The sequence below is a fragment of the Candidatus Liberibacter americanus str. Sao Paulo genome, assembly GCF_000496595.1.
Lineage (GTDB): Bacteria > Pseudomonadota > Alphaproteobacteria > Rhizobiales > Rhizobiaceae > Liberibacter > Liberibacter americanus.
The window spans coordinates 57,672-288,357 of record NC_022793.1; the positions used below are offsets into that span (position 1 = coordinate 57,672).

Sequence of the window (230,686 nt, forward strand, 5' to 3'; positions counted from 1 at the left end):
TGATTATGCTTGAGCTGACATATTATTAGTGAAATGATTAATAATAATTGATCGTGTGTTTATATGTGTTTAAATTTGAATTTTGTATGAATATATTTTATAATGTTTTTGGTCTGCGATTATTTGTGCAAACTGTTGCGTAAATTAATAATGTAAAGGAGAATATGATGGCATCTACTGAAAATAAGGGATCTATCAAAGAAAAGGCGTGTAAAATTAAGCCTTACCTCTATAAATTAATTTTACCTTTAATTATTTTGATTTGTTTATTAGCAGGAGCGGTATTTTACTTATTTAGTTATAGTAATACATCTTATGATCCTGTGGTAGATAGATTTTCAAATGCAGTAATTTTATTTGAAAATGATAATTTTGACGAAGCTGATAAAGCTTTTCAAAAAATATCTTCCCAAGGAATAAATCCTTATTCTTTCTTAGCACGTATGTATAGTGCATCGATACTTGTTAAAAAAAATGATTTACATAATGCAGCAAATAAACTTCTAGCAATTGCCGATGACAATGCTATTCCTTCTATAATTCGTGATATAGCAACTATAAACGCTGTTCAGATTCTTATAGATCATGCAAAATATGATGAGATATCTAAAATATTACAAAAGTTTAATAATCCATCGAGTAATATGCATTACTCGGCGACCCGAATCCTTGGATTGGCTGAATTAAAAGCTGGAAATATTGAAAAGGCAAAAAAAATATTAGAAAGCATCACTAAAGATACTAGAGCTAATCCTAGGTTAAGAGATAGTAGTAAAATGATACTCGAAAATATTGCCTCTTCTGGCAAGATAAAATAAGAAAATTAATTTTTTTGTGAAATAAATATGGTCTATACGATTGCCATCGTTGGAGCTCCAAATGTCGGTAAATCTACTCTTTTTAATCGCCTTGTTAAAAAGAGGATGGCTATCGTTGGAAATATTAAAGGTATAACTCGTGATCGTTTATATGGAATCGCGACTATTAACGGATTAGAGTTCAATATTATTGATACAGCTGGAATAGAGGAAGGAAATAAAAGCTCCATCGTAAAAAAAGTTAAAGATCAAACAGAATTAGCTATTTGTGAAGCACATATAGCTCTTTTTGTTATTGATTTTAAGGCTGGTATTACACCTTATGATAGTTTAATGGCTAAATTCCTGCGAAAAAAGGATATACCTATTGTTGTTGTAGCCAATAAAATGGATACAAGAATAGCCAACAGTAACTTTTATGATATATTCTCACTTGGTTTTGAAGATATAGCAGATATTTCTGCTGAACATGGAAGCGGAATATCTGAACTTTACAATATAATTATAAAATGCATAAAAAAAAGCTATCCTAGCAGTAACATAGAAAATCTAGGTTATTATTCTAATACAGGCAAAATAGACTATGAAAGCGATCATAATAAGATCGTCATGAAAAAAAAATCTGAAAAAATCAGTAAAAAGCCTATACGCATCGCTGTAGTTGGAAGACCTAATGTTGGAAAATCAACTCTTATAAATCGTTTTGTTGGCCATAATCGCCTTGTATCAGCAGCTGAAACTGGAACCACTAGAGATTCAATTGCTGTACAATGGAATTGGAATAATCATCTAATCGAAATGATTGACACAGCAGGCATGAGGAAAAGTGCTCGTATTGTGGAAAGAATAGAAAAGCTTTCTGTAGAAAAAAGTTTAAAATCTATACGTGCCTGCGAAACAACGATAGTTGTTTTAGACGCAACCGTACCTTTAGAAAAACAGGATCTGCAAATAGTAGATTCAGTACTTATTACAGGAAGAGCGGCTGTTCTTGCTTTTAATAAGTGGGATATGATAAAAAATAGATCAGAACTTCTACAAGATCTACGCAAAAAAACAATAAATAATTTGCCGCAAGTAGGAAATATTAGAATAGCTACTATTTCAGGGAATACAGGAGAAGGTCTTAATGATCTTATGTCATCTGTATTGGAAATAAATAAGTTATGGAAAATTAGAATCACAACCAGCCGTCTTAACATTTGGATGAAAGAAACTCAAATGAAAAATATGGCTCCAACAGTATCCGGTCGTTATAATAACTTAAAATACATAACACAAATAAAATCATCACCTCCTTCTTTCGCAATATTTTGCAGCTATCCGAAAGATATACCTGAATCTTATAAAAGATATTTGATGAATAGATTGAGAATTGATTTTTCTTTATCAGGAATTCCAATCAGAATGAGCTTTCGATCATCTAAAAACCCTTATGTTTAAAAATAAAACAATTAACCAGTTAATATATAGAAGATTATTGTATTTATTAAAATTAGATAGAATAATTATAAATTATTAATCCAAAGGTGTATATAAATAAAATATATATTATCGCTGTATAAATATATTTATTAATATCTTATATATAAAATATAATTTACTTATATATTTTGATAATAATATATTTTTCACAATAAATTAGTTAAAAATTTTTTTAAAAGATAGATATGTCGTGTTACGACCTGAATATTTAGCTTTTTCCTCATAATATGTTGGAACCCAATCATTAAAAGGATTTGTCCAATTTGAGCTATCTTCTGCGATCCACTGAAACGAATTATTGTTAAAAAAATATAATAATGTCCAATTAACATAATGATTAATATCGGAAGCAAAGTAAAACATACCATTTCGCTTTAAAACACGCGCAAAACGATTAATGTTCTTTTGAGAAATAAATCTTCTTTTCCAATGTTTTTTCTTAATCCAAGGATCAGGATATAAAAGATAAATTACATCAATAGAATTACTAGGAAGCCAATCCAATAAATTAATTGCATTATCATCATAAAGAAGAATATTACTTAGTTTTAAGTCTTCTAAGCTTTTAACACACTTTGCCAGTGAATTTACAAATGGCTCTGCTCCAATAAAACCAACATTAGGATTATTTATAGCTTGTCTGAGCAAGTGCTCACCTCTTCCAAAACCTATTTCTAATCTAACCTCATTGACAGGTATTGGAAAAATATCATTAAATGGAAATGCTGGAGATAAATCAAGATCAATTTTCCATTTTGGCAAATGATTATTTATTATATATAGAAGATAATCACTTAATGATCTACCACGACAACGTCCATATAATAATTCAGACGGAATACGGCTATTATCATTATGCATAAATTACTCACAAACCAACACTATTTCTAAGAGAATCAACTAAATTCAATGACTCCCAAGGAAAAAAACCATCCTTATCCGCAATACGTCCAAAATGTCCATAAACAGAAGTTTTTGCATAAATCGGCCGATTAAGATTAAGATGTTCACTTATACCAGAAACAGAAAGATCCATTAATTCACTGATTGCTTTCTCAACTATAACTTCATTAATTTTACCAGAATTATGAAGATCTACAAAAATAGACAACGGTCTTGATATTCCAATTGCATAAGAAAGCTGTATAGTACAGCGGTCAGATAAACCAGCTGCAACGATATTTTTTGCTAAATAACGAGCTGCATAAGCAGCAGTTCTATCAACTTTGGTAACATCTTTTCCAGAGAAAGCCCCTCCTCCATGAGGAGCAGATCCTCCGTACGTATCTACCATGATTTTTCGGCCAGTTAAGCCAGTATCTCCATTTGGTCCTCCAACAATAAATTTACCTGCAGGATTTATATACCATCTGCAATTAGAAGATATTTTAATACCTTTTAAAGCCATAAGAATATAAGGCTCTACGACAGACTGAATTTTATCTCTATCCCAAAAAGGGTTATAATGTTGTGTGGATAGCACTATTGATTCAACTTCAAAGGGCTTCTTATCTACATAACGGATAGTAATTTGACTCTTAGCATCAGGACCTAACTCAGATACATCATCATCCCAACTATTTTTACGTGCATCAGCAAGAAATCTAAGGATACGATGTGCATAATAAATTGGAGCAGGCATAAAATCTGATGTTTCCCGACAGGCATATCCAAACATAATTCCTTGATCACCAGAACCTTGATTGCTATTATCATCGATAGCATTATCAACACCACGTGCGATATCAATAGATTGGGAGTGCAATAATATTTCAATATCAACTGTCTCCCAATGGAATCCGTCTTGTTCATAACCAATATGACGTATTACTGAACGAACAAGTATTTTAAATTTATCCTTATCTACAACACACTTACCAGTTATAGGATCTACTTTTGAAAGGCTATCCGGAAGACGCACCTCTCCTGCAACTATAACCCTATTTGTCGTAACCATAACCTCACATGCAACACGAACATTTTTCACATCCATTTTGCTAATTACGGCTTCGCGGTAAACAAAATCGACAATTTCATCAGATATACGATCACATATCTTATCAGGATGCCCCTCTGAAACGGATTCACTAGTAAAAAGATAATCAGTACGCATTTTTCACCCCTAGAATATCTTGCATATGACTAAAAAATAATTACTGTATAACTATCGGTAAAAACAAACAGAATCAACATATTGTAACAAATTGAATCTAAAAAGTTACACTATTGAAATATGCTGCTTTTTATTAATTTTCTTAACTTTTTATTATAAATTTAAAAATCAATATTTTATATGCTAAATTAGTGTAAAAATAAGAGTAAAATTGATAGTAGCAAACAGAAATTAATCGAACTATCAATCTAATATTCTTTTAATGCAATTGAAGATCATATATAATCCCAATCTACGGTAAGACAATATTAGAAAATAAAAAAATGGGGCAACATAAACACTTATAAGGCATAAATCTACAAAACATTAGCAGAAGAAACAACAGACAGCAATAATGCTACAATAAATTCAAAAAAGAATAATCTATATTGAAACAAAGCATCATAATAATATCAAATATACTAATAAAATACGATTAAAGAACTTCTTATGTAAGCGCTACAATTTTCCATAGCAATCCTAAACCAACCTCCTGTTACATACATTAGCAATATATAGGAAGTATTTCGATCTATATCATATATTTTTCAAAATCATAAATAATGATATAGCAATATAACAAAATTTATTCTTGTATAAAAGAGAAAATATATTGTTTAAAATAGGATAAAATTAAAAAAAATATCTTATCAAATATATAAAATATACAGTGCTTCTATAAACGTTAATTTAAGAACAAAGGCAAATAAAATTTAATTTAAATATCCTTTCTTTATTAATTTATCCCATAAATCTATATCAAAATAATAATAAATAAAGATAACGAATAGAAAAATCTTAGGCATTGAAATATCAAAGTTGATTTCCTATGTTAGGACGACAGATAACCCCGAAAACGCAAATTAAGTCTCGGGGTTAAACCAAAAAAATTGTTAAATCAAAAGTAAATACTATATCAGTGATATTATTTATTACGTCATAAAGACTATCACATAATTAGTAATTTTAAATCTATATAATCTAGCATTCCATCTCATCTTTTTCTATTACAATACTTTTATTCTTTTCTATGGATACTATAGATTTAACCAATTCTATTATTTTCTGACGAGCTCTGACATCTTGTATACGAACAAAATACCGATTTAGCTGCAATCCCTCAGAAGAAGAAAGAAAATCTATAACGCTATTTTCTTCGGAAGAAGATTCAGAATTAATCGCTGGCGCGACATCAAAAAAAAATGAAATTGGGATATCAAGTGCTTTTGCAATGCTCTGCAGACGACTAGCACCCACTCTATTGGTACCCTTTTCATATTTTTGTACCTGTTGGAATGTTATACCCAAACTATCGCCGAGTTTTTCTTGGCTCATTCCTAATATTGTTCTACGAAAACGAATTCTTTTACCAACATTAATGTCAATTGGGTTAGGACTTTTTTTATTTTTAATCATAATTTATGGCTCTGATATATAATATACATGTTAAAAAAATAAATATTGTGTTCAATCACTCTGGAAAATTGATAAAATTCTGAAACATGTTTCAATAAAATAGTTAAAAAAAAGAAATCAGCGCAAGTTATATATAAAAATTCAATCAACAAAATAACTGTGGATGAAGAATAATTACATATTCAGCATGCCACCTCTAATCTAATTTTCTATAAAGCTATAATAGCTAAAAGTAATAAAATTAATTCAATAATCCAAAAGTTTCTCATCCTAATTTCTGAATGAATATTAGTTCTTAGCGTAGATTGGAAGTATATGTCAATGGATTCACTACTATCTATACTGATAGACCAAATAATATTACTTTTTGAATCAAAAAATGCAGAAATTCCATTATTAGCAGATATAATTAACGGCAATCCAGTTTCTACTGCTTTAATTCTTGCATATCTCAAACTTTGATAATACCCGCCCATACTACTTGTCATCCAATAATCATCTATTAAGTATATAATAGAATTAATCGAATAGACGTTACTAATAATATCAATATGGAATAATATCGATGAAAAAATAAGAGGGTATATTTCTTTATGAGTATAAAATGAATGATTTTTAAGAAAATTTAAATAATAAAAATTTAATTTATCAGCAATTCTATATGCTGAATATTTATTCAAACTCATAATATTTTTTACATCGCTATCATTTAAAAATTTACCCTTATTGTCCATAACACGTATTGGCTTATAAAAGATATTTTTTCCATTAGAAAATTCTTTCGCTGTTCGCATGGGTCGAAAAACTAATAATTGTCCTTTTTTAAGAACACTAGATACTCGCTTTAATATCTGAGGACTGTCCAAATAAGAAAAAAAAGATGTATCTCCCGCCCAAACAATCACAGTAGGTTCTTTATCTTGTGATGCCCCTGGAATAGATGTAATGGATAAATAATGTTCTAAAATATTTTCTTTTGATTCTTTATAAGTTAAATTAATTTTAGGCTTAACAATACGTATTATCGGCTCTTTTTTAACAATTGTCTGTGATCCTTCTGAAGTATCTTCCAATTTCCACATCCCATATGAAATATGTAAAACCAAAAGGATACTAGAAATACTCATTCCTAGATGCATATCCTGTCTTGTCCCAAATAAAGCAGGAGATGCAAAACAAAATACGCTCAAAGCGTTTATTCCAAACAATCCTATAAAATGTACGGATTGCATCATAGTAGGTATTGGCATGGCAGCATATCCTATAGAATTCCATGCCGTACCTCCTATAATCCAACTGCGAAGCCACTCACATAATCCAAAAGAAAATGCAATAATAAAAATACGACCTATGCCTTCAGACCATAATATAGATGATAAAGAAGTCGCTATCCCATAAAAAATGGCAAAAAAAGCTGGGATTATAACACATAAAATTATTACGTCCAATGATGGCCAAAATACAACAGTATTTCCCATAAAGACTTCTTTTATCCACCATAGTCCAGCAATAAAATAACCAATACCAAAAGACCATCCAACTAAAAAAGATGATATAATCCTACTTATGGAATACACTCTGCCAGAAAATGAAGAAATTCCATCAAGTAACCATACTAATAATGTAAAAGAAACAAAAGAAGCAAAGAATAAGTCCAATGGGGGAATAGCAAAACTACAAATAAAGCCAGCTAATATTGCAAGGAAATATCGTCTTATTCCTGCTAAAAGCATGATTTTTCCAGCTATATTACCCAATTTAAGATATCCTCATATAAAATTATCATAAATAAAAATTATAGATAAAAGATCGCATAATAAAGAGCAAAATTCGTGAAATGATTTTAACTAACTATTAGAATTCATAATCTTCTTAATACGAACACGGCGAACACAACGAACATCTGAATCAAGAATTATAATCTCAAATCCAGGAATTTCCTTAATAACTTCACCTCGCACAGGGATACGATCCAAAACTGAAAAAATTAGCCCTCCTAAACTATCAACATCTTGGACACTTTCGAATACATAAATTTCTTCTCCCATAACTTTTGCTAACTCTTCTAGATCTGCACGAGCGTCTACTATAAAAGCATTATCAGCAGCAGCAGAAATAATTTCTTTTCTACTGTAACGCTCGTATTTTAAATGACCTATAAAAAAAGCAACTATATCTTCGTAAGAAACTAAACCATCTGTTCCACCGTGTTCATCTATAACAATAGCTATGTATAGCTGACTTTCTTGGATACGACATAATAAATCCGAAACTAACATAGACAATGGCACAAAAAGAACATCTTTTATTAAATTTGTTTCAGATATCATAGTGCTTAAATTAACGCTTTTAACATCACTATATTGATGAGAAATATGCGCCAATAAATCACGCATGTGCACTATTCCTATTGAATTGTCTAAACTGCCATCATAAACTGGCATCCATGATCTTCCATATTTTTCAAGCATCATCAATACTTCATATATGGTAGATTTATTTTCTATAGCATCTATACTTGCACGTGGAATCATAATATCGCAAATGCGTATTTTGCGAAATCGCAGAAGATTATTGAAAACCTCTTTTTCCATAGGTGAAAGTAAACCATCGATAGCATCATCTATATAATCTAATCCATGCTCCTTATTATTAGAAATTACTCTCCAAATTTTGTGAAACATCCGTAAAACCTTCTTCCAAAAGGAAAATAAAAATATTTTAGATAACAGTACAGATAAATTCATATATCGATTATTTTGTTTCTTCGGATGTTCGGGTAAATTTATTTTAAAGTTGATCATCGTTTAAAGTTATTTTATTTCCAAACCTAACTACGGTAGGGATCATCTATACCTAGTTTATCTAGGATAGATATCTCTAATCCTTCCATTATAAAAGCATCTTTATCATCTATATGATTATAATCCAATAAGTGTAAAAATCCATGTAAAATAATGTGAGTTAAATAATCATCAAATTTTTTATCTAATAAACTAGCTTCTTCTTCTATTATATCATAAGCAAAGACTATATCCCCTAACATTGGACCTAAATTATCTTTAGATAATGAAAAAAAAGAGGGAAAGGATAGTACATTTGTAGGTTTATTTATGCCGCGATATTCGGCATTTAGTATTTTAATAGCATTAGAATTAGTAAATACAAGTGACACCTCAACAACATCTAAAAAAGATTTTAACTTTTTTGATACAAGTAAAAGAACAGCTTCATCAAAGATATTTTTACATAATGATCGCAAATCGACAACTCGTATCCAAGAATCATCTTCCACAGCAATCTGTAAATCTATTCTAGGACAATCCATCTATTGCCTTTTTATAGAAAAAATACACTATACAGATAGTAAACAAAAAATCATCTAAAAACATAATAGTTAAACTACTTTCACATTATGAATAATTCGATATATATAAAAAATTGTTAATCAGACCTGTCAAATAGATTATAAAAAACTCTTACAGAAAAAATAATCCGATACAATTAAATTTTAAAAAATATAATGCATTGCATACGACATTATTCTAATTTTTATGAGACCAGTTCTCCATATAGAGTACTAATTTTAACATCAATTATACGAATTTTAACAATATCTCCAATAAAACAATTTTTTGTATTAAATACCACAGATTGCAACCAAGGAGAACGACCTATTAATTGATCACCTTCTTTTCCTCTTTTTTCTATCAAAACTTCTATGATTTGACCGATAAATTGTTTATTAAAAAATACTTGTTGCTCACGAAGCTTCTTCTGAAGACGCAATAATCGCTCTGTTTTTATCTCATCGTCAACTTGGTTCGACATATTAGCACCAGGAGTACCAGGTCGCTGCGAATATTTAAAAGAAAAAGCTTGTGAATAACACACTCTATCAACAAGATTCATTGTATCTTCAAAGTCAGCATCTGTTTCTCCAGGAAATCCAACAATAAAATCACCAGAAATTGCAATTTTAGGACATACTGATCTCATCTTATCAATTATTTGTAGATAATCTTGTACCGTATGTCTTCTATTCATAGACTTTAATATATTATTAGAACCAGATTGAACCGGCAAATGAAGATAAGGCATAAGCACATCTAAATCACCATGAGCTTTTACCAATCCATCATTCATATCTCTGGGATGACTAGTTGTATATCTTAATCTTTTTAGGCCTTTAATATCGGCAATTTCATACAGTAAATCACTAAAACTAAGTTTCCTACCATTCAAATCCTTTCCAGACCAAGCGTTAACATTTTGACCTAACAAAGTAATTTCACGAACTCCCTCTTTCTCAACTAGTTTACGAGCCTCTTCAACAACTTGATATAATGAGCGAGAAATCTCTGCTCCACGAGTATATGGTACCACACAAAATGTACAAAACTTATCACATCCTTCTTGTATTGTTAAAAAAGAAGAAACAGCTCTCTTTCTTTTGTATCCACCATCTACTATAGCAAGGCTATCAAATTTATCTTCTACAGAATAATCAGTTTCTACAACTCTTTTGCCAAATCTAACTCTCTCCAATAATTCAGGCAAACGATAATAAGTCTGAGGACCAATAACTATATTAACTATAGGAGCACGGTTTATAATTTCTTCTCCTTCAGCTTGAGCCACACATCCAGCAACAACTATTATTGTATCTTTACCCTTCTTTATACGTTCATCTTTTAGTTTTCTTAAACGTCCCAAAGATGAATAAACTTTTTCAGCAGCTTTTTCTCGTATATGACAAGTATTGAGAACTATTAGATCTGCATCATCTATAGAATCAGCTCGCCCATATCCCTTAGCAAAAAAGATATCTTCCATACGAGAAGAATCATATACATTCATTTGACAACCATAGCTCTTAACAAAAAACCTTTGCTGATAAACATTCTGATTGACAACTTGACATAACATATTTACAGCACCCATAGTTTGTGAAAACATTTTTTTTAATATAAGATATAATTAATAACCCTTTATATTAATAAAAATTATCTCTAATAAACAATTATATTAACTCATATCTATAATATGAAATATATTTTTTTTAAAAAACAACATAGAAATATAACTTCCTAAATAGTACATGGACGACGCAAATAAATAGGTGAAGGAGAATTTTCAGTTTTTCCCATACCTAATCTAGCAAGAACATCCATTGGAAAATAGTAATCTTCTCCCTTGATACCATTAATCGCATCAAAACCTGATCCAATAATTTCTCCTTCAAAAATTTTAATCTCATAACAAGCTTGATCATAATTTATAAGGATAGGATCAGATAAAGGAACAGCTGATTTAGAAAAAATCTGAAAACAAAACTTTTCGAATAACATATTTACCAATACCATCACAGGACGACTAGAATTAACATCAAGATACGAACAAGCCAAAACCTCTAAATTACCAACCCCAAAAGACGGCCTATTCAAACATAAAGATAAACCACGTGCGGCAGCAATAGAAACTCTAACTCCAGTAAATGATCCCGGCCCTAATGAAGTTACAATACGATCAATCTGAGTTATGTCTATTGCAGAAGATTTTAGCGCACAATCTATAGCATGAATCAAGTGCTCAGCATGACCGCGTCCTAAAGTCTTTAAATAAGAACCTAAAATACGATTTGTATTGCCGTCGTAAACAGCAACAGAACAATCTGCTCCCGTAGTATCAAGCGCCAAAACTATCACAAAAAATATCCATTCTAAACTAGGCGAATATCATTTACTTCAGGAACAAAATGATTCATTATGTTCATAACACCATACTTTAGAGTATCAGTGGCAGATGGACATCCCGAACAAGATCCTTGCATTCTTAAAAAAACAGTGCCCTCCCGATATCCTTTAAAAACTATATCTCCGCCATCTCTAGCTACTGCAGGCCTAACACGTTTATCTAACACATCTTTTATTTTATTAATAATATTACTATCACATTCATAACTTTCGTTGCTTGAATCATTCCAATCAAAACAACCATCAGAAATAACCGGAGAATCAGATATAAAGTGCTCCATAATAACACCCAGAATAGGCGGCTTCAGCTGATCCCAATCACATGTATTTTTTGCAACAGTTATAAAATCATATCCTAAATAAACAGATGAAACGCCTGATATTTCAAAAATTCGAGATGCAAGAGGAGATATTAAAGCTTCTTCTGCGTTAGAAAAATGTACAGTTCCTCTCTCTAATACAACTCTTCCAGGAATAAATTTCATAGTATCGGGATTAGGAGTAGATTCGGTTTGTATAAACATAATAACTCATCTATTAAATGAAATCTATTGAAGCAATTATTAAAATCTTTCAGAAATAATTAAATAATTACCAACATACCATGATTATAACATACCATATATCTTAATAACAATAGCTCTATAAAAATCACGAATATAATTTATCATTTTGCATTTGCAGGGATCTTACGACGATCATTCGCTTTTTGATACGCAAGCTGTTTATGATAATCACAATAGGGAGAATCATTATTTACATCACCGCCACAAAAAGAAAAATCTTTACCAAAAGGATCACCTATAGGCCACTTACATGTATCTTCCGTTAATTCCATCAATCTCAAACAACGAGAAATAGGCACAATAACTCCTGAAGGTTCATGGCTGTTCTTTGATTTATACTTATTTTTTTTCTTTTGAATAGCAACAGAAGATTGAGCTCTTAGACCATATTCTCGAACACAAATATTGGAACTATGTTGATTCTTAGATGAAGGATCTCTTGATTTTGAGTGTTTACGACCAGATGAAGACTGTTTCCTATCCTCAGATTTGACACGATTAGAAAGGAATAACCTATGCACCTTACCAATAACAGCATTGCGACTGACACCTCCAAGCTGTAAGGCAATCTGCCTAGCACTTAAACCTTCTGACCAAAATCTTTTAAGCTTATCAATTCTTTCATTAGTCCAGACCATCTGTATTTACCTACCTTCTAAAATTTCCAGCCATATGCTAAAAAGATCCTAAGACAACAAACACTCAAAGAATCATCAATGATAACTAATTATTAACTATGAACCTTATTCATACCTTATCTAAGCGTCAATAGAATGCAAAAAGTATCTTGGTTAAATAAAATGACGCTAAAAATATCTAAAAGATTATAAAATACGCAATTTTCTTTTTAAGAGAAATATGATTTATTAAATATTCTACCGAAGAAGTAATGCTATAAATGATCTGATTTATATTATAAATAGCCTAAATAGGGAAAATTAAATGAACAGTAATAACCACTTGTTTGATACTTATAATCGAACAAATGTTCGTTTCATAAAAGGGAAAGGTTCATGGCTTTTCTCTGAAGATGGCACTCCTTTCCTAGATTTTGCATCTGGAATCGCAGTCAATTCACTTGGGCACTCACACCCAGCGTTAGTATCAGTATTAAAATCACAAGCTGATAATCTATGGCATATCTCAAATCTTTATCAATCAACAGCACAAGATATTTTTGCAAATAATCTAGCAAAAAACGCTTTTGATGGGAAAGTTTTCTTTACTAATTCTGGATCCGAATCAGTAGAATGTGCAATTAAAACAGCACGTCGTTATCATTATATGAGGGGAAACAAAAATAAATTCCGTATCATTACATTTGAAGGAGCATTTCATGGAAGAACCTTGGCAACAATAGCAGCGGGTGGAAAACCACAATATTTAGAGGGATTCGGCCCAAAAGCTGAAGGCTTTGATCAAGTTAAATTTGCTGACCTCAAATCTCTTGAAAAATGTATTAGCAAAGATACTGCAGCTATTTTAATAGAGCCTATACAAGGGGAAGGAGGAGTTAGAAAGGCGCCGATAGAATTTCTGCGGAAATTGCGCGAAATTTGCAATAGTATTGACGCGCTTCTCATTCTTGATGAGGTCCAAACAGGATGCGGCAGAACAGGAAAACTATTTGCTTATGAATGGTCTAATATCACACCTGATATAATGGCTCTTGCTAAAGGATTAGGCGGAGGGTTCCCAGTTGGAGCATGCTTAGCAAAAACCGAAGTGGCTAAGTATATGAATGTTGGATCACATGGATCTACATACGGAGGAAACGCATTAGCAATGGTAACAGGCAATAAAGTGCTTGATATAATTCAATGTAAAGATGTTCTTGAAAATGTTTGCAATATTTCTAAAATATTATTTGAAGGGCTACAAAATATTAAAAATCGTTTTCCTAACATACTATTAGAAGTAAGAGGACAAGGATTATTAATAGGGCTAAAAACAGTATTTCATCCAAATATTATGGCAAATAAAATGCAAAGTGAATGTTTGCTAGTAGCTCCAGCCAGCGATAATGTAGTAAGGATAACCCCCCCTTTAAATGTAACTGCTGAAGAGATAAATGAAGGGCTAAAACGCATAACTAGAGCCATAAAAGAGTAGATATAAATAAAATAATATATAAATATATACTACATTATAAGTTTCATATAAATTAAAGGTTCCAATATCATGGGATATCCAAAGCATTTTCTTGATTTAGCACATATATTAAAATCTGATCTTTCTTACATAGTTGAAAACGCAAAAAAAAACAAATCTTCACCAAATCAAATTTTAAGTGAAAAGCCTCTGTCTGGAAAAGTGCTAGCGATGATTTTTGAGAAACCATCAACTCGTACCCGAGTATCTTTTGAAGTTGCTATGAAGCATCTAGGAGGTGAGACAATATTTTTATCAGGAGTAGAAATGCAGCTTGGACGAGCTGAAAAAATAAGCGATACAGCAAAAGTATTATCTCGTTATGTAGATGCTATAGTGTTTCGAACAACAGATCACTCACGACTACTAGAATTAGCAGAAAATGCAAAGATACCTGTGATTAACGCTTTAACCGATGACACACATCCCTGCCAAATTATGGCTGATATCATGACTTTTGAAGAGCATCGAGGATCCATAAAGGATAAACTATTAGCTTGGACCGGCGACGGTAATAATGTTCTACACTCTCTTATAGAAGGAGCAGTAAGTTTTGGCTATATATTAAACATCTCCACACCGATTGGATCAGAGCCTAAAAAATCATACTTAAATTGGGCTATAAACAAGGGAGCATCTGTAACATTGTTTAACGATTCCCAAAAAGCTGTTAAAGATGCACACTGTGTTTTAACGGATACGTGGATATCTATGAATCAAGAATTTAGAGCAAGGGCAGAAAGCATATTTCATCCATTTCAAGTGAATTCAAAACTAATGGCATTAGCACATCCTGATGCATTATTTATGCACTGCTTACCTAGTCATAGAGGGCAAGAAGTGACAAATGAAGTAATGGATGGACATCAGTCAGTAGTTTTTGACGAAGCTGAAAACAGACTCCATATTCAAAAATCTATTCTATCATGGTGTTTTGATGTTATTTGATTAGCGCTATATTCAGATGATATAATTTATATGTTATTAATCTTGCATCAGCAATATCATTTAAAATAAATAACATTATTGTGCTAATATAGGAAATAACAAACTCCAGAAAAATTAGATACCAATATTCACCAGCAACAGGAGATGATTAGATAGTGCTTAATATTGTTAAAAATATAACATGGCGTAGCTTATTACTTTTAGACCCAGAAGCGGCGCATCGTTTATCAATCTTAGCCTTAAAGTCAGGGTTACTATCATCTTTATCTGTAAAGAACGATCCGAATCTCAGTGTAAAAGTTGCTGGAATATCATTCCCTAATCCCTTAGGAATGGCAGCAGGATATGATAAAAACGCTGAAGTTCCGCTAGAATTATTAAAAATAGGCTTTGGATTTGTAGAGATAGGAACTGTTACCCCTAATCCACAATCCGGCAATCCGCGCCCTCGTATTTTTAGACTAATGAACGAAAAGGCAATAATAAATCAACTAGGATTTAATAATAAAGGACACAATGAAATATTTACAAGTCTTTGCAAAATAAAAAAAACAGCTCCTATTGGTGTCAATATAGGAGCAAATAAAGATAGCAAAAACTTTATTTTAGATTATGTATCAGGTATTCACAAATTCTTTAAAATTGCATCTTATTTTTCCATCAATATTTCATCTCCTAACACACCAGGTCTAAGAAACCTTCAAAAAAGACTAAACCTTAAAAATCTGCTTACCAATATAATGCAAGCTAATGAAGCACTTTCTCAACAAATTGAAGGAATTATTATTGCAAATACCACACTATCCCGTGAAAACTTAAAAAATCCAATGAACTATACAAAAAATGGAGGATTATCTGGACTTCCTCTTTTTACAAAATCTACAATAATCCTTGCAAAAATGAGGAAACGCGTTGGCCAAAATATGGCTATTATTGGGACTGGAGGTATATCTTCTACAGAAGATGCAATCGAAAAAATAATGGCTGGTGCAAATTTGATACAACTTTATACAGCAATGATATATGAAGGAATATTACTACCAAAGCGCATTATTAAAGGATTATCTAATTTTCTTAATAAAGAAAAAACAAACTTAGAAGATATACGTGGTACACGCATTGAATACTGGGCTAATAAAGCAATATAAGTATCATTTTATAATTATTGTTACATATAAAAAAGTTGATATGTTAGGAGAATATGTATAGTAATTAAATGTGGGATGTCTGGTTCTTTGAAATCATAGAAGTTGAAATATACTAATATTTATAGAGTAATAATCCCCAAAAAAATGCTAGAAAAAACTAAAATAGTACTAAACTTTATTTTAAAAATATCAGTAATGATATTGCTATTAATTAACCCTTTTATATCTATATCTATTGCAGAGACAGATAATCTACCTTATTATATATTGATAGATAATAATACCGGAAATGTAATAAAAGAAAACCATCCTGATCATCCGTGCCATCCTGCATCTTTAACAAAGTTAATGACTTCTTATGTCGTTTTTTCCTTGCTTAAACGAAAAAAGATATCACTTGCGACACCAATTTTTATTAGTAAGCACGCCTCTATACAAGAACCATCAAAAAGCCCTTTTAATCAAGGAAGAGTGCTTACGCTTGATAACGCTTTAAAACTACTAAATGTAAAATCAGCAAACGATATAGCTGTCGCAATTGCTGAATCTATTTATGGCACAGAATCAAAATTTGTCGAACAAATGAATAATATTGCAAAAAAAATGAGACTATCATCTACTAATTTTATGAATAGTAATGGAATAACTAAATACGGACATTATTCAACAGCACGTGATATGGCAATATTATCTTGGAGGATAAAAACTGAATTCCCTCAGTACTTGAATTATTTTAAAATTAAAGGAATAACAATAGACGGAAAGCAATATCCTAACACTAATTGGGCAATTGGCACATATCCAGGTGCAGATGGAATGAAAACTGGTTTTACATGTGCATCTGGTTTCAATATAATTGTTTCCGCATCACAAAACGAAAAATCTGTTATTGCTGTAGTATTAGGAGCAACAGATAGAAATATACGTAATAACGTATCCAAAAACCTACTATCAATTGGACTTAACAACAAAACAAATAAACAAATACCTAATCACATAATTAAGAACTCTTATAAGCAAGACTTATCTGATGAAGTGACAGATCTGTCTGCAAAAGTTTGTATATCAACAAATAATTCTATTAACTATCAAGCATATATAAATGAAGTAAATGAAAAGAAAAAATATTTTGATAACTTCGATGTAATAACATTGTTAGATAATGCAAAAAGCTATAAACAAGCAAATGATCACGATAAAAAACATAATACCCATATACTATGATAAAGATTGTATGAATATGGTGTATATAAAATTGATATAGTAATGACATGACTATTTTTTTGTATTTTATTCATCATGGTTTATTTGATTATAATTATTTAAATATTTTATATTAAATATCTTTTTATAATTGAATATTTGATATCTCTTAATTCTTAAATAAATTTACCATTATATAGTCATACTTTATGAAAAATTCATTGAAATAAAAATCCGAAGAAAACATTTTAAATTCATCTTGTATTATCAAAAAAATGAATTAGACTTCAATAGGTCTTTCATCCTAGAAATAGCGTCCCTTGTTTTATTGTCATTATAATCAATTGATAAGCTTTTATTATAAGACATAAGAGCATCTTCGTAATCTGCATGCATTTCGTAAGCAAATCCCTGATTAAACCAAAACTTAGCTACTCCTGGATTAATACTGATGGCAATTTTAAAATCTTCAATAGCATTATTATAATCTTTAATAGCTAAGTAAGAAATACCACGTCCATTATAATGATCTGCATATAAAGATGATAATGACATAGCTTTAGAAAAATCATCTATTGCCTTCTCATGTTTTCCTAAAACTTGATATACAAGAGCACGACCATAAAAAGCCTTAGCAGAATCAGGAGTTTTAAGTTTTATAGCATAATTGAAATCTTCAAGTGCCTTTATCGGATTATTATAATACTTAGTACGATAAACATCCCCTCTACCTATATAAGCAACACTATAATTTGGATTAATGCTCAAAGCAGAATTATAGTCTTTAAGCGCCATGGGGAAATTGCCCATTTTATAATATACTAAAGCACGATTTACATATGCCTTATAATACAATCTATCCAGATGTAAAGCTTTTTGGAAATCTTGCAATGCCTCATAAAATTTTCCATACTCCCCATAAACCACTCCACGTACATTGTAACCTTCAGGATCACGTGGATGAGATCTAATCACAGAGCTAAGAGAAGAAATATCAAGATCTTGCCTATTTTTAATATCGTTTAAAAGGTATAAGCAACCTCCTAGATGGGAAAATAAAACAAGTATCAAAAGAAATTTAACCGCAAATCGCATCATAGGCTTCGAGTTAAATATTAATCGGTAAATCCTATATCCACTAAACCATAACACTTTAATCAAATACTTGAGAGACAATGCATAACACTCCTCTTAAAATTGATTATTTACGCTTACTACGACTAACCCTAGACGCAATATATCCCTCACGCTGCGCCATCTTACGGTCTATTTTTCTAGACCTGCGGATAGCCTCAGATCTCAACCTCACTCGCTTTTGCGATGGCTTCTCATAGTAACTGCGCATTTTATACTCGCGTGGTATTCCCTCACCTTGCATCTTCTTTTTCAAGACACGCATAGCCTGCTCAACATTATTATCACGCACCAATACCAACACGTTGGATATCTCACTTCCTTTGTAAAATCACCTCTCGGAGATGAATAATCTAAAAAACAAACAATGAAGCTAATTCATACCAGAGCATGCAAAATCTGTCTAGTACCCAAATAATTTTTTAGTGATCAAAACTATTAATACCATATATTTTATCTAAAATTAATAAATAACAATTAAAAAATCAAAAAATAATTTTTATTTTTATATCAAAATATTACAATCGATATCTCAATAATTAAATTTGGATTTGCGAAGTGTCTACTCAAGTATCTATCAATCTTAATGCTATAGCAATGATTCGTAATCGCCGCAATCTTCCATGGCCAAATTTAGTTGATATAGGAAGAATATCATTACTGTCAGGAGCTTCTGGTTTAACAATACATCCACGACCAGATCAACGTCATATTCGTTTTACGGACATATCTAAACTTCGTAGATTAATTGATGAAGAATTTCCAAAAGCAGAGCTGAATATCGAAGGATATCCTAGCGAAAAATTCCTTTCCTTGTGCGAACTTTACAAGCCAGAACAAGTCACTCTTGTTCCGGATGAACCTGACCAGCTCACATCTGATCATGGATGGAATTTCATTGAAAACAAAAAACTTCTCACAGAATCTGTATCCAGATTGCAATCTTTAGGATCTAGAGTATCACTTTTCACTGATAGCGAAGGAAAAGAAGAGCCTATTAAGGCCGCTAAACAAACTGGAGCCGATTGCATTGAGCTTTACACGGGACCTTATGGAGCTTGTTATAACGATCCAAATCAAGCAATTATTCAGTTAGAAAAATTATATATTACAGCTTATATTGCTAAAGAAATGCATTTTAAAATCAATGCTGGACATGACTTAACTATACAAAACATACCAAATTTAATACATAAGATAGATTATATTTCAGAAATATCAATTGGACATGCATTTACGGCAACTGCTATAGAGCATGGCACAAGAAAAGCTGTTTTGCTTTTTCGCCGTGCTTGTGGACATTTTTGATATTAAAATTGCAACAGATTAGATTATCTTCTTATTGTAGAATAAAATTTTATGGAATAATATTATTGTATATAATAATAATAATTAGTAATATAATACCTTTTTATTCTAAATTTTGTATGAAATAATATTAAAACAACAATTAAAATAAAAAGTCTATAATCAGAATTTAAAATAATACATGTAAAATATAATATTATTAAATAATTTAATAAACATATGTTACATATTTATAATAACTATCTACTTTGATTAAAAACAATCAATATTAAGTAATAATTAATTTTATCACTAACAGAGTTGCTTGAAAAATATATTTGATATAGCCTAGAAGGCCGATGCGCAATCAGAATAGCAAATTAAACCAATGTATAATTACGAAATTATAGTAGAGAAAATAAATGCCTAAACGCCAAGAAATTAAATCCATACTAATAATAGGCGCAGGGCCGATTATGATAGGACAAGCATGCGAATTTGACTATTCTGGTACACAAGCATGTAAAGCATTGCGTGAAGAAGGATATAGAATTATTCTTGTTAATTCTAATCCTGCGACTATAATGACAGATCCAGATCTAGCAGATGCTACTTATATTGAACCCATAACTCCAGAAGTCGTAGCAAAAATCATAGCTAAAGAACGGCCTGATGCTCTTCTGCCAACTATGGGAGGACAGACAGCATTAAACACAGCGCTTTCATTAAGAAGAATGGGCGTCCTAGATCGTTATAACGTTGAAATGATCGGCGCTAAGCCAGAAGCAATTGATAAAGCTGAAGATAGATATCTCTTCAGTAAAGCAATGAAAAAGATTCATCTTGCAACACCAAAATCAATTCTTGCAAATGCCGCCGAAATTAAAAATCACGATCGTCAAATCCATGAAATAACACTAGCAAATCTAAAAGATAGACTTTGTGGAAAAGAACTAAATGATGCGTTAGACGAAATAGCAATAAAATGGGACCTAGAAGAAAACGATAGAAAAAATCGTTATATATGCCATGCTATGGCAGTAGCAATGCAAGCTATAGATGAAATAGGCCTACCTCTAATCATAAGACCATCTTTTACACTGGGCGGAACAGGTGGCGGTATAGCTTATAATAAGTCAGAATTTTTTGAAATCGTTGAAAATGGACTAAATGCTTCTCCAACTACTGAGGTTTTAATAGAAGAGTCTATCCTAGGATGGAAAGAGTATGAGCTGGAGATGATAAGGGATAAAAAAGACAATTGCATTGTTGTATGCTCAATTGAAAATATTGATCCCATGGGTGTCCATACAGGAGATTCAATTACCGTTGCACCTGCGCTGACTTTAACAGATAAAGAATACCAGAAAATGCGCAATGCAGCAATTGAAGTTATAAGAGAAATTGGCGTGGAATCTGGCGGAGCAAATGTGCAATTTGCAGTTAATCCTAAAGATGGAAGACTCGTAGTTATTGAAATGAACCCAAGAGTATCGCGTTCTTCTGCATTAGTCTCTAAAGCAACAGGTTTCCCTATAGCAAAGATATCAGCTAAATTAGCTGTAGGATATACATTAGACGAGCTTGGTAATGACATTACTGGAGGCAAAACCCCTGCTTCATTCGAACCTTCAATCGATTATATTGTGACAAAAATACCTAGATTTGCTTTTGAAAAATTTCCAGGATCTGATACAACGCTAACCACTTCAATGAAATCTGTTGGAGAAGTTATGGCTATAGGCCGAACTTTTTCTGAGTCACTCCAGAAAGCATTGCGTGGGCTTGAAACTGGTTTAAGTGGATTAGATGAAATCGAAATACCCTTGATGAGTTCAGAAAATGATAAAAATGCAATCCGCGCATCAATTAGCACTCCTTCCCCCGATAGACTGCGTAAAATAGCACAAGCTTTGCGTTTAGGGATGACAGCAGAAGAAATACATAAATCATCTAGCATTGATCCTTGGTTTATAGGTCAAATCAAAATGATAGTTGATATGGAAAATAGAATTAGAGAACACGGGATACCAACAGATTTTCAAAATCTTCATAATATCAAAGCAATGGGATTTGCAGATTATAGGCTTGCAATATTATCTGGAAAAACCAAGCATGAAGTAAGAGAATTAAGACATAGACTAAATGTAAATCCTGTTTTCAAGTGCATCGATACATGTGCAGGAGAATTTACGTCTCCTACGTCCTATATGTATTCTACATATGAAAAAACATTTATTAATCAAAGCATATCAGAAAATAAAGTTTCTGATAGAAAAAAAATTGTGATTCTTGGAAGTGGAACTAATCGCATTGGGCAGGGAATTGAATTTGACTATTGTTGTTGCCATGCTGCTTTTTCTTTAAAAGAAGCAGGATTTGAAACAATAATGATCAATTGCAATCCTGAAACTGTATCGACGGACTATGATATAGCTGATAGATTGTATTTTGAGCCATTAACAGAAGAAGATGTGCTTGAAATTTTGCATGTAGAACAAAAAAAAGGAGAATTAATAGGCGTAATAGTACAATTTGGAGGACAAACACCGTTAAAAATTGCGAAAACACTTGAGAAAAATAACATTCCTATACTCGGCACACAACCTGATTCAATAGACTTAGCCGAAGATCGTTATCGTTTCCAAAAATTATTAATGAAGTTAGGATTTAATCAGCCTAAAAACGGCATATCTCACTCAGTAGAACAAGCACGCCTGGTAGCATCTGAAATTGGCTTCCCTATTTTAATTCGCCCATCTTATGTTTTAGGAGGCAGAGCAATGCAGATTGTTCACTCTGAAAAAATGTTGCAAGGCTATCTACTTGAAACACTGCCTGAACTTGTATCAGAGGAAATCAAACAACGCTATCCAAATGATAAAACTGGACAAATAAATACACTTCTCGGCAAAAATCCATTATTATTTGATAGTTATTTATCTGATGCTATAGAGATAGATGTTGACGCTTTATGCGATAATGATCAAGTATTAGTAGTGGGAATTTTAGAGCATATTGAAGAAGCAGGAATTCATTCTGGAGATTCTGCTTGCTCATTACCATCCCGTTCACTATCAAAACAAATGACGGATGAAATAATTTTTCAAACAAAATCTTTAGCCAAATCATTAAATGTTATAGGATTGATTAATGTTCAATATGCAATCAAAGATAGCAATATTTACATCTTAGAAGTCAATCCCCGTGCATCGCGTACAGTACCTTTTGTTGCTAAAGCTATCGGCTTACCAATCGCCAAAGTTGCTGCTCGTATTATAGCAGGTGAAAGTCTTGATGATGCCATATCTGCATATGGCAAAAAACCTAATCTATATCAACTCAAACATTTTGTTGTTAAAGAATCGGTGTTTCCTTTTAATAGATTCCCTGGGATTGATATCCTACTCGGGCCTGAAATGCGATCAACAGGAGAAGTCATTGGAATTGACCATGATTTCCCTCTAGCATTCGCAAAATCACAATTAGGCGCTGGGGTGGATCTTCCACGTGAAGGGACTGTTTTTGTTTCTGTTAGAGATAAGGACAAAAAGCGTATAGCGCCAATAATAAAACTTCTAAAAAATCTAGGATTTAAGGTTATGGCAACCGAAGGAACAGCCCGCTTTCTATCTTCTTATGGTGTAGAAACTCATAAAATTAATAAGGTACTGGAAGGAAGGCCTCATATTGAAGATGCAATTAGCAATTATGAGATTCATTTAGTAATTAACACAACAGAAGGCAGCAAGGCCATAGAAGATTCTAAGTCACTAAGAAGAGCGACTTTAGTTAGGAAAATACCTTACTATACTACTTTAGCGGGAGCAGAAGCCGCGGCTCAAGCTATCCAAGCACTTAAGTCAGACAGCCTTGAAGTTTACACACTTCAAAGCTATCTTAATAATTAATTTTATGTTTTAATGCGTTTTACCCTAATTGTATTTATTAAAAAAAAGAATAAACTGTTAAAATGTAGGCGACGTTATATAATATACCAAATAAAATTTCACTAAAAAGATCTATAAGTTCCATATGCCTCTTATTATAGAAGGCGTTTTTATTGCAAGGATATAATTATGGTAGAAAAAATTCCTATGACCCCTAATGGATTATCTAAGCTTCAGAAAGAATTACGCTGGAGGCAACAAGAAGAGCGCCCTAGAATTATAAAAGCCGTATCTGAAGCTCGTGCATACGGAGATATTTCTGAAAATGCTGAATATCATGCAGCAAAAGAACTACATAGCATTAATGAAGGAAGATTAGTAGAGATTGAAAGTATTATAGCGCGCGTAGAAGTAATTGATTTATCTAAAATATCAGGATCTAAAATAGCATTTGGCGCCACAGTTGAACTTATAGATATTGATAACAACGAGAAAAAAGTTTATCAAATCGTTGGAGATCAGGAAGCTGATGTCAAATCAGGTCTAGTATCTATATCGTCTCCAATAGCAAAAGCTCTAATTAGCAAAGAAGTTGGAGATACAATAGAAGTAAATGCTCCTGGAGGACAAAAAACATATGAAATTATAAAAGTCCTATGGATTTAATGATAAACAAAAGTCCTTTTGCCACTCAAATATATACAGTTGTAATTCCAGATAAAATAGCTAAAGCTTATTTCAATTATATTTACTATTTTAACGAAATAATTTTTGAGTGGCGTTTAATTATTTTTTAAATGGTGTATTGGCATATTATAGATATGCATTAGGATATATAATATATATTATGCAATTATAAATATACAGATAAACCAAAATATAGCACTAATATCCTATTCTTAATTTGACAAAAAAATATTTATTTTATCCATTGCCAATTACAATGCGTAAATATGAAAATCAACTATCGATCAAAAAATGATATAATATAAACGATAGCATGATATAAAAACTATAAATCGACCAGTGTTAAAAAAATAATTAACGAAATATAAATAATTTGTTTAAAAAAATTTAAGTACTTATACAAATATATGGCATTTTAGAAAAAAACAAAAAGTAATATGGAATTAACATAAGTTATAAGCTACCAATATTTAATAAAATATAGCTAATATTGGTAATCGATTCATACATATTTGCAAATAAATATTAGATAAGATTCATATTAATTTAAAATAATAATCAAGAAATTTCTCAATTGAAAACGATTTAATAAGATAGATAATATAGAAATTATATTTAGTATAATATTAGGATTATTAAACTTTATAAAAATTAGAATATAAATATTTTTTCAAACGCCACTTAATCCATCGGATCCTACATAAGCAATGCGCAACATATTAGTCGAGCCAGGAGTTCCTAGTGGTAGCCCCGCAGAAATTATTATGCGATCTCCTGGATTTCCAAATCCATGTTCAACAACAATACGACAAGCGCGATTCACCATATCATCCAAATCATAAGCGTCATCAGTTACCACACAGTGAATACCCCAGACTAGAGATAATCTACGTGCGGTTCTAATAACTGGAGATAATGCAACTAATATACCTATTTTTGGACGCTCACGCGCGGCTCGCAATCCTGTTGCTCCAGAGGCAGTATAACAAACAATTGCAGATAAACGAAGTTTTTCTGATATATGTCGTGCAGCCGAAGATATAACATCGGCACCCGTTTCATCAGGCTCAATTCTACGAAGAGATCGCATCTCCAGCCAAGTCGAATCTCTTTCAGCAGAAGAAGCAATCAATGACATAGTCTTAACAGAATCAATGGGATAAGATCCTGAAGCAGTTTCAGCTGAAAGCATAATAGCATCAGCCTCCTCAAATACCGCATTTGCCACATCAGACACCTCAGCACGAGTTGGAATAGGAGACATAATCATAGATTCGAGCATCTGAGTTGCAATGACAACTGGCTTACCTAACTGACGAGCAATACGAATTAATTTCCTTTGGATACCCGGAACGGATTCAAACGGAACCTCTACACCAAGATCTCCACGCGCAACCATGACAGCGTCTGATAATTGTATTATCTCTGATGCAAATTCAATGGCTCGTGATTTTTCAATCTTTGACATTAAACCTACTTGTTGTTCAGAAATAATTTTGCGAATTTCCTTAAGATCATCAACAGACTGAATAAAGGAAAGAGCAATCCAATCTATTTCTTCAGTTTTTAAAGCGACGTCTAAATCTTCACGATCTTTTCTAGTTAAAGCCTGAGTAGGTAAAAACGTATCTGGGAATGAAATCCCCTTTCGATCAGAAATAACAGTACCAGAAACCACTTGACATCTTATAAAATCTTTACCTGTTTCCTGTACGCATAGCTTTAATCTACCATCATCAATAATCAAACGATCTCCCGCCTTTACATATTCAAATACCTCTGGATGAGGCAAAAAAACACGATCAGCATTTCCAGGAGAATCATTGTTGTCAAAAGTAAAAATGTCCCCAGATTGTAGACAAACTCTATAATCTGCGAATTTTCCGACACGAAACTTAGGTCCTTGTAAATCTATTAAAATGCCTATAGGACACTGAAACTGTAATTCCACTGAACGTATCTTCTTTATAAGATCATACATCATGCCATGGCTTGTATGGCTCATGTTAATACGAAAAACATTTACACCTGCTTCATGCAAACCGCGAATAACATCTTCTGAAGAAGATGAAGGACCTAATGTAGCAATAATTTTAATTTTGCGAAGGTTATGCATTATTTATTAGTCCTCACTTTGATGAAGGTTTAGTTAAATGAACTGTCCAACTTGCATGTTGTCCCGTATCATACTCAGTAAATCCAACTTTAAGGTAGCCGCGAGCATAACAATCATTTATTCCCACAATTGTAAATACGTCCTGTCCCACACACATTTGAATATCACCAATCCAATGTGCATTATTATCAGATCCTTCCGCATATAAATAGTAATACCTTGAATCTAAATCGCCTTTTAAAATAGTTTCACAAGTATTCATAGGAATTTGCCACCATCCTTTAGTTATCCATCCACCTTTTATAGATGGCTGTCCCAGCGAAATACCTACTAAATAATTGGTTTCATTACAAACTCGAAAATTAGCTAAAGATATATCTGAATAAAAAATAATCGCTATAAAAGAGAAAAATATTGAAATAAAACGAATCATTTAAAAAACCATAACAATGTCAAGATAAGCCCCATATCTAAATACTTGCTCAACAATAAACAATTGCTTGAGTATCGCAGAATTGGCAAATAAATGTCAACGATACACCATTAATTCGATTGTTTATTAATATTGAATATAAATCATATTTCATAGACAAAATATAAGATAATATGCTATATTTATTTAAATAATTACTGAAAACTATTTAATAATACATAACATAAGAATTGCCATAATTGTATTTGATAAACCAATATATGAACATATTATACTAAATAATTTAGTACTAAAGCAATATTATACAAACGAATACGATATCTTGATAACATAGAAGATTAACAATAAAACATAGTAATTATATTGATATTAAATAACAAAAATATTAAGTTAACTGGTGCAATTAATCCAGAGCTTGTTATGAAAGCGTTTAGGAAAATAATAATACTATATAATGTTTTTATTTAATGGATCATATTTAGGAATTTTAATTATAATGTTGATACCTTTATTACCCTAAAATTTACTTTTATAAAGATGGAACCTCCTCCTGTTTCTCATAAATGAAGCACTAAAACACATGCTATATATCTAATTAAGCGTTATCATCATAAGAAAAAAAGATAGTTTTATCTCTAAATGTTGTATCATTTCGTAATGATAGCCAGGAGATCATAAAATGAATTTATTGTTTAATAAAAGTTACTATTTAAGCGAATTTGATTTTATTATATGCACATATATACATATGTATAAAAAAACAAGGCATTGATAATCATGAAAACATTTTCACATGAAAAGATCTGGGAATCAATAGATAGGATAGCAAATCGCCATAATCTTACACCTTCGGGGCTTGCACGAAAAGCAGGATTAGACCCTACTTCCTTCAACAAATCCAAAAGACTAGGAATTGACGGACGCAATCGATGGCCTTCTACTGAATCTATAGCCAAAATACTAGAGGCTACTAATGAAACTATTCATCAATTCCTCGAATCGTCAATTTCTGAAACAGGAAAAAATAAAAAGCAAGATAATGTTATCCCTATTTTGGATTTTGCACAAAATATTTCGGACGGTTTTTTTGATAGTGGAGGATATCCTGTAGGTAAAAAATGGAATACTATATGCGTACCTGAAATTAAAGCATCTCATAACGGAATATACGCTATTCAAATACAGGATAGCAGCATGTTACCTTTATATAGGAAAGGAGATATCTTAATTTTGAATGTTACTATACAGGTAAATTGTGGCGATCGTGTTTTAATAAAAACTTATGAAGGCGATATGTCTGCAAAGATTCTTATAAATCAAATAGATAATTCTGTCGATCTTATGTCATTGAACTGCTGTTATCCTATAGATAATGTTGATATTTCTAATATAGAATGGATGGCAAAAATATTGTGGGCAAGCCAATGATTTTATTTCAAATTATAATTTAATTGAACCCAATTATTTTATTGGTCGCAAAAAAAATTGATGACTTAAGCAATCATAGCATTATATCTTGATGTATTAAAAACTTGTTCATATTTATAAATATAAACAAGAGGTTTAAAATAATCTGCAAATACGGCAAAGATATGGACTTTTATAAATAATTTGTTATATGCTGTAAATTGTACTTATATGCCATATATTTGATTAAAATGAGTTAGCAATGACAACCAATAAAAACAATAACTATTCTGACACATTGCACTTGCCTAATACCAGCTTTAGTATGCGCGCTGGATTGCCCAAAAAAGAGCCTGAACTGCTCTCTTATTGGGAAGAAATTAATTTGTTTGAAAGATTGCGCGATTCTGGACAAAGTCGCAAAAAATTTATATTACATGACGGCCCTCCTTATGCTAACGGAAATATCCACATAGGACATGCATTGAATAAGGTGCTAAAAGATATTGTAGTTAGATCTTTTCAAATGAGGGGATTTGACGCGAATTACGTACCAGGATGGGATTGCCATGGATTGCCGATTGAATGGAAAATAGAAAGTGAATATATCAAGCAAGGAAAAAATAAGAGTAATATCCCTATTAACGAATTTCGTCAAGAATGTCGTAATTTTGCCGCTAAATGGGTTAGTATTCAATCGGAAGAATTTAAACGACTTGGCGTAATAGGAAATTTTAAAAATCCTTATACTACAATGAATACAGAGTCAGAATCGATTATAGCTTCTGAACTTTTAAAACTAGCTAAAAAGAACCAAGTTTACCGCGGAACAAAGCCTGTAATGTGGTCAGTAGCAGAACGTACCACATTAGCAGAAGCAGAAATAGAGTATCACAATATTAAAAGCGATTCTATATGGGTAGCATTCCATGTTAAATCATCCACCGATTGTTTAAAAGGAACACAAATAATAATTTGGACAACAACTCCATGGACAATACCTGGGAATAGAGCAATAGCTTTTTCGTCAAAGAGTGAATATGGAATATATAAGGTTGTTGCTAGCAATGATAAGTATGTCTTCAATATGGAAAAAAAAGTTATTCTTTCCAAATCTTTAGCAAATGAAACTGCAAAAAAAACCAATATGACCATTGAGTTCGTTTGTGACGTGAAATCTGAAGATCTGAAAAATATTATATGTTCTCATCCATTAAATAATATTGGATATGATTTCCCAGTCCCATTGATTGACGCTGATTTTGTTTCCAATGATTGTGGTACAGGATTTGTACACATGGCACCTAGCCATGGTGTTGAAGATTTTGAAGCATGGATTGCAGCAAAAGATATGCTGGAATCTAATTCAATTGATACAAAAATTCCATTGCCTGTGGACGATAGAGGCTTTTACACTGCTGATGCACCAGGATTTCCTGATGTTCGCGTTTTAGATGATAATGGAGAAAAAGGAAATGCGAATGATGAGGTTATATCAGCATTGATAGACGCCCATGCTATTATTGGCAAAGTAATTATCGAACATTCATATCCTCATTCTTGGAGATCAAAGAAGCCCGTAATATTTAGGAATGCACCTCAATGGTTTTTACATTTAGACAAAAATCTAGGAGATGGCTCAACTATTAGATCTCGTGCTCTTGCTGCAATTAATCAAACGAATTTTTATCCATCTTCAAGCGAGAATCGTTTGCAATCTATGATTGAATCTCGTCCTGATTGGGTTTTATCACGTCAAAGAGCTTGGGGAATTCCAATTTGTTTGTTTTATAATGAAAAAGGCGAAATTCTTATAGATGAAGCAGTAAATGATCGTATTATTGAAGTTTTTAAAAAACAAGGATCTGACGCGTGGTTTGATGATAATATGCGTGGTTTCTTCCTTGGAGAAAGAGCATCTGAACCTTGGATACAGTCACAAGATATATTAGATGTATGGTTTGATTCTGCGGCTACGCATGCCTTTGCGCTAGAAAAAAACAAAGATTTGACATGGCCAGCAGATGTATACTTAGAAGGATCTGATCAACACCGTGGTTGGTTTCAGCATTCATTACTAGAGAGCTGTGCAACTCGAGGATCTTCTCCTTTCAAATCTCTTATTACCCACGGATTTGCAGTGGATGAAAAAGGCGAAAAAATGTCAAAATCAAAAGGGAATGTTATCTCTCCTAATGATATCATTTCTGAGTCAGGCGCTGATATTCTAAGATTTTGGGTGGCAAGTTCCGACTATAACGATGATCAACGTCTTGGGAAAAATATTATTCAAACTAATATTGACTCTTATCGTAAATTAAGAAACACAATTCGCTGGATGATTGGAGTATTATCACATGACAAAGGCCAAGAAATGCCCTTTTTTGAAATGCCAGAATTAGAGCGATTAGTACTTCATAGAATGACTGAAATTGATCAGCTAGTACGCGAAGGATACGATAACTTTAACTTTAAAATAATTATTCGTAACCTGATAGATTTTGTCAATACAGAGTTGTCTTCTTTCTATTTTGATATACGCAAAGATGCTCTGTATTGTGATCCATCTTCTAGCATAAAACGTATTGCCAGCATTGCAGTAATAAGAAGGTTGTGCAGAAATCTTATACTTTGGCTAGCTCCTATAATACCGTTTACAGCAGAGGAAGCATGGCGTTGTCTAGAGACAAATGATTTATCTGTGCATCTTAAGCAAATGCCTGAATTGCCACAGGAATGGAAAGACGTGGAATTATCTGAAAAATGGAAAAAAATCGTTAGATTGCGTAAGGTAGTCACATGCGCATTAGAAATAGAAAGAAAAGAAAAACGCATAGGATCATCCTTAGAAACCGCTCCAGTTGTTTACATTAGTGAAAAATCTTTAATTGACGCATTAAAAGGTCAAGATTTTGCTGAAATATGCATCACCTCAGAAACTACTTTAGTGCATGGTGAAGGACCATCAGATTCATTTAGACTTACCGAAGTTCCTCATATCAGCGTTCAATGCAAAAAAGCATCAGGGAAAAAATGCGCTAGATCTTGGAAGATAACTAAAGATGTTGGAACAGATCCAGAATATCCGGACGTATCCGCTCGTGACGCAATTGCTCTAAGAGAACTAGGCTATAATAAACATTAAAATTTTGATGTTTATCCAGCAGCGTATAAGCATCCTATGGGTGGTTTTTTAAAATATTGATTTATGCCATTTTAAAAATTATGTCTATAAAACATTCTTGATAGCGGCAATATAAATTTTACCTCTTTTAAATATCTAGATATTTCAAGAAAATTGCATGCTTAAATTTGATTAATTTTCTTTTATATCGTCATAAATAATGTTTCTATTTAATATATTAAGTTATATTAGCATTTTACTCTATTATATCATGTATTAACACATAATTTATATTTATATATATAAATAACTATATTATATTATAGTATAATTAATAAATATCACGTATATTAATAAATTTTTATTAAATATAATATCAATATTACTAAAAAGTAAAAATAAATTAAAGATATAATAAACTATATTTACATATAAGTTACAATTTTTCTAAAATATTATGTATAATAATATAAAAATTATTTTAATTAATATATTTAGGATATTAATACTATGGATACTTCAATAATTCAAAATAATCCTATTAATAAAGATCTCAATAATCCTATTAATAAAGATATCATTAAATATCAAAGGATGATTGCTAATAGAACGCCTAATATAGACGATAATATTAAGCCAACTGAAACTCCTGTTATAGATAATATATTAAACATAGCAAAAGAAGCGGCAATCAGCTCAATTCCTATTTATGGAACTATCCAATCATTTAAAAAAGGAGAAATTGGATGGGGAATTTTCGGAATTGCTACCGATTTTTTGACATTAGTACCAGCTCTTGGCTTCAGTGTTAAATTCGCCGGATCTTTAATAAGAGGAGGAGGAGTTGCTATGAAAGTCGAAACCAAAGTAGTTGCAGAAACAATGAAAATAGCTAATGTTGCAGCTCGAGAAAGACATGTCGTCGCTACAGCAGAAGCTGCAGCAAAATCAAGTAAAATCGAAGCTGAATTGGCTAAAAATATTGCCAAGGAAAATGCACCCCTTAAATACTATGGCAAAAAATTTATATTAAAAGCAATAGAGTCAATTGATCCAGGATTCCTACCTACTTACAAAGCAGGTAAATATTTGTATGGCAAAGGATGGCAATTAGGAGAAAAACTAGGAGATAAATTGAATAATATTAAATAAAAGTTGTTTCATTAAGAAATTATATCTGAAAATGCATATAGACATGGAATTCGGCATATAAAAAAATTAAACGATCCGAATATCAAAGACTAGATACTTAGATTATTTAATTAAATGTATTTAACACATAGGAAAAGTATCAAAATATAAGGGATATTTGCATTAAACAAATACTGGTGGCATAGGTTAAAAAGTTATCACAATGTCATTAAAAATAAAAATTATTATTATTTAATAAGTATAATCTTTTATATATTTATAGATTAAATTAGATAATTTATTCGAAAATAATTAATAATAAATATTTATATTTATTTAAAAGTAATAATAAATTAAAATTTTAATAAACTATATTATAATATAAATTATAATTATAATAAAATTATATATAACAACATTAAAAATAGTATTTTAATGAATATATTTAGGAATTAATATTATGAGTATTACAAAAATTACCAACGCAGGCTCTATTATAAGACAAGAACATTATACTAATATACATTCTGACATCAAATCTGATACTATTATACCTGCTAAAAATTCTATTCAAAGTTCTACTATGGATAAGGTATCACAAGTAGCAAAAGATGTATTAATGAGCTCAATTCCTATTTATGGAACTATCCAATCATTTAAAAAAGGAGAAATTGGATGGGGAATTTTCGGAATTGCTACCGATATTTTGACATTAGTACCAGTTTTAGGAAGCTCTGCCAAATTAGCATTCGCAGCATCTATTGCTACGAGGGAAGCCAAAGGATTACTTGCTACAGCCAAAGCAGTTAAAGCAACCTCAGACGTAGTAAATGCAATAAAAGTAGAAAAAGAAATATCTGAGGCAATAAAAGTAGAAAAAGAAATATCTGTAGCTAAATCTATTATAGAAGATAAGAATATATACAAAAAATACACAGAGAATCCTATCAAAACTGTAAGCGATGAAACTAAAATAGAAAATACATTAATCTTGGATAAGCAACAAAAAGAACCCTCTTACATTGAAGATTCAAATCATAGTTATACGTCATTGGAAGATATCAATAATGGTAAAGAAAAATTACCGTTACCATATGAAATCAAACCATCCATAATGACTGAAAATCAAAAATGGAAAATGGGAAATTATACGGAAGAAGATAAAAAAGAATTAAAAAATATGATGGAAGAGATGTTGGAAGATTTTCATAAATTAGGAGATTCAATAAATAATCAATTAAGTCTCGATTTAACGCGTTCTACATACATAATAAACGGAAAAGTTATCAATAAAAGTAATCCTGAAAAAATGATAGAAGAAATTAAAGATATGGTTCATCAAGATAATCGCAGGCTTCAACTTATTTCTACTTTTTCTAATCAAGCTATTTTCCCAAATCTTAGCATACATATAATGAAAACAGATCCAAGACTTGGACAACAGTTGTATGGTTCAAAAAATGGTAAAACTATTTTTGAAATTAATACTCTAGACAATAATATTATGCAAATAAAAGCCACCTATGAAACAAAAACGATACCAACATTTGAAAAAGGCGATGGCTATGACAATATAAAAAAACTTAATGGATACGGACATAAAATCGAATTAAAGCTATCTCCAGATAAAATCATTAGCGCTGATCCTTATTTTTACACTTATTAGTTATATTTGTTTTTAATAATGGAAGCATGAAACTAACAAAATTATAAAAATTATATTTAATAAAAATATTTCAATTTATATATTTAGGAATTACTATTATGGGTATTACAGAAATTAAAAATAGCACAGTCAATACAGATTCTGTTATAAGGCAGAGAACAGATTCCGTTATAGGACATGTATGTTCTAATAATACGGATTGTAATAGCAACAATAATATTAAGCAAATTGAAAATTCTACTATAAAAAATATATTAGAGATAGCAAAAAATGCGGCAATTAACTCAATCCCTATTTATGGAACTATCCAAGCATTTAAAAAAGGGGAAACTAAATGGGGAATTTTCGGAATTGTTACCGATGTTTTGACATTAGTACCAATTATAGGGATAGGTAGCAAGTTAATAGGATCAGTTATTAAAGCAGGATCTATAACAACAAAATTCGGCCGTACTATGAAAGGTGGCAAAGCTTCAATTGAATTAAAAAATGTCACATCATCAATAATAAAAGAAAGTAATGCTGAAATAAAAACCGAATATATACCAAGAAAAATAATAAAAGAAGAAGGCAATATCTCAATAAAAAAAGAAACAGTGAGCGTTAATTCCATAAATGCAGAAAATGTAACTATACATAGTGAAAAAAATAGCAATATAAATAAAAAAATCGCAAAATCATTCACAAATATAGCAGATCAAAAATTAACATCACTATATAATGAAGGGAAAATTATATATAAAAAAGGTGAAAAAATTGGAGATAAAGTCTCGGGAAAAGTAGATGTTCACACAAAAGACATGTTGCCATACACAGTTAAGTCTGCACCTTCAAAATATTTTGCCAAAACACTAAAAACCATAAAACAATCAAAATGGCAACCTGCAAATTTATCAAAATACGAAGATATAATGCTCAAAGAATATACGGACATAATGTTTAAAGACTTCAAGGATCTGGGTAATCTACAATTAAGTGATAAATTTATAAGAGATGCAGCCCGATCTAAATATGAAATAAATGGCAAGATTGGAACCCCCAAAAATCCAGAAAAGACAATTAAACTAATTAAAGAAATATTATCTAAAGATCCTAAAAAAGCACAGCTAATTTCTGCTTTTGCTAATCAAAGTATTTTCTTTAATATTAGTAATCATCTCAGAAAAAATGTAGAAGGTCTAGCTGGATGCTTATTAAAAAATCGTAAAATTATTTATAAAATTGATACGATGCATCAAGACACCGTTAAAATCACAGCTAAATATGACGCTGATATACTCAGAGCAAAAAAAACAAAAATATTTGACAACTCTACGAAAGAAATAAAATTTAAAAAATATGGATTAAAAATGGAAATGACTTTATCAGAGGATAAAGTTATAGAAGCAAAACCTTATGTTTATGTCAGCTAATATTATCAAATTAAATATGTTATAATTATCTTAATAAAGAAATAATCTTATAAGTAATAACGATTAAATATGGATTATAATCAGGTATTTTAAGATAATTTTATGAATTTATACTATGATGTAATAATCATAAATATGTTATATGTTTTTATAAAGATTTATCCCTGATTTAAATCTGTATAACGAATATAAAAACATAATTCAATAAAAATGAAATCTTTATAGAAGATCTAGCATTATAATTTAAATATTACTTTGCTATTAAAGTGATATTTATCGAAATAATATGTATAGATCAAACTTAATAAGCAACTCAAAAAATAATAAATTATATAAAATAAAAAAACAATTATAGGTATTTTTATATATATTTTATATCTTTTAATTGAATTTATCATAAAAAAAGGATAAAAGTCTATTATATAGTAATATAATAACATACAGAGATAATTTAAATTATATACATATTAGTCTAGGGTTGAATAAATTAATGCAGTAAAATATTAACTATTCCGATTGATAACAATTCTATAAATAACTAGCCTTAATGCTAACTATATAATGAATATAACAATAGCAAATTATGGTTTTAGAGAAAATAAATAAATTAACAGAATAGTGCTATGAGCAAAAAAGAACGACAGGCGGATATTACATTCCCTTTTATTAACTATGTACGTTATTCAGGAATGAATTTTTATATAATAATATTAGGTATTGCCTTTTGTTCTATCTCCACTATATTCGTGGTCTTCACAGAATCATTGAGCAGTACAATGGCTATTATATTGCTGACGTTACTAGCATTGATTGGCATATTAGTGCTAATACTATTCGCAATTGGATCAATTGAAAATCCGTCTGATACTATTGCAAAGATTTTTATTGATAGTGAGTCAGAAGGTATATTAATTACAAATGAACGTGGACACATAATATATGCAAATGACGCATATAAACAAATCACCAATGTATCTTGGAACAAAAAAATAAAATCATTAGAGCATCTTCTTTTCCAAAATCAGGAGGCTGGAGAGGCTTTATATCGCCTTATAAATAGCATCCGCAAAGAAAAGGAAGGGAGAGAAGAATTTCGCCTCACCACTCCTTTAAATAAAGATTCTAAAGATTGTGAGCCGCATTGGTATCGTCTAAAAGTACGTATTTTACCTGTTATCTCATTGTACAAAGACAAAATGATATATGCATGGCGCATTACCGATATTACATCTGAACGCAAAGATCAGGAAAAATTTTTTAGAGAATTACAAAATGCAATTGACTACCTTGATCATTCCCCTGTTGGATTTATATCTGCAGATCATCAAGGAAAAATTTTATATATCAATGCTACCCTTACAGAATGGCTTGGAATTGATCTAACTAAATTTATGTCGAAATCAATTTCTATGGGAGATATTACAGCAGGAGATGGACTTTCTGTAATTCAATCGGTACAAGCAACACCAGGATCACATAAAACGGCCACACTAGATCTAGATTTTCGAAGAGTTGATAATGGACAAGGGATACCTGTAAAAGTTGTGCACCATGTTATTGCTTCATGCGATGGGAAAACAAAAGAGAGCAGAACTGTAGTAATAGCTAGGGAAAACTGTCCATCTACTGATTCATCAGGCGCTATAGCTACTATGCGCTTTAATCGTTTTTTTAACAATATGCCGATGGCTATAGCTTCTATTGATAGAAAAGGAAGAATATTACATACCAATGCACCATTCATTAAACTTTTCCCTCATGCGATAGAATATGATAATACATTAAATAATGTATTTTCTATTGTTCATGACACTGAAAAAGAAAAGCTTATGATTGCTCTTGATGAAGCAAATGATCAAAAAAGCGATATACAGCCTATCGATTCACGTCATCCAAATGATGAAAATAGACATTTTAGGTTTTATATCAATTCAGTGATTGATAAAAGCATAGATTCACCTGAGGAACAGGCAATATTGTATGCAGTAGAAATAACAGAGCAAAAATCCTTAGAAGCCCATATGGCTAAAACTCAAAAATTAAATGCCGTTGGAACATTGGCAGGAGGGATAGCACATGATTTTAATAACGTTTTAACTGCTATTCTTCTATCTTCTGATCACTTATTATTACAATCTAGATCTTCAGACGCTAGCTTTGCTGATCTGATGGAAATAAAAAATAATGCCAATCGTGCAGCAATACTAGTTCGCCAGTTACTTGCTTTCTCCCGCAAGCAGACAATGCGTCCAACAATTATCAATCTTACCGAAGTAATTGGTAATTTACGAATGATGATTCAAAAATTGATATCTGAACCTCCGCAAATGAAGCTAAACATAGATTATGAGCGAGATATATGGAATATTAAAACTGATTTATCTCAATTTGAACAGGTATTAGTTAACTTATGTGTTAATGCTCATCATGCCATGATTAACGATAAGGGATCATTAACTATACGTACTCGTAATATATTATCAACAGAAATACATTCTTTCAATTACTCAGATCTTCCAAATAAAGATATGGTACTCGTAGAAGTGGAAGATACGGGAACTGGAATGTCTCCTGATATTATGGAGAAAATATTTGAACCTTTCTTTACAACAAAAGAAGTGGGAAAAGGCACGGGATTAGGACTTTCTGTAGTATATGGAATAATTAGACAATCTGGAGGATATATATTCCCTGAATCTGAAGTAGGAAAAGGCACTATATTTCGAATATTTTTGCCAAGACATATTGAAGGAGAAGCTACAGAGATAGATAATCAATCCCAAAAGGATGTTGATACTGTATCACAGAATGAAACAGCAGATCTTACAGGAAATTCTGCTGTAGTATTACTCGTAGAAGATGAAGATGCTGTAAGACGCGGTAGTAAGAGAATGTTAGAAACACGCGGTTATACTGTTCATGAAGCCTGTTCTGGGACAAGCGCATTGAAAGTTATGCAAGAACTTAAAGGTCAGGTAGATATAGTGGTCTCTGATGTTGTTATGCCTGAAATGGATGGGCCTACATTATTACGTGAATTGAGAAAAACATATCCAAACTTAAAGTTTATATTCATATCAGGATATGCAGAAGATGCTTTCTCTAAAAATTTACCTAAAGATGCCAAATTTAGCTTTTTATCAAAACCATTTTCCTTAAAACAATTAGCAACCTCTGTGCATGAATTACTACAATCAGATCCTTAATATCAAAAACAAATAATCGCTTATGAATAATAGATATCCAAAATTTATATTTTGCTATTTTTTAAGTATCGATTGATATAATAAAAATTATTACTATATGAAAATATCTTAAATAATATTTTCCACTTATCTCTTATATATATAAATATAATTTTTATAGGAGAACTTTAAGATAGCATAATAAGTCATTATATTGATATAAGGGTTATCCTAATATAAGTTTGGAACGGAGATAAAAAACCAAATTATAAGATAAACAAATATATAAAGCTATTAACAAGTTTAGAATCACAATGCACGAAACTATTTATATTAATTCTATTATATAAATATAATTTACGATAAAAATCACGATAACTTATTATTAATTCATCAAATAATAAAATCTATTTAGAAAACATAGAATCAAATCATAATTAAAAAAACTATGAAGAATATATATTTTATGAATTTATAAACCTAGATAACATTAATTTTTCAAGAAGAAAGTTGTCTTAAAACCGTTTGCAAAATACCACTATTTTTAAGATAATTTAGCTCATCTAAAGTATCAATACGACAAATAATAGGTATAAGTCTATTCTCACCATTTGAAGAATAAATTTCCAAAATACATTTATCGCGAGGAGATATCTTCTTCAAATTTCGTATAGTAATCGTTTCATCACCTTTAATCCCTAAACTTTCCCAAGAAGTACCCTCTTCAAATACAAATGGTATAATCCCCATACCTATTAAATTTGAACGATGTATACGTTCAAAAGATCTAGCGATAACAGCCCGTACCCCCAACAATACTGGTCCTTTTGCAGCCCAATCACGCGAAGAACCATTCCCATATTCAATACCTGCAAACACTACCAAAGGTATTTGTTCTGATTTATATCTCATTGCAGCATCATAAATAAATAATTCTTCCTTAGAAGGATAGTGAATAGTATAACCACCCTGCTTTCCATCTTGCCCAAGCATATAATTACGAATGCGAATATTTGAGAAAGTACCTCGCATCATAACTTCATGATTCCCACGACGAGTACCAAACTGATTAAAATCTGATTCTTTTATACCTTTCTGATGCAAATAATTGCCAGCGGAAGACTCAAATTTTATTGATCCTGCAGGAGAAATATGATCTGTCGTAATTTTATCTCCTAACAAACATAAAATACGAGCCCCACAAATATCATGAACTTCTAGATCACTAACACCGATTGTTTCAAAATAAGGAGGGCTCTGTACATAGGTCGAATTTTCATCCCACAAGTAAGTCTCTTTTGCATCAACATCTATGCTTTCCCAACGATTATCCCCTTTAAACACATCAGAATACTTTTTCTTATATAGATCAAGGGTTGCATATTTTTCTACAAATTCCTTAATTTCACTATCTTTTGGCCAAATATCATTTAGATAAACAGGATTTCCATTCTTATCCTCTCCTATAGGATTAGTTACAAGATTTTTTCTTATATTCCCAGCAATCGCATAAGCTACTACTAAAGGCGGAGATGCAAGATAATTTGCCTCTACATCTGGAGAAATACGACCTTCAAAATTACGATTTCCAGATAAAACTCCTGCTAATACTAAGCCTTTTTCATTAATTATTTCAGAACTCTTTGGATCTAATGATCCAGAATTACCAATACAAGTCGTACATCCAAAACCAACAAGATTAAAACCAAGATCGTCAAGATACTTATTCAATCCTGACTGAACAAGATATTCATAAGCAACCTTTGAACCTGGAGCTAAAGAAGTTTTAACCCAAGGCTTAGACTTTAATCCTGCAAGCACTGCATTACGAGCTAGCAATCCTGCAGCAATCATAACGGATGGATTAGAGGTATTAGTACAAGAAGTTATAGCAGCAATCGCCACATCTCCGTGCTTTAAAGAAAAATCACAATTTTTAACAGCATACTCTTTTTCCAAAGTATCAGATTTTTTATAATAATCATTCATTGATGTGATAAAATCCGCAGAAACTTGATCAAGAGGAATTCGAGATTCTGGACGTCTAGGACCAGCGACAGAAGGAACAATATTTGAAAGATCAAGTTTCAATTTCTTAGTGAAAATTACTTTATCATAGTCTATATCTTCACGCCATATTCCCTGAGCTTTTGTATATGCTTTTACAAGATTAACACGACTTTCAAGACGACCAGATAGGCGTAAATAATCAGTAGTTCCTTTATCAACAGGGAAAAATCCGCATGTAGCACCATATTCAGGAGACATATTTGATATAGTAGCACGATCTGCAAGCATCAAATTATCAAGACCTGAACCAAAAAATTCAACAAAATTTGATAATACTCCTTCTTTGCGTAATATTTGAACAATAGTCAATACAAGATCTGTAGCTGTAACACCTTCTCTAATTCTACCAACTAATTCAAATCCTACGACCTTAGGAAGCAACATTGATATAGGTTGACCCAACATAGAAGCCTCAGCTTCTATACCACCTACTCCCCAACCAAGAACTCCTAATGCATTAATCATTGTGGTGTGACTATCAGTGCCGACACATGTATCAGGATAAGCTAAAGTTTTACCATCTTTATCTTTTATCCAAACAGATTGAGCAAGATATTCAAGATTGATCTGATGACAAATACCTGTTCCAGGAGGAACAACACGAAAATTATTAAAAGTTTTTTGTCCCCATTTTAAAAAGCGATAACGCTCTTCATTACGCTTATATTCTAATTCTTGATTGCGACTAAAAGAATTTTTATCACCAAAATAATCCACAATCACAGAATGATCTATCACAAGATCAACAGGCACTAAAGGATTTATTTTCTTAGGATCACCTCCTAAAAAGCGCATAGCATCACGCATTGCTGCTAAATCAACAACTGCTGGAACACCAGTAAAATCCTGCATTAAAACTCTAGATGGTCGATAAGCAATTTCACTCTCAACGGATCCTCTATTGCCAGAATCTAACCAATTGACGAATGAATATATATCTTCTTTCGTGACAGATTGGCCATCTTCAAATCTCAATAAATTCTCAAGCAAAATTTTCATTGAACATGGTAGATGAGAAATACCCTTTAAACCATTTGCTTCAGCTTTTGGAAGGCTATAATAAATATAATCAATTCCATCAATCGATAACACAGAAATACAATTAAAACTGTTCAATGATTCAGACATTCATTTAAACCTTTACCTGATTAAGAAGAGTAAAATTATGTTAAATTTGCAACTAACAACTTTTATTAAATAATATTTATTTTTAAATTATTAAAGTAACAACTTATTATGAAAATATATAGAATATATGCAAGATATCATTTATAGATCAAAATATTATATAGAAAAAACATAATTTAATAAAACGAAAATCTACTATCATAACAAGATAAATTATCTTTATATAATTTAGATATCACGGATTACGAATAGATAATATATAAGGATAATAATATCAAATATTTAATATTTTCTATAACTAAATGCAAATATTTATTTTTTTAAAAATGATGGCAAAATATATTAAAAACAGTATTCGTATATAATAAATAAATTTGATTATGAAATTTCATGGAAATCATATTTTGAAAAATATAACATAATATTAATTATTTACGCAAACCATCTGTTTATTAATCACATCCTAATGAACATAACAAATGAGTATCATAAAAAACACCATAAACAATTAAAAATTGAAATGATTAATCATCTCATCCTAATTGTAATATTATTTAACTTAACAAATATCTATCCACACTAAATTAATTCAAGAATAATTATTCTAAAAAGCATTTAGTGAGTTTAAGCTGGCTATATCAAATTTATTTATAGTAAATATCAATATAAACATCACCATTTACGTTAATTAATTAAATCAATTATAAGCTAATATTAAATCCAAATATCATTATTAAAAACATCATCCCTTAAAGCAATGAATACATTTCATTAATATAAATTTTATAAATATTTTTTTAAAGAATGTAAATGAAAAGTATAGATATAGTATAATTAAATAAAAATTATCTAGATGTTATTGATATTATTAATAGGCATAATCTAATACTTCTATAAATGATTTGCAAATATTAAATCTAAAATCCAAATAAATAGCTAATTAATAGAGAGATATACGATATCTCTATTATAAAGAGACATGAAAGATAAAAAATTGAAATTAATGGATTATTATTGCCGATAATTTTATAAAATCAATACCTTAATAAAGGAAGTTATAATAAAATTAAAAATATCATCAGAAAATATATATTTAATTTAAAAATATAAAAGAAAGATCCATAATAGGCATAATTATATAAAAACGTAATTATAACATTTGTGATAATAAAAAAATCATCTTAATGTATCACTATAATAATAATATATCTTCATATCTAAGAGATTATATTACAACGTATTATACTAAGTAAGGTATCTTGCGAAATAATGATATAATAATTAAAAGGCGGCCTAAATGCTAGCCGCCATATTCTAAAAAATATTACTATATTATTAGTCTTTTCTGCTTCCAGTAAGTCTAAGCAAATGAGTAAAAATACTAATAAAATCAATGTATAGTTCTAAAGCTCCGAAAATAGAACTACGACCTAGCGTATCCGCACAATACCTATCTGAGTATGTTTCTTTTATTTTTTGAGTATCATAAGCTGTTAAACCAGAAAAAATAATTATACTTATTAAGGATATTGACATATCTAGAACGTTAGATCCAATAAATAAATTAACAATAGATGCCAAAATAACACCAAACAAACCCATAACACAGAAAGTCGCCATTGGACCCAAATCTTTCTTTGTGGAATAGCCATAAAGTGAAAGCGAACCGAATGCAGCTGCGGTTATAAATAAAGTCTGAACTATGCTTTGATTAGTATAAACCAAAAAAATAGATGAAAGAGACAAGCCGAATAAAGCGGAAAATGTAAAAAAGATCATTCTTAATGCATATAAACTCAAATACTGAACACGGTACTGCATAAAAAACAACAGAACTAAAGGAGCAAATATAATCACATATTTTAATGGACTAAAATATATCAAAGAACCAAAACTTGTTAACATGATGCCATTCATAGTAGTAGCAGAAGCATAATAAGGATCTAAAGTAGTAGCAAAATTATTAGTTAAAAAAGATACGATCGCAGTAATAAAAATACCAAACGACATAAGGTTATAAACACCTATCATATAAGAGCGTAATCCCTCATCAATTGAAGAATCAACCTTACCTCTTGAATTGACAATCTTATCTTGATAATCATGAAGATTAGACATCTTAAATTCCTCCTAAATTAAATCTTTTTTATTTAATACACATACATGTGATTAACATGCATAAAAACACAAAATTTTTTAGACCGTATATAAACTAATTACTACAATGACAAGCCCTCATATACTGATTTATCAAAACATTTACACGCACAATACGCACATATATGCATACATAAACAAAAAAGTATTATATATTATAATCTAAATTTTGCAAAGATATTTTTTACTTGTAAAAATATTTTACCTATTGAAAGTCATTTGTTTAATAATGAGTTGATCAATTATAACAAAAATTATCAAAAAATCATTAAATCAAGGATAGCTGTAATATTTTTATATTATTACGAATTATTAGATAAAGAAATGGCACGAAGGAATTGACGTGCTGCCAATAACGGATCTGAAGATTTAACAATCGGACGGGCAACAACTATATGAGTAGCGCCACACCTTAATGCATCTTCTGGAGACATAAATCTCTTTTGATTATCTATATTGCTATCCATCATCCTTATACCAGGAGTAACAATAGACATATGATCTCCTACTATTTTTCTAACCATAGATGCTTCTCTAGGAGAGCAAATCAATCCTCCCATCCCTATGTCACGCGCCTGGGTTGCTCGCATTTCAACCATCGCAGATACACTTTTTTCATAACCTGATTCTTTAAGATCTAAATCATCCATTGAGGTCAACACGGTTACGGCAAGCAAACGAATACCTGTTCCACGAGCTGCAGATACAGCAACACGCATAGCTTGAGGATAAGCGTGCAATGTCAACATAGAAATTCCCATTTTCGCTATGTTTTCAACAGCAGCTATTATAGTAGTTTCTATATCAAATAACTTCATATCTAGAAAAATCTGCTTACCATCTGCCACTAAGTCACGAGCCAACTCCAATCCGCCTACAAAAGATAGATGATATCCTATTTTATAGAAAGAAACTGTATCTCCTAAAATAGACACAATTCTTTCAGCCTCATCTATTGTTGGAAGATCAAGGCCAACTATAAGACGACCTTTATTAAGGTCACTAATTTCTAATGAAGTTGTCATAAAATCACCGATAAAAAATACGCCCCTAATAAATCGACGATAAAAACACTTTATTTCATTGATTATTCAGCAATAAATTAAATAAAATATATATGAAAAATCAAAATTAGACGCTTCTTACGAAGTAAATTTTAGCTATATATAAATCAATAATAAATATCTAAACAAAAAACTTTATTTTGAAATACGAAACAAACTATCATATCCTCATAGGCATCAAAACATACAATGAGTTTTTATCTCCTATACCTTTAATTAAAGCAGATGAAATACCATCCTTTAGAAAAAAAATCATCTCATCGCTTGAAATATTATCAATTATTTCCAATAAGTACTTATAATTAAAACCAATATTCATAGGTGAATCAGTATAATGAACAGACAAATATTCTATAGCGCTACCCATATCAGGATTATCAACCGTCATACTCAGTTTTCCATTATTAGATAACTCAAATTTCATAGCTCGGCTACGCACAGATGAGACAGTCGATACAAGATCAACAGCTCGCCTTAAATCATTACAATTAACCCTTAATTTATTATCGTTATCTCTGGGAATAACCTCGTGATAATTGGGAAATTTGCCATCTATTAACCTTGCATTCATGCAAATAGAACCAAAGTGTAGACAAATTCTCGCTTCGGAAATTCTAACTTTGACATCTAAATCCTTTGTAGAAAGAATTTTTTGAATCTCGCTAACAGCCTTGCGAGGCACAATAATACTAGGCATTTTCAAAATATCACCCGAAATATCAACCTTAGATATAGCTAGACGATGCCCATCTGTTGCGACAGCACATAATTTTAAATCTTTTTTATTAACTTCAAAAAAAATACCATTTAAATAATATCTCGTTTCTTCATTCGCCATAGCGAAATTAGTACGTTCTATAAGAGAACTCAAAACAGATGATTTAATATCAAAAGAATATTTATAATCTTCTTCTTTTGAAATAGGAAATTCAGATTCTGCAAATGACTGAAGATAAAACTTTGAATTTCCTGCAGAAATTTTTATTACTGATTGTTTGTTATTATCAAAACTATCAGAAAAACAAATTTCTGAACCATCAGGCAATTTCCTCACTATATCATGAAGTAACTGTGCAGAAACTGTAAATGAACCTGAAGATTCAACAACAGCCTTAATAGAGACATCAATTTCTATTTCAAGACCACTTGCTTTTATTTTAAGCGAATCAACATCAGAACGTAATAATATATGAAAAGATACAGGAGCAGCATTTCTACGTTCAATAATTCTGCAAGCGTGATTCAAAGGGTCCAATATGTCAGAGCGATCAACAATAACCTTCATTAATATCCCCGATTCCCTCTTTACAAATGAATTTAAATGCTAAATTAGAATAATTATCAATAACACATAATCATAAGGATACCTAATATCGATTTAATTTAGGATAATTACAGATATCACAAGTAACATAACCATATTATATTTTTATTAATATAACTCAACTAGCTAGATTATGATAACACATCATATATGATATCTAAGTCTAATTCTTTACGTAATTATTAACACCAAAAATATATCATCTAAAAAAAATTATTGGAAGCATAAATTTATATGGAAGCAAATAATATTTTTAAAAATAAAGAAGAACCCATAATAACCAGCTTATTAGATACTGATTTTTATAAACTACTAATGTTACAATTCATTTGGAAATTTTATCCAAATACTGAGGTAACTTTTTCACTATTTAATCGCAGAAAAGAATTACACTTATCAGATAAAATAGATGAATTTGAATTAAGATCTCAACTTGATCATGCCCGTTCTTTAAAAATAACAGATAAGGAAAAGAAATGGCTTACAAACAGTATTTTTTATGGGAAAAAACAACTTTTTAAACCTGAATTCTTATCATGGCTCTCTAATTATAAACTACCAGAGTACGATTTTTCAATTGTAAATGGGGAATATATAATTAATTTTCATGGATTATGGAAAGATGTTACTTTATGGGAAATATCATCTTTGATTATAATAAATGAATTATACTCTCGTAAGATACTAAGACCACTTAATCCATTTGTCACAGATCTACTATATGCTAATGCAAAAATAAAACTTTGGTCTAAAATAGTAAAATTAAGAAATCTAAAAGAATTAAAAATAGCAGATTTTGGAACAAGACGTAGACATGCACTACATTGGCAAACATGGTGTATAAAAGCTCTACATGAAGGTATAAAAGATTCATTTATTGGGACATCCAATGTTCTATTAGCTATGAAATATAATATCGACGCTGTTGGCACTAGCGCTCATGAACTGCCAATGGTAGCTGCAGCCATAACAAATAACGATACAGATACTCGCAACGCACCATATGAAATAATGCAAAAATGGAATAAGATTTACGATGATAACTTGCTAATAGCTCTACCTGATTCATTTGGCACAGATTTTTTCTTGGAAAATGCTCCTTCATGGATAGCAAAATGGAAGGGATTTCGCCATGATAGTGCATCACCCATTGAAGGAGGAGAAAAAATAATAGCTTGGTGGAAAAAAATGAATTGTGATCCTAAACAAAAAACATTGATTTTTTCTGATAATCTTGACTTTGATTCAATCATAAAAATTAATAAACATTTCAAAAATCGAGTGCAAATGATTTTTGGATGGGGAACAAATTTAACAAATGATTTTCATGGATGCATGCCTTATGATGATTTACAAATAGAACAGTTGCAAACTGTGTGCAAAGTTATCAAAGCTAATAACAAATCAGCAGTAAAACTATCAGATGACCCAATAAAAAAAACAGGAGATGAAAATGAAATAAAACGCTACTTAAAAATATTCAAAAAACAAGGCTAAAACATCTAAGCATATACAATAATTTTTTAACGAAAATAATATTTATATTTGTTTTTCATTTTATCCCTTCTATTTAAAGACAATAACTGAATATACGATAAATAAATAATTGATAGAAATAAAATTTATTAAAGTTATAATTGACGAAGATTAAATGAAGTATTTAAATATTTTATATAAATTAAAAGAATATATCCATATAAGGCATACTAAATATTTAATTTCAAAAAACTAAAATTATAATCAAACCAATATAAAACCTTACACCATTCACCTATAACTATTTTTTAGATTTTTGATATATCTTTGCTGAAAGATCGGATTATAGGGAATGAGATTATCATTTAATATTTTTAAGCCTTTTTGCATAAGAAATTTTTTATTGCATGTTAGGATTTACAACACATATAAAATTGTTATTTGTTTCAATAGCTATTTTTATGATTTATTTTAGCTTTTAAATATCATCAAAACTATGCAAAATATTACTATAATATTACTTAAAATACATAAATATTATAGTAATATTTTGCATATATTATATTTCATCCAATTAACAAAATAAGAAGTTATTTATTTAGACTACTTTTGTATTTTTTATTCAAAATAACAATTATACTAAAAGGCATTTTACAATAGTATAACTCATAAATAAAAAATCATCATATAATTACACTGTTTATAGAATAAATATTGTTCTTACAGTAAATTATTGAAGTTGTTTTATTAGCAAATGCAAATTCATAATAAAGCTAAAAAAAGGATATTAACAAGACAAAGTAATATAAATTTTTAAATGAAAATACTAAGAAGATTAGTTGTTAAGAGATTTATTATAGTTCTTAATTTATCTATATTTTTTCATAAACTTATTATAAAACAATGATATGACGCTATTATGGCGGACAGAGAGGGATTCGAACCCTCGATATGCTTTTACATATACACGCGTTCCAGGCGTGCGCCTTCAACCACTCGGCCACCTATCCTTATATAAACAACAAATAACAATCTATATCTATCAAGTAATACTCCATAGAAATTTTAATGAAGGGAACATATATATGGAGATCTATCTTCATTCTCCTGCATCATCTCCGCGTTGCTTGAGAGCCACGCCAAGTATGTCTCCTAGTGAAGCTCCAGAATCTACAGATCCGAACTGAGCTATAGCACCTTTTTCCTCAGCTATTTCCAATGCTTTAATAGATAAAGAAACCTTGCCATCTTTTCTAGAAATACTGACAACACGAGCATCAACTATCTGCCCCCTAGAAAAACGTCCAGGATCTTGATCTATACGATCACGCGACAATTCAGAACGACGTATAAAAGAACTCACACCTTCATGATCAATCAGATTAACTTCTATCCCACCGTCATTAATTGCAGTAACTTCACAGGACACAACACTATTCTTACGTAGTCCACTTGATGCAGCCTCATCAATATCAGAAGAATTAGTATTTATCTGTTTTATTCCTAAAGATATACGCTCTTTTGCAACATCAACATCAAGAACTACAGCTTTAACAAGGTCACCTTTATTATAATCTCCAATAGATTTCTCTCCTGGACGATTTCTATCTAAATAAGAAAGATGAATCATTCCATCTAAATTACCGTCAAGCCCTATAAACAAGCCAAACTCTGTCTTATTTTTAACCTCACCCTCAACCTCTGTACCAGGAGGATTATTCTTAGCAAAATCCTCCCAAGGATTAACAAGAGCCTGTTTTAATCCAAGAGAAATACGCCTCTTAGCAGGATTTACCTCTAAAATAACTACTTCCACCTGCTGAGTAACAGCAAGAATCTTTCCAGGATGTATGTTTTTCTTGGTCCAAGACATCTCAGACACATGAGCTAAACCTTCAATTCCCGCTTCTAATTCTATGAATGCACCATAATCTGTAATATTTGTAACTACGCCCGAAACCTTAGAACCTTCAACATACCTGCCTTCAACACCATCCCAAGGATTCTTTTCTAATTGCTTCATGCCAAGAGATATACGCTGTGTCTCTTGACTGATTCTTATTATCTGTACCCTGACTTGTTGTCCTATGCTTAAAACCTTTGAAGGATGCTGAACACGATGCCATGCTATATCAGTAACATGCAATAATCCATCGACTCCTGATAAGTCAACGAATGCACCATAATCTGTAATATTTTTGACTATTCCCTCAATAATCTGACCTTCTTCAAGATTTTGTACTACTTCAGAACGCTGCTCAGCACGAGACTCAGCTTGGACTGCACGGCGTGAAACAACTATATTTCCACGACGGGCATCCATCTTCAAAATCTCAAAAGTGTGAGTTTGATTCATAAGGTGCGTAACATCTCTTATCGGACGAATATCTATCTGTGAACGAGGTAAAAAAGCAATCTCTCCATACAGATCAACGGTTAAACCACCCTTAACTTGATTAAATATTACGCCCTCTACTCTTTCTCCAGCTTTGAACTTTTCTTCCATCTGTTTCCAAACGCCCTCACGAATGGCTTTATCTCTAGAAAAAACAGCCTCTCCAAAAGAATTCTCTATAAGCTCAACGTAAACCTCAACTTCATCACCAACTTTAAGGGATGCCTCCTGCCCCTTGTTAGCAAACTCTTTAAGAGGAATCCTACCCTCAAGCTTAAGTCCTACGTCAACAACCACAATATCCTTTTCTAAAGCTACAACAATACCCTTAGTTACACGTTTCTCTGCAAGATCTTGCTTAGAAAAACTCTCCTCAAGAAGGGTGGCAAAATCCTCGCGGGATGGATTAGAAAAAGACATTAATACTCCTGATAGAAACAATCTCTAATAATAAAAAAAATATTTCTCCAAAAACGCGCATAAAAATAGAAGACATATATAAACACCCCCCTAAATTCACAAGCGAATAAGGATACTGAGAAAAATACTTACCTATTGTAAAGCTTTGTGTCAATAAGTCCTTTAGCAACTTCACACATGACGCCCACACTCATTTTCGAAGTATCAAAAAAATAGGCCTCTTTATCTTGAACAAGCGGAGAACAAATTCGGTTCTTATCTTGTTCATCACGACTCCTTAAGCTCTCAAGAACATTATTGTAGTCGATCTTCTCTCCATTTTCAAGCATTTCCTTATGACGCCTAGATGCGCGAATATCTAAAGAAGCAGTCAAATAAAATTTTACAGTAGCATTCGGACAAATAACCGTTCCTATATCACGACCATCAAGGACAGCGCCCGGCTCCTTCCTAGAAAAAGATCTTTTAATTTCAATTAATGCAGATCTAACAGAAGATATAGCAGCTATCTCCGAAGCCAAGTTTGCAATTATATTCAATGAAAGTTTTTTTCTATCTAACTTAGATATAACAATGTTTTTTGCAATTTTAACAATTGCTAATTCATCATCAAGAGATATACCAGCATCTAAAACACCTTTGGCAACAGCACGATAGATTAAACCGGTATCAAGATAATGAAATCCATACTCATTTGCTATGAAACGAGATAAAACGCCTTTCCCAGAAGACGCAGTACCATCAATGGCGACTACCGTACCCATCCGTGTTTACTTCTCCGTTTTTATTTTAATCCTAGCCCCTAAACCTTGCATCAATTCTATAAAATTAGGGAAACTGGTAGATATCATACTATAATCATCAACAATAACCGGATATTCCGATGCAAGACCCATAACAATAAAACTCATAGCTATACGATGATCAAATCTTGTTTTAACCATATGCCCAATACGCGATCCAATCCCCCTTCCACCAGGAGACCCTCTTATCACAAGATAATCTTCTCCTGCTTCACAATCAACATTATTAATTTTCAATCCTTCAACTATAGCGGATAATCTGTCTGATTCTTTAAATCTCAACTCTCGCAAACCCTTCATAGTTGTTTTACCTTTGGCAAAAGCAGCAATCACTGCCAAAATGGGATACTCATCTATCATAAATGGCACACGATTTTCAGGGATAAAAATGCCTCTAAGCTTAGAAAAACGCACTTGTATGTCCGATATATCTTCGCTACTATCAACCCTCGGATTCAAAATAGAAATATCAGCTCCCATTTCTTGTAAAGTATCAATTAATCCAATACGCGATGGATTAATACCAACATTTAAGATCTGCAAATTAGAACCAGGAATCAAAAGAGCAGCAGCTAATAGGAAAGCAGCAGAAGAAAAATCTCCAGGCACATTAAGATTACATCCCGAGATATTACATCTACCTTCTAAATGGATAGACCTTTTACCGGAGGCACTATATTGAATCAATAAATCAACGCCAAATTCTCTAAGCATCCTTTCAGTATGATCACGAGTTTTAACGTCCTCAACAATTGAGGTTATTCCAGGAGTATTAAGTGAAGCCAACAAAATAGCTGATTTTACTTGTGAAGAAGCAATAGGCATATTATAAAATATTGGATTGGGATTTTTTGGACCATGCAAAGCTAGTGGCAAGTAATTGCTATCAACAGGCTCAACCTGAACACCCATCATACACAATGGATCTAAAACACGCCTCATTGGCCTTTTAGAAAGAGATTCATCTCCTTGAAAAACAGCTCTAAAATCATATACACCAGCAATACCCATGATTAAATTGCATCCTGTACCAGAATTCCCAAAATACAATGGTTTTTCTGGGGCAAGAAGGCATCCATTACCAACTCCTCTAACAATCCATTCTAAGCCAATTTTTTCAAAAGAAGCCCCTAAATAGCTCATTGATTTTATAGCATTGAAGATATCATCACTTTCAAGCAATCCAGTAATTCTTGTTTCTTTAGAAGCAATTCCTCCTAATATTACAGCACGGTGTGAAATTGACTTATCTCCTGGAACACTGACAGATCCTTGAATATCTCTAGAAAAATACGACTCAACAGGTTTTTTTTTGTCGTGAGAGGACATGTTATAGGCAATCTCCGCTTTCAATAAGTGGGCAAAAAATCAAAAAATATACATGCAAAAACACAAATTATCATAAAAATTACAATATTACGATAAAAATCTATATATCAAACAAATCTATATATTGATTTTTTATCATCTTTAGAATACTAATCTGCCCGCATCTTAGCCAATGCTGAGTTGGCAAAAATATAATCTTATAATGGATAATAGACAATAAATTTTATTAGCTTAGAATGAATGAGGAGCTTATATTTTGGCAAAATCAGATTTAGGAACTAAAAGAACTTGCCCAGATACTGGCAAAAAGTTTTATGATCTAAATAGAGGAACTATTGTATCACCTTACACTAATACCTCATTTTCTCGGTCATATTTTGAAAAAGCATCAAATACAGATGATAATGAAGAGTGTAAAATTACAGAAAACATAGAAGCAAAATCTTTTGCTAAGCATAGATCTTCTGATGAAGAGGAAAATTCCGAATCCAAAAAAGATAATGCAAGCCTTGATTTAGAATATGCTCCAGAAATAGACATAGAAAATGAAGATGTTCTTCTTGAGGAAAGTGATGACGATACGGATTCAAGAGTAGTTGACATAGATATTACTGACGAAGATGATTCGTAATGCTACGAAAAGTTCGTATAGTTGCTGTCTAAAATAATAAATAACAGTATTATATTGCGTATATTGCGTTAGATTATATTATTTGCCACACCAACGTAAAAGCACTCTCTCTCAGGATAGACTGAAAATATGTGTATGGGGCTATAGCTCAGATGGTAGAGCGCTTGCATGGCATGCAAGAGGTCAGCGGTTCGATCCCGCTTAGCTCCACCATTTACACATTAGGTTAATAAATTGGGTAAAAATATACAGCTGAAAAGATCATAATATTGACAGATAATTGAATATTAGGCAATAGATTCATTATGCGTTTTTTCTATAATAATAATGCATTTTATTGATAAATATGGTAAGTAGCAAATATACGCAACGAAAAATAGAATTCATCTCGTTGCAATTCTGATATAGATCGTATATCGATAAGTTACTACATTGCGGAACTTTTATCTGATAATTTAATTTGTTTATAATTTTGTATTAGATAGGGTCTTTTCCTCTGTGTAATAACAGAATCATCGTGGATCTATTATGATAATTCTTGCTCGAAAATCATAAGTAGGTGGATTTGAAAACCGGATCGTGGTATAGCTGTCTTAAGAAAGAAATAAATTAGGTAAGTGCTTTAATCATGGAAAATAGAAAATCTAGCTATAGTTATGAGGACATACTTAGATGTGGCCGAGGAGATATGTTTGGTCAAGGTAATGCGCAGCTCCCGATGCCTCCAATGCTGATGTTTAATCGAATCACACAAATCTCAGAAACAGGAGGAGCCTACGAGAAAGGATTTATCCGAGCTGAAATGGATATTACCCCTGACTTGTGGTTTTTTGACTGCCATTTTCAAAATGACCCTGTAATGCCCGGATGCCTTGGATTAGATGCTCTATGGCAACTAACAGGGTTTTTCCTTGGATGGATAGGCGAGATCGGAAGAGGAAGGGCTGTTTCTGTCTCTCAAATAAAATTTAGAGGAATGGTAACACCTGAATGCAAGTTGGTCGAGTATGGAATAGAATATAAACATATTAAAAGAGGCAATGTAGTTCTTGGATCAGCCGATGGATGGATGAAAGTTGATGGGAAAGAAATATATACAGCAGACGATCTGAGAGTTTGCCTCTATGCAGAAAATAAAAAAACCTAATAAAATTGATTATTAAAAATTAAAGGAAGAGACCTTGTATCATGAGAAGAATAGCTGTTACAGGAATGGGCATTGTATCTTCTATAGGGAACAATATTTCTGAAGTTTCAACATCATTGCGAGAAGCAAAATCAGGAATTACATTCTCAGAAGATTTTGCAAGACAAGGCTTCCGTTGTAAAGTATGGGGAAAACCATCAATTGATACAACAGGAATGATCGATAGAAGAGCCATGCGTTTCCTATCGCAAGGAGGAACTTGGGGGCATATTGCTATGCAGCAGGCAATCGCCGATTCTGGATTAGAACCAAATGATATTACAAATGAAAGAACTGGATTGATTGCAGGTTCAGGAGGTCCATCAACTAAATGCATAATAGAATCTGCTGCTTCAAATGAAAAATTTGGCAACACTCGGCGTATAGGTCCATTTGCTGTTCCAAAAGCAATGTCATCCACAGCATCAGCTACTTTATCAACATGGTTTAAAATACTAGGAACAAGCTATTCAATATCTTCAGCTTGCGCAACATCTGCTCACTGCATTGGCAATGCTGCTGAATTAATAAAATATGGAAAACAAGATATTGTATTTGCAGGAGGGCAAGAAGATCTTGATTGGACAATGTCAAATCTTTTTGATGCGATGGGGGCTATGTCCTCTAATTTCAATGATGATCCTTGTAGTGCTTCCAGGCCTTATGACATAAAACGAGATGGATTTGTTATATCTGGAGGAGGCGCAATGCTGGTTCTAGAAGAAATGAATAGAGCTAAAGCTCGTGGTGCAAAAATTTATGCAGAAATATTGGGATATGGAAGCACATGTGATGGACATGATATGGTATCTCCCTCTGGAGAAGGAGCTGTGCGATGCATGCGTCAAGCCTTAAGCTCAACAGAATATCCTGTCGACTATATTAATACTCATGGTACTTCTACTGTTGTTGGAGATCAAAAAGAAATAGAAGCAATAAGAGAAGTGTTTAAGAATAATATACCACACATCCAATCAACAAAGTCTTTAACTGGACATTCTCTCGGAGCTGCAGGAGCACAGGAAGCAATATATTGTTTGATTATGATGCAAGAAAATTTCATTGGCGAAAGTAAAAATATTGATAACATTGACCCTAAATTCGATGGCCTACCTATAGTTCAAAAACGAATTGATGATGCAAAGCTTGATGTAGTTTTATCTAACTCTTTTGGATTCGGCGGAACTAATGCTAGCCTTCTATTCCAGCGCTATAAAGGATAAAAAAAATGCTTGATGTTCTCAAAGGTAAACGCGGATTAATTATGGGAGTTGCAAATGACCATTCCATAGCGTGGGGAATATCAAGATCATTAGCATCCGCAGGAGCTCAACTAGCATTTTCTTATCAGGGAGAAGCAATTGGCAAGAGATTAAAGCCTCTAGCAGCAGAAATAAACTCTGATTTTATGATCCCTTGTAATGTTGAAGATTTAAATTCTATAGATTTACTATTCGATAATATCAAAGATCGATGGGGATCTATCGATTTTTTAGTTCATTCCATAGGCTTTTCTGATAAAAATGAATTAAAAGGCTATTATGCGGATACAAGCCGCGATAATTTTAGTCGAACAATGCTTATATCATGCTTTTCCTTCACTGAGGCTGCAAAAAGAGCTGCAAAAATTATGCCTAATGGAGGATCAATGTTAACACTTACTTATGGAGGATCACGAAAGGTAGTGCCTACCTATAATGTAATGGGCGTTGCTAAAGCAGCGCTTGAAGCATCTGTAATCTATTTAGCAGCAGATTATGGGCATAATAATATTCGAGTTAATGCAATCTCTGCTGGTCCTGTTCGTACTTTAGCAGGAGCGAGTATTTCAAATGGAAGAGGCATATCTTCTTGGAGCAAGGCTAATTCGCCTCTTAAACGATCGGTACCTCTTGATGATATAGGTAATTCGGCTATTTACCTGTTATCTCATATGTCTAATAGTGTAACAGGCGAAATTCACTATGTTGATTGTGGTTACAATATAACATACATGCCAAGACATGATTGCAAAATGAACGACTGATATCAAAACATTTTAATATATGCAAGTTGGTGATGATTATTCATACTTAAAATATTATTATAATATTAGTTTTTCGCTTCGAGTTAAATAGATTATAAAAATGTAGTTTTAAAAATAATATTGTAGCCAATCATAAAAATTAATTTATAACTATTTCAAAAAGTAAGATATTATTACAATAACAAATATTTTCTTTTCATTATATAATTAATTATAAGTACTAATATGTATAGTATAAAATAATAACTAATTTGTATTATTAAATAAATAAAAATACATAATATTGATTTTTTATTCATATTTAATGCTAATAATAGAATAGAAATAGTTTTATTAATCTGTATATTAAAAAATGTGCAAAAACAATTAAAAAATTAACTTTTTCTTAACTATGTCTAGAAGACAATAATAGAATTGTAGGATTATATCTCAATTACTACCTTAATATAATATAAAGAGCGTAATAGAATACAATGAGTGTATTACAACAAAAAAAACTTCATTCTGGTTACGATGCATCCTCTCATAATGCAAGTGATAGGAATGCGTATGGAATCGACGATATTAAGCGTATTAATACTTTGATTCAGCAAATTGAAAGTAGAGATTTAAGCCATAATCAAATGGAAAAATTGCGCGTTTTATTTTCATCATTGAAAAAAATTTCCAATCATAATACACAAGTAGACAATCAAAAATCAACTATTCCTCATCAAAAAAACAACTCTTTAACCCAAAACCAAGAATTAAATGATATTAAAGAAAAAATTGAGGATTTAAGTAAAAATCTATATAATGATCAAGATAATAGTAACGCCATTATTGGAAAAAAAATTTCACAAGAACCGTCAAATTCAGATCAGAAAAATCTACATATAAAAAATGATTTAGATGTCTTACATCATAACATAGCCAATTTATCTAAAAAAGTTTCTGAACTATGCGATATTATATCTTCATCAGAAAAGCAATGCTCAGATACCAATCTTGATAAAATACTATCGAAAATGGACACCCTTGCAAAGGAGTATTCTATTAGAAATCTTGAGAATAATTGGCAAGTAGCTGAAAAACAATTTAAAGAATTGGATTTAAAAAATCTTCATCAGAAAATAAAATCCTTTTCATCAAAGATAGATGACGTAAAATACGATTTGAATAAAAAAAATATTGTTTTCAACGGAGAAAATCCAAATGAAAAAGTGTTATCAATTTTGGATAATACTAATAGTCTTCTTTCCTTGCTTCAATCACTTAACGATAGAATTTCATCTAAAAAAGTCTACACTATAGATGTAAAGCTTTCAGATATAAAAGCGGCTATTGCAAAAAATGAACGTGTTATAGAATCGTCTACCAATAATCTTAGTAGCATATTTGAGGAACGTTTAAAAACTATAGAAAAACAAGTCCTAAATATACAGAATGATATTCTATCTCAAAAAGAACCTGCTGAGAAAAGTTTACAATCAATTAAGATGTTGGATAAAAACATACAAAAATTAGCAGAAGATCAATCTATTAAAAAAGATAGTGATCTATTAACCGAAATATTCAATAAAGTTAGTTCTATAGCTCAGATTGCAGATAATCAGGGAATTTCTAAAAAACTAGATACCATCTTACAAAATATAAATCTATTCTCAAAACATAATAATCAGTTCGATGTAAAGAAATCTTTTCAGCTTTTAGAAGATAATTTTAAAAATATAAGCCTACAATTTGAGAAAAAACAAAAAAATACTGAAAACGATACTTTGTTAGATAATCTAAAAAATCAGATTGCTAGCGTCAAAGATATGATAAAAAATCAAATAGATAGCAATAACTTGTATCAAACAGATAAAAATAAAATCGGAAATTTAGAAGATTATATTGTAGAAACATCTCAAAAAACAGCAAAATCAATTCTAAATTCGCTAGATAATACACAAAATATGGATAATATTTTCACTAATAAATTTCATGAATTCTTTGAGAAATTACAAAACACTCAATCAGAACAGATGATAAAGAATTTTACAGCACTCTATGAAATGTTAGCAAAAATTTCCAATAAATTAGACAAATCTATAAAAAACAACAATTCTATATCTGTAGCAGCTAATGCTTCCACTTTATTGCAAAACAGTTCCGAAATTGAAAGATCAGATTTTGATTCAAATCTAAGGGAAATAGATTCGTTTGTTGAAAACAAAAATAACGAATATCATGATGTTTTAAATGCCGCATCTGATCAACTAGATGATAGCACAGAAAAAAATGATAAATCTATTAAAAATATAAAATCGCAAGAAACAGATAATGATATTCCTCATAACATACAGCAGATATTAAATAGAGTATATTCTATACAAAATGGAGTAAAGGAAGACTGTAACACAATCCCCGACTATATATCTGCCGCAAGACGCGCAGCATTATCATCTGTAATTGGTAATAATACAATACAAAAACAAGGATGGAAATTTATAAAAAATTATTCGTTAAAAAAATGGTTTAAAATAACAATAATAATAGCAATATTAATTACATCTTCTTTTTTTATCGCTCCTTATGTGTCAGAAAATAATTTTTTCGCTACTTTAGAAGCTAAATCAGGAGATTTAATCTAATAAAAGAAAATTGAACGATTTAATTCAACTCAATTAATAGTTAATATATTTTCTTTATACTATAATTGACAATACATTTTAGATGCTAATTGTAAATAATTAACTTATGTATAGCAGAAATAGAAGTTGTGATTTAAAAAAATCAAGGAATATTTTTTTACGAACTATTAAAATATTATCCGCTAGATCTATCATAGGAAGGATGAAGGATGTTAAATAATTTTTAGATTATGCACCAATTCGTTAACAGGTATATCATCTAAAATACCTACAACCGCAATAGTAGGATTACTATTAAATATTTTTCCTGATATTGAAACAATATCTTCACATGTAATCGTAGATATTGCATTACTTATTTCTTCGCTACAAAGGACATTTCCAAAAAACATTACTTGTTTAGCAATTTCTGAAGCACGGAATTCAGAATCTTCTCTATTCATAATCAATTGCGCGCGTATTTTTGCGCATACCTTATCTATTTCACTTTGCTCTATGTTACTTAACAAGGAACGCATAACTTCAGCAGTAGAATAGACTAGCTCTATGAGATTATCTTTTGATGTAGCAGCAGCAATCCCGAAAATCCCATTATCAGAAAGACTGTTGTGATATGCTGATATTGAATAGCATAATCCTTGCTTTTCTCTAATCTCCTGGAAAAGCCTTGATGACATTCCACCTCCAAGAATAGATGAAATTATCTTTGTAGGATAAAAATCACGAGATTGATACGCACATCCCTTGAACCCTATAGCTAAGTGATTCTCTGTTAAATCTCGTTTTTTAATATATTCCCCTCCTAAATAAACAGCTGGAGTTGTTATACTGCCTTCTTGGTTCTTTGGATGTACATTAAAACAATTTTCAACTTTCTTAACACAAGAATCATGATCAACCGCACCAACACAAACAACATATATACGATCAGCAGTATAGTTACGAGAAATATAAGATCTTATTTTTTCTGCTGAAAAAGATGATACAGTTTCTCTAGTTCCTAAAATTGTTCTTCCTACAATTTGATCTTTCCAAACTGTTTCCAAAAAACGATCATAAAGGAAACTCCAAGGATTATCTTCTGACATCCCAATTTCCTCTAATACAACATTTATCTCACGCTCTATATCTGATCGATTAAAGGAAGAATTACTTAACATATCACCTAAAACATCAAGAGCTAATGAAACATTTTCCTCTAAGACATGAACATGGTAAGCAGTTCGCTCAACAGAAGTATAAGCATTAATATCACCACCTACTTTTTCAATTTCTTCTACAATATCTTTTGATGTACGCAGAGATGTTCCTTTGAATAACATATGTTCAAGAAAATGAGCCATTCCATGCTCTTCTTCTCTTTCATCTCGAGATCCAGCTTTTATATTTAATCCAACAAATGCACTTTTAACATGAGGCATTACCTCGGTTATTACGGTAATCCCAGAAGAAGTTTTGCTAATTCTAAGTGTCAATTTAAATCTCCATTGTTCTTGAGCGTTATAAACTTTTTGATTTCTTCTATGTCACCATGCATTACTTCAAATTTTTCAGGTTTTTTCATAGTTTCTTCTAAAAATATAGGAACATATGGAGAAAAATCCGAAGCATACTTAACGACATCCGGAAATTTTGCAGGATGCGCTGTAGCGAGTGTTATCATAGGAACAGGTGTATTTCTACATGCTAAAGCTGCGTTTATCCCAATTGCTGTATGTGGATCAACAAGATAATTAGATTTTTCTAAAACATATCTAATTACATTATTTATATCACTTGTAGAAGATCTTTTAGCAAAAAAAACTCGACTTATTTTCTGTAAATGTTCCGGAGAAATTTGAAAATATTTCTTACTTTCCAAAGAATCCATTGAATCTTTCACAATCATAGGATCCCTACCACTGATTTCAAATAATAATCTTTCAAAGTTAGACGATACTTGTATATCCATTGCAGGCGAAGTAGTGCGCTTCACCTTCTCTGGTTTATATAGGCCTTTATCAAACATACGCACAAGTGTATCATTATCATTCGTAGCTATAACTAATTTTTCTATAGGAAGGCCCATAACTTTAGCTGAATATCCTGCAAAAATATCACCAAAATTACCTGTAGGTACACTAAAAGATACCTTACGATCTGGTGCACCTATAGCAATAGCGGAAACAAAATAATAAACAATTTGTGCCATAATTCTAGCCCAATTTATGGAATTAATTCCTGATAAATTAATACTATTACGAAAATAAACATCTGCAAAAAGATCTTTTACTAATTTTTGACAATTATCAAAACTACCATCTACAGCAATAATATGAATATTAGATGCAGTAGAAGTGGTCATTTGCTTTTGCTGAACAAGAGAAATCCTATCTTTCGGAAATAGAATGAAAGTGTTTATTCGCTTTCGATCTGATAAAGCGTTTACTGCTGCCGCACCAGTATCTCCAGAAGTAGCGCCAACTATTGTGATGTATTGATCCCTTTCTTCTAAAATATGATCTATTAATCCTGCAATTAACTGCATAGCGATATCTTTAAAAGACAAAGTAGGACCATGAAATAACTCAAGTAAAAAATTATTATGATCTAATTGAATAAGTGGGGTAATAGCACAATGCCGGAAACCACTGTATGCTTTATTGATTATTGTCTTAATATCGTTGAGTCGAATTTCTTCGCCGATAAAAGGTCTGATTACATGTAGTGCTATCTCTTCATAACTTAAACCTCGCAATGATCTAATATCTTGTTCTGAAAAATAAGGATTATATTTTGGCATATACAATCCACCATCTTCCGCTAATCCAGAAAGAATTGTATCACAAAAACCAAGGCTAAGATTAGAATTTCTAGTCGAAATATATTTCATAAAAATATCTTCCTAAAAATATTAATTATAATCAAATAAAATCTTTCCTTTAACAAACAAATGTCAATATAAACATAATGTATTAACTTCTTAGCCTCTGCATAATTGCATAAATTAATTTTACTTATAAATTAGTAAAAAGCAGATAAAAAATTATAAATCATTTCAGAATATATTATCCCAGCAATTATAATAAGTAAATTTTAAAAAATTATCGATATATCTCAAAGAAAATTCGATAAAAATGATTTAATTTAATATTTTATAAACCAACTTCGGTAACCATGTTGATTAATCCATTATAAGTATTAAACAAGGATACGAAGTGAGCCTTATGAATAAAAACAGCTGTTCTATTGTTAATGAAAATGATGATTCTATATCTTTATGGAAAGATCAAATAATTAAAGGAAATAGCATATTAACTCTAGAAAAATTGCCTGAAAAATCCGTAGATATAATATTCGCAGATCCCCCTTATAATCTTCAGCTAAGTGGAAAATTGCATCGACCTGATAATTCTGTGGTAAAAGCCGTAAATGATCATTGGGATAAATTCCCTTCATTTGAAGCTTATGATTCTTTTACACGTTCTTGGCTATTGGCTTGTCGTCGCGTACTAAAACCTAATGGAACATTATGGGTAATAGGATCTTATCATAATATTTATCGTATCGGAACAATGTTACAAAATCTAAATTTTTGGATACTAAATGATGTGATATGGCATAAATCAAACCCAATGCCAAATTTTAGAGGACGCCGATTCCAAAATGCCCACGAAACCTTAATCTGGGCATCTCCATCACCTAAATCCAAGGGATATACTTTTAATTATGATTCATTAAAGGCAGCGAATGAAGATGTTCAAATGCGATCTGACTGGACATTTCCTATATGCTCTGGATCAGAGCGTTTGCGCAATAAAGATGGCCATAAGTTACATAGCACTCAAAAACCAGAAGCTCTATTATCACGAATTATTACCTCCTCTACAAAGCCTGGAGATTTAATATTGGATCCATTTTTTGGATCGGGAACAACTGGAGCAGTTGCAAAAAAACTCGGTAGGCACTTTATAGGCATAGAAATTTCACAAGATTACATTGACATTGCAACCAAGCGTATTGCATCTGTAAAACCCTTAGAAAATGTTGAATTAACTATTATGCAAAGCAAAAAATCAGAACCTCGTGTTGCTTTTAATATTCTCGTAGAGAGAGAATTAATAAAACCTGGACAAGCGCTAACTGACAATAAAAGAAGTGTAACTGCCATTGTACAAGTTGATGGAACTTTATCATATAAGGGAACATCAGGATCAATTCACCGTATTGGTGCTAAAATAAGCGGTTCAGAAACTTGCAATGGATGGAATTTTTGGCATTTTGAAAAATATGGTAAATTATATTCAATTGATGTATTGCGATCTTTGGTGCGCAAAGAACTAATTTCATAGATAATAGTACAATTATATTTATGGTAAAATATATATGACGTATATAAAAATATTTAAATAGCATAACATAGATTTTACGTATGCTTTATAAAATTTAATTCATTATATCTAATTGTATTAGAATAAAATACATCTTTTAAAAATAATATGTTAATTAATAACAATTACTTAGATTATATTGAAGTTTCATCATAACATTATTGCCAACCAAAAAAGATCCTTAATTTTACTATATTTGGCAAAATATATAGAATCAAAAGGAAATCTTTCTCATAAATAATATTTTATATAATAAATATATTAAATATTTTATCGTGAAATAACCTGTCTTAGATGATTTAGAACCTCCTATATAATGCATGATTATTTGCTTATAAAATAATTACTATATGTTTTTCCTATAAAATATCTATATAAAAAACAATCTAAACAATATATTTTTATAAAAAATCAATTTATTATATTATATCATTCTAGAAAAAGGACATAAAATGATAAATAAGCGTCGAAGAGCATTAAGATACGGGTTTTTTGCCGAAATTTGTTCCGCTATTTACTTGATAATAAAAGGATGGAAAATTATGGCATTACGCCATCGCAATCATTTTGGAGAGATTGATATCATAGCTATGCGCATGAATATCGTTATTTTTGTTGAGGTAAAAGCAAGAAAGACTGTCGAAGAAGCAATTGTTTCTGTCTCAGATAAAAGTCAAAAACGCATTAAGAACGCTAGCAAAAACTGGATAGCAAAACAAATAAATAGCAATAAATTTTCGTATAGATACGATCTAATAGCAATAATTCCTTGGAGATTACCAAAACATTTCACTAATGCCTTTTAATTATTGTAATAATATATTTCTTTATGATCATAATCCTTAATTAGCAGTATTTACTGACAAGAAATAAAAAAAATGTTTTTATATATATAAATAAAGTACTATTAAGAATAAAATACATGGAAAAGTAATAATGAAAGATCAAATTAGAAAAGAAGATATTTCCAACTTATCTTTTGAAAAAGCTGTATCTGAGCTTGAAGGCATCGTCACCATACTTGAACGTGGAGATGTAACACTAGAAGATTCTATTTCAATCTATGAACGTGGAGCAGCTTTAAAACAGCACTGTGACACCTTACTATCCTCAGCAGAAAATAGAATAGAACAAATAAAACTAAATTGTGACAACGATATACAAGGCGTTGAACCTTTTGATAAAAATACGGATTAAAATAATAAAGTTTACTATATTAATTTAAACAATCATCTAAATCAAAGCACCTAATAAAATATAGCTAATAAATGAAAAATACTGATTATATAGATAATTAATTTTTAACGATTATTAATCTCTTTGAATAACTTTAATACAGCATTTGAAGACATAGGAGAACCGTAATTATAGTTCTGAGCATAATTACATCCTATTTTTGAAAGTTCCCGTTTATCTATTTCATTGCAAAAATCTTTTGCAATTATATTTACTCCTAATTTTCTTGCTATTGATATAATCGATCGCAAAATAGAAATACGTTTTTCTGTAGAACCAGTTACTATAGATCCGTTTATCTTCAGAAAATCAAATGGTATTTGATTAAGATATGATAACAATGGTAATTTTGTTCCAAAATTATTAATAGTTAAACCCACCCCTATTTTTTGTAACCTTCCAAATAATAGCATGATCTTTTCAGGATTATTCATTAAAATTGATTCAGAAAATTCTAATCTTAGGATATTAGGAGAACAAATAGTCTTGGAAATGAATGCCTGTATATCTGCGCATAGTTCACTGTTAAGAAGATATTCACTGGAAATATTAATAGATATAAAAAAAGGTATCACTCTCATATTATCGCGCCAATTAATAACATCTATAGAAATACTCTCCAATATAGATAAATTTAACTGATTTATCATATCTGATTCTTCGGCAATTGATACTAATTCCGAATATGAAATATTGCGAAAATTAGACTGATTTAATATCGTAATAGCCTCAAACCCAATAATTTTAGAATCTGCTAATCTAATTATAGGCTGATAAGCAATACATAATGAAGAATTATCTATTGCATGGCATAAAGCCTCTTTTATTTGCGACTTATTTTTATCAATCAATCCAAAAGATGATCTAAATATTTCTATACGATTGCCCCCTGCAAGCTTAGCACGTGACATCGCTATCTCAGCACCTTTTAACATTTCAGTAGCAGTTAATTGAGGATCTTTATATATAGTAAGACCGATAGATGCATTTATAATTAACTCACGATTGAATAAATGAATAGGAGCCTCTATAGATTTATTAATAGTAGACGTAAATTCAGATATCTTTTTAACATTCTTTTCAGATGTAAGAATGATACCAAAACGATTAACAGAAAGACGAGCTAATGTATCTTGTGGTTGCAATAACATGCGAATTCGCCTAGTTAAAGCAACTATAATATTATCACCAATCGCAATACCAAATGTATTAATGATATGCTGATACTTATCAATATCTATAACTATTATATTAGGACACAAGTTATCATCATATAATGATAAACTAAGGATTGTAGTGAGACGATCAATAAAAGACTGCCTATTAGGCAGGCCTGTTAAATTATCTTTGAAAGAATCACATAACAAACGTTCTATTGAATTCTTTTCTTCGGTGATATCACTAGCAACTCCAACACAACGTAAAATTTCTCCATTTGCGTTTAAAACAGGTAAAACTTTAATAACTATCCATCGAAGCAGCCTATCATTTGCACGAATTCTAAATTCATGTTTCAACTTGCCACGCTTACATGATAAAAAACTATCAAATATAGCTCTAAAACCATCTTGATCATCTGGATAAACATAAGTAAGCCAATTATGAATAGAACCCTGCATTGAACCAGGAGAAAAGCCAAATATTGCGGAAATATCTGGTGTGGTTGTTACTCTATCTAGGATCGCATCCCAGCTCCATAAAAAATCTCTCGGATCCAAAACCGATAAAGATTGGCTTACCATATCTGAAGAAGATCCTTGGGCAAGTATACTCCCAGACATAACATGCTGTGTCATCATTAAGCCTATCAAAAGAACGATTACTACTAAACCACCACTTAGCGCTGGCTGTATAATATCGTTATCTAGCCGACTAGTTATAGCCATCCACGCCCCGATAGACCATATAAGGATAAATAGACAAGTTGGAATCAATGTGATTACACGACCGTATATATTATTTCCAAGATAAAAAAGAAGAAATATTCCACAAAATGAAAGACGAGCAATACCAGAAGCTATTGATGGATTATAAAAAGATATAAAAAATAACATTACAAGCCATATTATAAAACCAAACCTCATATATCTTAAATTAATAGGCCAACTATTCAGATCAATGTACATAAATAGAAAAACGATCAATGAAGAAGATAAAGAAACTTCAGCACAAGCTCTCCAAATTGGCAAATCTCCTGGAGAAATATCCATAAACTTAGAAATAAATCCAAAGTCAATGCAAATATATCCGAAAACTATCCATGATAGTGCGGCAGAAGCAATCAACATAGAGCTTCCATTAACCATAAAAATAACAGTTAAAAAAATAGCTAATAGCCCAGATATACCTAGTACAATTCCATGGTATAGAGTAAAAGAATTGACGGTATCTTTGTAAAAATTTGGCTCCCAAAGATATATCTGAAGTAAATTTGGAACAGTTAATTCCATAACAAAAGTTACTATAGCACCTGGGTTAATAGTGATACGAAATATATCAGAATCAGGGCTTGGCAAACGATCTAACGAAAATCCTTCTGACGGAGTAACAGAAATAATACGCTTAGATCCAAGATCAGGCCAAAAAAAATTTGATCCAACAAGACGATAATGCGGAACAACAATCAAACGCTCAAGCTGAATATCAGACGTATTAGCCAATGCAAACACAGCCCAATCACCTCTGTGATCAATGCTAGATGAGCGCACTTCAATACGACGAATAATTCCATCTATATCAGCTGCTGTATATACTTGGAAATCTTCTCCTCGATTAGAGTAAACATCCGTTGCATGAGTTAAATCCAATACATTATCACTGGAGGAAAGATTAATAGGTTCAATAGCAAAAGATGGAGATGTCATCCAAAGGAATAATAGTGCTAAAATTGTGACATGCTTTTTCAAAATAAATTCCTAAAATATTGCTTGAAAAACATATAATATCTCACATAAATTAAAGATAATTAGTATCAAGATTAGAAATAAACAATTTCAGATATTATATACTAATACTATCCCTAACTTTATTAACTATATATTAGCCTATAAATCTTCGATAATTTACATTGCCTTTATTGGAAATATACAACGCATAATATCTTATAAACAACAGTTAACAACAGATACCCACCACTATATATAGATAATAAAAACAGATAATTTTAAAAACATAAATAATATGACATTATCATAGACAAATGAGCATTCCATCTATCATATAATTAAACTTCTTTATAACATTCTATAACTAAGAAATAAGTAGTCTCTTGCAATAACAAGCTGCTAAATACAAAGCAATGTCATATTCCATATAAATCAATAAAGAAGAGATCAATAAAATATATATTTAACACTAAAATAAATTGTGGGATGATCTAGTCTTGCCTTTTAAAAGCGCCACTAAACTTATCAAAAACACAATAAAATCAATGAGTTATAATTTTAATGGTGCCCAGAGCAGGAATCGAACCAGCGACACACGGATTTTCAGTCCGTTGCTCTACCAACTGAGCTATCTGGGCATACAAAGCAAATTCATGAAGAATACATCTAACATAATATGTTTTTCATTTCTATCAATAAAATACATATCATGCCAAGATAAAAATAATTTTAGAACATAATAATCAATTAACTAAACTTTTCAACTATCTTCACAAATATCCTCATCAGCAGAATCAATCACTTCACCAGCTATCTTGTATTCATCAGAAAGCCATCTAGAAAGGTCAATTGAACGACATCGTAAAGAGCAAAATGGGTAAAAATCAACAGCAGAACTGCTCCCACATTCAGGACAAATATTATTCAATAAACTAATCCTCAATCTTTATTTAGAAACACGGATATATTATTAAAATTACATTTGAGAAACAGCAAAAACACATATCAATAAATGCGCTTAAAAAGGTTTAACCAAAAAAATTAAAATGGAAATATAAACGCATAATAATAAATGCTATACATCGCTATTTGATACCTGTCTAAACCTATAAGTGAGACGAGCTCTTTTCATATCATATCCATTCATCTCCACTTTTACTTTATCCCCGCTTAATATATGAATTCTGTTTTTCCTCACGCGACCAGCAGCATATGCAATAACTACAGAATCAATGAAAGGAAGGAGATCTTTAGCATCATAACGACCTTCATCATCATCTGCAACCTCAATTAACCTTACACGAAAACGGGCATCGGGCAATAATGCAGAAACAATACCAATAAACTTAAAAACCTGTTCTTTAGGCATATTAGACAACTATCCTATATAAAAACGATCAAAAAACCCTACAGCACTTCAAACTGTACACAAACTATTGCCAAAATAAAACTCTATGCAATAATTAAAATATTTTTCCAAACTAGCTCAATATTCAGCATATACTTTATATCTATAAAAACAAACACTTTAATATCATTTAATAAAAGAGATAATATTAATTAATATAAATTACATTATAAAAATTACATACTCCAAATATAATTATAACATATGATACAAGCACTATATTTTAAAAACACAAGACGATAAGTACAAATATTATGAATAATATTTGTACTTAACAACTAAATACATACACTTTTCGATCTATGTAATACAAAATCACTTTTAAATTATAAAGTGATTGGTACCAATAAATAAAATTATATCTTATAATTGATTAATGAACGATATTCATAGGATCCATCGGCATCATATTATTATTAAGGTGATACATAATCCAAAGCGAACCAAAAAAACAGATGCAAACTATAATAAATGTAAAAATCATTGCAATAAAATTCCACCCATCTTCACTTTTCAGATTGATGTGTAAAAAATATACTAAATGAACAAATATTTGAGCAAGTGCACATAAAACGATTATAAAAATCTTTATCTGCTGATTTTGCAAAAAATCTAATATTACTAAATAAAAAGGAATCACAGTCAAAAACGCAGAAAATATAAATCCAATCACACCATCTCTCAATGAACCATGATAATATATTTTTGTATTATGATTATTATTCACCTTATCTATCCTTACCTATCAATATACAGAGATAATATCAAACAACTCCAAAAAGATATACAAAAGAAAAAACACATATCCAGATTAAATCTAAAAAATGCCAAAACATTGATAAGCAGATCAAACGGCGATTATTATCAGATATTAATCCATACTTTAAAATCTGCACAACTAAAACAAAAATCCACAAAATTCCGAATAATACGTGAATACCATGTAGACCAACCAATGCAAAAAAAGAAGACAAAAAAGCAGAATGTTGTGGATTAGCCCCTATATGAAACAAGTGCGAAAACTCACGAAACTCCATTAAAACAAAAATAATGCCTAAAAATGAAGTAGTAAGAAGCCACATGATTGTTATATTCTTCCAAAGTTTTTTGGAAGATAACATTGCAAAACTATACGTAAGAGATGAAAACAATAAAACAAAAGTAGAAATCAATATGCTTCCAATATCGAAAACATCAATTGGAGCTATACCCGCAGCATAACTATTACCGAGAACGGCATAAGTAACGAAAAAAACCGCAAATATCAGACAGTCACTCATCAGATATATCCAAAAACCAAGCAAAGTTCCATCTTGATGATCAGAATATGCAGATTTTTCATCTTTTACATAAAAAACAGGTAACTCTTTATTTTTTAAAACATCTTGAGTGCTCATTTTAACAATTTCCCTCGCATTGATAAAATTCGAGACTGTCTACATAACTCTTCAGAAGAAGCTATGCTTTCTGCAGAAATTTCATGCCCATTACTATAATTAAAAGTATGAAAAATCACATATGATACAATTGATACAAAAGAAGTAATCGCTAACCACCAAATATACCATATCATAGAAAATGCAAATACAACACTTATGCCTGATAAAATTATACCTGTAGAAGTATTATCTGGCATATGAATCGGCAAAAAGCCTTTATTGGGAGGTATATATCCTCGTTCTTTCATATCATTCCAAGCATCTATTTCATGCACCATAGGCGTGAAAGCAAAATTATATTCTGGAGGAGGAGAAGGTATAGACCACTCCAAGGTACGGCCATGCCAAGGATCACCATCATTATTTTTCAGATTATCTCTATTTAAAAAAGCAACGATAAATGACCATACAAAAGAAGCTATACCGATAGCTATAAGAATAGATCCAGCAAATGCTACAATATAATAGGCATGCAAAGAAGTATCCTCATACTGACTAATGCGACGAGGAACTGCTTTGAACCCTAATAGATAAAGTGGCATAAATGCCAAATAAAAACCGATAAACCAGCTCCAGAAAGAAACCTTCCCCCAAAAACGATCCATCATATATCCAAAAGCTTTAGGGAACCAGTAAACTATGCCTGCAAACAAACCAAAGACAACACCACCAATTATGGTGTTATGGAAATGAGCAATTACGAACAATGAATTATGTAATACAAAATTTACAGAAGGAATAGAAAGCAATACTCCTGTCATACCGCCTATTAAAAAAGTAACCATAAAACCCAAAGTCCAAATCATAGGCACCTCAAAACGAATACGACCAAGACGCATCGTGAACAACCAATTAAACATTTTTGCACCAGTAGGAATCGCAATAATCATCGTCATAATGCCAAAAAAAGCATTTACATTGGCACCCGATCCCATAGTAAAAAAATGATGTAGCCAAACAGTATATGATAAAACAGTTATAACTATAGTAGCATAAACCATAGACTTATAACCAAAGAGACGCTTACTTGAAAATGTTGCTACAACTTCAGAAAAAATCCCAAAAGCCGGCAACACAAGTATGTATACTTCTGGATGCCCCCAAATCCAAAATAAATTAGCGTACATCATCTGATTGCCGCCAAAATCATTAGTAAAAAAATGCGATCCTATATAACGATCGAGAGTAAGCAAAAAAAGCGTAGCAGTTAAAATAGGGAAAGCAGCTATAATCATTGTGTTAGTACAAAGAGCCGTCCATACAAATATCGGCATTTTCATCATAGTCATACCTGGACAACGCATCTTTATAATAGTAACAAATAAATTTATGCCAGATAAAGTAGTACCAATACCTGCAACCTGTAATCCCCAAATATAATAATCAACTCCTACTCCGGGAGAATAATGTATACCAGATAATGGAGGAAGAGCTTCCCATCCTGTAGCGGCAAATTCGCCTATAAACAAGGAAAGCATCATTATAACTGCGCCTGCAACAGTCATCCAAAATGAAAAATTATTTAAAAAAGGGAAAGAAACATCACGAGCCCCTATCTGCAAAGGAACTATAAAATTCATAATACCAGTGATCATAGGCATAGCAACAAAAAATATCATTATCACACCATGAGCTGTAAACACTTGATCATAGTGATGGGAATTAAGATATCCTGGCCCACCTCCTGATGCCATTAACTGTTGAAGACGCATCATAAGAGCATCTGAAAAACCACGTACAAGCATTATCAAAGAAAGGATTATATACATAATCCCTATTTTCTTGTGATCAACGCTAGTAAACCACTCTTTCCATAAATAACTCCAAAGCTTATAACGCGTAATCAAATAAAGCGTTAGCATTCCTATTAACGAAACCACGCAAAACGTCCCTAACACTATAGGCTCATTATATGGGAATGAATCAATCGTCAAACGACCAAACAAAATTTTCTGGAAATCAATATCTTGCGGCATTAATTATCACTCCTAAGACAGCAAAAAATCGCTTATCGAAACACAAAGACTAATTTCAATACTGCAACTATTTTTTGTTAATTAACTCTTCATTAAAATTAATATTCATAACAAATAATCTAATGACGATAGTAATCAATACTATAACGAGAAACTCCATTAATGCCGCCTCCCCCTAAAGCATCAATTTTCATAATCTGATCCATGCATATTTTATCATGACGGAAACAAAGATTAAGAACAGATTTATATAAACCAGATTTTACAGATGAAAAATATATAACAGGATCGTTTTCCGACGGCTTCTCTAATAAAAGATACCTTTTATAATCAAGATTATCTCCTTGACTACGAATCATCGTGATCCAATCATCAAATCCACTTTGTGATTTCCCATAAAATTTAAAGCGCATATGAGAAAAACCTCTTCCCGAATAATTAGCCGAAAATCCACTACATGACGCTTCCTGGTTAATAACAGCGTGCAATTTAGTTTCCATCCCTGCCATAGAATAAATTTGCCCAGCCAAACAAGGAATATAAAATGAATTCATAACAGAAGTTGAAGTTATTTTAAACTGCAAAGGACGATTCACTGGAACAACTAATTCGTTAACAACTGCAATTTTTTGTTCTGGGAATAAAAAAAGCCACTTCCAATCAAGCGCGACAACTTCTATAACTAGCGGTTTTATGCCTTCTGGTACTGCTTGTGTTTCGCTAATTTTTTTTAATGGAACGTATGGATCGAGACGATGTGTAGAATCCCAAGCAATAATCGCCAAGCAAATCACAATCAAAAGCGGAAAACCCCAAATGACTATTTCTAGTTTAGTTGAATGACACCATTCCGAATCATAAATTGCTTTCTTATTGCTTACCCGATACTTCCTAGCATAAAACAGTATAGCAACAAAAACTGGTATGACAATTAATAACATCAAAAAAACAGATACTCGGATAAGATCTGCTTGTTGAACTGCAACATAACCCTGAGGGTTCATGACGATAAAGTCACAACTGCTAATAATTAGCGTCGGGAATAAAGCAATAACATTTTTCAGATATTTACCCATATAATTTCCTTTTTATCAGCGCATCAATAAATCATCAGTCTATTATCATCAGTCTATTAAAGTATAGCTATCACATAATTTTAAAAAATATTGAATTAAAACCATCTCCCATTAAATCAATAAAAAAAAATCAAACATTCACTCTCATATAATATCAGGTAAATAATAAAAATTATACTACTTATCAATACTTAATACATAATATTTTCAAAGGATAAAACCTATTTTATATGTAACAAAAAAAAGAAATAAGAATTATGCTTGACTTTATGATAAACAATACGTACTAAATATCGGTCATATAGCAGATTTCTTCTTGTCATTTAGGCATAAGGTTATCGTTGTATCTAGAGTAGACAAAATATGGAATGAAGAAATGGCAAAAGCTGCAACCATAAAAATTAGACTTAATTCATCTGCTGGGACAGGCACTTTCTACGTAACGAAAAAGAATTCTCGAACCATGTCAGGCAAGATGATTAAAAAAAAATATGATCCAGCAATAAGAAAACATGTGGAATTTAAAGAAGGCAAGATTAGATAGAAATAAGAGCGAGATTAAGTTTGTATCTTTTATACTGTGTCGTAAACTTGTTTGCGAGGAAAACAGCTATCTTTAAAAATGCGTAATTTTTAATTCATAAATTTAATAAATGTTTGGAAACCATATATATAAGCTAGTGGTAGCATCCTAAAATGATATAATCACAAAAAATGAAGAAATTTATATTTTAGGTAATTATTATTTATCAGCCAATATCAATTTAGTACCTTATTTATAGTGTTATACTTAAATATTTAACATAATATAATAATTTTAAAAGAGAATAAACGGCTATTAAGAATGTTAATATACAGTTTACTGGATTAAAAACTTTTTTAATAAGATAATTATCTTACACAATAAGGAATAACAAATAAATATTTTATAGTTTTATTACTAAGAATAACAAACGAAATGTGATAATTTATCATTAAAAATTATATCCATATAACGGATAATAAGAACTGATATGGAAATTATATATTTTGATTACTATGGGATAAAAAGCGGGGCGATTTATACAACATTACTATTAAGCATCACCTATATAAGTTTTGATAGTTTCGATAAATTTGACAAGAGAAATAGGCTTAGAAATATACGCCTCACATCCTACATTACGAATTCTCTCCTCATCGCCTTTCATAGCGAAGGCAGTAACTGCTATAACAGGAATGTTTTGAAGATCTTTATCTGATTTAATCTGCTTTGTAATCTCTAATCCAGAAATTTCTGGCAACTGTATATCCATTATTATAAGGTCTGGCTTGCATTTTGAGATAATTTCCAAAGCCTCTACCCCACTCCTAGTTTGAATAGCTATGTATCCAGAGGCTTCGATCAAATCCCTAAATAGCTTCATATTAAGCTCATTATCCTCTATAATCATCACTTTTTTAGCCATTTAAACATTCCTGATCACAATCCTCTCAAATTGCGGATAATATAAAAAAACGCAACAAAAGAAAAATCTGCATTTATAATATTTACTATACTGTTGCCAACAATCGAAATGATGAAAATAGTGAAGCTCAATCAAAAACAAACTAAGATTTGATATGATATAAGAATAACATCAAAACTAGCCAACAAATACAATCATCTTAAGATGAGACAACAAAACCAATAATTTCGTTCCTATCACACCTATCACAAAATAATAACCACACACTAAATATCGAACTATCACAGATCTTTTCGTAATTAATATTTATTTTAAAGCATGCTATCAATAATTTTAAAAAATACACTTTCTGACATAGAGCCAACATAAAGTTTACCACCAATGAAAAAAGATGGCGTAGAGTCAACCAAAAACTTATCAGTAGCTATCTTTTTTACCTTTATAACATCATTTAATATCTCTTGGTTCTTCTTACACGCATCAAATTCATTTTTAGAAAATCCCGCTAATTTAGAGATATGAAACAAAGTTTCATTAAGGTTTTTTGATTTTAGAAAATCTTCATGATTTTTAAACATAAGAGACAATAAACCAACATAGCCACCTTTAGAACGTATTTCCGCACACCTTGCTAATATAGTTGCAACAATAGAAATATTATCAATAGGAAAACTACGAAAAATATAACGAACTTTGCCAGTTTTTATGTATTTTTCCTCAATTTTATTAAATACACCGTTATGAAAATCTGCACAATGAAAACATGTCATAGATGTATATTCAACTATCGTAACCGGAGCATCTTTTGAGCCTATCGATATTTCACTCATTTTGCCAAGAGAAGATAACAATATATCCTCTTTCACTACTCTAATAGGATTAGGTATATTGTAAGAGACAGAGGTGTCTTTTTTTGATCGAATATAGCCATAAAAAGAAGACAGTATAACTGATGCAATTAAAAAGTATCTAATTTTGACGAATCTCATATACATCTCCTACCATTTTAAAAATATACCTATATAACGTAAGTATTTTTTAATAATTTTCACTCCTCGAAAATAAACAATATATGCCTGAATTAAAGAGATGAAGATCTAAAAACAGCAAATCCAAACCTAATCAAAGCATTTTTCAAAGGCCTGTTCTCAATGCCTTCAGTTATTTTATAAATTGTTCTACTATCATCTTCCTTTAAATCAAGAATAGCACTATCTGAATTCTTTTTACTATCTACAACGCACACATTCCCCTGAATAATTTTTACTTTGTTAATAGCATTAAAACCAAAGAAATCATTCACTCTTTTAATCAATTGTGATCGATCATGCATTAAAAAAATAGCATGCGCCCCCTTGCAAACAACAACCAATGTCCCACCTATATCTTCAGAAATTCTATCTTTTGATAATGCACATCTACCACTAGGCCACATTATTTTATCAGGACTACAACTATTAGCAAGATCCTCACCTACAATTTCACTCCATGAGCTAATAAGAGAGATATCAATTCCAGCTCTACGATGTATAAAAGGATGAATTATATCACGAACAATATCAGCAAAATGAATCATTTTTATATCCCTTTTCACAACAGCGAAAAACAATCATTTAAAATCAAAGGACAAAATCAATTATAAAAACTATGAACGTAGTATTTAGATATATTACAACTACGTAATCTAGAACAATCTTGCCTTAATAAAGTGCTTTTTTCAAATTATCATGAAAACATATTGCGTCATATAATTATGTTAATAGAGTCATTTAATAGGATTATTTATTACCAATCAAAACAGTTAATTAATATATACGAAAATAGTTAACAATTACCAAAATAAAATAAATACACTAACCTTATACCTAAGGTAATACTAATAATTTGGTGATATTATAACAATTAAAATAAAAAATTCAATAAACTATCTTAACATCGATATTTATCGCATAAACAACCAAAGATACACCATCTTGCATATAACTTAACGGACGTAATCATTATCATATCACCTCCGTAACATAAAAACTAAACAATTAAAAATATTTTCTGGCAAAAACAAAGATATATCTGCTCATAATTGCAATAATATTTGATATATTCACTGCACAACTGTAAAATAACTAGACCTATCAAGAAGAAATATGGGAAAATAAAACCGATAAAACTGAAGATAATTATTGCATCTAACAAAACTGATCTCATTATAAAAATTTTAATTTCATATTTTTTTATTTCTACTAATAATTAGTAATAATTAGCAATAGTGATAATAAAATCATATAGATGCCATCTATATTCTTGTATATTCTTAAAAAGAAATTATTTTAAACACAACAAAAATGCCAAGACAAATATGACTATACATAGTTATAAGAAATATTAAAAAGATGAACAAATATTATTAGCTACAATTATTTTATAATTTATAAAAAATCAAAAAATTATCAAATATTATCACGAAAATGCTTTGATAATTTTAACCTTTGATATTGATAATTCGATCCCAAATTATCTCCATATAATCTATCTGGTTTTTCCATCATAGATTCATATTTAAGACGAGCAATAACCTGCCCATCTTCAAGAATAAACGGCAATAGAAGAGATCTAACTTCTAAAACAGCCTTTGTAACAAAGCATTCGGGAGAATGTCCAAAACCAGAATCAAAAAAACCAGCATAATGAGACCTAAACTCTCCTATTCGCGGATCGTATGGTATCATCTCAGCTGCAAATGAAGGCGGAATTCGAACCGTCTCTCGTGAAGACAATATATAAAATTCATTTGGGTCAATAAGGATTTTCTCAAGACCATGATAATGAATAACTTCCCAAAAATCGGCAATATCATACTTTCCTTTAGCATCTATATCTATAGAGGCAGTATGGCGTTTAGCTTTGTACCCTATAATGCCATCCCCTGTATTATCACTGAGATCAAGAGACAAGGATACTCCCTCATCCGAAAAATTAAAATCACCACCTACAATAAGAGGATCTTGATCATGATATGATTTTAAATCTATTTCGGAAGAAGAATTGCATTCCTGTCTAAACCTAATCTGCGATAATCTGGATCCAGAACGCACTATAATAGGGAAAGTCCTTGGTGAAACTTCTAAATAAAGATTGCCTTTGTAGCCAGCAGGTATTCTATCAAATTCCCGAGATTTATCAGCTATAACGCGGACAAATACATCTATTCTTCCAGTAGAGCTCTTAGGATTTACATAAGCTGAAATATCGTCTCTGAGACACAGAGATTCCATTAATGGGATAATATATATGCAATTTGTATTTAATGTAACACCATCAGAAAGATCGAACTCATTTAATCCAAACATCTCTATCTTATCCAATACATTATATCCATCATTTGGAAGGAAAGCAGCACGAACCTGATAACCCTTGGAAGAAAGGCGCAAATCAAGGCTAGCCGGCTGAATCTGATCAAAATCTAATGCCAATTCAGAAATAATTTCTCCTGTGTCAAATAATTTGACTATGGACTTGTCTGGCAAAATTACTTTAATCATCTATATTTAAACCTTTGTATATAAATTTGTATATAAATATGACATCTCGTAAGATAACTCTCACAAGAAAGCCAAATTTAAAAAGTAAGCAAAAAAATATTCTAAGCTCGGGAATGAAATCCTATTAATCTAAAATCTCCATGCATAAGTCTAACTTTGTATATAATTATATGATTAATAATTTCCTAAATAAAGCGAGCAAAGCAAACAGTTGACTTAAGATAAGTTCTTACCTAAGATGTCCATCTCATGGTGAGAAATTTAAGAGGGCCGCTTGCGGTATGAAGATAATTAATGAAGCGCACATATAATCCATCTAATATTGTCCGTAAAAGACGTTTTGGCTTTCTTAGTAGAATGGCTACGCGTGGAGGACGAAAAGTTATAGCTAATAGAAGATCAAAAGGTCGCAAGCGATTATCTGCTTAATATGGTTTTCATAGTTCAGCGATCAATCTTAAAATTCGTTTTTCAAGCTTTAATTGTGCAATCTAATACATTGTAGTGTAAGGATTTCATGTCCGAAATAGATATAGATCGACTTAAGAATAGAAGACAATTTTCCATGGCAAAAAATGGGATATTGTTAAGAGGTCCTTTTTTCTCTGTTGAAGTTTTTAATAGAAAAGACTACAAATTATCATCAAGAGTGGGTTTTACAGTAACTAAAAAACAAGGTGGCGCAGTTGAGCGTAATCGAATGCGCCGAAGGCTTAAAGAAGTTGTTAGGCTTCGAGCAAGAGAAGTTTTGGAGCCTGGGCATGACTATGTTATTATTGCTAGAAGAGATACACTTTTTGCAACTTTTGAAGACCTTTGTGTTAATTTCATTAAGCTGATTAATTGCAAGAAGAGAGCATATTATTCAGAGGGCAAAGCCATTTCTACTAGGAAATCATGATGGAACGAAACTGGAATTATCTTGCGGCTATCGCATTGTCAGCAGGAATTGTGTTAATTTGGCAATTTCTATACGTTAACCCCCGTATTGAGGAGATGCGTCAAATTAAGGATGCATCACAAAATAAAAGAATTAACTCCTCTTTTTCTGTTATTCCTAGTGTATTGATTGAAGATCGAAAGAAGGCTCTATCAATATCTCCAAGGGTTAACATTAACAGCCAGTTTATCGAGGGATCAATTAACTTAAAAGGGGCACAGTTAGATGATGTTAGCCTTAAAAGATATCATGTTGATGTTTCTCAGAATAGTAATATCGTAACCCTTTTAAGCCCTTCTAATTCAAAAAATGCGTATTTTGCCGAATTAGATTATATATCTGACAATAATTCTAATATCGATTTTCCAAAAGCAGATACAGTATGGAAACTTGCTTCTGGTAAGGTACTTACACCATCTACCCCAATAAAATTGACTTTTACAAATAATAATAATCTCTTATTTGAAAGGCTTATATCTCTCGATGAACACTACCTTTTTACAATAAGTGATAAGATTGTAAATAATGGCAAAACTCCTATTAGTTTTTCTTCTCGCGGGAAAATTACTCGCTTCAAAACGCAAACAGAAACGAGCTCTTTTGGATTGCAAGAAGGCTTTATAGCTGTTTTAGACGATAAATCTCTAATAGAGAAAAAATATTCTGATGTTGAAAAATCTACTGTTTCTAATTACCATAAGTCAGATAGTTGGCTGGGGATTGCAGACAAATATTGGGCATCCGCCTTCGTCCCACCTAAGAATCAATCATTTCAAAGCAACTTTGAATATATTTCTGACTTACATCCACGCTATCAAGCCGAATTCAAAACAAACGAAAAAATTTTGATGCCAGGAAATTCAAGTGAAACAAGATACTTATTGTTTGTAGGCGCTAAGGAAGTACCCACTATTAATTATTATGAAAAACAGTTTGATATTCCGCGTTTTGAAATGCTTATTGATTGGGGGTGGTTTTATTTTATAGCGAAACCAATGTTTGCCCTGATGAGTTATTTCAATAAACTTGTAGGCAATTTTGGAATCGCAATTATGCTGACAACAGTTTTCGTTAAAATTATATTTTTCCCGTTAGCAAATAAACAATACGCTTCTACAGCTAACATGAAAAAAATACAGCCAAAAGTAGAAGAATTGAAGGAAAAGTTTAAGCAATCACCGCCTCAAGAATTGCAAAAAGCAATGTTGCAACTGTATAAAACACATAAGATTAATCCACTAGCAGGATGTTGGCCTATATTATTGCAGATACCAGTGTTCTTCGCAATTTATAAGGTGATATCTATTTCTTTAGAAATGAGACATGCTCCTTTCTTTGGGTGGATTAAAGATCTAGCGGCGCCTGACCCAACAAATATTTTTAATTTATTTGGTATTTTGCCATTCGATACTCCTGGATTTATGCATATAGGTATATGGCCAATTATAATGAGCCTTTCAATGTTTGTTCAAATGAAAATGAGCCCAGCTCCTAATGATAAAGGACAAGAGATAATCCTAAATTGGATGCCATTAATATTTGTTTTCGCCCTAGCGTCTTTTCCAGCAGGATTAGTTATATATTGGTCGTGGAGTAACGTTATATCCATAATACAACAAGCATTTATTATGAAAATGTATGGTGCAAAAATAGACATCATTGATAGATTATATAATTTTTTAAAAAATATTTTTATAAATGATGTATATAAAAAGTAATAATATTATTATTTCATTATTCATAGATTATGAAATGGAAAACAATTATTGTTAAATCAATCCATTTTTACAAAGTCGCCTTGGATTTTTTTACGAGGAGCTACAGAAATAAGTATATTTCCTGAAGAAGGCCCTCCTGAAGTAGCTTTTTCTGGATGTTCAAATGTTGGAAAATCATCTCTAATAAATAACCTACTTAACAGAAAAAATTTAGCGAGAACATCTAAGTCTCCTGGAAGAACTCAAGAAATAAATTTTTTCATACCTGATGGATACTCCGGAAGAATAGATGATCTTCCTCCAATAGCTTTAGTCGATATGCCCGGATATGGTCATGCTAAAGCACCTAAAAAAAATATTAGCGCATGGGGAAATGTGGTTGCAAGATATTTGCATGAACGCTCAACATTAAAACGTTTATATCTGTTAATTGACTGTCGTCATGGAATAAAAAAAACAGATGCTGACGTTTTTTCCATATTAAATAAAGATGCCATTTCTTATCAAATTATCCTAACAAAAATAGATAAAATCAAGAAACAGATGCTACAAGATGTCATAGATAAAACAAAACATGTATTGCGTTCGCATCCTGCTGCACATCCAGATATAATAGCCACCTCTTCTAAATGCGGAGAAGGAATATACAAACTACGAAAAGCCATTTTAGAAGCTATAAATTGTTAGTGAACAAAATTATTTTTGTTATATACTATAAAAAATAGATATTTGAAAGATCTTATTTAGAGATAGACCTAATCATGGCTATAATGTTTTTCTTATTTAGTAGGATATGATTAATGACAGAAAATATATGCAAATCTCAAGAAAATATTTTAGGACAAGCATTACCTTTTATTAAATTTTATGAAAATAGAACAGTCGTTATAAAATATAGCGGATATATTATGGATAGGACTGATCTAAGCAAAAGTTTTACAAGAGATATAGCCCTCTTAATAAAATCTAACATTATACCTATTATTGTTCATGGTGGAGGACCGCAAATAGGTGCTATGCTTAAAAAAATAGGAATAGAATCCAAATTTGAAAACGGACTACGAATAACAGATCGAGAAACAGTAGAAGTAGTAGAAATGGTTCTTGCTGGATCAATCAATAAAAAAATAGTATCATTGATTAATCAAGCTGGAATTAAAGCTGTTGGTTTATGTGGTAAAGATTGTAATATGGTATTTGCCAATAAATATAAAAAAAATTTAATAAATTCATTATCAAAAAATATAGAAAAAGTAGATCTAGGTTTTGTAGGGGAAATAGTAAAAATAGATCCTACTATTATTGATTTATTGTCAAAGGAAAGAATTATACCAGTCATAGCACCTATTGCTTCTGGATTAGACGGATCTACTTACAATATAAATGCAGATACTTTTGCTGGAGCTATAGCTGGAAAATTAGATGCAGCACGTCTTATATTCCTTACAAATGTTCCCGGAGTTATTGACAGAAACGGACAATTAATAAAAAAGCTATCGATAAAAGAAGCTCGCGATCTTATTGAAGATGGAACTATATCTGGAGGAATGATACCTAAAATTGAAACTTCAATTAAAGCAATTGAAAAAGGAGCTAAAGGGATAGCAATTCTTGACGGGAAAAAGTATCATTCAATTATTTTAGAAATGTTTACAGAGAATGGTTCTGGAACACTTTTAGAACCTTAATGTAAATTAGTTCAATATTACATTGTAAATAAATTTAGTCAAAAAATCAAATAAATAAACTTTATAACAAAATTAAAGAATATTTTTTATGATGATATCATCATATATTCATAAAAATTGTTCTAGTATACATATAATCCAGCATTATCATTACAATTATAAATTTATAATTGACAGTATATACTATATTATAATAGAAGTATAACTGTAAATTGAATGTTGATCACTGTCCCTTAATATTGATAGTAAATATGTAACAGATAAGGTTTTATGAAATAATAATCTATTTTATCTGATGTTTTTTACCGCAAAATATAAAAGAAGAATAAATGCAAAAATCTACATCCATTTCAGAAAAAAAATATATTAATACTAGAAGAAAATGGACCCATCAAGAAGCTCTTAAAATATATCAAATGCCTTTCAATGATCTATTGTTCAAAGCTCATACTATACATAGGGAAAACTTTGATCCTAACCAAATTCAGCTTAGTAAGTTACTAAATATTAAAACAGGAGGATGTCCAGAAGATTGTGGTTATTGCAATCAATCTATACATAGCAAATCAAAATTAAAAGCTTCAAAACTTATGGATGTTGATCAAGTCTTAAAAGAAGCTAAATTAGCTAAAAAAAGTGGAGCTACTCGATATTGCATGGGAGCTGCTTGGCGTGAACCTAAAAAAAGAGACATGGAATCTATTTCTAAGATGATACAAGGGGTAAAGTCACTTGGTCTAGAAACATGTATGACGCTTGGCATGTTGTCTGCTGAACAAGCTAAAGAATTATCGGAAGCAGGCCTTGATTACTATAATCATAATATTGATACATCTGAGAGATTTTATAGTAAAGTAATTACATCTCATACATTTAATGACAGACTTAAAACATTAAATAATGTGATCGAATCAGGAATAAAAGTATGCTGTGGAGGAATATTAGGGCTTGGAGAAACGATTAATGATCGTATTGATATGCTGATAACAATAGCTAATCTCTCAATCCCACCAGAAAGTATCCCAATCAATTTGTTAATTCCAATGCCGGGATCAAAATTAGAATACAATAAAAAAATTGATACAATTGAGCATATACGAATTATCGCATTGGCTCGCATATTAGTACCCAAATCTCGGTTACGTTTAGCTGCAGGACGATTGATTATGTCTGATGAACTCCAGGCTATTTGTTTTTTTTCTGGGGCAAACTCCATTTTTATTGGAGATAAACTGTTGACTGCTAAAAATCCTAATAACGATAAAGATTCCTCACTTTTTAATCGTCTTGGATTAAAGCCAGCTTTAAATGCATGAAAATGTAAAAATGTATTTTTATGAAAAAAAATTACAAAGATTAAAATTAAAAGGACGTTACCGCAAATTATTAAATAGTACGAATGGAATTGACTTTACTTCTCATGATTATCTTGCGCTTTCATCATCTCCAATTTTAAGAGAAAAGATATCGACTCATCTTAATTCTAATATCTCTATAGGATCAGGAGGATCAAGATTACTACGCGGCAATCATGAACATCATATAGAATTAGAAGAAGAAGCAGCTGATTTTTTCGGCTTTGAAAAAATGATGTATTTTGGGAGCGGATATACTGCTAATATTGCAGTTCTTTCAACTTTACCGCAAGCTAAAGATCTTATCGTATATGATAAATTGGTTCATGCAAGTATTAGAGATGGGATAAAATTAGGTGTAGCAGAAGCAATTTCTGTCGCTCATAATGATATAAATGCTTTCGCTGATGCCATTAATAAATGGCGTAAAAGTGGAGGAACGGGCTTACCATGGATTGTAATAGAAAGTATTTATTCAATGGATGGAGACATAGCACCCTTAAATGATCTTGTTAAAATTGCTAGTGACTGCCATGGTTTTTTGTTTGTAGATGAAGCTCATGCTACTGGTGTTTGCGGTCAAAATGGTAAAGGTCTTACATATAACATAAAAGAAAGAGATTCTTTAATAGTAATGCATTCTTGTAGCAAAGCTCTTGGTGCCTCAGGAGCTTTAGTAGGATTAAAAAAGATAATGTACGATTATCTAATTAATTATGCAAAACCATTTATTTATACAACATCTCCATCACCTTTATTAACAATAGCTACACAAGAAGCTTTAAGAATTATCAAAAGAGATCAAACTTTGAATGAATCTTTGACAAGACTTATTGATTCTACAGATAAAATTGCAAATAAAAAACTAGGTTTTTCAAGTAAATCCCATATACAACCCATAATTATAGGTGATGATATATCTACTCTAAAAATTTCTAAAAAACTACAATCTATAGGATTCGATATAAGAGCAGTACGTCCTCCGACTGTTCCTGTTAATAAATCAAGATTAAGGATTAGTATTACACTGAATGTAGACGTATTAAAAATTGTAAAACTTTTTGACATTATTCCTCAAATTATTTCCGAAGAAAATTCATGAAATTGCGTTTGGTTATAACTGGAACAGATACATCTATTGGTAAAACAATTTTTTCTGCAGCACTAGCAAACGCATTGAATGCATATTATTGGAAACCAATTCAATCAGGAATGGATGAAGAAACAGATAGCGAAATTGTCCAAAGAATTGGAGGTCTTCCAAAACATCATATTATACCAGAAGCTTGGAAATTAAAAAAACCTATATCTCCTCATTTATCTGCAGCAATAGATGGGATAGAAATCAATCCTAGTAAAATTAATGTACCTATCATAAATCATCACATTATTATTGAAGGAACTGGTGGATTGCTTGTCCCAATCAAAAATAAATATTTATTTATAGATCTAATCAAACGCTGGAATTTCCCAACTATCTTATGTGCAAGCACATCACTTGGAACAATAAATCATTGTCTACTTTCTTTAGAAAGCTTACGTAACCGTAATATAAAAGTTCTTGGCATTGCTTTTATTGGAGATCCACAGCCTGAAGTAGAAAAAACAATTACCAATATTGGACGCGTTCAATATCTTGGAAGATTGCCTAAAATTACACCCATAGAACCTGATATACTTCACCAAAATTTTCAAAAATACTTTGCAAAATCACTATTACAGGAAAAGTTCTATGAGCAATTTACAAAATAAATCGCCAATATGGCATCCTTTCGTACAACATTTTTTTTATGATTATTTTAAAAAGATCATTAAAACACAAGGATCTTATCTTATTGATGAAGATCATAATAAGGTCATAGACGCTATTTCTTCCTGGTGGGTAATTACTCATGGACATTGTCATCCAAAAATTATGAAGGCAATACGATCTGCTTCTGAAAATTTTGATCAGATAATTTTCGCCGAATATACACATGAACCAGCAGAACAACTTGCAAAATCACTTATTAATATAACTCCTTCTGGACTCAAATATGCATTTTTTTCTGATAGCGGCTCCACTTCAGTAGAAGTAGCAATAAAAATGGCACTAGGTTTTTTTTACAATAATAATATATCTCGCAATAAAATTATAGTTATGGAACATAGCTATCATGGTGATACAATAGGAGCAATGTCAGTTGGTATGCGAGGAGCATTTAATGATCCTTATAAACCTCTATTGTTTAATGTAAATGCAATTCCATTCCCATATTGCAATTCAGAACAAAAATCTATCGATTGTCTTGAAAAATATTGTAGTACGGGAAAAGTGGCGGCTTTATTAATAGAACCGCTTATACTAGGTGCTGGTGGAATGAAAATCTATAATCCTTATGTCTTAAAGGAATTTATACGTATAACAAAAAAATATAAGATATTTTTAATTATAGACGAAGTGATGACAGGATGGGGCAGAACAGGAAAGCCTTTTGCTTGTAATCATGCAGATATTACTCCTGATATACTTTGCTTATCAAAAGGAATTACAGGCGGATCATTACCGCTAGCAGTAACACTTTGTTCTGAAGAAATTTTTAACTCGCATGTGTCTTCTGATAGGAGGAAATCTTTCTTTCATTCAAGCTCGTATACTGCTAATCCCATTGCTTGCATGGCAGCACTAGCTAATATTAAAATATGGGAGGAAGAACCGGTAATGGAACGGATAGCCAACTTAGAAAAAATGCATGCTGAAAAACTGCTTTCACTACAATCAAATCCAAAAATTACTAATATTAGGCAAATTGGAACAATTGTAGCATTTGATTTAAATACCAAAAACAATGGTTATTTTGCAGAAAAAAATTTGGAAATAAAAAATTTTTTTCGAGATCGAAATATACTTATAAGACCTTTAGGAAATGTAGTATATTTGATGCCACCTTACTGTATAAATGCAAATGATCTAGATTATATATATAAAGCAATTAAAGAATACACCGATTTTTTGGAAAATAAATAATGAAAACTTATAGCCGTATTATTGGATTCGGACATTCTACACCTAGTCAATGTATTCATAATTATATAATTGAAAGACATTTAAATCTAAAATATGGCACAATAGAACAAAAGACAGGCATTAAATCTAGATATTGGGCAACCAAAGAAGAAACTCTAACCGATATTGCAATAAAAGCAGGAGAAATGGCATTAAAAGAGGCTTGTATTAATAAAAATGACATTGCCTTAACCTTGCTTGCAACTTCAACTCCTGATAACTTATTGCCACCATCATCACCTTTAATTACACACAAATTAGGACTTTTAAATTCTGGGGCTATTGATCTTACGGGAGCATGCTCAGGTTTTCTATATGCACTTGTATTTGCAGATAATTATATAAGATCTAATAAAAAACCAGTTCTAATAATTGCAGCTAATCTTCTAAGTAAACGTATTAACATGTCAGATAAAGATACTGCTATAATTTTTGGAGATGCAGCAGGATCTATTGTATTAATACCGTCAGAATCTAAAGATAAAAGAGGAGTTATAGGAATAAATCTTATGTCAGATGGAAGCAAATACGATTTGATAAAGGTTCCTTCATCTGGAACATATACTAATCAAAAAGACTTAAATATTAATGATTTTTTTATCAATCTTACTGAAGGTAATAATATTTTTTATAGTGCTGTAAAAATCATGACAAAATCAGCTCAAGAAGCATTAAAAATAGCTAAAATAAAAGCTACAGATATTAACCGTTTTATTCCACATCAAGCTAATAATCGAATTATTCAAAAAACATATGAAAAAATTGGACTATCTCAAAACACAGTTGTAAACTCGCTAAGTGAATTTGGAAATTCATCTGCAGCCACTATCCCCCTTTCATTATCATTAGAGAATAAGCGTCGATCATTTCGATGCGGTGAGATAATCTTACTATCAGCTGTAGGAGCAGGAATGACCGGAGGATCTGTTGTATTTATGATCTAATTATACCAAAATTACTTAACATAACATCGATATTTCCCCATGTAACATATTTTAACATATTAATCACAGCGGACTGGACCATAGGTCCTCTCCAAATCATAGCAGATTTATTATCGACTAGAGCAGCTATTGACATAATTTTAATGCCATATTTTTCGATAGGTTTAAGTTTATTTTTTCCCAATATTTCTGCTTTACAATCAATGTCTAGTAGTTTTGGGATCGAAGGACCATGGACATCCGCATCCAAAATCGCAACTCTATTTCCAATAGAACTCAAAGAACACGCTATATTAACTGCTGTCGTCGATTTGCCAACACCTCCTTTACCAGAGGCAACAGCTATAAAACTTACAATACCTTTAACAAAACTATTCTTAGAAGAAACTTTAAATACCTTATCATCTGTCAAAGTTACAACAGCACTTCCTATCTCAGGAACATCTTTAACTAATTCTTCAGCTCGTAAACGTAATGAATCTAATCCTGATGCTTCATCTATATCTACTCTTATCGAAAGATAGGCCTTATCCTTAACTATACAGATATCAGAAACACGACCCATATCAACAATGTTATGTTCATCACCTGATATATGCAATATCTTCAAAGAAGATATTATTCGGTCCTTTATATCTTTAATCATTATCAAAAAACCCACGATTAATATGGTTGCGGGGGTAGGATTTGAACCCACGACCTTCAGGTTATGAGCCTGACGAGCTACCATACTGCTCCACCCCGCGATAAAATAAAATCCGTGCTTTATAGACCTGGCAACGACCAACTCTCCCGCATCTTAAGATGAAGTACCATAGGCGCTGGGGCATTTAACGGCCGTGTTCGGAATGAGAACGGGTGCAGTAACCCCGCAAAAGCCACCAAGTCTATAAAAAACGGATATCTTTATACTATATATTATATATATGACTATTGACAATAAGAGCAATCAAGCCAATCGAGCTATTAGTACTGGTAAGCTACACTGGTTACCCAGCTTCCACATCCAGCCTATCAACGTGGTAGTCTACCACGGCTCTGATAGGGAATACTAGTTTTCAGGTGGGCTTCCCACTTAGATGCTTTCAGCGGTTATCCTTTCCGTATTTAGCTACCCTGCTATGCTCTTGGAAAAACAACAGGTCCACCAGAGATACGTCCATCCCGGTCCTCTCGTACTAGGGAAAGATCCTGTCAATATTCCTACACCCACGGCAGATAGGGACCGAACTGTCTCACGACGTTCTGAACCCAGCTCACGTACCGCTTTAATTGGCGAACAGCCAAACCCTTGGGACCTTCTCCAGCCCCAGGATGCGATGAGCCGACATCGAGGTGCCAAACAACCCCGTCGATATGGACTCTTGGGGGTCATCAGCCTGTTATCCCCGGCGTACCTTTTATCCGTTGAGCGATGGCCCTTCCACTCGGAACCACCGGATCACTATGACCGACTTTCGTCTCTGCTCGACTTGTCAGTCTCACAGTCAGGCAGGCTTATGCCATTGCACTCAACAAGCGATTTCCGACCGCTCTGAGCCTACCATCGCGCGCCTCCGTTACTCTTTCGGAGGCGACCGCCCCAGTCAAACTACCCACCATACAATGTCCCGGCACCGGATAACGGTGCGCGGTTAGACATCCACATCAATAAGGGTGGTATTTCAAGGATGGCTCCACAAAAACTAGCGCCTCTGCTTCAATGCCTACCACCTATCCTACACATGTCAATACAAATGCCAATGTAAAGCTATAGTAAAGGTGCACGGGGTCTTTCCGTCTAACCGCAGGAACCCCGCATCTTCACGGGGAATTCAATTTCACTGAGTCTGCGTTGGAGACAGTGGGGAAGTCGTTACGCCATTCGTGCAGGTCGGAACTTACCCGACAAGGAATTTCGCTACCTTAGGACCGTTATAGTTACGGCCGCCGTTTACTGGGGCTTCAATTCAGAGCTCTCACCCCTCCTATTAACCTTCCAGCACCGGGCAGGCGTCAGGCCCTATACTTCGTCTTACGACTTCGCAGAGCCCTGTGTTTTTGGTAAACAGTCGCTACCCCCTAGTTTGTGACACCTCTATCTGGTTGCCCAAATAAAGGTCACGCTTATCCCTAAGTTACGCGTGCAATTTGCCGAGTTCCTTCAACGCAGTTCTCTCAAGCGCCTTAGTATTCTCTACCTAACCACCTGTGTCGGTTTAGGGTACGGTCTATACGGTGGAGCTATTTCCTGGAACTAATTCAAAGCACATCTAATCCAATAAAATGTACAACTTACTTAATCCGTCACTTCCACCAGGCCCACAAATATTAATGTGGTTCCCATCAGCTACGCGTCTCCGCCTCACCTTAGGGGCCGGCTAACCCTGCTCAGATTAACTTTAAGCAGGAACCCTTGGTCTTTCGGCGAGAGGGTCTCTCACCCTCTTTATCGTTACTCATGTCAACATTCTCACTTCCGATACCTCCAGAGGTCCTCACAGATCCTCCTTCATCAGCTTACGGAACGCTCCGCTACCACTCGTTATAAAACAAGTCCTCATCTTCGGTGCATGGCTTTAGCCCCGTTACATTTTCGGCGCAGAAAACCTTATCTAGACCAGTGAGCTGTTACGCTTTCTTTAAATGATGGCTGCTTCTAAGCCAACATCCTGGTTGTTTTGGGATCTCTACTTCCTTTCCCACTTAGCCATGACTTCGGGACCTTAGATGGAGGTCAGGGTTGTTTCCCTCTCCACAATGGACGTTAGCACCCACTGTGTGTCTGCCAACTATTACTCCTCGGTATTCGGAGTTTGGCTAGGATCAGTAAGGCGGTAAGCCCCCATAGCCTATCCAGTGCTCTACCCCCGAGGGTATTCAGTTAACGCTCTACCTAAATAGATTTCGCGGAGAACCAGCTATCTCCGAGTTTGATTGGCCTTTCACCCCTATCCACAAGTCATCCCAATCTATTGCAACAGATACGGGTTCGGTCCTCCAATTGGTGTTACCCAATCTTCAACCTGCTCATGGATAGATCACTCGGTTTCGGGTCTAATGCAACAAACTAATCGCCCTATTAAGACTCGCTTTCGCTACGCCTACACCTATCGGCTTAAGCTCGCTTGTCACACTAAGTCGTTGACCCATTATACAAAAGGTACGCCGTCAGCCTCGCGGCCTTCGACTGTTTGTAGGCATTCGGTTTCAGGGTCTATTTCACTCCCCTAGTAGGGGTTCTTTTCGCCTTTCCCTCACGGTACTAGTTCACTATCGGTTATGCACGAGTACTTAGGCTTGGAGCGTGGTCGCCCCATATTCAGACAGGATTCCTCGTGTCCCGCCCTACTCAAGTATAAATATATCCATTACGTGTACAGGGCTATCACCTACTATGGCATACCTTCCCAGGTATTTCTACTTAAAATATATCTATCACTGGCCTGGTCCGCGTTCGCTCGCCACTACTAACGGAGTCTCAATTGATGTCCTTTCCTACAGGTACTTAGATGTTTCAGTTCCCTGCGTTCGCTTCTTTTACCCTATTTTATTCAAGTAAAGATACCCAAAAATACCTAAAAAATTAAACCTTACAGTTCACTTTCCTAGACATCTTAAGGTGGGTTCCCCCATTCGGAAATCTACGGATCAAAGCTTATTAGCAGCTCCCCTTAGCTTATCGCAGCATATCACGTCCTTCATCGCCTGTGCATACCAAGGCATCCACCAAATGCCCTTTTGCGCTTGATCACTCTCATTGTCAATAGTCATAATTATCATTATAACTTAAAATCAATCAAAAAAACATCATCTCTATAACAATGCTTCTTCAAGACCTATTCCTGAGATAAATTATCAACGTCCGGTTATCTAACGTCGGTAATATAAATGCTCGCATACAATGCAATCATCTATAATACAAAAAAATCTATCTTCTATTCAATTTTAATATATCTTATGTATTAAAACAAAAAAATATTAATAATTGCAAATGGTGGAGCCGAGCGGAATCGAACCGCTGACATCCTGCTTGCAAAGCAGGCGCTCTACCAGCTGAGCTACGGCCCCTAAAAATGGGTGGTGGGCCCAGGTAGACTCGAACTACCGACCTCACCCTTATCAGGGGTGCACTCTAACCGCCTGAGCTATGGGCCCTATTTAATAATAAACGACCCCATCATTCGCAAAAACATGGGAAAAGAAAGAGAAACTTGGACGGCGACATAAAAAACTGTCATTAATAAATAACAGATCATATCTTGAGCTTAACGCTCTATCTTTAAAAAATGCTAATATCATCAAATTAATCTAATAATAATAAACATCTTCCTTAGAAAGGAGGTGATCCAGCCGCAGGTTCCCCTACGGCTACCTTGTTACGACTTCACCCCAGTCGCTGACCCTACCGTGGCCGGCTGCCTCCTTACGGTTAGCTCACCGTCTTCAGGCAAAACCAACTCCCATGGTGTGACGGGCGGTGTGTACAAGGCCCGAGAACGTATTCACCGCGGCATGCTGATCCGCGATTACTAGCGATTCCAACTTCATGCACTCGAGTTGCAGAGTGCAATCCGAACTGAGATGGCTTTTAGGGATTAGCTCCGCCTCGCGACTTTGCAACCCTCTGTCACCACCATTGTAGCACGTGTGTAGCCCAGCCCATAAGGGCCATGAGGACTTGACGTCATCCCCACCTTCCTCCGGCTTATCACCGGCAGTCCCTATAAAGTTCCCAACTTAATGATGGCAAATATAGGCAGGGGTTGCGCTCGTTGCGGGACTTAACCCAACATCTCACGACACGAGCTGACGACAGCCATGCAGCACCTGTGTGTGGGTCTCCGAAAAGAAAATATCATCTCTGATATCGTCCCACCATGTCAAGGGCTGGTAAGGTTCTGCGCGTTGCATCGAATTAAACCACATGCTCCACCGCTTGTGCGGGCCCCCGTCAATTCCTTTGAGTTTTAATCTTGCGACCGTACTCCCCAGGCGGAGTGCTTAACGCGTTAGCTGCGCCACTGAATGGTAAACCACCCAACAGCTAGCACTCATCGTTTACAGCGTGGACTACCAGGGTATCTAATCCTGTTTGCTCCCCACGCTTTCGTGCCTCAGCGTCAGTATCAGGCCAGTGAGCCGCCTTCGCCACTGGTGTTCCTCCGAATATCAACGAATTTCACCTCTCCACTCGGAATTCCGCTCACCTCTCCTGAACTCTAGACAAACAGTATTAAAGGCAGTTCCAAGGTTGAGCCTTGGGATTTCACCTCTAACTTAATCGCCCGCCTACGCACCCTTTACGCCCAGTTATTCCGAACAACGCTCGCCCCCTTCGTATTACCGCGGCTGCTGGCACGAAGTTAGCCGGGGCTTCTTCTCCGGTTACCGTCATTATCTTCTCCGGCGAAAGAGCTTTACAACCCTAAGGCCTTCTTCACTCACGCGGCATGGCTGGATCAGGGTTGCCCCCATTGTCCAATATTCCCCACTGCTGCCTCCCGTAGGAGTCTGGGCCGTGTCTCAGTCCCAGTGTGGCTGATCGTCCTCTCAGACCAGCTATAGATCATCGCCTTGGTAGGCCTTTACCCCACCAACTAGCTAATCTAACGCGGGTTCATCTTTCTCCAATAAAATCTTTCCCTCTAAAGGCGTATACGGTATTAGCACACGTTTCCGTGCGTTATCCCGTAGAAAAAGGTAGATCCCCACGCGTTACTCACCCGTCTGCCGCTAGTACTTGCGTACTCGCTCGACTTGCATGTGTTAAGCCTGCCGCCAGCGTTCGTTCTGAGCCAGGATCAAACTCTCATGTTATTGCTAAAAACGCAAACATGCTCAAATCCTTCCGCTAATAACGTATATAAACGCATCAACTAGTTAGAAAAACATCTTAAACGTTCCTAAATCCATAATATTAATAAATAATATTACAAATATTAAAAATCGCCGTCCATGTCTCCCTTCCTTCTCCTTATTCCTTTGTCAAATACCAACCCGCAATATTAAACAGATCATTCTACTTTAGTCAACAAAAATACAAATACATATATATTTTTATATCACTTAATCTTATAACATATCTCTTATATCTTTTTTTAAACCTTATTTGACTCTATCAAATAAAAACTATATCCCCTAGAAACGTAAATCCTTAAAAAATAATAAAAAAGACTAATCTATAAAATATAACGATATACATCTGTATCTGATGTAAATTCTCCTATATGAGAACGAACATAATTAGCATCAATTACAATCTTTTTATCTTTATTCTCTGAAGCAGAAAAAGATATTTCATCCAAGACCCTTTCCATAACCGTCTGTAAACGACGAGCACCTATATCACCAACAGCGCTATTTAAACTTACTGCGACATCAGCAAGAGCATCTATAGAATCTTCTGTGAAATCCAATATTACACCTTCTGTTTTCATCAATTCTTTATATTGGATTATAAGATTGGATTCTGTATCCGTTAGAATTGAACGGAAATCATCTTTATTCAATGATTTTAGCTGCACACGTACTGGAAATCTACCCTGCATTTCAGGAAGAAGATCAGAAGGCCTAGAAACATGAAATGCACCTGAGGCAATAAACAAAATATGTTCAGTATTAACGGCACCGCATTTTGTTGAAACAGTAGCTCCTTCTACCAATGGCAAAAGATCTCTCTGCACACCTTCACGAGAAATCCCCATACCTTCCCTAGATTCACGTGTTACTATTTTGTCAATCTCATCTAGAAAAACAATTCCATAATTTTCAACCATATACACGCTCTCTCTATGAACAATATCCATATCAATTAATTGATCAGATTCATCACGCAAAAGCTCCGGATAGCATTTACGCACTGACATACGCATTTTTTTTCTACGGCCGCCACCCATTACTTTGGAAAATAATTCTGAGAGGTTTAGAACTCCTGTATTGACGCCAGCGCCAGGAATATCAAAACTAGACATATCGGGAGAAGTATCCGCTATATCTATATCTATATCCTTGTCATCAATTTCACCATTACGAAACTTTTTACGGAAAATATCCCGAGTAGAAGAAGATGCTGATTTTCCAACAAGAGCGTCTAATATTCTATCTTCCGCATTGATAACGGCCTGTTCTCTAACTTCATTACGCCTTTTATCACGTACAAGATTTACAGCTATATCGACAAGATCACGTATTATTTGCTCAACATTACGCCCGACATATCCAATCTCAGTAAACTTAGTAACTTCAACTTTGATAAAAGGAGCTCCTGCTAATTTTGCAAGTCGTCGAGAAATAGCTGTTTTCCCAACACCTGTAGGACCAACAAACAATATATTTTTTGGCATCACTTCATCACGTAAATCTTCAGGCAATTGCTGACGCCGCCAACGATTTCTAAGAGCTATAGCAACAGCACGTTTTGCATCCGACTGCCCAACAATATACCTATCAAGTTCAGAAACAATTTCACTTGGAGAAAAATTAAATTTGAGCATCATCCATCCTATCAAACATCGACTTCCAAAGTTTCCAACACAATCTCATGGTTGGTATAAATACAAATATCAGCCGCAATCGACATAGCTTCACGAGCAATTTCTTCAGCTGTTTTCTCTGTTTTAATCAAAGCACGAGCTGCCGCGAGAGCATAAGCCCCTCCCGAACCAATTGCCATGATACCATACTCCGGCTCAAGAACATCACCTGTACCTGTAATCACCAATGTTGTCATCCTATCAGCTATAAGCATCATAGCTTCAAGATTGCGCAAATATTTATCCATACGCCAATCTTTAGTCAACTCAACAGATGCTCGCAAAAGCTGCCCAGGATACTGTTCAAGCTTTTTTTCTAATCTTTCTATCAGAGCAAAAGCATCTGCAGAAGTGCCTGCAAAACCAGCTATAATATTACCTTTACTTAACCTACGAATTTTACGAGCATTGCCCTTCATAATAGTATTGCCAAGACTTACTTGCCCGTCACCAGCAATTACAGCAATACCGTTTTTACGTACAGTCAAAATTGTTGTAGCATACATCTTAAGATTAGAATTGCATTCACCCATAGCTATCATTATTACCTATATCCAATGTTTAAAAACAGAAATAACTATCTCCTAATAAGAGATGTATTATAATATCTATTATTCCAAATGCAATCTAGTAAAGTTTTAATGCTGAATATGGTTCTTAATATAATCTTGATATATCATATTTTAAATATACAAAAATAAAAATATTATGGTTATTAGTAATATTTAACAAAAATATAATTAACAAATGACGTAATAAACTACCATTGTAGTTAAAGATAAAAAAATACTCTTGAAGAAAGCTAATTATTTTTCAACCATGACGTAAATAAGTCTATTATTTTCGTAATATGGTCGATTATCACAGGTGGATTTACCATAGAGTATATTTTTAATTAATTATATATTTTTAGAATTATTAAAAAGATGGATTGACTTTGCCTAATGACCATAAAAACCAACATCCTCATGTATCGAAAATGCTTTAAAGCTAGGACTTAAAAATATTATTTTCTACGATATAAAGCTTATAGATGAAAAGTTTTTTATATACATATAATAATTGTATTCATTCTATTACATCATATAATGATAATTAGACGAAAATCTATACATCAATGTACATTAAATTGTTAAGGGAATTAATATATTACAACAAAATCATTCTCTAATAAAATAAACATATAATACTAATAGGCCTCTTTCTTTTTTCTATCGAAGTAGACAACCACAAAAAACAATTTACGCTGAATCGTAATATATAATAAAAAAATCAATCGCAGTAAGGCACAATAAGGAATGGATTTTTTCCCTATTCAAGTTTATCCATATCTCTCTATCCCCTAAATCCAACAACAATAGAACTATCAGAATTAGTTTCAAATTTAGCAAAATTACGCGCAAACATTGACAATAACTTTTTCATATTTAGATCATAAGAACAGCCATCAGACCAAGATTGTCGAGGGTTTAAATATTTTTTATCTACTCCTTTTACCTCAAGCGGAACAGAAAATCCAAAATTATCATCAAGACGATAAGGATAATTTTTAATAGAATCATTAAAAATAGCATCTAATAAGATACGTGTAACACATATAGGGACACGATTACCTATGCCATATGGACCAGATGTCCAGCCAGTATTAATCAGCCAACAATTAGCTTTATATTTTTTAATATAATCCTTGAGTATATTACCATATTGCAAAGGATCTCTTGGCATAAAAGGAGCTCCAAAACAAGCTGAAAATGTTGCCTCTGGCTCTAAAACTCCTTTTTCCGTGCCAGCAAGTTTTGCAGTATAGCCAGAAAGGAAGTAATAAACAGATTGTTCAGTTGTTAAACGAGCGATTGGAGGAAGGACCCCAAATGCATCAGCAGTTAACATAATGACGTGCCGAGGAAAATGTCCTATAGCCGTACGTGAATGATTAGAAATAAATTCTAAAGGATAGGCAGCTCTAGTATTTTCTGTCATGGAGCTATCATTGAAATCAGGGATTCCATTATCATCAATTATAACATTTTCAAGTATTGTTCCAAAACGACATGATGCAGAAAAAATATCCGGCTCCATTTCTTTTGAAAGATTTATTGCCTTTGCATAGCATCCATCTTCAAAATTAAATACGCCTTCATCGCTCCAAGCGTGCTCATCATCTCCTATAAGCGATCTTTTAGGGCTGGCTGAAAGTGTTGTTTTGCCAGTGCCAGAAAGCCCGAAAAACAAAGCCACATCACCCTCATCTCCTATATTTGCAGAGCAATGCATTGGCATAATTCCATATTCTGGGAAAGAATAATTAAGATAGGTGAATATCGACTTCTTTATCTCTCCTGCATATGAAGTACCGCCTATCAATATCAATCTTGAGCTAAAATCAATTGCTATTATTGTAGTAGAACGACATCCATGACGATCTGGGTTAGCATGAAAATCAGGCAAAACTACTACTTTCAAACTAGTATCAGCAGATGTGGAAGAGTCATATTTTTTGCTCTTTAACAAGTTTCGAATAAACAAAGAATGCCATGCGTATTGAGTCACAACACGCACATCTAATGAATTTTTAGTATAAGGGCATGCCTCTAAATCCTGCAAGAATAACTCTTTGCCTCTAATATAATCCAACATATCTTTTTTTAATACGGAAAAATTAGCTGGGGAAATATTAGCATTATTATTCCAGAAAACATTTTTTTCAGTGGCATCATCACGCACAATAAATTTATCAAGGGGAGAGCGACCTGTATGCTGACCAGTTAAAGCCCTCAACGCGCCATGACACGTAATAATTGTATTCTCCTCGCGACGGATAGATTCTTCATAAAGCTTACTTATAGGCATGTTATAATGAATACAAGAAGCTGTCCCTAAATCAAATACACCCATAAATCCCCCATGCAAAGTCATAATTCAATAATGTCAAGCATTATTTTAATACACATAATACGTAATTAATGCAATTATATTATTTAGCAAATACAAGGGTGGGGATAGATGATGTTATAACTTTCTTAACTAAGTAATATGGACAATAATTTATTTTTTGATAATTAAAAAACACAATATTTCTTCATATAAAATATAATATAATTGGAAATAATATTACTTTAAAATAAGATAGATACAAAAGTAATGATTAATTTGATAAAAAGTAATACAAAAGATATTTGATTAAATATCTTTTGTATTTGAAATATTGACCTAAGATAAGGCATTGCTTAAGATAGAGGAAATAATCAGGGGTTATTATTATAGCTAGTTGATATATAAAAAGTTTTTGTAGCTTCAGCATTAAGTGTTATTGCAAATTTTTAAAGAGAAGTATTCATGATAATGTCTCTAGCTATTTCTAAAAAATCAAGAAAATACTTGTTTTGATTCATGCCTCACGTAAATATTGAGATAAAAATAGGAAAAGATAGCAAACATCACTCAACAATATTTTCATTAATAGGATGCGTATTATTCTCTGTGACAGATATACTTAATCTACTGATTAAAGATAATATTTGCCCCTTAATAGCTTTTCTTAAAAGGTAGGTGTAGCTGTAAAAATGATGACTAGCATGGAAAAGATAAATATTGAAGATGGAATACGCGTTTGGTATAACTTTTCCTGTAAAATGGCAATATTTGGAACAATAGTTGGATTGATCTTAGCAACTATTATTCCAATTGTTTTGCTTATAAGGCAAAGGAATACTCTCGCAAAAAAAGTCAATGATGCGTATTTATGCCTTTCTGAAGTATGCTATCAACTATCAAAATATCATTCATTATTAGCCAATAATAACTATCGTATTATCGTATGGGATGGATATGATAATAATCCCGAGGTAATTGGACAATTCCCTGCAGAAATAGGCATCCCTCAAAAAGATACTGATTTTTTATCCTTTGAAAATTGGTTAAAACAAAATGATTATGTAAAATTATCACAAGGAATAGAAGAACTTAGAAACAATGGGCAAAGCTTTGATATTATAGCAGAAACTCAAAATAACTGTACAATTAAAATAGAAGGAAGGGTATCAGGTAGTTGTGCCTTCCTTCGTTTTTTGACCCTTAATGGAATATATGCGGAATTAGCAGAAACAACATTGCAATACAAAAAAATGTGCAACAAAATATCTATTTTTAAACTACTGCTTGATTCCATTGATTTCAAGGTATGGCAACGAGATCAAAGCGGGGAAATCATTTGGACAAATAATAGTTATAGAAAATACGTAGAGAATGCGTCATCAAAACAAGCAATATTTAACAATCGTATACTTTCTGAGGAAGAAGTAAAAAAAAGAATGTTGTCGTCTATAACAGAAGAAGATAAATTCTGCGAGATAATATCAACCGTTGAACAAGGAAGAAATAAATCCTATAAAATAGTTAGTGTAATCAATTCTTTTGGAGCGGCAGGAATAGCAATTGATGTATCCCAAGAAGTAAATACACATGATCAATTAACGCATATATATGAAATACTTCATAATCTAACTGTTGCTATAGCGATATTTGATAAAAATCGATATCTGCAATTTTATAATCAATCTTTTATCAAACTATGGGAAGTAGATATTGATTTTTTAGAAACCAATCCTAGTAATGATGAGATGTTAGAATTCTTCCGTTCTGCAAATAAATTACCAGAACAGCTCAATTGGAAAAAATGGAAAGAAAATATTTTTTCTGTATATAAATCGTCGGATACTTATACTGATACTTGGCATTTGCCTAATGGACAAACACTTAAAATAATAGTTGTTCCTCATCCGCAAGGAGGAACAATTTGGATGTTTGAAAATTTAACAGTACAAATGGATCTTGAAACAAGATATAATACATTAGTAAAAGTACAAGGAGAAACTATAGATCATTTATCTGAAGGAGTTGCTGTCTTCGGACCAGATGGTAAAATTAAATTATCCAATCCTGCCTTCCGAAATCTATGGCAAACCGATGAAGAACAAGTATCTCCAGGTACACATATCCGTAATATTGCCGCTACATGCTCTAAGTATTACGATAAGCCAGACGGTTGGAACCTATTTGCTGCAATAATCACTAGTTTCGAGGATGAAAGGAAATCTCTAAAAGGTAAGCTAGAACTATTATCAAACTCTGTCCTAGAATATTATATAATTCCTTTACCAAATGCACAAACTATGCTGACTTTCGTTAACGTAACGGACTCAGTTAAGGCAGAACAAGCCTTAACTGAAAAAAATGAAGCACTACGAAAAGCTGATGGATTAAAAAACAGTTTTGTCCAGCACGTATCATATGAATTACGCTCTCCTCTAACAAATATAATAGGATTTACCGATTTACTTAAAACTTTCAAGTTGGGTAGCTTGAATCAAAAACAATCAGAATATGTTGAGTACATATCTGCTTCATCGGCATTATTACTTAATTTAGTCAATGATATTCTTGATCTAGCAACTGTAGATGCAGGAATTATGGAATTAAAATATAGCGAAATTATTATAAGTGATCTTTTAAATGAGGTGAATAAATCTATTGCTCATAAAATGCAAGAAAGAGATATAAAACTAAAAATTTCTACCAAAGGAAAACTAGGATCAATTATTGCTGATAGACAAAGATTAATTCAAATTTTTGTAAAAATACTCAGAAATGCTGCAGATTTTTCTCCCAAAGGATCAGTTGTAGTGCTAGAATCTTTGCGTGATGGAAATGATTTCATTTTTTCTGTTACTAATAAAGGACCTAAAATCCCTGAAGATATGAATGTATTTGACAGGTTTGTTTCAGGTTTGCAACCTGGAAAACGTAGAGGAGCGGGATTAGGGTTATCCATAGTCGAAAGTTTTATACATCTACATGGTGGTAAAGTATATATTGATAGTTCAAATGAAGGTATGACAAAGATCACTTGCCACATTCCTTCAAAGTCAGTTTCTAAAAATGAGCCCTGATATGAGTGGTCCTGATATATCTGTTTCTACTTATTCCATAACTATTCCTCTTATAAACGAAAAAGATACAATTCAGCTTGGTCATAATTTAGCATCTATACTTAAATGTGGAGATTGCGTAACATTATCCGGTGAAATAGGTTCAGGAAAAACTTTTTTAGCACGCTCAATCATACGATTTTTATTAAAAAAAGATAACTTAGAGGTTTTAAGTCCTACTTTTACAATATTGCAAATTTACGAATCTAAAATACCAATAGCTCATTTTGATTTTTATAGATTGTCAAATATTCAAGATTTTTTTGAATTAGGGTTCGATGAACTTTTAAGTGAAGGAATCTGTATAGTTGAATGGCCTGATGTAGGAAAAGAACTGCTACCATCCAATCGAATTTGTATTCAGCTTGATCAAGAAAATATTAAAAGGAAAGCAACTATCTCAGCTGAAAAATGGATAATTGATCATATTATGAATAAGAATATAAAAAATTAAATAATAAATATTAAAAATCATGCAAAATAATAATCCAAATGTTTTTACTATTGCTCCACATTCTAATTTTTTCAAAGAAGTTGTAATATCGCTTTTAAATGGCACTTTAGTGGAAAACTTTCAATACAACCCATATAATCCGCTTTCTCTAGCTTCAGTTACGATATACGTACCAACAAAACTCGCAATACAAGCATTACGCTCAGAATTTTTCGATATTATGTGTAATAAGTCTACAATTTTACCAGTGATAAAGCCATTGGGTGATATTCTTGAAGAAAATTACATTTTCAACTATGATTTTCTTAACTCATGTGAACTTAATCAACCTATATCTAATATAAGGCGACTATTGGAATTAGCAAAACTAATTATACTATGGCGCGATCGATTACCTGATGCAATACGTGATATTCATCCTGAATCGCCATTAAACCTACCAGCAAATCCTGCAGATGCAATCTGGCTTGCAAAAAATCTAGCAGAAATCATTGATATAATTGAATCAGAAGAAAAAAATTGGGAAGAGCTTTATTCACTTAATAATGAACAATATGGAGCATGGTGGATTATAGCTTTAGATTTTCTAAAAATTGCTAGTAACTTTTGGACAAAAAGACTTTATGAGCTAAAAGCTTCTTCAGCTGTTAATTATCGAATAGAACTCATGAGGGCCGAATCAGAATATATTTCTAATAGAAAAAAAAACGATACAGTAATTATTGCAGGATCAACTGGATCTATGCCGGCAACAGCAAGATTAATGTCTATAGTAGCCAATGACCCTAATGGGGCAGTAGTTTTACCAGGATTGGATTTAGTTATGCCAGAAAAAATATGGCAAATACTTACTAAAAAATCTAATGTTAATCACTCAATGCATCCGCAATATTTATTAGCTAAAATTATTAATTTTTTGAAAATTAAACGTGAAGATGTGAAATGCCTAGGAACTATAAAAGATGACCTTAATTTACGTTCTAAAATAATTTCAAAATCCTTCTTGCCATCAGGAAATGATGATATTCATCATAATGATGTTTTAATGCAAGATATTGAAAATGCATTTTCAAATGTAGCATTAATAGAAGCAAATAATGAAAGAGAAGAGGCAACTTCCATAGCAATAGCTATGAAATTAGCCATGCTTAAAAACAAAAAAAAAACCGCATTAATAACCGCGGATCGTAATCTAGCTCGTCGCGTCAAATTAGAACTAACACGCTTTGGTATAGATATTGATATTTCCGCTGGGATACCACTATCAACAACATTACAAGGATCTATTCTTATAACACTATTAAACGCTATTCTAAAATCAAACGATCCAGTAGCTATTGCGGCTTTAATTAAACATCCCATGGCAAAATTTGGATTTACTGAAAAGCATCTATCTAGGGCCAAAAATGCACTTGAATTCATAGCTCTTCGCGGAAATAAAGATCGCTATAATATAACAAAAATAAAATCTGTTTTTATAAATAAAATATCTGAACAAAAATATGATAAAAAATCTCCAAATTGGAGATCACGTTTATCTGATGAAGAAAAAGATTTGGCTGCTTTACTGGCAGATAATATTGTTAAATCTACAATATCTCTTGCTAAATATAGTATGAATGAAAATAACTATAGCGATACTTTAGATATATCGGATTGGGTCAAATTAACAGTAAAATGTTTAGAAAATATTTGTTTTGATGAGAAAAGAAAACTCAATGATTTATGGGGAGGAGCAAATGGAAAGGCTTTAGCTTCATTTTTTCATAATATTATTGAAACAGGTTCTTGTATTAAAGCCAATCCTATTGAATGGATAGACATTATCTCCGCACTCATTTCAGGAGAAACAGTCAAGCCAGAAAATAAAAAATCTTCTTGTTTGTTCATATTTGGAACTTTGGAATCTAGATTGCTTAATTTTGACACATTAATATTAGGAGGTCTTAATGAAGGAATTTGGCCAAGCCATATTCCCAAAAATCCATTTTTATCTAGAATGATGCAAAACAATCTAGGATTAGAAAACGCTGAAAAACATATTGGCCAAGCTGCACATGACTTCGAGATGGCAAGTGGCAAGCGTAATCTTATATATAGTCGTTCTTTACAAAAAAATAACGTTCCAACAATCGCATCACGTTGGTTACAAAGACTCTTGGTTTTAGGAGGAAAGTCTTTTTTTGATACTCTAAAAAAGAGAGGTGATCAATATATAAATTGGGCTAGAAATCTAGATGTAACAACAAAACAGATAATTACAGAACGTCCAAGACCATTTCCTCCCTTGGAAATGCAACCTAAAACCTATTCTTTTTCAGAAGTTAAACTACTAATAAGTGATCCATATGCCATTTATGCAAAGAAAATTCTAAAACTAGAGTTCATTCCCCATTTTGAAAACGAGCCAGATAAAAAAGATCTTGGTATATTCTTTCATGAGATTATCACGCAACTAATACAAAATAAAATCAATAAAAACACACCTAAAATCGTTTGTGCAATGGAAAAAATTATTGATGAATATTTTAAAAAAGCAAATTTTCCTCCGCATATTGATATTATTTGGCGTAATCGTTTTCATAAAATAGCTCACTCTTTCATATTATACGAAGAAAAAAGGCATAGAAGGCAAGAGGATAGCCCAGCAATTGAAAAAATCTTTGTTAATATTCCTGCCAAAATGGAAATAAAATCAATCGGAGTAAAACTTACTGGTATTGCAGATCGAATTGATATATTGGAAAATGGATATGCCGATATAATAGACTATAAGACTGGCAATAATCCTACAAAACAAATGGCCAAAAATCTTATTGATCCACAACTATCATTAGAGGCGGCAGCTTTGAAATCTGGCGCTTTTTACCAAATCAATTGTAGAAAAGTTGCATATCTTTCCTATATACGCCTCAAACAAGGATTGGAAGTTGATCGTATTACAAATAATGAAATATGCACAGATGAACTATCAAAAAAATCTCTAGAAAATTTTGTTGAATTTATATCATCATTACAAAACGGAACGAACCCATTCATCTCACGTTTGCGTCTCTCAGAAAAATCCAATATTCATAGTGAATATGATCATCTTGCTCGTTTGGAAGAATGGATAACAGATTATGATGTGTAAAGATTCATTAAAAGTTAATAAATCGATAAAAGATTGGCTTTCTTGGACAAGATCACAGCAATTATTAGCTTCTGATCCCAATAGTTCTGCATGGGTTTCCGCTAATGCAGGCTCTGGGAAAACACATATACTTGTTCTAAGAGTTTTGCGTCTTTTCCTTGCAAACGTTAATCCTTCTACAATCCTATGCCTTACCCATACAAATGCAGCTGCTGCAGAAATGTCAAATCGAGTTTTCGAAATAATAACTGAATGGTCTCACTTATCAGATGAAAAACTTTTTTCTGAAATTCAAAAAATACAGAATAAAAGGCCAAGTAAAAAAGATATTAGAATAGCAAGACAATTATTGCTGAAAATCCTTGAAACTCCAGGAGAGTGGAAAGCTAAAACTATACATTCATTTTGCGAAACAATTATTCAACAATTTCCACTAGAAGCAAATACTACTGGTCACTTTTCCGTATTAGATGAAGAACAATCAAAAAAATTAATAGAAGAAGCAAAAAAATCAACGCTCGCTTCCATTATGAGTGTGAATAATATAAAATTAAGACAAGCCTTCGATGAAATACTTGAGTTAACCAATGAACAAACTTTAGAAAAATTAATCTCTGATATAGTTAGTAATAGGAATAATCTCAATAGATTTTCATGTTTCGCCAATAAAAACGGCGGAGAAGAAACTTTGCTCAAAAAACGATTTGGATTACCTCCTGACGAAAAATACGAAAAAATATACACAGAATTATCAAAATTATTAGATGTTATAAAAAAAGATATTAATCAGTATATAAATCTAACTAAAGGAAACGATAGCTCAAAAAAAACAGAAATATTTAAAGCAATACTTAAAGAAAAATCTATAGAAAAATCATTTGATTTTTTATCTTATTTATTTATCACAACTGATTTATCTCCTAGAAAAAATCTTTTAATTAAAAAAATTGATATTAATCTAGAAAAAAAATTCAAAAATCATCAAGAGGTATTTATCAAAATAAGAGATCGTTTAAATACATATAAAATGTTGAAAGCAACATTAGCATCATTAACTCTAGCAAAACATTTAAATGATAATCATCATAAATTGAAAAAAAAATACTGTTTTCTTGATTTTGAAGATCTTATTTCTTACACAAATGATCTTCTAAAAAAAAGCGAAGTTAGTTCATGGATAAGATACAAGCTTGATCAAGAAATTAATCATATTCTCATTGATGAAGCACAAGACACAAGCCTAATTCAATGGGAAGTAATTAGATCTTTAACTGATGATTTTTTTGTTGGGGAAAATGCACATTCAAATCCAAGAACATTATTTGCGGTAGGAGATGAAAAACAATCTATTTTTTCATTCCAAGGAGCAGAGCATTCTCGTTTTTTTCGAGAAAGAAAAATCAATAAACAAAGAATTACTAATTCAGGAAATAAATTTTCTATAGTACAGCTTCCCTTATCATTTCGCTCAACTGCTGACATTCTAACATCTGTAGATAAAGTATTTTCTATACCAGAAAATGCACAAGGATTAAGCGAAGAAAACGATCCTATACTGCATCGCTCTAATCGTATCGGACATCCTGGCAGTGTACAAATTTGGGAACAGGCTTTTTCAGAAATTGATAACACTAAAAAAGATTGGATATCAAACTTCGATTCTATACCGAGAATATCTTCTAAATCTATTATTGCAAAGCGTATTGCAAATAAAATTTCAGACATGATAGGTAATGATACTATAATTAGCAATGGTAAAAAAAGATTAGTTCGTGCAGATGATATCATGATCTTAGTACGTAAACGTACTTCTTTTATCAAATTACTGACACGGTTCCTTAAAAATGAGCATCAAATATTAGTTTCTAATAATGATAAATTATTGCTTACAAATCACCTTGCTATAAAAGATTTAATGTCTCTTGCATATTTCATGCTATCTCAAGAAGATGACTTATCTTTAGCATCTATACTTAAAAGTCCAATATTTAATTTATCAGAAGATGATCTATTTGAAATATGTGCAAAGCGTCAAAAAACAGAAACAGTCTTTTCTTCCCTGCAAAAACTTGCCAATAATAAAACATCTAAATTTCGTCATATAGTTGAGTATATTAACGAAATAATTGATCTTTCTAAATCTTATTCACCCTATGATTTTTTTACACTAATTTTAGGGGCAAAAAACGGCAGTAAACTATTTATTTCTCGTTTTGGAAATGAAGTTATTGATATTCTTGATGAGTTTCTAAATTTCGCATTAAGAAATGAACAAAAAAATTATCATACTCTACAAGAATTTATATTAGAATTAGAAAATTACCCACCTACAATAAAAAGGGAGCAATATAAGAATCATAATGAAGTACGTATAATGACGGTACATGCATCAAAAGGACTAGAATCCCCTATCGTCTTCCTTGTTGATGATGGATCAGATTTTTTTATCAATAACAATAAGTTAGAAGTTATACCTTCTTCTAACGACGATCCTGGAACTCCGATATATATTCCTCAAGCAAATTTACGTAATAGTATACTTGAAAATCACATAAAATATAGGGAAAAAAATGCCCGAGAAGAATATCATCGACTGCTATATGTCGGGATGACACGCGCATCAGATAGACTTATTATTTGCAGTTGTAAAAATAAGGATAAAAACATCCAAGGGACCTGGTATGATATGGTGTATAAATCTTTTAAGGAAGATAAAAGAGCCAAAGAAATAAAAATTAAAACTTCTGTAAATAATGATGAATGGAGCGCTCTTGAATGGAGAGTTACCTATGATGAAAGTGTAATTATTGAAGAAGAACAAGATATAACCCAATTTAAGCAAGAAGATATAATCCCAAAAGAAATTTTTGACTCAATTCCAAATGATATTGATACAACCTATATTTTAAATCCATCAATTCTAGATAAAAAAGATGCACCAATTTTAAGTTCAATATTATCTGTAGATAATGCTAATCAAAATCATTTTATCAAACGTGGGCTTATTATTCATAATCTTTTACAAGTAATATTTGGTCTTCCTATAGAAGATCGTAAACAATATATTGTATCATATTTAAAAAAAAATGCGCATCTTTTGGAGAAAAAAGAGTACGATAATTTAGTTTTATCTGTGACAAGTCTTTTAGAAAATCCTATAATATCAAAAGATATATCTGATACTTCTTATTCAGAAGTATCAGTTGCTGGAAAGTTATCTTTAAATAAAAAAGATATTTTAGTATCTGGACGCATTGATCTAATATCAGTTTCAAATAAACATGTTATAATTTTCGAATATAAAACTCATAATTATATTCCAAAAGAAATCGAGGATATTCCATTATCACATATTGCACAACTTTCAATATATAAAGAACTACTAAAGTTATCATATACTGATAAATCATTTATTTGTGTGCTTATTTATGTCTCAAAACCAAAAACATTCATAATCACGCAACATCAATTGGATCAAGCAATTTTAAAGTTATCTATATAATTGTAAAATAAATTCCTTGATTATTAATAAGATTAATATTAGTAGGATATTTATCTATGTTTTTTAGATGGGAGGACTTATAAGTGGGTGCATTATCAGTAAATTCGGACAACTTCGATTGTGAAGTTTTGAAATGTTCAAAGCCAGTAATTGTAGATTTTTGGGCTAGTTGGTGTGGACCTTGTATGAGGTTATCTCCTATTATTGATGAGATTGCAGATGAACTATCTGATAAAGTTAAAATAGTAAAAGTCAATACAGAAGAAAATCCATCTATAAATACGCAATATAATGTATTATCTATTCCAACTCTTATTTTATTTAAAAATGGTAAGATGATAGATAGTATGATTGGCGTATCTTCTAAAAAAAATATTTCTGACTGGATATTATCTATTATTTAGTTTTTTAAATTATTAATCTGAGTAGTATTTTCTTGTGAAAGATATACTTTTTTAGATAGCTAGATCTTAATACTATTTAATTGATTTCAAATTCATTTTTACTTAGAACTTCTCCAATTAGATAAAAAGAACCTAGTATAAATATAATTGGAGAAGAATTTGCTGTATTTTCTCGTTTTATTATAATAAATGCATCCATAATAGATGAGCAAGCGAAAGATTTAAGACCTAATTTTTTAGCTTCTTGCATTAACATATGTGGATCAGCACTGGTTGGCTGGCTGCCGTCTTCTTTGCACATGATTGGCACTGTAAGAACAATTGGTGATAACTCTTCAAATGCTCGTAGATATCCAGCATGATCTTTATCACATCTCATTCCAACTAAAATATAAAGTGATTTCTCATGAATTCCCTTGATTTTAGATATCACTTTAGCGATTACTAACCCAGCATCTGGATTATGACCACCATCTAACCAAACTTCAGAATTATTAGGCAATTGCATAAGTAATGGCCCTGATTGTAATTTTTGAAAACGTCCAAACCACTCTGTTGATTGTAATGCTTTTTTAATACAATCTTTTTGTAATTTAAATCCAGCAATATTAACTGTAGCAATAGCAACTGCTGCATTAATATATTGATGCATTCCTAAAAGACTTGGTTTCGGTATATTTATTTGAGAAAATTGTTCTTGATAAACTAAATGATCGTCTTTTTCAAAAACAGAAAAATGATCACCATAGACACGATATGGGCATCCCTTTTCTTTTGCTTTTGAAACAAGAATATCTCGAACTTCATCGTATAACTGATGACCTATCAATACAGGAGAACCACTTTTCATAATTTCTGCTTTTTCTTCTGCGATCATACGAACGTTATCTCCTAAATATCGTTCATGATCTAAAGAAATGGATGAAATAACAGAAACAGCAGGTTTTTCAATTATATTGGTAGCATCAAGCCTTCCACCTAAACCAACTTCAATTATGGCTACATCTGCAGGATGTTCTGAGAATAAAACAATAGCAGCTGCAACTGATAGTTCAAAAGTAGTTATACTATGATCTTTATTTTTTTGTATAACCCTAGAAAATACATCAACTAATAATTCATCAGCTACTAATTTCCCTCTATCGCCTTTAGAACCCAAACGAAAACGCTCATTCCATTTAATAAGATGAGGAGAAGTATGCACATGTACTGATAAACCTGATGTTTCAAGCAATCTCTGAGTGAAAGCTGCAACCGATCCCTTGCCATTTGTACCTCCTATGTGAATTATAGGAGGCAAGTTATCTTGCGGCCTTCCTAAATCATCTAAAAGACGCCTAATCCTTTGCAGTGAAAACATATACTTTCTTAAGTAAAAATAATTGAAATAATAAAATATAATTATTACTTGTTAGTCATGTACTTTTTGTTAAAATTTTACACAAAGATGATAAAACTTCCGGAATATCATGTCTATGAACTATCATATCTATCATACCATGTTCTACTAAATACTCAGATCTCTGAAAATTAGGGGGTAATTTTTCCCTTACCGTCTGCTCAATTACTCTTCTTCCAGCAAAACCTATTTCAGCACCTGGTTCAGCTAAATGAATATCCCCAAGCATAGCATAAGAAGCTGTTACACCACCTGTAGTAGGATTTGTCAATACAACAATGTAAGGCAGAGAAGCATCTTTTAGCATATTAACTGCTATCGTGGTACGAGGTAACTGCATAAGTGAAAAAATACCTTCTTGCATACGCGCTCCACCAGATGCAGGGAACATCACCAAAGGACATTTTTCAGAAACAGCTCTTTCAAAGGAACTTACAATTGCTTCACCTGCTGCAAGACCTAAGGATCCTCCTATAAAGCTAAAATCATGAACAACAGCAACTAATTTAACACCATGAACATTACCAATAGCCGATATAACTGAATCAATTAAACCTGTCTTAGATCGATTTTCTTTTAATCGATCTATATATTTTTTACTATCACGAAATTCCAATGGATCTTGCAATACCTGAGGTTGCTCTAATAAACGATAATTTCCATCATCAAATAAGAATTTAAGTCTATCCTTTGCCGATATCTTCATGTGAAAATTAGAAGGAGATATAACCCATTGGTTTTCTTCCAGATCCTTGTAGTAAACCATTTCACCTGTTTCTGGACATTTAACCCAAAGATTATCTGGAATTTTCCTGCGACTAAACACAGAACTTATACGAGGACGAACAAAATTTGTAATCCAGTTCAAATTTAAAAACTCCTAACTATAACTTAATTTTTCAAAAATCGTATCATAAGCAAATAGATACTTTGTTAAAAAAATTAAAATTGAAATTGAAACAAACAAACATCCTTTAATTAAAATAATAAAACATTGATAACTATCATCTGAATAAGATAAAGTAATAACTCTAATTACAAGATCATATTTAATATAAATATATGTCAATGAAATGAAAAATTACACATTGAGCGTAACAGATAGTGAGTTCTCTTGTATAAACTCACGACGTGGTTCTACTTCATCACCCATTAATCTAGAAAATAAATCATCAGCTTGAGAAGCGTCCGTAATTTTTACACGCAATAAAGAACGAGCTTCCGGATTAAGTGTAGTATCCCAAAGCTGATCAGCATTCATTTCACCTAATCCTTTATAACGCTGCATAGATATTCCCTTTCGCCCTATAGTAAATATTGTATCTAATAAAGAACAAGGACCTATTATCTTTATCTTATCTTCATTAAAAATCAAAAACGGAGGGATAGAATAACTATCTTCAAAATCTTTTGAAAAAATCCTTTTATAACGAAAACTGAAAGCATGAATTGAGGATATATTAAGAACTAAACGTTCTTGAACTCCTCTTACAATACGTTTAACAATTATATTTTCACTATCTATAGTGCCAGACCAATTCTTTTCATTTTCTGCTGCTATAACATTAAGACGATTAGCTAATTTAAAAGCAGTATTTTCATCAATTTGCTGATTATCATCAGAATTAAAAACTCCAGCTATAACTGCTTGTTCAATAAATATTCTATCAAAATTTGGATAGAAGTTTTTAATCAATAGATCTATTTTTAAAGCATTATTAATAAAATTTCGCAAATCGTTCCCAGTTTTACTTTGACCATTTTCGAAATAAAGCTCTGTTTTTTCCGAGAGAACATGATTAATTAAATAATCTTCAAGAGAGTTTTCATCCTTAACATACTGCAAAGATTTTCCCCGAGTTATTCCATATAACGGAGGTCTGATAATATATAAAAAACCGTTTTGAATTAAAGCAGGCATTTGCCTAAAGAAAAATGTTAGAAGTAAAGTACGAATGTGTGCTCCATCAACATCAGCATCTGTCATAATAATAATTTTATGATATCGCAATTTGCTTATATCAAATCCGTCCTGTCCTATACCAGTACCAAGAGCTGTAATCAAAGTACCTATTTCTTGACTAGACAACATCTTATCGAAGCGAGCACGCTCTACATTCAAAATTTTTCCTCTTAATGGTAAAATAGCTTGATTTTCACGAGAACGACCTTGCTTAGCAGAACCGCCAGCAGAATCACCCTCAACTAAAAAAAGTTCTGATTTTTTAGGATCTCTTTCTGAACAATCAGCTAATTTTCCAGGAAGAGATGCTATATCAAGAACACCTTTACGACGTGTTAAATCTCGCGCACGTCGTGCTGCATATCTCACCATAGAAGCTTCTAAAATTTTCTTGACTATAATTTTTGCTTCAGTTGGATGTTCCTCCAACCAAGCAGAAAGTCCATCATTTACAAAGCCTTCAACAACGGAACGTACTTCTGATGAAACCAGCTTTTCCTTAGTTTGAGAAGAAAATCTTGGATCAGGAATCTGTATAGAAAGAACAGCAGTGAAACCTTCTCTACAATCATCTCCTATAATAGATCTTTTATCTTTTTTGGATACAACACTTTTTTCCACATATGAAGTAAGCTGACGTGTTAGTGAAGAACGTAAGCCTATTAAATGAGTTCCACCATCTTTTTGGGGAATATTATTTGTAAAACATAAAACATTTTCATGATAACCATCATTCCATCTCATTGCTAAATCAAGATTGATTTTATCTTTTGATCCACTAATTCTAATAGAATCCTGCATTAATGGCTTTTTATGTCTATCAAGGTAAGAAACAAAAGCCTCTACACCTCCTTCATAAAACATCTCAATTTCACGAGGATCAGAACAACGTTTATCTTTCAAAAAAATTTTAACACCAGAATTTAAAAAAGATAATTCCCTTAATCTATGCTGAACTATATCATAATCAAATTCATTAACAGAAAAAATTTCATTATTAGGAAGGAAAGTAACTTCTGTACCAGTTTCATCACCAGCATCACCAACAATTGTTAACTGCTTGCTAACTACTCCATCAATAAATTCCATTTCATAGATTCTACCTTCACGCTTAATTTTCAATTTTAACCATGAAGAAAGTGCATTGACTACAGAGACGCCAACCCCATGTAATCCTCCTGATATTTTATATGAATTTTGATCAAATTTTCCACCAGCATGCAATCTAGTCATAATAACCTCTGCGGCAGAAACACCTTCATCCTTATGAAGATCTGTTGGAATTCCACGACCATTATCAGTTACTGTACAAGAACCATCAATATTGATTGTAACAGTAATTACATCTGCATATCCCTCTAAAACTTCATCTATAGAGTTGTCTACTACCTCATAAACCATATGATGCAATCCAGATCCATCATCTGTATTACCTATATACATACCAGGTCTTTTTTTAACTGCATCTAGACCTTTTAAAATCTGTATTGAATCCGCGCCATAATTGGAATTTGTAATATTATTACTCATATTTTACTGAAAACTTTCAAATATCAAAAAAACAGCTAAATTTTTATAATAAAAAACGCCGTAACTACGTAACTACACAGATCTACTATAAAGATAAAATCAACTTCATTACTCCGTAGAAATTAACTTCCAGTTAGAATTATCAGCAGAAATCACATTCATAAAAGTCCAAACATCAACAACCTTACCAAAAACTTCTGGTTTATCAGGAAGCAAAGTACCTTCCTTATCATAAGAACAAGAAATAAATTGTCCTACTATACGTGTTGTAATGTATATATTTTTATCCTCTATTCTTGCAGAAATAATTTTTAATTCATCTATACCAATAAGACTTGATTTGACCAAGTTATCATCAGTCTTTCTTTTTGAAATAGAATTTGAAAAATCTTCATAAACTTTTTTGTCAACTAATTTTTCAATATTACTTATATTACCATCAAAAAAAGAAACAACAATCAATTCATAATAATCTTGAGCCAATGTCAAAAAATCCTTGAGATTAAAATTATGACAAACAGCAACTATATCACGAAGAGATTGATTCAATTTAGTTCCAAATGGAAAAACTAAATCAATATCATCAACATTAGTTTTATTTTTTTCTTTTTCTAATGATACAATCTTCCACTTATTATCTTTTGAAGGAAAAGAAGAAAACTTCTTTCTTGTAAAAGAAAAACCAAAGAAAGGTTTTTCATGACCAGTCCTTTTCCCTAAAACACTGCGCAGTTGTAAAAAAACAAAAATTGCTATAAATAGAAATAAAAATGTCAAAAAATCACCTAAATCCATTCCCAATAAAACCATCTTATTTTAAGTTAAAGCAAACTAACTAATTATAACACACAAGCTCTAAATTTATCATCTAAAATCAGCTAATAAATTTTCGAAAATAAAATTTAAAAAATAAACTTATGCATAATATCCCGAATAATATATTGATATATTATTCATATACCTGTTTCTGTTTACATAGGCAAGGGTTGTGTGATTCAAATTAAAATGTTAAACATTAATATAATATTTTGAGGATAAAAGATGGCAAAAATTGATGATAGTGAAAAACAAGTATTCTCTGTTGTAAATCAATACATAAAAGACTTGTCTTTCGAAGCTCCTGAATCTCCTGTTTTTTTTATTAAAGAACAAAACAAACAACCTAAAATACAAATCAACGTACAGGTAAATTCAAATTCAATTTCTGATGATTGCTTTGATGTTCTGTTATCATTCAATATTGAAGCTAAAATTGATGAAAAGGTAATTTTTATTTTAGAATTGTCATATGGAGGAGTTTTTAGAATTACTAATTTTTCAAAAGAAAACATGCCTTTAATTTTATTGGTTGAATGTCCTAGGCTTCTTTTCCCTTTTGTTAGACAAATTATATCAAATACAGTAAAAGATGCTGGTTTTCCTCCTCTTATGATTGATAATATTGATTTTTTAAAATTATTAAAAAAAGATAAGTATCTTAAAGGAGATACATACTAATAATTAAAAGTTATTGATCAAAAATATACTTATTCCAAATAGATTTTTTACCAATCTTTTGGATCATGCTAAAGTGTTTGTCTAATTCTACTTTTGTTATTCTAGGTAAAAGTTCTTTTTTTCTTTTTAAACATGGGATATTTTTTTCTTTTTTATGATGCAGATGTTCTGTATTTACTAAATTCAGATCAATCTGTAATCCACCAACCATACGTATGTAAACATCCGCAAGAAGCTTACAATCTAATAAAGCACTGTGCTTTAAGCGATGTGAGGTATCTATACCATATCTTTTGCAAAGAGAATTTAAATCATTTTTAGCAGATGGATGCTTACTCTTTGCGATAGCCAAGGTATCAACAATTTTATATTTTAAAGTTTCTTCTTGGATTCTCTTTAATTCCGCATTTATAAAACCTACATCAAAATTTGCATTATGTGCTATAAGTTCAGGATTTTGATCATTAAAAAAATCACGCAATTTAGGAAAAATTAAATCAAAAGTAGGTTTATCTTTTAACGATTCATCACTTATACCATGTACTTTAAAAGCACCAGAACTTATTTTTTTACCATCAGGATTAATTAAAACTTCAAAAGTTCGACCTGTTATAGAATAATCTACTAGTTCAACAGCGCCAATTTGAATAATTCTGTCTTCTTTCTTATTAAGACCTGTAGTTTCTATATCAAATATTATCTTGCGCATTTTTTATTTTCATCAATTATTTTATAAAAATTATTCAGCATTTTATTGATTTTTTTTTCTATTCCTTCAATTTTGCATTCCGTATTTATAACATAATCAGCACGATCTATCTTTTCTTTTTCATCCATTTGTTTGGATAAAAGAAAAAGAAAATTTTCCTCAGTATATTTTTTTCTAGACAAAACACGATTAAGCTTAGTTTCAAAACTACAAGTAACAACAACTATTAAATCAAAAAAATGCTCTTTGTTTTTTTCAAAAATTAAAGGAGTTTCAAAAAAAACTATTTTTTCACCTCTATTAAACATTTCTGATAAAAATTTTTGTTCACATGACCTAACCATTGGATGAATAATATTTTCAATAATTTCTAAATTTTCTGGAGATTCTTTAAATTTATTTAATAAAGAAGGCTTATCTACTCTATTATTATGAATTGTTTCAGGAAAAATTTTCCTAATTATCTCTACAGCATCATACTGATATAGTTTATCAACTATATTATCAGAACTTATAACTGGAATTTTTTTATTTCTTAAAAATTCAGCTATCGTTGTTTTTCCTGTACCTATAGATCCAGTTAATCCTACAACTAACACACTTACACTCTGAAATCATACATATTAGCACTAATATCACTATTATAAAATATAAAAAATATAGTAATATTTGATAAAAAAATAATAAATATAAATTAATTCTGATAATAAAAAATCAATCAATGATTTTTTCTTTTTTCAAATCACTTATAAGTTCTATAATAGGTAGTCCAACTACAGTAAAATAGCTTCCTTTTATAGAACTAAACAATTGAATTCCTTCCTTTTCAATCTGATAAGATCCTATACTGAGCAATGATTTATTACCAATTTTTTTTAAATATTTTCTAATAAAATCCAAAGATAAATTATACATAGTTAATTGTGCTATAGAAATATGATTACGTAAAACCTTACCGTTTTTTACTAAAGCATACGCACTGCTTAAGTTATGTGTTTTACCCGATAAATCCAATAAATGCTGTTCAGCTTCAATAATGTTATTAGGCTTATGATAGATATTATCTCCTAATGACATAGTCTGATCACATCCTATAACAATATGATCAGGGTAACGAATACTTACTTCTAAAGCTTTTCTTTCAGCAAGTATCAATGCAATTTTTGCAGAGTTAATTTTTTCTAATAAATTTAATGATTTTTCGACTTTTCTTTCGTCAATATTAGATTTAACAGATATAAATTTAATACCTGCATTCTCCATTATTATTCTGCGTGAGACGCTAGAAGATGCTAAAATTATAGAATATGACATAGAACTAATTTATCTAAATAAACCCTTTGTTAATCATTAAAGATATATAGTGTGTATGTAGTTTAATTTTTTTCACAGAATGAACAATCATTCACGATTTTCTTGGTTATTGCTTTTAAAGTACTACTACGTTGTGGAAAATATGCAATATGATCCACATGTTTTTAGTTAATATAGTTATAATTAAATTAACTGTTAATTATGTTGATAAAAAAATAATACATAATATTAACATATTATTAACAAAATTAATATTATTGATATTTCCATAAACAGTTGATTTACAATATTTTTATACCATAGTTAACAATATTTAAAAAAATAAGTAAAAATATATTTAATAAAAATATTATGAAAATAATTTCATTATGATGTGGATAAATAATAATCACCAATTTATACATACTATTAACAATAATAGAATCATTTATGGTATTTTAAATTATTTATGAATCAAAAAATATTAGATGTTTTACAAGGAAATGTAATTAATCCTCCTCCTATTTGGCTTATGAGACAAGCAGGAAGGCACTTGCCTGAATACTTAGAAATACGTAAGAAATATAAAAATTTTTTAAAAATGTGTTACGCGACTAAACATGTTGTTGAATTAACGCTTCAGCCAATAATAAGATATAACTTTGATGCTGCAATTTTATTTTCTGATATTTTATTAGTACCTAATGCGCTTGGAAGGAACGTTAGGTTTATAGATAATGAAGGACCAAGAATGGATCCTATAAAATCAGAAAAAATTTTTTCTCTTAAACCAAATATAGATTCTATAATAAGTCATTTTTCACCTATATTAAAATCAATTTCTATTTTACGTAAAAAATTGCCTGATCATATAACTCTAATAGGATTTTGTGGTGCTCCTTGGACTGTTGCATCTTATATGATAACAGGATGTTCTACAGTAGATCATTCTGAAACTAGGTTTTTTGCTTATCAAAATCCTATAGCTTTTAGTTGGCTATTAGATATTATTTCTGATATTTCTGCGGAATACTTAATATCTCAGATTAAAGCTGGTGCTGATGTTATTCAAATATTTGATACACATGCTGGTTGTCTTTGTGAAAAAGAATTTGAAAATTATTCTGCAAAATCAGTAGGTCGTATAATATCTTCCGTTAGAAAGAAAATTCCAAATGCTAAGTTTATTAGTTTTGCAAAAGGCGCTGGATATATGTTGAAAAATTATCGACGTTTAACCTCTTCTGATGCTATTGGTCTTGATTGGACAGTTCCTTTGTCTTTTGCAGCTGATTTACAAAAAGAGGGTGCTGTACAAGGAAATCTTGATCCAATGCGTTTACTGGTTGGAAAACAATCAATGAGAGATAGAGTAAGTGAAATCTTAGATGTATTAGGTTCTGGTCCATTTATTTTTAATCTTGGTCACGGTGTTGTTCCTCAAATTAAAACTAAGAATGTTTCTGATCTTGTTGATTTTGTACGAAAAGGAAATATTAAATGAAATTTATAGTATCAGACCAAGATGGTAAAAAAGCTCAATCTATAGCTTATATTTCTTTATTAGTTTTTCTTATTACCTTTGTTGGTTTCTTTTTCTTTTTTTCTTCTGATTTTTTTTTATGTATAAAAAGTATACATATAATATCTGTAATATCATGGATGGCAGGGTTACTATATATGCCTAGACTTTTTGTTTATCATAGCTTAATAAGTCCAGAAATTGATCAATATAAAACCTTTGAAATTATGGAGGAAAGACTTTTAAAGGTTATCATGAATCCAGCTATGATATTATCATGGTTATGTGGTTTTTATATGATATGGGTAACAAGATATTCTCAAATTGGATGGTTTCGAATAAAATTTTTTTTTGTTATTATTCTTTCTGCTTATCATTTTTATTTGGTGTTTTTAATAAGAGAATTTAAAAGACATTCATCTCGTCATAATTGTGGTTATTTTAAAGCTATTAATGAAATACCAACTATAATTATGATTACTGTTGTTTTCTTATCTGTTTTGAAGCCTTTTTAATTTTTATTTTTTATCCAAATATTATTATTGATATTTTTTTTTATTTGTTATTTAATGTATCTTGTTTTGTTATAAGGGTTATATCAATTAACTTATTTGTTTATTGTTTGGTTTTTTGTTTTATAAAAATCATAGATTTCTTTCTATGTATTACTTCTAGCATTATTTATGCGGTGTTCTCTTTAATTCTTAAATTTATAAATATTATGGGTGGTTTACTCTATGTCTGAAATGAAGCTTCAAGAGCTTAAAAACAAGTCTCCAACAAAACTTCTTTCATTTGCTGAGTCTCTTGCAATAGAAAATGCAAACGTTATGCGAAAACAAGAGCTTATGTTTTCTATATTGAAGGTTTTATCTTCTAGAGATATAGAAATCATAGGAGAAGGTGTTATTGAAGTTCTTCAAGATGGATTTGGTTTTTTACGTTCTCCTGATGCTAATTATTTAGCTGGTCCTGATGATATTTATATATCTCCATCTCAGATTAGGAGTTTTTCTTTAAAAACAGGTGATACAGTTGAAGGACCAATTAGGGCTCCAAAAGAAGGTGAAAGATATTTTGCTCTTTTAAAAGTAAATTCTATCAATTTTAATTCTCCAGAAAAAGTACGCAACAAAATACATTTTGATAATTTAACTCCACTTTATCCAGATAGAAGATTTAATATGGAATTAAATGATCCAGATAATAAAGATATATCTTCTCGTGTTATTGATTTAATAGCTCCAATTGGTAAAGGACAAAGAAGTTTAATAGTTGCTCCTCCGCGTACTGGTAAGACTATGCTTCTTCAAAATATAGCTCATTCTATAAAAAACAATCATCCAGAATGTTATTTGATAGTATTACTGATTGATGAGAGGCCAGAAGAAGTAACTGATATGCAGAGATCTGTTCAAGGAGAAGTAATATCATCTACATTTGATGAATCTGCTGCTCGTCATGTGCAAGTTGCTGAAATGGTTATTTCAAAAGCTAAGTGTTTAGTTGAATCTGGTCTTGATGTAGTAATACTTTTAGACTCAATTACTCGTTTATGTCGAGCTTATAATGCTGTTATACCTTCGTCTGGTAAGGTTTTAACTGGTGGTGTGGATGCAAATGCTCTTCAACGTCCGAAAAGATTTTTTGGTGCAGCGAGAAATATAAAAGAAGGTGGTTCTCTTACAATTATTGGTACAGCGTTAGTTGATACTGGAAGTCGTATGGATGAAGTTATTTTTGAAGAATTTAAGGGTACTGGAAATTCTGAAGTTGTTTTAGATAGGAAAATAGCAGATAAAAGAATTTTCCCTGCCATGGATATTATTAAGTCTGGTACTCGTAAGGAAGATTTGCTAGTTGAACGGCAAGATCTTCAAAAGATTTTTATGTTACGTCGTATTGTTTCTTCTATGAATACTTCTGATGCCATAGAATTCTTGATAGATAAGTTGAAACAAACAAAAGATAATAAAGATTTCTTTTATTCTATGAATAAACAGAATTAATAAAAGTAGATTTTTTATATTATTTATCATAGAAAATGATTGTTCATGGATAACAAAACAAAAACAATTTTTGCTTTGTCTAGTGGAAATCTTCCTTCTGCTATTTCTATTATTCGTATATCTGGTTCATCTTGTTTTCATGCTTGTGAAGTTATTTGCAAGAAAAAAAATCCCTTACCGCGTTTTGCTTCTCTAAGATTTTTTTTTAGTTCGGATGGAAGAATATTAGATAAGGGGATATTAATTATATTTCCATCACCTAAATCTTTTACAGGAGAAGATTGCGCTGAATTTCATGTTCATGGTGGGGTTGCTGTTGTTAATGAAATTTTGAAAGAATTATCAAAAATTCCTAATTTACGTCATGCAAATCCAGGAGAATTTTCTCGTAGATCTTTTGAAAACGGTAAAATTGATTTGATTGAAGCGGAGAGTTTAGCTGATTTAATTTCTTCTGAAACTGAAATGCAGCGTCGCCTTTCTATTGAAGGAATTTCTGGTTATTTATCTAAATTATACGGTAAATGGATAGATAAATTAACATATGCACGTTCTTTTATAGAAGCAGATTTAGATTTTTCTGATGAAGAAGATGTTCAAAACTTGTCTACTGAAGAAATTTGGAATGAAATATATTCACTTAAAAATGAAATTTCTTCCCACATATCTCAAGGAAAACTAGGTGAAATTATCCGTAATGGTTATAGTATTGTTATTTATGGTCATCCTAATGTTGGTAAATCTAGCTTGTTTAATGCTCTTGCAAAGAGGGATGCTGCTATAGTTACAAATATACCTGGAACAACTCGTGATATTCTTACATTAGTTTTAGATTTAGATGGTTATCTCGTAAAGGTATCTGATACTGCTGGTATTCATGAAACTGATAATATAATTGAACAAGAGGGAATTAAAAGAGCATATCATGCTGTAGAAAACGCAGATCTAGTTTTGATATTACAGGAAATTTCTTCAAAAACAAAAATTAATTTTCCAAAAAATAACAATTATATTTTTATTGGCACAAAAAAAGATCTTCATGATGGTGATTTTGATGAATATCATCATACTATATCTACAGTTACTGGAATAGGAATAGAAGATTTAATCAATGACATAAAAAGCATTATTTCTGATAAATTTGAAAAAAATTATTTCTCTATTCCAATTAATAAAAGGCATTTAGATCATTTATCTCAATCCGTAAAATATTTAGAAAATTCTATAAACAATAGAAATTATGGTTTAGATATTGTTGCTGAAGATTTGAGATTGTCATCTCTTTCTATTGAAAAAATAATGGGTAATGTTGATGTAGAGCAATTACTTGATATTATATTTTCAAAATTTTGTATAGGTAAGTAGTTATCCAAGTGTTATGAGGTAGATTTTGATAAAATCATTTTATGATGTTATAGTTATTGGAGGAGGACATGCAGGATGTGAAGCAGCTGCAGCATCTGCGAGATTAGGATCTTCTACTGCACTTATAACTCATAAAATTTCTACTATAGGTATTATGTCTTGTAATCCAGCCATTGGGGGGCTAGGTAAAGGACATCTTGTTAGAGAGATAGATGCTTTGGATGGTTTAATGGGACGTATTGCTGACGCTGCTGGTATTCAGTTTCGTATGTTAAATGTTAAAAAAGGACCAGCTGTACGAGGGCCTCGTACCCAAGCAGATAGAGATTTATATCGTTTAGCGATGCAAAAAGAGATTTTATCTCAAGTTAATCTTGACGTTATTGAAGGTGATGTATCTGGTTTTAATGTAAAAGATAATAAAATCAGCTCCATATCAATGCAAGATACTACTGAAATACTTTGTTCTACTGTAGTTTTAACTACAGGAACATTTTTAAGGGGAATGATTCATATAGGAAACTTACAAATTCCAGCAGGTAGAATTGGTGATCTTCCATCAAATAGTCTTTTTAATAGTTTTATAAATTTTAATTTTGATATGGGCCGCCTTAAAACTGGAACCCCTGCTCGACTTGATGGTAAAACTATTTCTTGGGATAAAATAGAAAAACAATTTGCTGATCAAAATCCAATTCCTTTTTCTTTTATGACTGATAAAATTACTAATACTCAGATTGAATGTGGAATAACCAGAACTAATTTGGAAACACATCGAATTATTTCTGATAACATAAAACATTCTTCTATATATTCAGGCAATATTAAATCATGTGGTCCTCGATATTGCCCATCTATAGAAGATAAGATTTTTAGGTTTGGAGAGCGTAATGGACATCAAATATTTTTAGAGCCAGAAGGACTTAATACTAATGTTGTATATCCAAATGGCATTTCTACATCTTTGCCAGAAGAAATACAACATGATTTTATTCATACAATTCAAGGACTAGAAAAAGTAAAAATTATTCGGCCAGGATATGCAATTGAATATGATTATGTAAATCCAAAAGAATTATATCCAACTTTAGAAACAAAAAAAATTTCAGGATTATTTTTAGCAGGCCAGATTAATGGGACCACAGGATATGAGGAAGCTGCAGCACAAGGATTAGTAGCAGGGATAAATTCTGCACGAAAATCTAGTGGATTGGATCCCGTTTATTTTAGTCGTTCTGATTCTTATATTGGAGTTATGATAGATGATTTGACTTCTAAGGGGGTTTTAGAACCTTATAGGATGTTTACCTCACGCGCGGAATATCGTCTATCTCTTCGAACAGATAATGCTGATATTAGATTAACTCCATTTGGCATAGATTTAGGATGTGTTGGAAAAGAAAGAAAAAAACGTTTTGAGAAATATGTAAAGGAGTATAATTTTGTTCGTGATACATTAAAATCTGTTATTTTAACTCCTACAAGTGTTTCATCTACATTTTTGAAGAAAGATGGCAAAACTAGAACCTTATATGATCTATTATCATATAAAGATTTTTTGGTTACAGACTTGTTTTCAATATATCCTGATGCAAGTAAATTTTCTTATATAATTCTTGAAAGAATTAAGATTGAATCTTCTTATTGTGTCTATACAAAAAGGCAAATGATGGAAGCAAAAGAACTTAAATTTGAGGAAAAACGCCTTATTCCCAATAATTTTGATTATTTTTCTCTTCCTGCTCTTTCAAACGAGCTAAAAATAAAATTATCTAAGATTAGGCCTTTTAATATATATCAAGCTTCAAAAATTGAGGGAATGACACCTTCTGCTTTAAATTTGCTATTAGTATATATTAAAAAATATTGCTATAGTAAAGAAAGCAAAATGAATTAACATGAAATATTATATTTTGAATAACATAAATAGGGCAAATTATTTTTTGCAAAAGTATGATGTTTCACGTGAAACAATGGAAAAATTAGAATATTTTTATTTTTTATTTATAAAATGGTCTAAAGTAATAAACTTGGTATCATCTTCTACAATAGAAGATTTTTGGACGCGACATGTAGAAGATAGCATGATGATGGCACATTTGCATCCAAATCCTTCTATTTGGATTGATTTTGGTAGTGGAGGTGGTTTTCCTGGCATTGTTACAGCTATTCAGATTGCAAGTCTTAATGAAGGATGGGTCAACTTGATTGAATCCAATAACAAAAAAGCATCTTTTTTACGTTTTGTTATCCAAAATACTGGAGCTAGGGGTAAAGTTTTTCCTTTTCGAATTCAAGAAACCAATAACTTAATTGATAAGTGCGATGTAATATCTGCTAGAGCTATAGCAAAGCTTGATGTGCTTTTAGAATATAGTTTTCCATGGCTTTCTAAGAATAATAATAGCAAAGCTTTTTTTTATAAAGGATATAATTATATATCAGAAATTAATGAAGCACGATTACGATGGGAATTTTCTCTTGTAAAGCATAAAAGTATTATAAAAAATGATTCTGTTATTTTAGAAATATCTAATTTAAAGCGTGTTTTTAAAAAAATAAATGCGAAAGGGATTTATAATGAAAGATAATAATAATCGTATTATTGCTATAGCTAATCAAAAAGGAGGAGTCGGTAAAACAACTACTGCTATTAATCTTTCTACTGCTTTAGCTGCTGTTGAAGAAAATGTTTTATTGATAGACTTAGATCCACAAGGAAATGCAAGTACTGGTTTAGGAATACCATTATACGATAGGAAATACTCTACGTATGATGTATTAATGGGAACAATTAATGTTGATAAGGCAATAATTAAAACTTCTATCCCCAAATTATCAATTATTCCTTCTAATATGGATTTATTAGGGATAGAGATGAAGTTAGGCAGAGAAAAAGATAGATTATTTCGTCTTAATAAGGCTTTATATACTCAGTTAATCAGTGATTTTTCTTATATTTTATTAGATTGCCCTCCTTCCTTCAATCTTTTAACCATGAATGCTATGTCGGCTGCTGATTCTATATTAGTCCCTTTACAATGTGAATTTTTTGCGTTGGAAGGATTGAGCCAGCTTTTAGAAACAGTTGAAGAAATACGTCATACAGTCAATTCAAGGCTTGATATACAAGGTATTGTTTTAACTATGTTTGATTCTAGAAATAGTTTATCACAACAAGTTGTATCAGATGTTCGAAAAAACCTTGGAGATAAGGTATATAATACAATAATTCCAAGAAATGTCAGGGTTTCTGAAGCTCCTTCTTATGGTAAGCCTGCTATTATATATGATTTAAAATGCGCAGGAAGTCAGGCATACTTGAAGTTAGCTTCAGAGTTAATACAAAGAGAACGTAAGAGAAAAGAAGCCGCTTAGATTAAGGGAAAGATATGTCAATCAATAATTCTAAACGTAGATTAGGTCGTGGACTTGCCGCTCTTATAGGTGAAGTTGATCAATCTGTTAATTATAATGAGGAAAAACAAAGAGAATCTACGAGTTCAGAAAAATATATACCTATAGAATTTATAGTTCCTAATCCGAATAATCCAAGAGATACATTCGATGATGAGGATTTAAAAGATCTTTCTAATTCTATTATTTGTCATGGTATAGTACAGCCTATAATAGTCTGTCCAATAGATAATGGCTTATATAAAATAATCGCTGGTGAAAGACGTTTTCGAGCAGCTAAGATAGCCTCATTATCAGAAATTCCTGTAATTATTCGTAATATAAATGAAAAATCTTCTCTTGAGATTGCTATTGTAGAAAACGTACAACGTAAAGATTTAAATCCATTAGAAGAAGCACTTGGTTATGAAAAATTAATTTCTGAATATGGATATACACAAAATGATCTTGGATTAATTATAGGCAAAAGTCGTAGTCATATTGCTAATATATTAAGAATATTAAAATTACCTGATCTTGTTAAAAAAATGATTTTGACGGGAGATCTTTCTTTAGGTCATGCTCGTGCTTTAATTTCAACTAATGATCCTTTATCTCTTGCTAAGATTGTTGTTTCTAAAAAAATGTCTGTGCGCGAAATAGAAGAGCTAGTTAAAAATAAATATAATAAGTCGATTGATGATAAAAAATCTTTTAAAAATAATGTTGGGATGAATAATAATTTAACAGATTTAGAAAAGATTATATCCTCTAAGCTTGGTTTAGCAGTTTCTATCAAGTGTAGAGATAATAAGGGTCAAGTATGTATTAAATATAAAACGATTGAACAATTAGATGTAATATGTTCCTTGCTTGGTAAAGATTAATTCCTTTTTTAAAATAGTTTTTCTTCTATTTCTTATTATATGTTTGTGATATTGATAAAATACTTTGGAATACTACTATTCGTTCAATTGTTCTTTTTTCTCTTATTAATCGAATGTTTTGTTCAATTCTATATAAAAATTTTCTTACGTTATATTTATCCCAAAATTGTATAGATTTTTCTAGTAATAATGTTTTTTTATGGATATTAGTTTTTTCAAATTTTTGTATGGCTTTAATAGGAGATATTCCAGCAGAATCAATTTCTATATGTATTTTATATAAAAGTTGAAATCTCCTTAAAAATCCATGTAACAAAGCATATATAGGCATTTTTGACGAAAAAAATTTTTCAACTAGTATAATTGACTTATAAGTGTTGCCTAGAATAGCAGCATCGATAATCTCTTCAATATATAAATTATGTGTATCACTAATTATCTTTTTTATATGTTTTTCTTTTATTATATCTTCTTCTAAGCAGTAAGAAAATAGTTTTTGGAGTTCGTTTCTAGAAGCAATCCTATCTCCTCCTAAAAACATAAGTAATAATTTTTCTGCTTCCGATGATAATTGTTTTTTATGATATGAGAATTCTTCTTTTATTAAACGAGTTAAAGTTATTTCATTATCAGAATAACAAGAGATAGAAAGAGCATTTTTATATATTTTACCCATCTTTCGTAGGCGATTATCCTTTTTTAATTCACCTGACTTAATAATAATTAGGACATTATTAATATTTTTTATAATGATTTCTTCTAAACAATCTAATATTGTTTTTTCATTAGAGATATCATCAATAAAAATAACTCTTTTTTTATTAAATAATCCTATTGATTGTATCTCATCCCATAACTTTTCTGGATTTTTGTTAATTACAGTACAATTTAAATTAATAAAAGAAAATGGATCATAATATGAATATCTCAATTTTTTTTTCAATTTGATGATTAACTCAGATATTAGTCCTTTATCTGATCCGTAAAAAATAAAGACAAAATAATCTAGCAATAATTTATCAATATTTTGCTTTTCGAACTCATAAGACTTTAATTCTACCATATTATTAATCTATGCTTTGTATAAAACTGATAGCATCAAGACTGATATTTTCTGCTAGTTCGTTAATAGATTGTTTAGTTATATTCTTAATAGTTCTTTTTTTAAAAAAACTTTTAGATGAAAAATTAAATAATGAGGTAATGTATGTATTCCCGTTATATATTGTTTTTTTAGAGGGTAATTTTTGAATATTATAAACTGCTTTTATAATAATTCTTCCTGTTTGATTAAAATCTTCAGTATAGTTATTATAAATATATTCATTTTCATTATAGCTGATAACTACATTTAGAATATAACTATGTTTTGTTAGTGAATTAGATAATATAAATTCTAAGCTATCGGATAACTCTTTTTTAATCTCACTATCAGATATTAATACTTTTATATGATTTATTTTTTCTTTGTCACCTTTATTATAGTAATAAAGAGGATGAATTTTACAGCCTACAATATAAATGCAATTATATAATAATATTATTATCAGGATTAGATATTTTATTCTATATAACAATATTAATAATCCTTCGTGATATAACTATAATCTTTTTTGGATGTTTGTTTTGCAAAGTTTTTTTTATTACATCTAGTTTTAAAGCAGTTTGCTTAATAAAATCATCATCAGCATTTTTAGGGACTTTAATTTGGGCTTTTCTCTTTCCATTTATTTGAATAGGAATGATAATATCTTCTTTTATTAGAAATGAGGGATTAAATTTTGGCCATTTTTGCTTTGCTACTAAATCCGTATTGCCTAATAATTGCCAACATTCTTCTGCAAAATGAGGTGTTATTGGAGACATAATTATAATCAATTTATTCAAAGATTCGCGAACAGCTAATTTTATAGAGTTGCTGCCTAATCCTTTAGCGATATTTATAAGTGGTTTATGTAAAACGTTTACTAATTCATGGATGTTGGCAACTACTTTATGCAAGAAAAATTTTTCATAATTTTCTTCTACTGCTTTTAATATTTCGTGTGTTGATTTGGTAATATTTAATATATCGTCATCTTCTTTATAACATTTTGATGATATATTTTCTAATTCGGTTTTTGCATTATATATTAAATTCCAAATTTGTTTTATAAATTTATGTGTAGAATCAACTCCGCTATTAGACCATATAACATCTCTTTCTGGCGGTGAATCTGATAAAACAAATAAACGAGCAGTGTCAGCTCCATAAGACTTTATAATTTTAGTAGGATTTATTATGTTTTTTTTGGATTTTGACATTTTTTCTAAAGGCCCGATAAATACTTCGGAATTATCATCAATCCTGAAAGCATGAACCTTCCCTTTGATATTCTTTAAAAACACTTCTTCAGGGGTAAAATAACTTTTTTTAATGCCATCTAATTGATAGTATGTCTCATGAACTATCATTCCTTGAACGAATAAACGTTTAAATGGTTCCTTGATTTTAGTAATTCCAAATTTATTCATTGCGTGAGTAAAAAATCTAGCATATAGAAGGTGCAAAATTGCGTGTTCAATCCCTCCAATATACTGATCTACTGGAAGCCAATTATCTAATACAGACGTATCTACAGGCGATTTAGAATGAGGAGATATATACCTCATATAATACCATGATGAATCTACAAATGTATCCATGGTATCTGTTTCACGTTGCGCTTTTAAGCCACATTTTGGACAAGGAGCTATTTTCCAATCTGGATGATTGTCCAGAGGATTACCTGGTGTATCAAAATTTGCATCTTCTGGTAAATTTACAGGTAAATCTTCCTTAGGAACTTCAACAATTCCACATTTACTACAATGGATGATAGGAATAGGACATCCCCAGTAGCGTTGTCTTGAAATTCCCCAATCACGTAAACGAAACATAACTTTATGTACAGCAATTGGATATCCGTTGAGATTTGTTTTTTTTAAACGTGATAAAACTGTTTTAAAAGCTTCTTTATTTTTCATCCCATCAAGAAAAGATGAATTTATCATAATACCATCACCGCTATATGCTTTTCCATTTTCAATCATATAATCTGAGTTTATGGTATCGCATTTTATTATAGGAATAATAGGTAATGAATATTTTTTAGCAAAATCCATATCTCTTTGATCAGCAAATGGACATCCAAAAATTGCCCCAGTTCCATATTCCATGATGACGAAATTAGCGATGTAAACTGGTATTTCTAAATCAGGATTAAGAGGATGTTTGACAGTTATTCCTGTACTTATACCATTTTTTTCATTTTTTTCTAATTCTAAAGAAGAGGTTCCTATTTTTTTTGCTTCAACACAAAATTTTTTAATATTTGGTTTATAATTAGATAAGCTTTTTGATAATGGATGATCTGGAGATATTGCTAAGAAAGATGCTCCAAATAAAGTTTCGGGTTTTGTTGTATATACTAATATCTCTTTAATATTATCTAGCGTATTTTTACTTATTTCCCATCTAATTTCTACTCCTTCAGAACGACCAATCCAATTTTTTTGAATTGTCTTTACTTTTTCTGGCCATTCAGGAAGTTGATCAAGATAATCAAGTAGCTCTTGAGAAAAATCAGATATTTTAAAAAACCATTGAGTTAAATCACGTTGCTCAACTAGTGCACTTGAACGCCACCCACGACCATCTATTACTTGTTCGTTAGCTAAAACAGTTTGATCTACAGGATCCCAATTTACTTTTGAGGATTTGCGAAAAACTAATCCATTTTTCATAAATTCCAAAAACAATATTTGTTGGCAATAGTAATAGTCAGTATCACAAGTTGCAAATTCCCTATTCCAATCTATGGATAATCCGATAGATTCTAGTTGTTTCTTCATTGTTTTTATGTTGTCGTATGTCCATTTTTTAGGGCTAATGCCGTTTTCGCGTGCAGCATTTTCTGCTGGCAATCCGAAAGCATCCCAACCCATAGCATGCATAACAGAAAAATCACGTGCCATCATAAATCTAGCTAGTGCATCGCCGATCACATAATTTCTTAAATGTCCCATATGAATGTTGCCTGATGGATATGGTAACATTTCAAGAATATAATATTTATTTTTATGTTTTTGATTATCAGTTTGAAATATACAAGCTTGATTCCATATTTTTTGCCATTTAGACTCATACTCTTGAGGATTAAAAGTATTGTTTTTCATTATCAAGCCTATTGTAGTGAGTAAATGATTTTTCGCGCCAAATATGTAAAGGTATTATATGTCTGTAAAGAGTAAATTGCAAGAATTCAAACAGAAAATCGCAAATAATGAGATAATTGCAAATCGTCCACTTTGCAGTGTATCATTAGTAGTAGTTTCAAAAATGGTTGATAGTATCAATATTCAATCTGTTTTATCTTCAGGACACATGATTTTTGCTGAGAATAAGCTACAAGAAGCAAAACAAAAGTGGACTTCTTTGAAAAAAGATTGGCCAGTACAATTAAGATTTATCGGTTCTTTGCAGTCTAATAAACTATCAGAAATTGTTTCTTTTTTTGATGTTATTGAAACGGTTGATAGAGAAAAAATAGCAAGATTGCTTTCTATTGAAATGGAAAAACAGAAACGTAATTTGCCTATTTATATCCAAGTTAATACTGGATCTGAAACACAAAAATCCGGTGTTATGCCTAAAGATGCAAGAAAATTTATTTCTTTATGCAAAAAAAAATATGGACTTAATGTTGAAGGATTGATGTGTATACCTCCTGTTAATGTTAATCCAGGGCCTCATTTTTGTCTTTTATCTAAAATTGCCAAAGAATGTTTAATTGAAAAACTTTCTATGGGTATGACAAAAGATTATGATATAGCAATAGCATTCGGCGCTACTAGTGTTCGTATAGGCACTGGTATATTTGGAGAACGCATTTCTAAGACATCTATACGTTCGTGATATAAATGACATAATATAGAAATGTTAATAATAATAATATCAATAAATATGGGACATTGCCTTAATACTGTTGATATTAATTATATGATAAAAATAATTTATCTATTTTGATATATATTTTTCTTTTACTCGTCCAGTATTTGTATCTTCTGCATCTTTTTTGATTTTTGATACTTCTGTATCAAGATCGACTTGTGTGCAAAGTCCTAATATTACTGGATCTATGGGAGATAGATTAGTTGAATTCCAATGAGTGCGATTACGTACTTGTTCGATAGTCGAATTAGTTGTTGTAACCAAACGAGCAATTTGTGCATCTTTAAGCTTAGGATGATTGCGTAACAACCATAATATAGCATTTGGTCTATCTTGGCGTTTGGATAGGGGAGTGTACTTTTTTGTACGCTTGGTATTTTCAACAATATAATTTTTTTGTTCTAAGAGTTGCATTTTATAATCTTTATCTTTTTCTGCTTTTTCTATCTCTTCACGAGATAGCTGATTAGCAGACACTAAATCAAATCCCTTGATATTTTGTAGAGTTTCGCCATCCGCAATAGCAACTACTTCTAGATGATGAAGGCCACAAAAATCTGCTACTTGTTTGAAAGATATAGATGTATTTTCTATAAGCCATACAGCACTAGCTTTAGGCATTAAAGGTCTTTGAGCCATTTTTAGTATCCACAATATTAAGAATATAAGGCCTGTTTTTGATAAAAATACAGTCAAAAAACTGCACCAAGCATAACAGAGAAGATACTAAAATAGCAATATTAAAATTATATTTTTTAATAAGTTGATCAGCTATCATTTATTTATTAATTAAAAATTAATCTTAATACCAAAAAAATATCATATTTAAATTAATAAATATAGTGAAAAATGAACTAATTTTTAACTTTAATATAAGATTAATGGACAAGCTTAGTGTTGCGTCAATTTCATAAAAGAGTGCAGCATTGTTTTATATGTATATTAAAATATAAGGTTCTCATTTTTGCATTGGTTTAGAAAAAAGATAAGAGTCCTGATAGGATTATTTTTAATATTATTATTGCTATCGGTTATTTTAGCCTTAGCAACTTGGGATGTATACGATCCTAGTCTTTCTTATATTACAATTAATTTGCCTAATAATCTTTTAGGATATGGTGGTGCAATATTTGCTGATATTGTTATGCAATGTTTTGGTATTGCGATCGTTTTTTGTCTTCCTCCTCCTATTGCATGGTCTATAGCACTGATTTTAGGCAATAATATTAATTTGTTTTCAAAAAGGTTTATTGCATGGATAGCTAATTTTTTGATATCATCATCTTTTTTTGCATCTTTTATACCATCTAGGTTTTGGCCTATTCAAAATGGATTTGGAGGAATAATTGGTGATGCTATATTGCGATTGCCTATCCTGTTTGTTGAGACTTATCCTATAAGATTTTTTTTCTTAAAGATGATATTGTTTTGTCTAATGATTTTCCTTTTGCTTTTTGCTTCTAATGCCATAGTTATTGTGCAGGATGATGTTCAAGATAAAGATGAAAAAGAGACGTTATTGGAAGATAAACGCATGTCTATATTAGGATTTATATGGAATATCATGCGTCTATTAATGGTTAGTATATCACGAATTTTCGAGTTGTTTTATTTTCCGTTTTTTACGAGAAGAGACGAGTATGAAAACAGTAATATTTTAAATAAATATCGAAAAGTAGAACCTTCTTTGGATAAGAGCTTTTCTAATGTAATTGATTCAGGCAGAATATTAACATCTCGAAAAGACAATTTATTTAACACAGATATTTTTCCAAGTATTGGTAATACTAAAAACGTTGATAATAATATTGATATGTCGTATCAAAGTTCTGTTAGATACGATAGTTTTTCTCTTCCTGTTTCAAAAATTCTTTCTAATTCAAAATCATCTTTGCAAAGTGCTAATTTATCTCCTGATATTATGAGGGAAAATGCTTATAGATTAACAGGAGTACTTAGTGATTTTGGAATTCATGGAGAAATCGTTAATGTGCGACCTGGACCTGTGGTTACCCTTTATGAATTAGAGCCAGCTCCTGGAATAAAGTCATCTCGTATTATAGGTCTTTCTGATGATATAGCTAGATCTATGAGTGCTGTTTCGGCGCGTGTTGCGGTGATACCTGGTCGTAATGCTATAGGTATTGAACTTCCTAACGATGTACGTGATTCTGTCGTATTGAAAGATTTAATTGTTTCCAATGCTTTTGCAAATAATAAGTCTGATCTTGCTATAAATCTTGGTAAAAACATAGAAGGAGAACCGGTAGTTGCTGATCTTGCCAAAATGCCACATCTTTTAATAGCAGGAACAACTGGATCTGGAAAATCTGTAGCTATAAATACTATGATTCTATCCTTGCTTTATCGTATGAGCCCAGATAAATGTCGTCTTCTTATGATTGATCCAAAGATGTTAGAGCTTTCTATTTATGATGGAATACCTAATCTTCTTACTCCAGTTGTAACTGATTCTAAAAAGGCTGTTTTTGCTCTCAAGTGGTTGGTATGTGAAATGGAAGAACGTTACCGTAAAATGTCTAAAATAGGGGTACGTAATATTGATGGTTTTAATATGAAAGTAGCACATTCTCATGTTTCTGGAGATGGTTTAAACCGTACGGTTCAAACTGGTTTTGATCCTAAAACAGGAGAGGCAATTTATGAAACAGAACATTTTGAGCTTCAACACATGCCTTATATAGTAGTTGTAATAGATGAAATGGCTGATTTGATGATGGTTGCTAGAAAAGATATAGAGGGTGCCGTGCAACGTCTTGCTCAGATGGCTCGTGCTGCAGGAATTCATGTCATTATGGCGACACAAAGACCCTCAGTTGATGTTATAACGGGTACAATTAAGGCTAATTTCCCTACAAGAATTTCTTTTCAAGTTTCTTCTAAAATTGATAGTCGTACTATTTTAGGAGAACAAGGGGCAGAACAACTTTTGGGAAAAGGTGATATGCTTTATATGACAGGAGGAGGAAGGATTCAGCGCATACATGGACCTTTCGTATCAGATCGTGAAGTTGAAGATGTTGTATCTCATTTGAAGATGCAAGGGAAACCTCAATACATTGATCTAAACGATAAGATTATGTCGGGAGAAGGTGTAGATATTTTAAGCAAATTTTCTTCATCTGAATCAGATGATCTATATCAACAAGCTGTAGCAATTGTATTGCGTGATAATAAAGCTTCTATATCGTATATACAGCGTAGATTGGGTATAGGATATAATCGTGCTGCTTCTATTATTGAAGATATGGAAGAAAAAGGTGTTATTGGAGCGGCTAATAGTAGTGGTAAACGGGAAATATTAGTTTCTTCCATGGAAGAGTTTATAGAGTAATTATTTTATATTTAATACATTAATAAGGCTTATTTTCATTTATAGGATAGGATTTCCATCCATGAGTTCATCGTTTTATAGGTTAATAGGTATTATAAAGTTTATTTTTTTATTTTTTTGCAGTACTATTTTTTATAGTCCAACATATGCATTATCAAACATCCAGAAAAAAAATATACAAGAAACCATTGATCACTTTGTATCAATAAGAACACTCAAGGCCAGCTTTATGCAAAAGGATGATCAAGGTAATATATTTAGAGGAGAGTTTTTTATGTCTCGTCCTGGCAAATTATATTTTAAATATGGTCATCCTTTTTATTTAACCTTGATATCAGATGGTAGCAATATAGCATTATATAACTCAAAGTTAGATAGTTGGAGTGTATATCCTCTCAGAAATACGATATTTGAACTTATTTTTTCAAATAAAAGAGATAAATTGCAAAACAGTGTAAACGAGATAGAACTAAAAAATGAATTTATTACTGTTTTTCTCGGAGAGAATTCTAATGAAAATTTGATTTCATTAACTTTTAGCAGACCATCTTATCGATTAATTAGCTGGAAAATTATTGATGGTTTTGGGAACAATACTTTTGTTGAGATACTTAATTATAATAAAAATATAAACATTAACCCTGAATTATTTGTTATCCCATATGATGAGATCCATAATATAGGAAATAAATAGAAGGATTACTATAGTTAATCAGGGGCTATTGCAATTTATTATAATGGATGAAAAGGTAATCAAAATTGTCATTTATTATATATTTTAAAATGGCTAAAAATCATACTCTATTATTATAGGGCAGTGATCACTTAGATTATATCTTCTTTCTTTTATATCTTGATTTCTATACGAAAATTCATAGAAGCTTCCTTCAACATGGTACTGATATGCGAGTTTATTCATAATAAAAAAATCTATCGGTTCTGAATTCTTGTAATGATTAGCTTGGCACTTCGATCTTTTATAATATGGAAAACGTATCAAATTAGTATTATTACTTATTTGTTGCCAAAATTCATCGTCTTCCCCATAACGGTTTATTTTCCTGTTGAAATCTCCTGAAATTATAAATGGCATATTTTCATTTTTTCTTTTATTAATCCACCTATTTAGCCAAATTGCTTGTTTATTAAGTATTGCACAACTTTTGTTATATGAAGCTAGATGATCTAAATGACAGGCAGATTTTAAATGTACACATAGTAGCCAAACTTTTTTTCCATTTACTTTAAATAGTAATTCAACAGCATTTCTTTGACCCATTACTGGAATATCGTTTTCATTGATAGTTGTTGATATATAATTTTTTTCAATAATTTTTATTTTTTCTTTTCGAATAACTATCGCCGTATGTATACTATCCCCGCTATCATTTTCAGCATATAATATATTCCATATATCTTCTGGAAATATTCTTTTAATGGCATTATAGCTGCCCATTTCTTGAAGTGATACGATGTCTGCATTAATTTCTTGGGCATATTTTTTCAAAAGATCATAATCGCTATCTGTCCGTATCACCGAATTTTTAAGTATAGACTTACCTGATATTTCTGAAAGAGTATTTATATTCCAAGATGCCAAGCGGACTACCTGGGCTGAATTTTTATTTGGGAAAAATATACAAAATATAATAAATAGAACAATTCTATACATAGGCAACAATTCCATTCATAAACAACAATTTTATTTTATAAATATCAAAAAAATATTTATATGATTATTACGATAAATATGCGGATATCAAACCTATAGTTGTATATAAATATAAAATATTTTACAAGATATGATTTATATAAATAAATTAGATTTAATGTTTAAAATAATTCAACATTATTTATTTCTACATTATGACAAATATGATATTTTTCTAAATAATATCAGGATTGTATTTGATCAGCATAAAATACTTCATTATATGAGCGTATTTATATTTTATTTTTGAAATATATAGCCTCTTCTCTTGCCATTTTATCAACTATTTCATTTTCTTTATGTCCTGAATGACCTTTTATCCAATGAAGAGTAACATCATGTTGTTCTGTATATTGTTCAAGAGTTTGCCATAGTTCTGCATTTTTTACGGGCTCTTTTTTAGAATTGCGCCACCCATTTTTACTCCATGTTTTTATCCATTTGGATAGTCCATTACGTACGTACAAGCTGTCTGTATATAAAGATAATTCGCATGGGTATTTAAGAAGTTTCATAGCTGAAATTGCAGCCATTAATTCCATTCTGTTATTAGTAGTAATTTTTTCTCCTCCTGAAATTTTTTTTTCTACTCCTTCATATCTTAATAATACTGCCCAGCCACCAGGGCCTGGATTTCCAGAGCATGCTCCGTCAATATATGCTTTTACCTTTTTCAAATTTTTAAAATCCGTATTGTGAGATAGATAATATGTTTTTATGGAATTTTATTTTATGGATATATTCCGCAGGATCTTTTATGATTACAAAATCACTACATTGAATGTTGTGAGCATCATAAAATCTGGTCAAAAAGAAACGCATTGCTGATCCTCGCAAGAGAATAGGAAGAGATAGCAGCTCATCCTTTGAAATCTTACGTATCTCATTATATCCTTCGAAAATAGCTTTTCCTTTAGATTGATCATAAGCATTATCTTTATTGAAGCACCAAGCATTAAAACAAACAGCAAAGTCATACATTAAAAAATCATTACATGCAAAGTAGAAATCAATCAATCCCGCAATATGATTTTTACAAAATAGCACGTTATCTGGGAATAAATCTGCGTGAATTATACCTGTTGGTAAATTTTTAGGCCAAAAATTTTTTAGAAAATCTAATTCATAATCTATTTCTTTTTTAAGATGGTCATCTATGTCGTATATTAAACATTTTTTCCATAATATTTTCCATTCAGGAAGAGATAAATCATTTTTTCTATGTGCTTTAAAATTTTTGGTTTTTTGATGCATAATTGCAAGTATTTTACCAACTTCTTTGCAGTGATTATTGTTAATTTCATTTAATGATTTACCTTTGATATAAGAGAAAATATTTGCAGGACGTCCAGATAGAATTCCATAAATTTTCCCATCATTTCTTGGTATTGGTTTAGGGCATTTTAAGCCATTTTCAATAGAATGATTTAACAATCCAATAAAAAAAGGTAGATCATTCTCGTTGAGCCGTTTTTCATATATTGTCAGTATAAATTTTCCAGTGGAGGTATTGATAGTAAAGTTTGAGTTTTCTATTCCATCAATTATAGGTTCAACTGAATTCAGTTTACCTATTTTATATTCTTCTATAAAACTCTTTAGCTCTTGAAGATCTGGGTTGGTATAGATAGCCAATATTTTACTTACGTTTGTTTAATTGATGATACAAACAGTGCGTATATAATAACGTCTTTTAATATATCTTTAATTTGATAATTGGTAAATGCCTAATATGTATTTTGCATAGTATTCATGCTAAAAAATATTTAGTAAATGTTTATAATAGATCGTTTATTTAATTTGATTTTTTACGAGAGAACATAACATAAAACTAGTGTATTTTAATAAACATATTAGCATATTTATTGATATAAATTAAGTATTATACCTCAATCAATTCCATAATTTATGACAGATCAACTTGTTTTGTTGATTATATGGTAATAATTTCAGTGTTATAAACCTATTATATCATGGATATGAAGCATTGTTTCTTGAGCACGAGTACGAGCTTCATTTGCTCCATCAATCAAAATTGAATCTATATATGTTTTATCTTTCAAAAATCGTTTTATCTTCGTAGATACAGGTAAAAGTTCTGCTATTATAACCTCTGTGAGAGATGATTTGAATTGAGAAAAAGTTCTGCCCCCAAATTCTTTTAGGGCTTCTTCTATTGTTGTCTGTTGTATTGATGTAAAAATTCCTATAAGGTTTTTTACCTCGGGGAGATTGTCAAGCTCTGATTTTTCTGAAGGAAATACGTTGGAATCAGTTTTGGCTTTTTTTATTTTCATTGCTATAGTGTCCGAATCATCAAGTAAATTTATGCGAGATAGATCAGAAGGATCGGATTTAGACATTTTTTTCGAAGCATCTTTTAGGGATTTAATGCGAGCTACAGAATCGTCTATAACTGTTTTGACAATAGGGAAAAATCCTTCATAAGGTCTGTTTGTATTTATCTTCTCTAATCTATTATGGATTTCATTAATTTTATGCATAAAATCAGTGTTAAATTTATGAGCTATTAGACGTGTAAGTTCAATATGTTGTTTTTGATCTTCTCCTATAAGAACATGGGTAGCACGGTATAGTAGTATGTCTGCGGCCATTAAAACAGGATAAGCATAAAGGCCAAGAGAGGATGTTTCGCTGTTTTTTCCACTCTTTTCCTTGAACTGTATCATATTATTCATCCATCCCATACGTGCGACACAGTTTAAAATCCAAGCAAGCTCGCTGTGCTGAGAAACAGCGGACTGTTTAAATATAATATGCTTATATGGATCAATTCCAGCCGCCAAAAAAGAAGAAGCTATTAATCGCGACTGATCTTTTAGATCTTCTTGGACCATGTTATTTGTGATAGAGTGAAGATCTGCGATAAAATACATATTTTTGCAACTAACGTTTTGTTGTACTTTTGCAACTCTATTTATTACACTTAAGTAATTTCCAAGGTGCAATCCTCCAGTTGGTTGGACGCCTGATAACAGCAGATTTTGAGATGATTCCATTTTAATTTTCTAGTACTTTCTATTTAATTTTTTAAAAAATAACCGAATGTTCACTTAATGGGTTATATAAAGCTATATTTTATATTCCCCCAACTTAATATATTGAAAATATTCTATGAATTTATTTATTTTTAATTTTAATTGTATATTATTGCCTGGGTGTTTTATTGATGTTTTAGGTATTGTTTTACTCATAGAGCCATTACCACCTTTCCTTTGAAATGAAATACAACCACCCAAATTAAAACCTCCTTTTGTAAAGGTTAAATTAGTTGGTAAATTTCTCAAGACTTCTTTCATGGGATATATTTGTACTAATGACGTATCTCTATTATAAAGAACCAAGATCTCCCTATTTGGATTTTTTGAAAACCCCCATTTTAAAATATTTTTTGCATTGTCTGTGAAAAAATTCCCCCATTTTTTATGATGTTCCTCTAAAAATAAAGGGTTTTTAGTATTTTTTGATTTTGAAACAATAATATCCTCTAACTCTTCCTTGAGTTTAGAGTTTAAACCAAAATCAGAGCAAAATTTAGAAACACTTATTCTTGCTAATTGATTGAACGCCACTTTAGATTTAAAGCTCTTTATGTTAGCGTCAATACAATGTCCTGATGCAAAATTGATTCTGACATCTGATTTATCTCCATATATTCCACAACCAGAAGTATTAGAAAAAGCACCTTCTATATTGAAATATTCTTGTAGTTTGTAAATTATTGACGGTTGATCTACAATAGTATTCTGAATTAATGTTTCTACATTCATGCCTGCGTAAGCGTTTTTATTGTTTTTAAGCATTATATAATCCTTATACTGTCATAAACATGACCGATCATATCAGGAACAACAGCATTCCCTAGTTGCTTATAACCTTGCAATCCATTACTGACTTTATGTCTTGTTGGAAACCCCATTGCTTTTTTGCATTCATCTATTGTAAGTCGCCTAATTCCTTGCTCTGTGTTGTATAGTCCTGTTCTAGCACCCACTCCGCCACCGTATGCCGATTGAGTTATAGCATGACCTTTAGGGCTATAAATACGTTCTCCTTGCCCACCTTTATTAAGAGTTCCTACTCTAATTGGCTTTAATTGATTTAAAACATCATTTTCATTTTTTGTGATTTTTATATCACCTCTAACTACAATAAAATCACTATCCACTTCTTTTTCTAATATACTTTCTAGAAATACCTTCTTATTACTTTCTTTAGGTCGACTATAATCCAAATTAGGTTTTTTGCTATCTTTCATATCTTTTCTCAAAGCTACAAAATAAACTCTTTCTCTTGCTTGAGGGATACCAAAATAAGACGCATTTAAAACATGCTTGTTTAACATATAACCAATTTCATCTAATTTTTGTTCGATTGTTTTAATTACATTTCCACCGTCAATAGTTAATATATTTTTGACATTTTCAAGAATCATGACATAAGGTTGATGGTATTGTGCAATCCTTTGTATTTCATAAAACAACCTTCCTCTAGGGTCAGATATTCCTTCGTGCTTCCCTGAAATTGAAAAGGATTGGCAAGGAAATCCAGCACACAAAATATCATGTTTCGGTATTTTTTTTGCTGGTATCTCTGTAATATCTCCACTGGCTTTTTCACCAAAATTTTGTTTATATACCTCTTGAACATGAGGATCTATATCGCTTGAAAAAACACACTCTAGTCCTCTTTTTTCCAAAGCAAGCCTAAACCCTCCGATACCACAAAATAAATCTATAAATTTATACATACAACACCTTTTCTAATATACTATAAAACACATTTTCGCTTGTTTCTTTTCTATGATTATATTTAAAAACAGCTTCCCCTATATATTTGTCTGTATATTTTTTAGAATAATGATGATGTTGTCCATAATACTGTCTTTTAACTATCGCCCAAAAACTTTCTATTGTATTTGTGTGAACAATACCATTTACATATTGTTTGCTACCATGATTAACTTTGCTATGCGATATAATTTTATTCACTCTGCTATAAACTTTATATTCATCAGTAAAAATCTCAGAATTTTTTAAATCTACATTCTCTAATATTAGGTTTCTAACATCTTTTTGCTTAAATTCATTACATGGCATTGCAACAACATTACTATCTCTTTCTATTGCACCAACAACCATTTGTTTTTTGTCCCTCTGCCTCTTTTATTATTGTTATTTGAGTATCTTGGTTTACCGCCTATATATGCTTCGTCTAACTCTATAATCCCTTTTAAAAGAGGTGATTTTTCTCCTAACATAGCTTTTCTTATCCTTTGAGATAATGAATAAGCTGTTTTAACAGGCACGCCTAAATCTCTTGCTAACTGTCTGCTAGAAATACCTTTTTTGGCATTTGCAATTAAGCAGATTGCTAAAAACCATTTTTGTAATGGCATTCTTGTATCGTGCATAATTGTATTAACTGTAACGCTAAAAGAAGTTTGACAATCATTGCAAAAATGTCGATTCCTTTCTTTTGATTTGTGTACATTTTTATTTTTGCAATACGGACAATAAATATTATCCCCCCATCTCTTTCTTTCTAAAAACTCTATACATTTTTCTTGAGTTGGAAATACTTCAAAAATCTTTATAATGTTCATATTTCTATATCTCTTGCTTATTTAATAGGTATATTTTAGTGTAAAAATACACCAAAATCAACCCATTAAGTGAACATTCCGAAAATAATCTCTGTAAAGCAGAATTTTCTATATATTAAACAGGATTTATAACTATATCTCCTATTGTTATCTCTTATTTTTTTAATAAGTACAGTAAATTTTTGCCGGAAAAAACAACTATTGAGCACAAATAAACTAAACCAGCACTTAATAAGATAATGATAAGATTTTTTAGTTGATTCATTAATGTTTGTTCATAAATGATATTATTGTTTAAATAGGACTTGAGACACATGATGCAAATCCACATAATTACTGAAGATGCTAGTATGGATATTAGGCGATAAATTGTTTTGGCATGGAAGATAATTTGCTTCCGTTTTAATAAGATGGCTAATAGACAAAAAGTATTAAGCCATCCAGATAAAATTTCAGCACAAGCAATTCCATATCCTCCAATAATTTGAAACAGTGCAATTGATATTATTGCATTAATAATAATAGACATCAAAGTGAATTTCATAGGAGTTTTTGTGTCTTTTCTAGCGTAAAATGCTGGATGAAGAGTTTTTAGCATAATGAATGCTGGGATGCCTATGCTGTAAATTGATAAAAGAGAAGATACAACGCCTGTATGCTCATGAGAAAAAGCTCCTCGCTCATATATTATTTGTATAATCTCTTTTGAAAGTGTGCATAAAACGAAAACAGCAGGGATAGCAAAGAAAAGTGCCAATTCAATTGCTTGATTTTGTATTTTAAAGCTTTTTTTATCATCCCCTGAATTTAAAACGCGAGATAGTTCTGGCAATATCGCCATTCCTATAGACACTCCAATTACTCCAAGCGGCAATTGATATATACGTTCAGCATATTGAAGAGATGAGATAGTCCCTTCCTTACCAGATGCTATAGCTTGTCCTATTATCTGATTTATTTGAACAATCCCTCCTGTTAGAACCACAGGCGATGCTATCTTAAAAAATTTTTTGACGTTGTCAGTGATGTAAGGATATTTGATCTTTAGTTTAAAGCCGTAACTTTTCGTATAAAAGTATAATGCGAATAGTTGTATTATGCTAGATAATAGAAATCCCCAAGAAAGAAAAAAAACTGCATCCTTTGCGATAGAATGAGTTGATAGTGAATATATCAGAACAAATATAAGAGATATATTAAGGGCAATAGGTGATATGGATGCTATAAAGTATTTTCCTATGGAAAATAGTATGCTGCTCATTAAAGTTGCTAGCGATATACACATTAGGCTAGGGAACATAATTACGGATAATTTTATTGTTAAAGAATATTCATCAGATTGAGGATCCAATCCCGGCGCTAATATGAATCGGACTATGATTGGCATGGCAAGTTCTATAAAAATAGTTAATATTAATAGGAGGAAAAATAAAAAACTAAAAATTTCGGATGAAAGCTTATGAGCGCCATGATGACTATTTTTTTCTGATTCAATAGAAAGCATAGGGATAAACGATGTATGTAATGTTCCTTCGGCTAATAACCTGCGAAATAGATTTGGGAAACGAAATGCTATGTAAAAAACATCTGCTATTGTGCCTATGCCTAGGGTAGAAGCCATGAGAGTTTCACGTATAAAGCCAAGAATACGACTTCCTAAAGTTGAAGTACCTACTGTAAAAAATCTTCGGATAACACTCATTGCATGATACCTATTTCTTTAATTTGTTTTATTTAGGTTAGATATGATCAATATACATACTTAATACAATTTTAAATAATATTTTTTACAAAACAGTATTATGTATAGATAACATTATCTTTTTTTGTTAAATTATTGTGTTGTAATGCTCTGTTTAAACCCTATAATTTGATTGTCGAATATTGTTAAGATTTTTGTTTGGATTATTGGCAAATATAATTATATGCTTGTTTATAATTTCATATTCTCAATATTTTAAATTTAAGAGAGGTTTTTATGGATAGTGTTATTTCTTCTGTTGCGCATATTGATATGGCCCTTCTAGAAGAGCTTGCAAAAGTTGCATTGCAAGTTGGAGTACGTATTAGAGAAGGACAAAATCTTATAGTAATGGCTCCAATTAGATCTGTTCCTCTCACAAGGTTGATAACTAAACATGCTTATATGCTTGGTGCTGGATTGGTAAGCGTTTTTTATACTGATAATGAATCTACTATTATGAGGTATAAATATGGATCTGATGCTTCTTTTGATAGATCAGCCAACTGGTTTTATGAAGGATTGGCACATGCTTACTCGAGCGATACTGCTATACTGACAGTTTCTGGAGATAATCCTTTATTGCTTGTCGATGAGGATCCTGAGAAAGTAAGTCGTGTGAATCGATCTCATTTAAGAGCATATAAGCCAGCACTAGAGAAAATTTCCAATTTCGATATTAATTGGAGCATAATCCCTTATCCTAGCCTTGATTGGGCAAGACTTGTATATCCCGATGATTCTGATCATATTGCTATAGCAAAGCTTGCGAGGGCTATTTTTCTGGTTTCCCGTTCTAATTGCGATGATCCTATTAGTGCATGGGCAGAGCATAATAATTTTCTCAATAAAAAGGCGCAGTGGTTAAATAGAAAAGATTTTTCGGAAATTCGTTTTTCGGGCCCAGGCACATCTTTAACTGTTGGATTGGCAAATGGACACCAGTGGTCTGGTGGTGAATCTACTGCTCAAAATGGGATAACTTGTAATCCCAATATTCCTACTGAAGAAGTGTTTACCACTCCTCATGCTCATAAGGTTGATGGATATGTGTCAAGCACTAAGCCTTTAGTTTATCAAGGTATGCTAATTGATAATATCAAGGTGCGATTTAATAAGGGCTGCGTTGTTGAGTCTTCTGCTTCAAAAGGAGAGGACATACTCAAGAAGATATTGAACATTGATGAGGGATCTCGTCGTCTTGGCGAGGTGGCTCTTGTGCCTAACTCCTCTATCATATCTAAGATGAATACTCTATTTTATGATACATTATTTGATGAAAATTCAGCATCTCATATAGCTTTTGGACAGTGTTATTCTAAGTGTTTGAAAAAGGATTTGAATGCTCCTAGTGATTGGATAGAAAAGTCTGGAGGAAATACAAGCATAACTCATGTTGATTGGATGATTGGATCTGCTGAAATTGACGTTGATGGAATGACAAAAGGCGGCGATATTATTCCAATTATGATAGCAGGTGAGTGGTCTATTTCAGAATAAATAGCTTTTTATTATTTTGAGATAGTTTTATGTTTCCTATGATTATATTTTCGTTTTGATGGGGTTTTCTTATGCTTTGGTAAACAACTATTGTTTGTTATTATTGCATTGGCTTGACCATCAAATAAGTTGATAAATATGCTTTCTCCAACTGATAGTTTGCTGGTTTTTGTAATTATATTATTGTTAGTTCGGCTGCGTATAATGGAGTATCCACGTTTGAGCGTGCTACTGTGCGAAAGAGATTGCAAAATACGGTTGTCAGCTGAGATGCATTCATGACAGTTTTTTATTTTATATGACATCGTGAATTCAGCTCGATTTAGTAATTCGTTTATGTAAGTTTTAAAATATTTTATGCGTATTTTTGTTTGCTCGTATAAAATGTTAATTGTTGTGTATTTTTTTGTTGTTTTTAGCTGAATATATCGCAAATGTTTTTCGGTAAGATGTTCAATATTTTGTTGTGCTTTGATTATGTGATGACGATTATTTTTGATATAATTGATAGGATAATACGATATTATATTGGTGTTTTTATTGTCAAAATCACGTCTTTTTCTAAAAGTGTTTGTTTTAAGATAGATTTCTAATTCATGAGATAGTTGTTCAATGCTGTGATGATAAAGTGATATAATTTGAGTGTATTTTGGAATAGCTTTTACTAATGTTTTAAATTGATTGATTTTGTTGTTTATAAATCGAATAAGAGATTCTTTAGATCTATTTTCTAAGCTTGCTAATAACGATTTTAATTGAGATTTTACAGGGACAGCCATCTCCGCAGCTCCTGTTGGTGTTGGAGCTCTCAAATCTGCAGCATAGTCAACCAATGTCCAGTCTGTTTCATGCCCGATTGCCGATATTATTCTGATAGAACTATTTGCGACAGTTCTTACCATTTCTTCGTCATTAAAATGCCATAGGTCTTCTAAGCTTCCTCCTCCACGGGCAATGATTATAATATCTGGTTTAGGGCATATATCTTCTTCTTTTAACGAATTTAATTGTAAAATTGCATTTTTTATTTCTTGGGAACATCCATCTCCCTGTACTTTTACTGGAAAGACGATAACTCGCATAGGAAATCTACAAGATATGCGTTGTAAAATATCGCGTATAACAGCTCCAGTAGGGGATGTTATGACTGCGATTGTTTTTGGTATAAAAGGCATCGGACGTTTTCTTTCATTAGAAAACAGCCCTTCTTCTCGCAACTTTCTCTTTCGTTCTTCTAAGATAGTCATGATTGCTCCTGCCCCATATGGGATGAGAGCTTCTACTATTATTTGATATTTAGAAGAGCCTGGAAATGTTGTCATCTTTCCTTGAACTATATATTCCATGCCTTCTTTTGGCGATAATTTGATTCTTTTAAGAGTTCCTTTCCAAATTACGGCATCAATTCGTGATTGGCTATCTTTTAAAGAAAAATAAGCATGTCCAGATGAATAAGTAGTTCTGTATCCTGATATTTCTCCTCTAACTAGCACTTGAAATATATTTGACTCAATGATGTTTTTTATATGGTAGGATAATTCTGTTACAGAGTATTCTGTGTTATTTAGATAGTTTACTTTTAGGGAATTGAGCATTTTTTTTAAATCTTATAATCATTTGATTTTTTTTGCTGATGTTTGTTTTGGTGTAAAATAGCAAGCTAAAACCAATTTATTTGATTTTGATATTAAAATCTATGATTTTTTGATAATTTCTTTAAATATAGAGTGTACATGATATATAACTATAAACTATTTTTATATTATTTATATATATAAATTATTTTCCGTATAAAGTTACTGTTTTAGTTTAATTAAATAAATATCTGTAAATATGTAATATGAAGAGATTGATTTGTTTTATAATTAATATCCTTATTGGATTTTTTATTGATATGTGCTTATTTCTAATTCTTATTGGATTGGGAGTTGATCAGTTGTTTGCTCGTGCTATTTCAATAGGAATTTCTTTTTTGTTAATTGTGAAGCCTAATCGTTTTTCTGTTTTTTTAAAATTGCGCAAGAAATCTTTTGTTGATACGCTTCGTTATGCTATTGCTGGTTTTTTTTCGAGTATATTAAATTACACAATATATTTAAAGCTATTGATATTCCTTCCAGATATACAGCCTTTACTAGGGATGATATTGTCGTCAATTCCTTCAATGTTGTTTGTTATATTGTTATACACTCGTTTTCTTTTTAAAAAACATTCTTACATGGGGAAATAGTTTATATATAATATATGCGTAATATTAATTATTTATATTTCTTTGATTTGCAAGTTATTGCGTCATGATGTATGATTAGTAGTATTGACAATTTGGATATGAGAGCGTTACTGTTTTTATATACTGGAGAAGGCGGGAATTTATTTCTTGCTCTTTATTATTTTATAGCAATTACATTTATGAGGATAAGCGTTGGTAGGCACGCATGTTTTTTGTAGTAAATACGAGTCTCGGCTTTTTAAAGATATAGGATTAGACCAGAGTGTTTCTGATATAATCCAGCCTGTTGTTGAAGAGATGGGCTTTAAAATTGTGCAGGTATCCCTTTCAGGAAAGGGTGTTCCTGTATTGCAGATTTTAGTAGATCGTGACGATGGAATTGTGACGTTGTGCGATTGTGAGAAGTTGTCTAAGGCTATATCTCCAATTCTTGATGTTGAAAATCTAGTAGATGGACATTATACTCTGGAAGTATCTTCTCCTGGAGTTGATCGTCCGATGGTTAGAAAATCCGACTTTGTTCGGTGGTTGAATCATGTTGTAAAATGTGAGTTTATTGCTCCTTCTGGAGATAGAGAAAAATTGGTTGGTAAAATTTTAGAAACAAGTGATAATTGCTTTTTTCTTGAGATCAGCCGTAAGGGCTCAAAGGAAATTGAATTGTCGAAGGTTGAGATACCGTTTGATTCTCTTCTTGCGGCAAAGCTTGTTATTACGGATGAATTGCTGCGTGTTTCCTTGGTTGGCAATTAATGTCGTGCCAAGTTAGGAGAATTAAGGAGAATTTTATATGGTAATTGCCGCAAATCGAACTGAGCTTTTGCAGATTGCGGATGCTGTTGCTTGTGAAAAATCGATAGATCGAGATATAGTGTTATCAGCTATGGCTGATTCTATTCAAAAGGCAGCTTGTTCTCTTTATGGGACTGTATCTGATATTCGTGTTGAAATTGATCAATTAACAGGAGAAGTTTCTATTTATCGTCAGCTAGAGGTGGTTGATGTTGTTGATAACTATTCTTGTCAGATTTCATTACAGTTAGCTCTTGATCGTGATCCTAATGTTAAAATAGGTGATTTTATAACAGAGCTTCTTCCTCCTATAGATTTTGGTCGTGTTGCTGTTCAATCTGCTAAACAAGTTATAGTTCAAAAGGTGCGAGAAGCTGAGCGCGATCGTCAATATCTTGAGTTTAAAGACAGGGTTGGTGAAGTTGTTAGTGGCACTGTTAAGAGGATTGAATATGGGAATATAATCGTTGATCTTGGTCGTGCTGAAGGAGTTATTCGTAGGGATGAAATTATTCCTCGTGAAAATATTAGACAAGGAGATCGCGTTCGGAGTTATGTATATGAAGTAAGGCGTGAGCAAAGGGGAGGGCAGATACTTTTATCTCGTACTCATCCGCAATTTATGGTTAAGTTGTTTTTAATGGAGGTCCCAGAGATTTATAACGGGATTGTTCAGATTAAGGCTGTTTCTCGTGATCCTGGATCTCGTGCAAAATTAGCTGTTTTTTCAAGTGATTCTTCTATAGATCCTGTCGGGGCTTGCGTTGGTATGCGTGGTTCTCGTGTTCAGGCGGTTGTAGGTGAATTGCAGGGAGAGAGAATAGATATAATTGTTTGGTCTCCTGATAATGCAACTTTTTTAATAAATGCATTGCGTCCGGCTACTGTGACAAAGGTTGTTTTAGATGAAGATATTAAGCGTATAGAAGTGGTTGTCCCTAAGGAACAGCTTTCTTTAGCTATTGGTAGTCGTGGACAGAATGTTCGTCTTGCTTCACAGCTTACAGGTTGGGCAATTGATATTGTTACTGAGGAAGAAGATTCTGTAAATCGTCAGAAAGAGTTTAATGAACGAGCTCAATCGTTTATGAAGGCTATTAATGTTGATGAAATAATAGGACATCTTCTTGCTGCTGAGGGATTCTCTGATGTTGAGGAGTTAGCATGTGTTTCTATAGCCGAAATAGCTTCTATTGAAGGATTTGATGAAGAAACTGCAGTTGAAATACAGGGAAGAGCTAAGCAATATCTTGATGATTTGGATGCTGAGATAAATAAGAAATTAGATGAGCTTGGAGTTTCAGAAGAATTATGTGAAATTCCATATATGACGCCTAAAATAAGAGTTCTTCTTGGAGAAAATGGCATTAAAAACATGGAAGATTTGGCAGGTTGCTCTGTTGATGATTTGGTTGGCTGGGTTGAAGTTAAGGATGGCAAGGCTAAAAAGTTTGAAGGTTTTTTATCTAGCCTTGATATTATAGAGGATAAGGCTGAAGATATGATTATGCATGCCAGATACAAAGTTGGATGGATTAAAAAAGAAGATGAAAGCACTGATGCTGATTATGTCGAAGCTGATGATTAAATTTATAGAATTATCTAGAGGCTGCTTTTTGCTTTCAGATTGTAGTTGTTAGTTGTTTTTATACTTTAAAATTTTTTATGATTAAGTAGTGAAGAATTCTATTCTGCATAGGAAATTTTCGATGAAGTTTTGTGCTTTGATATATTAGTTTAATATGAGTAGAGTTTGTAATTATATAACGAGATTGATTCATGTAATCTTCTCCACTTGGAGATAAGGGCTTATGACCAATAATAAAGATAGTAATACCTCAAACGTGGAAGAAAAGAAAACTTTGACCCTTAGAACTCCGTCTTCGAGTATTAATCATTCTATTGTTCAGAAGAATAAAGGTCGTCCTAGGTCTGTTGTGGTGGAGACGCGTAAGCGTCGTTCTTATGTTCAGGGCGGTGAAAAGATTTCTGTTGTGCGAAAGAGTTCTAGAATTATAGATTGCAATACTGGTAATTTTCCAGATTTAGTGCAGCAAGATAAGTCTAAGAGAAGAGCAGAAGCGTTGCCTTGTGATAGAAAATTGGGTCCTAAGAAAGCTGAATCTTCCTTTGGAGATCTTTCTCAAGGAGAAATAGATAGTCGTCGTCGTGCTCTTCTTGAGGCGCAGGTTCGTGATATTGAAGAAGCAAAAATCAAATTAGAAAAGCAGGCTCAAGAAGAGATGATGGCTCTTGATGCTAAATCTGATCAAAGCTTCGATCAGATTCTGAGTTCTAATAAAGAAGCTGATGATGTACAGTCAGATATAATTATAGAAAATGAAGTGTCATCGTCGCTTGATATTAGCGGCATGAAGCCTTCTTATGATAAAGAGCCTTATAAAGAGGTTCGTGAAAGAAGTAGAAAAACTGAGGATGGCTTGCCTGCTAGTCGTGGGAAGTCTAGATTTACTGAAGGGAAAAGTTCTTCAGTTAATTCTTTAAAGGCGGCTCCTCGTAGTAAGACAGATAGTGATGAGAAAAAGTATAAAAAACTTAAAATTATATCTGTTGATAATGATGATGGAGCTGAGAGATTAAGGGGAAGGTCTCTAGCTGCTATTCGTCGTCGAAAAGAAAAATTTCGTAGGAGTCAACATCAGGGAAGGCGTGAGAAAGTTTCTCGTGAGATTGTTATTTCTGAAACTATTACTATACAAGAATTATCTCAGCGTATGTCAGAGCGATCAACGGATGTGATAAAGTTTTTGATGAAAGAAGGGCAAACGCTGAAGCCTGAAGACGTTATTGATGCTGATCTTTCTGAAATAATAGCTAACGAATTTGGTCATGTTGTGAAGCGTGTCTTAGATTCTGATGTTGAGTTGGGGGTTTTTGATGTTAATGATGATGAGGATAATTTAGATAGTCGTCCTCCTGTTGTAACAGTGATGGGTCATGTTAATCATGGCAAGACGTCTCTTCTTGATGCAATACGTAATTCTAATGTTTTAAAAGGTGAGTTTGGTAGCATAACTCAGCATATAGGTGCGTATCAAGTTGATTATAAAGGGGAAAAAATTACTTTTATTGATACTCCGGGACATGCTGCTTTTTATTCAATGCGTGCCCGTGGGACTCGTATTACGGATATTGCTATTATCGTTTTGGCGGCTGATGAAGATATACAGCCTCAGGCTATTGAATCAATCAACCATGCTAAGTCTGCGGGAGTTTCGATTATTATTGCTTTTAATAAGATAGATAAATCTAGTGCTGATATACAAAAGCTTCGTGTTGAATTACTTAAGCATGATGTATTTGTTGAGAGTATGGGTGGGGAGATACTTGACGTTGAAATTTCTGCCAAGAAAAATTTAAACTTAGATAAATTGCTAGACTCTGTTCTTTTGCAGGCTGAAATTCTTGGATTAAAAGCAAATGTAAATCGTAAAGCTGAAGGATCTGTAATTGAAGGTAGGCTGGATCGAGGTAGAGGATCTGTGGTTACTGTTTTGGTGCAAAAAGGAAGATTGCAGGTGTCCGATATTATTGTTATTGGTGACTACTGGGGAAAGGTAAGATCGCTATTTAATGATAAAGGTAAAAGTGTTAAAGAGGCTTTGCCATCTATGCCAGTTGAGATTCTTGGACTTCAGGGAGTGCCTATGGCTGGTGATAAATTTGGTGTTGTTGAAACTGAAAGTCGTGCTAGAGAAATTTCACAATATAGGAAGCGTTTGACCAGAAATAAGTCTATTTCTCTTAAGTCAGGATCTCGTTGTTCGTTAGAAAAATTTTTGAATAATTCTATCACGTCATTGGAATCAAAGAAATTATCTTTGATTATAAAAGGAGATGTGCAGGGTTCAGTTGAGGCTATAGTAAATTCATTAGAGGAATTAGGAACGTCTGAAGTTTGTGTTTCGGTTGTTAGCTCTGGTGCTGGAGCGATAAATGAAACTGATGTATCTTTGGCTAAGGCATCTGATGCTATTATTTTTGGATTTAATGTTCGATCAAGCTCTCAGGCTAGAGATCTAGCTGCAAAAAATGGGGTTAAGATTATTAACTGTAAAATTATTTATGATCTTATTGATGGAGTTAAGGAGCATATGTCAAATCTTCTTCCTCCAGAGGTGCGAGAGACGTTTTTGGGTAGAGCTGAAGTATTAGAAGTGTTTTCGGTTACTAAATTAGGGAATGTAGCTGGCTGTAAAGTTATTGAAGGAAAGGTTGAAAGAGGCGCCGGTATTCGTATTTTGCGCAAAGAAGATGTTGTTTATAATGGAAAGATGAACACTCTTAAGCGTTTTAAAGATGAGGTTTCTGAAGTTGAGGCAGGACAGGATTGTGGTATTGCTTTTGAAAAATATGATAATATACAAGTTGGTGATTTGATTGAGTGTTTTAGCGTAGAACATATTAAGCGTTCTCTTTGATTTTTTTTGTATGTGTTTTAAGTTTTTTGTTAAGGAAATTATTGTTATGAAAAGAAGGAGTTTAGAGCCTTCTAGGCGTGCTCTGCGTATTGGAGAAGAAGTTCGTTCCGTAATTATGAGGATTATCTTAAATCATGAATTTAAAGATGAATTTATAAATAGGGATATTATATCTATTTCAGAGGTTTGTATGTCGTCTGATTTGCAAATTGCGACGGTATATGTATCCTTGCCATCAGATGTTTCTCCTGATTCTGTGATATCTTCTTTAAATTGCAATAATAAGTTTATAAGGAGGCATGTTGCTAAGCATCTTAGAAATCTTAAGTATGTGCCAGATATTAGATTTCGTTATGATAAGTCGTTGCAAAATTATTGGAATATTGATAATTTACTGCGTTCGCCTAAGGTTATAAGTGATTTAGTTGTAAGCAATGTTTTATAGGATTATATTCAGATAAAAAGTGATTTAATAGTGTTTTAAATTATATCTTTTTACTATTTGCCGTATATTGTTTAGGTGAAGTATAAATTTTTATATTTTTGGTTTTGTATGTTTTTTAAGGGGGTATTTATGTCAATAACTTTAGAGCGTAAGAGGCAGCTTATAAAGGAATATGCTACAGTGGAAGGTGATACTGGTTCTCCTGAAGTACAGGTGTCTATTTTTACTGATAGAATAGCTAATCTCACAAATCACTTTAAAACTGCAAAAAAAGATGTAAATTCTAAAACAGGACTTAATAGATTAATTTCTTTAAGGAGTGGGCTTTTAAAGTATCTTAAAAGCAAAGATGTAGAGAGATATAAGAATTTGATTAAGAGATTAGGTCTTCGTCGATAATTTTTTATTTTTTCAGATGGTTAAATGAAATTATTTTATGCTATTTTCCCATGTTTTGATTTTTAGTAGAATTGGTGGCTATATTTGCTGACCATTCACATTTTTTTCTGCTTTCTTTGGGAAAGTGCTAATTTGGCTAGTTGTATTTATGGACTTGCCTTCTATCTTTGGTTAGGATTGTAAAATGTTTGATGTGCATACAGTTGAGATTGATTGGGCTGGGCGTCCTCTTAAATTAGAGAGCGGTAAGATTGCTCGACAGGCTGATGGTGCTGTATTGGCGACTTATGGAGAAACAGTTGTTTTGGCATCTGTGGTTTGTAGCCGATCGATCAAGGAATCTCAAGATTTCTTTCCTTTGACTGTTAATTATCAAGAGAGAACATATGCTGTTGGCAAAATTCCAGGAGGTTATTTAAAACGAGAATCCCGCCCTACTGAGAATGAAATATTGATTTCTCGTCTAATCGATCGTTCAATCAGGCCTTTGTTTCATAAAGATTATAAAAATGAAACGCAGGTAATTGTTAATGTTATGCAATATGATTTAGAAAATGATCCTCAAATTGTAGGTATGATAGCTGTTTCTGCAGCATTGATGTTGGCCGGATTGCCATTTAAAGGTCCTGTAGTTGGGGCGCAAGTAGATTATGTGAACAATAAATATGTTTTGAACCCTCGTTTTGATGAAGATGAAAAAGGATCTCTTGATCTTTTTGTCTCAGGAACTAGAGATGCTGTTCTTATGGTTGAATTAGAGGCTGACCAGTTGTCTGAGGATTTGGTAATTGATGCTATTATGTTTGGTCATTCTGAATCTCAATCTGTCATTGATGCTATTTCCAGGCTTGTTAAACTATGTGGAAAAGATCCTTTATCTGTTGAATATAAAGATTTATCGGAATTAAAAGAGAAGGCTATGGGTTTAATTGAATCGGATTTGCGAAAAGCTTGTTATGTTGTCGATAAATCTAATCGTCGTGATTTAATTGACGAGATTAATAACAAAGTTATTTCTCAATTTGAGGAAGAAGATCCTGATTGTGATAAAGAGGATATTCGTTCTATTTTAGATGATATAAAATATGATATAGTTAGAAAAGATATTCTTGCAAATAAATGTCGTATGGATGGTAGAGATCTTACAACGGTTCGTGAAATTAGTGCGGAAGTTGGCATTTTACAACGTACCCATGGTTCTGCGTTGTTTTCTAGGGGGGCTACTCAAGCTATAGTAGTAACCACTCTTGGAACAAAGGAAGATGAGCAATTTATAGACTCTTTGTCTGGCACTAAGAAAAATGATTTTATGATGCATTATAACTTCTTCCCTTTTTCTGTGGGAGAGGTAGGGCGTATTAGCTCTCTTAGCAGAAGAGAAATTGGTCATGGTATGCTGGCTAAACGTGCTATTCGCCCTGTTCTGCCAAAAACAGAAATTTTCCCTTATACACTGCGCATGGTTTCTGAAATAACTGAATCTAATGGTTCTTCTTCAATGGCAACGGTATGTGGTTCTTCTTTGTCCTTGATGGATGCAGGAGTTCCTATATTGAAGCCAGTTGCGGGAATAGCTATGGGGCTTATAAAAGAAGATGATCGATTTGTCATTTTATCTGACATATCTGGAGATGAAGATCATCTTGGAGATATGGATTTTAAAATTGCAGGAACAGATTCTGGTATTACTGCTATGCAAATGGATATGAAGATTGAAGGAATTTCTAAAGATATTATGGTTATTGCCTTGCAGCAGGCAAAAGAGGGACGTCTTCATATCCTAGCTGAAATGTCTAAAGTTATGTCTGAAAGCCGTTTAAAATTAGGTGAATTTGCTCCTCGTATCGAAGTTATGATGATCGCTGTTGATAAGATTAGGGATGTTATTGGAACTGGTGGCAAAGTGATTCGTGACATAGTTGATAAAACAGGGGCAAAGATTAGTATAGAGGATGATGGTACTATTAAGATAGCCTCTACTTCTACGGAAGGCATAGAAGCTGCTCGTAAAAGAATTCGTCAGATTGTTGATGTTCCAGAAGTTAACAAGATTTATAAAGGAAAAGTTGTGAAAACAACAGATTTTGGCGCTTTTGTGAACTTTTTTGGTGCGCGAGATGGACTGGTGCATATATCGCAATTATCTTCAGAGAGGGTGGCAAAAACAAGTGATGTAGTTAAACAGGGTGATACAGTATGGGTTAAATTATTGGATTTTGATGATCGCGGTAAGATTAAATTATCTATGAAGGCTGTGGATCAAAAGACAGGAAAATTAATATCCTAAGGATTTAAAGCCATTCACTTATTAAGTTCTTTGTTATGTTTTTATATGTATATAATATAAAAAATCCAAAATATTGTATTTATTATGTTAATTAATCTTTTGTTTGCTAGTAGATTTATTGTTAATTTAGTTGAATGCCAGATTTATCTTTTTTCTAAATATATTTTGCATTATTATGCTTTTTTAGATTAGTTTTTTATTGTAAACACTATTTTTTTGCTACATTATGCATTATAAGATATATTATATTCTTATGGATTGTTTTTTGTATTATGAAATAAATTTTTTTCGATATTTTTGATATATGTTTTTTTCTTGTTACATAATGTCTTTTGCGAACTATAGTATATAGTTTGTATTTTGTTTATGTGAGAAGATTTAATTTTTTATAGTCGGTGCATGTGCCTTCCTGTATTTACCATGCTGTGCCATGTAATTGTGTAGGAAATAGTTAGCAAAAAAGGTTAGGGAGGGTGTTTATATGGATGATGATTCTACTGTTGATGGTTCTGAGAAGCTTCTCGAAATGACTGTTGATATAGTTTCTGCGTATATGGGGAACCATGTTGTTCCAATTACTGAAATTGGAAGTTTGATTTCAGATGTTTATTCTGTTCTTAGAGATACATCTTCGCAAGGATTTTGCAATGAACTTGTTGTGACTGAAAAACCTAAGCCGGCAGTGCCAATACGCAAATCTATAGAAGATGGTCGTTTATATTGTCTTGAGGATGGTATGAAGTTTAAGTCTTTGAAACGTCATTTAATGACACATCATAATATGACTCCTGAGGAGTATCGTATCAAATGGAATTTGGCAAGTGACTACCCTATGGTTTCTCGTGATTATGCTAATGCCCGCTCTAAATTGGCTAAAAATATGGGTTTGGGGCGTGGTCGTAGGAAACGTTAGATTATTATAAATTATAATTACATGTTAGATATTATTTTTGTTGTGTGATAAATAATTTTTATTCCATATTATTTTACGAGTTATGTTTTTTTAATATGAATATATTAGGAAGTTTTTATTTGTTTGTTTGCTGCAAACCATTTGTGAAGAAAATCTTCATATATGCACGTTAAAATATCCAAATCTGCGATAGGTACGTTTTCATCTATTTCGTGTATTGTTTTTGATACTAATCCGAATTCTATAACTGGACAATAGTCTTTTATGAAACGCGCGTCAGAAGATCCTCCGTTAGTTGATAGCTGTGGATTTTGTCCTGTTATATTATTTATGCTTTTAGCTAATAAATCTGATAGTTTTTTATTCTGTGTCAAAAAAGCTTGGGCTGAATTATCGATAAATTGCAAATTATATGATAATCCTGATGTATACTGGTCGTTACCTTGTATGGCTTTTTTAAGACGTTTGCTTACTTCTTCTTTTAATGTTTGTTCATTCCATATATTATTGAAACGTATATTAAAAGATATTTTTACTTCTGCTGGTATAACGTTTAACACGGGATTGCCCACGTCTATAGTTGTTATTTCAAGGTTTGTTGGAGGAAAATAGTCGTTTCCGCTATCAAAATCTACTCTTTTTAATTGTTCTAATAATGGTATAAGTCCTTTTATAGGATTATTAGCTTTGTGTTGATAGGCGACGTGTCCTTGTTTTCCATTAATAACTATATTGCCTGATAAACTTCCTCTACGACCAATTTTTATTGTGTCTCCAATTATATTGCTACAAGTTGGCTCCCCAAGTATGCAAGCATCCCAATTTTGGTTTTTTTTATCTGCCCAAGAAAGCATCTTTTTTGTTCCGTTTATTGCCGATCCTTCTTCGTCTCCTGTAATTAAGAGAGATATTGATCCGAAATTATCACATTTTGAAATAAAACGAGAAATAGCAGCTATAAAGCAAGATATGTTCCCCTTCATATCAACAGCTCCACGTCCATATAATCTGCCATCTGATATAGTAGCTGAAAATGGAGGATATTTCCATTTGCTTAATATTCCGGGTGGAACCACATCAACATGTCCAGCAAACATTAAATGGGGTTTGTTTATTCCAAATCTAGCATATAGATTATTAACAGCATATGTTTTTTCTGTTTGAAAAACTTTTTTTTCTACAGAAAAACCAAGAGGTTTTAAAATATTGATTAATACAGACATTGCTCCGTCGTCTTTAGGAGTAACCGACGCGCAGTTTATTAATTTAATAAGGTTTTGTATATAATCATTATAAAGCATTTAAATTTATCTTCAGTTAAACTATTAGTTGTCACGTAATAATGCATTTATGCTGGTTTTTGAACGTGTTTTATTGTCTACTTTTTTGATTATTACTGCACAGTAAAGGCTTGGAATGATTATGTCATTTTTTGAATTTTTGCTAGGATAACTTCCAGGTACTACTACGGAGTAGGGAGGCACTTCTCCATAAGTTACATTGCCTGTATCTCTATCTATAATTTTAGTAGATTTTCCAATAAAAACTCCCATTCCTATGACAGAACCTGTGCGAATTATGCATCCTTCAACAATTTCGGAACGAGCCCCAATAAAACAATTATCTTCTATGATTGTTGGAGATGCCTGCATTGGTTCAAGCACTCCACCAATTCCTACCCCACCAGAAATATGAACATTTCGCCCGATTTGAGCACATGATCCAATTGTTGCCCATGTATCTATCATGGTGCCTTCGCCAATGTAAGCGCCAACATTTATAAAAGATGGCATTAAAACAGTTTTAGGTGCTATATATGCTGAGTGACGAACAATAGCTCCTGGAACCGCTCTAAAGTTGTTCTGTTTAAATTCTTCAGATGTCCATTCATTAAATTTTGCAGGAACTTTATCCCACCACATTGAGTATCCATTGCCGCCTGTAATAATTTGTGATTGATTAATTTTAAACGATAATAGAATAGCTTTTTTTATCCATTGATTCGTTTTCCAATTATTGTTTTCATCGCATGATATAATTCTTATGACGCCTTTATCTAGAAGGTTTAATGTAGACAGGACTGCTTCTTCTACTTTATGTCTTTCAGAGTTATCTATAGAATCAAACTTGTCAAAAAAATCATTGATAATTTTTTCTAGGTTTGCTATGCAGTTCTTTCCGCTCATAAAAATTTCCCCTTGGTGTGCCTAGAGTAGATATTGTGTTTGTTTTTTAATTTATACAATATTTGATTTTTGATTTGTCGATAGTTCATTGCGGATCATTTTAGCATTAATCTCTAGCTTTTCTATAGATACTATTTTCTTTGGGGAGGTTGAATTTTCTTCTCCATTTTTGCAGGGAATAATATGAAAATGTAAATGTGGTATAGTTTGGCCTGCGGCATAGCCGTTTAATTGCATAATTTTAATTCCATCAGCCTGAAAGGCTTTTTTGCATGCTAATGCAATTTTTTGACAAACAATCATTATTTGATTTAGGTATTCTTTTGGAACATCAAAAATATCTTTTGTGGCACATTTTGGAATAACCAATACATGCCCTGGACATTCAGGCATAATATCCATTATAGCAATTGACATCTTATCTTCGTATACATAGCTTGCATTTAATTCTTTACGTATGATTTTCATAAATGTGTTTTGATTGTCATACTTTTCAGACATTTATAAATTCCTTTTTAAGCTGCATTCATTTATATGAAATCTGATGATTTTTTTCGTGAAGATTACATTCATGAGATGATAACATTTGATTTTATTTTTGCAATGACTGTTGGGGGGATGTTTTTCAGAATTATTATAAATAGTTATAATAAATTGACTTTTGTTTAAGTAATTTATTGAGAATTTTTGGTGATTGGCTTGATTTTATTGCAAGTCAAGTGTATCTCATATACTTATATTTCGCACGCAAGTTTATGGAGGGATCAAATCTGATATTTGATTTGATTTCTTTTCCGGTGGCGCTTTGTTTTTGCATTGTTGCTAACGTCTTGCGGAGGATAAACCGGATTTACAAGGATTTTTTTAAGTTATGGCACTTCCAGAATTTACAATGAAACAGCTCTTAGAGAGCGGTATTCAGTTTGGTCATAGAAAGTTTTTATGGAACCCAAAGATGAAGCCTTACATTTTTGGCGAGCGTAGCAAGATACATATAATAGATCTTTCACAGACCGTTCCTATGTTGAATAGAGCTTTACAAGCAGTCTCAGATACTGTTTCTCGAGGGGGGAGGGTTTTGTTCGTAGGCACTAAGCCTCAGGCCTCTGATTTGATAATGAAATCTGCCAAGCGTTCTGCTCAATATTATATTAATTCCAAGTGGCTTGGCGGTATGATGACTAATTGGAAGACGGTTTCTAATTCTATTCAGAGATTACGAGATCTAGATAAAACTATAAAAAATGATATCCATGTCTTTACTAAGAAAGAGCGTTTAAATATTGAACGTAAACGTGATAAACTTGAAAGAGCATTGGGTGGTATTCGTGATATGGGCGGATTGCCTGATCTGATGTTTATCGTTGATACGAATCGAGAAAAACTTGCTATTGAAGAAGCTCGTCGCTTGAAGATACCTATAGTTGCTGTGGTTGATACTAATAGTAACCCAGATTTTATAGATTATATTATCCCAGGTAATGATGATTCTTCTAGATCTATTGCGTTATTTTGTGATCTTATTGCTTCTGCGGCTATTGATGGTATTGCTAGACAACAAAGTGCCCTTGGTGGAGGAATGGATTTGCCGGCAGATTTGATTGTTGAGGATGAACCAAAAAGTGTTGTTGCTGAATAAAAGTTGGCTTCTATAAGTTTTTATGAAGGGGAATTTTTTTTTATGAGTGGAATATCTGCTATTAGAGTAAAAGAGTTACGTGATAGAACTGGCGCAGGTGTTATGGATTGTAAAAATGCTTTATCTGAGTCCAATAATGATTTAGATAAGGCTGCTGAGATTCTAGAAATAAAAGGAAAGTTAAAAGCGGCTGCTCGTTCTGGTAAGGATGTTTCTGATGGATTGATAGGGATATCCCATAGTGGCTATGAAAAAGCTGCTATTATAGAAGTTAATGTTGAAACTGAGAGCGTTGCACTTAGTGCTGAATTTCAAAATGTTGTTTATAAAATTGCTGATGTTGCGCTTTCCACTGATGGTACTGCAGAGAGTATATCATTGGCTCAATGCGATGATGGTATCAATGTAGAAGACAAAATTAAAAATTGTATATCGATTGTAGGTGAAAATATTAAATTAGGTAGGACGGGGATTTTGTCTGTTTCAGAGGGGGTTGTTTCTTCATATGTTCATTCTGCTGTTGCAAAGTCTTTGGGTAAAATAGGTGTGATAGTTGCACTGCGGTCTTCTGGAGATAAAGAAAAACTTTCTTTTATTGGAGAACAGATTGCAATGCATGTAGCAGCTTCTTCTCCTTTGGTAATTTCTGTTGAAAAGCTTGATCCTTCGATTGTTGCAAAAAGAAGGGCATATTATATGGAAGAAATTCGCGATTCTGACAAGTCATCTGATGTTATTGAAAAAATAGTAAATGGAAAGATGCAAAAGTTTTTTAAAGAAGTTGTGCTATTATCTCAGGATTTTGTTGTTGATCCGTCTAAGACTATATCTGTTTTTTTAAAAGAATCTGAAAAAGTTGTTGGTGCGCAGATTGAATTAGTTGATATGATACATTTTGTTTTAGGGAGCTAGATAAACCTATATAGTGTGGAAAGTTTTTGCTTACTATATTAATAGCGGTATTATTCTTTTAAAATTATATACGATTTTGCCTATGTATTTTTGTTTAAAAAATTAGTTAGAGATAGATAGTTGTCTGGTTTTAAATATAAACGTATTCTTTTAAAAGTTTCGGGGGAATCTCTTGCTGGTGGTTCATCATTTAGAATTGACTTAAAAGCAGTTGATAGAATATGTGCTGATATAGCTGAGGTCCATTCAAAGGGAGTTGAAATTGGTATTGTTATAGGCGGAGGGAATATATTTAGAGGATCGAAAGTTGTTGATGAATCTCTATCAATTGAACGTCCTACTGCTGATAATATTGGTATGTTATCTACTGTTATTAACTCTTTGGTTTTATGCTCTGCTTTGCGGAAAATTAATATTCCAACTAAGGTTTTGTCATCAATTTTTATGCCACAGATTTGTGAAGTTTTTTCATATCAGGCAGCGTTGTCATATATTGCGCAGGGTTGTGTTGTTGTTTTTTCAGGAGGAACTGGTAACTCTTTGCTTACTACTGATTCTGCGGCATCACTGCGTGCGATTGAGATAAAAGCTGATGTCATTTTAAAAGGAACTCAAGTTGATGGGGTTTATTCTAGCGATCCAATAAAAGATGATTCTGCTTTGAGGTTTGATAACTTGACTTATAATCAGGTTATAGAAAAAGAATTGAAGATTATGGACGCGACTTCTATAGTTATAGCGAGGGATAGCAATATACCTATAATTGTGTTTTCTATCCATTCTTCAGGGGGGATTTTAGGAGCTTTATCAGGATTATCAGGCAGTACTATTATATCTGGAGAATGATTTGAGGTAAAAGCAGATGCTTTTTAGAAAGGTGGAAATAGATTATGAATCAAGTAATTGATTTAAAAAGTATCAAAATGAGGATGGATGATGCTATATCTTTTTTGAAAAAGGATATGATGTCTTTGCGCACAGGTAGGGTTTCTGCATCTATGCTTGATCCAGTTAAGGTTGAATCCTATGGATCGCGTGTTCATTTGAATCAGGTTGCTAATGTTAGTGTAGTTGATCCTCGTATGCTTTCCGTGTCTGTTTGGGACAAGTCAATGGTTCAAGCGGTGGAGCGTGCTATTCATGAGTCTAATCTTGGGCTTAACCCTATCGTTGAGGGTCAATTGTTGCGCATCCCCGTTCCTGAAACTACTGAAGAAAGGCGTATTTCTCTAGTGAAGATTGCTCAAAGTTATGCGGAAAAAGGCAAGATTTCAGTTCGAAATATTCGGCGTGATGGCATGGACAATATAAAAAAATTTAAGAAGGATGGAATAATTAGCGAGGACGAAGGAGAGTCTTTGGTAAATGGTATCCAGAAGATAACAGATGATGCGGTCAAATCTATTGATTATTTCTTTGAGGAAAAAAAGAAAGAGATTATGCATTTTTAATTTTCATTTAAACATCGTAATTTGGTTTGGTGCTCATCATTTATGACGTCATTATTAGTTCCTGAGCATGTTGGGATTATTATGGATGGTAATGGCCGCTGGGCTTCTGCTAGGGGATTACCGCGTTATGTTGGCCATCACAAGGGTGTAGAGGTTGTAAGTGAGGTTGTTATTGCTGCTACTGAGCTCAGTATAAAATATCTTACTATTTTTGCTTTTTCATCTGATAATTGGTGTAGGCCTAAATCTGAAATATCAGAGCTTATAAAAATAATCAGAAGATTTGTTGAAAAAGGTTTCGAAGTCTTTAAAAAAAATAATGTACAAGTTCGCATTATAGGAAATCGTAGTGGACTAAATAGTGATATTTTGATGCTGTTGAAAGAGGTTGAGGAAAAGACAAGTTTTAATACGGGCTTAAAGCTATTGATAGCATTTAATTATAGTTCTCGCAATGAAATTGCTCGTGCAATAAAAGGGATTGCTAAAGATATAGAATCTGGACTTGTATGTTCAAGTGATATAGATACATCTTTTATCGATAAATATTTGGATACAGCTAATATTCCGGATCCGGATCTTATAATTCGTACCGGTGGCGAGAGGCGGTTATCTGATTTTTTGCTTTGGCAATCTGCTTATTCTGAATTTGTTTTCATTCCAGATTATTGGCCTGATTTTTCAAAGAAATTGTTTTTTTATGCTGTAGAACAATATTCCCTTCGTGATAGAAGATTTGGTGGATTGTCCAAAAGAGAAATGAGCGTTGTTTAGGTGTATCGAGAATTGATATTAAGGATATTAACAAGTATTTTAGTTGCTTGTATTTTTTTGTCGGCGTTATGGATAGGAGGGATATGGTTTCGTATTTTGGCGATAATTATAGGTTTATCTGTTTATTGTGAATGGGTGAATATTACAAACTATTTTGCTGTCAATTTAGGAGAGAAGATTTTAGAGTTATTATTTTGCTGCCTTATATCATATATGATTATTATGGTTGAAATTAAATCTGCTGTATTTATATTGGTGTTGTATTCTTTAATAAGCGCGTTTATTTCTATCGTGCGGGGTAGAGCTTTTTGGCATTCTTTGGGTGTTATCTATTCCGGATTACCGTCAGTTGCAATGGTATTTCTTCGTGGCGATGATTTTAAAGGTTTTATTGTCATGTTGTTTGTTTTATCTGTTGTATGGACTACTGACGTTTTTGCATATTTTATTGGGAAGCAAATAGGAGGGCCTAAAATGGCTCCGATTATTTCTCCTGGAAAAACTTGGGCAGGATCTATCGGGGGTGCTGTTTGTGCTATTTGTATCGGTTGTGTCGTATTGTATTTTTTTCTCGGATATAAATTACATTCATCAATAGTCCTTGCTGCGCTTATCACTGTATCTAGTCAATTAGGAGATTTGTTTGAATCTTTCGTCAAAAGATACTTTCGTGTGAAACAATCTGGTTGGGTGTTGCCAGGTCATGGTGGAATGATGGACAGATTTGATGGATTAATTTTTGCCTGTTCAACAATGATAATAGTTGCTTTGTTGTCAGTATAAACCTAATTCATAAACAAATTGGTTTAGATAAATGAGTGTTGAATTTTTAGAATATAATTCTTAATTTATTGATTGGATATGGACAGGACAATGATTCCAGTTTTTTTAGAATATTTTTTTCCATATGTTTTAGCGATTTGTTTTATAATTACCGTTCATGAGTTTGGGCATTATATAGCAGCTCGTTTATGTGGCGTAAAGGTAAGGGTTTTCTCTATAGGTTTTGGACCTGAACTTTATGGGATTACATCTTCTTTAGGAACCCGTTGGAAGATTTCTCTTATACCTTTAGGTGGCTATGTTAGTTTTGTTGAAAGCAAAGATGATAATCATTCTTTCAAGAACGTTAATGCATGGAAAAAGATGATGATATCTCTTGCTGGTCCGTTTGCAAATTGGATTACAGCTATTTTGATTTTTATATTTATTGTATATAATAGTCCTATGCCTATGATTGATCCTGTTGTCTCAGATGTTATTTCTGGTAGCCCTGCTGATATTGCCGGCATCAAATCTAAAGATCGTTTATTATCTATTGATGGATTAAAGATTTCAAATATAAGAGATGTTCATTCATATCTAAATACTAATCTTTCTAAAGAAATTAAAATTATTTTGTACCGTTCTAATGTGGGGGAAATTACTGTAAAAATCATACCGCAGACTAAATACATAGTTAATAATTTTGATATTAAAAATTCTGTTTTATCGATAGGAGTGAATTTTGATAGTAGTGTTATTCATTATCAATATAGATCAATTTCGGAATCAATTTTAAAAGGATTAAATTATTCGTTTGATTTAATGCGAAGTAATGTTATCGCATTAAGGGATATTTTGCATGGTAAAGTTAAATCTAGTCAGATTATTGGTCCAATAGCTATTATTAAAATTGCTAAAAATGTTGCTTCTGAAGGATTTAAATCATATATTGATTTTGTAGCTGTTTTATCTTTATCTGTTTGTTTTTTTAATTTATTGCCTATTCCATTGCTTGATGGTTGGAATTGCTGGGTTTTCCTCTTGGAAATGATACGGGGAAAATCTATTGGAAAATTGGCAGAAATGATTATTATGATAATTGGGCTGTTTATAGTGATAACGTCATTTGTATTAATTATTGGAAATGATATTTATAGATTAATTAGTTAGTTTTTAAAAATGAATAATGGTTTTATAGATGTTTTATAGGTTATTTCGTGTTGGATTTTTTGTTTTTATAGGGGCTATTATGTTTGTTCCTTTTGCGTATGGGGCAAATAAACTTATTGTAAATAGTATTAAAATTAAGGGCATGACTTATAGAGACGATAAGCTTATTGTTTCTCGTATTCCCATAATAGCTGGCAAATATTTTTCTGATGAAGACGTTGATGCTTCTATAAAGTATCTTTATTCCACAGGATATTTTTCTGATGTTAAAATAGATGTTGTAGGTTCAGTTCTTGTTATAAATGTAGTAGAAAATAAAATAATAAATCAAGTTGTATTTTCTGGAAATAAAAAAATATCAGATGCTAGTTTAGAGCAGCTTATAGGTATTCATCCATCTTCTTCATATAATAAAGATCTTGTTGATTCTTCTATAAAACTTATTAAGAAATACTATTCTTATGCGGGTTATCCGACTGCTTCAGTAGATATCCAAGTATATAATATATCTCCTGGAACTATAAATATATGTTACGTAATTACAGAAGGTATTAGAACAAAAATAAGCAATATTAGTTTTTCTGGCAACAAGAGTTATTCTAGCAATAGGTTAGGTAGAGTAATATCTTTGAAAACTTCGGGTTATTTTCCATTTTTAGCTATGGGAGCAGATATTTACAGTAAGGAAAGACTGAGTTACGATGAACAGTTGATCCGTAATTTTTATTATAATAGGGGATATGCTGGAGTTAAAGTTAGTTCAAAAGCTGTTTTTAATAACAATAGATATGATTTGACTTTTAATATTGATGAAGGTTCAGTTTATAGAATTAGTAAAGTTATTGTTAGATCTGATTTGCAGTCTGTACCACATGATAAATTGCTTTCATTAATTAATAATGAATCTGGTGATTTATATAGCGCTCAAGTAATTGAAGAGAATGTTCTAAAGATTACAAATTATTTGTATTCCATTGGAAATCCATTCGCTTATGTTACTCATCGTGTTAATCGTGATTTTATAAATAATACTGTTAATGTTGAATATATTGTTGATCAGGGGCCTCCTCTCTATGTTGATAGAATAGATATTAGGGGTAATGTTTCAATATATGATTATGTGATTCGTCGAGAGCTTGGTTTTAGTGAGGGCGATCCAATAAATCAAGCTATGATTGAACGTTCTAGGCGTCGTATAATGGCAACGGGTCATTTTTCTGATGTTTTAATTGATCAATTATCATCAGGCATTCCTGATCATGTTTTGCTGACTATTAGAGTAAAACAATCTAGTGATGCTGTTATAAAGATTGGCGCTAGTTGTGGAGATTCGCTTGAATGTTCATTTGATAGCGGATTTAGTGATGGTAATTTTTTAGGTAGAGGATATGATTTAGGTTTAAATTTTAGTTTTAGTGGCAATAATTTTAGAGATTACAATTTAAATTTCGTTAATCCATATTTTTTTAATACCCCGATTGCATCCGGATTTAATTTAATGAAATCGTACTCTACAGATAAATTTTTCAAAAAAGATATTTCTGGACTTCGCTTGCATGCCAGATTCCCTGTATTAGAGAATATATCAACAACCTCTAAATTTGGTTATGATGTTTTAAAGTATGGTAATGCTGATAATAATAACTCTTCTGATTTTAATCGAGAATTGGTATCTCATGGTAAGTTTAATAGTTTATTTGTTTCACAATCTGTTGAATATAGCACGTTAGATAATATTAACATGCCACGAAATGGTTTATCGCTATCTTCTGATTATGAATATGCGGGATTTAGAGGAGATTCTAATTATCATAAATTAACTCAGATGGCACATTATTTTAAACTCTTATCAGATAATTATGACATTATTGGTTCTATGAGATTCAGGATGGGTCATATTTTCCCTAGGAATGAGAACCTGCAATTTTTTGATCAATTTATGATTGGTCCAGGTAATTTGAGAGGATTTGCTCGATCTGGAATAGGTCCACGTTTAAAGAAGGATGGCCTTGCTATTGGTGGAAGAACTTATGTATCAGCAAGTGCAGAAGTTGATTTTCCTATGGCATTTGCTTCGGATGATTCAGGATTGCGTGGTACTTTTTTTGTAGATACCGCTACACTTCATAACAACGCTTTTCGTTTGAATAACAATAGTGATATAGATGGTAATGATCCTTACTTTCGTGTTGCTGCTGGTGTATCAATTGTTATGCATGTTCCAATCTTTGGAAAAATGAGCATTTATTATGGAATTCCTATACTTAAACAATCGTATGATGTTGTTATGCCTTTTGGTTTTACGATCGGAAATAGTATTTAGTAGGTAGATATATAATTTATTAATATAAAAAGGTTGTCTTATTTGGGAAAATCATATTCTTCTTCGAATGAGGGATTTCCTCTTATAAAATTGGCTGATATTATAGGGGCTATTCTTTCAGATAATAGTTATGGCGAGAGGATGATTTTTTCTATAGCTCCTCTTATTTTTGCTTCTGAAGGTGATATTTCTTATATCTTATCGCGTAAGTTTATTAATAATGTTGATATATGCCAGGCATCTGCTATTTTATGTAATTTAGATATATTGCCTTTTATTCCCAAGAGTATTCCTTGTCTATTGTCTGATAAACCACATATTTCTCTTGCTATATTAGGGTCAATTTTATATCCGCAGGATATCAGGATAAGGCCAATTACTAGATTTATAGAAGGTATTTCTTCTAAAGCTTCCATATCAAAAAATGTAAAATTTGAAGATAATGTTATTATTGATTCAATGGCTGTTATTAGTTCTGGCGTTGAAATTGGTAGTCATACATATATAGGTCCAGGATCTTTTATCGGTTTGGGTGTTAAAATTGGACGTTACTGCAATATCGGGGCTGGTGTAACCGTTGTTTCGGCTTTTATTGGTAACAATGTTGTTGTTAATCCAGGGGTTAAGATAGGCAGTAATGATTTTGTATGTATTATGGATAATGTGTTGTCAGTCGATGATACTGTTGACCTTGGTCGTGTAGTTATTCAAGATAATGTTGAGATAGGTGTTAATACTATTATTCATCGTGGTAAGATTGATAATACTATAATCGGAGAGAATAGTAAAATTGGCAATCAAGTGCAAATAAGACGCAACGTTTACATAGGTATTGGATGTATTATTGCCAATAAGGTTGGCATTGGTATATCTGCTTTTATAGGAGATAATGTATTCATAGAAAGTCAATGTGCTATTGCGGATTATATAAATATAGAGGACAATGTGAGAATTACTATTAAAGATCTTTCTATGGAATGAATATCCATATTATCGTGCTAATTTAATTTAAAATATACAAAAGATAAGGTATGAAAATGGAAAGTGATGTATCTTGCTTATATGGAAAAGATATTGTTGAGTTAATGAAATTTTTGCCACATAGGTATCCTTTTTTGCTTGTTGATAAAATAATTGATATTAATGGTGATAATTCTGCTATAGGTATTAAGAATGTTACGTTCAATGAGCCTCATTTTATGGGTCATTTTCCTGGAATGCCAGTAATGCCTGGTGTTCTTATAATTGAAGGTATGGCTCAAACTGCAGGTGCTATTTGTGCGATTAAAAATGGTTTTGATAATAAGAAGGCGGCTTATCTTATGACAGTTGACAAGGCTCGTTTCCGTAAACCAGTCATTCCAGGAGATCGTTTGGAATTTCATGTTTGCAAATTACGTAGTCGTCTTACTGCTTGGAAATTTATGTGTCATGCAAAAGTTAATGGCACTGTTGTATCTGAAGCAGAGATAGGAGCTATTGTTGCGCGTGATAAGGACTAGATTAGTTATTATGCTTCCCATGTATTTATGATAGCAGTAACTTATATTTTTTAAATATATTATTATATAAAAAAATACTAGTGATATTATATCTATAGTTTTTATATTTAAATATAATTAAAGGATAACTTATTGATTATTACAACCTATTATTGGTTATATCTCGAGGATAAGATTATTGTTAGTTCAATAGTTTTTTGTCATTATATAAATATTAAATATTGCTGTATTATATAAATGTGTTTTTCATTTCTCCTTTTATATATCAACGGGGATTTTTAATATTGATTTATAATTTGATTATTGCTAGGAAAGCTGCCTTTGTATTTATTGTTTGGTTAATGTAATAATCTTAGTATATTGTGGCGAATATCCTATATTTTATAGTGCTATGGATTTTATAATCTAAATGTTAAAATTACCGCAAATATCGCATAATTTATTTGCTTTTATATTAGCATTATGTTGGGTGATGACATCTGATCCTATCTTATCTAATGATAAACATATATCTAAATTTCATTCGGTGCCTCGTTTTGTCACCATTAAATCTAATCGCACTAATGTTCGTTTTGGTCCTGGAACAGGTTATGCTGTATCTCGTATATATTTACAAAAAGGCTTTCCTGTTGAAATTATTCAAGAATATGAAGATTGGAGGAAGATACGTGATTTGTATGGGAATTATGGTTGGATTAAAAAGGTATTATTATCTATGAAGCGATCAGCCATTATTTCACCTTGGACGCGTAAATCAAGAGATATAACCTATATCAATCTATATAATAAACCTGATATCGAATCTATAATAGTTGCCAAAATTGAACCAGGAGCATTATTAAAAATACGCGAGTGCTCTGGAATTTGGTGTTTTATCGAAAATTCTGAGGTAAGAGGATGGATTAAACAAAGTAAAATTTGGGGTGTATACCCTAATGAAATATTCAAATAAACAGTTTTTATATCATTCATATAGAGTTAGTTTGATGCTTAAATATAATCTGTTATTACTAGGAACTTCCTCTTATATAGAAGATTATAGATAAGATGCTTTGTTATTAGCAATGTATATAAATGTTGCAGATTTATTTATAGAAGAAAAAATTGATTTGTCAGTGCCGGTTATAAAAGTTTGACTTCCTATATCTGTGATGATTTGAAATAATGAATTACGTCTTTTCTCATCAAGATGCGCTGCAATTTCGTCTAATAATAAAATAGGCGCAAATCCTGTTGTATTGTATATTAGTATCGCGTGCGATAAAAAAATTCCAATCAAAACTATTTTTTGTTCTCCTGTTGAAGCTTGATCTATTTTTGCGTGTTTATCGCAATAATTAGCTATCAGATCACTTCGATGAGGCCCAATTAAAGTGCGTCCTGCAATAGCATCAATTTTGCGGTTTCTTAAAAGAATATTGGCATATTCTTGTTCTAATTCAAGGTAATACTTATCGAATTTATTATCTAAAAAACCAGATAAATTGAGTTCAATATGAGGAAAATGTTCTTTTTCTATATATTCTGTCATGGTTGAAGAAAGTTTTTTAATCATTTTTATACGTGATATAGTTATATCAATACCTAGTTTAGCCATTTGTATTTCAATGCTATTACACCAAGATGTATCAAAATATTCCTCAGATATTAAACGGTTTCTACTACGCATTAAGCGATCAAAATCAATCATGCGACGTCTATGTTTAGGATCAAAGGAAAGAACCATTCTGTCTAGTAGACTACGCCTTTCTACAGAAGGTCCGCTAAAAATTCGATCCATGGCGGGGATAATCCAACTTACTCGCAGATGATTATTTAGTTCGTCTATAGTTCGTACATTAAGATCATTAATTTTTAAACGTCTCACGTTTTTATCATCTTTTGATTCTAATTTAATTAATATATCTGCCGATCCCTCCATTCCTTCTATGTTTGCACATGCAGAAAAAAGCATAGGAGAGCCTATACGTGTTACATCGGAATATGACGTACGTCGCAATCCCCGTCCTGGCGATAGGAAAGATATAGCTTCTAAAATATTAGTTTTTCCTGATCCATTATTTCCAATAAATATATTTTGTTGTGAATTGAATTCTAGATGCAACGAATCATAATTACGAAATTCGTCAAGATTTAAACTTTTAATTTTAACTTTATTAACCATGTATATATCGCACACAAATCGTTTTTTCTCATTATAAAACATTTCTATCAAAATAAAAAATGAACAAAATTTATAATTAATTTCCTTTAATAAGTATTTTTTAATTTAAATCTTTAAGGTAATTGGCAATAAATAAATTATTGTTTTTATAGTTCATGAATATTTTTCATATCACATATGAGTAAGAACCATATCTAAGAAATACGATAATATATTTTATTAATATAGTTAAATAAGTCTAATAATTTGATTTAGTTATGTTTTTGTTAATATTTTAGTTCGATTGAATATTTTGTTTATTTAAATATTAAGTGACTATATGATATGTTATATTGGTAATAGTATTCAGTAAAGTATATCCATATAACTAATTAGGAGATCATACTCGTAATCCAATCTTCTTATTAGATTGTTGTAAATATATAATAATTAGCTTTAACTGAGATTTTAATTAAATAATTTGCGATATTTGCTTGTATTTTATATAAAGATTTCCGATAATCTTTGCTTAGAGGCTGGAGGACGGACGCTATTCTTGTAAATCGGGTCAGATCTGGAAAGAAGCAGCCCTAGCATTGTGATGACGGGTCGTTTTTTCAGCCTCTCTTTTTTAATTTTTAGGAAATATTTCCTTTGGCAAAATTGGTGGATAATTATCATATTTTAGCACGAAAGTATCGCCCCCATAGTTTTGATGATATGATGGTTGGGCAGGATGCCATGATCAAAACACTGACTAATGCTTTTAAATCAGGACGTATAGCACAGGCTTATATGTTATCTGGAATAAGGGGTGTTGGGAAGACCACGACTGCTCGTATTATTGCAAGATCTTTGAATTATAAAACAGATAGTATAGATTTTCCTACGGTAGAATTTAAGGGTTTAGGATACCATTGCCAATCTATATTGCAGGGTAATCATATAGATGTGATTGAATTGGACGCTGCATCCCATACAGGCATTGATGATATTCGTGAAATTATTGAACAAATGTGCTATAAGCCAATATCTGCACGCTACAAGGTCTATATTATAGATGAGGTGCATATGTTGTCTACATCTGCTTTTAATGCTCTATTGAAGACATTGGAAGAGCCTCCTCCTAATGTTAAGTTTATATTCGCTACTACAGAGATTCGGAAAGTGCCGATAACTGTATTATCACGCTGTCAGCGTTTTGATTTAGATCGAATATCTATTGAAAATCTTATTGGTTTATTTAAAAAAGTTATGAAAAAGGAATCTATAGGATATGATAATGAAGCGATTGCAATGATAGCAAGGGCTTCTGATGGATCGGTTCGTGATGGATTATCTTTACTAGATCAGGCTATTGCCAGAGGTGATGGTCGAGTTGAGGTAGCATCTGTTAAATTGATGCTCTCTATTGCTGATAAAAATCAGATAATTGACTTATTTGGATATTTGATCAAGGGTAACATTGTTGGTGCCTTGCATGTATTCTCTGCCCAATATGATTCAGGCATTAATCCTTCGGTTGTTCTACATGATCTCGCTGATTTTACGCATTTGGTTACAAGGATTAAATATTTGCCAGAGATGGTCAATAGTTCATTATATAGTGAAACTGAGAATTTGAGGGCGTCTGAATATGCGAAAGATATTTCTATAACTTTTCTTTCGCGTTTTTGGCAAATGATTTTAAAAGGTATTTCTGAAATAGATAGTTTTCCTCGTACTGCAGAAGCGGTTGAAATGGTTTTGATACGTTTAGCACATGCATCTCAATTGCCTTCTCCAGAAAGTATTGCACGCTATATATTAAAAGATAAACAACAAAAAACTCGTAATTATATTGATTCATCGACTGATTTATTGCCTAAGTCAACCAGTGAGTATGATAGTTCGCAAGACAATTTTGAATCTAAAGGTTTATCTTACTCTAAAAGCAATGAAACTATTCTTAAAAAAAAAAATCTAATATAGCTTTAAATCCTAGTATTTCAGATAATAATAATCAGGAATTAATCGTTCTATGTGAGGATAATCGTGATGATGAAATGAAAGATTTATTGCAGAATTTTATTATTGTTACTTCCTTTAAAAAAGGAGAGATAGAGGTTTCTTTTCGTAATGATTCTCCTGATAATTTGCTAAATAGACTCGCTGCAAAGCTTAAAGAGTGGACGGGATATGATTGGCAAATAAAATCTGATAAAGGATTTGATTTAGATCACTTCTTTTCAGAACCTGATATTCAGGTTATTCGTGCTGTTTTCCCTGAAGCGAAGGTTTCTTGTATTCGTACTACAAGTGAGTCATAAAAGTGTGCTTTTGTAAATAGTTAGAGATTCGTATTAATATATGCTAATTTAAGAAGGATATTCTATGAATAATATAATGAAAATGATGGGGCAGGTTAAAAAAATTCAAGGTAAAATGGAAGAAATACAGGAATCTATAAAAGAAATTGAAGTAGAGGGAATTTCTGGTGGAGGGCTTGTTACTGTGCGTTTAAATGGAAATAATGCACTGATAGGCTTAAAAATAGACGATTCTTTATTATGTAAAGATAATGCCGAAATATTAGAGGATTTAATTATCGCTGCACATAGTGAGGCTCGTAGTAAATTAGAAAGTATAGTTGAGAATAAAAAAATGGAGGCAGCAGCAGCAGCAGGATTGCAGCTTCCTTCTGGATTTAAATTGCCTTTTTAGATGGGGAGAAAATACCTATTCTATATTTTAAATGAAGTACGTCATAATTTCTGTATGATTATATCCCTTTCTTTAAATGGATTGTTGAGATGAAAAAACAAATAACAGGGATAGAAATTGAAAACTTTATTAAGATGTTAGCACGTATTCCAGGATTTGGTCCTCGTTCTGCTAGAAGAGCTGTCTTGCATCTTATGAAGAAAAAAGATCAGCTTCTAGGGCCATTGGCTGAGGCTATAAATACAATATATAATAAGGTTATAATGTGTTCTCGTTGTGGTAATATTGACACTGTAGATCCTTGTATTGTGTGTTTGGATGATAAACGTGATAATTCGGTAATAGTGGTAATAGAAGATGTTTCTGACTTGTGGGCATTAGAGAGAGCAGGAGCGGTTAGTGCTCTTTATCATGTTCTTGGGGGTACTCTTTCTCCTCTTGACAAGGTTGGTCCTGAAGATTTGAGGATTCAGTCCTTAATAGATAGAGTAAAGTCAAATCAGGTTAAAGAATTAATCCTAGCTATTAGTGCTACAATTGAGGGGCAAACTACGGCTCATTATATTGTTGATCAACTTAAGAATGTAAATATTAAGATTACTCGTCTAGCATATGGTATTCCTATGGGTAGTGAATTAGATTATCTTGATGAAGGAACTCTGTTTGAAGCTATTCGTTCTAGAGCCGTTATGTAAATAGTATAAAATATATAGTAATAATGGCTATTGGTTTTTAATATGATTATCTTTTTTATGCTGAATATAATATAAGTATATAATATAGTATTATATGTTTTATCAAAATTTTTTACTTTTTTATATATGTTAAATCGATAGTAATAATTATTTGTGATTCATGATATTTGATTTTTGTTTTATTATAAAAATCATTATTAAAATAAACTATATGAAACTAATATCTGTTCTGTTAAAACTAATATTTATGTTAAGTAATAGCTATTGTTTAAAAAAACTTTCCTGGGTTCATTATGCCGGCAGGATCAAATATTTTCTTGATATTTTGCATTATCTTGAGTTCTGTAGGCTTTAATATTCTTTTTAATCTTTTTTTATGTAACTGACCAATGCCGTGTTCAGCGGCTATTGATCCTCCATATGATAGAACTGTGCTGTATACTATATCATTAATTTCATCCCAGTGACGAGATAAGAATTTATCTTGATCCTCATCGGCTGGAGGAAATACATTGAAGTGAATATTGCCATCTCCCATATGTCCGAAAAGGCCTATTCGTGTTTTAGGAAAATTATATAATACGCGATTTGTTGTTTCAGCTAAAAAAGATGGGATCTCTTTTATAGGAACTGAAATATCATGCTTAATAGATCTTCCTTCTTTTTTTTGTGCAGACGGTATGCTATTTCGTAAATGCCAGATTGCGTTTTTTTCTATTGATGATGAGGATAAAATCCATTCATTTATTATGCCATTTTTAAATCCTTTTGATAATATGGTATTAGCTGTATTATTGGCTATTTCTATCGTATCTGTATTTGATAATTCTAGTAGTATATACCAAGGATATCGGCTTTTTAAGGGAAAGAAATGGTTTGGTATATGCTTTATTACTAATTCTAGTATTGATTTAGAAATTAATTCAAAAGCTGTAAGCATATTATGTGCAATATTTTTTGATAGTTGGAATAATTCTAGGGCTTGTTCAATGGATTCTACTGCTATAAAAGCGACTTTTTTTATATTTGGATAAGGGAATAATTTGAGAGTAGCTCCAGTAATAATACCAAGTGTGCCTTCTGATCCTATAAATAGATTTTTTATATCATAACAACTATTATCTTTAATAAGTTTAGTCATGCCATTCCAAATTTCACCATTTGGTAAAACAGCTTCTATTCCTAAACAAAGTTGTCGCATATTACCGTAAAATAATACAGAGCTTCCTCCTGCATTCGTGGCAATGTTTCCTCCGATTTGGCATGATTTTTCCGATGGGAGTGATAATGGAAAAAATCTATTGTGATTTTTAGCTAAATTTTTTGTTTCAAGTAGGCTAATTCCAGCATCAACAGAAATAGTATTTCCTATCAAATCAATATCCCTTATACTATTTATACGTTCAAGGGATAATACAATATCATTTTCATCTTCACGTGGGATTTGGCCGCCAACTAACCCCGTATTTCCCCCTTGTGGCGTTATCGCTGTTTTTGTTGCTGTTGCCAATTTTAGAATTTTTGATACTTCGTTCACACAAGATGGGAGCAAAACCAAAGGTGATTTTCCATGGTAAATATTTCTTTCTTCTTTTAGATATGGTGAAATACTCTTTTGCTCATCTAAAGCTCCTTTTTCCCCAACAATTTCTATAAATTTTATTTTAGTATCATTCGATAATATATTCATATTTCTGTTCCAGAGCGTGGTGCAGCTGCTCTTTCGATCCTATTATTAATTGCTATCCCCAGTCCATGATTTGGTATTTTGGAAAATGCGATAGAATTAGTTCCGCTATCATCAGCTATTTTCATGTAATTAAATAGATTAAATGCTGCTTCTTTTAGATTTCCAGATGGGCTTAAGTCAAGGGTAATAATTGTATTCTCTATATTTTTAATAGGCGTATTTGCAAATCGAATCAAAGCTTCACCAGAATTTACACTGGTGACCTGCAATCTTACTTTAGCTCTTGGTGCATAATGTGATTCTAACATGCCTGGTGCCTGAGGGACTAGTGTTTTTTCAATATATTGATTTAATTCTTTTCTAGAAACTCTTTTAATTTCTTCTATTTCTAGCCCTCCTGGGCGTAAGACATAGATTTTTTGATCATCTTTAACCTCTATAATGGTTGATTCTAATCCGATTTCAGAATCTCCTCCGTCAATTATAAGAGGAATTTTTTTACTAATAGAGTTTGATAAAATGCTTTTTGCACTAGTTAAACTTATTTGGCCAGATAGATTAGCAGAAGGTATGGCTAAAGGATGCCCATATGCTTTAATTAGATTTCTGGTGAATCCGCAGGGGATTCTAAAACAAGCAGTTTTTAGATTGGAAGTAGTTAATGGATTAATATCACAGTTACTTATAAGCTTAAGTAATAGTGTCAAAGGTCCTGGCCAAAAATATTGTGATAAATATAATGAAATTGAATCCATATGCGCGTACTTTTTTGCCATCTCGATGCTGCTTACATGACATATAAGAGGATTTATAGGGGGGCGTTTTTTAATTTCATAAAGACGACTAATAGCTATAGGGTTCCTTGCGTCCACTGCTAGTCCGTATACTGTCTCAGTTGGCACTGCTATGGGTAATCCAGCAACTAGAAATTCACAGGCTTTTTGTATGGCATTAGGATCTTTAATAGACATAATATGTGTCATAATAACCTTTTTATAATTTTTTTCTGTGTTATTTCTATATCATAAGAAATAATATTTTTTTTATAAATGATTTTTCTTGTTTTCTTGTGATGAAATATTATGTTGGTCTTTTAAATAACAATTTTTTTTATATTTAACTAGTGTCTATATATGGATAGCATATAATAATTTTTTATGTGCATTATATATAAATGATTAATTTAGTATTAGAGGCTGTTTTATGTTATTGCGGATTTTGTTTATTTTATCGTGATTTATGCATCCTTTGATATGCCCATTTATAAGGCCTGAAGCTTCCATAAAAGATTTAATTATAGTCGGTCCTATAAATGTAAAGCCTCTTTTTTTTAGGTTTTCTGTCAATTGTATTGAGGCTGTTGTAGTTGATTCTTTTTTATGCTCTTTTGTTTCTTCATATTTCCATATATAACAAGATAGAGAACCTAATTCTTCTTTTATTTTTATTGTTTTTCGAGCATTGTTAATAATAGATAGAATTTTTCGACGATTATGTATTGCCTTGGGAATATGTAAAATTCTTGATATGTCTTTTTCTGTGAATGAAGCGATTCTCTCTATTTGAAATTCGCAAAATATTTCTCTTAATAATTGACGTTTCCTTAAGATAGTTAACCAAGATATTCCTGCTTGAAAAATTTCAAGGCAAATATTTTCGAATAGCTTATCGTCGTTAAAAACAGGGAAACCCCATTCTTGATCGTGATATAAAAGATAATCCTCTATGTTCGACTGCCAATGACAACGTAATTTATTATCTTCCCCTCTTAGTAGTTTCAGAGGTTTGTTAATTTCTTGAAGTTTATTTATATTGTATCCTTTAATCATAAAAATATGTAAAATGTTTATCCCTAATGGGATTGTTAATATAAAAATATTTTTCTTGTCTTCATTGTTTATGTTTACATCAAGATTATTTACTGGTGATATATATATAATTGACACATTTTTGATTTCATTACAGCAGCGAAGATATTTTTATATTTGTGTCATTACAATTTTTTTCTAAGTTTATTGAATTTAATTTATAAGTACCATCCCTTTATTTATTCTATCTAATTTAATATTTAAATATTTCATTGCCTAACTAAGTATGATAATTGCAATTTAAATCACATAATTACTTATACCACTACCGATTTGTAGATTTCCTTTTTATCAAAGTAATTTTCAAATCAATATCATATTCTATACATTGTATGATTATTTGGAATCATTGCTAATAAATTCTAATGAACATTATATTACAGCTTTAGATTAATCTAACTATTTATTTCATTGTATAAATATATAATATACTGTTTTAAATTGCATTAATATAATTATTATTCCTATAGAATCATCTATCTTATCTTTATGTTAATCATTACAAAAATTGGCTAGAAAGAAAATATTAGGGATACTATTTATAAAATGGTTAAACTTACTAATAAAGGATGATTTATATTTAAATTATTATCATGATCCTATAGATATTTTAAAAATAGGTTACGGGAGCATACTGGTCTAGATTTTTATGGCAATATTATTATTATGTTTCAGTAAGAAGATGTAAAGAAGCTTCAAATAGTTAGAGGATCCTTTGCAACTTTTCCTACTTTTGAATTATTCGGTGATAATATAATATCGGTTGTTGGAGTTTTTTTTAATCTTGGCATTGATAATTATGTTTCTAGCAGTTTTATGAGTTGTGTTGCTTAACCTGATTGAGTAATGGCTCTATTGAATATAAAAGATTGTTGCATGCAGGTTTAAAGGTGTTAAGTTTATTGGTATCAAGAAGTATGCTGTTTCATAGTTGTTGCAGAGAGTCTGCTATATACAGTTTATATCTTTAGATATCAGTATGAATATCGCCAAACTAACCACTATTAAGGCACTAAATATAATGTCAAAATATTTGTTCATGCTGTTTATGTACTTTTTATTTTAATCATTCAAATTATCAATAAAGATTTTTGTCTTTATCTCATTATCGATTATAATTATCTTTAAGTAAAGTAAATGCCTATTTAAATTAAAAAAATTACGGTGAGACATATGCATTTACGTATCGTAATAAATAACTTGTTAAATTTCAAAAATGATATTTAAATCAACTTGATTTTACTATTTTTATAAAATGCTAATTTTCCTGTTTGTACTTTGCTTTATTTTTAATATAATTACAAGCTTTTATCAAAGTAATGATGAGGAGAGTAAAGCGATAAATGCAGATTTACAATACTAGTTTCTATACACATAGTATATTCTTAACAAAATCATTTCAATAAATTCAAAATTTATAAGTTAAAAGAATGGATTTCTATATTCTATCACAATTAATGAAAAAATTTAGGGGGTTACAGCTAAATTATCGCTATATACTTCTGTCGTTTGGACGATTGTGTTATAGTATATGTAGTTCTTGATGTTGCCGTATCATGTTTATATTAAAACAACAATCAGAAAAACTTTGTTTAAGACTGTTTGAATCAAGATGTAAACCTTCTCATTCCTCTTTGTTTTTTATGATAACCTAATAATTACCAATTATAGATTTTATTTTTAATATTATAATTGGAATATGCCTCATAATAGCACGTTTATTAGGTAAGTAGATGAATAAAAATTTGAGAAAGGCTTCTTATTAATATTAATACGATCCATAGATTTAAAAGATTGCGGGGAAAAATAAAATTCTAAATTGAATTATTGAGGTGCCGTAAATTTTCAGATTGGTATTATCTTTTAAAATGCGATACTATCTTTATAAAAAACAAATTAAAACAAATGATTTATAATTTTGATGGTGCACCCGACAGGATTCGAACCTGTGACCCTTGGAATCGGAATCCAATACTCTATCCAGCTGAGCTACGGATGCTTAGATTATCGATATATGCTACTACCTTATTATAGAAAAGGATGTTATATTTATTACATTACATCATGAATTCTATTTCGAAACACACTATCTGCAAAAGCAATGCTTTGATTATTAATTACATATAAACTGACTGTTAATTGTTTTATAATATCTATTACTTGAACATTTTACATTGTATTTCTATTAATTATATTAAATTTTTCCTATTAAAAAAGGATTCGTGCGTCTTTCTATTCCTATATTGCTGGTATGTCCGTGTCCGCAAACAAATGCCATTTCATCTCCTAGAGTAATTACCTTGTTTTTTATTGTTTCTATTAATTTTTGATAGTCGCCTCCTATAATATCAGTTCTTCCAATAGCTCCTCTAAATAGTACATCTCCTAAGTGTGCAATATTATTTTGAAAATTTACGTAGATCACATGACCAGGGGAATGTCCTGGACAATGAAAGACCTTGAAAATATGTTTCCCTAAAGTAATAGTATCACCATCATTCAACCATTGATCTGATGAAAGGCTACGTGCTTCCATTTTAATAGATAATAATTCTGCTTGTTTTTCTAATTGTGCCATCATGTAAAGGTCATCTATATGAGGTCCCATGATCTTTAAAGACAAATCTTCTCTTAATTGAGCAGCTCCGCCTGCGTGATCTATATGTCCATGAGTAATCCAAATCTGTTTCACACGAAAATTGCGTGATTTAATAACATCTTTTATAATATCAAGATCACCTCCAGGATCAACAACAACTGCTTCCAAGCTTTCTTCATCAAATAAAAATGTACAATTTTGCCTGAAAGGAGTAACCTTTACTATGTGAAAAGATAGTTTTGACATAAATTACTTCCTTTGCTATTTACTTAGTTCGGTGATTAAAGGTGTTTTTTAAAAATTATAAGATATCTTTATAAATGTTACTATATTATCATATTTACTATTTTAATTATTATTTATAGAGCTCCGCTATCTGTTGTGAGAAACGCTTCCCCACATGCTTTAGCCAAAGCTCTAATTCGAAGTATATATCGTTGTCGTTCGGTTGTAGATATTGCTCCTCTTGCGTCTAAAAGATTAAATATATGAGAAGCTTTGATACATTGATCATATGCAGGAAAAACACATGAATGATAATTTTGATGATTATTAGAAGAACCTGCATCTAATATATCCAAACATTCCTTTTCATGGTCAATAAAATGACTGTGTAAAACTTTTGTATTTGCATATTCAAAATTATATCTTGAATACTCTTGTTCAGATTGATAAAAGATGTCTCTGTAGAGAATTTTTTTTCCTGCAGCTTCATTAAAAATGATATTATATACATTGTTGACGTTTTGAACATACATAGCAAGCCTTTCTAGGCCATAAGTTATTTCTCCAGATATTGGAGAACATTCTATGCCGCAGACTTGTTGGAAATATGTGAATTGAGATATTTCCATTCCATCGCACCAACATTCCCATCCTAGTCCCCAAGCTCCGAGGGTTGGACTTTCCCAGTTATCTTCAACAAAACGAATATCATGAAGCAGTGGATTTATGCCGATGGCTTTAAGAGATTCTATATACAATTGTTGTAAATTAGGCGGATTAGGCTTTATTATAACCTGAAATTGATAATAGTGTTGTAAACGGTTTGGATTCTGAGCATAACGACCATCTGATGGTCTACGCGAAGGCTGAACATACGCCACGCTCCAAGGGCGTGGACCTAGTGTGCGCAAAGTTGTTGATGGATGAAAGGTTCCTGCTCCCACTTCCATATCGTAAGGCTGTAAAATAGTGCAACCCTGTTCTGACCAATATTTCGTCAAAATTAATATTATATCTTGAAAGGACAGGTTATCTTTTTTGTCATTAACTGGTTTCAATATAAATACCTTTCATTAAATACGTTTTTGCAAAATATTTTCAGGTTTATAATTAGTTTCATAGATTCCTAATATAGGATAGAAGTGCTTTATACTATTGCTAATGTAACATATTATCTTAACTTTATATGATTTTCTTTTATTATTTGAAATAAATGCCTATGTATTTATTACATTAGATTGATCATTAATGCATAAACTAATATTCATTGATATTGCATTGTATATAAGGATATTTAATTTTATCTATTCACATGGCTAATTTTATATATCATATTCCATGTTTTAAATTAAAAAATAAAATTATATTATTAATTTACTTGGGTTAAATTTTTCATAAATTGACTTAGCCTATTTTCTTAGTCGGCTTAAGGTTGATATTCCATTAATAAGATCATTAACAAAGATTGAATAAGATTGGCCATTTTTTTCATGAAGGAATATAGGAGGACGCAAGATTAATCTGCCGCGCATTCCCTTAAGTCCTGTAACTAGGATACGTGAGGCACATTCTCCTTCCCTGGGATATAGTGATATTATTTCCAGTGCACCAATTCTTCTTGCACATGCGTTTAAAATCATTCCTAATGATTGAGGTCTTGCAATTAATGATAACTGCCCGTTAGGCTTCATTATAGCGCAAGCGGTACGTATCCATTTTTCGAAAGAATCTTCTAACATCACATGTGCTTCTTCTTTTATTTTATCTGGCGTAAGGCTTCCTACTCTCTCGTTAAAAGGTGGGTTCATAATCACATGATCATAAAAATTATTTTTTAAACCAACTAGACTGCGATTTTCTCCATTTAAAGTAACATCTATTTCTATTATAGAAACTCGATTTGAAATTTTTGCATTAGCAGGCAGTGCTAGAGTTTTACGTGCATAATTTACCATTAATTGTGAACGTTCAACTAGTAGAATTTGTGCTTCATCTAATCTAGATGCAACCGCAAGACCTGCTGCTCCTGCACCTGCTCCTAGATCTGCTAAGTTAAATGATCCTTTGGCGTTAACTAGTGATGCTAAAATCATTGCATCCATACCAGATCGGTGTCCTTTAGTCAAAGGCTGTACTAAATAGAACTTGCCTTGATGAAAAGCGTCTATTGTTTCTTCTTCCATTTTCTATTCATTATCTCTTTAAGATGAGTTTAATAGAGGGGTTGCTTATAAAAATATTTTTTTTATTAAATATGAATCTTCAATTATATACAATATAATTGTATGCATAACATTCCTGATAGCAGTTTTAATTGCAATCACTACTTTAAAGATAGGATAGGGAATTACACATGAAAATGTTAGAAGAAATTACTTCCAATGAAATGAAACAAGTTAATGCCCTTATTGTTGATAGGCTGTATTCAAATGTTGGAATTATTCCAGATATTGCAAAATACCTCATTTTTGCTGGAGGGAAAAGGCTAAGGCCTATGTTAACATTGGCAGCTTCTTCAATGCTTAAATATGATGGCAATAAACATGTAGTACTGGCTTCTGCAATTGAATTTATTCATACAGCTACCTTGTTACACGATGACGTTATAGATGACGGTCAATTAAGAAGAGGTAAAGTTGCTGCACGATTAGTTTGGGGTAATCAGGCAAGCGTTCTAGTCGGAGATTTCTTGTTGAGTCAGGCATTCCGTATGGTAATAGAAACAGAATCTCAGCAAGCTCTGGAAGCTCTTTCATTAGTTGCCTGCACTCTCTCAGAAGGGGAGTTGCAACAGTTATCTATGTCTAAGAATCTTCATGTTACAAAGGAAGATTATCTACAGGTTGTAAAATCTAAAACAGCCATATTATTCGCTGCGGCATTAGAAATAGCTTCTTTGATTTCAGGAGCAGATATTTCTATTCAAAAAGCACTTAGGTTATATGGAATGAACCTTGGTGTTGCATTTCAGCTTGTTGATGATGTTCTAGATTACAGTGGTAATATTGATGAGATGGGTAAAAATATTGGTGATGACTTCCGTAATGGGAAGATTACTTTGCCAGTTTTAATTGCTTTTCAGAGAGGCACAAGTCAAGAAAAAGATTTTTGGATATCGTCCGTTAGTGAGGGCAAAATGGAAGCTGATACTTTGGAAAAGGCTCTATGCTTAATAAAAAATAGTAATGCATTAGTAGAGACAGAATCATTAGCACATTATTATGGTAAAAAAGCCAAAGATGCTATCAAGTGTTTGCCGGATAGCTATTGGAAAGAATCTTTTTTGGAAGTTGTTGATTTTTGTATTGGACGTATTAATAAAAAAATAAATAATAATAAAATTGATTCTTAGGTGATTACATTTAATTATTGATATTGATATTTTACTGCATCATTTAATAATATTTATTTATAATATCCTATAGAAGATATACTATGCCTGTTAATTTCATATTTATGGTGCTATTTAAGATTTTTCGTCAGTCTTGGTTAATATTGATAAAATTTGCAAATTTTATTTAGATTATATGCATGGTGTAATGTATAGTGTACATATGTGTTAATTATTAATATCATGTTGATTTTAATTCCTGTATTTTTGATAGTAATACTACATTATATGATCGATTTATCAGCTAATTTTTAGATTAATTTATATAAGAAATGAAAATATATTCATATATTAATTATTTAGCGTAACATTAGCGTATTTATTCATAATATTAAGACTTAATTGAACGAATTTATGGTTATATATTGAATGTATTTATTAATAAAAATGTAAATAAGTTTCTATGATAGTTTATAGTATGCATATTTCTATGTTTGTATACCTGTTATTTTTTGCTATTTTATTTTATTTAGCTTATTATTAAAAAGAATTTGTCCTTTTAGGAAACTCTTGAGATATATGTTGTGACTGCAAAAATACAAAAAATACATTTTGAGGCATCTGATGCTTTAAAGGCAAAGGATGCGTATATTAAGTTTGTTGATATATACGGAGACAGTACTCCTGAAGAAGCAGATGTTATTGTTGTGTTTGGAGGTGATGGTTTTATGCTCCATAACCTCTATAAATCAATAGATCATGGAAAGCCCGTATATGGTATGAATTGTGGCTCTGTTGGATTTCTTATGAACGAGTATTGTGAATATAATTTACTAGATCGTCTTGCTTCTTCGGTAGAACATATTTTTCATCCTTTAAGGATGGTTGTTTTTGAAAAAGATTCTGTAAATGCGGAGATTTTTGCGATCAACGAAGTATCTTTACTTCGTCAATCTTTTCAAGCGGCAAAATTAAAAGTTATAATTGATAATCAAGTTAGATTGCATGAGCTTGTTTGTGATGGCTTAATTGTTTCTACACCAGTTGGTTCAACTGCTTATAATTTGTCCGCATACGGACCGATTTTGCCTTTAGATTCTCCACTTTTAGCTCTTACTCCTGTAAGTCCTTTTAGCCCGCGTCGTTGGAGAGGAGCTCTCCTTCCAAATAATGTTATCGTAGAAGTACATGTTTTAGATGCTAAATCTCGTCCTGTTAGTGCTACTGCTGATCATACTAGGTTTGAATATATTTCACGAATACAAGTATCTCAGTTTACTGATGCGACCATACGTATTTTATCTGATCCTAATAGATCCTGGTCAGATAGAATTATGGCTGAACAATTCCCTGTTTGATAGTTACTAATTTATTTTTTTATTGCGAGTGCTGCTTTCATAAAATCATCTAAATTGCCATCAAGAACATCTGTAGGGGAACTTTTCTCTATATTTGTGCGTAAATCCTTTACCATTTGATATGGCTGTAAAACATATGACCTAATTTGTCTTCCCCATCCAATTTCTGTTTTAGGAGTTTCCTCTAGATTAGTCATTTCCTCACGTTTTTTTAGTTCTAACTCATAAAGTTTAGCTCTTAACATATTCCAAGCTTTTGCCTTATTTTTATGTTGAGAGCGTTCTTGTTGGCATTGCACAACTATACCTGTTGGTATGTGAGTAATACGCACCGCTGAGTCTGTCGTATTGACGTGCTGACCTCCAGCTCCTGAAGCTCTATATGTATCAATTCGACATTCTCCCTCATTCAATTCTATTTTAATTGATTCATCTACAACTGGATAAACCCAAATTGAAGAAAATGATGTATGTCTGCGGGAATTGCTATCATAAGGAGATATTCTTACTAGCCTATGAACTCCTGTTTCTGTTTTAAGCCAGCCGTAAGCATTATGTCCTTTGATTAGTAAGGTAGCTGATTTTATCCCTGCTTCTTCTCCATCATGTAATTCTAGTATTTCTGTTTTAAAATTTCTTCTTTCAGCCCATCTAATATACATCCGTAACAGCATGTTCGCCCAATCTTGGCTTTCAGTTCCTCCTGCACCAGAGTGTACTTCAAGATAGGAATCATTAGAATCTGCCTCACCAGAAAGTAGAGTTTCAAATTGTTTGCATTCTGCATCTAATTTGAGTTTTTCTAAGTTATCTATTGCCTCTTGAAATGTTGCAATATCATCTGATTCTATAGAAAGTTCTAATAGTGTTATGTTATCACAAAGTTTATTTTGTAATTCTTTAATATCAGTGATCGCATCTTCAAGATGCTGACGTTCTCGCATTAGTGATGTAGCTTTGTCAGCATCTTCCCATATATTTGAATTTTCTGCCTCATAATTTAGAAAATTCAATCTTTTGATAGCATCATCCCAGTTAAAGAGACCTCCTTAGCAGTTGAATAGCTTTTTTTATCTCGTTAATAGTATTTTGCGTTTCATTATTTAATGGAGGCATTGTTTAATTCCTTCTTAAACAAATAAATTTTCAATGATTTATTTATTAACAACGTTATGGATAGATTTAGTATAATCCTCCGGATTTAGAATGAATTGCTTGATCAGCTTGAGGCGATCTTCTTAATATTTCTTCAGAAGAAGTGTTGTCAGTATCATCAATGACAGTATATTCTGTAAGTGGTCCAGTTCCAGGTTTAAAAGCTTCGATAATTGTATCTATATCTCCTTTTTTTGCTAACATTCCTGAGCGTTTATTTATAGGAATAAGCCTCATCCCTTTTGGTATTATAAAACGTGAAGTAGGAGTGTTTTTAAGCGCATTTTTCATAAAATTATTAAATATAGGAGCTGCAAGACTTCCACCACTTGCATCCAAAGTAGCTGGTATGTCATATCCAATGTATATTCCAGTTACAAGTGTCGGAGTATATCCTATGAACCAAGTATCTCTACGATTGCTGGTTGTTCCAGATTTCCCTGCAATAGGACGATTGATTTTTATTTTGCCAGCTGCAGTGCCGTTTTTAATAACTCCTTCTAACATAGAATTTATTTGATAAGCTGTCATAGGATCCAATACTTGTTCTCGTTTATCAATTATTTCTGGTTCATCCTGTCCATTCCAATTTAGGTAATTACAATCTTCACAAATGCGTTTTTCTTGATTGAATATGGTTTTCCCAAATCTATCTTGAATACGGTCTATAAACGATGGTTTGATTTGTTTTCCTCCATTTGCAAAAACTGCATAAGCTGAAACCATACGAAGCACAGTTGTTTCTCCAGCTCCTAATGACATTGCTGAATTAGTGCGCATTTTATCATAAATGCCAAAGTTTTCTGCGTATTCAGCTAAAACGCTCATTCCCATGTGATGAGCTAGTCGTACTGTCATAAGATTACGAGATTTTTCTAGCCCAAAACGTAAAGTAGAGGGGCCAGAAAATGTTTTGTTAGAGTTTTCCGGCTTCCATATTTGTCCAGCTTTGTTAACAATTTCTATCGGAGCGTCCATAATTAATGATGCAGGAGTATATCCGCTATCTAATGCCGCAGCATAGACAATTGGTTTAAAACAAGATCCCGGTTGGCGCATTGCTTGGGTAGTGCGGTTAAATTCTGATTGTGAATGAGAAAAGCCACCTATATTTGCAAGTATTCTACCAGTTCGAGGATCCATTGCGACTAATCCGCCTTGAACCTTTGGAATTTGACGTAATCTCCATCCTTCTTCATCTTTCTCTACATAAATTACGTCGCCAGGTGATAGAATAAGGCTTGGCTCTGGTTCGATTTTTTTATCTTCTGGTAAAGAATTATAAGCCCAACGCATATAATCTGCTGGGATAATGTTTTTTTGATTCTCAGAATTCATTTTACTATTTATATTTGCTGATGGGCGAATACCAATTGTTACATTAGAATTAGAAACTTCTAAAACAACAGCAATATTCCATTCAGGTACATCATATAATAGTGGCATTGATGATAGGGAACTTTCCCAGTTTTTCAGACTTATATGCGTTATTGGCCCACGGAATCCCCATTTTTGGTCATAATTCACCAATCCATTTTGCATGGCTAGTCTTGCATATGATTGTAATTCAGGGTTAAGAGATGTGCGCACTGATAATCCGTCTTCGTAAAGTGCTTTTTCTCCATAAAATCCAACTAGCTTACGTTTTACTTCGTCTGCAAAATATTCAGTGCCAATTAGATGAATTCTATTATTTTTATTGACTACTTTTAGTTCTTTGCTTTTAGCAATAGCGGCTTGTGCATTAGTAATATATTCGTTTTCTGCCATACGATCTATAACCCAATTTCGTCTAGAAACTGCAGCTGCGGTTCTTGTAAAAGGATTATAATTGCTTGGACCTTTAGGAAGAGCAGCTAGATAGGCAGCTTCTTCTATTGTTAGATCGCTTACTGACTTATTAAAGTAAGTCAAAGCTGCACCTGCTATTCCGTATGAATTGAATCCGAAAAAAATTTCATTTAGATAAAATTCTAATATTTTCTCTTTATTATAAGCTTTTTCGAGGCGGAAAGATAAAAGTATTTCCTTGATTTTACGATCTATTGTTTGATTCGAGCTTAAAAGAAAATTTTTAGCTACTTGCTGTGTTATGGTTGACGCTCCTTCAGGACGCCTTCCTTTCCCAATATTTCTTAAATTATGTATTGATGCACGAATAATTCCAAATATATCAACGCCTGAATGGTAATAAAAATTTTTATCTTCTGCAGAAACAAATGCATATTTGACGTGAGCTGGAATTGTTTCGATAGGTGAAAACAATCGATTTTCTTTTGCATATTCTGCTATAAGAGCTCCATTCCCTGCATGTATTCTGGTGGTTACAGGAGGAGAATAAGAATTTAAGACTGCATAATCAGGAAGATTCTGAGAAATTTTAGCTATATAAATGCTGATTCCTAACACTACACCTAGAAATGAATAAGTGATAAAACCGAAAAAATATCCAGTTAAGCTAACTATACGAGGATACATCAGAAACTCTTTGATGTTGACAAAAAAATTATGATCTTTATTTACAATCAAAAGTCACATTTGTAAAAAAAGCATAAGACATCTTAATATAATCTCATATGCTTGATTTTTGAGAAAAACGCAAGCTTTTCCCGTACATAATACAATATTAGACAATTATTTTTAGATTATAAATATAATTACAGCTATATTGCTAAATATATTATCATTGTTTAATTTATACAGTGTTACTGTATATGATAAAATTGGTTTATTATTAAATTGTTGATATTCGACTAGAAGCTTTTTTCATATTGATATATTGCTACACAGAGATTAATAATGATTGGCTAGCTTTTTCTTTTTAGTCAATTTATGCGGTAATGCGTTATTGTTAAAGTTAAGGTTTATCTTGGATCATAATGTCTGAGAACATTGATTTTAACCTGAAATCTGTTTTTTTATTGTTTTTTCTATCTTCTATTTTTATTAGTTGATTAGGATAATTTTCGCCGGATATCTAATAAATGATGTCTTTGGATATAGTTATAAGTTAGTTTATCTCATGTCGCATGAAAGTTGTTTGAGTTATATGGTTCATTCGGATATGGATGACTTGAGTTTTACGCTAAGTGCGTATCTGGGATCTACGTATTTTTATCATCAAGTGCTGTCAATCTTGTTTTTCTGGATTTTTTACTGATACAGATTACCAAAGATTGAAGCTGGGGAGAGAGAAGTAATGGCAAATAAGATGCTTATTGATGCTTCGCATACTGAGGAAATACGCGTTGTTGTCTTGCGAGATAATCGCGTTGAAGAGATTGATTTTGAATCTGAACATAAGAAACAAATCAAAGGAAATATTTACCTAGCGAAGGTTACACGTGTTGAACCTTCTTTACAAGCAGCTTTTGTGGATTATGGAGGGAACCGTCATGGATTCTTGCCTTTTCCTGAGATTCATCCAGATTATTATCAAATACCCTTTTCGGATCGTCAGTTTGCCTCAAAGGTTTCGAATGAGGTTCATGAAAATTCTGATATTATTGAAAATGATGTCTCAGAAACTGATGTGTTAAATAATTCTGTAAATGAACAAATAGAAGCTGAATCTATGACTGTTGATTTATCTATAGAAGATGAAACTACAAGTGAAAATTTAAATAATAATACGATATCTGATCGTGAAGAGATTAAAAATGATTCTTTCAATAATGAACCCAATAAATTGCGAAGACAGTATTGTATTCAGGAAGTTATAAAAAATCGCCAGATTATATTAGTTCAAATTGTTAAAGAAGAGCGTGGTAATAAAGGTGCTGCTGTTACTACATATTTATCTTTGGCTGGAAGATATTCTGTATTAATGCCTAATACATCTCGAGGAGAGACTATTTCGAGGAAAATAAAGAATCCTGTTGACAGAAAACATCTAAAAGAAATTGCGCGTGATCTTGAAGTTCCTTCGGGAATGGGTGTGATTTTGCGTACAGCTGGCGCATCTCGTTCTAAAATTGAAATAAAACGTGATTTTGAGTATTTGATGCGTCTTTGGGATAATATGCGTGATCTTGCATTAAATTCTGTTGCTCCTCATTTGGTTTATGAAGAGGGAAGTTTAATTAAGAGATCAATTAGAGATCTTTATGGCAAAGATATATCCGAAATTATTGTTTCTGGTGAAAAAGGATACCTTGAGGCAAAGGCTTTCATGAAACTATTAATGCCTAGTTCTACTAAGATAGTTCAGCAATATTATGGAGTACATCCAATCTTCTTCCGTTCTGGTATTGAAGCTCAATTAGATTGTTTGCATCAAGCAGAGGTTACACTACCATCTAAAGGATATATTATTATTAATCAGACCGAAGCACTTGTTGCTATCGATGTTAATTCAGGTCGTTCAACACGAGAATGTTCTATAGAAGATACTGCTCTTCAAACCAACTTAGAAGCAGCTGAAGAAATTGCACGTCAGCTTCGTTTGCGTGATTTAGCGGGTTTAATAGTTGTTGATTTTATAGATATGGAAGATAAGATAAATAATCGTACTGTCGAAAAGAAGCTAAAGGAGAGTTTAAAAAGGGATAGAGCGCGTGTCCAAGTTGGTTCTATATCTCATTTTGGACTTTTGGAAATGTCTAGGCAACGTATTAGATCTTCTGTTTTAGAAAGCACTACAAAAATTTGCGCTACTTGTAAGGGATCTGGGTATGTACGTTCTCAATCTTCTATATCATTGAGTGTTTTAAGGAGCATAGAAGATTATTTATTACAATCTACGAATTATAATATTACTGTTCATACGCATTCAGATGTTGTTTTATATTTGCTAAATCAGAAACGTGCTACAATCTTTGAATATGAGAATAGATTTGGTGTTGCAATTAATTTGGTAATTGGTGTTAATCTAGAAAATAAGCTTTTTTACATTGAAAAAGGATCTCCCGTTCAGTCTCCAGTTAAAATTGGATCTGCAGTTGATTCATTGCAATTTCAAGGCTCAGAAAATAATTTGAATCAAAATGATGGAAATATCGGATCTTCTCAAGATGATGGCAGTGAGACAAAAAATAATTGCTCTCGATCATCAGAGGATATGCAAAGTGAAAATTCAGAAAAACAGTTAGTTTCTCAAGATTCAAAAGAGTTGAATGAAGGTACTTCTTCTGATTATAGGAGAAAGAGAAGGCGTCGTAGTAGACGTAGGCGTTCTGTGGTTGATCATTGTAATATATCTGCTACTGATGTTTTGGGACCTGTTAAAAATGTAGTTGATGATAATTTTATAAATCAAGATGTTGTATTATTTGATAGTGACGATAAAAAATCTTTGCCTGATAATTCTGATATTGATTCTACAAACTCTAATGATGGATTAACTTTTTCTGAGACGATTGCTGAGAAAGATGTTAATTCTAAGGTATCTGCTCCTATTAAGAAATTGAGTTGGTGGCTACGTCGTAAATATTAGATATACTTTCTATTTTAGTTATTCTCATAATACGTTTATATGATTATTTCATAGATGTTATTATAAGCGTATTATGAGATGCTATAAAATCTGAATTGATATTTTTAGCATGTTATTTATATATCTGATGTTAATTTTTTTAAGTAATAAATTGCTTCTAGGGCTTCCAATGGCGTTATTTTATTTGGCTCTAATTGTTTAATTTTTTGAATTAATATATCAAATTTAGATGCATTTTCTTTTGATTTATTAGTTTTTATTTTCTGTATTTGACCAGTAATTTGCTTATCTAGTGGTTTTTTATGATACAATTCTTCAAGCATTTTTAGTATTTCGTATGCCCTAGATATTACCGAATATGGGAGTCCTGCCAATTTACTAACCTGTATCCCATATGAATGATCAGCAATACCTGGAATAACTTTATGTAGGAAGAATACTCCTTCGCTGTTTTCTTTTACTTGTAGAGTAGCATTATGAAATCTTGATAATTTTTTTTCTAAGTCTGTCAATTCATGAAAATGAGTTGCTAATAAGCCACGACAAAAATTAATCTCATGTAAGTGTTCTATAGTTGCCCATGCTATAGAAAGTCCATCTAATGTAGAAGTTCCTCGTCCAATTTCATCTAGAATTACGAATGATTTGTTTGTTGCTTGATTTAAAATTGCTGCTGTTTCGATCATTTCTACCATAAAAGTAGATCTTCCGCTTGCTAAATCATCAGCAGATCCTACTCGAGAAAATAATTTATCTACGATGCCAATGTGAGCAAAACATGCAGGAACATAAGATCCCATTTGCGCCATAATTAGGATTATTGCATTTTGACGTAAAAATGTGGATTTACCACCCATATTCGGGCCTGTAAGAAGCCAAAGATTTCCAATATTATCATTGTTATGACATGATAGATCACAATCATTAGCTATAAATGGTTTTGATAGTTGTTGTTTTAATTTTTTTTCAACTACAGGATGACGACCGTTTTTTATAATAAATTTTGATGAATCATCAATAATGGGACGGCAATAATTCTCTTCTTTAGCTAATTTAGCCAAAGCTACTGATATATCAATTATAGAAATTGATTGCGATGCGGAATTGAGTGTTTCCGAATTCTCTATTATAGATCTAGATAGATTTTCGAATATCTCTAATTCAATCAATAATGATTTATTTGTAGCATTTGTAATACGATTTTCTAAATCAATAAGTTCAATTGTAGTAAAACGCGTTAAATTGGACATAGTTTGTCTATGTATATATTCTTTATCTTGTGTTAATGCGACAGAATTATTTGAATTTACTTCAATAAAATACCCTAGATGATTATTGTGCTTTATTTTGAGATTTTTAATGTTTGTTTTTTCGGCATAATTTAATTGTAGAGAGGCAATAATACGCTTAGACTGGTCACGTAGCAATCGTGCTTCATCTAAATCTGGATTTGCTCCATCTCTTATAAATCCTCCATCTCGTTTTAGATTAGGTAAGTCTTCAGATAGCATAGATGATAATTCTCTTTCTAGAGAGATAGGTAATTTTTTTAATTTTTCAATTGCTTCACGTAACTCTGATGGTATTTCAGTTGCTTTCATGACATTAAGGATGTCTGTTCCAGAATTTATTCCATCACGAATGACTGCAAGATCTCTTGGTTCGCTACGTTTTATTTTTAGACGTGAAAGAGCTCTTGTTATATCAGGAGCAGATTTTAGTATTTTTTGTATAGAATCAATCAATTTTGGATTATGAAGAAAAAAATCTATTGAATCAAAGCGGGAATTAATTTGTTTAGTATCTGTTAAAGGAGATGATATTCTTTCAGCAAATAGTCTGCCTCCACCTCCTGTTACGCTATAATTGATAGTTTCTAATAAAGAGCTATTGCGAGAAAGGGATAGTGTATTTACAATTTCTAAGTTAACACGAGCAGCAGAATCAATAAATAGTGTTGATTCCATATCTTCTCGTTCAGGTTTTCCGATTGTCGATTTTTCCAAAAGTTGTGTTTTTTGAATATAAGCAATAGCTGCTGCAGCTGCTGTTTTTTCAGGTTGAGAAAATGATCCAAAGGAATCTAATGTTGTTATATCATAATAATTAACAATACGATTTTCAGCAACTATGCTGTCAAAGAAAACGCATGGTTGTGGTATTGCTAAATTTCCTATTGTATCAAATATTAATTTATTTTCAGGATTTAATAATTCTTTTTCAGAGAATATAATTTCGCTCGGATTAATCCTCATTATATCTGAAATTAATCTCGTTTTATTTGATTTAGATACTTTAAAAAATCCGGTGGATATATCGATCCAAGCAATTGCCCATTCTGTTTTAATTCTAGCTACTGCCATTAGATAATTAGAATATTTTGGAGAAAGAAGGTTGTCTTCGGTTATTGTGCCTGGTGTTACAATTCTAACTACATTGCGACGTAATAATGATTTGTTCCCTCTTTTTTTTGCATCTGCAGGAGATTCAATCTGTTCACATATAGCAATTCGATGACCTGACTTGATTAGTTTCTGAATATAAACTTCTGAAGTATGTGCTGGCACTCCACACATAGGAATATCTTGATCTAAGTGTTTTCCTCTTTTTGTTAATGCAATTCCTAGACAACGAGAAGCCTCAATAGCATCATCAAAAAATAATTCATAGAAATCTCCCATCCTATAGAATAATAAACTATCAGGATTTACAGATTTTATTTCAATATATTGACTGATCATTGGAGTTGTGGATTTTTTTGTTTTATCTGTTTTTACATCAACAAATGATTTTGGTGGAAATTTATATTCTTTTGTCATGTCTTAATAAATTGCCTTATTTGTTTAGTATATGAAAAATAAAATATAATAGATACGATATAATTCATGATGCCTTATGTTATAGGCATAGTTCTATTATTTAATATTATTTTTTATAGAGGATGATTTCTAACCTAATAAGTTTAATATTTTTGATCATTCATATGAAGTCATTGTTTCATTATATATAATTAAAAATGCTCCAATGGATATTAGGGTATCTGCAAGATTAAAAATAGGGAAAGATATGTCTCGAATTTGTATCATTATATAATCTACTACATAACCATATGTACATTGATCCATTAAATTGCCTAAAGCTCCAGATATTATTAGAATAAATCCTATATTTAGCACATTGTTGTTTTTTGCATATTTGGTCCACATAAATATAGTAAAAGATATTATTAAAAAGCGGATAGTCATAATTATCCAAGGTGATACATCAGAAAAAAATGAAAAAGACACACCAGTATTATGTGTACGGCACAAGAAAAAAAAAGGTAAAATATAAATTGGCTGATGTATGTTAAGATGGGTTTCTACTGCTATTTTAATAGCTTGATCCAGGATTAGAGAAAAAGCAATGATATAAAAAGCTATAAAATGGCGATAGGCAATCATCCTTTAAACCTCATAAATACTTATTATAATAAACATATCTATATTTAAAATAGTTTTGATTATAAGTGTAATAATATTTTACTTTATTACTAAATAGTTTACATTAGATTGATTACAATAGAATTATTATAATAAAAATTGATCATTTGATAAATTTTATAAATAGGAAAAACTACTGTTTTGAAAGTAGAATAAAATAAGCTTATAGTCTTTTCTCTTCAAATTATCCTTTACTTCTTCCTGTATTATTTAGGATGTTTTGCTATTTTATTTATTAATTTATATCTTAATTATAACTAATTTTAGAAACTAAGATTTATTTTATTTGTCTAAAATTAGATACCAATATCTACATAATTAGCGAATTATATTAATATATTGTGATGTTTTAGATAAATTTATTTAGGATTGTAATTCTCATTAAGACGTTCTTTTAAATTTTTGCCTGATCTGAAAAACGGGATCCATTTTTCTTGAATAGGCATAACCTTCTTATTATAAGGAGATCTTCTTAATCTTGCAATACGTTTTTTTACGGCAAAAGTTCCAAATCCTCGTAGCTCAACGCGTCTGCCATATATAAGAGCATTAGTAATTTCTTCTAATAAAATATTGAGCATTTGCTCAATATTTTTGCTATTAATATTCGGATTTTTTTTTGCGATTGCTTCTACTAAAGAAGATTTTATCATTACTTTTCTATCCTATTTGCATTAAAAGTAGTAATTATTACTGATATGGACTTATCGCTAATAAACCACTATAACCATTTTCTGTATTTGGAATCAAACCTCCCATAATATATCCCATAATAGAACCATTGGATAAACGTTCCCAATAAGATTGAGTAGAGCTTAAATTTTTAATTCTGAGAGCTTTTTTATCAATTTTCCACTTAGAGCTTAACATACTTAAAATCTCTTCATTTCCTCCTATAACATCAATAAGCCCTAATTTCTTAGCTTTTTTCCCGCTATAAATACGCCCATCAGCCAAAGTCAGAGTTTCCTTATATGATAGGTTCCTAGATTTTGATACAATCTGGACGAACGATTGATAAGCTTCATCCACCATTTCTTCAAGTAATCGTATACTATCTTTGCTAATATTAGTATAAAGGCTAGGCTCTGCTTTGAGTGGCGATGACTTAACCGTAAATATTGATACTCCTAATTTGTCTAGCAATGGTTTAAGCTGTGGGACAGCGTATAGCGCGCCAATAGATCCAACCGTAGAGCTACCTGCTGCCACTATGGCATTGGCGGCACAAGAAATTAAATATCCTCCAGAAAGTGCCATTGCTTTAACATGTGCAATAACAGGCTTATTTTTTTTAACTTTTTGAAGAGCATTATATATCTCTTCTGATCCATGAACACTTCCTCCTCCTGAGTATATGGAAACTATTAATGCTTTTGCTGCATTGTCATTTTCAACTTTTTCAATAGTTTCCAATAATTTTGGATTATCACCGATCACACCATTAATTTCTATTTTTGCTATATATGGCATCCTAGGTTCAACGTAATTATTCCATAAAAAGCTGACAGCCGTTAAAGCTAATAATAGAATTACTGTATGCCGTAATTTTAATTTCGTCAAAAAATTGCATTTAGTTGATATCATCTTTGATACATCTTTCAGAGGGAGTTAATATTACTAAACAATTATCAATACTCTTGATTTAATATTCAAGATTATATGGTATTGTTTGTAAGGAATCTTTATATTGCAGTCTATTTTGGAATAAAATTGATCTTTTTGCAAGTTATAATTTTAATTTGATATAATGTTATTTTTTTGATAGGAGCGATATTATTTATGATTAATTTTGATCATTATGATCAAGATAGAATTTTATTACAAAGGCAAAAGGCATATCAAAATTCAATGATTGTGAAATTTTTGAAAATTGCATTGCCTATTATAACTATTATAATTTTGTCTTGGTTGTTGTTTATTTCTTGGGTTAGATTTCATTCTACATCTGTTTTAGGTGATTTTGACATTATAGATAATGTAATTCCTAGACAGATTAACATGCAAAAATTGATCATGTTGGATTATAAAAATGATAAGAAAGCATTCTCAATCATTGCAGATAGTGTTAATGCTAATATTAATAATCAAAATATGCTTTTTTTGCATGGTATGAACCTTAATATTCCTATAAAGGCTTATAATGGGGATATTAATATAATTGCTGATACTGCAAAATTTGATGTTTACAATAATTTGCTAGATATAAATCAACCTTTTACAATGAAAATTCGAGATGACACAAAGATTGATTATAAATCTGCTGTTATAAATGTAAAAAAATCAACTTTGGTTAGTAATGAAGATTCGGTTTTTACAAGTCCAAAATTTAAAATTTATTCTAAGTCTTTTAATATGGGCGATGATGGTAAGACAGTAATTTTTTCGGGAGGTGTATTTGCTGTAATAAAGCGTTAAAATATATGAAATAAAAATTTCATTCGAGTAAAACTTTTTATGTCTTAATTGTATAATTTATTTTTTAATATTATATGAACATTTATATTATGGTCTGTGTATTTATCTCTATTCTATTTGAATGTTATTTTTGTAAATATAGACATTATGCATATTTAGAGCGATGATATTTTATCATCAAATGATTTTTGGGATTAAAACTTATTGTTTGCTGATTATATGAGGATAAATATTATCTGTGCTATAAAATTGCTAAAGAGTATTTTATATAATTCAGAGTAATGTGTTTTTTATTTTTTAGATGTAAAATAATGCTTATTATAGAAAGCTTATATGAATCTTTTTGATTTTAATTGATCATAAATTTGATTTTAAGAAATTATTAGATATTATATGACGTAGATAATGTTTGCTATTTATAATTAATGGATGATATCCAATTATGAAAATAATACCTTTTTTTTCTAAATTATTAGGCAAACATGATGTATCACAGGTAAAAATTCATCAAGAAAGATGCCTATCAGTTCGTTCTTTGTCTAAAAAATCTAATGATTCATATATAGTAAAAGATTTTGATTTAGATGTTTTTCCTGGTGAAATTGTTGGCTTGCTTGGACCAAATGGTGCGGGTAAGACGACCTGTTTTTATATGATAACAGGTTTGATTTCTTCTGATAGCGGCTCAATTAATATCGATGGTAATAATGTGACAAAATTGCCTATGTATAGGCGGGCTAGACTTGGCATTAGTTATTTGCCGCAAGAATCATCGATTTTTCGTGGATTAACTGTTGAGCAAAATATCCTTGCAGTTTTGGAGATGCATGAAAAAGATAAAAAGAAGCGTTTTGAAAGATTGGATTCTATATTAGAAGAATTCAAAATTACAGAATTTCGCCATTTATTATCGCCATTATTATCAGGAGGACAGAGACGTCGTTTGGAAATAGCGCGCTCTCTTATTAGTTATCCTTCTTATATATTGCTTGACGAGCCGTTTGCTGGAGTAGATCCTGTTGCTGTTTCTGATATACAAAGTCTTATAAAAGATTTATCTGATCGCGGTATTGGTGTTTTAATAACAGATCATAATGTATACGAGACACTAAATTTGATTAATCGCGCTTATATTATACATTCAGGTAAAGTGCTTGCACATGGTGAAGTAAATGATATTGTTAATAACGAAGATGTACGTAGATTCTACTTAGGTAATGGATTTTCGCTTTAATTATTTATTATAAATTAATTTCTATTTTTGTGATGTTGATGGCTTTTCACTATGACAGGATAGCCACTATAACTTATTCAATATACACTCTAATTATGAAAATAAGGACACCTTGAAAAGTGTCCTTTGCGCAATAAAAAAAATAATAAAATTTATTATAAAAATTTTTTATGAAATCTCAAATTAGTCTACCGGTTTGCTATACTTTTATCTATCTAACAGCTCATAAAAATAACTAGTTACTGTGCTTCAACCATAGCTGATACTTCATAGCCTTAAAAGCCACAAAAATCACACAATACAAGATGTTTATTCACTGCAATAGACAAAAAATTACAATAAACCTTACATTCAAACCTCATCATTTAACTGGTAAATAAAGAGATATAAATACTCATATATAATATATAAAAACAGCATAAAAAGGAAGTGCTATTAATAGATATCAGCAATGCATAAATCGCATTATCAGTGATTATTTTATGAGCTTATATTTTTTTAATTGATTCTATTTTTTTCTTAAATTCAATCAGACTGATCCAAGCGTCTTTTTTGAAATATGTATGTTCTATCATTTCTTGAGGGTGTGCTATAGATATAGTTGGTATTTCTTTGTTTTTGACTATAATTTTATTATAATTGTCAAGATTGTTATTATATGTTTTATCTTTTTTAAAGAAAATTTTTTTCGTATCTTTTCCAAGTAGTAATATTATTTTAGGTGCTGCCAATTCGATTTGTTTTATTATAATAGGGCGACATATTTCTATTTCAATTGTTGATAGTTTTCTATTTCCAGGGGGGCGCCATGGAGAAATCATTGAGATACATGTTTCTTCTCTATTAATCTTGATAGACTTGAGAATTTCATTTAACATATCTCCAGTTTTTCCAGAGAATGGTTTGCCATTTATGTCGTCTATATCACTAGGTGTATATCCTATAATCATTACATCTTTTGCGTATTCTTGATCGGCGCAAATAGTCGTACGTGCCGTATGTAGCAGTTTGCAATCATTAAAAGAGGAAAGTAATAACTTGAGTTCATGTAATGAAGTGGCAGATTCGGTTATTGAGTAAGCCTTTTCTATAACTGAATCATTTATATTCAAGTCGGCATTTATTGATTTTGAAGTAGATTTAACAAAACTATCTTGTTCATTCTCTATATTTACTATTATAGTTTCATTTTCTTTGTCGTTTGAGTTTTCAAATAACCAATGAACTCCTGAATCAGCATAAAACAGAGCAGTGGTTAACATTTCTGCACGAGATAATTTTTCCACATAAGTCATTGTATCTTTCTCTAAACAATTTGAAATTAGTAAAAAATAATCTTGTCAAAATAAAGAAAATTCTTAAAAATAATAAAAGCAAAACTATATTTGAAAATAAAACAAATAATTTACTTAATGTATTATAGTAAATTAAATATTTTTCTATTCCTTTAACATCAATTAATTAAATAAAGCTGTTAATTTTCCTGATTTTAGCTGAGTTGTAATATTTTATCCTTATTATTTTCACGTATTGACGTAGAAAGACCCATTTTATGAAGGGTTGCGAGGAATGGTTTGGGAGGAAGCTCTTCGACATTGACCATTTTGCCAACATCCCAAATTCCTTGAGCTACCAACATAGCAGCTGCTACTGGAGGGATGCCAGCGGTATACGATACCCCTTGGCTTTCTGTTTCTTGATATGCTTTTTTATGATCGGATATATTATATAAAAATATTTCTCTAGATTTGCCATTATTTATTCCATTAATAAGGCATCCTATGCATATTTTCCCATTATATTCTGGAGCTAATGAAGCTGGATCTGGCAGTGCCGATTTGACTATTTTTAGAGGAGCGACCTCTATACCTTCAGCTGTTCTTATTGGCTGTTCTGATAAAAGCCCAATATTTTTTAGTATTGTAAATACATTAATATAATGGTCGCTAAATCCCATCCAGAACCTTATATCAGCGCCATTCATATTTTTAAATAAAGAGTGTATTTCGTCATGTCCACTCAAGTAAACTTTTTGTTTTCCAACTATGGGAAGGTCGTATTCTCTGCTAACTTCAAACATTTTGTTTACATTCCATTTGCCTTTTTGCCAACTATATACAACTCCAGTAAATTCACGGAAATTTATTTCTGGATCAAAATTTGTCGCAAAATATCTGTTATGTTTCCCGGCGTTGACATCTATTATGTCAATATCTGTAATTTTATCAAAATATTCATCTTTAGCTAATCGTGAGAAAGCATTTACTACTCCTGGATCGAAACCTGCTCCAAGGATGGCGGTGATAGATTTTTTATCGCATTCTTCAAGCAACCTCCATTCATAGTTTTGATACCAAGGTGGTGTTTCACATATTTTATGGGGTTCTTCATGAATAGCTGTATCAATATATGCGATATTAGAATTAATACATGCGCGTAATACCGACATATTAATGAAAGATGATCCGGCATTTATTATAATATTAGTTTTTGTTTCTTTTATAAGCTTTACTAATGTTTCAATCTTTAAGGCATCCAGCTGATATGTTTTAATATCTCCGGCTATTTTCAATGATTTTTTCCTTTTTATGCTTTCAACTATCTGCAGACATTTATCCTGTGTTCGTGAAGCGATATTTATATTTCCAAGTACATCATTATTTTGTGCGCACTTATGAGCTATCACTTGTGCAACGCCGCCAGCTCCAATAATTAAAACATTTTTTTTCATAAGATACTATATTTTCCTGTTTATTATGTATTTGCTATACATATATTTGTAATAGATATTTTATATTTTTTAAGAAAGGCTTTTGTAATAGTCATTATAAGAGAATTCGCGCACTACTTGTATAGTTCCGTCCAAATTTTTCACCGCTATTGTTGGCATATTTATGCCATTAAACCAGTTCTTTTTAATCATATTATAGCCAGCAACATCTTCGAAAGATATTCGATCTCCTATTTTTATTGGTTTTTCGAATTTGAATTCTCCAAATATATCTCCTGCCAGACAAGATTTTCCGCATACCATAGCTGTATAGGGGCCTTTATTAGGCGATATTATTGCTGATTGTTGATAAAGTAAAAAATCTGGTATATGAGATTCGACAGAAGAATCAACGATTGCCAGGTTTTTAGTATTGGTTGATATGTCGAGAACTGTAACTTCTAGGCTTGTGGTGCCTGTTACAATAGCCTCTCCTGGTTCTAGGTATACTTGGACGTCATATTTCTCTGTAAAATCTTTTAGACGTCGACATAAATCATCTACTGGATAGTCTTTGTCTGTAAAATGAATTCCTCCGCCCAAGCTAATCCATTCAACTTGGGAAATAAAATTGCCAAACTTTTGTTCTATATGTTCTAACATTGAGCTGAATATAGGGAAAGATTTATTTTCACAGTTATTATGGAACATTAATCCATTGATATTTTTTATTTCTTGTTTTATTTTATCTTTATCCCATTCTCCTAGACGGCTAAAAGGACGATTTGGATCTGCAAGTTTGAAATTAGAATAAGACACAGCTGGATTTATGCGTAATCCTATGCTTTTTTTTGCATTGATAGCTTTTCCCTTAAACTGATGCAATTGAGTAATTGTATTAAAAATAATTTTATTACAGTTAGATAAAACTTCATCTATTTCGACATCTTTGTAAGCTACACTATAGGCATGAGATTCTCCACCAAAATTTTTATTGCCCAGCATAACTTCGTATAGAGATGAAGAGGTGGTTCCGTCCATGTATTCACTTATCGTATTAAATATGCCCCATGAGGAGAAGCATTTTAATGCAAGAAGTAATTTAGCGCTTGATTTCTCGCGAATATATCTGGCTGTTTCTAAATTTTTTAGAAGTTTATGTTTATCTATTAAGTAGTAAGGTGTAGATGGCATATGATTTCAAAATTCTTTCGTAAGATCGTGCAATTTTAAACTGCTTACTTTATATTAATAAGGTAGGCGAAAGATTGCCCATGTGATAATTGTGTTTTCTTAGGAAACCACTTTTTAGCGATTTTATCATGATAGAAACTGATTTAACAGGTATAAATTACAGCTTTTTACTTTGTATTCAACATAGTTTTTACTTTTTCTAATCCTTGTTTTTTTATACTACATATGTCTATCATATTCAGATTTGAATAATAGATATAGGTGGTGTTATTATGCCTCATTATTATTGAAAAAGTTTGATATTTATGTAAGTTCAAACGCAAGTACAAATTGGTGATATTGATGAAAATTGGTAATAAAATATACAAAACCCGTGAAGATCTTCCGTGTTTAGTGCCTATTTTTCCTCTATTAGGAATGTTGTTACTACCGAGGAGTAGATTCTCATTTAGTATTTTTGAGTATCGTTATATTGCTATGCTTGATTCTATATTAGCTGGGGATAGATTAGTAGGCTTAGTACAGCCTGCTTTAAGTGATTTGCCTAAAAATGGTGATGAGTCTTTATCTAAAATTGGGTGTATAGGTCGTGTTACGTCTTTTGTAGAAACAGATGATGGTCACTATATTGTGACTTTAGCAGGAGTTTGTAGATTCCGTTTATTAGAAGAGGCTTATCAATTGAATCCTTGGCGTTGTTTTTATATCTCTCCATTTGTTGCGGATCTTACTAGTGAAGAAAATGATGGGGTTGATAGAATTGCTTTATTAGAAGTTTTTCACAATTATTTGTTGGCTAATAATTTAGATGTTGACTGGGATAGTATTGAAAAAGCTAGTAGTGAGGTATTGGTAAACTCTCTTGCGATGCTTTCACCTTTCAGCGATTTGGAAAGGCAAGCATTATTAGAAGCTCCTGATTTTAAATCGCGCTCTCAGATTTTGATTGATATTATGAAGAGCATAGTTGTTTCTGATATTTATAATTGTAATAGATTACAGTAGTATAAATCATTTAAATTATAGGATTATATTTATAAAATATATCTCATATTTATAAAATATATCTCATAGTTGAAATCAATTGAGGATTTTTCTATGACTAAATTGTCTAATTTTTATTTCATATGAAAGTAATTGCTGCCAATAAATTAAAGGCATTTGTTTCTTGATATATCTATATAGATGCGCTTTAGAATGCCTATGATTGTTATATCTGAATCCATTCAGCTGTTGGAATATGATTGTTGGTTATCTCCTTTATAATCGTTGTATTTTTTCAAATCGCATTTTGGAAAGCAAGATAGTTTCTTTATTTTATCAGGTTCATAAATCGTAACAACGTGCTTTTCGTTTATAAATGTGATTAATGTCTTATCAAAAAGAATATTTCCGTCTTTGCTGAAAACTACTAGATTAGTTGATCCGGATCTTAAAGGGGTCAATATCAATCTTTTTTCATTTTCTAGTGGTAAAGGGTTTGCTATTGTAGCATCGCCGATGATCACCTGTTTCGGTATTTCTGTAAACTGTAATATAGTCGATTTACCCATCTCTAATTCCAGATATTTTTCTTCTTTTATGGTTTCATCTAAGTCGATTTTTTTAGCATTGTTTATATTTATATTAGGACGACCTTTTATTCTGCTATTATGACCTTTTATTCTGCTATTATCATGTCCTTTCTTGGCGGAAGCTTTATTACTATGATTTAGATTTTGAGTATTAAGCTTAGATTTATTGACATCTTCAGTATTGATTTTAGGTTTGATTGCGTCTTCTTTAGAATTTGAATTTGCATAAATGTGATTACTATTCAAAAGTCCAGTATTTATGTAAGCTACCATGAAGGTAGATAAAACTATTGTGATAGGTCGGTTTTTCATAATATTTTCTGCCTACGGAAATCAAATATGATATATGTAATTCTTTTTTATTAAATTGTAGTAAATTATCAATCGTTTTTCTTATGATGGAGAGAGATTAATAAATTACTTTTTTAGTATTTATCCTATATTTATCTTCTATTATATATTTATTTTTTAGATATTGCTAGATCTTGATATTGACAGAGATATTTTCTAGGTTTTAAATATTATATTGAATATGCTTTTAAGCAAATTATAGAAAAGAATTAATTTTGGCTTATATTTATTAATATAAATGTTGTTTTTCTGCTAATTCCTATATAAGGTTATCTTGCTAGAATATTTGCTTTAGTTGTCGATGGTTGTTGATATATGTAATTTTAATATTATGCGGGGTTATCTTGTAATATTGGCAATTAGACGAGCGATGTTTCATATAATGTAGTAATTAATTGTGGGCTTGTCTTGCTTGCAATATGTGTTTTATGTGGGCTATTAAAGAGATGATATTAGTTTCAGAATATTAGAATTGATTAAATGCAATTTACTTGGTTTAAATCGGTTTTTTGCCACAGGTATGGATGTAGACATACCTATGGCGTTTTTCTATTTACTACTATCTGTTATGTCTGACTTGTCGGATTTTTATTTAATTCTTTTGTGATGCCTTCAAATTTACCTTTGACTGCATTTCCTAATCCCATTACAGCTACTAGTATCACAACTGCTATTGCGCTGGCAATTAGGCCATATTCTAGCGCTGCAAGTCCTGATTCATTTTTTATCATTTTTTTAATAGATCTCATCATTTTATTTTCTCCTATTTATATTTTATATTTTTGGTACGCTTAAGTGTCATGGCTTTTTTATAATTTATATTTTTCTTTTGACTACTATTATAAAATAGCCACTCGCTTTTTGACAAAAAACAAGGAATAATATTAAATATAATTTCCTTATTTTTTTGTATTATATAAGATTATATAAATAAAATTGCCATAACTTTAAACAAAAGTTATAAGTAAATAATTTAAATTGTATTAAAAAAATATATTTTTACTTATTATAAATTATATATAATAAGTAATTAAACTTATAAAAAAGTTTTTTATAATATAAAGTTAATTTGTATTTAACTTTATAAAACAATATTATAACTAATAATAAAAATTGTTGTTTATAGGTTAATTTTTTATAAATAAATATTATGCGCACTTTGTTTAATTAATATATATAGTAATTACTATAAATAAATTATGTGCTTATTCTTTGACAATATAATTAGTTATTTGAGATAAAATATTGTCGCATATGCTAATTGATACTAATCATGCTCAAATATAAAATAATTTATATTTGTCATATTTTTATGTTTAGATTTTATGTATTGCTTATGTTATTTGTTTTATTGCAATTAAATAAATTATTTAAGTGATAATTTATCATTGGTTTTATTGTTTTTATTCTTTATATTGCTATGTTTAATTAATTTATATAATATATTTAATTATATTTTTTAATTATATATTGTATAAATAATATTTGTTGATTTTAAATTTGAATTTATGTTTTTTTATACTAATAGATATTATCTATATAAAATTATTTATTTATTTTATATAAAGTGTTATATTAAAATAAAGTAATTACAATTATATTTGCTGTAATATATTGTATTATATATTAGAGATAGATCTGATATATTTATATATACATATATTAAAAATTAAGGATTGATTTTTATGAGATTGGATTACTTTAAAAAATTTTTAAATGACGAATCTGGTGCTACAGCTATTGAATATGGCTTGATTGCCTCTTTGATAGCAGTTGCAATTATTGCTTCAATTGGCCAAATAGGAGATGCACTAAAAACTAAATTTTCTAAAATAGCTACTGCTATTAAGTAGTAAATCATAGATAGGTAATAAAGTGATAGTTTATTATTTATGTAATAGCTATATGATTATAAGGTTATAATCCTTAGAAAGTTATGTTGGTTTTATTTTTGAATAAGCATTTAACAATATAAAAGCGTAAGCTCTTTTATATTTCATTTATTTTATGACGACCTTGCCTAGATATAGGTTAAGGTCGTTTTCAAATCATTCAATATAATTGAAGTAATAAATTAAATAATTAATCAATAAAACATTAATTATATATAATATTATTGGTTTAATGATGTATTTACGTAATTTATTTTCTTTTTCTATGGTTATAACTAAATATCATATTATATTATTTATTAAACAACAATACTTTTATTCTTTATATAAAATTAATAAATATATTTATGTATATATTAGTCTATATACTATATATTTTAATGTTGTTTTACTTTTATAGATTATTTTTTTACTTAGATTATATCATTATATTATAAAGTTATTGTATTTTAATATTTTTTGATGCTATAGTTTAAAGGCTATTATATCTTAGTATAATATTTTTTCATTAATTTATAAATAGGACTGATTTTTATGAGATTGGATTACTTTAAAAAATTTTTAAATGACGAATCTGGTGCTACAGCTATTGAATATGGCTTGCTTGCCTCTTTGATAGCAGTTGCAATTATTGCTTCAGTTGGCCAAATAGGAGATGCACTAAAAAATAAATTTTCTGCAATAGCTACTGCTATTAATGCGAATACTCCTACTCTTGCTTCTACTCCTAATGAGACTGAGACTGAGAATAAGCCTAAGCCTAAGCCTAAGCCTAAGCCTAAGCCTAAGAAACATAGACAATAAAGTGATAATTTATTATTTATTTAATAGCTAGATGATTATAAGATTATAATCCTTAGTAAGTTATGTTAGTTTTATTTTTGAATAAGAATTTAACAATATAAAAGCGTAAAGCGCTTTTATATGTCGTTTATTTTATGACGATCTTGCCTAGATATAGGTTAAGGTCGTTTTCAAATCATTCAATATAATTGAAGTAATAAATTAAATAATTAATCAATAAAACATTAATTATATATAATATTATTGGTTTAGTGATGTATTTATGTATTGTGAAAGATCAATTTTTGCTATAATTATTCATGTTTTTTTGACTGATTTATACATGAAATTTGTTTTGACGAAAAAATAATTATTTTAATTATTAAAAAATGACGAGAATAATGCTACAGTTATTGAAAAGGGGCTTGCTTCTTTGATTATATGGTTGATATTATTATTGCAGTTAATTTATTAGAAGCCAAATATTTAATGAGTTTTAAGAATGGCTTTTCTTTTTTTTTATAGTTTGCACCAAATATCACAGTCGATTCATTTAAATAATGATGCTTTTATTTTTGCAAGGTGCATTTGATTAATTTTATATAAACAATCTTATATTTTATTGTTTATATAAAATTTTAATAACTATCTGATGTATATCTTGGTCTATATACTGTATATTTTAATGTCGTTTTACTGCCATAGATTCATTTTTTATTTAGATTATATTATAATATTATAAAGTTGTTGTATTTTAATATTTTTTAATGCTATGGCTTAAAAACTATTATATTTAGTATAATATTTTTTCATTAATTTATAAATAGGATTGATTTTTATGAGATTGGATTACTTTAAAAAATTTTTAAATGACGAATCTGGTGCTACAGCTATTGAATATGGCTTGCTTGCCTCTTTGATAGCAGTTGCAATTATTGCTTCAGTTACCAGCTTAGGAGAGGCAATAAAAAATAAATTTGTGGGTATAGCTACTGCTATTGCTAAGTAAACTATGTATAGAGAATAAAGTTATAATTTATTATTTATGTAATAGCTATATGATTATAAGGTTATAATCCTTAGGAATTTATGTTAGTTTTATTTTTGAATAATCATTTAACAATATAAAAGCGTAAAGCGCTTTTATATGTTGTTTATTTTGATAACGGCCCTTTAAAGTTTGTTTAAGGCCGTTATCATATTCATATATACTATACACTACATTCCATGCTTAAAAATTATATTTTTGTTTTTTATATAATTTGATATTACAATTACGTCTTTTATTAATGTTTTTTATTTAAATTATGTATTTTGTGTTGTGAATGTGAAAGATAATATAATGATTTCTTCTGTTGTGTTTATCGTATTCCCTTTTTGCTTATCTATAGCGGCTCTGAATGATTTGTTTTCTGCCACTATACCAAATAGGGTTTCCTTAGTTATGATTTCTTCATTTTTATTCATTGCTCCTTTGATTGGATTGAATTTTTTTTCTATCTCATGCCATATATTAGTTGCTCTTACTGTTTTTGTTATTTGTTTTGTTTTTTTTATAGTAAATATTATGGGGGGAGGAGATGCAAAATTTTTGACATCTGCCTCATTATGGTTTGGTTGGGATAATTCTCTTTTTGAGTTTATGCTATTTGTTTCTTTTGTTGGCGGAGTATTGGCCTTTTTTATTATGTTAATGAGGCTTGCTTCGCGTATTTTTCATATCTCAATTCCGCAGAGTTTTCTTATAAAGGATAAAATTCCTTATGGTATTGCAATAGCTATAGGGGGATTTATGACATATCCGGATTCATACTTATTTAAAATTGCTTTAGATCAAATATCTGATTTTATGGTTTAATAGTTTGTAAATATCGCGATATTATTAGGATTATTTTTATTGGTTAATATTATTTTATCGGTTGTTTTTAGAGGTAATAATGAAATTAAATCGAATTATGGGATTGGTTATATCTGCTGTAGCTGCTGTTATTTCAGGTATAATAGCGATGCGTCTTTTGTCTCATGATCCTGTTACGAAAGATGAGATTGAAGCTAATCCTTCTATAAAGCTTGTTAATGTACTGGTTGCCGCTCATGATATGCCAATGGGTTCTACTATCTATAGAGAGTCTATTGAATGGGCCGCTTATCCTGAAGAAAATTTATTTGCAGGTTTTATTAATGATGTAAATAGACCTAAAGCGATTGAGGAATTAAATGGGGCTATAGTGCGGTTTCCTATTTTAAAAGGAGATCCAATTCGTTTAGAAAGGTTGCTTGATAATTCTAATTTAAGCGGTGGACATTTGTCTAATATTCTTCCAAAAGGAAAATTAGCTATAGCGGTGGATATTTCAGCTTCTACTGCTGTTTCTGGAATGATAATTCCTAATGATCGTGTTGATGTTATGGCGGTTAAATTTGATAAAAAAGTTTCAATAGTCCTAAAAAATATACGAGTTTTGGCAATAGATCAAAATATGGACGAGGGCCAAACGTCAATTATTGGTACAACTGCTATATTAGAGGTTAACAGTGAACAGGCTGTAAAACTTATTGCTGCTCAAAGCAGTACATCTAAATTAATACTTGTTCTTAGATCTATATCGGATTCTTTTATTTATAATTCTGATGCTGATGGGACCTTTGCATCAGATAGTTTGATCGTTAAATCAGGTTTCATTGTTAATCATGATGTAGAGGAAAATTCAAGATGAATATTTTACAGCGAATTTTCGTTGTTTTTTTTATGCTAATTCCTAGTTCTTTGTTGTCGAAACCTTTATCATTAAATTCTTCGGTTGTTGAGAAGCCTACTGTTATAAAAATAGAAAAATCAGAATTAGGGACAAATAAAAGAATTACAGTTGGTTTAGATAAAGTTTTAATTCTGGAAATGCCATTAGATGTCAGTGATGTTTTAGTTTCTGATCCTAATAAAATGAGTGTTAAATTGTATTCTGTTAATACTGTTTATATTTTTGGACAGAAACTTGGTAGAGCCAATATTATTATTGTGGGCAAGGATAAGAAAGATTTATTAAATATCGAGGTAAATATTGAACGTGATGCTTATACACTTCAAAATAATTTGCGACGTTTTATTCCAAATTCAAATATTAGCGTTGAAATGATATCTGACAATATTGTGTTAAATGGAGAAGTAAAATCAGCTCAAGATTCTAAGCATGCTGTTGATTTAGCAACTGCTTTTTCGGATAAAAAAGTATTAAATATGTTGAAGGTTGAATGTAGTGATCAGGTAACTCTTAAGGTAACAATTGCTGAAGTAAGCAGAGAAGTATTAAAACAAGTAGGATTTAGTCATTCTATTCAAGAAGGTTCTTCTGCTGTTTCTTCACCTTTAAATTTTAATATATTATCAGGAGGATCAGCTGGCCAAGATAATTCTTTATATATAGGCACTTCTAATAAGTATTTTACTTTGAAAACTTTCTTGAGAGCTTTAGAGCATGCAAGTTCTCTTCACACTATAGCTGAGCCAACTTTAACTGCTGTTTCAGGACAAAGTGCTAGTTTTTCATCAGGAGGTGAACGTTTCATGAGATCATTTGATAGCAACGGAAAACCTTCTTTACAGTCTCATAAATACGGTATTGAACTTGATTTTACTCCTACTGTATTATCTCCAGGAAGGATCGGATTGCGTATTAAGGCGTCAATTTCTGAACCAATTGTAAACTCAGGCGAACCTGAATATACTATGCGTACAACTGAGACTAGTGTTGAGTTACCTTCTGGGGGCACCATAGTATTAGCAGGCTTGTTGAAAAATGCTGAAAGCTACGATTCTAATGCGGTGCCATTATTATCACAGATACCAATTTTGGGTGCTTTGTTTAAAAACATGAGTGTTAATAGGAATGCAACGGAATTATTTATAGCAGCTACTCCCTTTCTTGTTAAGTCTGTTGGTGAGGGTGATTTAGTGCGACCAGATTATAATTTCGAGTTATCAAGTGATGCCGATAATTTGTTTTTAAATCGTGTTAACAAAGTTTATGGGTCTAAAGATTATACGAAAAATGCGGAAAAATCATATAAAGGCGCTATTGGTTTTATTTACAAATAAAATCTAATAATGCGGATAAGGAGTGTATTCTTAGTGATGTTTTATAAAAAGTTAATTATTATAGTATTGAATTTTTTTTCAAGGATTATATCGTGTAATATTTTTTGTTTGAGAATGATAATTTTAATTCAATTAGCTTTTTCTATGTCTTCTTGTTTTTTAAATACAAAATCAAGTATTAATAATGATGTTTTTCATCATCCATTTATGATGAAAAGGACAGAAAGAAGTTTAGATTTGAAGTTTTTATCTGGGAGATGGAAAATAACGGATCAGATGCGAAGTACAATAGAAGCTTTTGTAGATTCATATAAAAAGAATAGTTCAACTGTTATATTTATCATGTTACCAAGTCCTACTGTTTCTTCTGCTGCTATAAAAAGTGCTGCGAATGATATACGTTCTATTTTCATTAGTAATGGTATTCCTGCTAATTCCATATCTGAAAGGTTATATGATGCTAATTATGGACTGGATATTGATACTATCAGACTGAGTTATTTTGCTGCTAGACCTTATATCGGACGACAATGCGGTTTATGGCCAAATAGTATTATAAAAGATAATTCTTTGAATGGAAATTGGTATAATTATGGTTGTGCATTTCATCATAACTTGCTTGCACAGATAGATAATCCTTTAGATTTAATTCATCCGCGTCTTGAGACACTTGTTGATGGAGAAATGACAGATAAAGCAATAGATTCATATTATAATAAGGGTTTAAAAAAATAAAAATCGAGGACACATAATATGTTTCAAGCATTTGATAAATTATGATTATATTTGATAAAATATAATTGACAAAGTTAGTTTTCAGATAACTTTGTTATGCTACAGGGAAAATGGCGATGGTTGTTGAAAAAGTATCAGATAAAAAATCAGAATTTATAAATGAAAGCTATGAAAGTTCTTCTGATCAATCAAATTTTTTATCGCACATATCTGTTCATGCTTTTTGTATTACTGATGAACTTTGTTCTGTCATGGAAAGTTTTAAAGTTGACCATAAGATGGATCAAGTTGATATGCAGATTACTAAGGGATCAATTGCAGAAGCTATAAATATATTTTCTGAGTCAGTTACTCCTAATCTGCTTATTATTAATATAAAGGGCGATAGCGAAGAAATTTTGAATTCATTGAATCCTTTAGCTGATGTTTGTGATACTAGCACAAAAGTCGTAATAATAGGAGATAGAAATGATGTATATCTATACAAAGAATTGATTTCTAGTGGGATATCTGAGTATTTAGTTGAACCATTATCTTCTGCTGATATTATAAGAGTTTTAATTAATATTTATGATATTTCTGTAGAAACGGTTGGTAAAGTTATATCTTTTATAGGATCAAGAGGTGGTGTTGGCTCTTCAACTATAGCGCATAATTGTTCTTTTAGCATTGCTTCTATTTTAAAAATGAAAACAGTTTTAGTGGATCTAGATCTTCCATACGGTACTTCTAATATTGACTTTGATCAAGATCCTATAAAATGCATTTCGGATGCTATTTATAATAATAGTAAGATAGATAGATTTTTTATTGATAAGTTGCTTGTATCTTATAGTGATAATCTATCACTTTTAACCTCTCCATCTACTTTGGAGCGTACATATGATTTTGATTCTGATGATATATTCCCATTAATTGATATATTGTATCGATCTTCTTCTTTTACGATAATTGATGTGCCTAATTTATGGAATAGTTGGGCTCGTGATCTTCTCGTAGAAAGTGATAAAGTGGTTATTACTACTTCTCTTGATCTTACTGGATTACGTAATTCTAAAAATTTAATTGATGAATTAAAAAAGTTGAGAAACAAAGATGATTCTATTTATCTTGTTATTAACCAAATAGGCATCCCGAAAAGGCCTGAAATTTCTATTGAAGATTTCTGTAGTCCATTAGGCATAAAACCTTCTGCTGTTATTCCATTTGATGCTAATCTTTTTGGGATTGCGGCAAATAATGGAAAAATGATTTCTGAGATTAATCCAAAATCTTCTATCAATGCCATATTTTCTGATTTTATTCATATTCTTGCGGATTGTGTAACGATGAATAAACCAAAACGTGGTATACGTTCAAAGATAACAAGTTTTTTTAATAGAAAATGAGTTAAACTATATTTTATTAGGTAATGCATAAATGTTTGGAAGGCGTGATAGTAAATTTTCTGTAACGGAAAAGAAAGATGTTGCTGAGCATCATGAGTCAAAAGAAACTTATACAGAAAAGCCTGTAGATAAACCTGTTTATGATGCAAAGAATCATAGTGATAATTATTATCAACTTAAGGCTGTAATATTTGCGACTCTTGTCGAAATGATAGATATTACTCAGCTTTCTAAGTATGATGTAAAGGAAGCTCAGTCTGAGATAGGTGATCTAATAACTGAGATTATTGCTCTTAAGGCTTTATCCATATCTCTTTCTGAAAAAGCAGATCTACTTGAAGATATTTGTAATGATATTTTAGGATATGGTCCTCTTCAGCCTCTAATTGCACGAGATGATATTGCTGATATTATGGTAAATGGTGCTGATAAGATATTCATTGAAGTTAATGGTAAAACTGTTGAGACAGGTATTAGTTTTAGAGATGATCAACAGTTGCTTTCTGTATGTCAGCGTATTGTTAATCAGGTTGGTCGTCGTGTGGATGAGGCAAGTCCTATATGTGATGCACGTTTGCTAGATGGTTCTCGTGTAAATGTGATAATCCCTCCACTTGCTCTAGGAGGGCCTTCTTTGACTATTCGTAAGTTTAAGAAGGATAAACTTACTTTAGATCATTTGGTTGAATTTGGAGCGATAACAGCTGCAGGTGCAAATTTATTACAAATAATAGGTCGTATTAGATGTAATATATTGATTTCAGGGGGGACTGGTTCTGGAAAAACAACATTACTTAATTGTTTAACTCGTTATATAGATTCAGATGAACGTATAATTACTTGTGAAGATACTGCTGAGCTTCAACTTCAGCAGCCGCATGTGGTTAGATTGGAAACACGTCCTCCTAATATTGAGGGTGGTGGTGAAATTACTATGCGTGATTTAGTTAAGAATTGTTTACGTATGCGACCAGAACGTATAATTTTAGGAGAGGTACGTGGACCAGAGGTTTTGGATTTGTTGCAGGCAATGAATACTGGACACGATGGCTCTATGGGTACTATCCATGCTAATAATCCACGTGAGAGTTTTGGTAGGATGGAAACAATGATTGCTATGGGAGGATTTTCTCTGCCATCTAAGATGGTTAGAGAAATCATCACTACTTCCTTAGATGTTATTATTCAAACACAGAGGTTAAGAGATGGCTCTAGAAGGATTACTAGTATTTGTGAAGTAGTTGGTATGGAAGGAGATATAATTATCACTCAAGACCTTATTAAATATGAAATTATTGGTGAAGATTCTAACGGAAAACTTATAGGTAAGCATGTTTGTGGTGGAATTTCTCGTCCTCGTTTTTGGGATAGGGCTGCTCAATATGGTGAAGAAAGAAGATTATCAGAAGTTCTTGAATCTATTGAAAAATAAGATCAACAACTAGATTTATAGGTTATGATGACATGGATTATATTTTCCGAGTTGCCTTTATAGGATTGATTGTTTTATTCGTATTTATCATTATTTATAAGATATTATTCTATATTTTTAAAGACGAAGATGATGATTCCATCGCTACTGCTTCAAGAATACAAAAAAAATCTGTTAAGAATAAAGGCGATGATTTAGAAGCATCGAAACGTCGTAAAGCATTGCTAGAAGCGATGCAAAAGATAGAAATGCAACAAAAAGAGAAATCTTCTAATAATATTAAATTATCAGCTTTAATATCTTATTCAGGTCTATCGATTTCAAAAAAATCTTTTTACATTATTAGTGCTATATTTGGATTTATTGTTTGGATTTTCGCTTTAATTTTAGTGAACAGTTTTTTTATTAGTGTTTGTATTTCATTATCATCTGTACTGATTTTTCCTCGTATGTTATTAAAAATTATTATAAAGAAAAGAAAAGAAAAGTTTTTGAATGAATTTCCGAATGCCTTGGATATCGTAGTTCGTTCAGTTCGTTCAGGATTGCCTGTTTCTGATGCTATTGCTATTATTGTTAGTCAGTCTTCGGAACCTGTAAAATCTGAATTTAGACGTGTTGTTGAGGCTCAACAGTTAGGATTAAGTGTTTCTGAAAGTGTTGCTCGTATGCTTATATACATGCCTTTGCAAGAGGTTTCTTTTTTTTCAACTGTTATTACAATTCAATCTCAATCTGGTGGTAATCTTTCGGAATCTTTATCTAATTTGTCAAAAGTATTGCGTGATAGAAAGAAGATGAAGGCAAAAGTTCAAGCTCTGGCGATGGAAGCAAAGGCTTCTGCATGGATAATAGGATCTCTGCCTTTTATTGTATCTTTGCTTGTTTATTTTACGTCTCCAGATTATATGAGTATTCTTTTTACAGATACAAGGGGGCATATTATTCTTGGATTTGCAGCTTGTATGATGCTTGTTGGTGTTTTGATTATGCGTTTTATGATAAATTTTGATGTTTAGTTTTTAGGATTTAAAATGCCCTCATATATTTTTAATATGTTTAGTGGTTTTGACATCGCGATTGTTATTGCGACCTCTTTTTCGGTATTTGCTATGATTTATGCGATAGTAATTCCTTATTTAAGCGCTGATAATTTAGATAAAAGAATGAAATATATTGCTGCTGAAAGGGAATTATTGCGTAAAAAGCAACGTATTAGTTTGGAAAATAATAGCAAACCTGGATTGCGTACACGGGATAGCAATTCTTTAAGGCAATTAGTGAAAAAGCTAAATTTAAAAGCTATAGTGATGGATGAGCATACCATAAATCGGTTGCGTGCCGCTGGTTTTAGATCAGAATATTCATTGAATGTTTTGCTGATATCTCGTATTTTATCCCCTTGTATTTGTTTTATTTTGTCTGTTATATGGGTTTTTCATTATGATAAATTCATAGATCATCCATTATCTTTTCGTATTATAATTGCATTTACTATAGGCCTATCTGGATTTTATTTGCCAAATATCTTTATATCTAACCTTGTATCAAAACGGCAGGATTCTATAAGACGTGCTTGGCCGGATGCTCTTGATTTACTTTTGATATGTGTTGAAGCAGGAATTTCAGTAGATCAGGCTCTGCGTCGTGTTGCTGAAGAAATAGGTGGACAATCAGTTGCTTTATCAGAAGAGATGATGATAACTACGGCTGAGCTATCATTCCTTCCTAGTAGACAAGACGCATTTGAAAATTTTTATAACCGCACACAGATGGATTGTATAAGAAATGTTATGCAAGCTTTAATTCAGTCAGATCGTTATGGTACTTCAATTGGTGATTCTTTACGTATTTTAGTTGACGAAAGTAGATCTGAGCGCATGACTGAAGCAGAAAAAAAAGCGGCTTCATTAGCACCAAAATTAACGGTTCCGATGATAGTTTTTTTCCTTCCTGTTTTGTTGGGCATTATTATTGGTCCTGCAGTTTTGAATATGATTGATAATTTTAAATAGCAAGATCTTTTTAATTATACCAATTTAGTTTTTTTATCTTTTAATTGTCTGATTTTAAGCGTTATTTTTCAGTATTTACTATAATTAATTATGTTTAACGTAGATCAAATTTAAATACTTTATGCTGCCGATATACATACAGATAACTATAAATTATATATAACATACCTAAATAAATAAAACCTCATCTTTTAGATAATTACCTTATAACTTTGATTATATTATGATAATTAATCAAACTATAAAAAATGACATTTTTAAATCAACTTTTTTTTGCCATTTTTCCTATTTCTAGGTCAATTAGATAAAGAGAATGAGGGCCTGAGCCTATTAATTTTATTTTGTCTAAGATATTGCGACACAATGTGATTTCTTCAATTTGTTCGTTCACAAACCATTGTAAAAAACAAAATGTTTGATTATCTTTTTCTTCAGAGACACTTATTAAAGCATCATCATATGCTTTTGTTACGATTATTTCATGTTGGTATATCGATGAGAACAAGCTTTCAACATCATCAGATTTGATTTCAGGTTTCGGTAAATCATAGAAAACTGCATTATATCCTGCATCAATTAAATATTTAAAAACCCTCATTACATGGGAGTATTCCTCTTGTGCATGATTTAACAAAAAGCTGTGGCAGCCATCAAGATTATTGTAGGCGGCCCAAGAAGACGCTTGCATATAATGGTAATGTGCCTTATATTCAATATTCATAAGATCATTGACAATACCATAAATTTTCGTACTACTCATACCGATCCTTCTCCCTTTATTATAAAAATCGCCTATATAGACAATAATTCTTAAAGAGTAATAAGTCAATTATTAAAGAGTAATAATTATGTAAATGGCAGTGTGTCGCGTTTTATAATAGTATATTAAATTAATCAAGTGATTTTATATAAGAATATTAATTAATCAAGTGATAATTTAATATTATTTTGCTTGTAATTTTTACAAAATAAAAATTATTGATTTAAATAACTTTTACATGAGTTTATGTATTATTATTTAAATAATTTTTTATTAAAAAATAGTTTTTTAGGTATTTGAATGTGACTAAGTATAAAAAATATCATAGTTGCTATGATTATGGATGGTCCCGAAGGTGTATCAAAAACCAATGATCCATAGAGACCAACGATTATTCCCAAGATACCAATGATTGTTGATATAACGACCATGCTTTCAGGAGATTTTGAGAAACGTCTTGCAGTAGTCGCTGGTAGTATCAAAAGAGATGTTACAAGTGTTATTCCAACTACTTTTATAGAAATAGAAATCATAAGCGATGTTATAAGTGTGAAAATTATCTTGTTTTTTTCTGTATTAATACCTTCTGCCTTTGCAAGCTCATGATTTATGGTTGTAGCTAAAAGAGGTTTCCATATTGTTATTAATACGAGAATATTTAATATTCCAACGCTCCAGATAAGAATTATATCATTTATATTGACGGCTAATATGTCTCCAAATAAAAAAATATTAAGATCTGTTCTAACCCAATCTATAAATGATAATATTATAAGACCAAGTGATAGTGTAGAGTGAGCAATCACTCCGAGTATTGAATCATAAGATAGATTTTCATTTTTTTGAATTTTAATCAACAAAAGCGATGCGGAAGATGCTATTATGAATACACAAATTGGGAGAGGTATCTCAAACATGAGTGATATAGCAACTCCTAATAGTGCTGAGTGTGCTATGGTATCTCCAAAATATGCTATGCGTTGCCATATAATAAAGCAACCAAGAGGTCCAGTTGATAATACTATACCAACTCCAGCAAGCAAAGCGCGAGTTAAAAATTCGTTATACATTCTATCGTTATATATATTACTTATTGTTACGTCTATGCTATATATGATTTATATTATAGTTGGTCAGATAATTAGTCATGTTTATGATTATGAATTGCTAATATTTCTGCTGTACGTGGGCCAAAAAGTCGAACAAATTCTGCATTATCTTTAATAGTTTGAGGGGGGCCTTTGTAACAAATTTTATTATTTAAACATATCACAGTATTTGTAGAAGCCATAACCATATTTAAATTATGGGATATGAGTAGTATACTACATTCTGTAGATTTTTGAACTGATGTTATAAGCTCGTATAATGCTAATTCTCCCGGAAAATCAATCCCTTGTAGTGGTTCGTCTAAAACCAATAGATCTGGTTTACGCAATAAAGCTTTTGCAAGAAGAGCACGTTGAAATTCTCCTCCTGAAATATCTGCTATATTTATATGTTCTTTTCCTGTTAAGTTAACTTTATCAATCATTTTCAAAATATCATTCTGTGAAGCTTTAACTGTAAGTTTGATAAATTGAATAAGACTTATAGGTAACATTTTTTCTATAGTGACTTTTTGAGGTACATAGCCTATAGTTATTCTGGGATTGCGTGTTATATTGCCCATGCTTGGTTTAATTATGCCTGTAGCTAATTTAGCAACAGTTGATTTTCCAGATCCGTTGGGACCTATTAATGTAACTATTTCGCCAGATTTTATAGTAAAATTGATATTATGTAAAATATTGCGTCCGTTTTTATGAAAACTTGTATTTGTAAATCTGATTAAAGGAAGAGATGAGCAAGTATGCATAGCTAAATTGTATATACTCCATCTTATTTATTCAATAATAATCATATAATAACAGGATTAAACATTATGAAAAACATTTTTATATTTACTATTTTATTATTTTCTATGTTGAAAGGGATAGTTATGGCTGACTCTTTGCGAGTAGTGGCCTCTATTAAGCCGATTCATTCAATAGTATCTTATATTATGCATGGAGTAGGCAAGCCTAGTTTGCTTGTCAAAAATAACAGCTCTCCTCACGATTATAGTTTGCGTCCATCAGATATTATTATGCTAGAGAATGCTGATATTATTTTTTGGATTGGTCCGAATATGGAAACTTTTTTAGAAAAACCGTTAACTTCTCTTAATAAGACATCTAATGTTATTATACTATCGAATTGTTCAAATTTACATAAAATTTTATTGTATAAACGTGATAAAAAATTACTTAAGTCTTATCAGCATGAAAAAGATATCAATAATTACATATATGACATGCACCTTTGGTTGGATCCTGTAAATGCAAAACATATGGCTAATGTTATTGCTATGGAGCTAATCAAGAGAGATCCAAATAATCAAAAAAAATATGAAAAAAATAAACAAGATTTTTTAACTAAATTAGATAAATTAGATAATTCATTATCTGAGCTATTATATTCAGTTCAAGGAAAAAAAATTGTTGTTTTTCATGGAGCTTATCGTTATTTCGAACATCGTTATAGAATTAATATTATTGAATCAATAATGCCTAAGTCTGTTCTTCCAGGAGCAAAGTCATTTCAAAGAATTAAAAATTTAATTACTTCAGAAGATGTTTCTTGTGTATTCTATGAGCCGGAATTTGATCCTAAAATGATAAGATCTATTACAGATGGTACTGATGTAGCTGTAGCAATGCTTGATCCAGAAGGTATTTTATTGCCTGCTGGCCCTGATCTTTATTTTAAATTGATGACTAATCTTGCCACATCATTGAAAAAAAACTGTCTATAAGTTTCTTACTCTAAAATTTATTGAAAATATTTTATGATATTCTCCAAGGGGCATTTTTTTCTTTAATTCCATCTGAGCGATCAAATCCATGAGATCCAAAAAAATCTCTTTGTGCTTGAACTAGATTAGCAGTTCCTTGCCCTTGTGTATAAGTATCAAAAAAAGAAAGAGCTGCTATAAGTGCTGGTATCGGATATCCATGTTTTGTGCAAGCTATAACTATACGTCTTAGAGATGGCAACGATTTTATTATTTTGTTGGAAATATTTGGGATCGTTAGAAGATTAGTATTATTGTAGTTAAGGGTTAATGCTTCTGCAATTTCATTAATAAGCTGTGATTTAATAATACATCCTTCACGCCAAATACGTGCTATTGTGGCAAGTTGTAAATTCCAATTATATTTTTGAGATGCTTTTTTCATTACTAAAAATCCTTGTGTATAAGCAATGATTTGAGCAGCATAAATTGCATTTTCTAAATCTTCGATCAAAAGATCAGAATTGTTAAATGAAAAACTGCTATTGTCTATAAATATAGATTGCATTTTTTCACGTTCATTTTTACGTTCTGAAAGATTGCGATAAAATACTGCAGCTTCAGTTATTGTCATTGGAGCAAATAGTTTATGCCCTTCAATAACAGATCTTTGTCCTGTTCCTTTTTGATAGGCTTTATCACTGATGATATCTAGCATTGAAAATTCAGTGATAGGATCAATAGATAGTAGTATTTCGGCAGTAATTTTCATCAAATAAGAGTTTAGTTTTCCTTCATTCCATTTTAAGTAATACTTACTTATTTCCAAAGATGTTTTATGAAATCCATCTCGCAAAATTCCATAAACATCAGCTATTATCTGCATATTTGCATATTCAATGCCGTTATGAATTGTTTTAGTGAAATGCCCTGATCCGTCGGGTCCAAGCAAAGCATAACAAGGTTGACCCTGATAATTTGCAGATATAGATTGTAGGATATTTTCAATATTACGATATGCTTTTTCATTCCCTCCAATCATTAATGAAGCTCCATATCTGGCTCCATTAGATCCACCTGATACTCCTATACCAAAAAAACGTATTTTTTTTTTATTTAGTTTGATTGAGCGTATCTGTGTATCATGAAAATTGGAATTGCCTCCATCCATCAATATATCTTCAGCTGATAGCATTGGTTCTAATTTTTCTATTAGCAAGTCAATTGGTTTGCCATCTGTTATCATCATAAATATTTTTCGAGGTATAGAAATTGCTTCTACCATTTGTTGGAGAGTTTTTGTTTTGATAACTTTTTTAGATAAATCACGTGTTTTTTTAAAGAAAACATCTGTCAGTTCTGGTTCATTATTATAAACTGCTAAACGGAAGTTTTTCTCAAGCATATTAAGAGCAAGGCTTGATCCCATAGTGCCAAGGCCAATTACTCCAATATCTGCTTTTTTCATTTAGATCCTCTAATATTTTTTTATAACCAATACTTATTTATCCCATAAAAAATTATTGATAGTTATTTAAAAAATAACGTAAATTAATTTTTATTAAAATAACTTATTTCTAACTTCATGAAAATAAAAAAATTTAAAAAAAATCAGATTGAAAAATTGATATTCATCAAGCATTACAAATAATATTATTTCATATAAGTTAACACATTAAAAAACTATGATATATTTGCAAAAAACACTTTGCATCACACATATATAAGTAGCATTCATTTAAAGTCAATCTGATTGAAATAAACCTATTCAAATATCATTAATTGTCTATAAAAGAAATATGGCTTAAACTAAGAAGGTGATTTTTTAGATTATTTATTAGTTTTTACGAGCTTGTTCATTCAAATATTTAGCACGTTTTCCAGTATTTTCTGGGATACGAGCTGCTTTACCACGTAATTGATTTAAATAGTACAACTTAGCACGTCGAACTTTTCCTCGACGGATAACAGTAACATCTTGTATTAAGGGTGAATAAAAAGGGAAAAGACGGTTTATACTCTCTCCATAACTAATTTTTCTAACTATAAAATTTTTATTAATTCCACGGCCAGAACGTGCTATGCAAACTCCTTCAAAAGATTGAATTCGAGTTTTATTCCCTTCTTGAATTATGGTCTTAACACATATTGTATCTCCGGAAGAAAACTGTGGTAATACACGTTTAGATTCTATTTTTGCTATTTCCTCACAGTCTATTTCATCAATTATGTTCATAAATTTTCTCCGTTTTTAAAATCATGACAATTTGAAAGAAGAAGTCTAACTCATTTTTTCCAAATTATCCAACTATATTCCTTATTTGTTGTTCAGTATAAAATTTTCTGCGATAAAAGACCAATAATGTTTTAAATCATGAATATTAGTTTAAATCCAGTAGAAGATAAATAAATATTATTATCTTGCTTATTATACATTTTTTTAATTAGTTTGGCGACTAATTATTCAGTAGTTGTTTCATTCTTCGTCAAAAGATCAGGCCTGCATTTTTTTGTTACTATAAACGATTGTTCTTTACGCCACTTTTTTATCTCCTTATGATTTCCAGAATAAAGGATAGGAGGTATTTCTAATGTTTCCCATATTCGGGGGTTGGTGTATTGTGGGAACTCCAATAATCCATTTTCAAAACTTTCATGAATTGATGATTCCTTGTTCCCCATTACGCCAGGCAGTAAACGTACTATAGCATCAAGTAAGACGAGTGCTGCTGGTTCTCCTCCTGAAAGCACGTAATCTCCTATGGAAATTTCTTCGAGATTGCGTGCTTTAATGATGCGTTCATCAATTCCTTCAAATCTGCCGCATATAATAATAGCACCAGATCCTGTTGCAATTTTTCGCACTATTTTTTGTGTTAAAGGCTTGCCACGCGCTCCCATAAGTATTCTAGGAACCTCTTTTTGATTGTATGCAGATATTGCATGATCAATTGCTCGTCCTAATACATCTGCTCTTAAAATCATTCCTGCTCCACCTCCTACAGGAGTTCCATCAACATTTTTATGTCTGTCTAATGCAAAATCGCGTATCTGAACAGTATTAATAGACCATAAATTACACGCAAGCGCCTTCCCAGACAAAGAATGCCCTAGATATCCAGGAAACATTTCTGGATATAGTGTGATTATAGTGGAGCGAAAAGTCATGTTTTATTTTTACTTAGATCTTGTTTGGCCTTAATATTTTTATCTTGCGTTTCAATACAATTTAGTCCTGCAGCAATAGGATCGATTAATATTTTGTTTTCTTTCATATTAACATTCAATACTGCTTCTTTTGTAAAAGGTATCAAAAACTTTTTTTCTACGTTATCAGATTTAATCTCGATTATAGTTCCGGCTCCAAAATCATATATGCCGCAGATATTTCCCCAGTATTTACCTTTAATATCAAATGTTTCCATTCTTTCTAAATCAGCATGAAAGAATTCATCTTCTTCCAATTCTTCATCTTTGAAATCTTCACGATTAACATATAAATCTAGGTTTCTTAGTTTTTCAGCGGCAGTTCGGTCATTAATTCCATCAAAAAAAACAATGTATCTTTTATTGTGTTCGTATACTTCCGATATACTGAATTCTCTGCCATCATTTGAATATAGGGTGTATCTTTCCAATTCCATTGGATCGTTTGCATACGAATTGACATAAAGCCCCCCATTTAATCCATGGGATGATCCAATAGTTGCCATAAGTATAAGTTTTTCAGCACCGACCATGATACATCCTCAAATGCGTATCGAATATATTATTTAAACATTCAAAAAAATAGACATGTAATCAAAGTTATAAACTTATTATGCTATGCATTTACGCTATTTTCTGCTTTTTTCTTAGCTTCAAGACGCTCTAATGCTTTCTTTTTAGGCTGAGCTTTTTTAGGATTGTTTCTAGTAGGAGATTTAATTAATCCGGCTTTATCCATAAAAAACATAATTCTATCTGTCGGTTGTGCTCCTTTGCTTATCCAATATTGTATACGTTCAAAATTCATTGTAAATCTTGTAGGGTTTTCTTTCGGCAAAGTTGGATTCCAAGTTCCAATTTTTTCAATAAATCTTCCATCCCGCGGGCTGCGGGAGTTCGCAACTACGATACTATAATGATTGCGCTTTTTAGAACCTCCGCAAGCAAGACGAATTTTTAATGCCACTACTATATCCTCCTAAGAAAAATGTGTCTTAATATTGTTTATTGTTGATAACTTTAATTTAATTGTATTTTGCAAACTTTTATAAATTAATTATCGCATAAAATTACAAAAATATCTATTTCGTTACACTATATATATGATTACAGTACATGATGTCTATCATGCAAACTTTATATTTATAATGATTTTAGATTAAATTAATACTCTCCATTTTATTATATGGTTTATCTTTAAATATTAATGTTCTGGCTTTGATTCGTAACAGGTAACTTTTATAGTCTTAATTCCTATACTACTCGTAAAATAAGCAATATTTTTGATAATCATTTCAAATTATTTATCGAAGATTACTATTTTTATTATCATGAATGATGTTAGATATATGGCAATTTTCCATTTTTTCCAAGGTTTATTTTATTTCTAATGTTTTCCATCATATTATTAGTTAAAGATCTTTCATTTTGTCCTTTCATAGATTTCATTACATCGGACATCTGACGGTATAATTTTAAAATCTTATTTATTTTTGCTGCGTCAGTTCCCGAGCCCATAGCAATGCGTTTTTTACGAGAATGTTTGATGATGATTGGGTTTGCGCGCTCTTCCTTTGTCATAGAAGATATAATAGCAATGTAATATTTAATCATATCATCACTAATTCCTGGCATTGTGACGTTTTTGTTGAATGATTTGATCATAGGCATCATTTTGAAAAGTGAGCCAATTCCTCCTATATTTTGTGTTTGACGAAGTTGTTCTGCTAAATCATCAAGGTCAAATTTGCCTTTGCTGATCTTTTTAGCTGCGGCTGAAGCTTTTTCTTTATCTAAATTATGAGCAGCTTTCTCAACTAGAGATACAATATCTCCCATGCCTAGTATTCTATTGGCAATCCTATCAGGGAAGAAGCCTTCTAAGTCTTCTATTTTTTCACCTATTCCCATAGCCTTAATAGGCTTGCCTGTAATGGCTCTCATTGATAGTGCTGCTCCTCCACGGCCATCACCATCCATGCGTGTAAGAACAATCCCTGATATATCTAATCTTTCATTAAAGTTACGGGCTATATTGACTGCGTCTTGTCCAGTCAGTGCGTCTGCGACTAATAAAATTTCATGAGGTTTGGTTATATATTTAATTTCGTCTACTTCTCTCATAAGAAATTCATCTATGTGATTTCTTCCTGCTGTATCTAAAATAACAACATCATAAAGACCAGATTTTGCACTATTTAATGCACGTTTAGCTATTTCTATAGGAGATTGTTCTTTTATAGTTTCTAGTGTATTGATTTGATTTTTTTCTCCAAGATAGCGTAGTTGTTCCTGTGCTGCTGGGCGATATACATCAAGAGAAGCCATCAAAACTTTCTTTTTATGCATATTTTTTAGTCGATTAGCTATTTTAGCTGTTGTTGTTGTTTTACCAGATCCTTGTAGTCCTATCATCATTATGACAATAGGAGATGGCGCATTGATTTCTAAATCTACATTTTCTCTTCCTAGTATTTCTACTAATTCATCATGCACTATCTTGATTATCATTTGTCCAGGCTTAATGCTTTTTAGTACTTTTTCGCCTTTTGCTTTTTCTTGCACTCTTTTGTTTAAGATTCGGACTGCTTCAATTGACACGTCTGCTTCCAAGAAAACTCGGCGTATTTCTCGCAAAGTATTTGATATATCTGATTCCGATAATATTCCTTTGCCAGTTATATTTTTAAAAATTGATCCAAGACGTTCTTGTAGATTATCAAACACCGTTTTTATCCTTTGATTGCAACGAACATACACATATCCGTGATAATACTCTTACTAGATTTTGAAGGTAAATACGTATAGATACGAAGTACTTAGGGGAAACATAAAATAATCATATTGAATCTAAAATATCATCATATTCAATATTTATATTTATATCACTAAACTTAACAGCAAACACGAAATGAAATCATTGAACGTTTTATGAGTCAAGCTTTGAATATATATTTTGCTAAATTGATGTTACACGCAAGTATTGAGTATCTAATATTAAAAAAGGGAATGTAATGATAAATAAATCCAATGTTGATTTTGCAAAAATGGAAGGTATAGGCAATAAAATTCTTGTTGTTGATATGCGAAATCGAAGCGATTCCATTAATTTACATGCCATAAATGTATTGTTATCAGATGAAAAGACTTGTTTTGATCAAATGATGATCATTTATTCTTCTAAAGATACAATTGCAGATGCTTTCATTCGTATAATAAACCGTGATGGCTCAGAAGCTCAATCTTGTGGAAATGGGATGCGCTGTGTTGTACGGTTTCTTTCTATGAGGATGAAAAAAAAATCTTTTGTATTTGAAACTTTAAGAGGTACTATCAAAGCAAAGGAAAATGAAGATAATAGCATATCTGTTGATATGGGCGAGCCAATATTTAATTGGAAAAATATTCCTCTATCACAACCATTCGATAGTAGAGATAGAGATGAATTTTACCTAGGGCCCATTAATGATGTTGTTTTGCGATCACCTTATATTTTATCGATGGGAAATCCTCATGCAATTTTTTTTGTTGAATACGATATATATAGTTATGATTTGCTTGGCTTTGGAAATATTGTAAAAAATCATTTTATGTTTCCAGAGGGTATTAATCTTTCTATAGCAAAAGTTACTTCTTGTTCAAGTATAGATCTGCGCACTTGTGAAAGAGGAGTTGGTCTGACTGCTGCTTGTGGAACGGCAGCTTGTGCTTCTGTTGTTGCTTCGGCGTATTCTGAAAAAACAAATCGCATAGCATCAGTTAATATGCCTGGGGGGCAAATTTTAATTGAATGGTGTCATGATAATCATGTTATTCTTACAGGAACTGCAGATGAAAAATGGAGTGGAATTCTTGATGTTAAAAATGGCAAATGGTTGTTGATATAAATTCAATGTCGTGTACAATATTGTATTGTATTGTATTGTATTGTAACTAGATAATTTTTATCTTACGATCTTTTTTGGAATTTTTGTAGTGGGTTTTAGCTGTGTTACTTAGTTATTTTAGAAAAAAAAAGTCCATAGCAGGAAAAACTCCCTCTCTCGATTCTGAGAACAAAGAGTTAGATGAGAAGTTTATAGATGCTTCAGAAGACAAATCTCCATCTAAATCTTTTGTTAGTGAAGAATTGTGCGACCAAGAATATTCTTCGAAAGATAGTTCTTGGTTTCGATTAATAGCTGATGGTTTTTCAATAACAGCTTTGAAAATAAAAGATGGTATTACAAATATCCTTTTACATAAGAAACTTGATGATAGCATTAGAGAAGAGTTAGAAGATTTATTGATTCGTTCAGATATAGGAGTGGAAGCTGCACAGATAATAGTAGATGATTTGGTTTCAAGAGGTTATGAGAAAAATGTTTCTGTCGAATCTGTATTGAAAGATATGTCTTCTAAAATTCATGAAATATTGTTGCCAATCTCTAATCCTTTTAATTTAGATTTGTCCCATAAACCATATGTTATTTTAGTTGTTGGAGTAAATGGAGTTGGTAAGACAACTGCTATAGGAAAGTTGTCAAAGAGAATGTCTGATGATGGATTAAAAGTTATGCTTGCTGCGGGAGATACTTTCCGTTCTGCAGCAGTTGATCAGCTTAGGATTTGGGCAGATAGAACGGGATCTGATTTTGTTAGCTCTGAAATTGGCTCAGATGCAGCAGCTATTGCATATGATGCATTTATACAGGCAAAGAAGCAGGATACAGACGTGCTAATTATTGATACAGCTGGACGTACTAACAATAATATAGCATTAATGGCTGGTATTGGAAAAATAATACGAGTATTGAAGCGTATTGATGTTGATGCTCCTCATGAAGTGTTGCAGATTTTAGATGCTACTACTGGGCAGAATTCTTTACGTCAAGTAGAGATGTTTAGTGATATTGC

General features: G+C 31.4%; 181 protein-coding genes, 7 tRNA genes, 3 rRNA genes, 1 other RNA gene and 3 pseudogenes (1 of these 195 running past the window's edge). 98 read left to right on the plus strand and 97 right to left on the minus strand.

The features are described 5' to 3' along the window. The first annotated feature begins 164 nt into the window (after window positions 1-164). Both LAM_RS00240 and der read left to right on the plus strand, forming a co-directional pair. Complete coding sequence (locus LAM_RS00240) at window positions 165-818, plus strand: tetratricopeptide repeat protein (protein ID WP_081604686.1); 654 nt, start codon at window positions 165-167, stop codon at window positions 816-818. 27 nt (window positions 819-845) lie between these two features. Next, window positions 846-2,261 (plus strand): ribosome biogenesis GTPase Der, encoded by a 1,416-nt coding sequence (der, locus tag LAM_RS00245; protein ID WP_007556667.1) that lies wholly within the window; start codon window positions 846-848, stop codon window positions 2,259-2,261. A 198-nt stretch (window positions 2,262-2,459) separates the two neighbouring features. Here der and trmB read toward each other — a convergent pair whose 3' ends face one another. The 10 genes from trmB to LAM_RS00295 all read right to left on the minus strand — a co-directional run bounded on the left by trmB (window position 2,460) and on the right by LAM_RS00295 (window position 12,831). After that, window positions 2,460-3,164, minus strand: coding sequence for a tRNA (guanosine(46)-N7)-methyltransferase TrmB (gene trmB, locus LAM_RS00250; protein ID WP_007556668.1), 705 nt, complete (start codon window positions 3,162-3,164; stop codon window positions 2,460-2,462). 7 nt (window positions 3,165-3,171) lie between these two features. Further along, window positions 3,172-4,416, minus strand: a complete 1,245-nt coding sequence (gene metK / locus LAM_RS00255; protein ID WP_007556670.1) for a methionine adenosyltransferase — start codon at window positions 4,414-4,416, stop codon at window positions 3,172-3,174. 1,020 nt (window positions 4,417-5,436) lie between these two features. Beyond that, a complete protein-coding gene (locus LAM_RS00260) occupies window positions 5,437-5,871 on the minus strand; it encodes a helix-turn-helix domain-containing protein (RefSeq protein ID WP_007556671.1) in 435 nt (144 codons plus the stop codon). A 209-nt stretch (window positions 5,872-6,080) separates the two neighbouring features. Next, window positions 6,081-7,628: a hypothetical protein gene (locus tag LAM_RS00265; RefSeq protein ID WP_007556673.1), complete on the minus strand. Its 1,548-nt coding sequence runs from the start codon at window positions 7,626-7,628 to the stop codon at window positions 6,081-6,083. Between the two features lie 90 nt (window positions 7,629-7,718). After that, window positions 7,719-8,555 carry a transporter associated domain-containing protein gene (locus LAM_RS00270; protein ID WP_007556674.1) on the minus strand — a complete coding sequence of 279 codons (837 nt, stop codon included), beginning with the start codon at window positions 8,553-8,555 and terminating at the stop codon, window positions 7,719-7,721. A 146-nt stretch (window positions 8,556-8,701) separates the two neighbouring features. Further along, a complete protein-coding gene (ybeY, locus tag LAM_RS00275) occupies window positions 8,702-9,199 on the minus strand; it encodes an rRNA maturation RNase YbeY (protein WP_007556675.1) in 498 nt (165 codons plus the stop codon). A gap of 224 nt (window positions 9,200-9,423) precedes the next feature. Beyond that, entirely contained in the window at window positions 9,424-10,800 is a 1,377-nt protein-coding gene (gene miaB / locus LAM_RS00280) for a tRNA (N6-isopentenyl adenosine(37)-C2)-methylthiotransferase MiaB (RefSeq protein WP_007556676.1), read from the minus strand. Window positions 10,801-10,961: 161 nt separating this feature from the next. Continuing rightward, on the minus strand, window positions 10,962-11,579 hold the full coding sequence (tsaB, locus tag LAM_RS00285) for a tRNA (adenosine(37)-N6)-threonylcarbamoyltransferase complex dimerization subunit type 1 TsaB (protein WP_007556677.1): 618 nt from the start codon (window positions 11,577-11,579) through the stop codon (window positions 10,962-10,964). Window positions 11,580-11,593: 14 nt separating this feature from the next. After that, window positions 11,594-12,151 (minus strand): NifU family protein, encoded by a 558-nt coding sequence (locus LAM_RS00290; protein WP_007556678.1) that lies wholly within the window; start codon window positions 12,149-12,151, stop codon window positions 11,594-11,596. Window positions 12,152-12,294: 143 nt separating this feature from the next. Continuing rightward, complete coding sequence (locus LAM_RS00295) at window positions 12,295-12,831, minus strand: GcrA family cell cycle regulator (protein WP_007556680.1); 537 nt, start codon at window positions 12,829-12,831, stop codon at window positions 12,295-12,297. Window positions 12,832-13,135: 304 nt separating this feature from the next. On the opposite strand from LAM_RS00295, the gene LAM_RS00300 reads away from it, so the two are divergent. The 4 genes from LAM_RS00300 (at window position 13,136) to LAM_RS00315 (ending at window position 17,664) form a co-directional block, all read left to right on the plus strand. Further along, a complete protein-coding gene (locus LAM_RS00300; protein ID WP_007556681.1) occupies window positions 13,136-14,305 on the plus strand; it encodes an aspartate aminotransferase family protein in 1,170 nt (389 codons plus the stop codon). 69 nt (window positions 14,306-14,374) lie between these two features. Continuing rightward, window positions 14,375-15,292: an ornithine carbamoyltransferase gene (gene argF / locus LAM_RS00305; protein ID WP_007556682.1), complete on the plus strand. Its 918-nt coding sequence runs from the start codon at window positions 14,375-14,377 to the stop codon at window positions 15,290-15,292. A gap of 155 nt (window positions 15,293-15,447) precedes the next feature. Then, complete coding sequence (gene pyrD, locus LAM_RS00310) at window positions 15,448-16,440, plus strand: dihydroorotate dehydrogenase (quinone) (protein ID WP_023466130.1); 993 nt, start codon at window positions 15,448-15,450, stop codon at window positions 16,438-16,440. A 144-nt stretch (window positions 16,441-16,584) separates the two neighbouring features. Then, window positions 16,585-17,664 carry a D-alanyl-D-alanine carboxypeptidase family protein gene (locus tag LAM_RS00315; protein WP_007556684.1) on the plus strand — a complete coding sequence of 360 codons (1,080 nt, stop codon included), beginning with the start codon at window positions 16,585-16,587 and terminating at the stop codon, window positions 17,662-17,664. Window positions 17,665-17,910: 246 nt separating this feature from the next. Here LAM_RS00315 and LAM_RS00320 read toward each other — a convergent pair whose 3' ends face one another. Both LAM_RS00320 and rpsU read right to left on the minus strand, forming a co-directional pair. Beyond that, the gene (locus tag LAM_RS00320) at window positions 17,911-18,741 is read right to left on the minus strand and encodes a tetratricopeptide repeat protein (RefSeq protein ID WP_023466132.1); all 831 of its coding nucleotides are present in this window, start codon (window positions 18,739-18,741) and stop codon (window positions 17,911-17,913) included. A 103-nt stretch (window positions 18,742-18,844) separates the two neighbouring features. Beyond that, window positions 18,845-19,081 (minus strand): 30S ribosomal protein S21, encoded by a 237-nt coding sequence (rpsU, locus tag LAM_RS00325; RefSeq protein WP_007556686.1) that lies wholly within the window; start codon window positions 19,079-19,081, stop codon window positions 18,845-18,847. 254 nt (window positions 19,082-19,335) lie between these two features. On the opposite strand from rpsU, the gene LAM_RS00330 reads away from it, so the two are divergent. From LAM_RS00330 to greA, 3 genes are all read left to right on the plus strand, one after another. Continuing rightward, window positions 19,336-20,085, plus strand: a complete 750-nt coding sequence (locus LAM_RS00330; protein ID WP_007556687.1) for a pyridoxine 5'-phosphate synthase — start codon at window positions 19,336-19,338, stop codon at window positions 20,083-20,085. Between the two features lie 401 nt (window positions 20,086-20,486). After that, window positions 20,487-23,975, plus strand: coding sequence for a carbamoyl-phosphate synthase large subunit (gene carB, locus LAM_RS00335; protein ID WP_007556688.1), 3,489 nt, complete (start codon window positions 20,487-20,489; stop codon window positions 23,973-23,975). 168 nt (window positions 23,976-24,143) lie between these two features. Next, complete coding sequence (greA, locus tag LAM_RS00340; protein ID WP_007556689.1) at window positions 24,144-24,620, plus strand: transcription elongation factor GreA; 477 nt, start codon at window positions 24,144-24,146, stop codon at window positions 24,618-24,620. A gap of 691 nt (window positions 24,621-25,311) precedes the next feature. Here greA and pyk read toward each other — a convergent pair. Together pyk and LAM_RS00350 are read right to left on the minus strand one after the other, a co-directional pair. After that, the gene (pyk, locus tag LAM_RS00345) at window positions 25,312-26,757 is read right to left on the minus strand and encodes a pyruvate kinase (RefSeq protein ID WP_007556690.1); all 1,446 of its coding nucleotides are present in this window, start codon (window positions 26,755-26,757) and stop codon (window positions 25,312-25,314) included. Between the two features lie 13 nt (window positions 26,758-26,770). Then, window positions 26,771-27,190, minus strand: coding sequence for a DUF1036 domain-containing protein (locus tag LAM_RS00350; protein ID WP_007556691.1), 420 nt, complete (start codon window positions 27,188-27,190; stop codon window positions 26,771-26,773). A gap of 777 nt (window positions 27,191-27,967) precedes the next feature. On the opposite strand from LAM_RS00350, the gene LAM_RS00355 reads away from it, so the two are divergent. The 6 genes from LAM_RS00355 to cckA all read left to right on the plus strand — a co-directional run bounded on the left by LAM_RS00355 (window position 27,968) and on the right by cckA (window position 39,136). Beyond that, complete coding sequence (locus LAM_RS00355) at window positions 27,968-28,618, plus strand: S24 family peptidase (protein ID WP_007556692.1); 651 nt, start codon at window positions 27,968-27,970, stop codon at window positions 28,616-28,618. A gap of 241 nt (window positions 28,619-28,859) precedes the next feature. After that, complete coding sequence (gene ileS / locus LAM_RS00360) at window positions 28,860-31,742, plus strand: isoleucine--tRNA ligase (protein ID WP_007556693.1); 2,883 nt, start codon at window positions 28,860-28,862, stop codon at window positions 31,740-31,742. Window positions 31,743-32,231: 489 nt separating this feature from the next. After that, window positions 32,232-32,873 carry a hypothetical protein gene (locus LAM_RS00365; RefSeq protein ID WP_023466135.1) on the plus strand — a complete coding sequence of 214 codons (642 nt, stop codon included), beginning with the start codon at window positions 32,232-32,234 and terminating at the stop codon, window positions 32,871-32,873. A 439-nt stretch (window positions 32,874-33,312) separates the two neighbouring features. Next, window positions 33,313-34,518, plus strand: coding sequence for a hypothetical protein (locus LAM_RS00370; RefSeq protein ID WP_023466137.1), 1,206 nt, complete (start codon window positions 33,313-33,315; stop codon window positions 34,516-34,518). Between the two features lie 98 nt (window positions 34,519-34,616). Next, window positions 34,617-35,930: a hypothetical protein gene (locus LAM_RS00375; RefSeq protein ID WP_007556842.1), complete on the plus strand. Its 1,314-nt coding sequence runs from the start codon at window positions 34,617-34,619 to the stop codon at window positions 35,928-35,930. 623 nt (window positions 35,931-36,553) lie between these two features. Next, complete coding sequence (gene cckA, locus LAM_RS00380) at window positions 36,554-39,136, plus strand: cell cycle histidine kinase CckA (RefSeq protein ID WP_007556841.1); 2,583 nt, start codon at window positions 36,554-36,556, stop codon at window positions 39,134-39,136. Window positions 39,137-39,613: 477 nt separating this feature from the next. Here cckA and acnA read toward each other — a convergent pair whose 3' ends face one another. The 4 genes from acnA to dnaN form a co-directional block, all read right to left on the minus strand. After that, on the minus strand, window positions 39,614-42,313 hold the full coding sequence (acnA, locus tag LAM_RS00385) for an aconitate hydratase AcnA (RefSeq protein ID WP_007556840.1): 2,700 nt from the start codon (window positions 42,311-42,313) through the stop codon (window positions 39,614-39,616). Window positions 42,314-43,648: 1,335 nt separating this feature from the next. Further along, window positions 43,649-44,431, minus strand: a complete 783-nt coding sequence (locus LAM_RS00390) for a Bax inhibitor-1/YccA family protein (protein WP_007556839.1) — start codon at window positions 44,429-44,431, stop codon at window positions 43,649-43,651. A gap of 341 nt (window positions 44,432-44,772) precedes the next feature. After that, window positions 44,773-45,495 (minus strand): orotidine-5'-phosphate decarboxylase, encoded by a 723-nt coding sequence (gene pyrF, locus LAM_RS00395; RefSeq protein ID WP_007556838.1) that lies wholly within the window; start codon window positions 45,493-45,495, stop codon window positions 44,773-44,775. 199 nt (window positions 45,496-45,694) lie between these two features. Beyond that, window positions 45,695-46,819: a DNA polymerase III subunit beta gene (gene dnaN / locus LAM_RS00400; protein WP_007556837.1), complete on the minus strand. Its 1,125-nt coding sequence runs from the start codon at window positions 46,817-46,819 to the stop codon at window positions 45,695-45,697. Between the two features lie 273 nt (window positions 46,820-47,092). On the opposite strand from dnaN, the gene pncB reads away from it, so the two are divergent. After that, window positions 47,093-48,355 carry a nicotinate phosphoribosyltransferase gene (gene pncB / locus LAM_RS00405; protein ID WP_007556836.1) on the plus strand — a complete coding sequence of 421 codons (1,263 nt, stop codon included), beginning with the start codon at window positions 47,093-47,095 and terminating at the stop codon, window positions 48,353-48,355. Window positions 48,356-49,254: 899 nt separating this feature from the next. On the opposite strand, the gene LAM_RS00410 is transcribed toward pncB, so the two are convergent. From LAM_RS00410 to aroA, 4 genes are all read right to left on the minus strand, one after another. Next, a tRNA-Ser gene (locus LAM_RS00410) sits at window positions 49,255-49,344 on the minus strand. Between the two features lie 89 nt (window positions 49,345-49,433). Then, complete coding sequence (gene rpsA, locus LAM_RS00415; RefSeq protein ID WP_007556835.1) at window positions 49,434-51,149, minus strand: 30S ribosomal protein S1; 1,716 nt, start codon at window positions 51,147-51,149, stop codon at window positions 49,434-49,436. 128 nt (window positions 51,150-51,277) lie between these two features. After that, the gene (gene cmk / locus LAM_RS00420) at window positions 51,278-51,913 is read right to left on the minus strand and encodes a (d)CMP kinase (RefSeq protein ID WP_007556834.1); all 636 of its coding nucleotides are present in this window, start codon (window positions 51,911-51,913) and stop codon (window positions 51,278-51,280) included. 6 nt (window positions 51,914-51,919) lie between these two features. Continuing rightward, window positions 51,920-53,281, minus strand: coding sequence for a 3-phosphoshikimate 1-carboxyvinyltransferase (gene aroA / locus LAM_RS00425; RefSeq protein ID WP_007556833.1), 1,362 nt, complete (start codon window positions 53,279-53,281; stop codon window positions 51,920-51,922). Between the two features lie 256 nt (window positions 53,282-53,537). Between aroA and LAM_RS00430 the strand changes: the two genes are divergently transcribed. From LAM_RS00430 to LAM_RS00455, 6 genes are all read left to right on the plus strand, one after another. Continuing rightward, the gene (locus LAM_RS00430; protein ID WP_007556832.1) at window positions 53,538-53,912 is read left to right on the plus strand and encodes a TIGR02300 family protein; all 375 of its coding nucleotides are present in this window, start codon (window positions 53,538-53,540) and stop codon (window positions 53,910-53,912) included. 137 nt (window positions 53,913-54,049) lie between these two features. Further along, window positions 54,050-54,125 (plus strand) — tRNA-Ala (locus LAM_RS00435). A gap of 415 nt (window positions 54,126-54,540) precedes the next feature. Beyond that, on the plus strand, window positions 54,541-55,059 hold the full coding sequence (fabA, locus tag LAM_RS00440; RefSeq protein ID WP_007556831.1) for a 3-hydroxyacyl-[acyl-carrier-protein] dehydratase FabA: 519 nt from the start codon (window positions 54,541-54,543) through the stop codon (window positions 55,057-55,059). 41 nt (window positions 55,060-55,100) lie between these two features. Then, window positions 55,101-56,321 carry a beta-ketoacyl-ACP synthase I gene (fabB, locus tag LAM_RS00445; RefSeq protein WP_007556830.1) on the plus strand — a complete coding sequence of 407 codons (1,221 nt, stop codon included), beginning with the start codon at window positions 55,101-55,103 and terminating at the stop codon, window positions 56,319-56,321. Between the two features lie 5 nt (window positions 56,322-56,326). Further along, window positions 56,327-57,124 (plus strand): enoyl-ACP reductase FabI, encoded by a 798-nt coding sequence (gene fabI / locus LAM_RS00450; protein WP_007556829.1) that lies wholly within the window; start codon window positions 56,327-56,329, stop codon window positions 57,122-57,124. Between the two features lie 473 nt (window positions 57,125-57,597). Next, window positions 57,598-59,739: a hypothetical protein gene (locus tag LAM_RS00455; protein WP_007556828.1), complete on the plus strand. Its 2,142-nt coding sequence runs from the start codon at window positions 57,598-57,600 to the stop codon at window positions 59,737-59,739. 212 nt (window positions 59,740-59,951) lie between these two features. Here LAM_RS00455 and LAM_RS00460 read toward each other — a convergent pair whose 3' ends face one another. Together LAM_RS00460 and thrC are read right to left on the minus strand one after the other, a co-directional pair. Further along, window positions 59,952-61,214, minus strand: coding sequence for a M16 family metallopeptidase (locus LAM_RS00460; RefSeq protein ID WP_007556827.1), 1,263 nt, complete (start codon window positions 61,212-61,214; stop codon window positions 59,952-59,954). Beyond that, window positions 61,211-62,611 carry a threonine synthase gene (gene thrC, locus LAM_RS00465; protein ID WP_007556826.1) on the minus strand — a complete coding sequence of 467 codons (1,401 nt, stop codon included), beginning with the start codon at window positions 62,609-62,611 and terminating at the stop codon, window positions 61,211-61,213. The genes LAM_RS00460 and thrC overlap by 4 nt, the downstream gene beginning before the upstream one ends. 334 nt (window positions 62,612-62,945) lie before the next feature. Here thrC and LAM_RS00470 point away from each other — a divergent pair, with 334 nt between their 5' ends. The 3 genes from LAM_RS00470 (at window position 62,946) to LAM_RS00480 (ending at window position 65,306) form a co-directional block, all read left to right on the plus strand. Beyond that, the gene (locus LAM_RS00470; protein WP_007556825.1) at window positions 62,946-64,070 is read left to right on the plus strand and encodes a site-specific DNA-methyltransferase; all 1,125 of its coding nucleotides are present in this window, start codon (window positions 62,946-62,948) and stop codon (window positions 64,068-64,070) included. 491 nt (window positions 64,071-64,561) lie between these two features. Continuing rightward, a complete protein-coding gene (locus LAM_RS00475; protein WP_007556824.1) occupies window positions 64,562-64,915 on the plus strand; it encodes a YraN family protein in 354 nt (117 codons plus the stop codon). A 130-nt stretch (window positions 64,916-65,045) separates the two neighbouring features. Further along, window positions 65,046-65,306 (plus strand): exodeoxyribonuclease VII small subunit, encoded by a 261-nt coding sequence (locus LAM_RS00480; protein ID WP_007556823.1) that lies wholly within the window; start codon window positions 65,046-65,048, stop codon window positions 65,304-65,306. A gap of 104 nt (window positions 65,307-65,410) precedes the next feature. On the opposite strand, the gene LAM_RS00485 is transcribed toward LAM_RS00480, so the two are convergent. The 8 genes from LAM_RS00485 to cyoA form a co-directional block, all read right to left on the minus strand. After that, window positions 65,411-68,209 carry an EAL domain-containing protein gene (locus LAM_RS00485; protein WP_023466142.1) on the minus strand — a complete coding sequence of 933 codons (2,799 nt, stop codon included), beginning with the start codon at window positions 68,207-68,209 and terminating at the stop codon, window positions 65,411-65,413. Between the two features lie 583 nt (window positions 68,210-68,792). Beyond that, window positions 68,793-68,868: transfer RNA gene (locus tag LAM_RS00490), tRNA-Phe, on the minus strand. 122 nt (window positions 68,869-68,990) lie between these two features. After that, on the minus strand, window positions 68,991-69,158 hold the full coding sequence (gene yacG, locus LAM_RS00495; protein ID WP_007556821.1) for a DNA gyrase inhibitor YacG: 168 nt from the start codon (window positions 69,156-69,158) through the stop codon (window positions 68,991-68,993). Between the two features lie 147 nt (window positions 69,159-69,305). Beyond that, entirely contained in the window at window positions 69,306-69,599 is a 294-nt protein-coding gene (locus LAM_RS00500; protein WP_007556820.1) for a S1 domain-containing protein, read from the minus strand. A gap of 412 nt (window positions 69,600-70,011) precedes the next feature. Then, complete coding sequence (gene cyoD / locus LAM_RS00505) at window positions 70,012-70,365, minus strand: cytochrome o ubiquinol oxidase subunit IV (RefSeq protein ID WP_007556819.1); 354 nt, start codon at window positions 70,363-70,365, stop codon at window positions 70,012-70,014. Between the two features lie 37 nt (window positions 70,366-70,402). Beyond that, the gene (gene cyoC, locus LAM_RS00510) at window positions 70,403-71,035 is read right to left on the minus strand and encodes a cytochrome o ubiquinol oxidase subunit III (protein WP_007556818.1); all 633 of its coding nucleotides are present in this window, start codon (window positions 71,033-71,035) and stop codon (window positions 70,403-70,405) included. Then, complete coding sequence (gene cyoB, locus LAM_RS00515; RefSeq protein WP_007556817.1) at window positions 71,032-73,053, minus strand: cytochrome o ubiquinol oxidase subunit I; 2,022 nt, start codon at window positions 73,051-73,053, stop codon at window positions 71,032-71,034. Before cyoB ends, cyoC begins: the two co-directional genes overlap by 4 nt. 119 nt (window positions 73,054-73,172) lie before the next feature. Then, complete coding sequence (gene cyoA / locus LAM_RS00520) at window positions 73,173-74,129, minus strand: ubiquinol oxidase subunit II (protein WP_007556815.1); 957 nt, start codon at window positions 74,127-74,129, stop codon at window positions 73,173-73,175. 376 nt (window positions 74,130-74,505) lie between these two features. Here cyoA and rpmG point away from each other — a divergent pair, with 376 nt between their 5' ends. Beyond that, window positions 74,506-74,673: a 50S ribosomal protein L33 gene (gene rpmG / locus LAM_RS00525; RefSeq protein ID WP_007556814.1), complete on the plus strand. Its 168-nt coding sequence runs from the start codon at window positions 74,506-74,508 to the stop codon at window positions 74,671-74,673. 532 nt (window positions 74,674-75,205) lie between these two features. Here the strand turns inward: rpmG and LAM_RS00530 are convergent. The 4 genes from LAM_RS00530 to LAM_RS00545 form a co-directional block, all read right to left on the minus strand. After that, a complete protein-coding gene (locus LAM_RS00530; protein ID WP_007556813.1) occupies window positions 75,206-75,577 on the minus strand; it encodes a response regulator in 372 nt (123 codons plus the stop codon). A gap of 311 nt (window positions 75,578-75,888) precedes the next feature. Next, window positions 75,889-76,566 carry a DsbA family protein gene (locus tag LAM_RS00535; protein WP_007556812.1) on the minus strand — a complete coding sequence of 226 codons (678 nt, stop codon included), beginning with the start codon at window positions 76,564-76,566 and terminating at the stop codon, window positions 75,889-75,891. Between the two features lie 92 nt (window positions 76,567-76,658). Further along, on the minus strand, window positions 76,659-77,153 hold the full coding sequence (locus LAM_RS00540; RefSeq protein WP_007556811.1) for a DUF721 domain-containing protein: 495 nt from the start codon (window positions 77,151-77,153) through the stop codon (window positions 76,659-76,661). 871 nt (window positions 77,154-78,024) lie between these two features. Next, on the minus strand, window positions 78,025-79,116 hold the full coding sequence (locus tag LAM_RS00545) for a 2'-deoxycytidine 5'-triphosphate deaminase (protein WP_007556810.1): 1,092 nt from the start codon (window positions 79,114-79,116) through the stop codon (window positions 78,025-78,027). A 294-nt stretch (window positions 79,117-79,410) separates the two neighbouring features. Here LAM_RS00545 and rpmH point away from each other — a divergent pair, with 294 nt between their 5' ends. From rpmH to LAM_RS00595, 10 genes are all read left to right on the plus strand, one after another. Further along, a complete protein-coding gene (gene rpmH, locus LAM_RS00550; protein WP_007556809.1) occupies window positions 79,411-79,545 on the plus strand; it encodes a 50S ribosomal protein L34 in 135 nt (44 codons plus the stop codon). 88 nt (window positions 79,546-79,633) lie between these two features. Continuing rightward, window positions 79,634-80,017, plus strand: coding sequence for a ribonuclease P protein component (gene rnpA, locus LAM_RS00555; protein ID WP_007556808.1), 384 nt, complete (start codon window positions 79,634-79,636; stop codon window positions 80,015-80,017). Continuing rightward, window positions 80,017-81,774, plus strand: coding sequence for a membrane protein insertase YidC (gene yidC, locus LAM_RS00560; protein ID WP_007556807.1), 1,758 nt, complete (start codon window positions 80,017-80,019; stop codon window positions 81,772-81,774). The genes rnpA and yidC overlap by 1 nt, the downstream gene beginning before the upstream one ends. Window positions 81,775-81,822: 48 nt before the next feature. Continuing rightward, window positions 81,823-82,461: a ribosome biogenesis GTP-binding protein YihA/YsxC gene (gene yihA, locus LAM_RS00565; protein WP_007556806.1), complete on the plus strand. Its 639-nt coding sequence runs from the start codon at window positions 81,823-81,825 to the stop codon at window positions 82,459-82,461. Between the two features lie 113 nt (window positions 82,462-82,574). Further along, entirely contained in the window at window positions 82,575-83,462 is an 888-nt protein-coding gene (gene argB / locus LAM_RS00570; RefSeq protein ID WP_007556805.1) for an acetylglutamate kinase, read from the plus strand. Window positions 83,463-83,791: 329 nt separating this feature from the next. Continuing rightward, entirely contained in the window at window positions 83,792-84,778 is a 987-nt protein-coding gene (gene bioB / locus LAM_RS00575) for a biotin synthase BioB (protein WP_007556804.1), read from the plus strand. Continuing rightward, window positions 84,771-85,919 carry an 8-amino-7-oxononanoate synthase gene (locus tag LAM_RS00580; RefSeq protein ID WP_007556803.1) on the plus strand — a complete coding sequence of 383 codons (1,149 nt, stop codon included), beginning with the start codon at window positions 84,771-84,773 and terminating at the stop codon, window positions 85,917-85,919. The genes bioB and LAM_RS00580 overlap by 8 nt, the downstream gene beginning before the upstream one ends. Next, the gene (gene bioD / locus LAM_RS00585; RefSeq protein ID WP_007556802.1) at window positions 85,916-86,569 is read left to right on the plus strand and encodes a dethiobiotin synthase; all 654 of its coding nucleotides are present in this window, start codon (window positions 85,916-85,918) and stop codon (window positions 86,567-86,569) included. Before LAM_RS00580 ends, bioD begins: the two co-directional genes overlap by 4 nt. Then, the gene (locus LAM_RS00590) at window positions 86,550-87,824 is read left to right on the plus strand and encodes an adenosylmethionine--8-amino-7-oxononanoate transaminase (protein ID WP_007556801.1); all 1,275 of its coding nucleotides are present in this window, start codon (window positions 86,550-86,552) and stop codon (window positions 87,822-87,824) included. The genes bioD and LAM_RS00590 overlap by 20 nt, the downstream gene beginning before the upstream one ends. Next, window positions 87,824-88,807 (plus strand): beta-ketoacyl-ACP synthase III, encoded by a 984-nt coding sequence (locus LAM_RS00595; protein WP_023466147.1) that lies wholly within the window; start codon window positions 87,824-87,826, stop codon window positions 88,805-88,807. Before LAM_RS00590 ends, LAM_RS00595 begins: the two co-directional genes overlap by 1 nt. On the opposite strand, the gene LAM_RS00600 is transcribed toward LAM_RS00595, so the two are convergent. The 10 genes from LAM_RS00600 to pckA all read right to left on the minus strand — a co-directional run bounded on the left by LAM_RS00600 (window position 88,797) and on the right by pckA (window position 99,216). After that, window positions 88,797-89,453, minus strand: a complete 657-nt coding sequence (locus LAM_RS00600; protein WP_023466262.1) for a P-loop NTPase — start codon at window positions 89,451-89,453, stop codon at window positions 88,797-88,799. The two genes, LAM_RS00595 and LAM_RS00600, sit on opposite strands and share 11 nt — an antisense overlap. A gap of 23 nt (window positions 89,454-89,476) precedes the next feature. Next, window positions 89,477-89,553, minus strand: a tRNA-Met gene (locus LAM_RS00605). A 25-nt stretch (window positions 89,554-89,578) separates the two neighbouring features. After that, window positions 89,579-89,693: ribosomal RNA gene (gene rrf / locus LAM_RS00610) — 5S ribosomal RNA — on the minus strand. Between the two features lie 59 nt (window positions 89,694-89,752). Continuing rightward, window positions 89,753-92,539, minus strand: a 23S ribosomal RNA gene (locus LAM_RS00615). A gap of 242 nt (window positions 92,540-92,781) precedes the next feature. Beyond that, window positions 92,782-92,857: transfer RNA gene (locus LAM_RS00620), tRNA-Ala, on the minus strand. A 10-nt stretch (window positions 92,858-92,867) separates the two neighbouring features. Beyond that, window positions 92,868-92,944: transfer RNA gene (locus LAM_RS00625), tRNA-Ile, on the minus strand. Between the two features lie 179 nt (window positions 92,945-93,123). Further along, a 16S ribosomal RNA gene (locus tag LAM_RS00630) occupies window positions 93,124-94,606 on the minus strand. Together the 16S, 23S and 5S rRNA genes with 3 tRNA genes alongside form the textbook arrangement of a ribosomal RNA operon. 362 nt (window positions 94,607-94,968) lie before the next feature. After that, window positions 94,969-96,285 (minus strand): ATP-dependent protease ATPase subunit HslU, encoded by a 1,317-nt coding sequence (gene hslU / locus LAM_RS00635; RefSeq protein WP_041185281.1) that lies wholly within the window; start codon window positions 96,283-96,285, stop codon window positions 94,969-94,971. An 8-nt stretch (window positions 96,286-96,293) separates the two neighbouring features. Continuing rightward, window positions 96,294-96,854 (minus strand): ATP-dependent protease subunit HslV, encoded by a 561-nt coding sequence (gene hslV, locus LAM_RS00640; RefSeq protein WP_007556797.1) that lies wholly within the window; start codon window positions 96,852-96,854, stop codon window positions 96,294-96,296. Between the two features lie 802 nt (window positions 96,855-97,656). Continuing rightward, the gene (gene pckA, locus LAM_RS00645) at window positions 97,657-99,216 is read right to left on the minus strand and encodes a phosphoenolpyruvate carboxykinase (ATP) (RefSeq protein WP_007556796.1); all 1,560 of its coding nucleotides are present in this window, start codon (window positions 99,214-99,216) and stop codon (window positions 97,657-97,659) included. Window positions 99,217-99,884: 668 nt separating this feature from the next. Here pckA and LAM_RS00650 point away from each other — a divergent pair. From LAM_RS00650 to trxA, 5 genes are all read left to right on the plus strand, one after another. Further along, window positions 99,885-102,269, plus strand: coding sequence for a sensor histidine kinase (locus tag LAM_RS00650; RefSeq protein ID WP_007556795.1), 2,385 nt, complete (start codon window positions 99,885-99,887; stop codon window positions 102,267-102,269). Then, window positions 102,259-102,762 (plus strand): tRNA (adenosine(37)-N6)-threonylcarbamoyltransferase complex ATPase subunit type 1 TsaE, encoded by a 504-nt coding sequence (gene tsaE, locus LAM_RS00655; protein WP_023466156.1) that lies wholly within the window; start codon window positions 102,259-102,261, stop codon window positions 102,760-102,762. The genes LAM_RS00650 and tsaE overlap by 11 nt, the downstream gene beginning before the upstream one ends. Window positions 102,763-102,781: 19 nt before the next feature. Beyond that, window positions 102,782-105,895 carry a double-strand break repair protein AddB gene (gene addB / locus LAM_RS00660; RefSeq protein ID WP_007556793.1) on the plus strand — a complete coding sequence of 1,038 codons (3,114 nt, stop codon included), beginning with the start codon at window positions 102,782-102,784 and terminating at the stop codon, window positions 105,893-105,895. Continuing rightward, the gene (addA, locus tag LAM_RS00665) at window positions 105,885-109,397 is read left to right on the plus strand and encodes a double-strand break repair helicase AddA (protein WP_007556792.1); all 3,513 of its coding nucleotides are present in this window, start codon (window positions 105,885-105,887) and stop codon (window positions 109,395-109,397) included. Before addB ends, addA begins: the two co-directional genes overlap by 11 nt. Window positions 109,398-109,480: 83 nt before the next feature. After that, window positions 109,481-109,801 carry a thioredoxin gene (gene trxA / locus LAM_RS00670; RefSeq protein ID WP_007556791.1) on the plus strand — a complete coding sequence of 107 codons (321 nt, stop codon included), beginning with the start codon at window positions 109,481-109,483 and terminating at the stop codon, window positions 109,799-109,801. A gap of 76 nt (window positions 109,802-109,877) precedes the next feature. Here trxA and LAM_RS00675 read toward each other — a convergent pair whose 3' ends face one another. From LAM_RS00675 to LAM_RS00690, 4 genes are all read right to left on the minus strand, one after another. Continuing rightward, window positions 109,878-111,161: a bifunctional folylpolyglutamate synthase/dihydrofolate synthase gene (locus tag LAM_RS00675; RefSeq protein WP_007556790.1), complete on the minus strand. Its 1,284-nt coding sequence runs from the start codon at window positions 111,159-111,161 to the stop codon at window positions 109,878-109,880. A gap of 55 nt (window positions 111,162-111,216) precedes the next feature. Then, a complete protein-coding gene (accD, locus tag LAM_RS00680) occupies window positions 111,217-112,068 on the minus strand; it encodes an acetyl-CoA carboxylase, carboxyltransferase subunit beta (RefSeq protein WP_007556789.1) in 852 nt (283 codons plus the stop codon). Between the two features lie 213 nt (window positions 112,069-112,281). Beyond that, window positions 112,282-114,693 (minus strand): DNA topoisomerase (ATP-hydrolyzing) subunit B, encoded by a 2,412-nt coding sequence (gyrB, locus tag LAM_RS00685; protein WP_007556787.1) that lies wholly within the window; start codon window positions 114,691-114,693, stop codon window positions 112,282-112,284. A gap of 108 nt (window positions 114,694-114,801) precedes the next feature. Beyond that, complete coding sequence (locus LAM_RS00690; protein ID WP_240532026.1) at window positions 114,802-115,470, minus strand: Tim44/TimA family putative adaptor protein; 669 nt, start codon at window positions 115,468-115,470, stop codon at window positions 114,802-114,804. 264 nt (window positions 115,471-115,734) lie between these two features. Here LAM_RS00690 and secB point away from each other — a divergent pair, with 264 nt between their 5' ends. Continuing rightward, window positions 115,735-116,190 carry a protein-export chaperone SecB gene (gene secB, locus LAM_RS00695; RefSeq protein ID WP_007556784.1) on the plus strand — a complete coding sequence of 152 codons (456 nt, stop codon included), beginning with the start codon at window positions 115,735-115,737 and terminating at the stop codon, window positions 116,188-116,190. 10 nt (window positions 116,191-116,200) lie between these two features. On the opposite strand, the gene dnaQ is transcribed toward secB, so the two are convergent. The 3 genes from dnaQ to LAM_RS00710 all read right to left on the minus strand — a co-directional run bounded on the left by dnaQ (window position 116,201) and on the right by LAM_RS00710 (window position 118,213). Beyond that, window positions 116,201-116,899: a DNA polymerase III subunit epsilon gene (gene dnaQ, locus LAM_RS00700; RefSeq protein WP_007556783.1), complete on the minus strand. Its 699-nt coding sequence runs from the start codon at window positions 116,897-116,899 to the stop codon at window positions 116,201-116,203. Beyond that, complete coding sequence (gene coaE / locus LAM_RS00705; RefSeq protein ID WP_007556782.1) at window positions 116,887-117,498, minus strand: dephospho-CoA kinase; 612 nt, start codon at window positions 117,496-117,498, stop codon at window positions 116,887-116,889. The genes dnaQ and coaE overlap by 13 nt, the downstream gene beginning before the upstream one ends. A 115-nt stretch (window positions 117,499-117,613) precedes the next feature. After that, window positions 117,614-118,213, minus strand: coding sequence for a Maf family protein (locus LAM_RS00710; protein ID WP_007556781.1), 600 nt, complete (start codon window positions 118,211-118,213; stop codon window positions 117,614-117,616). A 448-nt stretch (window positions 118,214-118,661) separates the two neighbouring features. Here LAM_RS00710 and hemE point away from each other — a divergent pair, with 448 nt between their 5' ends. The 8 genes from hemE to LAM_RS00750 all read left to right on the plus strand — a co-directional run bounded on the left by hemE (window position 118,662) and on the right by LAM_RS00750 (window position 127,371). Beyond that, window positions 118,662-119,696: a uroporphyrinogen decarboxylase gene (hemE, locus tag LAM_RS00715; RefSeq protein ID WP_007556780.1), complete on the plus strand. Its 1,035-nt coding sequence runs from the start codon at window positions 118,662-118,664 to the stop codon at window positions 119,694-119,696. Further along, window positions 119,693-120,229 (plus strand): protoporphyrinogen oxidase HemJ, encoded by a 537-nt coding sequence (hemJ, locus tag LAM_RS00720; protein WP_007556778.1) that lies wholly within the window; start codon window positions 119,693-119,695, stop codon window positions 120,227-120,229. Before hemE ends, hemJ begins: the two co-directional genes overlap by 4 nt. A gap of 222 nt (window positions 120,230-120,451) precedes the next feature. Beyond that, window positions 120,452-121,723, plus strand: coding sequence for a transcription termination factor Rho (gene rho, locus LAM_RS00725; protein ID WP_023466160.1), 1,272 nt, complete (start codon window positions 120,452-120,454; stop codon window positions 121,721-121,723). 45 nt (window positions 121,724-121,768) lie between these two features. Continuing rightward, entirely contained in the window at window positions 121,769-123,088 is a 1,320-nt protein-coding gene (gene mnmE, locus LAM_RS00730) for a tRNA uridine-5-carboxymethylaminomethyl(34) synthesis GTPase MnmE (RefSeq protein WP_007556775.1), read from the plus strand. A gap of 25 nt (window positions 123,089-123,113) precedes the next feature. After that, window positions 123,114-124,985, plus strand: a complete 1,872-nt coding sequence (mnmG, locus tag LAM_RS00735; protein WP_007556774.1) for a tRNA uridine-5-carboxymethylaminomethyl(34) synthesis enzyme MnmG — start codon at window positions 123,114-123,116, stop codon at window positions 124,983-124,985. Between the two features lies 1 nt (window position 124,986). Then, complete coding sequence (gene rsmG, locus LAM_RS00740; protein ID WP_007556773.1) at window positions 124,987-125,679, plus strand: 16S rRNA (guanine(527)-N(7))-methyltransferase RsmG; 693 nt, start codon at window positions 124,987-124,989, stop codon at window positions 125,677-125,679. After that, the gene (locus LAM_RS00745; protein ID WP_007556771.1) at window positions 125,669-126,466 is read left to right on the plus strand and encodes a ParA family protein; all 798 of its coding nucleotides are present in this window, start codon (window positions 125,669-125,671) and stop codon (window positions 126,464-126,466) included. The genes rsmG and LAM_RS00745 overlap by 11 nt, the downstream gene beginning before the upstream one ends. Before the next feature lie 14 nt (window positions 126,467-126,480). Next, window positions 126,481-127,371 (plus strand): ParB/RepB/Spo0J family partition protein, encoded by an 891-nt coding sequence (locus tag LAM_RS00750; protein WP_007556770.1) that lies wholly within the window; start codon window positions 126,481-126,483, stop codon window positions 127,369-127,371. A 25-nt stretch (window positions 127,372-127,396) separates the two neighbouring features. Here LAM_RS00750 and holA read toward each other — a convergent pair whose 3' ends face one another. The 3 genes from holA to leuS are packed head-to-tail and all read right to left on the minus strand — an operon-like array spanning window position 127,397 to window position 131,568. After that, on the minus strand, window positions 127,397-128,434 hold the full coding sequence (gene holA, locus LAM_RS00755; RefSeq protein ID WP_007556769.1) for a DNA polymerase III subunit delta: 1,038 nt from the start codon (window positions 128,432-128,434) through the stop codon (window positions 127,397-127,399). Between the two features lie 4 nt (window positions 128,435-128,438). Beyond that, a complete protein-coding gene (locus LAM_RS00760) occupies window positions 128,439-128,948 on the minus strand; it encodes a hypothetical protein (RefSeq protein ID WP_007556768.1) in 510 nt (169 codons plus the stop codon). Next, complete coding sequence (gene leuS, locus LAM_RS00765; RefSeq protein ID WP_007556767.1) at window positions 128,938-131,568, minus strand: leucine--tRNA ligase; 2,631 nt, start codon at window positions 131,566-131,568, stop codon at window positions 128,938-128,940. The genes LAM_RS00760 and leuS overlap by 11 nt, the downstream gene beginning before the upstream one ends. 58 nt (window positions 131,569-131,626) lie before the next feature. On the opposite strand from leuS, the gene LAM_RS00770 reads away from it, so the two are divergent. After that, window positions 131,627-132,307 (plus strand): YggS family pyridoxal phosphate-dependent enzyme, encoded by a 681-nt coding sequence (locus tag LAM_RS00770; protein ID WP_007556766.1) that lies wholly within the window; start codon window positions 131,627-131,629, stop codon window positions 132,305-132,307. A gap of 156 nt (window positions 132,308-132,463) precedes the next feature. On the opposite strand, the pseudogene LAM_RS00775 reads toward LAM_RS00770, so the two are convergent. Continuing rightward, window positions 132,464-132,982, minus strand: a pseudogene (locus tag LAM_RS00775) (cell cycle transcriptional regulator TrcR); the annotation flags it as partial. 325 nt (window positions 132,983-133,307) lie between these two features. Here LAM_RS00775 and LAM_RS00780 point away from each other — a divergent pair. Continuing rightward, a complete protein-coding gene (locus tag LAM_RS00780; protein WP_240532025.1) occupies window positions 133,308-135,698 on the plus strand; it encodes an FtsK/SpoIIIE family DNA translocase in 2,391 nt (796 codons plus the stop codon). A gap of 61 nt (window positions 135,699-135,759) precedes the next feature. Further along, window positions 135,760-136,392, plus strand: coding sequence for a LolA family protein (locus LAM_RS00785; protein ID WP_007556762.1), 633 nt, complete (start codon window positions 135,760-135,762; stop codon window positions 136,390-136,392). A 93-nt stretch (window positions 136,393-136,485) separates the two neighbouring features. On the opposite strand, the gene LAM_RS05125 is transcribed toward LAM_RS00785, so the two are convergent. The 8 genes and pseudogenes from LAM_RS05125 to murJ all read right to left on the minus strand — a co-directional run bounded on the left by LAM_RS05125 (window position 136,486) and on the right by murJ (window position 144,737). Further along, window positions 136,486-137,370, minus strand: a complete 885-nt coding sequence (locus LAM_RS05125; RefSeq protein WP_007556761.1) for an endonuclease/exonuclease/phosphatase family protein — start codon at window positions 137,368-137,370, stop codon at window positions 136,486-136,488. Window positions 137,371-137,642: 272 nt separating this feature from the next. Further along, window positions 137,643-138,086, minus strand: coding sequence for a ribonuclease HI (gene rnhA, locus LAM_RS00795; RefSeq protein ID WP_007556760.1), 444 nt, complete (start codon window positions 138,084-138,086; stop codon window positions 137,643-137,645). A gap of 4 nt (window positions 138,087-138,090) precedes the next feature. Then, window positions 138,091-139,044, minus strand: coding sequence for a homoserine kinase (gene thrB, locus LAM_RS00800; protein ID WP_007556759.1), 954 nt, complete (start codon window positions 139,042-139,044; stop codon window positions 138,091-138,093). A 320-nt stretch (window positions 139,045-139,364) separates the two neighbouring features. Beyond that, window positions 139,365-140,429, minus strand: a complete 1,065-nt coding sequence (gene trpS, locus LAM_RS00805; RefSeq protein WP_007556758.1) for a tryptophan--tRNA ligase — start codon at window positions 140,427-140,429, stop codon at window positions 139,365-139,367. Between the two features lie 72 nt (window positions 140,430-140,501). Continuing rightward, the gene (locus LAM_RS00810; RefSeq protein WP_007556757.1) at window positions 140,502-141,233 is read right to left on the minus strand and encodes a hypothetical protein; all 732 of its coding nucleotides are present in this window, start codon (window positions 141,231-141,233) and stop codon (window positions 140,502-140,504) included. Next, window positions 141,233-142,180 carry a DNA cytosine methyltransferase gene (locus LAM_RS00815; RefSeq protein ID WP_007556756.1) on the minus strand — a complete coding sequence of 316 codons (948 nt, stop codon included), beginning with the start codon at window positions 142,178-142,180 and terminating at the stop codon, window positions 141,233-141,235. Before LAM_RS00815 ends, LAM_RS00810 begins: the two co-directional genes overlap by 1 nt. Beyond that, window positions 142,173-143,035, minus strand: a pseudogene (locus tag LAM_RS05605) (IS1595 family transposase). The gene LAM_RS00815 and the pseudogene LAM_RS05605 overlap by 8 nt, the downstream one beginning before the upstream one ends. Before the next feature lie 154 nt (window positions 143,036-143,189). Then, a complete protein-coding gene (gene murJ, locus LAM_RS00825; protein ID WP_007556753.1) occupies window positions 143,190-144,737 on the minus strand; it encodes a murein biosynthesis integral membrane protein MurJ in 1,548 nt (515 codons plus the stop codon). A 276-nt stretch (window positions 144,738-145,013) separates the two neighbouring features. Here murJ and LAM_RS00830 point away from each other — a divergent pair, with 276 nt between their 5' ends. Further along, complete coding sequence (locus tag LAM_RS00830) at window positions 145,014-146,276, plus strand: aminopeptidase (protein WP_007556752.1); 1,263 nt, start codon at window positions 145,014-145,016, stop codon at window positions 146,274-146,276. A gap of 11 nt (window positions 146,277-146,287) precedes the next feature. Here LAM_RS00830 and xseA read toward each other — a convergent pair whose 3' ends face one another. Further along, on the minus strand, window positions 146,288-147,871 hold the full coding sequence (xseA, locus tag LAM_RS00835; protein WP_007556751.1) for an exodeoxyribonuclease VII large subunit: 1,584 nt from the start codon (window positions 147,869-147,871) through the stop codon (window positions 146,288-146,290). Between the two features lie 245 nt (window positions 147,872-148,116). Between xseA and LAM_RS00840 the strand changes: the two genes are divergently transcribed. The 8 genes from LAM_RS00840 to LAM_RS00875 all read left to right on the plus strand — a co-directional run bounded on the left by LAM_RS00840 (window position 148,117) and on the right by LAM_RS00875 (window position 157,784). Then, window positions 148,117-148,506: a GtrA family protein gene (locus LAM_RS00840; protein WP_007556750.1), complete on the plus strand. Its 390-nt coding sequence runs from the start codon at window positions 148,117-148,119 to the stop codon at window positions 148,504-148,506. A gap of 192 nt (window positions 148,507-148,698) precedes the next feature. After that, window positions 148,699-149,259 carry a ribosome maturation factor RimP gene (gene rimP, locus LAM_RS00845; RefSeq protein ID WP_007556748.1) on the plus strand — a complete coding sequence of 187 codons (561 nt, stop codon included), beginning with the start codon at window positions 148,699-148,701 and terminating at the stop codon, window positions 149,257-149,259. A 37-nt stretch (window positions 149,260-149,296) separates the two neighbouring features. Beyond that, complete coding sequence (nusA, locus tag LAM_RS00850) at window positions 149,297-150,886, plus strand: transcription termination factor NusA (RefSeq protein ID WP_007556747.1); 1,590 nt, start codon at window positions 149,297-149,299, stop codon at window positions 150,884-150,886. A 223-nt stretch (window positions 150,887-151,109) separates the two neighbouring features. Beyond that, entirely contained in the window at window positions 151,110-153,740 is a 2,631-nt protein-coding gene (infB, locus tag LAM_RS00855; RefSeq protein ID WP_007556746.1) for a translation initiation factor IF-2, read from the plus strand. A gap of 46 nt (window positions 153,741-153,786) precedes the next feature. Beyond that, the gene (gene rbfA, locus LAM_RS00860) at window positions 153,787-154,185 is read left to right on the plus strand and encodes a 30S ribosome-binding factor RbfA (RefSeq protein ID WP_007556745.1); all 399 of its coding nucleotides are present in this window, start codon (window positions 153,787-153,789) and stop codon (window positions 154,183-154,185) included. Window positions 154,186-154,314: 129 nt separating this feature from the next. After that, window positions 154,315-154,584, plus strand: coding sequence for a 30S ribosomal protein S15 (rpsO, locus tag LAM_RS00865; protein ID WP_007556744.1), 270 nt, complete (start codon window positions 154,315-154,317; stop codon window positions 154,582-154,584). A gap of 184 nt (window positions 154,585-154,768) precedes the next feature. After that, window positions 154,769-156,871, plus strand: a complete 2,103-nt coding sequence (gene pnp / locus LAM_RS00870) for a polyribonucleotide nucleotidyltransferase (protein WP_007556743.1) — start codon at window positions 154,769-154,771, stop codon at window positions 156,869-156,871. 481 nt (window positions 156,872-157,352) lie between these two features. Continuing rightward, a complete protein-coding gene (locus LAM_RS00875) occupies window positions 157,353-157,784 on the plus strand; it encodes a Ros/MucR family transcriptional regulator (protein ID WP_007556741.1) in 432 nt (143 codons plus the stop codon). Between the two features lie 104 nt (window positions 157,785-157,888). Here the strand turns inward: LAM_RS00875 and dapE are convergent, their stop codons facing one another. The 3 genes from dapE to LAM_RS00890 are packed head-to-tail and all read right to left on the minus strand — an operon-like array spanning window position 157,889 to window position 160,471. Next, complete coding sequence (dapE, locus tag LAM_RS00880) at window positions 157,889-159,085, minus strand: succinyl-diaminopimelate desuccinylase (protein WP_007556740.1); 1,197 nt, start codon at window positions 159,083-159,085, stop codon at window positions 157,889-157,891. A 24-nt stretch (window positions 159,086-159,109) separates the two neighbouring features. Continuing rightward, the gene (gene dapD, locus LAM_RS00885; RefSeq protein ID WP_007556739.1) at window positions 159,110-159,970 is read right to left on the minus strand and encodes a 2,3,4,5-tetrahydropyridine-2,6-dicarboxylate N-succinyltransferase; all 861 of its coding nucleotides are present in this window, start codon (window positions 159,968-159,970) and stop codon (window positions 159,110-159,112) included. A gap of 51 nt (window positions 159,971-160,021) precedes the next feature. Beyond that, window positions 160,022-160,471 carry an HIT family protein gene (locus tag LAM_RS00890; protein ID WP_007556738.1) on the minus strand — a complete coding sequence of 150 codons (450 nt, stop codon included), beginning with the start codon at window positions 160,469-160,471 and terminating at the stop codon, window positions 160,022-160,024. 370 nt (window positions 160,472-160,841) lie between these two features. Here LAM_RS00890 and rpsB point away from each other — a divergent pair, with 370 nt between their 5' ends. The 11 genes from rpsB to LAM_RS00945 all read left to right on the plus strand — a co-directional run bounded on the left by rpsB (window position 160,842) and on the right by LAM_RS00945 (window position 171,458). Then, window positions 160,842-161,609, plus strand: a complete 768-nt coding sequence (gene rpsB, locus LAM_RS00895; RefSeq protein ID WP_007556737.1) for a 30S ribosomal protein S2 — start codon at window positions 160,842-160,844, stop codon at window positions 161,607-161,609. Between the two features lie 42 nt (window positions 161,610-161,651). Beyond that, complete coding sequence (gene tsf, locus LAM_RS00900; protein ID WP_007556736.1) at window positions 161,652-162,521, plus strand: translation elongation factor Ts; 870 nt, start codon at window positions 161,652-161,654, stop codon at window positions 162,519-162,521. A 120-nt stretch (window positions 162,522-162,641) separates the two neighbouring features. Then, on the plus strand, window positions 162,642-163,367 hold the full coding sequence (pyrH, locus tag LAM_RS00905) for a UMP kinase (protein WP_007556735.1): 726 nt from the start codon (window positions 162,642-162,644) through the stop codon (window positions 163,365-163,367). Window positions 163,368-163,411: 44 nt separating this feature from the next. After that, window positions 163,412-163,972 carry a ribosome recycling factor gene (frr, locus tag LAM_RS00910; RefSeq protein WP_007556734.1) on the plus strand — a complete coding sequence of 187 codons (561 nt, stop codon included), beginning with the start codon at window positions 163,412-163,414 and terminating at the stop codon, window positions 163,970-163,972. Window positions 163,973-164,014: 42 nt separating this feature from the next. Then, the gene (uppS, locus tag LAM_RS00915; RefSeq protein WP_007556733.1) at window positions 164,015-164,746 is read left to right on the plus strand and encodes a polyprenyl diphosphate synthase; all 732 of its coding nucleotides are present in this window, start codon (window positions 164,015-164,017) and stop codon (window positions 164,744-164,746) included. A 12-nt stretch (window positions 164,747-164,758) separates the two neighbouring features. Further along, the gene (locus LAM_RS00920) at window positions 164,759-165,529 is read left to right on the plus strand and encodes a phosphatidate cytidylyltransferase (protein ID WP_240532022.1); all 771 of its coding nucleotides are present in this window, start codon (window positions 164,759-164,761) and stop codon (window positions 165,527-165,529) included. A 90-nt stretch (window positions 165,530-165,619) separates the two neighbouring features. After that, window positions 165,620-166,681: a M50 family metallopeptidase gene (locus LAM_RS00925; RefSeq protein ID WP_007556731.1), complete on the plus strand. Its 1,062-nt coding sequence runs from the start codon at window positions 165,620-165,622 to the stop codon at window positions 166,679-166,681. A gap of 28 nt (window positions 166,682-166,709) precedes the next feature. After that, window positions 166,710-169,004 (plus strand): outer membrane protein assembly factor BamA, encoded by a 2,295-nt coding sequence (gene bamA / locus LAM_RS00930; protein WP_007556730.1) that lies wholly within the window; start codon window positions 166,710-166,712, stop codon window positions 169,002-169,004. A gap of 42 nt (window positions 169,005-169,046) precedes the next feature. Continuing rightward, window positions 169,047-169,985, plus strand: coding sequence for a UDP-3-O-(3-hydroxymyristoyl)glucosamine N-acyltransferase (locus LAM_RS00935; protein ID WP_007556729.1), 939 nt, complete (start codon window positions 169,047-169,049; stop codon window positions 169,983-169,985). 56 nt (window positions 169,986-170,041) lie between these two features. Continuing rightward, a complete protein-coding gene (fabZ, locus tag LAM_RS00940; protein ID WP_007556728.1) occupies window positions 170,042-170,506 on the plus strand; it encodes a 3-hydroxyacyl-ACP dehydratase FabZ in 465 nt (154 codons plus the stop codon). A gap of 409 nt (window positions 170,507-170,915) precedes the next feature. Beyond that, on the plus strand, window positions 170,916-171,458 hold the full coding sequence (locus LAM_RS00945) for an SH3 domain-containing protein (RefSeq protein WP_007556727.1): 543 nt from the start codon (window positions 170,916-170,918) through the stop codon (window positions 171,456-171,458). An 84-nt stretch (window positions 171,459-171,542) separates the two neighbouring features. On the opposite strand, the gene recF is transcribed toward LAM_RS00945, so the two are convergent. Beyond that, window positions 171,543-172,670: a DNA replication/repair protein RecF gene (gene recF / locus LAM_RS00950; RefSeq protein ID WP_007556726.1), complete on the minus strand. Its 1,128-nt coding sequence runs from the start codon at window positions 172,668-172,670 to the stop codon at window positions 171,543-171,545. A 510-nt stretch (window positions 172,671-173,180) separates the two neighbouring features. Between recF and ffs the strand changes: the two genes are divergently transcribed. The 5 genes from ffs to recR all read left to right on the plus strand — a co-directional run bounded on the left by ffs (window position 173,181) and on the right by recR (window position 176,047). After that, window positions 173,181-173,278, plus strand: an RNA gene (ffs, locus tag LAM_RS05205) — signal recognition particle sRNA small type. Window positions 173,279-173,294: 16 nt separating this feature from the next. After that, window positions 173,295-174,620 (plus strand): DNA polymerase III subunit gamma/tau, encoded by a 1,326-nt coding sequence (locus LAM_RS00955; protein ID WP_144079394.1) that lies wholly within the window; start codon window positions 173,295-173,297, stop codon window positions 174,618-174,620. Window positions 174,621-174,694: 74 nt separating this feature from the next. Beyond that, window positions 174,695-174,958 (plus strand): hypothetical protein, encoded by a 264-nt coding sequence (locus LAM_RS00960; protein ID WP_007556724.1) that lies wholly within the window; start codon window positions 174,695-174,697, stop codon window positions 174,956-174,958. Between the two features lie 64 nt (window positions 174,959-175,022). After that, on the plus strand, window positions 175,023-175,352 hold the full coding sequence (locus LAM_RS00965; RefSeq protein ID WP_007556722.1) for a YbaB/EbfC family nucleoid-associated protein: 330 nt from the start codon (window positions 175,023-175,025) through the stop codon (window positions 175,350-175,352). A gap of 89 nt (window positions 175,353-175,441) precedes the next feature. Then, the gene (gene recR / locus LAM_RS00970; protein WP_007556721.1) at window positions 175,442-176,047 is read left to right on the plus strand and encodes a recombination mediator RecR; all 606 of its coding nucleotides are present in this window, start codon (window positions 175,442-175,444) and stop codon (window positions 176,045-176,047) included. Window positions 176,048-176,315: 268 nt separating this feature from the next. Here the strand turns inward: recR and LAM_RS00975 are convergent, their stop codons facing one another. From LAM_RS00975 to LAM_RS01005, 7 genes are all read right to left on the minus strand, one after another. Then, the gene (locus LAM_RS00975) at window positions 176,316-177,737 is read right to left on the minus strand and encodes an FAD-binding oxidoreductase (RefSeq protein WP_007556720.1); all 1,422 of its coding nucleotides are present in this window, start codon (window positions 177,735-177,737) and stop codon (window positions 176,316-176,318) included. After that, window positions 177,734-178,720 (minus strand): L-threonylcarbamoyladenylate synthase, encoded by a 987-nt coding sequence (locus LAM_RS00980; RefSeq protein ID WP_007556719.1) that lies wholly within the window; start codon window positions 178,718-178,720, stop codon window positions 177,734-177,736. The genes LAM_RS00975 and LAM_RS00980 overlap by 4 nt, the downstream gene beginning before the upstream one ends. Window positions 178,721-178,915: 195 nt before the next feature. Continuing rightward, window positions 178,916-179,683: a DNA-3-methyladenine glycosylase I gene (locus tag LAM_RS00985; protein WP_007556718.1), complete on the minus strand. Its 768-nt coding sequence runs from the start codon at window positions 179,681-179,683 to the stop codon at window positions 178,916-178,918. 1,844 nt (window positions 179,684-181,527) lie between these two features. Next, window positions 181,528-181,604 (minus strand) — tRNA-Arg (locus tag LAM_RS00990). A 195-nt stretch (window positions 181,605-181,799) separates the two neighbouring features. Next, window positions 181,800-182,450 (minus strand): MBL fold metallo-hydrolase, encoded by a 651-nt coding sequence (locus LAM_RS00995; protein ID WP_007556717.1) that lies wholly within the window; start codon window positions 182,448-182,450, stop codon window positions 181,800-181,802. Window positions 182,451-182,563: 113 nt separating this feature from the next. Beyond that, window positions 182,564-183,487: a glycine--tRNA ligase subunit alpha gene (locus LAM_RS01000; protein ID WP_007556716.1), complete on the minus strand. Its 924-nt coding sequence runs from the start codon at window positions 183,485-183,487 to the stop codon at window positions 182,564-182,566. A 351-nt stretch (window positions 183,488-183,838) separates the two neighbouring features. Next, the gene (locus LAM_RS01005; RefSeq protein WP_007556715.1) at window positions 183,839-184,612 is read right to left on the minus strand and encodes a tRNA1(Val) (adenine(37)-N6)-methyltransferase; all 774 of its coding nucleotides are present in this window, start codon (window positions 184,610-184,612) and stop codon (window positions 183,839-183,841) included. A gap of 170 nt (window positions 184,613-184,782) precedes the next feature. On the opposite strand from LAM_RS01005, the gene LAM_RS01010 reads away from it, so the two are divergent. Together LAM_RS01010 and LAM_RS01015 are read left to right on the plus strand one after the other, a co-directional pair. After that, window positions 184,783-185,781 (plus strand): polyprenyl synthetase family protein, encoded by a 999-nt coding sequence (locus LAM_RS01010; RefSeq protein ID WP_007556714.1) that lies wholly within the window; start codon window positions 184,783-184,785, stop codon window positions 185,779-185,781. Window positions 185,782-186,344: 563 nt separating this feature from the next. Next, on the plus strand, window positions 186,345-187,118 hold the full coding sequence (locus LAM_RS01015) for an NAD kinase (RefSeq protein WP_007556713.1): 774 nt from the start codon (window positions 186,345-186,347) through the stop codon (window positions 187,116-187,118). An 11-nt stretch (window positions 187,119-187,129) separates the two neighbouring features. Here the strand turns inward: LAM_RS01015 and prfB are convergent. Together prfB and LAM_RS01025 are read right to left on the minus strand one after the other, a co-directional pair. Then, a protein-coding gene (gene prfB, locus LAM_RS01020) for a peptide chain release factor 2 (RefSeq protein ID WP_144079395.1) occupies window positions 187,130-188,234 on the minus strand; the annotation gives its coding sequence in 2 pieces (ribosomal slippage) (window positions 187,130-188,155 and window positions 188,157-188,234; 1,104 coding nt in all). A 66-nt stretch (window positions 188,235-188,300) separates the two neighbouring features. Further along, window positions 188,301-190,739 (minus strand): penicillin-binding protein 1A, encoded by a 2,439-nt coding sequence (locus LAM_RS01025; RefSeq protein WP_040055828.1) that lies wholly within the window; start codon window positions 190,737-190,739, stop codon window positions 188,301-188,303. 745 nt (window positions 190,740-191,484) lie between these two features. Here LAM_RS01025 and LAM_RS01030 point away from each other — a divergent pair. Continuing rightward, window positions 191,485-193,707: an Rne/Rng family ribonuclease gene (locus tag LAM_RS01030; RefSeq protein ID WP_425277101.1), complete on the plus strand. Its 2,223-nt coding sequence runs from the start codon at window positions 191,485-191,487 to the stop codon at window positions 193,705-193,707. Window positions 193,708-193,823: 116 nt separating this feature from the next. Here the strand turns inward: LAM_RS01030 and mutS are convergent, their stop codons facing one another. From mutS to sppA, 4 genes are all read right to left on the minus strand, one after another. After that, window positions 193,824-196,526 carry a DNA mismatch repair protein MutS gene (mutS, locus tag LAM_RS01035; protein ID WP_007556709.1) on the minus strand — a complete coding sequence of 901 codons (2,703 nt, stop codon included), beginning with the start codon at window positions 196,524-196,526 and terminating at the stop codon, window positions 193,824-193,826. Between the two features lie 156 nt (window positions 196,527-196,682). Further along, a complete protein-coding gene (gene lspA, locus LAM_RS01040) occupies window positions 196,683-197,150 on the minus strand; it encodes a signal peptidase II (protein ID WP_007556708.1) in 468 nt (155 codons plus the stop codon). 398 nt (window positions 197,151-197,548) lie between these two features. Then, the gene (locus LAM_RS01045) at window positions 197,549-197,842 is read right to left on the minus strand and encodes an HU family DNA-binding protein (RefSeq protein WP_007556707.1); all 294 of its coding nucleotides are present in this window, start codon (window positions 197,840-197,842) and stop codon (window positions 197,549-197,551) included. Window positions 197,843-197,879: 37 nt separating this feature from the next. Beyond that, a complete protein-coding gene (gene sppA / locus LAM_RS01050) occupies window positions 197,880-198,776 on the minus strand; it encodes a signal peptide peptidase SppA (protein ID WP_007556706.1) in 897 nt (298 codons plus the stop codon). A 195-nt stretch (window positions 198,777-198,971) separates the two neighbouring features. Here sppA and LAM_RS01055 point away from each other — a divergent pair, with 195 nt between their 5' ends. Together LAM_RS01055 and lptB are read left to right on the plus strand one after the other, a co-directional pair. Next, window positions 198,972-199,607, plus strand: a complete 636-nt coding sequence (locus LAM_RS01055) for a hypothetical protein (protein ID WP_007556705.1) — start codon at window positions 198,972-198,974, stop codon at window positions 199,605-199,607. 442 nt (window positions 199,608-200,049) lie between these two features. Then, window positions 200,050-200,841, plus strand: coding sequence for an LPS export ABC transporter ATP-binding protein (gene lptB / locus LAM_RS01060; protein WP_007556704.1), 792 nt, complete (start codon window positions 200,050-200,052; stop codon window positions 200,839-200,841). Window positions 200,842-201,329: 488 nt separating this feature from the next. Here lptB and LAM_RS01065 read toward each other — a convergent pair whose 3' ends face one another. The 3 genes from LAM_RS01065 to nspC all read right to left on the minus strand — a co-directional run bounded on the left by LAM_RS01065 (window position 201,330) and on the right by nspC (window position 204,745). Then, on the minus strand, window positions 201,330-202,136 hold the full coding sequence (locus tag LAM_RS01065; RefSeq protein ID WP_007556703.1) for a uracil-DNA glycosylase: 807 nt from the start codon (window positions 202,134-202,136) through the stop codon (window positions 201,330-201,332). 194 nt (window positions 202,137-202,330) lie between these two features. After that, window positions 202,331-203,572, minus strand: coding sequence for a saccharopine dehydrogenase family protein (locus LAM_RS01070; RefSeq protein WP_007556702.1), 1,242 nt, complete (start codon window positions 203,570-203,572; stop codon window positions 202,331-202,333). A gap of 69 nt (window positions 203,573-203,641) precedes the next feature. Then, window positions 203,642-204,745, minus strand: coding sequence for a carboxynorspermidine decarboxylase (gene nspC / locus LAM_RS01075; protein ID WP_007556701.1), 1,104 nt, complete (start codon window positions 204,743-204,745; stop codon window positions 203,642-203,644). 342 nt (window positions 204,746-205,087) lie between these two features. Between nspC and LAM_RS01080 the strand changes: the two genes are divergently transcribed. Beyond that, window positions 205,088-205,750, plus strand: a complete 663-nt coding sequence (locus LAM_RS01080) for an LON peptidase substrate-binding domain-containing protein (protein ID WP_007556700.1) — start codon at window positions 205,088-205,090, stop codon at window positions 205,748-205,750. Between the two features lie 221 nt (window positions 205,751-205,971). Here the strand turns inward: LAM_RS01080 and LAM_RS01085 are convergent, their stop codons facing one another. Beyond that, window positions 205,972-206,631 carry a pilus assembly protein N-terminal domain-containing protein gene (locus LAM_RS01085; RefSeq protein WP_007556699.1) on the minus strand — a complete coding sequence of 220 codons (660 nt, stop codon included), beginning with the start codon at window positions 206,629-206,631 and terminating at the stop codon, window positions 205,972-205,974. Window positions 206,632-207,236: 605 nt separating this feature from the next. Beyond that, window positions 207,237-207,422 (minus strand): Flp family type IVb pilin, encoded by a 186-nt coding sequence (locus tag LAM_RS01090; RefSeq protein WP_007556698.1) that lies wholly within the window; start codon window positions 207,420-207,422, stop codon window positions 207,237-207,239. Between the two features lie 933 nt (window positions 207,423-208,355). On the opposite strand from LAM_RS01090, the gene LAM_RS05210 reads away from it, so the two are divergent. From LAM_RS05210 to LAM_RS01135, 11 genes are all read left to right on the plus strand, one after another. After that, window positions 208,356-208,523 carry a Flp family type IVb pilin gene (locus LAM_RS05210; RefSeq protein ID WP_023466172.1) on the plus strand — a complete coding sequence of 56 codons (168 nt, stop codon included), beginning with the start codon at window positions 208,356-208,358 and terminating at the stop codon, window positions 208,521-208,523. 573 nt (window positions 208,524-209,096) lie between these two features. After that, window positions 209,097-209,366: a Flp family type IVb pilin gene (locus tag LAM_RS05610; RefSeq protein WP_023466173.1), complete on the plus strand. Its 270-nt coding sequence runs from the start codon at window positions 209,097-209,099 to the stop codon at window positions 209,364-209,366. Between the two features lie 817 nt (window positions 209,367-210,183). Beyond that, entirely contained in the window at window positions 210,184-210,354 is a 171-nt protein-coding gene (locus LAM_RS05215) for a Flp family type IVb pilin (protein ID WP_023466174.1), read from the plus strand. Window positions 210,355-210,672: 318 nt separating this feature from the next. Further along, window positions 210,673-211,203, plus strand: a complete 531-nt coding sequence (locus LAM_RS01100) for an A24 family peptidase (protein WP_051050876.1) — start codon at window positions 210,673-210,675, stop codon at window positions 211,201-211,203. 79 nt (window positions 211,204-211,282) lie between these two features. Beyond that, window positions 211,283-212,062, plus strand: a complete 780-nt coding sequence (gene cpaB, locus LAM_RS01105; protein ID WP_007556847.1) for a Flp pilus assembly protein CpaB — start codon at window positions 211,283-211,285, stop codon at window positions 212,060-212,062. After that, on the plus strand, window positions 212,059-213,438 hold the full coding sequence (locus tag LAM_RS01110; protein WP_007556848.1) for a type II and III secretion system protein family protein: 1,380 nt from the start codon (window positions 212,059-212,061) through the stop codon (window positions 213,436-213,438). Before cpaB ends, LAM_RS01110 begins: the two co-directional genes overlap by 4 nt. A gap of 36 nt (window positions 213,439-213,474) precedes the next feature. Next, window positions 213,475-214,173 (plus strand): CpaD family pilus assembly protein, encoded by a 699-nt coding sequence (locus tag LAM_RS01115; protein ID WP_187287996.1) that lies wholly within the window; start codon window positions 213,475-213,477, stop codon window positions 214,171-214,173. A gap of 110 nt (window positions 214,174-214,283) precedes the next feature. After that, complete coding sequence (locus LAM_RS01120) at window positions 214,284-215,561, plus strand: CpaE/TadZ family protein (protein ID WP_144079396.1); 1,278 nt, start codon at window positions 214,284-214,286, stop codon at window positions 215,559-215,561. A 31-nt stretch (window positions 215,562-215,592) separates the two neighbouring features. Next, window positions 215,593-216,993 (plus strand): TadA family conjugal transfer-associated ATPase, encoded by a 1,401-nt coding sequence (locus LAM_RS01125; protein WP_007556851.1) that lies wholly within the window; start codon window positions 215,593-215,595, stop codon window positions 216,991-216,993. A 32-nt stretch (window positions 216,994-217,025) separates the two neighbouring features. Beyond that, entirely contained in the window at window positions 217,026-218,012 is a 987-nt protein-coding gene (locus LAM_RS01130; protein WP_007556853.1) for a type II secretion system F family protein, read from the plus strand. Window positions 218,013-218,027: 15 nt separating this feature from the next. Continuing rightward, window positions 218,028-219,008: a type II secretion system F family protein gene (locus tag LAM_RS01135; protein WP_007556854.1), complete on the plus strand. Its 981-nt coding sequence runs from the start codon at window positions 218,028-218,030 to the stop codon at window positions 219,006-219,008. Window positions 219,009-219,270: 262 nt separating this feature from the next. Here the strand turns inward: LAM_RS01135 and LAM_RS01140 are convergent, their stop codons facing one another. The 3 genes from LAM_RS01140 to LAM_RS01150 all read right to left on the minus strand — a co-directional run bounded on the left by LAM_RS01140 (window position 219,271) and on the right by LAM_RS01150 (window position 221,626). Further along, window positions 219,271-219,768: a ferritin gene (locus LAM_RS01140; protein ID WP_007556855.1), complete on the minus strand. Its 498-nt coding sequence runs from the start codon at window positions 219,766-219,768 to the stop codon at window positions 219,271-219,273. A gap of 254 nt (window positions 219,769-220,022) precedes the next feature. Next, entirely contained in the window at window positions 220,023-220,838 is an 816-nt protein-coding gene (locus LAM_RS01145) for a metal ABC transporter permease (RefSeq protein WP_007556856.1), read from the minus strand. 71 nt (window positions 220,839-220,909) lie between these two features. Next, entirely contained in the window at window positions 220,910-221,626 is a 717-nt protein-coding gene (locus tag LAM_RS01150; protein WP_007556857.1) for an ATP-binding cassette domain-containing protein, read from the minus strand. A 66-nt stretch (window positions 221,627-221,692) separates the two neighbouring features. On the opposite strand from LAM_RS01150, the gene LAM_RS01155 reads away from it, so the two are divergent. Beyond that, on the plus strand, window positions 221,693-222,604 hold the full coding sequence (locus LAM_RS01155; protein ID WP_007556858.1) for a zinc ABC transporter substrate-binding protein: 912 nt from the start codon (window positions 221,693-221,695) through the stop codon (window positions 222,602-222,604). 31 nt (window positions 222,605-222,635) lie between these two features. Here the strand turns inward: LAM_RS01155 and gndA are convergent, their stop codons facing one another. From gndA to ffh, 6 genes and pseudogenes are all read right to left on the minus strand, one after another. After that, complete coding sequence (gndA, locus tag LAM_RS01160) at window positions 222,636-224,051, minus strand: NADP-dependent phosphogluconate dehydrogenase (RefSeq protein WP_007556859.1); 1,416 nt, start codon at window positions 224,049-224,051, stop codon at window positions 222,636-222,638. Between the two features lie 375 nt (window positions 224,052-224,426). Further along, window positions 224,427-224,819, minus strand: a pseudogene (rplS, locus tag LAM_RS01165) (50S ribosomal protein L19); the annotation flags it as partial. 224 nt (window positions 224,820-225,043) lie between these two features. Next, entirely contained in the window at window positions 225,044-225,751 is a 708-nt protein-coding gene (gene trmD / locus LAM_RS01170) for a tRNA (guanosine(37)-N1)-methyltransferase TrmD (protein WP_007556861.1), read from the minus strand. Beyond that, entirely contained in the window at window positions 225,748-226,323 is a 576-nt protein-coding gene (rimM, locus tag LAM_RS01175; protein ID WP_007556862.1) for a ribosome maturation factor RimM, read from the minus strand. The genes trmD and rimM overlap by 4 nt, the downstream gene beginning before the upstream one ends. Window positions 226,324-226,406: 83 nt before the next feature. Next, entirely contained in the window at window positions 226,407-226,757 is a 351-nt protein-coding gene (gene rpsP, locus LAM_RS01180; protein ID WP_007556863.1) for a 30S ribosomal protein S16, read from the minus strand. A 374-nt stretch (window positions 226,758-227,131) separates the two neighbouring features. Then, a complete protein-coding gene (gene ffh / locus LAM_RS01185) occupies window positions 227,132-228,517 on the minus strand; it encodes a signal recognition particle protein (protein ID WP_007556864.1) in 1,386 nt (461 codons plus the stop codon). A 287-nt stretch (window positions 228,518-228,804) separates the two neighbouring features. Between ffh and dapF the strand changes: the two genes are divergently transcribed. Further along, window positions 228,805-229,677 carry a diaminopimelate epimerase gene (dapF, locus tag LAM_RS01190; RefSeq protein WP_007556865.1) on the plus strand — a complete coding sequence of 291 codons (873 nt, stop codon included), beginning with the start codon at window positions 228,805-228,807 and terminating at the stop codon, window positions 229,675-229,677. Between the two features lie 101 nt (window positions 229,678-229,778). Next, window positions 229,779-230,686, plus strand: partial view of a signal recognition particle-docking protein FtsY gene (gene ftsY, locus LAM_RS01195; protein ID WP_007556866.1) — the 5' portion only. It continues 175 nt past the right edge of the window; 908 of the gene's 1,083 nt are visible here — the first part of the coding sequence; it begins with the start codon at window positions 229,779-229,781; its stop codon lies beyond the right edge, outside the window.

What these genes read in the sequence shown, in the direction of transcription:
- LAM_RS00240 (WP_081604686.1), top strand. Translation starts at nt 165, where the DNA reads ATGATGGCATCTACTGAAAATAAGGGATCTATCAAAGAAAAGGCGTGT.
- der (WP_007556667.1), top strand. Translation starts at nt 846, where the DNA reads ATGGTCTATACGATTGCCATCGTTGGAGCTCCAAATGTCGGTAAATCT.
- trmB (WP_007556668.1), bottom strand. Translation starts at nt 3,164, where the DNA reads ATGCATAATGATAATAGCCGTATTCCGTCTGAATTATTATATGGACGT.
- metK (WP_007556670.1), bottom strand. Translation starts at nt 4,416, where the DNA reads ATGCGTACTGATTATCTTTTTACTAGTGAATCCGTTTCAGAGGGGCAT.
- LAM_RS00260 (WP_007556671.1), bottom strand. Translation starts at nt 5,871, where the DNA reads ATGATTAAAAATAAAAAAAGTCCTAACCCAATTGACATTAATGTTGGT.
- LAM_RS00270 (WP_007556674.1), bottom strand. Translation starts at nt 8,555, where the DNA reads ATGTTTCACAAAATTTGGAGAGTAATTTCTAATAATAAGGAGCATGGA.
- ybeY (WP_007556675.1), bottom strand. Translation starts at nt 9,199, where the DNA reads ATGGATTGTCCTAGAATAGATTTACAGATTGCTGTGGAAGATGATTCT.
- miaB (WP_007556676.1), bottom strand. Translation starts at nt 10,800, where the DNA reads ATGTTATGTCAAGTTGTCAATCAGAATGTTTATCAGCAAAGGTTTTTT.
- LAM_RS00290 (WP_007556678.1), bottom strand. Translation starts at nt 12,151, where the DNA reads ATGTTTATACAAACCGAATCTACTCCTAATCCCGATACTATGAAATTT.
- LAM_RS00295 (WP_007556680.1), bottom strand. Translation starts at nt 12,831, where the DNA reads ATGGTCTGGACTAATGAAAGAATTGATAAGCTTAAAAGATTTTGGTCA.
- LAM_RS00300 (WP_007556681.1), top strand. Translation starts at nt 13,136, where the DNA reads ATGAACAGTAATAACCACTTGTTTGATACTTATAATCGAACAAATGTT.
- argF (WP_007556682.1), top strand. Translation starts at nt 14,375, where the DNA reads ATGGGATATCCAAAGCATTTTCTTGATTTAGCACATATATTAAAATCT.
- LAM_RS00315 (WP_007556684.1), top strand. Translation starts at nt 16,585, where the DNA reads ATGCTAGAAAAAACTAAAATAGTACTAAACTTTATTTTAAAAATATCA.
- LAM_RS00320 (WP_023466132.1), bottom strand. Translation starts at nt 18,741, where the DNA reads ATGATGCGATTTGCGGTTAAATTTCTTTTGATACTTGTTTTATTTTCC.
- carB (WP_007556688.1), top strand. Translation starts at nt 20,487, where the DNA reads ATGCCTAAACGCCAAGAAATTAAATCCATACTAATAATAGGCGCAGGG.
- greA (WP_007556689.1), top strand. Translation starts at nt 24,144, where the DNA reads ATGGTAGAAAAAATTCCTATGACCCCTAATGGATTATCTAAGCTTCAG.
- pyk (WP_007556690.1), bottom strand. Translation starts at nt 26,757, where the DNA reads ATGCATAACCTTCGCAAAATTAAAATTATTGCTACATTAGGTCCTTCA.
- LAM_RS00350 (WP_007556691.1), bottom strand. Translation starts at nt 27,190, where the DNA reads ATGATTCGTTTTATTTCAATATTTTTCTCTTTTATAGCGATTATTTTT.
- LAM_RS00355 (WP_007556692.1), top strand. Translation starts at nt 27,968, where the DNA reads ATGAAAACATTTTCACATGAAAAGATCTGGGAATCAATAGATAGGATA.
- ileS (WP_007556693.1), top strand. Translation starts at nt 28,860, where the DNA reads ATGACAACCAATAAAAACAATAACTATTCTGACACATTGCACTTGCCT.
- LAM_RS00365 (WP_023466135.1), top strand. Translation starts at nt 32,232, where the DNA reads ATGGATACTTCAATAATTCAAAATAATCCTATTAATAAAGATCTCAAT.
- LAM_RS00370 (WP_023466137.1), top strand. Translation starts at nt 33,313, where the DNA reads ATGAGTATTACAAAAATTACCAACGCAGGCTCTATTATAAGACAAGAA.
- LAM_RS00375 (WP_007556842.1), top strand. Translation starts at nt 34,617, where the DNA reads ATGGGTATTACAGAAATTAAAAATAGCACAGTCAATACAGATTCTGTT.
- cckA (WP_007556841.1), top strand. Translation starts at nt 36,554, where the DNA reads ATGAGCAAAAAAGAACGACAGGCGGATATTACATTCCCTTTTATTAAC.
- acnA (WP_007556840.1), bottom strand. Translation starts at nt 42,313, where the DNA reads ATGTCTGAATCATTGAACAGTTTTAATTGTATTTCTGTGTTATCGATT.
- LAM_RS00390 (WP_007556839.1), bottom strand. Translation starts at nt 44,431, where the DNA reads ATGTCTAATCTTCATGATTATCAAGATAAGATTGTCAATTCAAGAGGT.
- pyrF (WP_007556838.1), bottom strand. Translation starts at nt 45,495, where the DNA reads ATGACAACTTCATTAGAAATTAGTGACCTTAATAAAGGTCGTCTTATA.
- dnaN (WP_007556837.1), bottom strand. Translation starts at nt 46,819, where the DNA reads ATGAAGGTTATTGTTGATCGCTCTGACATATTGGACCCTTTGAATCAC.
- pncB (WP_007556836.1), top strand. Translation starts at nt 47,093, where the DNA reads ATGGAAGCAAATAATATTTTTAAAAATAAAGAAGAACCCATAATAACC.
- rpsA (WP_007556835.1), bottom strand. Translation starts at nt 51,149, where the DNA reads ATGTCTTTTTCTAATCCATCCCGCGAGGATTTTGCCACCCTTCTTGAG.
- cmk (WP_007556834.1), bottom strand. Translation starts at nt 51,913, where the DNA reads ATGGGTACGGTAGTCGCCATTGATGGTACTGCGTCTTCTGGGAAAGGC.
- aroA (WP_007556833.1), bottom strand. Translation starts at nt 53,281, where the DNA reads ATGTCCTCTCACGACAAAAAAAAACCTGTTGAGTCGTATTTTTCTAGA.
- fabA (WP_007556831.1), top strand. Translation starts at nt 54,541, where the DNA reads ATGGAAAATAGAAAATCTAGCTATAGTTATGAGGACATACTTAGATGT.
- fabB (WP_007556830.1), top strand. Translation starts at nt 55,101, where the DNA reads ATGAGAAGAATAGCTGTTACAGGAATGGGCATTGTATCTTCTATAGGG.
- fabI (WP_007556829.1), top strand. Translation starts at nt 56,327, where the DNA reads ATGCTTGATGTTCTCAAAGGTAAACGCGGATTAATTATGGGAGTTGCA.
- LAM_RS00455 (WP_007556828.1), top strand. Translation starts at nt 57,598, where the DNA reads ATGAGTGTATTACAACAAAAAAAACTTCATTCTGGTTACGATGCATCC.
- thrC (WP_007556826.1), bottom strand. Translation starts at nt 62,611, where the DNA reads ATGAAATATATTTCGACTAGAAATTCTAATCTTAGCCTTGGTTTTTGT.
- LAM_RS00470 (WP_007556825.1), top strand. Translation starts at nt 62,946, where the DNA reads ATGAATAAAAACAGCTGTTCTATTGTTAATGAAAATGATGATTCTATA.
- LAM_RS00475 (WP_007556824.1), top strand. Translation starts at nt 64,562, where the DNA reads ATGATAAATAAGCGTCGAAGAGCATTAAGATACGGGTTTTTTGCCGAA.
- LAM_RS00480 (WP_007556823.1), top strand. Translation starts at nt 65,046, where the DNA reads ATGAAAGATCAAATTAGAAAAGAAGATATTTCCAACTTATCTTTTGAA.
- LAM_RS00485 (WP_023466142.1), bottom strand. Translation starts at nt 68,209, where the DNA reads ATGACATCTCCATCTTTTGCTATTGAACCTATTAATCTTTCCTCCAGT.
- LAM_RS00500 (WP_007556820.1), bottom strand. Translation starts at nt 69,599, where the DNA reads ATGCCTAAAGAACAGGTTTTTAAGTTTATTGGTATTGTTTCTGCATTA.
- cyoC (WP_007556818.1), bottom strand. Translation starts at nt 71,035, where the DNA reads ATGAGCACTCAAGATGTTTTAAAAAATAAAGAGTTACCTGTTTTTTAT.
- cyoB (WP_007556817.1), bottom strand. Translation starts at nt 73,053, where the DNA reads ATGCCGCAAGATATTGATTTCCAGAAAATTTTGTTTGGTCGTTTGACG.
- cyoA (WP_007556815.1), bottom strand. Translation starts at nt 74,129, where the DNA reads ATGGGTAAATATCTGAAAAATGTTATTGCTTTATTCCCGACGCTAATT.
- rpmG (WP_007556814.1), top strand. Translation starts at nt 74,506, where the DNA reads ATGGCAAAAGCTGCAACCATAAAAATTAGACTTAATTCATCTGCTGGG.
- LAM_RS00530 (WP_007556813.1), bottom strand. Translation starts at nt 75,577, where the DNA reads ATGGCTAAAAAAGTGATGATTATAGAGGATAATGAGCTTAATATGAAG.
- LAM_RS00535 (WP_007556812.1), bottom strand. Translation starts at nt 76,566, where the DNA reads ATGAGATTCGTCAAAATTAGATACTTTTTAATTGCATCAGTTATACTG.
- LAM_RS00540 (WP_007556811.1), bottom strand. Translation starts at nt 77,153, where the DNA reads ATGATTCATTTTGCTGATATTGTTCGTGATATAATTCATCCTTTTATA.
- LAM_RS00545 (WP_007556810.1), bottom strand. Translation starts at nt 79,116, where the DNA reads ATGATTAAAGTAATTTTGCCAGACAAGTCCATAGTCAAATTATTTGAC.
- rpmH (WP_007556809.1), top strand. Translation starts at nt 79,411, where the DNA reads ATGAAGCGCACATATAATCCATCTAATATTGTCCGTAAAAGACGTTTT.
- rnpA (WP_007556808.1), top strand. Translation starts at nt 79,634, where the DNA reads ATGTCCGAAATAGATATAGATCGACTTAAGAATAGAAGACAATTTTCC.
- yidC (WP_007556807.1), top strand. Translation starts at nt 80,017, where the DNA reads ATGGAACGAAACTGGAATTATCTTGCGGCTATCGCATTGTCAGCAGGA.
- argB (WP_007556805.1), top strand. Translation starts at nt 82,575, where the DNA reads ATGACAGAAAATATATGCAAATCTCAAGAAAATATTTTAGGACAAGCA.
- bioB (WP_007556804.1), top strand. Translation starts at nt 83,792, where the DNA reads ATGCAAAAATCTACATCCATTTCAGAAAAAAAATATATTAATACTAGA.
- LAM_RS00580 (WP_007556803.1), top strand. Translation starts at nt 84,771, where the DNA reads ATGCATGAAAATGTAAAAATGTATTTTTATGAAAAAAAATTACAAAGA.
- bioD (WP_007556802.1), top strand. Translation starts at nt 85,916, where the DNA reads ATGAAATTGCGTTTGGTTATAACTGGAACAGATACATCTATTGGTAAA.
- LAM_RS00590 (WP_007556801.1), top strand. Translation starts at nt 86,550, where the DNA reads ATGAGCAATTTACAAAATAAATCGCCAATATGGCATCCTTTCGTACAA.
- LAM_RS00595 (WP_023466147.1), top strand. Translation starts at nt 87,824, where the DNA reads ATGAAAACTTATAGCCGTATTATTGGATTCGGACATTCTACACCTAGT.
- LAM_RS00600 (WP_023466262.1), bottom strand. Translation starts at nt 89,453, where the DNA reads ATGATTAAAGATATAAAGGACCGAATAATATCTTCTTTGAAGATATTG.
- hslU (WP_041185281.1), bottom strand. Translation starts at nt 96,285, where the DNA reads ATGATGCTCAAATTTAATTTTTCTCCAAGTGAAATTGTTTCTGAACTT.
- hslV (WP_007556797.1), bottom strand. Translation starts at nt 96,854, where the DNA reads ATGGGTGAATGCAATTCTAATCTTAAGATGTATGCTACAACAATTTTG.
- pckA (WP_007556796.1), bottom strand. Translation starts at nt 99,216, where the DNA reads ATGGGTGTATTTGATTTAGGGACAGCTTCTTGTATTCATTATAACATG.
- LAM_RS00650 (WP_007556795.1), top strand. Translation starts at nt 99,885, where the DNA reads ATGATGACTAGCATGGAAAAGATAAATATTGAAGATGGAATACGCGTT.
- tsaE (WP_023466156.1), top strand. Translation starts at nt 102,259, where the DNA reads ATGAGCCCTGATATGAGTGGTCCTGATATATCTGTTTCTACTTATTCC.
- addB (WP_007556793.1), top strand. Translation starts at nt 102,782, where the DNA reads ATGCAAAATAATAATCCAAATGTTTTTACTATTGCTCCACATTCTAAT.
- addA (WP_007556792.1), top strand. Translation starts at nt 105,885, where the DNA reads ATGATGTGTAAAGATTCATTAAAAGTTAATAAATCGATAAAAGATTGG.
- LAM_RS00675 (WP_007556790.1), bottom strand. Translation starts at nt 111,161, where the DNA reads ATGTTTTCACTGCAAAGGATTAGGCGTCTTTTAGATGATTTAGGAAGG.
- gyrB (WP_007556787.1), bottom strand. Translation starts at nt 114,693, where the DNA reads ATGAGTAATAATATTACAAATTCCAATTATGGCGCGGATTCAATACAG.
- secB (WP_007556784.1), top strand. Translation starts at nt 115,735, where the DNA reads ATGGCAAAAATTGATGATAGTGAAAAACAAGTATTCTCTGTTGTAAAT.
- dnaQ (WP_007556783.1), bottom strand. Translation starts at nt 116,899, where the DNA reads ATGCGCAAGATAATATTTGATATAGAAACTACAGGTCTTAATAAGAAA.
- LAM_RS00710 (WP_007556781.1), bottom strand. Translation starts at nt 118,213, where the DNA reads ATGTCATATTCTATAATTTTAGCATCTTCTAGCGTCTCACGCAGAATA.
- hemE (WP_007556780.1), top strand. Translation starts at nt 118,662, where the DNA reads ATGAATCAAAAAATATTAGATGTTTTACAAGGAAATGTAATTAATCCT.
- hemJ (WP_007556778.1), top strand. Translation starts at nt 119,693, where the DNA reads ATGAAATTTATAGTATCAGACCAAGATGGTAAAAAAGCTCAATCTATA.
- rho (WP_023466160.1), top strand. Translation starts at nt 120,452, where the DNA reads ATGTCTGAAATGAAGCTTCAAGAGCTTAAAAACAAGTCTCCAACAAAA.
- mnmE (WP_007556775.1), top strand. Translation starts at nt 121,769, where the DNA reads ATGGATAACAAAACAAAAACAATTTTTGCTTTGTCTAGTGGAAATCTT.
- rsmG (WP_007556773.1), top strand. Translation starts at nt 124,987, where the DNA reads ATGAAATATTATATTTTGAATAACATAAATAGGGCAAATTATTTTTTG.
- LAM_RS00745 (WP_007556771.1), top strand. Translation starts at nt 125,669, where the DNA reads ATGAAAGATAATAATAATCGTATTATTGCTATAGCTAATCAAAAAGGA.
- LAM_RS00750 (WP_007556770.1), top strand. Translation starts at nt 126,481, where the DNA reads ATGTCAATCAATAATTCTAAACGTAGATTAGGTCGTGGACTTGCCGCT.
- holA (WP_007556769.1), bottom strand. Translation starts at nt 128,434, where the DNA reads ATGGTAGAATTAAAGTCTTATGAGTTCGAAAAGCAAAATATTGATAAA.
- leuS (WP_007556767.1), bottom strand. Translation starts at nt 131,568, where the DNA reads ATGAAAAACAATACTTTTAATCCTCAAGAGTATGAGTCTAAATGGCAA.
- LAM_RS00770 (WP_007556766.1), top strand. Translation starts at nt 131,627, where the DNA reads ATGTCTGTAAAGAGTAAATTGCAAGAATTCAAACAGAAAATCGCAAAT.
- LAM_RS00785 (WP_007556762.1), top strand. Translation starts at nt 135,760, where the DNA reads ATGAGTTCATCGTTTTATAGGTTAATAGGTATTATAAAGTTTATTTTT.
- LAM_RS05125 (WP_007556761.1), bottom strand. Translation starts at nt 137,370, where the DNA reads ATGTATAGAATTGTTCTATTTATTATATTTTGTATATTTTTCCCAAAT.
- trpS (WP_007556758.1), bottom strand. Translation starts at nt 140,429, where the DNA reads ATGGAATCATCTCAAAATCTGCTGTTATCAGGCGTCCAACCAACTGGA.
- LAM_RS00810 (WP_007556757.1), bottom strand. Translation starts at nt 141,233, where the DNA reads ATGCTTAAAAACAATAAAAACGCTTACGCAGGCATGAATGTAGAAACA.
- LAM_RS00815 (WP_007556756.1), bottom strand. Translation starts at nt 142,180, where the DNA reads ATGTATAAATTTATAGATTTATTTTGTGGTATCGGAGGGTTTAGGCTT.
- murJ (WP_007556753.1), bottom strand. Translation starts at nt 144,737, where the DNA reads ATGAGTGTTATCCGAAGATTTTTTACAGTAGGTACTTCAACTTTAGGA.
- LAM_RS00830 (WP_007556752.1), top strand. Translation starts at nt 145,014, where the DNA reads ATGGATAGTGTTATTTCTTCTGTTGCGCATATTGATATGGCCCTTCTA.
- xseA (WP_007556751.1), bottom strand. Translation starts at nt 147,871, where the DNA reads ATGCTCAATTCCCTAAAAGTAAACTATCTAAATAACACAGAATACTCT.
- LAM_RS00840 (WP_007556750.1), top strand. Translation starts at nt 148,117, where the DNA reads ATGAAGAGATTGATTTGTTTTATAATTAATATCCTTATTGGATTTTTT.
- nusA (WP_007556747.1), top strand. Translation starts at nt 149,297, where the DNA reads ATGGTAATTGCCGCAAATCGAACTGAGCTTTTGCAGATTGCGGATGCT.
- infB (WP_007556746.1), top strand. Translation starts at nt 151,110, where the DNA reads ATGACCAATAATAAAGATAGTAATACCTCAAACGTGGAAGAAAAGAAA.
- rbfA (WP_007556745.1), top strand. Translation starts at nt 153,787, where the DNA reads ATGAAAAGAAGGAGTTTAGAGCCTTCTAGGCGTGCTCTGCGTATTGGA.
- rpsO (WP_007556744.1), top strand. Translation starts at nt 154,315, where the DNA reads ATGTCAATAACTTTAGAGCGTAAGAGGCAGCTTATAAAGGAATATGCT.
- pnp (WP_007556743.1), top strand. Translation starts at nt 154,769, where the DNA reads ATGTTTGATGTGCATACAGTTGAGATTGATTGGGCTGGGCGTCCTCTT.
- LAM_RS00875 (WP_007556741.1), top strand. Translation starts at nt 157,353, where the DNA reads ATGGATGATGATTCTACTGTTGATGGTTCTGAGAAGCTTCTCGAAATG.
- dapE (WP_007556740.1), bottom strand. Translation starts at nt 159,085, where the DNA reads ATGCTTTATAATGATTATATACAAAACCTTATTAAATTAATAAACTGC.
- dapD (WP_007556739.1), bottom strand. Translation starts at nt 159,970, where the DNA reads ATGAGCGGAAAGAACTGCATAGCAAACCTAGAAAAAATTATCAATGAT.
- LAM_RS00890 (WP_007556738.1), bottom strand. Translation starts at nt 160,471, where the DNA reads ATGTCTGAAAAGTATGACAATCAAAACACATTTATGAAAATCATACGT.
- rpsB (WP_007556737.1), top strand. Translation starts at nt 160,842, where the DNA reads ATGGCACTTCCAGAATTTACAATGAAACAGCTCTTAGAGAGCGGTATT.
- tsf (WP_007556736.1), top strand. Translation starts at nt 161,652, where the DNA reads ATGAGTGGAATATCTGCTATTAGAGTAAAAGAGTTACGTGATAGAACT.
- frr (WP_007556734.1), top strand. Translation starts at nt 163,412, where the DNA reads ATGAATCAAGTAATTGATTTAAAAAGTATCAAAATGAGGATGGATGAT.
- uppS (WP_007556733.1), top strand. Translation starts at nt 164,015, where the DNA reads ATGACGTCATTATTAGTTCCTGAGCATGTTGGGATTATTATGGATGGT.
- LAM_RS00925 (WP_007556731.1), top strand. Translation starts at nt 165,620, where the DNA reads ATGATTCCAGTTTTTTTAGAATATTTTTTTCCATATGTTTTAGCGATT.
- bamA (WP_007556730.1), top strand. Translation starts at nt 166,710, where the DNA reads ATGTTTTATAGGTTATTTCGTGTTGGATTTTTTGTTTTTATAGGGGCT.
- fabZ (WP_007556728.1), top strand. Translation starts at nt 170,042, where the DNA reads ATGGAAAGTGATGTATCTTGCTTATATGGAAAAGATATTGTTGAGTTA.
- LAM_RS00945 (WP_007556727.1), top strand. Translation starts at nt 170,916, where the DNA reads ATGTTAAAATTACCGCAAATATCGCATAATTTATTTGCTTTTATATTA.
- recF (WP_007556726.1), bottom strand. Translation starts at nt 172,670, where the DNA reads ATGGTTAATAAAGTTAAAATTAAAAGTTTAAATCTTGACGAATTTCGT.
- LAM_RS00960 (WP_007556724.1), top strand. Translation starts at nt 174,695, where the DNA reads ATGAAAGATTTATTGCAGAATTTTATTATTGTTACTTCCTTTAAAAAA.
- LAM_RS00965 (WP_007556722.1), top strand. Translation starts at nt 175,023, where the DNA reads ATGAATAATATAATGAAAATGATGGGGCAGGTTAAAAAAATTCAAGGT.
- recR (WP_007556721.1), top strand. Translation starts at nt 175,442, where the DNA reads ATGAAAAAACAAATAACAGGGATAGAAATTGAAAACTTTATTAAGATG.
- LAM_RS00975 (WP_007556720.1), bottom strand. Translation starts at nt 177,737, where the DNA reads ATGAATATATTATCGAATGATACTAAAATAAAATTTATAGAAATTGTT.
- LAM_RS00980 (WP_007556719.1), bottom strand. Translation starts at nt 178,720, where the DNA reads ATGACACATATTATGTCTATTAAAGATCCTAATGCCATACAAAAAGCC.
- LAM_RS00995 (WP_007556717.1), bottom strand. Translation starts at nt 182,450, where the DNA reads ATGTCAAAACTATCTTTTCACATAGTAAAGGTTACTCCTTTCAGGCAA.
- LAM_RS01005 (WP_007556715.1), bottom strand. Translation starts at nt 184,612, where the DNA reads ATGGAAGAAGAAACAATAGACGCTTTTCATCAAGGCAAGTTCTATTTA.
- LAM_RS01010 (WP_007556714.1), top strand. Translation starts at nt 184,783, where the DNA reads ATGAAAATGTTAGAAGAAATTACTTCCAATGAAATGAAACAAGTTAAT.
- LAM_RS01030 (WP_425277101.1), top strand. Translation starts at nt 191,485, where the DNA reads ATGCTTATTGATGCTTCGCATACTGAGGAAATACGCGTTGTTGTCTTG.
- mutS (WP_007556709.1), bottom strand. Translation starts at nt 196,526, where the DNA reads ATGACAAAAGAATATAAATTTCCACCAAAATCATTTGTTGATGTAAAA.
- lspA (WP_007556708.1), bottom strand. Translation starts at nt 197,150, where the DNA reads ATGATTGCCTATCGCCATTTTATAGCTTTTTATATCATTGCTTTTTCT.
- LAM_RS01045 (WP_007556707.1), bottom strand. Translation starts at nt 197,842, where the DNA reads ATGATAAAATCTTCTTTAGTAGAAGCAATCGCAAAAAAAAATCCGAAT.
- sppA (WP_007556706.1), bottom strand. Translation starts at nt 198,776, where the DNA reads ATGATATCAACTAAATGCAATTTTTTGACGAAATTAAAATTACGGCAT.
- LAM_RS01055 (WP_007556705.1), top strand. Translation starts at nt 198,972, where the DNA reads ATGATTAATTTTGATCATTATGATCAAGATAGAATTTTATTACAAAGG.
- lptB (WP_007556704.1), top strand. Translation starts at nt 200,050, where the DNA reads ATGAAAATAATACCTTTTTTTTCTAAATTATTAGGCAAACATGATGTA.
- LAM_RS01065 (WP_007556703.1), bottom strand. Translation starts at nt 202,136, where the DNA reads ATGACTTATGTGGAAAAATTATCTCGTGCAGAAATGTTAACCACTGCT.
- LAM_RS01070 (WP_007556702.1), bottom strand. Translation starts at nt 203,572, where the DNA reads ATGAAAAAAAATGTTTTAATTATTGGAGCTGGCGGCGTTGCACAAGTG.
- nspC (WP_007556701.1), bottom strand. Translation starts at nt 204,745, where the DNA reads ATGCCATCTACACCTTACTACTTAATAGATAAACATAAACTTCTAAAA.
- LAM_RS01080 (WP_007556700.1), top strand. Translation starts at nt 205,088, where the DNA reads ATGAAAATTGGTAATAAAATATACAAAACCCGTGAAGATCTTCCGTGT.
- LAM_RS01085 (WP_007556699.1), bottom strand. Translation starts at nt 206,631, where the DNA reads ATGAAAAACCGACCTATCACAATAGTTTTATCTACCTTCATGGTAGCT.
- LAM_RS01090 (WP_007556698.1), bottom strand. Translation starts at nt 207,422, where the DNA reads ATGATGAGATCTATTAAAAAAATGATAAAAAATGAATCAGGACTTGCA.
- LAM_RS05210 (WP_023466172.1), top strand. Translation starts at nt 208,356, where the DNA reads ATGAGATTGGATTACTTTAAAAAATTTTTAAATGACGAATCTGGTGCT.
- LAM_RS05610 (WP_023466173.1), top strand. Translation starts at nt 209,097, where the DNA reads ATGAGATTGGATTACTTTAAAAAATTTTTAAATGACGAATCTGGTGCT.
- LAM_RS05215 (WP_023466174.1), top strand. Translation starts at nt 210,184, where the DNA reads ATGAGATTGGATTACTTTAAAAAATTTTTAAATGACGAATCTGGTGCT.
- cpaB (WP_007556847.1), top strand. Translation starts at nt 211,283, where the DNA reads ATGAAATTAAATCGAATTATGGGATTGGTTATATCTGCTGTAGCTGCT.
- LAM_RS01110 (WP_007556848.1), top strand. Translation starts at nt 212,059, where the DNA reads ATGAATATTTTACAGCGAATTTTCGTTGTTTTTTTTATGCTAATTCCT.
- LAM_RS01115 (WP_187287996.1), top strand. Translation starts at nt 213,475, where the DNA reads ATGTTTTATAAAAAGTTAATTATTATAGTATTGAATTTTTTTTCAAGG.
- LAM_RS01120 (WP_144079396.1), top strand. Translation starts at nt 214,284, where the DNA reads ATGGCGATGGTTGTTGAAAAAGTATCAGATAAAAAATCAGAATTTATA.
- LAM_RS01125 (WP_007556851.1), top strand. Translation starts at nt 215,593, where the DNA reads ATGTTTGGAAGGCGTGATAGTAAATTTTCTGTAACGGAAAAGAAAGAT.
- LAM_RS01130 (WP_007556853.1), top strand. Translation starts at nt 217,026, where the DNA reads ATGGATTATATTTTCCGAGTTGCCTTTATAGGATTGATTGTTTTATTC.
- LAM_RS01135 (WP_007556854.1), top strand. Translation starts at nt 218,028, where the DNA reads ATGCCCTCATATATTTTTAATATGTTTAGTGGTTTTGACATCGCGATT.
- LAM_RS01140 (WP_007556855.1), bottom strand. Translation starts at nt 219,768, where the DNA reads ATGAGTAGTACGAAAATTTATGGTATTGTCAATGATCTTATGAATATT.
- LAM_RS01145 (WP_007556856.1), bottom strand. Translation starts at nt 220,838, where the DNA reads ATGTATAACGAATTTTTAACTCGCGCTTTGCTTGCTGGAGTTGGTATA.
- LAM_RS01150 (WP_007556857.1), bottom strand. Translation starts at nt 221,626, where the DNA reads ATGCATACTTGCTCATCTCTTCCTTTAATCAGATTTACAAATACAAGT.
- LAM_RS01155 (WP_007556858.1), top strand. Translation starts at nt 221,693, where the DNA reads ATGAAAAACATTTTTATATTTACTATTTTATTATTTTCTATGTTGAAA.
- gndA (WP_007556859.1), bottom strand. Translation starts at nt 224,051, where the DNA reads ATGAAAAAAGCAGATATTGGAGTAATTGGCCTTGGCACTATGGGATCA.
- trmD (WP_007556861.1), bottom strand. Translation starts at nt 225,751, where the DNA reads ATGACTTTTCGCTCCACTATAATCACACTATATCCAGAAATGTTTCCT.
- rimM (WP_007556862.1), bottom strand. Translation starts at nt 226,323, where the DNA reads ATGGTCGGTGCTGAAAAACTTATACTTATGGCAACTATTGGATCATCC.
- dapF (WP_007556865.1), top strand. Translation starts at nt 228,805, where the DNA reads ATGATAAATAAATCCAATGTTGATTTTGCAAAAATGGAAGGTATAGGC.